213 protein-coding genes, 2 tRNA genes, 1 other RNA gene and 2 riboswitches (2 of these 218 only partly in view) are annotated in these 226,512 nt (G+C 63.2%); of the genes, 84 read left to right on the top strand and 132 right to left on the bottom strand.

The annotated features are described in order from the left end of the window. On the bottom strand, positions 1 to 1,549 hold the 5' portion of the coding sequence (locus tag JG739_RS15425; protein WP_202367193.1) for a phospholipase D-like domain-containing protein. The gene continues 320 nt to the left of window position 1, outside the view; the window shows 1,549 of its 1,869 coding nt (coding positions 1–1,549); it begins with the start codon at positions 1,547 to 1,549; its stop codon lies beyond the left edge, outside the window. Between the two features lie 227 nt (positions 1,550 to 1,776). On the opposite strand from JG739_RS15425, the gene JG739_RS15420 reads away from it, so the two are divergent. The 3 genes from JG739_RS15420 to JG739_RS15410 all read left to right on the top strand — a co-directional run bounded on the left by JG739_RS15420 (position 1,777) and on the right by JG739_RS15410 (position 7,545). Continuing rightward, the gene (locus JG739_RS15420) at positions 1,777 to 3,354 is read left to right on the top strand and encodes a trimethylamine methyltransferase family protein (protein ID WP_202367192.1); all 1,578 of its coding nucleotides are present in this window, start codon (positions 1,777 to 1,779) and stop codon (positions 3,352 to 3,354) included. A gap of 167 nt (positions 3,355 to 3,521) precedes the next feature. Continuing rightward, positions 3,522 to 6,107, top strand: a complete 2,586-nt coding sequence (locus JG739_RS15415) for a GcvT family protein (RefSeq protein ID WP_202367191.1) — start codon at positions 3,522 to 3,524, stop codon at positions 6,105 to 6,107. A gap of 70 nt (positions 6,108 to 6,177) precedes the next feature. Then, complete coding sequence (locus JG739_RS15410) at positions 6,178 to 7,545, top strand: M24 family metallopeptidase (protein WP_202367190.1); 1,368 nt, start codon at positions 6,178 to 6,180, stop codon at positions 7,543 to 7,545. Between the two features lie 6 nt (positions 7,546 to 7,551). Here the strand turns inward: JG739_RS15410 and JG739_RS15405 are convergent, their stop codons facing one another. Together JG739_RS15405 and JG739_RS15400 are read right to left on the bottom strand one after the other, a co-directional pair. Beyond that, a complete protein-coding gene (locus JG739_RS15405; RefSeq protein ID WP_202367484.1) occupies positions 7,552 to 8,352 on the bottom strand; it encodes a phosphate/phosphite/phosphonate ABC transporter substrate-binding protein in 801 nt (266 codons plus the stop codon). Positions 8,353 to 8,438: 86 nt separating this feature from the next. Further along, positions 8,439 to 9,449 carry a fatty acid desaturase gene (locus JG739_RS15400; protein ID WP_202367189.1) on the bottom strand — a complete coding sequence of 337 codons (1,011 nt, stop codon included), beginning with the start codon at positions 9,447 to 9,449 and terminating at the stop codon, positions 8,439 to 8,441. Positions 9,450 to 9,677: 228 nt separating this feature from the next. On the opposite strand from JG739_RS15400, the gene JG739_RS15395 reads away from it, so the two are divergent. Beyond that, positions 9,678 to 10,520 carry a helix-turn-helix domain-containing protein gene (locus JG739_RS15395; protein WP_202367188.1) on the top strand — a complete coding sequence of 281 codons (843 nt, stop codon included), beginning with the start codon at positions 9,678 to 9,680 and terminating at the stop codon, positions 10,518 to 10,520. Positions 10,521 to 10,702: 182 nt separating this feature from the next. After that, positions 10,703 to 11,719: a betaine--homocysteine S-methyltransferase gene (gene bmt / locus JG739_RS15390; RefSeq protein ID WP_202367187.1), complete on the top strand. Its 1,017-nt coding sequence runs from the start codon at positions 10,703 to 10,705 to the stop codon at positions 11,717 to 11,719. 112 nt (positions 11,720 to 11,831) lie between these two features. Here the strand turns inward: bmt and JG739_RS15385 are convergent, their stop codons facing one another. The 4 genes from JG739_RS15385 to JG739_RS15370 form a co-directional block, all read right to left on the bottom strand. After that, positions 11,832 to 13,871: a vWA domain-containing protein gene (locus tag JG739_RS15385; protein ID WP_202367186.1), complete on the bottom strand. Its 2,040-nt coding sequence runs from the start codon at positions 13,869 to 13,871 to the stop codon at positions 11,832 to 11,834. Between the two features lie 2 nt (positions 13,872 to 13,873). Then, positions 13,874 to 14,434, bottom strand: a complete 561-nt coding sequence (locus JG739_RS15380; protein WP_202367483.1) for an RNA polymerase sigma factor — start codon at positions 14,432 to 14,434, stop codon at positions 13,874 to 13,876. A 164-nt stretch (positions 14,435 to 14,598) separates the two neighbouring features. Further along, entirely contained in the window at positions 14,599 to 15,228 is a 630-nt protein-coding gene (locus JG739_RS15375) for a 4Fe-4S dicluster domain-containing protein (RefSeq protein WP_244749903.1), read from the bottom strand. 146 nt (positions 15,229 to 15,374) lie between these two features. Then, positions 15,375 to 16,949, bottom strand: a complete 1,575-nt coding sequence (locus JG739_RS15370) for a trimethylamine methyltransferase family protein (RefSeq protein ID WP_202367184.1) — start codon at positions 16,947 to 16,949, stop codon at positions 15,375 to 15,377. Positions 16,950 to 17,219: 270 nt separating this feature from the next. Between JG739_RS15370 and JG739_RS15365 the strand changes: the two genes are divergently transcribed. Beyond that, entirely contained in the window at positions 17,220 to 17,918 is a 699-nt protein-coding gene (locus JG739_RS15365; protein WP_202367183.1) for a corrinoid protein, read from the top strand. A gap of 126 nt (positions 17,919 to 18,044) precedes the next feature. Here JG739_RS15365 and JG739_RS15360 read toward each other — a convergent pair whose 3' ends face one another. Continuing rightward, positions 18,045 to 18,254 (bottom strand): hypothetical protein, encoded by a 210-nt coding sequence (locus JG739_RS15360; protein ID WP_202367182.1) that lies wholly within the window; start codon positions 18,252 to 18,254, stop codon positions 18,045 to 18,047. Positions 18,255 to 18,527: 273 nt separating this feature from the next. After that, entirely contained in the window at positions 18,528 to 18,668 is a 141-nt protein-coding gene (locus JG739_RS15355) for an entericidin A/B family lipoprotein (protein ID WP_077383703.1), read from the bottom strand. Between the two features lie 57 nt (positions 18,669 to 18,725). On the opposite strand from JG739_RS15355, the gene JG739_RS15350 reads away from it, so the two are divergent. Next, positions 18,726 to 19,355, top strand: a complete 630-nt coding sequence (locus tag JG739_RS15350) for a DUF1638 domain-containing protein (protein WP_202367181.1) — start codon at positions 18,726 to 18,728, stop codon at positions 19,353 to 19,355. A gap of 8 nt (positions 19,356 to 19,363) precedes the next feature. Here JG739_RS15350 and JG739_RS15345 read toward each other — a convergent pair whose 3' ends face one another. Further along, positions 19,364 to 20,287 (bottom strand): NAD-dependent epimerase/dehydratase family protein, encoded by a 924-nt coding sequence (locus tag JG739_RS15345; protein WP_202367180.1) that lies wholly within the window; start codon positions 20,285 to 20,287, stop codon positions 19,364 to 19,366. Positions 20,288 to 20,540: 253 nt separating this feature from the next. Here JG739_RS15345 and JG739_RS15340 point away from each other — a divergent pair, with 253 nt between their 5' ends. The 8 genes from JG739_RS15340 (at position 20,541) to JG739_RS15305 (ending at position 28,421) form a co-directional block, all read left to right on the top strand. After that, the gene (locus JG739_RS15340) at positions 20,541 to 21,452 is read left to right on the top strand and encodes a fatty acid desaturase (RefSeq protein WP_244749902.1); all 912 of its coding nucleotides are present in this window, start codon (positions 20,541 to 20,543) and stop codon (positions 21,450 to 21,452) included. Between the two features lie 248 nt (positions 21,453 to 21,700). Beyond that, complete coding sequence (locus tag JG739_RS15335) at positions 21,701 to 22,003, top strand: virulence factor (protein ID WP_202367179.1); 303 nt, start codon at positions 21,701 to 21,703, stop codon at positions 22,001 to 22,003. After that, positions 21,996 to 22,595: a methylenetetrahydrofolate reductase C-terminal domain-containing protein gene (locus tag JG739_RS15330; protein ID WP_202367178.1), complete on the top strand. Its 600-nt coding sequence runs from the start codon at positions 21,996 to 21,998 to the stop codon at positions 22,593 to 22,595. Before JG739_RS15335 ends, JG739_RS15330 begins: the two co-directional genes overlap by 8 nt. Then, positions 22,592 to 23,683, top strand: coding sequence for a methylenetetrahydrofolate reductase (locus JG739_RS15325; RefSeq protein WP_202367177.1), 1,092 nt, complete (start codon positions 22,592 to 22,594; stop codon positions 23,681 to 23,683). The genes JG739_RS15330 and JG739_RS15325 overlap by 4 nt, the downstream gene beginning before the upstream one ends. A 79-nt stretch (positions 23,684 to 23,762) precedes the next feature. Continuing rightward, positions 23,763 to 24,737 (top strand): methyltetrahydrofolate cobalamin methyltransferase, encoded by a 975-nt coding sequence (locus tag JG739_RS15320; RefSeq protein ID WP_202367176.1) that lies wholly within the window; start codon positions 23,763 to 23,765, stop codon positions 24,735 to 24,737. Beyond that, positions 24,688 to 26,817, top strand: coding sequence for an ASKHA domain-containing protein (locus JG739_RS15315; protein WP_202367481.1), 2,130 nt, complete (start codon positions 24,688 to 24,690; stop codon positions 26,815 to 26,817). Before JG739_RS15320 ends, JG739_RS15315 begins: the two co-directional genes overlap by 50 nt. A 186-nt stretch (positions 26,818 to 27,003) precedes the next feature. Further along, positions 27,004 to 27,189, top strand: a complete 186-nt coding sequence (locus tag JG739_RS15310; RefSeq protein WP_202367175.1) for a hypothetical protein — start codon at positions 27,004 to 27,006, stop codon at positions 27,187 to 27,189. Between the two features lie 248 nt (positions 27,190 to 27,437). Beyond that, the gene (locus JG739_RS15305) at positions 27,438 to 28,421 is read left to right on the top strand and encodes an alpha/beta hydrolase (RefSeq protein WP_202367174.1); all 984 of its coding nucleotides are present in this window, start codon (positions 27,438 to 27,440) and stop codon (positions 28,419 to 28,421) included. Positions 28,422 to 28,423: 2 nt separating this feature from the next. On the opposite strand, the gene JG739_RS15300 is transcribed toward JG739_RS15305, so the two are convergent. Beyond that, the gene (locus JG739_RS15300) at positions 28,424 to 29,323 is read right to left on the bottom strand and encodes a LysR substrate-binding domain-containing protein (RefSeq protein WP_202367173.1); all 900 of its coding nucleotides are present in this window, start codon (positions 29,321 to 29,323) and stop codon (positions 28,424 to 28,426) included. Positions 29,324 to 29,553: 230 nt separating this feature from the next. On the opposite strand from JG739_RS15300, the gene JG739_RS15295 reads away from it, so the two are divergent. The 3 genes from JG739_RS15295 to JG739_RS15285 all read left to right on the top strand — a co-directional run bounded on the left by JG739_RS15295 (position 29,554) and on the right by JG739_RS15285 (position 31,497). Further along, positions 29,554 to 29,742 (top strand): hypothetical protein, encoded by a 189-nt coding sequence (locus tag JG739_RS15295; protein ID WP_202367172.1) that lies wholly within the window; start codon positions 29,554 to 29,556, stop codon positions 29,740 to 29,742. Positions 29,743 to 30,066: 324 nt separating this feature from the next. Further along, the gene (locus JG739_RS15290) at positions 30,067 to 30,213 is read left to right on the top strand and encodes a hypothetical protein (RefSeq protein WP_202367736.1); all 147 of its coding nucleotides are present in this window, start codon (positions 30,067 to 30,069) and stop codon (positions 30,211 to 30,213) included. 345 nt (positions 30,214 to 30,558) lie between these two features. Then, complete coding sequence (locus JG739_RS15285; RefSeq protein WP_244749901.1) at positions 30,559 to 31,497, top strand: GlxA family transcriptional regulator; 939 nt, start codon at positions 30,559 to 30,561, stop codon at positions 31,495 to 31,497. Between the two features lie 47 nt (positions 31,498 to 31,544). Here JG739_RS15285 and JG739_RS15280 read toward each other — a convergent pair whose 3' ends face one another. From JG739_RS15280 to JG739_RS15235, 10 genes are all read right to left on the bottom strand, one after another. Further along, entirely contained in the window at positions 31,545 to 32,393 is an 849-nt protein-coding gene (locus tag JG739_RS15280; RefSeq protein WP_202367170.1) for a DUF1194 domain-containing protein, read from the bottom strand. A gap of 200 nt (positions 32,394 to 32,593) precedes the next feature. Beyond that, positions 32,594 to 35,155: a GcvT family protein gene (locus tag JG739_RS15275; RefSeq protein ID WP_202367169.1), complete on the bottom strand. Its 2,562-nt coding sequence runs from the start codon at positions 35,153 to 35,155 to the stop codon at positions 32,594 to 32,596. A gap of 235 nt (positions 35,156 to 35,390) precedes the next feature. Beyond that, on the bottom strand, positions 35,391 to 36,620 hold the full coding sequence (locus tag JG739_RS15270) for a hypothetical protein (RefSeq protein WP_202367168.1): 1,230 nt from the start codon (positions 36,618 to 36,620) through the stop codon (positions 35,391 to 35,393). Between the two features lie 38 nt (positions 36,621 to 36,658). Beyond that, positions 36,659 to 38,131, bottom strand: coding sequence for an aspartate aminotransferase family protein (locus JG739_RS15265; RefSeq protein WP_202367167.1), 1,473 nt, complete (start codon positions 38,129 to 38,131; stop codon positions 36,659 to 36,661). 22 nt (positions 38,132 to 38,153) lie between these two features. Continuing rightward, positions 38,154 to 39,161 carry an NAD-dependent epimerase/dehydratase family protein gene (locus JG739_RS15260; RefSeq protein ID WP_202367166.1) on the bottom strand — a complete coding sequence of 336 codons (1,008 nt, stop codon included), beginning with the start codon at positions 39,159 to 39,161 and terminating at the stop codon, positions 38,154 to 38,156. After that, positions 39,158 to 39,619: an EamA family transporter gene (locus tag JG739_RS15255; protein WP_202367165.1), complete on the bottom strand. Its 462-nt coding sequence runs from the start codon at positions 39,617 to 39,619 to the stop codon at positions 39,158 to 39,160. The genes JG739_RS15260 and JG739_RS15255 overlap by 4 nt, the downstream gene beginning before the upstream one ends. Before the next feature lie 118 nt (positions 39,620 to 39,737). Continuing rightward, positions 39,738 to 41,090, bottom strand: coding sequence for an FAD-binding oxidoreductase (locus tag JG739_RS15250; RefSeq protein ID WP_202367164.1), 1,353 nt, complete (start codon positions 41,088 to 41,090; stop codon positions 39,738 to 39,740). 2 nt (positions 41,091 to 41,092) lie between these two features. After that, on the bottom strand, positions 41,093 to 42,526 hold the full coding sequence (locus JG739_RS15245) for a UbiA family prenyltransferase (RefSeq protein WP_202367163.1): 1,434 nt from the start codon (positions 42,524 to 42,526) through the stop codon (positions 41,093 to 41,095). A gap of 253 nt (positions 42,527 to 42,779) precedes the next feature. Further along, positions 42,780 to 43,043, bottom strand: a complete 264-nt coding sequence (locus JG739_RS15240) for a hypothetical protein (protein ID WP_091594431.1) — start codon at positions 43,041 to 43,043, stop codon at positions 42,780 to 42,782. 155 nt (positions 43,044 to 43,198) lie between these two features. Next, on the bottom strand, positions 43,199 to 45,688 hold the full coding sequence (locus JG739_RS15235) for a mechanosensitive ion channel family protein (protein WP_202367162.1): 2,490 nt from the start codon (positions 45,686 to 45,688) through the stop codon (positions 43,199 to 43,201). Between the two features lie 215 nt (positions 45,689 to 45,903). On the opposite strand from JG739_RS15235, the gene JG739_RS15230 reads away from it, so the two are divergent. Genes JG739_RS15230 through JG739_RS15215 form a run of 4 tightly spaced genes read left to right on the top strand, consistent with a single transcriptional unit; the run spans position 45,904 to position 51,055 of the window. Continuing rightward, a complete protein-coding gene (locus JG739_RS15230) occupies positions 45,904 to 47,163 on the top strand; it encodes a sarcosine oxidase subunit beta (RefSeq protein ID WP_202367161.1) in 1,260 nt (419 codons plus the stop codon). A gap of 10 nt (positions 47,164 to 47,173) precedes the next feature. Further along, positions 47,174 to 47,470: a sarcosine oxidase subunit delta gene (locus tag JG739_RS15225; RefSeq protein WP_202367160.1), complete on the top strand. Its 297-nt coding sequence runs from the start codon at positions 47,174 to 47,176 to the stop codon at positions 47,468 to 47,470. Next, positions 47,467 to 50,475, top strand: a complete 3,009-nt coding sequence (locus tag JG739_RS15220) for a sarcosine oxidase subunit alpha (protein WP_202367159.1) — start codon at positions 47,467 to 47,469, stop codon at positions 50,473 to 50,475. Before JG739_RS15225 ends, JG739_RS15220 begins: the two co-directional genes overlap by 4 nt. Further along, positions 50,468 to 51,055, top strand: coding sequence for a sarcosine oxidase subunit gamma (locus JG739_RS15215; protein WP_202367158.1), 588 nt, complete (start codon positions 50,468 to 50,470; stop codon positions 51,053 to 51,055). Before JG739_RS15220 ends, JG739_RS15215 begins: the two co-directional genes overlap by 8 nt. A 37-nt stretch (positions 51,056 to 51,092) precedes the next feature. Here the strand turns inward: JG739_RS15215 and JG739_RS15210 are convergent, their stop codons facing one another. Continuing rightward, a complete protein-coding gene (locus tag JG739_RS15210; RefSeq protein WP_202367480.1) occupies positions 51,093 to 51,797 on the bottom strand; it encodes a nitroreductase in 705 nt (234 codons plus the stop codon). Between the two features lie 293 nt (positions 51,798 to 52,090). Between JG739_RS15210 and JG739_RS15205 the strand changes: the two genes are divergently transcribed. Genes JG739_RS15205 through JG739_RS15185 form a run of 5 tightly spaced genes read left to right on the top strand, consistent with a single transcriptional unit; the run spans position 52,091 to position 59,691 of the window. Next, positions 52,091 to 52,684, top strand: coding sequence for a helix-turn-helix domain-containing protein (locus JG739_RS15205; protein ID WP_202367157.1), 594 nt, complete (start codon positions 52,091 to 52,093; stop codon positions 52,682 to 52,684). A 20-nt stretch (positions 52,685 to 52,704) separates the two neighbouring features. Beyond that, on the top strand, positions 52,705 to 55,158 hold the full coding sequence (locus tag JG739_RS15200) for a GcvT family protein (protein WP_202367156.1): 2,454 nt from the start codon (positions 52,705 to 52,707) through the stop codon (positions 55,156 to 55,158). Then, positions 55,155 to 56,054: a homocysteine S-methyltransferase family protein gene (locus JG739_RS15195; protein WP_202367155.1), complete on the top strand. Its 900-nt coding sequence runs from the start codon at positions 55,155 to 55,157 to the stop codon at positions 56,052 to 56,054. The genes JG739_RS15200 and JG739_RS15195 overlap by 4 nt, the downstream gene beginning before the upstream one ends. After that, positions 56,054 to 57,235, top strand: a complete 1,182-nt coding sequence (locus JG739_RS15190) for a pyridoxal phosphate-dependent aminotransferase (RefSeq protein ID WP_202367154.1) — start codon at positions 56,054 to 56,056, stop codon at positions 57,233 to 57,235. Before JG739_RS15195 ends, JG739_RS15190 begins: the two co-directional genes overlap by 1 nt. Next, on the top strand, positions 57,232 to 59,691 hold the full coding sequence (locus JG739_RS15185; protein WP_202367153.1) for a GcvT family protein: 2,460 nt from the start codon (positions 57,232 to 57,234) through the stop codon (positions 59,689 to 59,691). Before JG739_RS15190 ends, JG739_RS15185 begins: the two co-directional genes overlap by 4 nt. A gap of 150 nt (positions 59,692 to 59,841) precedes the next feature. Here JG739_RS15185 and JG739_RS15180 read toward each other — a convergent pair whose 3' ends face one another. From JG739_RS15180 to JG739_RS15150, 7 genes are all read right to left on the bottom strand, one after another. Continuing rightward, the gene (locus tag JG739_RS15180; protein WP_202367152.1) at positions 59,842 to 60,429 is read right to left on the bottom strand and encodes an NAD(P)H-dependent oxidoreductase; all 588 of its coding nucleotides are present in this window, start codon (positions 60,427 to 60,429) and stop codon (positions 59,842 to 59,844) included. Continuing rightward, positions 60,429 to 61,010 carry an NAD(P)H-dependent oxidoreductase gene (locus tag JG739_RS15175; protein ID WP_202367478.1) on the bottom strand — a complete coding sequence of 194 codons (582 nt, stop codon included), beginning with the start codon at positions 61,008 to 61,010 and terminating at the stop codon, positions 60,429 to 60,431. The genes JG739_RS15180 and JG739_RS15175 overlap by 1 nt, the downstream gene beginning before the upstream one ends. A gap of 206 nt (positions 61,011 to 61,216) precedes the next feature. Continuing rightward, the gene (locus JG739_RS15170) at positions 61,217 to 62,617 is read right to left on the bottom strand and encodes an FAD-binding oxidoreductase (protein WP_446720552.1); all 1,401 of its coding nucleotides are present in this window, start codon (positions 62,615 to 62,617) and stop codon (positions 61,217 to 61,219) included. Then, positions 62,614 to 63,915, bottom strand: a complete 1,302-nt coding sequence (locus JG739_RS15165) for a cytosine deaminase (protein WP_202367151.1) — start codon at positions 63,913 to 63,915, stop codon at positions 62,614 to 62,616. The genes JG739_RS15170 and JG739_RS15165 overlap by 4 nt, the downstream gene beginning before the upstream one ends. A gap of 178 nt (positions 63,916 to 64,093) precedes the next feature. Beyond that, entirely contained in the window at positions 64,094 to 64,945 is an 852-nt protein-coding gene (locus JG739_RS15160) for an ABC transporter permease (RefSeq protein WP_202367150.1), read from the bottom strand. After that, positions 64,932 to 65,762: an ABC transporter ATP-binding protein gene (locus JG739_RS15155; RefSeq protein ID WP_202367149.1), complete on the bottom strand. Its 831-nt coding sequence runs from the start codon at positions 65,760 to 65,762 to the stop codon at positions 64,932 to 64,934. The genes JG739_RS15160 and JG739_RS15155 overlap by 14 nt, the downstream gene beginning before the upstream one ends. A gap of 9 nt (positions 65,763 to 65,771) precedes the next feature. Further along, positions 65,772 to 66,776, bottom strand: coding sequence for an ABC transporter substrate-binding protein (locus JG739_RS15150; RefSeq protein ID WP_202367148.1), 1,005 nt, complete (start codon positions 66,774 to 66,776; stop codon positions 65,772 to 65,774). Between the two features lie 253 nt (positions 66,777 to 67,029). On the opposite strand from JG739_RS15150, the gene JG739_RS15145 reads away from it, so the two are divergent. Both JG739_RS15145 and JG739_RS15140 read left to right on the top strand, forming a co-directional pair. Next, the gene (locus JG739_RS15145; RefSeq protein WP_202367147.1) at positions 67,030 to 67,413 is read left to right on the top strand and encodes a RidA family protein; all 384 of its coding nucleotides are present in this window, start codon (positions 67,030 to 67,032) and stop codon (positions 67,411 to 67,413) included. A gap of 226 nt (positions 67,414 to 67,639) precedes the next feature. Further along, positions 67,640 to 68,443 (top strand): creatininase family protein, encoded by an 804-nt coding sequence (locus tag JG739_RS15140; RefSeq protein ID WP_202367146.1) that lies wholly within the window; start codon positions 67,640 to 67,642, stop codon positions 68,441 to 68,443. A 197-nt stretch (positions 68,444 to 68,640) separates the two neighbouring features. Here JG739_RS15140 and JG739_RS15135 read toward each other — a convergent pair whose 3' ends face one another. Then, complete coding sequence (locus tag JG739_RS15135) at positions 68,641 to 69,147, bottom strand: tyrosine phosphatase family protein (protein WP_202367145.1); 507 nt, start codon at positions 69,145 to 69,147, stop codon at positions 68,641 to 68,643. Beyond that, positions 69,144 to 70,199 carry a threonine-phosphate decarboxylase CobD gene (gene cobD, locus JG739_RS15130; protein WP_202367144.1) on the bottom strand — a complete coding sequence of 352 codons (1,056 nt, stop codon included), beginning with the start codon at positions 70,197 to 70,199 and terminating at the stop codon, positions 69,144 to 69,146. The genes JG739_RS15135 and cobD overlap by 4 nt, the downstream gene beginning before the upstream one ends. Here cobD and cbiB point away from each other — a divergent pair. Beyond that, positions 70,198 to 71,166 carry an adenosylcobinamide-phosphate synthase CbiB gene (gene cbiB / locus JG739_RS15125; protein WP_202367143.1) on the top strand — a complete coding sequence of 323 codons (969 nt, stop codon included), beginning with the start codon at positions 70,198 to 70,200 and terminating at the stop codon, positions 71,164 to 71,166. The two genes, cobD and cbiB, sit on opposite strands and share 2 nt — an antisense overlap. Before the next feature lie 184 nt (positions 71,167 to 71,350). Here cbiB and cobO read toward each other — a convergent pair whose 3' ends face one another. The 4 genes from cobO to JG739_RS15105 are packed head-to-tail and all read right to left on the bottom strand — an operon-like array spanning position 71,351 to position 73,440. Continuing rightward, positions 71,351 to 71,965, bottom strand: coding sequence for a cob(I)yrinic acid a,c-diamide adenosyltransferase (gene cobO / locus JG739_RS15120; protein ID WP_202367142.1), 615 nt, complete (start codon positions 71,963 to 71,965; stop codon positions 71,351 to 71,353). 1 nt (position 71,966) lies between these two features. Then, positions 71,967 to 72,464, bottom strand: coding sequence for a bifunctional adenosylcobinamide kinase/adenosylcobinamide-phosphate guanylyltransferase (gene cobU / locus JG739_RS15115; protein ID WP_202367477.1), 498 nt, complete (start codon positions 72,462 to 72,464; stop codon positions 71,967 to 71,969). A 22-nt stretch (positions 72,465 to 72,486) separates the two neighbouring features. Then, on the bottom strand, positions 72,487 to 73,251 hold the full coding sequence (locus JG739_RS15110) for a CbtA family protein (RefSeq protein WP_202367141.1): 765 nt from the start codon (positions 73,249 to 73,251) through the stop codon (positions 72,487 to 72,489). 15 nt (positions 73,252 to 73,266) lie between these two features. Further along, complete coding sequence (locus JG739_RS15105; protein ID WP_202367140.1) at positions 73,267 to 73,440, bottom strand: CbtB domain-containing protein; 174 nt, start codon at positions 73,438 to 73,440, stop codon at positions 73,267 to 73,269. 37 nt (positions 73,441 to 73,477) lie between these two features. After that, a riboswitch (cobalamin riboswitch) is annotated at positions 73,478 to 73,685 on the bottom strand. A 426-nt stretch (positions 73,686 to 74,111) separates the two neighbouring features. Here JG739_RS15105 and JG739_RS15100 point away from each other — a divergent pair. Next, positions 74,112 to 75,104 (top strand): DUF1624 domain-containing protein, encoded by a 993-nt coding sequence (locus JG739_RS15100; RefSeq protein ID WP_202367139.1) that lies wholly within the window; start codon positions 74,112 to 74,114, stop codon positions 75,102 to 75,104. Continuing rightward, positions 75,101 to 75,607, top strand: coding sequence for a methyltransferase family protein (locus tag JG739_RS15095; protein WP_202367138.1), 507 nt, complete (start codon positions 75,101 to 75,103; stop codon positions 75,605 to 75,607). The genes JG739_RS15100 and JG739_RS15095 overlap by 4 nt, the downstream gene beginning before the upstream one ends. A 214-nt stretch (positions 75,608 to 75,821) precedes the next feature. On the opposite strand, the gene JG739_RS15090 is transcribed toward JG739_RS15095, so the two are convergent. Both JG739_RS15090 and mgtE read right to left on the bottom strand, forming a co-directional pair. Then, the gene (locus JG739_RS15090) at positions 75,822 to 76,208 is read right to left on the bottom strand and encodes a MerR family transcriptional regulator (protein WP_023685221.1); all 387 of its coding nucleotides are present in this window, start codon (positions 76,206 to 76,208) and stop codon (positions 75,822 to 75,824) included. Positions 76,209 to 76,347: 139 nt separating this feature from the next. Then, a complete protein-coding gene (gene mgtE, locus JG739_RS15085; protein ID WP_202367137.1) occupies positions 76,348 to 77,760 on the bottom strand; it encodes a magnesium transporter in 1,413 nt (470 codons plus the stop codon). A gap of 480 nt (positions 77,761 to 78,240) precedes the next feature. On the opposite strand from mgtE, the gene JG739_RS15080 reads away from it, so the two are divergent. Both JG739_RS15080 and JG739_RS15075 read left to right on the top strand, forming a co-directional pair. Continuing rightward, the gene (locus JG739_RS15080) at positions 78,241 to 79,572 is read left to right on the top strand and encodes a glycosyltransferase (protein WP_202367136.1); all 1,332 of its coding nucleotides are present in this window, start codon (positions 78,241 to 78,243) and stop codon (positions 79,570 to 79,572) included. After that, positions 79,569 to 80,324, top strand: a complete 756-nt coding sequence (locus JG739_RS15075) for an HAD-IIB family hydrolase (protein ID WP_202367135.1) — start codon at positions 79,569 to 79,571, stop codon at positions 80,322 to 80,324. Before JG739_RS15080 ends, JG739_RS15075 begins: the two co-directional genes overlap by 4 nt. Before the next feature lie 58 nt (positions 80,325 to 80,382). On the opposite strand, the gene JG739_RS15070 is transcribed toward JG739_RS15075, so the two are convergent. Together JG739_RS15070 and JG739_RS15065 are read right to left on the bottom strand one after the other, a co-directional pair. Beyond that, positions 80,383 to 82,101: a GH32 C-terminal domain-containing protein gene (locus JG739_RS15070; RefSeq protein WP_202367134.1), complete on the bottom strand. Its 1,719-nt coding sequence runs from the start codon at positions 82,099 to 82,101 to the stop codon at positions 80,383 to 80,385. Between the two features lie 306 nt (positions 82,102 to 82,407). Continuing rightward, the gene (locus JG739_RS15065) at positions 82,408 to 83,376 is read right to left on the bottom strand and encodes a phosphatase PAP2 family protein (protein WP_244749899.1); all 969 of its coding nucleotides are present in this window, start codon (positions 83,374 to 83,376) and stop codon (positions 82,408 to 82,410) included. Between the two features lie 325 nt (positions 83,377 to 83,701). Between JG739_RS15065 and JG739_RS15060 the strand changes: the two genes are divergently transcribed. Further along, positions 83,702 to 84,631 carry a dihydrodipicolinate synthase family protein gene (locus JG739_RS15060; protein ID WP_202367132.1) on the top strand — a complete coding sequence of 310 codons (930 nt, stop codon included), beginning with the start codon at positions 83,702 to 83,704 and terminating at the stop codon, positions 84,629 to 84,631. 188 nt (positions 84,632 to 84,819) lie between these two features. Here the strand turns inward: JG739_RS15060 and JG739_RS15055 are convergent. Beyond that, positions 84,820 to 84,904 (bottom strand) — tRNA-Leu (locus tag JG739_RS15055). A 302-nt stretch (positions 84,905 to 85,206) separates the two neighbouring features. Here JG739_RS15055 and lipB point away from each other — a divergent pair. Further along, entirely contained in the window at positions 85,207 to 85,950 is a 744-nt protein-coding gene (gene lipB, locus JG739_RS15050; RefSeq protein ID WP_202367131.1) for a lipoyl(octanoyl) transferase LipB, read from the top strand. Positions 85,951 to 86,368: 418 nt separating this feature from the next. On the opposite strand, the gene JG739_RS15045 is transcribed toward lipB, so the two are convergent. The 23 genes from JG739_RS15045 to JG739_RS14935 form a co-directional block, all read right to left on the bottom strand. Further along, on the bottom strand, positions 86,369 to 87,052 hold the full coding sequence (locus JG739_RS15045; RefSeq protein WP_174654574.1) for an ABC transporter ATP-binding protein: 684 nt from the start codon (positions 87,050 to 87,052) through the stop codon (positions 86,369 to 86,371). Continuing rightward, a complete protein-coding gene (locus tag JG739_RS15040) occupies positions 87,049 to 88,335 on the bottom strand; it encodes a lipoprotein-releasing ABC transporter permease subunit (RefSeq protein WP_202367130.1) in 1,287 nt (428 codons plus the stop codon). Before JG739_RS15040 ends, JG739_RS15045 begins: the two co-directional genes overlap by 4 nt. After that, positions 88,332 to 89,660, bottom strand: coding sequence for a proline--tRNA ligase (gene proS / locus JG739_RS15035; protein WP_202367129.1), 1,329 nt, complete (start codon positions 89,658 to 89,660; stop codon positions 88,332 to 88,334). The genes JG739_RS15040 and proS overlap by 4 nt, the downstream gene beginning before the upstream one ends. Positions 89,661 to 90,196: 536 nt before the next feature. Then, on the bottom strand, positions 90,197 to 90,481 hold the full coding sequence (locus tag JG739_RS15030; protein WP_202367128.1) for a DUF1467 family protein: 285 nt from the start codon (positions 90,479 to 90,481) through the stop codon (positions 90,197 to 90,199). Then, a complete protein-coding gene (gene mce / locus JG739_RS15025; protein WP_202367127.1) occupies positions 90,478 to 90,882 on the bottom strand; it encodes a methylmalonyl-CoA epimerase in 405 nt (134 codons plus the stop codon). The genes JG739_RS15030 and mce overlap by 4 nt, the downstream gene beginning before the upstream one ends. 96 nt (positions 90,883 to 90,978) lie before the next feature. Next, positions 90,979 to 92,649 carry a ribonuclease J gene (locus JG739_RS15020; RefSeq protein ID WP_202367126.1) on the bottom strand — a complete coding sequence of 557 codons (1,671 nt, stop codon included), beginning with the start codon at positions 92,647 to 92,649 and terminating at the stop codon, positions 90,979 to 90,981. A 132-nt stretch (positions 92,650 to 92,781) separates the two neighbouring features. Next, positions 92,782 to 93,603: a biotin--[acetyl-CoA-carboxylase] ligase gene (locus JG739_RS15015; protein ID WP_202367125.1), complete on the bottom strand. Its 822-nt coding sequence runs from the start codon at positions 93,601 to 93,603 to the stop codon at positions 92,782 to 92,784. 4 nt (positions 93,604 to 93,607) lie between these two features. Next, on the bottom strand, positions 93,608 to 95,044 hold the full coding sequence (gene nuoN, locus JG739_RS15010) for an NADH-quinone oxidoreductase subunit NuoN (protein ID WP_202367124.1): 1,437 nt from the start codon (positions 95,042 to 95,044) through the stop codon (positions 93,608 to 93,610). A 19-nt stretch (positions 95,045 to 95,063) separates the two neighbouring features. After that, positions 95,064 to 96,569, bottom strand: a complete 1,506-nt coding sequence (locus JG739_RS15005; RefSeq protein ID WP_202367123.1) for an NADH-quinone oxidoreductase subunit M — start codon at positions 96,567 to 96,569, stop codon at positions 95,064 to 95,066. Further along, positions 96,569 to 98,542, bottom strand: a complete 1,974-nt coding sequence (gene nuoL, locus JG739_RS15000) for an NADH-quinone oxidoreductase subunit L (protein WP_202367122.1) — start codon at positions 98,540 to 98,542, stop codon at positions 96,569 to 96,571. Before nuoL ends, JG739_RS15005 begins: the two co-directional genes overlap by 1 nt. 11 nt (positions 98,543 to 98,553) lie before the next feature. After that, positions 98,554 to 98,862 (bottom strand): NADH-quinone oxidoreductase subunit NuoK, encoded by a 309-nt coding sequence (nuoK, locus tag JG739_RS14995; RefSeq protein ID WP_023798863.1) that lies wholly within the window; start codon positions 98,860 to 98,862, stop codon positions 98,554 to 98,556. A gap of 1 nt (position 98,863) precedes the next feature. After that, complete coding sequence (locus JG739_RS14990) at positions 98,864 to 99,484, bottom strand: NADH-quinone oxidoreductase subunit J (protein ID WP_023798862.1); 621 nt, start codon at positions 99,482 to 99,484, stop codon at positions 98,864 to 98,866. A gap of 260 nt (positions 99,485 to 99,744) precedes the next feature. Continuing rightward, on the bottom strand, positions 99,745 to 100,236 hold the full coding sequence (gene nuoI, locus JG739_RS14985; RefSeq protein ID WP_023798861.1) for an NADH-quinone oxidoreductase subunit NuoI: 492 nt from the start codon (positions 100,234 to 100,236) through the stop codon (positions 99,745 to 99,747). Beyond that, complete coding sequence (gene nuoH, locus JG739_RS14980; protein ID WP_202367121.1) at positions 100,236 to 101,279, bottom strand: NADH-quinone oxidoreductase subunit NuoH; 1,044 nt, start codon at positions 101,277 to 101,279, stop codon at positions 100,236 to 100,238. The genes nuoI and nuoH overlap by 1 nt, the downstream gene beginning before the upstream one ends. Positions 101,280 to 101,281: 2 nt before the next feature. Continuing rightward, positions 101,282 to 103,363: an NADH-quinone oxidoreductase subunit NuoG gene (gene nuoG, locus JG739_RS14975; RefSeq protein ID WP_202367120.1), complete on the bottom strand. Its 2,082-nt coding sequence runs from the start codon at positions 103,361 to 103,363 to the stop codon at positions 101,282 to 101,284. A 71-nt stretch (positions 103,364 to 103,434) separates the two neighbouring features. Then, positions 103,435 to 104,124, bottom strand: a complete 690-nt coding sequence (locus tag JG739_RS14970) for an NADH-ubiquinone dehydrogenase (protein ID WP_202367119.1) — start codon at positions 104,122 to 104,124, stop codon at positions 103,435 to 103,437. A 105-nt stretch (positions 104,125 to 104,229) separates the two neighbouring features. Beyond that, the gene (gene nuoF / locus JG739_RS14965) at positions 104,230 to 105,534 is read right to left on the bottom strand and encodes an NADH-quinone oxidoreductase subunit NuoF (protein ID WP_202367118.1); all 1,305 of its coding nucleotides are present in this window, start codon (positions 105,532 to 105,534) and stop codon (positions 104,230 to 104,232) included. 10 nt (positions 105,535 to 105,544) lie between these two features. After that, positions 105,545 to 106,861 carry an NADH-quinone oxidoreductase subunit E gene (locus JG739_RS14960; RefSeq protein ID WP_202367117.1) on the bottom strand — a complete coding sequence of 439 codons (1,317 nt, stop codon included), beginning with the start codon at positions 106,859 to 106,861 and terminating at the stop codon, positions 105,545 to 105,547. Further along, entirely contained in the window at positions 106,862 to 108,052 is a 1,191-nt protein-coding gene (locus JG739_RS14955; protein ID WP_202367116.1) for an NADH-quinone oxidoreductase subunit D, read from the bottom strand. It abuts the gene before it with no gap. Between the two features lie 48 nt (positions 108,053 to 108,100). Then, complete coding sequence (locus tag JG739_RS14950; RefSeq protein ID WP_202367115.1) at positions 108,101 to 108,490, bottom strand: four helix bundle protein; 390 nt, start codon at positions 108,488 to 108,490, stop codon at positions 108,101 to 108,103. A gap of 21 nt (positions 108,491 to 108,511) precedes the next feature. Beyond that, on the bottom strand, positions 108,512 to 109,111 hold the full coding sequence (locus JG739_RS14945) for an NADH-quinone oxidoreductase subunit C (RefSeq protein WP_370464252.1): 600 nt from the start codon (positions 109,109 to 109,111) through the stop codon (positions 108,512 to 108,514). Between the two features lie 5 nt (positions 109,112 to 109,116). Next, positions 109,117 to 109,698, bottom strand: coding sequence for a NuoB/complex I 20 kDa subunit family protein (locus JG739_RS14940; RefSeq protein WP_027156092.1), 582 nt, complete (start codon positions 109,696 to 109,698; stop codon positions 109,117 to 109,119). After that, entirely contained in the window at positions 109,689 to 110,054 is a 366-nt protein-coding gene (locus tag JG739_RS14935; protein ID WP_128166995.1) for an NADH-quinone oxidoreductase subunit A, read from the bottom strand. The genes JG739_RS14940 and JG739_RS14935 overlap by 10 nt, the downstream gene beginning before the upstream one ends. A gap of 335 nt (positions 110,055 to 110,389) precedes the next feature. Here JG739_RS14935 and JG739_RS14930 point away from each other — a divergent pair, with 335 nt between their 5' ends. The 8 genes from JG739_RS14930 (at position 110,390) to JG739_RS14895 (ending at position 120,852) form a co-directional block, all read left to right on the top strand. After that, positions 110,390 to 111,601: a winged helix-turn-helix domain-containing protein gene (locus JG739_RS14930; RefSeq protein WP_202367114.1), complete on the top strand. Its 1,212-nt coding sequence runs from the start codon at positions 110,390 to 110,392 to the stop codon at positions 111,599 to 111,601. Positions 111,602 to 111,873: 272 nt separating this feature from the next. Beyond that, positions 111,874 to 112,077: riboswitch (cobalamin riboswitch) on the top strand. Positions 112,078 to 112,115: 38 nt separating this feature from the next. Next, a complete protein-coding gene (locus tag JG739_RS14925) occupies positions 112,116 to 112,550 on the top strand; it encodes a DUF1636 family protein (RefSeq protein WP_202367113.1) in 435 nt (144 codons plus the stop codon). Beyond that, complete coding sequence (cobW, locus tag JG739_RS14920; protein ID WP_202367112.1) at positions 112,547 to 113,584, top strand: cobalamin biosynthesis protein CobW; 1,038 nt, start codon at positions 112,547 to 112,549, stop codon at positions 113,582 to 113,584. Before JG739_RS14925 ends, cobW begins: the two co-directional genes overlap by 4 nt. 18 nt (positions 113,585 to 113,602) lie before the next feature. Continuing rightward, the gene (locus tag JG739_RS14915) at positions 113,603 to 117,346 is read left to right on the top strand and encodes a cobaltochelatase subunit CobN (protein ID WP_202367111.1); all 3,744 of its coding nucleotides are present in this window, start codon (positions 113,603 to 113,605) and stop codon (positions 117,344 to 117,346) included. Next, positions 117,343 to 118,698: a precorrin-3B synthase gene (cobG, locus tag JG739_RS14910; RefSeq protein WP_202367110.1), complete on the top strand. Its 1,356-nt coding sequence runs from the start codon at positions 117,343 to 117,345 to the stop codon at positions 118,696 to 118,698. The genes JG739_RS14915 and cobG overlap by 4 nt, the downstream gene beginning before the upstream one ends. Beyond that, the gene (locus JG739_RS14905) at positions 118,695 to 119,336 is read left to right on the top strand and encodes a precorrin-8X methylmutase (protein ID WP_370463424.1); all 642 of its coding nucleotides are present in this window, start codon (positions 118,695 to 118,697) and stop codon (positions 119,334 to 119,336) included. The genes cobG and JG739_RS14905 overlap by 4 nt, the downstream gene beginning before the upstream one ends. After that, complete coding sequence (locus JG739_RS14900) at positions 119,333 to 120,091, top strand: precorrin-2 C(20)-methyltransferase (RefSeq protein WP_202367108.1); 759 nt, start codon at positions 119,333 to 119,335, stop codon at positions 120,089 to 120,091. Before JG739_RS14905 ends, JG739_RS14900 begins: the two co-directional genes overlap by 4 nt. Beyond that, the gene (locus JG739_RS14895; RefSeq protein WP_202367107.1) at positions 120,088 to 120,852 is read left to right on the top strand and encodes a precorrin-3B C(17)-methyltransferase; all 765 of its coding nucleotides are present in this window, start codon (positions 120,088 to 120,090) and stop codon (positions 120,850 to 120,852) included. The genes JG739_RS14900 and JG739_RS14895 overlap by 4 nt, the downstream gene beginning before the upstream one ends. Here the strand turns inward: JG739_RS14895 and JG739_RS14890 are convergent. Then, positions 120,816 to 121,595 (bottom strand): cobalt-precorrin-6A reductase, encoded by a 780-nt coding sequence (locus tag JG739_RS14890; RefSeq protein ID WP_202367106.1) that lies wholly within the window; start codon positions 121,593 to 121,595, stop codon positions 120,816 to 120,818. The two genes, JG739_RS14895 and JG739_RS14890, sit on opposite strands and share 37 nt — an antisense overlap. 103 nt (positions 121,596 to 121,698) lie before the next feature. On the opposite strand from JG739_RS14890, the gene cbiE reads away from it, so the two are divergent. From cbiE to JG739_RS14850, 8 genes are all read left to right on the top strand, one after another. Continuing rightward, on the top strand, positions 121,699 to 122,928 hold the full coding sequence (cbiE, locus tag JG739_RS14885; RefSeq protein ID WP_202367105.1) for a precorrin-6y C5,15-methyltransferase (decarboxylating) subunit CbiE: 1,230 nt from the start codon (positions 121,699 to 121,701) through the stop codon (positions 122,926 to 122,928). Then, the gene (locus JG739_RS14880) at positions 122,925 to 123,311 is read left to right on the top strand and encodes a cobalamin biosynthesis protein (RefSeq protein ID WP_202367104.1); all 387 of its coding nucleotides are present in this window, start codon (positions 122,925 to 122,927) and stop codon (positions 123,309 to 123,311) included. Before cbiE ends, JG739_RS14880 begins: the two co-directional genes overlap by 4 nt. After that, entirely contained in the window at positions 123,308 to 124,072 is a 765-nt protein-coding gene (gene cobM / locus JG739_RS14875) for a precorrin-4 C(11)-methyltransferase (RefSeq protein WP_202367103.1), read from the top strand. The genes JG739_RS14880 and cobM overlap by 4 nt, the downstream gene beginning before the upstream one ends. Next, positions 124,069 to 124,884, top strand: a complete 816-nt coding sequence (cobA, locus tag JG739_RS14870) for a uroporphyrinogen-III C-methyltransferase (protein ID WP_202367102.1) — start codon at positions 124,069 to 124,071, stop codon at positions 124,882 to 124,884. The genes cobM and cobA overlap by 4 nt, the downstream gene beginning before the upstream one ends. After that, a complete protein-coding gene (locus JG739_RS14865; protein WP_202367101.1) occupies positions 124,881 to 126,191 on the top strand; it encodes a cobyrinate a,c-diamide synthase in 1,311 nt (436 codons plus the stop codon). The genes cobA and JG739_RS14865 overlap by 4 nt, the downstream gene beginning before the upstream one ends. A gap of 63 nt (positions 126,192 to 126,254) precedes the next feature. After that, the gene (gene cobS / locus JG739_RS14860; protein WP_202367100.1) at positions 126,255 to 127,034 is read left to right on the top strand and encodes an adenosylcobinamide-GDP ribazoletransferase; all 780 of its coding nucleotides are present in this window, start codon (positions 126,255 to 126,257) and stop codon (positions 127,032 to 127,034) included. A gap of 24 nt (positions 127,035 to 127,058) precedes the next feature. Beyond that, the gene (gene cobT, locus JG739_RS14855) at positions 127,059 to 128,069 is read left to right on the top strand and encodes a nicotinate-nucleotide--dimethylbenzimidazole phosphoribosyltransferase (protein WP_202367099.1); all 1,011 of its coding nucleotides are present in this window, start codon (positions 127,059 to 127,061) and stop codon (positions 128,067 to 128,069) included. A 102-nt stretch (positions 128,070 to 128,171) separates the two neighbouring features. Continuing rightward, the gene (locus JG739_RS14850; protein ID WP_202367475.1) at positions 128,172 to 128,702 is read left to right on the top strand and encodes an MgtC/SapB family protein; all 531 of its coding nucleotides are present in this window, start codon (positions 128,172 to 128,174) and stop codon (positions 128,700 to 128,702) included. Positions 128,703 to 128,815: 113 nt separating this feature from the next. Here the strand turns inward: JG739_RS14850 and JG739_RS14845 are convergent. Beyond that, positions 128,816 to 128,891 (bottom strand) — tRNA-Lys (locus tag JG739_RS14845). Between the two features lie 105 nt (positions 128,892 to 128,996). Then, positions 128,997 to 129,908, bottom strand: coding sequence for a PhzF family phenazine biosynthesis protein (locus JG739_RS14840; protein WP_202367098.1), 912 nt, complete (start codon positions 129,906 to 129,908; stop codon positions 128,997 to 128,999). 125 nt (positions 129,909 to 130,033) lie between these two features. On the opposite strand from JG739_RS14840, the gene JG739_RS14835 reads away from it, so the two are divergent. From JG739_RS14835 to JG739_RS14825, 3 genes are read left to right on the top strand one after another with little or no spacing between them, the layout of a single operon-like run. Next, positions 130,034 to 131,323 carry an efflux RND transporter periplasmic adaptor subunit gene (locus JG739_RS14835; protein WP_202367097.1) on the top strand — a complete coding sequence of 430 codons (1,290 nt, stop codon included), beginning with the start codon at positions 130,034 to 130,036 and terminating at the stop codon, positions 131,321 to 131,323. A gap of 4 nt (positions 131,324 to 131,327) precedes the next feature. Further along, on the top strand, positions 131,328 to 132,020 hold the full coding sequence (locus JG739_RS14830; RefSeq protein ID WP_202367096.1) for an ABC transporter ATP-binding protein: 693 nt from the start codon (positions 131,328 to 131,330) through the stop codon (positions 132,018 to 132,020). Positions 132,021 to 132,022: 2 nt separating this feature from the next. Then, complete coding sequence (locus JG739_RS14825; RefSeq protein WP_202367095.1) at positions 132,023 to 133,240, top strand: ABC transporter permease; 1,218 nt, start codon at positions 132,023 to 132,025, stop codon at positions 133,238 to 133,240. 22 nt (positions 133,241 to 133,262) lie between these two features. On the opposite strand, the gene JG739_RS14820 is transcribed toward JG739_RS14825, so the two are convergent. Together JG739_RS14820 and JG739_RS14815 are read right to left on the bottom strand one after the other, a co-directional pair. Next, positions 133,263 to 133,991: a hypothetical protein gene (locus tag JG739_RS14820; protein ID WP_202367094.1), complete on the bottom strand. Its 729-nt coding sequence runs from the start codon at positions 133,989 to 133,991 to the stop codon at positions 133,263 to 133,265. A gap of 12 nt (positions 133,992 to 134,003) precedes the next feature. After that, entirely contained in the window at positions 134,004 to 135,116 is a 1,113-nt protein-coding gene (locus JG739_RS14815) for an endonuclease/exonuclease/phosphatase family protein (protein WP_202367093.1), read from the bottom strand. Between the two features lie 157 nt (positions 135,117 to 135,273). Here JG739_RS14815 and JG739_RS14810 point away from each other — a divergent pair, with 157 nt between their 5' ends. Then, a complete protein-coding gene (locus JG739_RS14810) occupies positions 135,274 to 135,837 on the top strand; it encodes a BA14K family protein (RefSeq protein WP_202367092.1) in 564 nt (187 codons plus the stop codon). A gap of 164 nt (positions 135,838 to 136,001) precedes the next feature. After that, entirely contained in the window at positions 136,002 to 136,286 is a 285-nt protein-coding gene (locus tag JG739_RS14805; RefSeq protein ID WP_202367091.1) for a PilZ domain-containing protein, read from the top strand. Between the two features lie 112 nt (positions 136,287 to 136,398). Here JG739_RS14805 and ilvC read toward each other — a convergent pair whose 3' ends face one another. Together ilvC and JG739_RS14795 are read right to left on the bottom strand one after the other, a co-directional pair. Next, entirely contained in the window at positions 136,399 to 137,418 is a 1,020-nt protein-coding gene (gene ilvC / locus JG739_RS14800) for a ketol-acid reductoisomerase (protein WP_202367090.1), read from the bottom strand. Positions 137,419 to 137,514: 96 nt separating this feature from the next. Further along, entirely contained in the window at positions 137,515 to 138,204 is a 690-nt protein-coding gene (locus JG739_RS14795) for a TetR/AcrR family transcriptional regulator (protein ID WP_446720564.1), read from the bottom strand. A 163-nt stretch (positions 138,205 to 138,367) separates the two neighbouring features. Between JG739_RS14795 and JG739_RS14790 the strand changes: the two genes are divergently transcribed. Then, positions 138,368 to 138,796: a DUF1772 domain-containing protein gene (locus JG739_RS14790; protein ID WP_202367088.1), complete on the top strand. Its 429-nt coding sequence runs from the start codon at positions 138,368 to 138,370 to the stop codon at positions 138,794 to 138,796. Between the two features lie 33 nt (positions 138,797 to 138,829). Here JG739_RS14790 and JG739_RS14785 read toward each other — a convergent pair whose 3' ends face one another. Next, entirely contained in the window at positions 138,830 to 139,285 is a 456-nt protein-coding gene (locus JG739_RS14785; protein ID WP_202367087.1) for a MarR family winged helix-turn-helix transcriptional regulator, read from the bottom strand. Positions 139,286 to 139,382: 97 nt separating this feature from the next. On the opposite strand from JG739_RS14785, the gene JG739_RS14780 reads away from it, so the two are divergent. Next, positions 139,383 to 139,688 carry a Rieske (2Fe-2S) protein gene (locus JG739_RS14780; RefSeq protein WP_202367086.1) on the top strand — a complete coding sequence of 102 codons (306 nt, stop codon included), beginning with the start codon at positions 139,383 to 139,385 and terminating at the stop codon, positions 139,686 to 139,688. 1 nt (position 139,689) lies between these two features. After that, a complete protein-coding gene (locus JG739_RS14775) occupies positions 139,690 to 140,400 on the top strand; it encodes a glutathione S-transferase family protein (protein ID WP_202367085.1) in 711 nt (236 codons plus the stop codon). A gap of 59 nt (positions 140,401 to 140,459) precedes the next feature. Here JG739_RS14775 and JG739_RS14770 read toward each other — a convergent pair whose 3' ends face one another. Next, positions 140,460 to 140,870, bottom strand: a complete 411-nt coding sequence (locus JG739_RS14770) for a winged helix-turn-helix transcriptional regulator (RefSeq protein WP_202367084.1) — start codon at positions 140,868 to 140,870, stop codon at positions 140,460 to 140,462. 136 nt (positions 140,871 to 141,006) lie between these two features. Here JG739_RS14770 and JG739_RS14765 point away from each other — a divergent pair, with 136 nt between their 5' ends. Further along, positions 141,007 to 141,897: an SDR family oxidoreductase gene (locus JG739_RS14765; RefSeq protein WP_202367083.1), complete on the top strand. Its 891-nt coding sequence runs from the start codon at positions 141,007 to 141,009 to the stop codon at positions 141,895 to 141,897. Between the two features lie 261 nt (positions 141,898 to 142,158). Here JG739_RS14765 and JG739_RS14760 read toward each other — a convergent pair whose 3' ends face one another. Together JG739_RS14760 and JG739_RS14755 are read right to left on the bottom strand one after the other, a co-directional pair. Continuing rightward, positions 142,159 to 144,072, bottom strand: a complete 1,914-nt coding sequence (locus JG739_RS14760; protein ID WP_202367082.1) for a potassium transporter Kup — start codon at positions 144,070 to 144,072, stop codon at positions 142,159 to 142,161. A gap of 103 nt (positions 144,073 to 144,175) precedes the next feature. Further along, positions 144,176 to 144,916, bottom strand: coding sequence for a pyridoxine 5'-phosphate synthase (locus tag JG739_RS14755; protein WP_202367081.1), 741 nt, complete (start codon positions 144,914 to 144,916; stop codon positions 144,176 to 144,178). Positions 144,917 to 145,028: 112 nt separating this feature from the next. Here JG739_RS14755 and JG739_RS14750 point away from each other — a divergent pair, with 112 nt between their 5' ends. Beyond that, positions 145,029 to 145,433, top strand: coding sequence for an STAS/SEC14 domain-containing protein (locus JG739_RS14750; RefSeq protein ID WP_202367080.1), 405 nt, complete (start codon positions 145,029 to 145,031; stop codon positions 145,431 to 145,433). A 57-nt stretch (positions 145,434 to 145,490) separates the two neighbouring features. Here JG739_RS14750 and JG739_RS14745 read toward each other — a convergent pair whose 3' ends face one another. The 11 genes from JG739_RS14745 to JG739_RS14695 form a co-directional block, all read right to left on the bottom strand. Then, positions 145,491 to 146,618 carry an ATP-dependent DNA helicase gene (locus JG739_RS14745; RefSeq protein ID WP_202367079.1) on the bottom strand — a complete coding sequence of 376 codons (1,128 nt, stop codon included), beginning with the start codon at positions 146,616 to 146,618 and terminating at the stop codon, positions 145,491 to 145,493. Positions 146,619 to 147,046: 428 nt separating this feature from the next. After that, complete coding sequence (locus JG739_RS14740) at positions 147,047 to 147,400, bottom strand: nitrile hydratase accessory protein (RefSeq protein ID WP_202367078.1); 354 nt, start codon at positions 147,398 to 147,400, stop codon at positions 147,047 to 147,049. A gap of 19 nt (positions 147,401 to 147,419) precedes the next feature. Further along, positions 147,420 to 148,079, bottom strand: a complete 660-nt coding sequence (gene nthB, locus JG739_RS14735) for a nitrile hydratase subunit beta (RefSeq protein WP_202367077.1) — start codon at positions 148,077 to 148,079, stop codon at positions 147,420 to 147,422. Then, a complete protein-coding gene (gene nthA / locus JG739_RS14730; RefSeq protein ID WP_202367076.1) occupies positions 148,076 to 148,687 on the bottom strand; it encodes a nitrile hydratase subunit alpha in 612 nt (203 codons plus the stop codon). Before nthA ends, nthB begins: the two co-directional genes overlap by 4 nt. A gap of 66 nt (positions 148,688 to 148,753) precedes the next feature. Beyond that, positions 148,754 to 151,909 (bottom strand): efflux RND transporter permease subunit, encoded by a 3,156-nt coding sequence (locus JG739_RS14725; RefSeq protein ID WP_202367075.1) that lies wholly within the window; start codon positions 151,907 to 151,909, stop codon positions 148,754 to 148,756. Next, entirely contained in the window at positions 151,906 to 153,138 is a 1,233-nt protein-coding gene (locus tag JG739_RS14720; RefSeq protein ID WP_202367074.1) for an efflux RND transporter periplasmic adaptor subunit, read from the bottom strand. The genes JG739_RS14725 and JG739_RS14720 overlap by 4 nt, the downstream gene beginning before the upstream one ends. 168 nt (positions 153,139 to 153,306) lie before the next feature. Then, a complete protein-coding gene (locus tag JG739_RS14715; RefSeq protein ID WP_202367073.1) occupies positions 153,307 to 153,903 on the bottom strand; it encodes a LysE family translocator in 597 nt (198 codons plus the stop codon). A gap of 119 nt (positions 153,904 to 154,022) precedes the next feature. Beyond that, a complete protein-coding gene (gene ilvN / locus JG739_RS14710) occupies positions 154,023 to 154,595 on the bottom strand; it encodes an acetolactate synthase small subunit (protein ID WP_202367072.1) in 573 nt (190 codons plus the stop codon). An 81-nt stretch (positions 154,596 to 154,676) separates the two neighbouring features. Then, positions 154,677 to 156,428, bottom strand: a complete 1,752-nt coding sequence (locus tag JG739_RS14705) for an acetolactate synthase 3 large subunit (protein WP_244749948.1) — start codon at positions 156,426 to 156,428, stop codon at positions 154,677 to 154,679. Positions 156,429 to 156,825: 397 nt separating this feature from the next. Next, positions 156,826 to 157,245: a type II toxin-antitoxin system MqsA family antitoxin gene (locus JG739_RS14700; RefSeq protein ID WP_202367070.1), complete on the bottom strand. Its 420-nt coding sequence runs from the start codon at positions 157,243 to 157,245 to the stop codon at positions 156,826 to 156,828. Between the two features lie 2 nt (positions 157,246 to 157,247). After that, positions 157,248 to 157,553 (bottom strand): type II toxin-antitoxin system MqsR family toxin, encoded by a 306-nt coding sequence (locus JG739_RS14695; RefSeq protein ID WP_202367069.1) that lies wholly within the window; start codon positions 157,551 to 157,553, stop codon positions 157,248 to 157,250. A gap of 375 nt (positions 157,554 to 157,928) precedes the next feature. Between JG739_RS14695 and JG739_RS14690 the strand changes: the two genes are divergently transcribed. Further along, positions 157,929 to 159,731: an NAD(P)/FAD-dependent oxidoreductase gene (locus tag JG739_RS14690; protein ID WP_202367068.1), complete on the top strand. Its 1,803-nt coding sequence runs from the start codon at positions 157,929 to 157,931 to the stop codon at positions 159,729 to 159,731. Positions 159,732 to 159,893: 162 nt separating this feature from the next. After that, positions 159,894 to 161,723 (top strand): ATP-binding protein, encoded by a 1,830-nt coding sequence (locus tag JG739_RS14685; protein WP_202367474.1) that lies wholly within the window; start codon positions 159,894 to 159,896, stop codon positions 161,721 to 161,723. A 50-nt stretch (positions 161,724 to 161,773) separates the two neighbouring features. Here JG739_RS14685 and JG739_RS14680 read toward each other — a convergent pair whose 3' ends face one another. The 4 genes from JG739_RS14680 to miaA all read right to left on the bottom strand — a co-directional run bounded on the left by JG739_RS14680 (position 161,774) and on the right by miaA (position 164,312). Continuing rightward, positions 161,774 to 162,085 (bottom strand): type II toxin-antitoxin system RelE/ParE family toxin, encoded by a 312-nt coding sequence (locus tag JG739_RS14680; protein ID WP_202367067.1) that lies wholly within the window; start codon positions 162,083 to 162,085, stop codon positions 161,774 to 161,776. 3 nt (positions 162,086 to 162,088) lie between these two features. After that, a complete protein-coding gene (locus tag JG739_RS14675) occupies positions 162,089 to 162,355 on the bottom strand; it encodes a type II toxin-antitoxin system ParD family antitoxin (RefSeq protein WP_202367066.1) in 267 nt (88 codons plus the stop codon). 93 nt (positions 162,356 to 162,448) lie between these two features. Further along, on the bottom strand, positions 162,449 to 163,240 hold the full coding sequence (locus tag JG739_RS14670) for a GGDEF domain-containing protein (RefSeq protein WP_202367065.1): 792 nt from the start codon (positions 163,238 to 163,240) through the stop codon (positions 162,449 to 162,451). A gap of 103 nt (positions 163,241 to 163,343) precedes the next feature. Continuing rightward, positions 163,344 to 164,312 (bottom strand): tRNA (adenosine(37)-N6)-dimethylallyltransferase MiaA, encoded by a 969-nt coding sequence (miaA, locus tag JG739_RS14665; protein ID WP_202367473.1) that lies wholly within the window; start codon positions 164,310 to 164,312, stop codon positions 163,344 to 163,346. Between miaA and serB the strand changes: the two genes are divergently transcribed. Continuing rightward, a complete protein-coding gene (serB, locus tag JG739_RS14660; RefSeq protein WP_202367064.1) occupies positions 164,302 to 165,189 on the top strand; it encodes a phosphoserine phosphatase SerB in 888 nt (295 codons plus the stop codon). The genes miaA and serB overlap by 11 nt on opposite strands. Then, positions 165,186 to 165,758: a GNAT family N-acetyltransferase gene (locus JG739_RS14655; RefSeq protein WP_202367063.1), complete on the top strand. Its 573-nt coding sequence runs from the start codon at positions 165,186 to 165,188 to the stop codon at positions 165,756 to 165,758. The genes serB and JG739_RS14655 overlap by 4 nt, the downstream gene beginning before the upstream one ends. Positions 165,759 to 165,801: 43 nt before the next feature. Here the strand turns inward: JG739_RS14655 and JG739_RS14650 are convergent, their stop codons facing one another. The 6 genes from JG739_RS14650 to JG739_RS14625 all read right to left on the bottom strand — a co-directional run bounded on the left by JG739_RS14650 (position 165,802) and on the right by JG739_RS14625 (position 171,397). Next, entirely contained in the window at positions 165,802 to 167,316 is a 1,515-nt protein-coding gene (locus tag JG739_RS14650) for a DegQ family serine endoprotease (RefSeq protein WP_202367062.1), read from the bottom strand. A gap of 138 nt (positions 167,317 to 167,454) precedes the next feature. Beyond that, positions 167,455 to 167,643, bottom strand: a complete 189-nt coding sequence (locus tag JG739_RS14645) for a DUF2065 domain-containing protein (protein ID WP_202367061.1) — start codon at positions 167,641 to 167,643, stop codon at positions 167,455 to 167,457. A 6-nt stretch (positions 167,644 to 167,649) separates the two neighbouring features. Continuing rightward, complete coding sequence (hflC, locus tag JG739_RS14640) at positions 167,650 to 168,630, bottom strand: protease modulator HflC (protein ID WP_202367060.1); 981 nt, start codon at positions 168,628 to 168,630, stop codon at positions 167,650 to 167,652. Next, the gene (gene hflK / locus JG739_RS14635) at positions 168,630 to 169,730 is read right to left on the bottom strand and encodes an FtsH protease activity modulator HflK (RefSeq protein WP_202367059.1); all 1,101 of its coding nucleotides are present in this window, start codon (positions 169,728 to 169,730) and stop codon (positions 168,630 to 168,632) included. The genes hflC and hflK overlap by 1 nt, the downstream gene beginning before the upstream one ends. 141 nt (positions 169,731 to 169,871) lie before the next feature. After that, a complete protein-coding gene (locus JG739_RS14630) occupies positions 169,872 to 170,390 on the bottom strand; it encodes a dihydrofolate reductase (protein WP_202367058.1) in 519 nt (172 codons plus the stop codon). After that, on the bottom strand, positions 170,390 to 171,397 hold the full coding sequence (locus JG739_RS14625; RefSeq protein ID WP_202367057.1) for a DUF4424 domain-containing protein: 1,008 nt from the start codon (positions 171,395 to 171,397) through the stop codon (positions 170,390 to 170,392). The genes JG739_RS14630 and JG739_RS14625 overlap by 1 nt, the downstream gene beginning before the upstream one ends. A gap of 236 nt (positions 171,398 to 171,633) precedes the next feature. Here JG739_RS14625 and cobF point away from each other — a divergent pair, with 236 nt between their 5' ends. Continuing rightward, on the top strand, positions 171,634 to 172,407 hold the full coding sequence (cobF, locus tag JG739_RS14620; protein WP_202367056.1) for a precorrin-6A synthase (deacetylating): 774 nt from the start codon (positions 171,634 to 171,636) through the stop codon (positions 172,405 to 172,407). Positions 172,408 to 172,423: 16 nt separating this feature from the next. On the opposite strand, the gene JG739_RS14615 is transcribed toward cobF, so the two are convergent. From JG739_RS14615 to JG739_RS14590, 6 genes are all read right to left on the bottom strand, one after another. Further along, positions 172,424 to 172,765: a winged helix-turn-helix domain-containing protein gene (locus JG739_RS14615; RefSeq protein WP_023798788.1), complete on the bottom strand. Its 342-nt coding sequence runs from the start codon at positions 172,763 to 172,765 to the stop codon at positions 172,424 to 172,426. An 87-nt stretch (positions 172,766 to 172,852) separates the two neighbouring features. Continuing rightward, a complete protein-coding gene (gene modC, locus JG739_RS14610) occupies positions 172,853 to 173,965 on the bottom strand; it encodes a molybdenum ABC transporter ATP-binding protein (RefSeq protein ID WP_202367055.1) in 1,113 nt (370 codons plus the stop codon). Next, a complete protein-coding gene (modB, locus tag JG739_RS14605) occupies positions 173,962 to 174,666 on the bottom strand; it encodes a molybdate ABC transporter permease subunit (protein WP_202367054.1) in 705 nt (234 codons plus the stop codon). Before modB ends, modC begins: the two co-directional genes overlap by 4 nt. A gap of 13 nt (positions 174,667 to 174,679) precedes the next feature. Then, positions 174,680 to 175,474 carry a molybdate ABC transporter substrate-binding protein gene (gene modA / locus JG739_RS14600; protein WP_202367053.1) on the bottom strand — a complete coding sequence of 265 codons (795 nt, stop codon included), beginning with the start codon at positions 175,472 to 175,474 and terminating at the stop codon, positions 174,680 to 174,682. Positions 175,475 to 175,683: 209 nt separating this feature from the next. Next, positions 175,684 to 176,478, bottom strand: coding sequence for a thymidylate synthase (locus tag JG739_RS14595; RefSeq protein ID WP_202367052.1), 795 nt, complete (start codon positions 176,476 to 176,478; stop codon positions 175,684 to 175,686). Positions 176,479 to 176,635: 157 nt separating this feature from the next. Continuing rightward, positions 176,636 to 176,947: a DUF2853 family protein gene (locus tag JG739_RS14590; RefSeq protein WP_202367051.1), complete on the bottom strand. Its 312-nt coding sequence runs from the start codon at positions 176,945 to 176,947 to the stop codon at positions 176,636 to 176,638. Between the two features lie 172 nt (positions 176,948 to 177,119). Between JG739_RS14590 and ssrA the strand changes: the two genes are divergently transcribed. Beyond that, positions 177,120 to 177,476: a transfer-messenger RNA gene (gene ssrA / locus JG739_RS14585) on the top strand. 138 nt (positions 177,477 to 177,614) lie between these two features. Here the strand turns inward: ssrA and JG739_RS14580 are convergent. Further along, a complete protein-coding gene (locus JG739_RS14580) occupies positions 177,615 to 178,820 on the bottom strand; it encodes a multidrug effflux MFS transporter (RefSeq protein WP_202367050.1) in 1,206 nt (401 codons plus the stop codon). A gap of 161 nt (positions 178,821 to 178,981) precedes the next feature. On the opposite strand from JG739_RS14580, the gene JG739_RS14575 reads away from it, so the two are divergent. From JG739_RS14575 to JG739_RS14560, 4 genes are all read left to right on the top strand, one after another. After that, positions 178,982 to 179,671 carry a TetR/AcrR family transcriptional regulator gene (locus JG739_RS14575; RefSeq protein ID WP_202367049.1) on the top strand — a complete coding sequence of 230 codons (690 nt, stop codon included), beginning with the start codon at positions 178,982 to 178,984 and terminating at the stop codon, positions 179,669 to 179,671. 119 nt (positions 179,672 to 179,790) lie between these two features. Continuing rightward, complete coding sequence (locus JG739_RS14570; RefSeq protein ID WP_202367472.1) at positions 179,791 to 180,324, top strand: SspB family protein; 534 nt, start codon at positions 179,791 to 179,793, stop codon at positions 180,322 to 180,324. Positions 180,325 to 180,343: 19 nt separating this feature from the next. Further along, complete coding sequence (locus JG739_RS14565; protein ID WP_202367048.1) at positions 180,344 to 180,589, top strand: DUF4169 family protein; 246 nt, start codon at positions 180,344 to 180,346, stop codon at positions 180,587 to 180,589. Between the two features lie 20 nt (positions 180,590 to 180,609). Continuing rightward, positions 180,610 to 180,837: a ribbon-helix-helix domain-containing protein gene (locus JG739_RS14560; protein ID WP_202367047.1), complete on the top strand. Its 228-nt coding sequence runs from the start codon at positions 180,610 to 180,612 to the stop codon at positions 180,835 to 180,837. Between the two features lie 22 nt (positions 180,838 to 180,859). Here JG739_RS14560 and JG739_RS14555 read toward each other — a convergent pair whose 3' ends face one another. Both JG739_RS14555 and JG739_RS36370 read right to left on the bottom strand, forming a co-directional pair. Continuing rightward, positions 180,860 to 184,834: an AsmA family protein gene (locus tag JG739_RS14555; protein WP_202367046.1), complete on the bottom strand. Its 3,975-nt coding sequence runs from the start codon at positions 184,832 to 184,834 to the stop codon at positions 180,860 to 180,862. A 45-nt stretch (positions 184,835 to 184,879) separates the two neighbouring features. Further along, entirely contained in the window at positions 184,880 to 185,098 is a 219-nt protein-coding gene (locus JG739_RS36370) for a hypothetical protein (RefSeq protein WP_370464263.1), read from the bottom strand. Positions 185,099 to 185,289: 191 nt separating this feature from the next. On the opposite strand from JG739_RS36370, the gene JG739_RS14545 reads away from it, so the two are divergent. Next, positions 185,290 to 185,769, top strand: coding sequence for an SRPBCC family protein (locus JG739_RS14545; protein ID WP_202367045.1), 480 nt, complete (start codon positions 185,290 to 185,292; stop codon positions 185,767 to 185,769). 211 nt (positions 185,770 to 185,980) lie between these two features. On the opposite strand, the gene JG739_RS14540 is transcribed toward JG739_RS14545, so the two are convergent. Beyond that, the gene (locus tag JG739_RS14540; protein WP_202367044.1) at positions 185,981 to 187,393 is read right to left on the bottom strand and encodes an FAD-binding oxidoreductase; all 1,413 of its coding nucleotides are present in this window, start codon (positions 187,391 to 187,393) and stop codon (positions 185,981 to 185,983) included. A gap of 98 nt (positions 187,394 to 187,491) precedes the next feature. Here JG739_RS14540 and JG739_RS14535 point away from each other — a divergent pair, with 98 nt between their 5' ends. Together JG739_RS14535 and JG739_RS14530 are read left to right on the top strand one after the other, a co-directional pair. Next, positions 187,492 to 187,998, top strand: a complete 507-nt coding sequence (locus JG739_RS14535) for a thioesterase family protein (protein ID WP_202367043.1) — start codon at positions 187,492 to 187,494, stop codon at positions 187,996 to 187,998. Between the two features lie 113 nt (positions 187,999 to 188,111). Beyond that, positions 188,112 to 188,309 (top strand): hypothetical protein, encoded by a 198-nt coding sequence (locus JG739_RS14530; protein WP_202367042.1) that lies wholly within the window; start codon positions 188,112 to 188,114, stop codon positions 188,307 to 188,309. Between the two features lie 107 nt (positions 188,310 to 188,416). Here JG739_RS14530 and JG739_RS14525 read toward each other — a convergent pair whose 3' ends face one another. Next, positions 188,417 to 188,896: an Lrp/AsnC family transcriptional regulator gene (locus tag JG739_RS14525; protein ID WP_202367471.1), complete on the bottom strand. Its 480-nt coding sequence runs from the start codon at positions 188,894 to 188,896 to the stop codon at positions 188,417 to 188,419. Between the two features lie 89 nt (positions 188,897 to 188,985). On the opposite strand from JG739_RS14525, the gene JG739_RS14520 reads away from it, so the two are divergent. Beyond that, positions 188,986 to 189,891, top strand: coding sequence for an EamA family transporter (locus JG739_RS14520; protein WP_202367041.1), 906 nt, complete (start codon positions 188,986 to 188,988; stop codon positions 189,889 to 189,891). On the opposite strand, the gene JG739_RS14515 is transcribed toward JG739_RS14520, so the two are convergent. Beyond that, positions 189,892 to 190,797 (bottom strand): dienelactone hydrolase family protein, encoded by a 906-nt coding sequence (locus JG739_RS14515; protein ID WP_244749898.1) that lies wholly within the window; start codon positions 190,795 to 190,797, stop codon positions 189,892 to 189,894. 207 nt (positions 190,798 to 191,004) lie between these two features. Here JG739_RS14515 and JG739_RS14510 point away from each other — a divergent pair, with 207 nt between their 5' ends. Next, entirely contained in the window at positions 191,005 to 193,695 is a 2,691-nt protein-coding gene (locus JG739_RS14510; protein ID WP_202367040.1) for an ATP-dependent helicase, read from the top strand. Positions 193,696 to 193,710: 15 nt separating this feature from the next. Here JG739_RS14510 and JG739_RS14505 read toward each other — a convergent pair whose 3' ends face one another. From JG739_RS14505 to JG739_RS14485, 5 genes are all read right to left on the bottom strand, one after another. Further along, positions 193,711 to 194,763 (bottom strand): ABC transporter permease, encoded by a 1,053-nt coding sequence (locus JG739_RS14505; RefSeq protein WP_202367039.1) that lies wholly within the window; start codon positions 194,761 to 194,763, stop codon positions 193,711 to 193,713. Further along, entirely contained in the window at positions 194,760 to 195,557 is a 798-nt protein-coding gene (locus JG739_RS14500; protein ID WP_202367038.1) for an ATP-binding cassette domain-containing protein, read from the bottom strand. The genes JG739_RS14505 and JG739_RS14500 overlap by 4 nt, the downstream gene beginning before the upstream one ends. Before the next feature lie 56 nt (positions 195,558 to 195,613). Next, positions 195,614 to 196,627, bottom strand: coding sequence for a substrate-binding domain-containing protein (locus tag JG739_RS14495; RefSeq protein WP_202367037.1), 1,014 nt, complete (start codon positions 196,625 to 196,627; stop codon positions 195,614 to 195,616). A gap of 101 nt (positions 196,628 to 196,728) precedes the next feature. Beyond that, positions 196,729 to 197,634, bottom strand: coding sequence for a sugar phosphate isomerase/epimerase family protein (locus JG739_RS14490; RefSeq protein ID WP_202367036.1), 906 nt, complete (start codon positions 197,632 to 197,634; stop codon positions 196,729 to 196,731). A 2-nt stretch (positions 197,635 to 197,636) separates the two neighbouring features. Next, positions 197,637 to 198,665 carry a Gfo/Idh/MocA family protein gene (locus JG739_RS14485; protein ID WP_202367035.1) on the bottom strand — a complete coding sequence of 343 codons (1,029 nt, stop codon included), beginning with the start codon at positions 198,663 to 198,665 and terminating at the stop codon, positions 197,637 to 197,639. Positions 198,666 to 198,861: 196 nt separating this feature from the next. Between JG739_RS14485 and JG739_RS14480 the strand changes: the two genes are divergently transcribed. After that, positions 198,862 to 199,887: a LacI family DNA-binding transcriptional regulator gene (locus tag JG739_RS14480; protein WP_202367034.1), complete on the top strand. Its 1,026-nt coding sequence runs from the start codon at positions 198,862 to 198,864 to the stop codon at positions 199,885 to 199,887. A gap of 67 nt (positions 199,888 to 199,954) precedes the next feature. Then, positions 199,955 to 200,530, top strand: a complete 576-nt coding sequence (locus JG739_RS14475; RefSeq protein WP_202367033.1) for a TMEM175 family protein — start codon at positions 199,955 to 199,957, stop codon at positions 200,528 to 200,530. Positions 200,531 to 200,536: 6 nt separating this feature from the next. Here the strand turns inward: JG739_RS14475 and JG739_RS14470 are convergent, their stop codons facing one another. Further along, on the bottom strand, positions 200,537 to 200,818 hold the full coding sequence (locus JG739_RS14470) for a hypothetical protein (protein WP_202367032.1): 282 nt from the start codon (positions 200,816 to 200,818) through the stop codon (positions 200,537 to 200,539). 132 nt (positions 200,819 to 200,950) lie between these two features. Here JG739_RS14470 and JG739_RS14465 point away from each other — a divergent pair, with 132 nt between their 5' ends. Further along, a complete protein-coding gene (locus tag JG739_RS14465) occupies positions 200,951 to 201,817 on the top strand; it encodes an SDR family NAD(P)-dependent oxidoreductase (RefSeq protein WP_202367031.1) in 867 nt (288 codons plus the stop codon). A gap of 3 nt (positions 201,818 to 201,820) precedes the next feature. Here JG739_RS14465 and JG739_RS14460 read toward each other — a convergent pair whose 3' ends face one another. From JG739_RS14460 to JG739_RS14450, 3 genes are all read right to left on the bottom strand, one after another. After that, positions 201,821 to 202,246, bottom strand: coding sequence for a low affinity iron permease family protein (locus JG739_RS14460; RefSeq protein WP_202367469.1), 426 nt, complete (start codon positions 202,244 to 202,246; stop codon positions 201,821 to 201,823). Positions 202,247 to 202,322: 76 nt separating this feature from the next. After that, entirely contained in the window at positions 202,323 to 202,964 is a 642-nt protein-coding gene (locus JG739_RS14455; RefSeq protein ID WP_202367030.1) for an antibiotic acetyltransferase, read from the bottom strand. 70 nt (positions 202,965 to 203,034) lie between these two features. Continuing rightward, positions 203,035 to 203,553 (bottom strand): CreA family protein, encoded by a 519-nt coding sequence (locus JG739_RS14450; protein ID WP_202367029.1) that lies wholly within the window; start codon positions 203,551 to 203,553, stop codon positions 203,035 to 203,037. A 205-nt stretch (positions 203,554 to 203,758) separates the two neighbouring features. Between JG739_RS14450 and JG739_RS14445 the strand changes: the two genes are divergently transcribed. Next, positions 203,759 to 204,334, top strand: coding sequence for an SCO family protein (locus tag JG739_RS14445; RefSeq protein ID WP_202367028.1), 576 nt, complete (start codon positions 203,759 to 203,761; stop codon positions 204,332 to 204,334). Positions 204,335 to 204,420: 86 nt separating this feature from the next. After that, complete coding sequence (locus JG739_RS14440; RefSeq protein ID WP_202367027.1) at positions 204,421 to 205,293, top strand: 50S ribosomal protein L11 methyltransferase; 873 nt, start codon at positions 204,421 to 204,423, stop codon at positions 205,291 to 205,293. Positions 205,294 to 205,310: 17 nt separating this feature from the next. Here JG739_RS14440 and JG739_RS14435 read toward each other — a convergent pair whose 3' ends face one another. Further along, positions 205,311 to 205,490 carry a hypothetical protein gene (locus JG739_RS14435; RefSeq protein ID WP_202367026.1) on the bottom strand — a complete coding sequence of 60 codons (180 nt, stop codon included), beginning with the start codon at positions 205,488 to 205,490 and terminating at the stop codon, positions 205,311 to 205,313. Between the two features lie 437 nt (positions 205,491 to 205,927). Between JG739_RS14435 and JG739_RS14430 the strand changes: the two genes are divergently transcribed. Further along, positions 205,928 to 207,775 carry an aminopeptidase P family protein gene (locus JG739_RS14430; protein ID WP_202367025.1) on the top strand — a complete coding sequence of 616 codons (1,848 nt, stop codon included), beginning with the start codon at positions 205,928 to 205,930 and terminating at the stop codon, positions 207,773 to 207,775. A gap of 30 nt (positions 207,776 to 207,805) precedes the next feature. Here JG739_RS14430 and JG739_RS14425 read toward each other — a convergent pair whose 3' ends face one another. Then, the gene (locus JG739_RS14425) at positions 207,806 to 209,347 is read right to left on the bottom strand and encodes a winged helix-turn-helix domain-containing tetratricopeptide repeat protein (protein WP_342216456.1); all 1,542 of its coding nucleotides are present in this window, start codon (positions 209,345 to 209,347) and stop codon (positions 207,806 to 207,808) included. 136 nt (positions 209,348 to 209,483) lie between these two features. On the opposite strand from JG739_RS14425, the gene JG739_RS14420 reads away from it, so the two are divergent. After that, positions 209,484 to 209,930 (top strand): cupin domain-containing protein, encoded by a 447-nt coding sequence (locus tag JG739_RS14420; RefSeq protein WP_202367024.1) that lies wholly within the window; start codon positions 209,484 to 209,486, stop codon positions 209,928 to 209,930. A gap of 113 nt (positions 209,931 to 210,043) precedes the next feature. Here the strand turns inward: JG739_RS14420 and JG739_RS14415 are convergent, their stop codons facing one another. The 14 genes from JG739_RS14415 to murG all read right to left on the bottom strand — a co-directional run. After that, the gene (locus tag JG739_RS14415) at positions 210,044 to 210,340 is read right to left on the bottom strand and encodes an AzlD family protein (protein WP_202367023.1); all 297 of its coding nucleotides are present in this window, start codon (positions 210,338 to 210,340) and stop codon (positions 210,044 to 210,046) included. Continuing rightward, a complete protein-coding gene (locus JG739_RS14410; RefSeq protein WP_202367022.1) occupies positions 210,337 to 211,065 on the bottom strand; it encodes an AzlC family ABC transporter permease in 729 nt (242 codons plus the stop codon). The genes JG739_RS14415 and JG739_RS14410 overlap by 4 nt, the downstream gene beginning before the upstream one ends. Before the next feature lie 230 nt (positions 211,066 to 211,295). Beyond that, on the bottom strand, positions 211,296 to 211,988 hold the full coding sequence (locus JG739_RS14405; RefSeq protein WP_202367467.1) for a DUF2461 domain-containing protein: 693 nt from the start codon (positions 211,986 to 211,988) through the stop codon (positions 211,296 to 211,298). Next, on the bottom strand, positions 211,988 to 214,192 hold the full coding sequence (gene ligA, locus JG739_RS14400; protein ID WP_202367021.1) for an NAD-dependent DNA ligase LigA: 2,205 nt from the start codon (positions 214,190 to 214,192) through the stop codon (positions 211,988 to 211,990). Before ligA ends, JG739_RS14405 begins: the two co-directional genes overlap by 1 nt. A 217-nt stretch (positions 214,193 to 214,409) precedes the next feature. After that, complete coding sequence (recN, locus tag JG739_RS14395; RefSeq protein ID WP_202367020.1) at positions 214,410 to 216,080, bottom strand: DNA repair protein RecN; 1,671 nt, start codon at positions 216,078 to 216,080, stop codon at positions 214,410 to 214,412. A 13-nt stretch (positions 216,081 to 216,093) separates the two neighbouring features. Further along, on the bottom strand, positions 216,094 to 216,963 hold the full coding sequence (locus JG739_RS14390) for an outer membrane protein assembly factor BamD (RefSeq protein WP_202367019.1): 870 nt from the start codon (positions 216,961 to 216,963) through the stop codon (positions 216,094 to 216,096). A gap of 215 nt (positions 216,964 to 217,178) precedes the next feature. Next, positions 217,179 to 218,126, bottom strand: coding sequence for a UDP-3-O-acyl-N-acetylglucosamine deacetylase (gene lpxC / locus JG739_RS14385; RefSeq protein WP_202367018.1), 948 nt, complete (start codon positions 218,124 to 218,126; stop codon positions 217,179 to 217,181). Between the two features lie 273 nt (positions 218,127 to 218,399). Beyond that, positions 218,400 to 220,058 (bottom strand): cell division protein FtsZ, encoded by a 1,659-nt coding sequence (gene ftsZ / locus JG739_RS14380; protein WP_202367017.1) that lies wholly within the window; start codon positions 220,056 to 220,058, stop codon positions 218,400 to 218,402. 67 nt (positions 220,059 to 220,125) lie between these two features. Then, entirely contained in the window at positions 220,126 to 221,433 is a 1,308-nt protein-coding gene (gene ftsA, locus JG739_RS14375; RefSeq protein ID WP_023798744.1) for a cell division protein FtsA, read from the bottom strand. After that, complete coding sequence (locus JG739_RS14370; protein WP_202367016.1) at positions 221,430 to 222,371, bottom strand: cell division protein FtsQ/DivIB; 942 nt, start codon at positions 222,369 to 222,371, stop codon at positions 221,430 to 221,432. Before JG739_RS14370 ends, ftsA begins: the two co-directional genes overlap by 4 nt. Continuing rightward, the gene (locus JG739_RS14365; RefSeq protein ID WP_202367015.1) at positions 222,359 to 223,285 is read right to left on the bottom strand and encodes a D-alanine--D-alanine ligase; all 927 of its coding nucleotides are present in this window, start codon (positions 223,283 to 223,285) and stop codon (positions 222,359 to 222,361) included. Before JG739_RS14365 ends, JG739_RS14370 begins: the two co-directional genes overlap by 13 nt. A 304-nt stretch (positions 223,286 to 223,589) precedes the next feature. Next, positions 223,590 to 224,555 carry a UDP-N-acetylmuramate dehydrogenase gene (gene murB, locus JG739_RS14360; RefSeq protein ID WP_202367014.1) on the bottom strand — a complete coding sequence of 322 codons (966 nt, stop codon included), beginning with the start codon at positions 224,553 to 224,555 and terminating at the stop codon, positions 223,590 to 223,592. Further along, entirely contained in the window at positions 224,552 to 225,958 is a 1,407-nt protein-coding gene (gene murC, locus JG739_RS14355) for a UDP-N-acetylmuramate--L-alanine ligase (RefSeq protein ID WP_202367013.1), read from the bottom strand. The genes murB and murC overlap by 4 nt, the downstream gene beginning before the upstream one ends. Further along, on the bottom strand, positions 225,955 to 226,512 hold the 3' end of the coding sequence (gene murG, locus JG739_RS14350; RefSeq protein ID WP_202367012.1) for an undecaprenyldiphospho-muramoylpentapeptide beta-N-acetylglucosaminyltransferase. Its footprint extends 570 nt past the window's final position; 558 of the gene's 1,128 nt are visible here — the last part of the coding sequence; its start codon lies off the right edge, out of view; it ends in the stop codon at positions 225,955 to 225,957. Before murG ends, murC begins: the two co-directional genes overlap by 4 nt.

Genomic DNA, 226,512 nt, shown 5'->3' with positions numbered 1-226,512 from the left:
CGACGGTCAGCACTTCCGCCTGGAAATCCCGCGCAACGGAGGCCCCCGTCAGGTTGGCCGCCCTGACGATGGAGACGTTCGGCGCCTCCCAGACCTTCTCCGGAAAGACGAATGGCGACTTCCCGTCCTTGTTCGATTTGTTGGTGACTGGATCCCTGGTCGGGGCAATATAGTTTGGCATGGCGGTGTGATCGCTGATTGCGCCTTGCACGATCAGCTTTGGATTCGCCGTCGCCGCCGCGACCGCCTGATCGATGACCGAATTGTTGCCAAGCCGCGAAGGATTGAACACGAGAAACAGCACGGCCTCCTTCGCCGCCTTGATCCGTGCGAAAACGTCTTCGAGATCGACAGGCCGCACCGAGATGTCCTTTTTGCTGCGCTCGGGATCGTTTGGCGAGAACCAGATGGTGGTTCCACCGACATGATTCGGTGTGCGATTCTTCAGGCGAAACGGCTTGCCTTGCTTCTGCGCCACACGTCCGGCCGCACTTTCGCTCGCCGGCGGCGGGAACACGTCGGCCTTCATCCGCTCCCAATAGGCATCGAACACTTCGGCCATGGCGGGGTCGTCGCGGATGAAGGCGTTGTTGGACTGTCCACAAATGCCGGTCGACGTCCAATTGGTGCTGCCGGTCATGACCGCTTGCGGCTTGCCCTGGGCGTCGCGGTAGACGGCAAACTTGTTATGGCCGATATGGTTGTTGTTGAACAGACGATCGGTCAGCACGACGCCGGCGTCGCGCAGCCGCTTTCTGAACGGCGCGTTACCCGCGTCCCACGCCTTGGTTTGTTCATCCCTGCCCGAATTCGCAAGAATGACCTCGACGACATCCCTGGCGTCGATGATCGCGTCGCACAGCTCGTCGTCGCCAAGCTCATAGAGGGCAAGCCTGACAGTGCCGCCCTCGGCCTTGGCCCGTTTCATCAGGCTGGTGAGCACATCCGGAACCTCGCCGTGAAGATAGGCGCGTATCTTGCTGCCGGGACGCTGAAGCTCGGCCCTGATCTTGTCGCGCTGCCCGACCTTGATGCCGGCGTCCTCCAGCGCGCGCGACAGCCATTGCGTCGACAGCACGCCGTTGGTGAAGGCGAGCCGCGCCTTGCCGAACATCGATCCCAGGAAGATGGTCGGACTGACGGCGCCTTGTCCGAGATAGCCGAGCGGCCGCGCCGCTCCGCTATAGGCTTTCTCGGGGCGCACCGGCACCGGATCGAGGCCCGGCCGCATGTCGCCGACCGGACGCACCCGGTAGGCGACCATTTCGCCATCCGGCCTGATTTCAACGCTGTCGCGGCGGCGCCGCACCGTAAGATCGCGCCAGAATGTCTTCTGCACCGGCCAGACGCCGGTATCCTGCGGGATCCAGTCCTTGTTGCGTTGCCCCTTGAAAGGCACCCAGGACGCCAGACAGCGTTCCTCGCCGGTGCCGGGATAGATGCGGACGATCTCGAAGCCGAGACAGCCGTCAATCATTCCGTCAATATCCCAAGCAATGAAGGCGACTTCGTTGTTGGTCGCTGCACGCACGCTGACAACATCCGACACGGAAATAGTCTCCCTCAGGACGGTTTGTATTCAATGTACTTACTCAATATGACGTGATCGCAACGTGACATGTTTCACAGTTCGGGCACAGACCTGGTTTCGCGTGGTGCGTCCGGCTGGCGAACGTCGATGTCGCTTCCCTCGCCCTAGTGGTCGCCGCCTCCGCAATGGCGGGCCGGCGGTCGGTCCATTATGCCGCCGCACCGTCGCAGCCTACGAGGACTATCATGACCGCCGCCCTTCATCCCGCCGAACCGGCATTGGCAAACGACCGCGCCCGTCGCGGCGGCCGCGCGGGCAAGCGCGCCGGCGCAGCGGCGGCATTCGAGCAGCCGCCTTTCCGTCAGCTGAAAATGCCGCTGACGCCGACCAGGCTGGTCTCCGACGACGAGCTAGAATCGATCCACCTCGCCTCGCTGCGTGTTCTCAGGGAAATCGGCGTCGACGTGCTGCACGACGAGGCAAGGCGCATCATGAAGGCGCATGGCGCTGATGTCCGCGAAGGCAGCGAGCGGGTGCGCTTCGACAGCGACATGATATTCGAGCTGGTTTCGCACTGCCCGTCGGAATTCACCATCCATGCCCGTAATCCGGCGCACAATGTCCGCTTCGGCGGCGACAATCTGATCATCTCGATGATGGCGTCGGCGCCCAATTGCTCCGACATCGATCGCGGCCGACGGCCCGGCAACCAGCAGGACTACCGCAACTTCCTAAAACTTGCGCAGATGCACAACATCCTGAACTGCACGGGCGGCTATCCGGTCGAGCCGATCGACATCCATCCGTCCGTCCGCCACCTCGAATGCATCCGCGATCTGAGCGTGCTCACCGACAAGGTGTTCCACATCTATTCGCTCGGCAAGGAGCGCAATGTCGACGGCATCGAGATCACCAGGATCGCGCGCGGCATCAGCGACGAACAGCTTCTCGAACAGCCGTCGGTGTTCACCATCATCAACACCAATTCGCCGCTCAAGCTCGACGTGCCGATGATGGAAGGCATCATCCAGATGTCGAGCAAGGGCCAGGTCGTCATCGTGACGCCGTTCACCCTGTCGGGCGCCATGGCGCCGGTGACCATCGCCGGCGCGCTGGTGCAGCAGAATGCCGAGGCGCTGTCCGGCATTGCCTTCGCCCAGATGGTGAAGAAGGGCGCGCCCGTCGGCTATGGCGGCTTCACCTCCAACGTCGACATGAAGTCCGGCGCGCCGGCCTTCGGCACGCCAGAATACATGAAGGCGCAACTGGTCGGCGGCCAGCTCGCCCGCCGCTACAACATCCCTTACCGCACTTCCAACACCTGCGCCGCCAACACGGTCGACGCACAGGCCGCCTATGAAAGCGTGTTCTCGCTGTGGGGCGCCATCCAGGGCGGCGGCAATCTGATGATGCATGCGGCCGGCTGGCTGGAAGGCGGCCTGCGCTGCTCCTACGAGAAGACCATCCTGGACATCGATCTGCTGCAGATGATGGCCGAATTCTTGACCCCGCTCGACCTTTCGGAGGAAGCACTGGCTGTCGACGCCATCCGCGACGTCGGTCCGGGCGGCCATTTCTTCGGCACCCAGCACACCCAGGACCGCTACAAGACCGCGTTCTATTCGCCTATCATCTCCGACTGGCGCAATTTCGAGACCTGGGCGGAAGCCGGGTCGCCGACGGCCATCGAAAAAGCCAATCGGGTGTGGAAGGAGCGGCTTGCCTCCTACGAAGAGCCCTACATGGACCCGGCTATCCGCGAGGAACTCGACGCCTTCGTCGACAAACGCCGGTCCGAAGGCGGCGCGCCGACCGATTTTTGATCGTTTGATGAACAGTCGACCCCCACTCCGTCGAGCTTCGCTCGACACCTCTCCCCGATCGACGGGGTAGAGGAAAGGCGCGAGACTATTCCAGCCGGCGCCCTTCCTCGCTTTGTCTTCACGCCCCGCTCACTCGATTCAATCTCTTCAAAAACGGAACTATCTTCATGAAATCTCATGCAAAAGCGGTTGTCATCGGCGGCGGTGTCGTCGGCTGCTCGGTGCTTTACCATCTGGCCAAGGCCGGCTGGACCGACATCATGCTGATCGAGCGTTCGGAGCTCACCTCCGGTTCGTCCTGGCATGCGGCGGGCGGCTTCCACACGCTCAATGGCGATCCCAATGTCGCCAAGCTGCAGGCCTATACGGTGCAACTCTACAGGGAGATCGAAGAGCTTTCCGGCCAGTCCTGCTCGCTGCACCTGACCGGTGGCGTGATGATGGCCGACACGCCCGAGCGCATGGATTTTCTGCGCCTTGCCCACGCCAAGGGCCGCTATCTCGGCATGGACACCGAGCTGATCACGCCGTCAGAGGCCAAGGCGATGTTCCCGCTGATGGACGAAACCAATTTCGTCGGCGCCATGTGGGACCCGGTCGAAGGCCATCTCGATCCTTCCGGCACCACCCACGCCTATGCCAAGGCCGCCAGGAAGCTCGGCGCCGAAATCGTCCTGCGCAACCGCGTCGTCGAGCTGACGCAGGAGGTCGACGGCACCTGGAATGTCGTTACCGAGCAAGGCACGGTCAAGGCCGAGCATGTCGTCAACTGCGGCGGCCTGTGGGCGCGCGAGATCGGCCGCATGGTCGGGGTCGAGCTGCCGCTGCTGGCCATGGAGCACATGTACCTGTTGACCGAGCCGATGCCTGAGGTCGAGGAATTCAACAAGTCGACCGGCCGCGAGATGATCGGCGTCTTGGACTTCAAGGGCGAGATCTACACCCGCCAGGAACGCAATGGCATCCTGCTCGGCACTTATGAAAAAGCCTGCAAGCCGTGGTCCCCACTCAACACGCCGTGGGACTTCGGCCATGAGCTGCTACAGCCCGACATCGACCGCATCGCACCGTCGCTCGAAATCGGCTTCAAGCATTTTCCCGGCATCGAGAAGGCCGGCATCAAGCAGATCATCAACGGTCCCTTCACCTTCGCGCTCGACGGCAACCCGCTCGTCGGCCCGGTGCAGGGCCTGACCAATTTCTGGTGCGCCTGCGCTGTCATGGCCGGTTTCTCGCAGGGCGGCGGCGTGGGGTTGGCGCTGTCGAACTGGATGGTCCATGGCGACCCCGGCTTCGACGTCTGGGGCATGGACGTGGCGCGCTTCGGCGAATGGGCGACGCTGCGCTACACCAATGCCAAGGTGCGCGAAAATTATTCGCGCCGCTTTTCCATCCGCTTTCCCAACGAGGAACTGCCGGCGGCACGCCCGGCGCAAACGACGCCGCTTTACGACACGATGCTGGCCAACAACGCCGTCATGGGCGATAGCTGGGGCCTTGAAACCCCGCTCTGGTTCGCGCCGAAAGGCACCGAGCCGAAGGACATCGTTTCGTTCCATCGCTCCAACGATTTCGGACCGATCGGCGAGGAGGTGCGCGCCACCCGCGAGAAGGTCGGCGTCACCGAGATCGCCAACTTCGCCAAATACGAAGTTTCAGGGCCGGGATCGGAAGATTTCCTCAACCGGCTGATGACCAACCGCATGCCGAAGACCGGCCGCATCGTGCTGACCCCGATGCTGAACGACTTTGGGAGGCTGATCGGCGATTTCACGATCGCCAAGGCGGGCGAAGAGCGCTTCATGATCTGGAGTTCGTCGGCGGCGCAGAAGTATCATATGCGCTGGTTCGAGAAGCACCTGCCGAAAGAGGGCCCAAGGGCGCCACAGGTCCGCATTCACCGCTTCGACCAGACGCTGGTCGGCCTCTCGATCGCCGGGCCGAAATCGCGCGACCTGCTGCAGAAACTGGTCGACGTCGACATCTCGACCGAGGCCTTCCGCTTCATGGACTTTCGCGAGATGGCGGTCGGCGGCGCGCCCTGCATGGTCAATCGCATTACCTATACCGGTGACCTCGGTTACGAGATCTGGATGGCGCCGGCCTACCAGCGCCTCGTCTACAAGGCGATCAAGGATGCCGGCGAAGAGTTCGGCCTGGTCGATTTCGGCATGCGCGCCCTGCTCTCGATGCGCCTGGAAAAGAACTTTCCGACCTGGTTCCGCGAACTGCGCCCGATCTACGGGCCGTTCGAAGGCGCGATGGACCGCTTCGTCAAGCTGGAGAAGAACGACTTCATCGGCCGCGAAGCGGCGGCCAGGGAGCAGGCGGAAGGGCCAAAACTGCGCCGTGTCTCCTTCATCGTCGATGCCGCGGATGCCGACGTGATGGGCGACGAACCGATCTGGGCCAAGGTCGGCGGCAAGGATTTTGGCACGGTGGAAAAGCCGCATGGCTATGGCGCGCAGCGTTTCGACACGGACGGCAAGCAAGTGCGTGGCTCCAGGGCCGCGGAAGGCGCTTCGGCCGTGCGCGGCATCGTCGACGGCGACTGGCGCGTGGTCGGCTGGGTCACCTCCGGCGGCTATGCCCATTATATCAGGAAATCGATGGCGCAAGGCTATGTGCCGGCGGCCTTGGCCGGCGACGAGAGCGCCGGACTGTTCGAGATCGAAATCCTTGGAAGCCGACGACCGGCCCGCATCAATGTCGAGCCGCCTTTCGACCCGAGCGGCGAGAAGATGCGAGCCTGAAAGCATTGGACCCAAAGGCCCGCCCTCGGGCCTGACCCGCGCGGTCGATTGATATCGGGAGGATAGGAAAATGAGCGAACCGAGCGTCGAGCGACGGTTCGGTCGTCACCGCAGGATCATGCCGTTCGAGCCGGACGAAGCAGGCTCGATCGAGGCGTTGCGCCTGAAGTCGCGGCAGAAGGCCGCTGAGCTCAACCAGCATGTGCTTGGTTACGGCGCACTGGCGGAAGCCGAGTGGCACGCCGCCGGCATTGCTGCTCCCGACCTGCCCGCCATGCGCCAATACCGGCTCGACCGCATCCGCGCCGAGCTGAGGCGCCACGAATATGCGGGAGCCCTGCTCTACGATCCGATCAACATCCGCTATGCGACCGACTCGACCAATATGCAGCTCTGGGTCGCGCACAATCCGACGAGACACTGTTTCGTTGCCACCGAAGGTCCGGTGGTGCTGTTCGACTATTTTTCCTGCGAGCACCTTTCCGACCACTCCGGCGTCGTCGACGAGGTGCGGCCGGCAGTGTCGTGGATATATCTCTACAGCGGCGAACTGACCGAGCAAAAAGTCCGCCGCTGGGCCGCCGGGATCGCCGATCTGGTCAAGCAGCATGGCGGCGGCAACAGCCGCATCGCCGTCGATCGCATCAATCCCGAGGGCGTCGAAGAGCTCGCCCGCCTCGGCATCTCAATCGGCAATGGCGAAGCGCTGATGGAAAACGCACGCCTGATCAAATCGCCCGACGAAATCCTGGCCATGCGCCGGTCGATCGTCGCCTGCGAGGCGGCGATGGGCGAAATGGAAGCAGCATTGAGGCCAGGAATTTCCGAAAACGAATTGTGGGCCGAACTCCACCGCGGCAACATCGCGCGTGGCGGCGAATGGGTCGAAACCCGGCTCTTGACGTCAGGCCCGCGCACCAATCCCTGGTTCCAGGAATGCTCGTCGCGAACGATCGCAGCCGGCGATCTCGTCGCTTTCGATACCGATTTGATCGGCCCTTACGGTTTTTGCGCCGACCTGTCGCGCACCTGGCTCTGCGGCGACATCGAGCCGACCAACGAGCAACGCGAGCTGTTTCGCATCGCCGCCGACCAGATCGCCCACAATATCAGCCTGATGCGGCCGGGCATATCATTCCGCGATCTTGTCGAACGCTCGGCGGTGCCGCCCGGGGATTGTTTCCCGACGCGTTACGGCGTGCTCTATCACGGCGTCGGCCTGGCCGACGAATACCCGACGCTGCCGCATGCGATCGACTGGACCGAAGACACGCCCGACGGCGTGCTTGTGTCAGGCATGGTGCTTTGCGTCGAGAGCTATATCGGCCGGCTTGGCGGACGCGAGGGCGTCAAGATCGAGGAGCAGATCCTGATCACCGAAACCGGCAACAAGCAGCTTTCGACCTATCGGCTCGACGAGCGGCTGCTCGGCGGCTGATTGGTTTTATGCAAGTGCCGCGACAGCCTCGCGCAACGCCACCACGATCTTTTCCGGTGTCGTTCTGGCGGTGATGAACGGCAGGCCCTTGCGCCGCCTTGTCCAGCCGACGACCGTGACCGCTTCCGCTGCCGGCTCGAAGCGCCGCGCCTTGGCCCAGCTCTGGCAGTCGATGGCCGCGACATCGGCCTTGCCCTCGGCAATAGCGATGATCGAGGCGCGGTGGCCACCGCTTTCGCTGCGCTCGGAGAAGATGTCCAGGCTTTCGCCCAGCGCCTCCAGGTCACGCGTCAGCGCGATAATGCCCGACATGGAATCGAGGCTGTTGAAGGTAAAATGCTTGCCACGCATGACATCGAGCGGAATGAGCGGGCTGCCGTCGGACGGTGAGCCAACCGTTGGCGCTTCACCTGCACGCATCACGAGCGCGCTCGAATAGAGCTCACCCTGCCCGCCCTCGAACGCGTCGTAGCGCGGCTGGCCGATCAGTTGAACATGCGTCGCCAGGCCGAGTTCCATCGGACCCCAGCAGGTCTGAGCGAGCAGCAGCGCCGGATGCAGCCAGAGGCCGAAAAAATCCAATTCGTCCGGCGGCAGCGTCGCCGGATCGGGCGCGATGAGCTTTCCCGTGGCGTCGCGGATGCCGCCCTCGACAGGCCGCAAATCGGCATTGACGCGAGCGATGGTCTGCGGGGCGTCGATGCCTTTTTGCCGGAAGGCATCACGCAGCCGTGCCCATTGGGCATCGACCTCACTCCGTGTTTCAGGCCAGTCATACATCGGCAAGCCAGCAATGAAATCGCTCATGCCGGGATTTGACCGTTGTGCATTGAGATTGACAAGATCATGAACGCCGGGCGCCTGAGCGGCGGCGCTTGCACCGTTTGCAAAAATCATTCTTTTGGCGGCTCGGCCGGCACCGGCGCGCTGCCAAGCCCATTGAGGCTGCGCGCCCTGACGCGCGGCTTGAACGCCCGGCCCGGTTCCGGCGTGCGCCGCAGCACCGGGTGGACGATCGGCTCCTTGGCCTTGAACGCATATGCCCTAAGCAGCGCGAAATAGTTCGGATAGGCGTAGCCATTGTTCATCCGCAGCCACTCGTCACGGCGCTCGGCAAACAGCTTCGGCAGCCGGTACCAGGCCACCGTCGGGCTCTTGTGATGGACGAAATGCAGATTGTTGTTGAGGAACAGGAAGGACAGCGGCGAACGCTCGACGATCACCGTGCGGCCTTCCGGATGCTCCGACCATTGATGCTCGGCGAAGGTGCGGATCGAGATCAGCGACTGGCCGAGCCACACCGGCACCAGGACGTAGAGCCATAGCGGCATGCCGAAGCCGAACTGCACGACCGGCAGCACCACGGCGAGGCCGATGGCGTGCAGCAGCCATGCCTTGCGGATCACCTTGTCGCCGGCGAGCACCTGCCTGGCATCGTCGATGAAGAAGCCGATGCATGACAGCCACGGGCCGAGAATGAGCCGGCCGATCATGGTGTTGTTGATCTTCAGCAGGAACTTCATCGCCGGCGGCAATTCGTCATGCTGCCACAGCGCCTTGTAATAGCTTTCAGGATCGTCAAGCGGATCGGTCAGCCGTTCGTCGGCATGATGGCGCAGATGAATGGTCTTGAACCGCCGGAACGGCCAGACCAGACCAATCGGCAGGAAGACGAAAGCTTCGTTGAGCTGCGCATTGCGGGTCGGATGGCCGTGCAGGACTTCGTGCGCCAGCGAGGATTGCAGCGCCGCCATCAACGCCAGAACGACGAGCGTCAGCAGCGGATAGGACGGCCACAGGAACAGGCCAGCTGCGAGCCAGGTGGCGTAACAAAAAAACGCCAGGAACACGGTCGGCCATTCGATGGCCGGTGCATTGTGCCGTCTGTTATTCCTGCTTGTCATCGATCGACCAGTGCCCTTCCAGTCGCCGGAACCGTTTTGATTCCTGACAGCATTGTGTCAGGAGCGTTGTGATGCTGCAACGCGACAAAGCGCACAAAATGTTGCGATTGCGCATTTTCGGCCGCAGATGTTATATGTTGTCAACAAACTGAAGGATTCATTTACGCCTAAAGTGGCACGTTGGCGGGTTCGGCGGATTCTTTTCCTCCTAATGACCGGAATGACGATATGGATAAACGCGACCTGTCGACGGTCTTTCGCGAGCGCCTGAAAATGCTCCTGACACGGTCCGATCTGAACCAGTCCGCTTTCGCGACTGCGGTAGGCATCGACCGCTCGGCGCTTTCGCAGTTGCTGTCCGGCGCCTCGACACGCCTTCCCCGCGCCGAAACGCTGCTCAACATCGCCGCCGAATTCAAAGTGTCGCTCGACTGGCTGCTCGGCCTCAGCCAGGACGAAGGCGTCACCGGTGAAATCCGGGAGAGCCTGGAGATCGAGGAAGCGGCCGACGGCTTCGACCGCACGCTGCTGGCCAAATGGCATGCCGAGGCCGCGGGCACGAAAATCCGCTACGTGCCGGCCGGCATTCCCGATCTTTTGCGCACTGACGCGCTCATCGATTACGAGGCCGGTATCGCCAACAAGAGCCGTGAGGCCCAGGCCGGTGAGACGCAGTACCGCATCGACTACAACCGGCGGCCCGAAACCGACATGGAAGTCTGCATGCCGCGCCACACGCTGGAGATCTTTGCGCGCGGACTGGGCATCTGGGACCGTTTCCCTGAGGCCGACCGCCACCAGCAGCTTCTTCACATGGCGACGCTGCTCGACGACCTTTATCCCACCTTCCGCCTGTTTCTCTATGACGGGCGGATGCGCTACTCGATCCCCTACACCATCTTTGGGCCGTATCGCGCCGCTATCTATGTCGGCGACATGTATCTGGTGCTGAACGCGACGCAGCCGGTCCGCACGCTGACCAGCCATTTCGACAACCTGATCCGCGCCGCCGATATCAATGCGCACGAAGCAGCCAGCTTCATCCAAAGGCTGGCGGAAATGCGATTTTGACGGCCTGTTTACCGCGCCGACATTGACGCCATATAAAGATTTCTTTATATCCTTGTCTCGACCAGCAGGTTCCGCAAAAGTGCCTCGCGGTTTTGCGACGAGAACCTGCGGCAATACAAAAAACCTGAGCAGACGAAGCGGGCGAGCGAAGTCTGCTTGGAATCCCGGAAGGCGTATTTCCAATGACCAATCCAATTGACGCTTTGCTTGCCGAAAAGGGCGTTTTGCTCGCCGACGGCGCCACCGGCACCAATCTGTTCGCCATGGGGCTCGAGGCCGGCGAGGCGCCAGAGTTGCTGAACGAGACGGCGCCTGACATCATCACCAGCCTGCACCAGAATTTCGTCGATGCCGGTGCCGACATCATTCTCACCAACTCCTTCGGCGGCACCCGCCACCGGCTGAAACTGCACCATGCGCAAGACCGCGTGCATGCTCTAAACAGGCGCGCCGCCGAGATCGCCCGCGCCGTCGCCGATAAAGCCGGCCGCAAGGTCATCGTCGCCGGCTCGGTTGGCCCGACCGGCGAGTTGCTGGTGCCGCTCGGCGCCATGACCTATGACGAGGCGGTCGAGGCCTTTGCCGAACAGATCGAGGGCCTGAAGGCCGGCGGCGCCGAAGTCGCCTGGATCGAGACCATGTCGGCGCCGGACGAAATCCGCGCCGCAGCCGAAGCGGCGATCCGCGTCGGCCTGCCCTATACCTACACCGGCTCCTTCGACACCGCCGGCCGCACCATGATGGGGCTGTTGCCGAAGGACATCCACGGCGTCACCGATGGCTTGTCGCAGGCGCCGCTCGGTGTCGGCGCCAATTGCGGCGTCGGCGCCTCCGACATCCTCGCCTCGCTGCTCGACATGACCGAGGCGAAGCCGGAGGCGACGGTGATCGTCAAGGGCAATTGCGGCATTCCGGAATTTCGCGGCGCCGAGATCCATTACTCCGGCACGCCCGAACTGATGGCCGACTATGTCAGGCTGGCCGTCGATGCCGGCGCAAAGATCGTCGGCGGTTGCTGCGGCACCTCGTTCGCCCACCTCGCCGCCATGCGCAAGGCGCTCGACGCGCATACAAGGTCGGATCGCCCGACCGTTGAGAAAATCGTCGAGCGCATCGGCCCGATGCGCAACAAGCAAGCGACAGTCAACAGCGTCGAGACCAGCGAAGCCCGCCGCGAGCGCCGGCGCAGCCGCGCCTGACAAATGTGAAAAAGGCCGGCAAGGGTTTCCCATGCCGGCCTGCCTCACCGCCCACCGGTCGGTTTTCCGTATCAGGACGATCCCATCTGAGAAAAACCGGCCGTCACACCCACTACCTGTTACCGCCGAGCGCCGAGGCCAGGCGCACCAGCGAGAGAAACTCGGACCGGTAGCCGAACGGGTCGGCTCCCCGGGCGGCAGTGGCAATCTCGATGATCTTGTCGTAGCCGAACGTCGCGGTCGCATCCTCGTCGCGCAGCTTCTGGCCGAAGGCTGCGACGGCAACGGAGAAACGCTGGTCGGCGCTTGCCTGGTCGAAATCAGCAACTTCGTTGGCTGATGTCACCGGCGTGGTGATCAGCTTCGAGGCATCCTCGTTCGGCAGCTTGTAGCGGATCTTGACGAAGGCATATTCGTCCGAATTGGCGACGCCGCCATTGTTCACCGAATCCTGGCCGTAGCGCAGCGGATCGATTTGCTCGCCGCCGCTGCCTTTCGGCGTGATCTCGTAGATCGCGGTGACCGAATGGCCGGAGCCGATCTCGCCGGCATCGACGCGGTCGTTGTTGAAATCCTCGCGGTTCAAGGCGCGGGTCTCGTAGCCGATCAGCCGGTATTCCGAGACTTTTTGCGGGTTGAACTCGACCTGGATCTTCACGTCCTTGGCGATGGTGAATAGCGTCGAAGACGCATCCTCGACCAGCACCTTCTCCGCCTCGGCCAAGGTGTCGATATAGGCGGCGGTGCCGTTGCCGTTCTGGGCGATGGTCTGCATCATCTGATCGTTCAGATTGCCGCGACCGAAACCGAACACCGACAGGAACACGCCGGTCTTGCGCTCCTTTTCGATCAATCGCTTCAGATCGTCGTCGTCGGTCTGGCCGACATTGAAGTCGCCGTCGGTGGCCAGCATCACCCGGTTGACGCCATCCTCGACGAAGGACTTTTGCGCCAGCCGGTAAGCTTCCTTGATGCCTGCCTCGCCGGCCGTGCTGCCGCCGGGGGTCAACGTGTCAATGGCATTGAGGATCTTGTCCTTCTCCGAAACCTTCGTCGGCTCCAGGACAGTGCCGGCATCGCCCGCATAGGTGACGATCGAAACCGTGTCGTCGGGCTTCAATTTGTTGACCAGAAGCCGGAAGGCGGACTGCAGGAGTGGCAGCTTGTCCTGCTCGTTCATCGAGCCCGACACGTCGATCAGGAACACCAGATTGGCCCTGGGCTGCTCGGCCGGCTTGGCGTCGAAACCCTTGATGGCGACATGCATCAGCCTGGTGTGCCCGTTCCACGGCGTCGGCATGACGCTGACGGTCGAGTTGAACGGCGTCGAGGCAACGTCCGGACCTTTCCAGTCATAGGGGAAGTAGTTGATCATCTCCTCGACGCGGACCGTGTCGGCCTGCGGCATGACACCTTCCCTGAGCGAACGCCGGACGAAGGAATAGGAGGCGGTGTCGACATCGATCGAAAAGGTCGATACCGGGTCTTCGAGCCCGGCACGCACCGGGTTGCTTTTGAAGTCCTCGAGGCGGTCGCGGTTTTGCTCCTGCGGCAGCATCTGGTCGGCCGCCATAGCAGGCGGTTGCACCATCAGTTTGGATTCGGCTGTTGTGCCGGCCATACCCTTGACCGATGGGGCGCTTGCGCCGTCCTGTGCGAAGTCGCCGCTCGCCACCGGCGCGGGCGGCGCATTGCCGGTCGGCGCACCCTGCCTTGCCAGACCGCCGGCCGCCGATTGTGGCGATGCCGGCGCGACAAGCGCCTCGGCAGCGACGCGAGCTTCGGCGTCGGCATTTGTTTTCTTCCTAGCCACTGGCTTGTCCGCCAGCGTTTCGGTGATCTTCCCGCCCCCACCGGAAAGGAACGGCTGCTCCTGCAGCATATAGATGGTGGCGTATCCAGCGATCGGCAGGGCGACGAGCCCGGCAATGGCCGGGGTGGCGAAGAGTTTCTTTTGCATGATTTCGCTCCAGAGCTTTTGTGCTCGCTCTGTGAGACGAACCCCTTTCGCCGTTCCTTGGGCGGCAGGTGAAGTTTTTTCGTCCAGGTCGTAAGCCCGCATGGCGGCCTCGACGGCACGCGCCTTCGCGTCGGCACCGGGCGGCGGTGCTGCGATGTTGCGCAGCCTGTTGAGTTCGTTGTCGTCGACCATGATCACACTTCCCCGGCTGAAAGCATGAGCGCCTTCAACCGTTTCTTCGCTTCATGGATGTGCCAGGAAACTGTCGCCTCCGAGATGCCCATCGCCTCGGCAGCGAGTGCGTGGCTCAGCCCTTCGCCATAGACGAGCAGCACCGCGTCGCGCTGCTTGTCCGGCAGCATCCGCACCGCCGCCCAAAGCGCCTCGGCTGGATCTTCGGGCTCGGCCGAGGCCCCTCCCGAGATCAGCTCGTAAGTCCCGTAGGCTTCGGTCTTGATCGCCTCGCGGACGGTCTTGCGCATCATGTCGCGTGCCGCATTCAGCGTCATGGTGTAGAGCCAGGTGGTGAAGGCGCCGCTGCCATGATAGTCGCGGATCGCCCGGCCGAGCCGGACGCAGACTTCCTGGGCGATATCCTCGGCGTCGGCCTTTTTCCCGCACCAGCGATAGGCGGCGCGATAGACGAAGTCATAGTGCCTTTCGAGCAATGTGCCGAAAGCCCCCCTGTCTCCGCCCTGCGCCCGCCCGATCAGTTCGGCGTCGGAGGCTTCGCTTTCATCCAGCATCAGCGCCATCATTTGCCTGTTGGACGAAGGCTAGTGGCGATTCCTTGGGCAATGGAAAGAAATTTTTGTCAGCCGTCAGGCGACGACCACGGTCGCGCGATATCCACGCAGGCCAACAGGGCAAAGTCGCAATGAGGCAACCTCATGCAATTTCATGCGGCATTTCGGCGGTGCTACACACCCGCCAACGCGGCCATGTGGAAGGCTTGAGCCTGCGGCGGATAGCGATAGGCCGCGCCGTAGGGACAGGCGTTGCGGTCGAGACAACCGCCGGTTCGGCAAGGCGCGCCGTTGTCCCCACGCACATGCGCCAGACAGGTTTTGTGCGCGAACCCATCCGCAGAATAGGCGTCGACCGGACAGGATTTCAGGCAGGGTTTTTCCAGACATGCATCACAAAGGTGAATCACGTCGCCGGGTTCTGGAAGACCAATCTCGTCCTCGAACAGCAGCGCGCCGCGATAGGCGTGCCAGAGCCCGTATTGCGGATGCATGAGGATGCCGAGCGGCGACGGTTTCAGACCCTCCGCCTGCATCGCCCATTGCTGGAACGGCAGATACGGCGTGTCGGACGGCGACACGGCGCGCGCGCCGAATTTCTTCGCCACTGCGCCGATCATTTCTCGCGACCATGTGTCCAGCGGATCGGCAATAGTTTGCGATTGGCGTTGCCGCCAGCGCAAGAAATGCGGCCACGGCGCGGCGCCCGCCTGCCCGACCAGCAGCACGGATCTGGCGGCGGCGCCGGAGAGACCGGAGGGTGTTTCCTCACCGCCTGCAAAATTGAAGCCGCCGCGAAGCATGAGACCGAGGGCGGCAAGCGCCGCCGCTATATCTTCGGTGCTACGCTCAAGGGTCATCCCTTCCTGTCCGGCTCTGAGAAGGCGCTCCGCCAGACTTCCTTGTGGATGATGTTGGCGACTTTAGCCCCGCCTGACTCGGGCTCCTTTCAGGTGAAGGCGTCGGCCATCGACGCCTTCTTGCTGGCGATGAAGTCCTTCAGCCCATCGTCGATGCCCTGATCGAGATGCGGCGCCTCGTAGCTTTCCAGCCAGCGGCGAGCGAGTTCGTTGGCGCGCTGCGGTGCCGATTTTTCGCCTTCGGCCAGCCACTGCTCGTAGGAATTGTTGTCGGCGATGCTGGAACGGTAGAAGGCGGTCTGGAAATTGGCCTGGGTGTGGTCACAGCCGAGATAGTGGCTGCCGGGGCCGACCTGGCGGATGGCATCCATCGCCTGGCCATTCTCCGACAGGTCAACGCCTTCGGAAAACTTCTGCGTCATGCCGAGCTGGTCGATGTCCATCATGAATTTTTCGTAGCAGGAGGCGAGCCCGCCCTCGAGCCAGCCGGCCGAATGCAGCACGAAATTGGTGCCGGCGAGGATCGTCGAGTTCAGCGTGTTGGCGCTCTCATAGGCCGCCTGCGCGTCCGGTATCTTCGAAGCACAGAGCGAGCCGCCGGTGCGGAACGGCAGACCAAGCCGGCGCGCGAGTTGCGCCGCACCATACGAAACCAACGACGGCTCCGGCGTGCCGAAGGTCGGCGCGCCCGACTGCATCGAGATCGACGAGGCGAAGGTGCCGAACAGCACCGGTGCGCCCGGCCGGATCAGCTGCGTGAACGACGCGCCAGCCAGCACTTCGGCCAGAACCTGGGTCAGCGTGCCAGCGACCGTCACCGGGCTCATCGCGCCGGCGAGGATGAACGGCGTGACGATGCAGGCCTGGTTGTGACGCGAATAGACTTTCAGCGCGCCCAGCATGGTCTCGTCGAACACCATCGGTGAGTTGGCGTTGATCAGGCTGGTCAGCACCGTGTTGTTCTCGACGAAATCGTCGCCGAACACGATCTTGGCCATCGCCACCGTGTCTTCGGCGCGCTCCGGCGCGGTGACCGAGCCCATAAACGGCTTGTCCGAATATTTGATGTGGCTGTAGATCATGTCGAGATGGCGCTTGTTGACCGGTACGTCGACCGGCTCGCACACCGTGCCGCCCGAATGGTGGATCGACGGCGCCATATAGGCGAGCTTCACGAAATTCCGAAAATCCTCGATCGTCGCATAGCGCCTGACGCCCTCGAGGTCGCGCACGAAGGGCGGGCCGTAGACCGGTGCGAAGACCGTGGCGTTGCCGCCGATCTGCACCGAACGTTCGGCATTGCGGGCATGCTGGGTATAGACGGAGGGCGCGGTCTTCAAAAGGGAGCGGCAGAGCCCCTTCGGGAAATGCACGCGCTCGCCCTTGACGTCGGCGCCGGCCTCTTTCCACAGCTGCAGCGCCTCGGCGTCGTCGCGAAAGATGACGCCGATTTCTTCGAGCACCGTGTCGGTGTTCTTCTCGATCAGCGCCAGCCCTTCCTCGTCCAGCACCTCAAAGACGTTGATCTTGCGCTTGATGTAGGTGAGCTGGGTGCCGGGGCCGCCACCCGAGCGCGCCGCCCGTCGGGCAGCGGCACCACCGCTGGCGGCGCGTCCGCGCCGCGCGTTTGACGCTTCCTGGTCGACCGGCGCGTTGTCACTCATGATCGTTCTTCCCTGACTTTTGTTCTGGCACAATGATTATGGCCGTATGTCGCGGCTTCTGGCCGGATCGTAGTCATGCACCCTATTCGAAACGGCCCGCCAGCGCCAACGCCTGTCGCAAAATCGACAAGAATTCCAGGAGATCTGCAGTCGCTTTCCTTTTGCGAGAAGTCGCAAATCAGCTATGGAGGCAAGCCTGTAGCGGGTTAGGTATTGACGTGATATTTGAGGCCCCGCAATTGCATCTGTGCGGCAAGGAGCTGGATTAAAATGGCCGACGACGAGATCATCCTTTCCGAGCTTTCCGACGACGAACTCGTGCAGCAGATGCACGACGACCTTTATGACGGGCTGAAGGAAGAGATCGAGGAAGGCACCAACATCCTTCTCGAGCGCGGCTGGGCGCCTTACAAGGTGCTGACCGAGGCACTGGTCGAAGGCATGCGCATCGTCGGCGAGGATTTTCGCGACGGCATCCTGTTCGTGCCGGAAGTGCTGTTGTCGGCCAACGCGATGAAGGCGGGCATGTTCATCCTGCGTCCGCTGCTTGTCGCCACCGGCGCGCCGAAGCAGGGCAAGATGGTGATCGGCACCGTCAAGGGCGACATCCACGACATCGGCAAGAACCTTGTCGGCATGATGATGGAGGGCGCCGGCTTCGACGTCATCGACCTCGGCATCAACAATGCGGTGGAAAAATATCTCGACGCCATCGAACAGCACCAGCCTGACATCGTCGGCATGTCGGCGCTGCTGACGACGACCATGCCCTACATGAAGGTCGTCATCGACACGATGAAGGAAAAGGGTATCCGCGACGACTACGTCGTGCTGGTCGGCGGCGCCCCGCTCAACGAGGAATTCGGCAAGGCCGTCGGCGCCGACGCCTATTGCCGCGACGCGGCCGTGGCAGTCGAGACCGCCAAGGACTTCATGAAGCGCAAGCACAACGTCCGCGCTTCGGCCTGAGCTGATGGGGAACACAAGAGCATAAGTACGGAGCCCGTACTTATGCTCTGGAAGACGAGGCGCCGCGTAACGCGGCCTGTCAAGACATCAACAAGCAACAGCGATCCGCGTAGCGGCTTGAAGTGCCTATTCTGACTCTTTCGGCTCTTCCTTTTTCAGGATCGGCGTGTCGGCGGATGTATTCGCGACGCTTGCGACTTTGGTTTGCTGATCTACGCTTGCAGCCTTGGTTTGCTGATCTACGGAAGCCGTCGTTTTGTTGTGGCCAACACATTCCGCTGCGGCGCCGGACACCGAAAGGCCCAGAGCGGCGACAGCTAGGAGAACGGTCTTCATCCTATGCTCCTATCTTCGTTGTTGAGGTACCGGGAAAGATTACCGGCATGTCCCGCATTCGAAAAGTCAACTTTTTGTGCCTGCCGTGACGATAGGGAATTGCAGATAGGTGGACACCAAGCCTGCGCTTCGGCCCACCTCCGCCAACCCGCATGGACAACAGACCGAACCGCGCCTTGCGGCGCGGCTTAGTTGCTCCCATATATTACAAGGACTTAACGCGCATCGCTTGAAATTCCTCGATAGCGATGCGCGTTGTTGATATCCACGGGATCAGGGATTCTCGACCGTATCCTCGACCGCGTTGGCTGTCGATTTGACGTCCCTGCCGACGCCGCGAATGGTGTTGGCGCAGGCTGAAAGCGCCAGGGCGCAAGCGAGAATGGCGACGGGTGTCAGGCGCAACAGTTTCATGGACGGTGTCTCCCTCGTTCGATAGATTCGAAACCAATAGCAACGAAACCCGCTTCTATGGGCGCCATGCGAAAACTACAACCCGATCAAGGTGACAGACTGCTCGTCATCGCCTGCGGGATGATTGCGCGCGAAATTCTGGCCGTCAAGGAACAGTTGCGGCTCGACCATCTCGACCTGACCTGCCTGCCGGCGGAGTTCCATTTCTACCCGGACCGCATCGCGCCGGCCATGGACAAGGCGATCGAAAAGGCCAGGGCGGACGGCTACAGCAACATCTTCGTCGGCTACGCCGACTGCGGCACCGGCGGCCTGCTCGACCGCGTCTGCGAGAAGCATGGCGTCAAGCGCATGGCCGGTCCGCACTGCTTTGCCTTCTACCAGGGCCTGGATGCCTATGCGAAGGTCGCCGACGACGACATGATGTCGTTCTACATGACCGACTTCCTGTGCCGGCAGTTCGACGCCTTCTTCATAAAGCCGCTCGGCCTCGATCGGCATCCGGAGCTCATCAAGGACTATTTCGGCAATTACCAGAAGCTGGTCTACATCGCCCAGACCGACGATCCGGAACTCGACAAGGTCGCCGAGAAAGCCGCGAAAATGCTCGGCCTCGCCTATGAGCGCCGCTCGACCGGCTACGGCGATCTGACGACGGAGCTGGCCAACGCCGCCGGACACGGCTGACCGTTCGATCAGGCCGCCCCTTCTTCCGCCGCAAGCGCGGCAACCACAGCGGCAAAGCTCGTCTTGCAGACGAAGCCCAGCCTGTCCCGTGCCCGCGAGGCGTCGTAGACACGGTCGATCGAGGAAAACATCGTCCAGCCCTTTCGCGCATAGAGCGCCGGAAATTCCGGAAAATAGCCTGCGACGACGGACGGTGCGTCGGCGATCAATGCCTCGCAATCATCAGGCCGGAACGGCGTTGGCGCCGAGACGATGAAGATATCGAAGCCCAGTTGCGGCGCCTTCTCCAGCGCCGCGACATGGGCCTCGGCGGCATCTTCCACGGTCAGCCTGCGGAACAACAGCTCATTGGCCTTGGTGTTGGCGTCCGACTGCTCGATCGCATGCGCCATGTCGTCTGCCTCGGGAAAGAACCGGGCGGTGCGCAGCACGATCACCGGCAGTCCGGACTGAATGTGATAGAGGCGGCAAAGATGTTCGGCCGAAAGCTTGGTTACGCCGTAGATGTTGCGCGGCTCGGGCGACATGTTTTCCGTCAGCCAGGCGGCCCTGCGCGCGCCGCCGGTGAGGCCGTCGCGTATGGCTTTCGAGATCATCAGCGAGGTCGTCGACGTGAAGATGAAGCGCTGAACCCCTGATAACACCGCCGCGTCGAGCAGGTTGAGCGTGCCGCGCACATTCGTCTCGATGAAATCCTCATTGCGGTGGTGTTCGATATCAGGCTTGTGCAACGCGCCGCTGTGGACGATCGCCTCGATGCGGTTTTCCCCGACCGTCCGCATCACCAGATCACGGTCGGCGACCGAGCCGATCATCTGCGTTTGCGCCGACGGGACCGGATCCAACCCGATGACGTCATGGCCAAGAGCCCGCAGGCGCGGCGCGAGCGCGCTGCCCAGCCAGCCTGACGACCCCGTAAGCAAGATCCGCATCGGTGAAACCACGAGTTTTGACCTGACCGCTGTTAAGCACGGATGACAGGCCGCCGCGAACGGGTAAGTTGTAGGCCAAACGAGAAAACAGGCTGTTCCAGCCGTCCGGGAAACGCGAGGCGAGACGTCTTGCTGGCAAGCCGCTGGTCGCGTTTTCCGACAAGGACCTGACCGGCAAACTGGCTATGCCGCACCATGTCTGGCAACGAGCGCCGATTTACCGGACAGCGCCCCGGCTATAAGCTTGGCCCTTATGAGCGAAATCGACCACCGCACCATCATCGCCAGCCTGTCGGTCGAGGATCGTCGCGACCTCACCGCCAAGCTGGACAGGCCTGGCATTGTCCGGCTGGCTGTTCACGGCGGGCTGGTTGTCGTGCTGGGTGCGCTGATCGCCGCCCGCATTCCGTTCTGGCCGGTTCTCGTGCTGCCGCAGGGGATCCTGATCGTCTTCTTCTTCACGCTGTTGCACGAGACGATCCACGAAACGGCCTTCAGGACGCCGTGGCTCAATCGCGCCGTCGCCACCGTGACCGGCTTCCTGATCCTGCTGCCGCCTGCATGGTTCCGTTATTTCCATTTCGCGCACCATCGCCACACGCACGATCCGGACAACGACCCCGAACTGATGGCCCCAAAACCGGCGACCATAGCCCAGTACCTGCGCTATCTCTCCGGGATCCCCTATTGGAGCGGCATGGCGCGCGTGATCATCGTCAACGCCGCCGGCCGCAACAGCGACGGCTTCGTGCCGGACAAGGGCCGAGACAAGGTGATTTTGGAAGCGCGTTGGTTCCTGATCGCCTATGCGATGCTGCTGGCGGCGTCGCTGGCCGCGCAGTCGGCGCTGCTGCTATGGGTGTGGATCGTGCCGGCGCTCATCGGCCAGCCTTTCTTGCGGGCCTATCTGCTGGCCGAGCATGCGCTGTGCCCGCATGTCGCCAACATGCTCGAAAACAGCCGCACCACCTTTACCACAAGGCTGGTGCGCTTCGTCGCATGGAACATGCCGTACCATTCCGAGCATCACTCCTATCCGGCCGTTCCCTTTCACCGCCTGCCGCGTTTTCATCAGATTGTCGCCGAGCATCTGCGCATGACCGAGCGAGGCTATGTCCGCTTCCACAGCAAGCTTGTCGGCAGCTTCGATCGTCACGCCGGCTGATCAAAACCATGCCAAACCTCGAAAATTTCGCGTTTCCTTTTGCGGCCGCCAATCGCGTCGCTTTTGAATGCGCGCGCGTCGTCCCATAACAAGCAGCCCGACAGCGCTTCCGGCAATGCTCGAACTCACTACAGCGCCGCGCGTCCTATTGGACGCGCAAAGGACGCTGTAGCACTTATAGTGGGCGCATGATCCTTTCCGAAAATCGATTCCGATTTTCGGGGTCACGCGCGAGGAGTAAGAAATTCATGGCCGATCTGATCGTCGTCTACTGGCGCGACATCCCCGCCCAGGTCATCGTCAGGAAAGGCCGGCAGAACGCCAAGCGCGAACTGCCGCTGCGTTTCACCGAGGCGATCGACATGTGCGCGATGCGCACCGGCGCCGGCGGCACCGACGATTATCTGGCCGAATGGCGCAAGGCCGAGCCGGTGCTGGTCAGCGACGATCTTGAAGCCGAGGCGGAAAAGGCCCTTCAGGACATCGACGCGAAATACGACCGCGAGCGGCTGGTCGCTCTGGTCAAGGCGGGCGGGAAAGAAGATGTCTGAAACCACCCCGGCGATTACCCAGGCCACTCTGGTCAGGAAGGCGGCGCCGAAATCCGACTACAAGCCGGCCGACGTGTCGCCGCAGCGGCGCGTGCAGCGTTCCTTCGCGGTCAGGCTGTGGTCTGTCCGCCACTCGCGACTGCTCGAATGGTTCTACGCCAGATTCTCCGACACGTTTTTGCTCCTCCATCCGCTGTGGAAGCGCATCGGTTACGGCCGCGTCGAAGGTCCGATCAAATTCGTCGAAAAACGCGTCAAGGGTTTTATGTTCGACTGCCGCATGTGCGGCCAGTGCATCCTTTCTTCTACCGGCATGTCGTGCCCGATGAATTGCCCCAAGCAATTGCGCAACGGCCCTTGCGGCGGTGTGCGCGCCAACGGCAATTGCGAGGTCGAGCCTGATATGCCGTGCGTCTGGGTCAAGGCGTGGGAAGGTTCGCGCAACATGGTGCATGGTGACAAGATCCTCGACGTGCAGAAGCCGGTCGACCAGTCGCTGCGCGAGACCTCGGCATGGCTGCGGGTGACCGCACAGGCCGCCGCCGCGCGCGAGGCCGCGCGCAACCGTCCGAACCCCGGGGCACCGGCATGATCGGCCGCCAGCCCGACGAGAACCCGGCCGGCATCCATCTGCCGCTCGACCCTCTGCCCGGCCACACCTCGCGCGGCCGGCTGGAGCGCGTGCTTCGGCGCGGCGAGTTCGCCGTGACCACCGAGCTCAACCCGCCCGACAGCGCCGATCCCGAAGACGTCTACAACCGCGCCAAGATCTTCGACGGCTGGGTCGACGCCATCAACGCCGTCGATGCGTCGGGCGCCAATTGCCACATGTCGTCGGTTGGCATCTGTGCGCTGCTGACCCGCATGGGTTATGCCCCGATCATGCAGATCGCCTGCCGCGACCGGAACCGCATCGCCATCCAGGGCGACGTGCTGGGCGGGGCGGCGATGGGCGTCGCCAACATGCTGTGCCTGACCGGCGACGGCGTGCAAGCCGGCGACCAGCCAGGCGCCAAGCCGGTATTCGATCTCGACTGCATGTCGCTGCTCGAAACCTGTCGCATCATGCGCGACAACGGCAAGTTCCTGTCCGGCCGCAAGCTGACGACGCCGCCGCAGCTTTTCCTCGGTGCGGCGATCAACCCTTTCGCGCCGCCGATCGATTTCCGCCCCTACCGGCTGGGCAAGAAGATCGCCGCCGGCGCGCAGTTCGTGCAGAGCCAGTACTGCTTCGACGTGCCGATGTTCCGCACCTACATGCAAAAGGTCCGTGATCTCGGGTTCACCGAAAAATGCTTCATCCTGTGCGGCGTCGGACCGCTGGCCTCGGCCAAGACCGCCAAATGGATCCGCTCCAACGTGCCGGGCATTCATATCCCCGATCAGATCGTCAAGCGGCTTGAAGGCGCCCAGGACCAGAAGAAGGAAGGCAAGCAGCTCTGCATCGACATCATCAACGAGGTGAAAGAAATTCCCGGCGTCTCCGGCGTCCATGTGATGGCCTATCGCCAGGAGGAATATGTCGCCGAGATCGTCGATGAATCGGGCGTGCTGAAGGGGCGCCAGCCCTGGAAACGCGAAATCCGCCGCGACGACCAGCTCGTCGCCGAGCGGCTCGACCACCTATTGCACGACGAGATCACCGAAACGCAGGTCGACATGGTCAAGACCGCGCATTGATGGCGCGGACGGCCACCATTCGCTTGATCGAAAACAGAAACGATATAAAGAAGTCTTTATATCACGAGGGAGAGATTTCATGACCCGGACGATCGTCGCCTCGGCGACACGAGAAATCATCATCGGCTTCGACCAGCCCTTCTGCGTCATCGGTGAGCGCATCAATCCAACCGGGCGCAAGAAGCTCGCCGCCGAGATGATTGCGGGTAATTTTGAGACCGTCATAAAAGACGCGCTGGAACAGGCCGCCTGCGGCGCGACCATGCTCGACGTCAATGCCGGCGTCACCGCTGTCGATCCCAACGCCACCGAGCCGGCGTTGCTGGTGCAGACGCTGGAGATCGTGCAGGGCCTCGTCGACCTGCCGCTGTCGATCGACAGTTCGGTGACCGCGGCGATCGAGGCGGCACTCAAGGTCGCCAAGGGCCGACCGCTGGTCAACTCCGTCACCGGCGAGGAAGAAAAGCTCGAAGCCATCCTGCCGCTTGTCAAGAAATACAATGTCCCGGTGGTTGCCATCTCCAACGACGAGACAGGCATTTCGATGGATCCGGACGTGCGCTTCGCCGTCGCCAAGAAGATCGTCGAGCGCTGCGCCGATTTCGGCATTCCGGCGCATGACGTCGTTGTCGATCCGCTGGTCATGCCGATCGGCGCGCTCGGCGACGCCGGCCGCCAGGTCTTTGCCCTGCTGCGCCGGCTGCGTGAAGAGCTCAAGGTCAACACCACCTGCGGCCTGTCGAACATCTCGTTCGGCCTGCCGCACCGTCACGGCATCAATGCTGCCTTCATCCCGATGGTGATCGGCGCCGGCATGACCTCGGCGATCATGAACCCGGTGCGGCCGCAGGAGATGGAAGCGGTGCGCGGCGCCAACGTGCTGAACGGCACCGACGAGAACTGCACCAACTGGATCAGGACCTACAAGGACTACAAGCCGGCCGAAGGCGGCCAGGCGATCGCGGCGCCCACGCAAGTCAATGCGCCGGGCGAAGGCAATGGCAATGGCGGCCGCCGGCGCGGCGGCCGCGAAGCCCGCATGGCCCGAGGATAAGCGCGCAATCGTGAACTCTCCTGCCAACATCACCGATCCGCTCGTGCTGTTCATGCCGTCCGGCAAGCGCGGGCGGTTTCCGGTCGGCACGCCGGTGCTCGACGCCGCACGCCAGCTCGGCGTCTATGTCGAGAGCGTGTGCGGCGGACGCGCCACTTGCGGGCGCTGCCAGGTCGAGGTGCAGGAAGGCAATTTCGCCAAGCACAAGATCGTTTCCTCCAACGACCACATCTCGCCCAAGGGCGCCAAGGAGGAGCGCTACGAACGCGTCCGCGGCCTTCCCGAACGGCGCCGCCTGTCCTGCTCGGCGCAGATCCTCGGCGACCTCGTCGTCGACGTGCCGCAGGATACGGTCATCAACGCACAGACCATTCGCAAGGATGCCGACACCAGGGTCATCGCCCGCGATTCGGCAATCCACATGTGCTATGTCGAGATCGACGAGCCCGACATGCACAATCCTTCAGGCGATCTCGATCGCCTGAAGATCGCGCTGATGAAGGACTGGGGCCTCAAGAGCCTCGATTTCGATTTCCATCTGCTGCCGCAGGTGCAAGGCATCTTGCGCAAGGGCAACTGGACCGCGACCGCCGCCATCCACAAGGATGCCGAAAGCGAGACCGCGCGGGTCATCTCTTTGTGGCCCGGCCTCAAGAACGAGGCCTACGGGCTTGCCTGCGATATCGGTTCGACCACCATCGCCATGCATCTGGTGTCGCTGCTGTCGGGCCGCGTCGCTGCCTCGTCAGGCACGTCGAACCCGCAGATCCGCTTCGGCGAGGATCTGATGAGCCGCGTTTCCTATGTGATGATGAACCCGGACGGCCGCGAAGGCATGACGGTCGCGGTGCGCGAGGCGATCTCGGGTCTTGTCGACAAGGTCTGCGCAGAGGGCAACGTCCAGCGCAACGACATCCTGGATTGCGTCTTCGTCGGCAATCCGATCATGCATCACCTGTTCCTCGGCATCGACCCGACCGAACTCGGCGGCGCGCCCTTCGCGCTGGCTGTCTCGGGCGCGGTTCATATCAAGGCGTCGGATATCGGCCTGAAGCTCAACCAGGGCGCCAGGCTTTACATGCTGCCGTGCATTGCCGGTCATGTTGGCGCCGACGCGGCGGCGGTGACGCTGTCGGAAGGCCCGCACCGCCAGGACGAGATGATGCTGATCGTCGATGTCGGCACCAATGCCGAGATCGTGCTCGGCAATCGCCAGCGGGTCGTGGCGGCCTCCTCGCCCACCGGTCCGGCCTTCGAGGGCGCGGAAATCTCCGGCGGCCAGCGCGCTGCGCCCGGCGCCATCGAGCGCGTCCGCATCGATCCCGACACGCTGGAGCCGAAATACCGCGTCATCGGCTCGGAACTATGGTCCGACGAGCCCGGCTTCCTCGACAGCGTGCAGGCAACCGGCGTCACCGGGATCTGCGGCTCCGGCATCATCGAGGTGGTCGCCGAGATGTACCTGGCCGGCATCATCTCCGAGGACGGCGTCGTCGACGGCGGGCTCTCCGCCCGCTCGCCGCGCGTCACCGCCAATGGCCGCACCTTCTCCTACGTGCTGAAGGAGGGCGAGCCGAGGGTCACCATCACCCAGACCGACGTGCGCGCCATCCAGCTCGCCAAGGCCGCACTCTATGCCGGCACCAAGCTGTTGATGGAAAAGCAGCACACCGAACATGTCGACCGCATCCACTTCGCCGGCGCCTTCGGCTCCTTTATCGATCCGAAATACGCCATGGTGCTGGGACTGATCCCCGACTGCGATCTCGACAAGGTCTCGGCCGTCGGCAACGCCGCCGGTGCCGGTGCGCGCATGGCGCTGCTCAATCGCGGCTATCGCCGTGAGATCGAGGAAACGGTGAGCCGGATCGAGAAGATCGAGACCGCGCTGGAGTCGAGATTCCAGGAGCATTTCGTCTACGCCATGGCGCTGCCGAACAAGGTCGACCCGTTCCCGAAACTGTCGGCGGCGGTGAAACTGCCGCCCCGCAAGACCGTCAGCGAGGACGGCATTGCCGGCGATGCCGCACCACGGCGTCGTTCGCGCGAAGGCCACGCCGCCCGGCGCGGCCGCGGGTAGCCCTACTGCCAAAGAGCTGCACTTCGCCCTCATTCTCGTTTGCATGCACTTGTTTCCGGATCAGCCCGAACTGAAACAGGCGCTGTTTTTCGTGAAATCCACCAGATACACGCGCGGCGCATTTAACCGGCATCGAACGGCAGGCAGGAAATAACTTTCAGCCGCCGCACTCCAAGGGAGATGACGATGTCGATGTTCGAAAGCCTCGGCCGCTTTGGTGCGGCCATCAAGCATGCGCACAAGAGGAACAGGTCGGTCCGGGACCTGAACAGTCTGCCGCCCGAAATTCAGAAGGACATCGGCTGGCCCGTGTCGCCGCGCAATGACCCGCAGGTCGCCTTCTCGGCCCTGCTTCTGGGGTCGGCGCGCTGATGACCTTCGCCGAAAAATGCAAGCTGCTGGCCAAGCGCCGGAGCCGTCATCCGGCTCCGGCGGCAAGCGACCGTCGGCTGCGCGCCGTACTGCTGCCCGGGCGCTGAACCATGACCAGATGCCGGCCTGATGCCGGCCGGATCACACCGCCGTGTTGAGACCGCGCGAATCTTGACATTCTGGGCGAAGGCACGATCTTCGATAGCGGGGGTTCTCTTAGTCGGCTCAGTCGAATTCCGTGTGTCCGCATGCCCAGTATCAAAAGCCACGTCGTTTCCTTCGTGCTCAGGTATAGCCGCAAGAAAGCGTTCTCCAGCCCGGAGAACCTGCAGCGCTGGATTGCCTATGCGCGCAAGACGGAGAACCATCAGCCGCCCGCATCGCTGCATCAGCGTTTCGAGATCGCAACGCGCAGCGTCGACGGCTTTCCCGTCTACGAGATCGCGCCAAAGACCGGCGAGCGGAAGCGGATCCTCTACCTGCATGGCGGCGCCTATGTCTTTCAAATCACGTCCTATCACTGGGGATTGATCGCCGACATGGCCGACCGGCTGGGCTTCGGCATCACCGTGCCGATCTATCCCATTGCGCCCGAATACGATTTCCACGCCATGTTCGGCATGGTCGGCAAGGTCTACCGCCGGATGCTCGACGAAACGGAAGCCCGGGACCTCGTCTTCATGGGCGATTCCGCCGGCGGCAACATGGCCGTGGTGCTGACCATGATGGCCGCGGAAGCCGCCCTGCCCTTGCCGTCGCGCCATGTGCTGATTTCGCCCGGCCTCGACGTGTCGCTCGCCAACCCCGAAGTGTTCGAGGCGGAACGCTACGATCCGTGGCTGGGAATTCCTGGCGGGCTGGAGGCGGTCCGGCTCTACAGTGCCGGCATAGATCCCAGCGACTGGCGCATCAGTCCGCTTTACGGTGACCTCTCGGTGTTGCCGAAAACGCTGCTTCTGACCGGTTCGCGCGACATGCTCACCCCCGACAATCTGATCTTCGCGCAAAAAGCCCGTGCCGCCGGTGTCGAGATAGAGGTCGTGCACGAGCAAGGCATGTTCCACGTCTGGCCGCTGATCGATATGCCAGAAGCACGGCGCGCGCGAGACAGCATCGTGGCGTTTTTAATCAGCGAAACCGAAACCTATCACGCCAAAGCCGGCGAATTGGCGCTGCAAAGGACGGATCGCGGCGTCACCGCCCACAACCTGGCTACGCCGTTGAGATCCTGAAATCAAAACTTTCCGGTTTCTCTAAACACTTCGAAGGTCGCGCGGATGTGGTCGGCGACGGCTTTCACCGGCGCGCTGGCGTCCGGCGCCACGATCATGGCCAGACTGTAGGTGCCGATGTCAGGCATGCCGTCCTTCGGGCAAAGCTCGACCATGTCGCTGCCGAGGAATGATTTCGGCAGCGGCGCCACCGCGAGGTCGGACATGATTGCGGCGCGCTGGCCGGCGGTGTGCGCGCTCATGTAGGCTACGCGGTAGTTGCGGCCCTCACGCCCGAGCGCCTCGAGCGCCCCGGCCCGCCAGGCACAACCCTCTTCCCACAATGACACCGGCAGCGGTTCGCGCAAATGCGCGCAGCCGCCCTTGGCGCCGGCCCAGACGATCGGTTCGGTGAGCAGCACTTCGGCGCCGAGCGCGCTGGTCTTGTAGGAATTGGTGAGAAGCGTGATGTCGAGCGCCCGGTCGTCCATGCGCCGACGCAGATTGATGCTCTGGTCGATAGTTACATCGACGGCGATCGAAGGATGCGACTGCGCAAAACGCTTCAGTACATGCGGCAGCACGCGCTCGCCATAGTCGTCGGGCGAGCCGAGCCGCACCACCCCGACAATGTCGGGGATGATGAACTTCGACACCACCTCGCGGTTGATCGACAACAGCCGGCGGGCATAGCCGAGCAGCATCTCGCCATCCGTGGTCAGCGTCACCGAGCGGGCGTCGCGCGCAAACACCGAGCGGCCGAGAATGTCCTCAAGCTTCTTGATCTGCATGGAAACAGCCGACGGTGTGCGGAAGACGGCATTGGCCGCGGTGGTGAAACTGCCGGTTTCGGCGATCGCCACGAAGGTGCGCAAAACATCTAGATCGAGCAGCGGTAACGGATGATTGAGTGGGGCGTTCATCGGGATCAACCTTCAAATTTTCTGATGCAAACCATCATTCCATTTCGTTTGATTGAACATCACTTTGGTGGGATAGTCAACTCCATCGAAGGCAGACGTGTCGAAAACGGCTTTGAAACGACCCCGACATCGATCTGCAATCGACACGAAATGGAGCTGAAACAGAGCTGAAGTAGCGCTTCGTACGCCGAGCATCGGCAAGTTCCTGACCAACGCAAAGGAGAAAGAAAATGTCTATCCTGTCATCCATCGGCCGCATCGCGACCGAATTCAGCGCGGCTCGCGCCCGCTACCAGACCGAACGCGCCATCCGCTCCCTGCCGATCGAACTGCAGAAGGATATCGGCTGGCCTGATGCCGCCGACACCAAGACCGGCACTCGCCACGGCGTTGGATCCTGGGCTGGCGGAGCAAAATAGATCGTGTGTATTCAAAGCTGAAGGCCTGCCGCGCAGATCATGTCCGGCAGGCCTTTTTTATTTGCGATCAAACGGTTTTTGGAGCCATGTCGCCGCTGCATGACGCATATGAACAGACTGCATGGCAGCTCAAATTTCGAACTAACGCCTTGTAAGTTATGATAAATACTGGGCAGAATGCCCAAATTTGTCGCATTCCGTGTCGCTTTTCCTATCAAGTGGTTCGCTTTTGCGATTTAGTTTCCCCGCGCGTAAGCCTATATCAGCGCCAGCCAACGAGCTGCCCCACTCCATCACGCGAAGGCGACCCGTCTGAGCAACCGAATGGAGATGATGATGAAGCTTTTTGCCCGCCTTTTTTTCCGCCGTGAAATGAACCTGACAACCGCGCTCGAGCGCCAGCGCCTTGCCAAAACCATGCCTGGCCAGACCGGCGCCGTGGCCGCCGCGCGCCTCGGCTTCGTCGCCTGATCACAAGCTCGCAAGCAGCGCTCGTTGCTGCTTCGAAGTCGATCACAGCGCCGCTTCGGTTAGCCGAGGCGGCGTGCTTGGTCATGCCTCGACCCCATGCGGCATACGCTCAATCCGGCAGCATTTTGGGCCCGTCACCGCATACGATTGCCCATTTGCGACCCATGTCGCAAATAAAGTCTTTCCGTTGCCGCCTAGCCGATTGACAGGTAAGGTATTTCCTGATGTCGCTATGCTGATCGCGACATCCTGTTCGCGCCATTGCAGCGTGAGGGCTACTCTGTGAACGTCGTAAATCAATCGATCAGGCGATCGTTTGTATTCTTCCTGGTCCCCGATTTCACCATGATCGCCTTTGCAACGGCGCTCGATCCGTTGCGATCGGCCAATCGGATGCTCGGCTACGAGGCCTACCGCTGGCGGCTCGCCAGCATCGACGGCAAGCCGGTGCGCGCCTCGAACGGCGTCGAATGCGCCGTCGACACCTCGCTGGAGGACGAACGCAAGAAGATGTCCGGCCCCGAACGGCCGAACATGGCGGTCGTCTGCAGCGGCATCAATGTCGAGCGCTACCACAACAGATCGGCTTTCGCCTGGCTGCGCGAGGAATACAATCGCGGCGTCGCTATCGGCGGCCTGTGCACCGGGGCGCACATACTGGCCGCCGCCGGCCTGTTGTCCAACAAGCGCTGCGCCATTCATTGGGAGAACCTGCCGGGCTTTTCCGAAGCGTTCCCGAAGGCCAACGTCTTTGCCGACCTCTTCGAGATCGACCAGAACATCTACACCTGCGCCGGCGGCACCGCGGCGCTCGATATGATGCTGAAGCTGATCGGCGACGATTTCGACGACAATCTCGTTAACCGGGTCTGCGAGCAGGTCTTGACTGACCGCGTGCGCAGCCCGACCGATCGCCAGCGCCTGCCGCTGCGCGCGCGCCTTGGCGTGCAGAACTCCAAGGTGCTGACCATCATCGAATTGATGGAAGCAAATCTTTCCGAGCCACTGTCGTTGATCGAGATTGCCGACCATGTCGACCTATCACGCCGACAGATCGAGCGCCTGTTCCGCACCGAGATGGGACGATCCCCTGCCCGCTACTATCTGGAGATCCGCCTCGACCGGGCCCGGCACTTGCTCATCCAATCATCGATGCCGGTGGTCGAAGTGGCAGTCGCTTGCGGCTTCGTCTCCGCCTCGCATTTCTCCAAATGCTACCGCGAGCTCTATGCGCGCTCGCCGCAGCAGGAGCGCGTCGATCGCAAGCAGCTGCTGGCCGCGTAAACAAGGCAACATCTGGCACGCGTACCTCTGGCGGGAACGCTTGAGATCTAGCGGCTGTCGAACATCCAGCTTCGGTCGCGCCACATTTTCTCGCCGACCTGGCAGTCTGTGGCCGGCTTGTCTTGCGCCAGCACCACCGGCGGCTGCGCCGCTTCTTCCGCCGCCCATCGCGGTGAGGCAGGCCCGGCAAGCTCGAGCACCAGCTTGCGGCGGATCGCTTCGGGAAACTGCGTCCAATCATTGACCGGGATCATGAATGCGCCGGGCCCACCGATAACGCAGTCTGTATAGTAGCGGTCAAGATAATTGACGTCATAGACGCTGGTGAAGCCGCCCCGGGTCATCAGCGGCAGGCCGTTGATGGTGATGCCTTGCCTGACCAGTTCGTCACGGATGATGTTGACGGGAGCACCTTGATTGTTGGGGCCGTCTCCCGAAATGTCGATGACGCGCTTGACGCCCTGAAAGCCGCTTTCGGCGAAGAGATCGCCGCCGAATTGCAAGGCACCGGAAATCGAAGTGCGCCGGGCGCTGTTGGGCGCATGGGCGGAGAGCTGTTCGACCACCCGCTCGGCGTCGGCACGATTGGCGATCACCGTCCACGGCACGATGACGTGCTGCCAGGTCGTGCCGGCCCATTCGACATAGGTGACCGCTATCTTGCCATAGGCGCCGTCGGCGATGGCCTGCAGCACGGTTTCGTGCGTCAGCGCCGCGACATAGCCGCGACGCTGAATTTCGAGTTCGGCCGGCGACATCGACAGCGAAACGTCGACCGCCAGCACCAGCGCGATGTCGACGGGCTCGGCGGCATGGGATTCCGGCGCCTGAACGAGCATCAGCGCCAGCGCGGCGGCGCCTGAGAGGAGATGTCCTGCGCGGGGAAAAGCAGACATGCCGCAAGGTAAGCGAAAATCGTCGCGCCACAAAGCGAAAAGCCCGGCGCCGGACTAATGCATGTCGCCCAAAAGACGTAGCGGGGTTGGGTTACGACATGCATAAAACGAGAATCTAAAGCGTTCCCTCAGACGCAACGCGCTTTAGTCCTTGCGTTCACGTTTTTGCGAGTCCGCCTTCACCCTCTATTTTCGGAGGCTCAGCTGCGTGGATTGAGGTTCTCCGGGTCATAGAGCGGTCTGTAGCCGACGGCGGCCACTTCGACCGGGTATGTCTCGCCGAAATATTCGACATTCAGCTTGCGCCCCTCCTGGCAATACGCCCACGGCAGATAGGCGAGCGCAATGTTCCTGCCGATGGTCGGGCCGTAGGCGACCGAAGTCGTGAAGGATCGGCGGCCGAGTTCGTCGACCAGCGTCTCGCCCGTTTGCGGGTCGATCACCGGCATCGTGCCGACGGGATAGCGGGCCACGCCGTTGGAATCGACATTGTCCGTCATGACAAGCGTGCAAAGCATGGCCGGCTGATGCGCGCGGGCGCGATAGTCCAGATGCTTTGCCTTGCCGCTGAAATCGGCCTCCTTGACCTTCGGGCGGGCGAGATCGGCCTCCAGCAGATTGTACTCGGTCAAAAGATCCGCATTCTGCAGGCGCAGGCTCTTCTCCATGCGGCGGCTGTTGGCATAGGTCTCGACGCCAAAGGCCATCACGCCGGTCGAACGCAAAGCATCCCATACGGCCAAGCCGTCTTCGTATCGCATATGCAGTTCCCAGCCCTGCTCGCCGACATAGGAGATGCGGAAAGCGGTCACGTCCTTGCCAGCGATCCTGACAGGCTTGATCGCCGCAAAGGGGAAATTTTCCGGTGTCAGGCCGTTGGGGTCTTCCACGACCTTGCTCAATGTTGCCCGGGCGTTTGGGCCCCAGATGCCGACGGTCACGTACTTTTCTGTCACGTCGGTGATGGCGACATCGAACCCTTTGTCTTCTGCCGTCCGCCGCATGTAGTGGAAGTCGCGCGGACCGGCATCGGCGCCGTCGATAACGCGGCAACGATCGGCCATGCGGATGACGGTCAGGTCGGCGCGCACCATGCCCTCATCGTCGAGGAAATGGGTGTAGATGCCCTTGCCGATGTTGGTATCGCCGCCGATCCTGGCCGCGCACAGCCATTCCATCAGCGCGACATGGTCCGGGCCTTCCACGTCGTACATCGCGAAATGCGACAGGTTGACGATGCCGCAATCCTCGCTCATGGCGAGATGCTCGGCATTGGAGACGCGCCAGAAATGGCGGTTGTCCCACTCGTTTTCACGCACCGGCACCCGGTTGCCGTATTTCTCGAGCAGGTGCTCGTTGGCGGCATAGCCATGGGCGCGCTCCCAGCCGCCGAGTTCCATGAAATAGCCGCCGAGTTCCTTCTCGCGCTCCCAGAAGGGCGAGCGGCGCACGTCGCGAGCCTTGGAGAAGGGCTCGCGCGGATGGACCGCTGGATTGTAGACCTTCATCGCCGTTTCGGTGCAGCGGTCCCAGATGAACTGCTCTTGCGTCTGGTGCGGATAGAAGCGCGAATAGTCAATGGCGTGGTGGTCGATCGACGTCCGGCCGTCCGTCATCCAGTCGGCGATGAGCTTGCCCATGCCGGGGCCGTCCTTGACCCAGATCGCGACGGCATACCAGAGACCCCGCACCTTCTGGCTCTCGCCCATGGAAGGGCCGCCGTCTGCCGTCACCTGCAGAAGCCCGTTGAAGGAATGGCTCTCATTGTAGCCCAGTTCGCCCAGGATCGGCGTCAGTTCCATGGCGCGCTCGAGCGGCGCCAGGATCTGTTCCATGTCGAGGTCGCGCTGCGAGGGCGAAAGACGGGCCTGTTCCTTCTCCAGAAGGTCGCGCGGATGGCAAAGGCGCGGATTGGTCTCTTCGTAATAGCCCCACTCGATCTGCCCGCCTTCGGCGGTCTTGGGATCGCCGGTGTCGCGCATGTAAGCCGAATTGCCCTGGTCGCGCAGCAGCGGCCAGCCGATCTCTTTGCCGGTGCCGGCGAACTCGGTATAGGGCCCGAAGAAGGTGAGCGGATGGTCGATCGGCATCACCGGCAAGTCCTCGCCGACCATTTCAGCGATCAACCGCCCCCAGATACCCGCGCAAACGATCACGTAGTCGGCCTCGATGGTGCCGCGATCGGTCACCACGCCCTTGATGCGCCCATTCTCGACGATAAGCGACCTGGCCGGCGTATTCGCGAACGACTTGAGCTTGCCGGAGGCTTCCGCCTGGTCGACCAGCTTGCCGGCGACCGTTTGCGAGCGTGGAATGACGAGCCCGGCATCGGGATCCCACAGGCCGCCCTGCACCATCTCTTCTTCGATCAGCGGGAATTTTTCCTTGATCTCAGCCGGTTCGATCAAGCGCGCGCGTGTGCCAAAAGCCTTTGCCGAGGCGATCTTGCGCTTGATCTCCGCCATGCGGGCGTCGTCGCCGACGCGAGCGACTTCGAGGCCGCCGATGCGAGCGTAATGGCCCATCTTTTCGTAAAAATCGATCGAGTAGAGCGTCGTCCAGCAGGACAGGAAATCATGGCTGGTGGTGTAGCAGAAGTCGGAAGCGTGCGCCGTCGAACCGATATCGGTCGGGATGCCTGACTTGTCGATGCCGACGATGTCGTCCCAGCCGCGCTCGATCAGGTGATGGGCGACCGATGCGCCGACAATACCGCCCAGCCCGACGATGACGACCTTCGCCTTTTCCGGAAATCCTGCCATTGCCCGCGACTCCAAAAGTGCTGCTGCAGGCGCCAGGCGCCCGCTTGATCGGCGCACAATATGCAGGCGACGGCCGTCGTGCTACCGCCTGTTTGCGACACGCTGCAGGTGCGGCGCGACCCCGGCACACAACGCCGAAAAATCGCATTCGATTTTCGTTGGGATCATGCGCAGAAACTCGTTTTGGATCGGCCGCCTCAGGCAAAAATGATGCGCGCCAGACTGAAGACGGAACTCATGACTTATCGACGGGAACGACGTCCAACACTGCGGCGCGATGTCCTTTGATGCTCGCCCAAAGCGCCATGAAGGGGCCGGCGAGCAGCAGGAACGGCGGGATCAGATTGGGAAAGTAGATGCGGGTGTCGTGGATCGGGAAGACGGTGAACTTCGCCAGCACGCCAAGCACCAGGGCCGCAAACAGGATGCCGGCGCGGCGGTCGAGCTTGAAGCCGGCGCGGCTTGCCGCATAGCAGCCCGCCAGCGCCAGCACCGAGGTGCCGACCCAGCTGTTCAGGCTGACGGCGCGGACCATGGAGACGGCAAAAGCCCGAAGATAGGCGACAGCCGAGAACGGCGGATCGAAGCCGTTCATGTTGTAGTGCTGCTCGATCGAGGAGAACCACAGATGCGGCCACCAGCCGGGGTGCTGCGTCCAATGCGAGATGGCGAAATAGGCGACCAGGGAGGCGGCAAAGCCGGCCAGCGCGCCCCACGCCTTCTGCCGGAACGCGACCAGCAACACCGCGAAGACGGTGAGAAAGACGATGTTGTCGGGCCGCGCCATGAAGGCGAGAAAGAGCAGGATTGCGGTGGCCACCTCGCGACCGCGCACATAGGTAAAGAGCCCGCCGAGGAACAGGGCCGAGCACAGCAGATCCGGCGTCGCGGCCCGCGCCGCGTCGCCGAATTCGGCCATCATCAGCACCGCGCCGACGACCGGCGCCAGCGCCAGCGCGCCCTCGGATCGCAGCCAGAGCAGCGCGATCGCACCGAACACCAGCACTGACAGCACCGAGACCGCGCGCATCGCCTCGACCGGCGACATCACCGAACTCATCGTCGAAAGAATCTCGGCGTAGAGGAACTTGATCCGGTACATGCCGAGCAGCGAATGGAAATCGGCGGCGTTCCCGGCCATATGACTGCGGAAGCCGCCGCCATCATCGATCAGTGCCTTGTAGTCGCCCGCCGACACACCGCCCCTAACCATGCCATAGGCATAATCGTGCAGCGCCTGCACATCGCGATAGCTGCCTTCCTCGGCGATCGCGAGGTAGGGCAGCATGTCCCAATTGGCGTCGGGGATGAACCATGCCATCACCGCGGTCAGCAGGATGTAGAGCGCTAAGGTCGCCGCCCCGATCGGTGCGGCAAGACGCGCATAGGTGCCCTCGCCCCATGCCAGACCGCCCTCGGTCAGCCGGTCGAGCAGGTTTGTCGGAGCCGGAGATTTGGTCAGCATGGTTTCGCTCGGCGGACCTGGGGCTGGCGGACCTGGGGCTAGCGGACCTGGCTTTTGACGAAATCCTTCACGATCGACACGATGCCGCGGGTCAACAGGCTGTCGAGCGCCTCGACGAAGCGGTCGACATGTTCGCGCTGGCAGATCAGCGGCGGTTCGAGACGGATGACGTTGCGGTTGTATTCGGTGAAGGCAACGAGCACATCGTAGTCGCGCAGCAGCAAAGCACCGACGAAGCCGGACAAGGACCCCTTCAGCTTGTCGTCAAGCACGCTGACCACAGGCCGCAGCACCATCGGCAAGGTCTGCGAAAAGTCGTGGAATTCCAGCCCGACCATCAAGCCTTTGCCGCGCACGTCCTTGATGATGTTGGGATGTTTCTCCTTGAGCGCCTGCAGGTGTTGCAGCAGATAGTCGCCGGTGGCCGCGGCGTTGTCGATCAGCCCCTCTTCGTAAAGCACGTTGAGAGCCTCGATCGAGGTGACGCAGGCCTCGCCCATGCCGCCGAAAGTGGCCATGGCGTGGATCATCGCCGTCTTCGGCGTGCCGTAGGCCTTCATATAGACCTCGCGCCTGGCGATCATGGCGCCGACCGCCGCCTTGCCGCCACCAAGCGACTTTGCCAGCGCCGTCACATCCGGAACGACGCCGTAGTGCTCGAAGGCATAGAAGCGACCGGAGCGCCCATAGCCGCACTGCACCTCGTCGGCGACCCACAGAACACCGTATTGATCGCACAGCGCACGCAGCTTATGCCAGTATTCGGCAGGCGCCTGGATGATGCCGCCGCCGCCCTGGATGGTTTCGAGCACGATAACGCCGACCTCGGGATCAGAACGGAACGTGCGCTCGACCGCTTCGATGTCGGCGAACGGAATGCGCAAGACATTGTCGGCCATCTTGAAGTCGGCGCGATAGAGCGAGCCGTCGGTGATCGCCAGCACGCCTTTGGTCTTGCCGTGGAAGGAATTCTCGGCATAGACGATTTTGGGCCGCTTCGAGCCGGCGGCACGCTCGGCGAGCTTCACCGCCGCCTCCATGGCTTCCGAGCCGGAAGAGCCCAGAAACACCATGTCGAGGTCGCCGGGCGAGCATTTGGCGAGATTGTGCGCCAGCGCCGCCGCGTATTGCGACATGAAGGCGATGGCGATCTCCTGCCGCTTCTCCTCCTGGAACTTTTTGCGCGCCTCGAGAAGGCGCGGATGATTGTGGCCGAAGGCCAGCGAGCCGAAGCCGCCAAAGAAATCCAGGATCTTGCGCCCGTTCTGGTCGATGTAGAACATGCCTTCGGCGCGCTCGATCTTGATCTTGTTGAACCCAAGCAGCTTCATGAAATGCAGCTGGCCGGGGTTGAGATGCGCCTTGAACAGGTCGGTCATGCGCGCGACGTCCATCGCCTTGGCCTGCTCGACGCTGATCAGATCGGGTTTGGCGGTGATGGCGGGCGAAAGTGCCGGCGCGCTGACGGCGGCGCGCGCAGTCGTGTCGTCTGGCTTGGTCATGACGGTCATTTCAAGAGTCTCCTGCTGGCCTTCACTCGGCGGGCACGTGTTCGGCGGCGACGGCATAGCCGTCTTTCTTGGCGCGATATTCGCTGTAGGCGGCGATCAGCATGTCCTCGTCGCGATATTGCGGCACCCAGCCGAGCTGGCGTTCGGCCTTGGACACGTCGAGCACGCAATCCTCGTCGGCGATCAGATACTGCTCCGGATCCATGATCGGCATGTTCAACAGGTCGAGCAGGTCGAGCGTGCGCTTGACCGCCCAGCCCGGCGTCGGGATCAGGATCGATTTCGAACCGGCATGCTTGATCAGGTCGCCGAGCAGTTTCCGGACCGGCGGCGGGTTGAGCGAGCCGAGATTATAGGCCTCATCCGGCACGCCGGCCTTCCAGGCGGCGCGCGCCGCCTCGGCGCAGTCGAACACCGAGATGAACTGATACGGGTTCTTGCCCGAGCCGATCATCGGCACCGGAAGGTTCCAGTCGATCAGCTTGAACAGCTTTTCGAGGATGCCGAGGCGACCGGGGCCGATGATCAGGCGCGGTCGAAACAGCGAGATCGACATGCCGCGCTTGCGCCATTCAGCAGCCAGTTCCTCGGTCTTCTGCTTCGACCAGCCATATTCGCCGAGCGGCGCGACCGGGTGCTCCTCGGTCATCGGCTGCGTAACCGTATGGCCGTAGATCATGTCGGTCGTGTAATGGACGAGCTTGGGCGCACCGGCTCTGTCCATCGCCTGCATGATGTGCTCGGTGCCGTGAAAATTCACTGGGAAGAAGAATTCGTGGCGCTTGGCGCGCACCTGGATCGGCGACAGCATTTTCGCCGACAGATTGTAGATCATGTCATCGGCCTTCAGCCCGACTGCCGCCACAGATACGGGATCGGTGACGTCGCACCTGACAAATCGGGCGAAGCGGTAATGCGGCAGGTCGCTCCTGGCGATGTCGGCGACGACCACCTCCTCGCCGTCGGCCAGAATTTTCGAAGCAAGGTGGCGGCCGACGAAACCGTCGCCGCCGAAGATCACATGTCTCATCGAACGATCCCACTTTGAATCTTGTCAGACGAAAGGGATGCCGTTTCCTCGTCATGCCCGCGACCACCCAAATCCCGGCCACCCAAATCCCGGCCACTTTGGGCGATCAGCACCGTGCCAACGCAGATGAAAGTGATGCCGGCGATACGCCAGCCATTGAGGTCTTCGCGGAAGATGAAATAGGCGAAGATCGCAACGGCGACATAGGCGAGACTGAGGAACGGATAGGCGAAGCTGAGCTCTACCTTGGACAGCACATAGAGGTGCGACGCCATCGAGATGACGAAGGTGCACAGGCCGAGGAAAACCCATGGGCTGAAGACGATCTGCAACAGCTTCAGCAACGGATGGGTGCCCTCGAGGGAAATCGCACCGAGTGACATCATGCCCTGCTTCAGCATCAGCTGCGCGGCAGCGTTTGTCATGACCGTGAACAGAATGAAGACGATGTATTTCATGCTTTTTCCATCAACCCTTCCCCGTTCTATTGAAAACTTCCAAATATTTCGTGAAGCACAAAAAATCTTGAGGAAACCTTTCTTTATATCCGTTAACCACGAACTATTCGAATTTTATCTATTCCGCGGCTTCTGCGATTCCGTGTCGCGCCTCAAGCTTTTTCGCCGTTCGCGCCCAGAAACTCGACATGAAGGCGGGATCGCGGATCGCTTCGATGCATTGCCATTCCGGAAAAGAGGCTGCGAAAACGTCGTCGCCCATGCGGGCGTCCTTGTAAGGATTGACCGCGCCACCGGCCTCGACTGTGATTTGGTCGAGTTCCTTCAGCAGCGCCAGCGTCGCACGGCCACGGTTGGGGAAATCCAGCGTCAACGTGAAACCCGGTCGCGGGAACGACAGCAGTGCCGGCGAGCGGACCCCGCCGAAGCGCTTCAGGACGGTGAGGAACGAGCCCTGCCCGGCCCGTTTTGCCGCCCCAAGCAATGCCGGCACCACTCGGCGCGCGACGTCTTGCGGCACCACGCTCTGGTGCTGGAAAAGCCCGTTCGGTCCATAGAGCCGGTTCCAGTTGCCGACGCCGTCGAGCGGAAAGAAGAAACCCTGGTAGCCCACCTGGCGCGGCGCCGTGGACCGGCCTTTCTTCCACCGGTAGGCGGCATTGAAGGCAGTCAGGAACGGCCGGTTGAGCACGTTGAACGGCAGCTGGAACGGCACCGAAAGATTTCCACCGGCCCGCAAGGCGCAATGGGAACCATGCTCGGCGTGATTGCCGGTGAACAGCAGCCCGCGCCCGCGACTGTGGCCGCCGGCAAGCTGGTCGAGCCAGGCGACGACGTATTCGTTGGCCTGATCGGCCACTTCTGCAAGTTCGAAGAATTCGCTGAGATCACGGAACGGCGTCACCTTCTCGACGATGTCGAGCGATGGTACCCGCATCAGCCGGATCGATGCGGACAGGATCAGGCCAGTCAACCCCATGCCGCCGATCGTCGCCGCGAACTGGCGTTCATTCTCGGTGGCCGAGCAGTAATGGGCCTGTCCGTCCGATCTGAGCAGCATGAAGGATTCGACATGGCAGCCGAAGGTGCCGCGCCGGTGATGGTTCTTGCCGTGAACGTCATTGGCGATGGCGCCGCCGAGCGTGACGAACTGCGTGCCCGGAACGACGGCCGGAAAGAAGCCGTATGGTGCTGCATGGGCGATGATGTCGGACAGAAGCACGCCAGCCTCGGCCTCGATCACGCCGGTTTCGGCATTGAAGGCGCGAATCCTGTTCAGCGGCCGCATATCGACGATCGCGCCCACCCCATTCTGGCAGGAATCGCCATAGGAGCGGCCGTTGCCGTAGGCGAGCAAAGCGTTTCTTGTCGCCTTGCGGCTCTTCAGCAGCGCAACAGCGTCATCCGCCGAGATCACATTGAGTGCCGGTGGCGTGGCAAGACCGAAGCTCTGGAACCGCTCCTGCCCCACGCCTACCAGCCTCCGGCGACCAGAAACACGGCGCCGATCAGCACGACGATCTGGCTGCGCCAGTCGCGGATGATGAAGACGACCGGATCGTCATGCATCTGGTCGCGGCGGGCGAGAATCCAGACGCGCATGGTCAGGTAAAGCACAATCGGCGCCAGCGGCCAGACCAGCCAGGGATGCGGATAAAGTTCGCGCACTGCAACGCTGTCCATATAGAGCGCCAGCACCAGTGCCGAGGAAAAGGCCGAGGCCATGCCCGCCTGGGCGACGATCTCCTGGTCTTCGGTGCGGTAGCCGCGGCCGGCAATGCGCTCGCCGGCCGGAATGGCGGTCGTGCGCAGCTCGACAAACCGCTTTACCAGCGCCAGCGACAGGAAAAAGAAGATCGAGAAGGCCAGCAGCCAGAACGAGGCGTCGACGCCGGTCGCCGCGGCGCCCGCCAGAACGCGGATCGTGTAGAGACCGGCCAATATCAGCACATCGATCAGAAGCATGCGCTTGAACGATAGCGAATAGCCGATGGTGATGACCATGTAGCCGCCGAGCACGCCGAGGAATTCGATCGGCAGCAGAAGCCCTGCACCAACGCCTGTTGCGAGCAGCACCATCATTGAACCGAGGCCGAACGGGATCGACAGCGCGCCGCTGGCAAAGGGCCGGTTGCGCTTGGTCAGGTGTTTGCGGTCGAGCGCGAGATCGAAGAAATCATTGAAGATGTAGATGGCGGAAGCGACTGCGCTGAACGAGACGAATGCCAGCAGGCATTTCCAGATCATGTCGGCGTTGAAGTATTCGTGCGACAGCACCATCGGCACCGCGATCAGCGAGTTCTTCAGCCACTGATGAACGCGCAGCATCTTGACGATGGTTCTGAATGTCGGCTTCGGCGCCGGCATGATTTCGGCACTGTGCGCGGCCTGCCAGCGCGCGGCATGGCGGTCGGGCGCGACGACGATTGCCGTGCGTGCGGCGTCGAATACCCTAAGGTCGTGCCGGCTGTTGCCGGCATAGTCGAAGCCGCCATCGCCATAGGCGGCGACAAGCGAGGCGCGCTTTCTGCCTGAAGTCATGTTGTGGGGGCCGTCGGTCGCCAGGACGCGATCGAATATCCCGAGATGTGCGGCGATCGCCTCGGCGAATTTACGCGGCGTCCCGGTCGCCAGCACGATCTTGCGGCCTTCGCCATGTTCGGTGCGAAGGCGCTGAAGCAGCGCCTCGCGGTAGGGCAGCGACGCAGGATCGATGTCGATGCGTTGAGCGATGGCCTGCTTCAACCGCGCCGGCCCGCCAGCGAGCCAGAACGGCACCAGGAAAATATAGAGCGGATTCTTCTTGAGAAGGATGAACAGGCCTTCCCACAACAGGTCCGTTGCGATCAGCGTGCCATCGAGATCGACCGCAAGCGGGATTGCGTTCCTGTCAGACCGCGCATCCATTCTTCGTTGCCCTGCCTAAAAGCGCATGATCCCGAAAGCCGACCTTTCGAAAAGGATCAGGCGCCGATCCAAAACCCCATGCTTCGGCGTCTTCGGCCGATATAACGGGGAACAGCGCAGCGATCGTTAAAACGCCCAGCCTGGCCTGGTTTGCGTGACGGTATTTTCCCTTTCATCGTTAAGTTTCGATAACTCGAAACGTTCAAAGGCCGGGCATTTGCCCAGCCTTCGAAAAAACAGTTTTTTGACGCGGTTACTTGATGCGGGCGACACCGCCTGAGATTTCGATTGTTTCCGAACCAGTCAGCGCCTCGAGGTCGCCGTTCGGCATGGTAACGAAACAGCCGGTCGGGCAGAATTCCGCGGTTTCGCCGGCGGCCAGCGCCAGTTCCGTCTTGCCACCGCCTTCGGTCACGACGAGTGTGCGGGTCTCGGCGTCCTTGTTGGTGGCGCTGGCGGCCAAGGCTGAACCGCCCACGGCAAGAAAAGCAATGGCGGCGACGAGAGACTTCCACATTTGCAGTATCGGTGTTGCCACCGCCTCTGTTGCGTTTCGCAAGGCATTCCCGCCCTTTGCATGTGAGCTTATATGAGATGCCAGCTGAACGGCAACTGAATGCCGCATTCATGCCGCAATTGCTTTGGCTGCGTCGAAAGCCGGATTTGAGTACCCTAATCGGGATCCGGCTTGCGGGTTTTGCGCCCGGATCTAGCCAGGCGTTTCGCCTCGGCCACGGCTTCCGCCTTGGCTTGCTCCTGTTCGGCAAAATCGACTTCGATCTTGTCGTCATCGATCGGCCACGCCGCATCCTTCTTGGTCTCAACGACAGCGCGCGGCGCCGACGGAATTTCGATATGCTGATCGGCGAACGCATCGAGGACGGCAAAACGAATGTCGTTCTGGACGATGTTGCCGTTCAACACGTCGGCCAGGAACACACGGATTTCGAATTCGAGAGCGGCCGCCCCGAAATTGGTGAACAGCACGAAGGGTTCCGGATTTTTCAGCACCAGCGGATGGCCGCGCGCAATCTCCAACAGCACAGCATGGGCCTGCTTGACGTCGCTGCCATAGGCAACGCCGACCTTGATGTCGACGCGACCGAGCTTGTTGCGGTGCGTCCAGTTGCCGACCGCATTGTTGATCAGGTTTGAATTGGGCAGGATCACCGACTGGCGCTGGAACGTCTCGATCTCGGTGGCGCGCACGCTGATCTTCTTGACCGTGCCGCTGATCTCACCGGCGACGATCCAGTCGCCGACCTTGAACGGCCGCTCGGCCAAAAGGATCAGGCCGGAGACGAAGTTGGAGACGACATTCTGCAGGCCAAAGCCGATACCGAGCGACAGGGCGCCGGCGACAAGCGCCAGGTTGGAGAGATCGATGCCCGCCGCCGAGACGCCGACGAGTGCTGCGAGCGCGACGCCGGCATAGCCGACCGCCAGCCGAATCGAGTTGCGCACGCCGGTATCGACTTTGCCGCGCGCCATCACCGAGCCGTCGAGCCAGCCCTGGAACCAGCGCGTCAGGAAATAGCCGATGATGAAGACGATGATGCCGGTGAGGATGCCGGTCACCGAGATCGTCACCGAGCCGATGGTGAGGCCCGTCGCCAGCTTGTAGCCCCAGGCCTCGATGTCGCCGGGCTGGAAGCCCCACATCAACAGGATCAGCGGCAGGAACACCAGCACGATCATCAAGTTGATGGCGACGCTGACGACAAGGCCGAGTTGGTCGAGCGCCGACTCCTCATAACTGGAATTGGTCGATAGCCAGCGGCCGATCGATGTGTTGGCAAAGCCGCCTTCCTCGCTGATCGCCCGCGCCGACAGAAAGCCGATATAGGCGGTGACCAGAATGGTGCCGGTGACCACGACTTGCAGCGAGACGAAGATGGCAAGGCCGATATAGCCGAGCAGCGCAGTGGCAATGGTGAAAAGGCCGATCGCGACTGCCGTGTAGCGCAGCCACGCCGGCCAGGGGCGCCAGCTTCCGTCGGCAGCCTTGAACGGTTTCAGCAGGCCCATCAGGATCAGGATGATGCCGACGATGATGGTGGCGACAAAACTTCTGGCGATGGTCAGCGACAGCGGTGAGCCCATCTTGTCGTTGACGACCGACAGGAAATTGTTGACGCCGATCACCACCGCCATGGCGGTCGTCAGCCGCACCAGCCAGCGTGCCGGGCCGGTTTCAACCGGGATGAGCCGCCAGTTCGGCAGCCGCGGCTCCAGCGCCGCATTGGCCAGGCGGTTGACGCAGAATACCACCGCGATTACCGCGACCAGCGCATTCAGGAAAACACCAATGTCGCCGCGCAACACATTGTAATAGTTGAAAAAGAAAACCGTCGAGACCAGGAAGGCGCCGACCGCCAGCGTCGGCAGCAACGTCGACCAGAACGCCACCGACAGCCGGCTGAGATAGGACGGATCTTCGATCGAAGGGTCGGCTTCGAAGACACGCCCGAACAGACGCCGCCCACCGACAAAAAGCACCGCCGCCAGCGAAAGCGCCGTCAAGGTCGCGGCCAGCACAGCCTGGAACTTGAACTTGAAGGCGAAGGCCAGCCACGATGACACTGCCTTGTAGAAGCCGGTAAATTCACCGTTGGCGTCGGAAATGACCTCGGGGCTCAACGCGTCGGACAGCACGTAGCGCTTGGTGAGCAGGTTGCGAAACAGCTCGCTGCGCATATTGCCGATCTTGGCGATGAGGCCGCTGATGCGGATCGACAGGTTTTGCGCCGCGGCGATGACAGCATTGATCTCGGCCTTTTCGGACGCCAGCGCCTGGCGCTCGCTGGTCACGATGTCGGGTTCGGGCGGCTGGCCGGCGGCCGGCGGCGCCCCGAGCTGATCGAGCCTTGCGTTGATCTCCGAAAGGCGCGGGCGGAAGGCAAGCGCGCTGTTCAGCGCACCTCGCGACATTTCCTCGAGCTGCAGGCGGATATCGACAAGGCTGGCGTCGTCGTCACCGTCTTCCTGGATTTTCTTTTCGAGAGTGTCGGTCCTCGTCGTCAGGTCCTGCAGGATTTTCTGCTGGTCGACGACCACTCCAGAGACACCCTGCTCAGGCCCCTGCGCCGCAGCATCAAGCGACAGCGGCGCCGAGGCGACGATCGCCAGGACCAGGACAAGGCGGAGCAGTCGGAAAAGCATGATCGTTTGGCGACTCACAGACGGTAAGGCGTTCTAAAGCTCGCCCTTGATAAAGACGCTCATACAAGGGAGCAAGCCGTCCCGCTCTGCCCGCCCTTCGGAGTCGGCCAGTCGAAAAGCGATGGCGCAATATTGGCTTTGCGGCAGCGGCCTGTTCTATAGTGTGCCGCATCGCCTACACGGACGACGATAAGCCAGAACGGACAACAAAAACAATGGCGGAATATTCGGCCTTCTCGCTTCTCAAAAACGCGCTGTCCGGCAACAAGGACTGGAAACCGGCCTGGCGCAAGCCGGACCCGAAGGCGTCCTACGACGTGATCGTCATCGGCGGCGGCGGCCATGGCCTGTCGACCGCCTATTATCTCGCCAAGGAGCACGGCATCACCAACGTCGCGGTGCTTGAAAAGGGCTGGCTCGGCTCCGGCAATGTCGGCCGCAACACGACAGCCGTCCGCTCCAACTACCTGCTGCCGGCCAACACCCGCTTCTACGAACATTCGATGAAGCTGTGGGAGAACCTGTCGCACGATCTCAACTACAACGTCATGTTCTCGCAGCGCGGCTGCCTCAACCTCGCGCACACGCCCGCCCAGCTCGACGATTTTGCCCGCCGCGGCAACGCCATGCGCCATCTCGGCGTCGACGCCGAACTGATGACCACGGCCGAGATCGCGCGCCTGGTGCCGGCGCTGAACGTCTCCGCCACGGCGCGCTTCCCAATCGTCGGCGGCCTGATGCAGCGGCGCGCCGGCACCGCCCGCCATGATGCCGTCGCCTGGGGCTATGCACGTGGTGCCGACCGCCGTGGCGTCGACATCATCGAGAATTGCGAGGTCACCGGCTTCCTACGCGACGGCGATCGCATATCAGGTGTCACGACCTCGCGCGGCGAGGTCCGCGCCAGGAAGGTGGCGGTCGCGGTGGCCGGCAGCACCGGGCAAGTCATGCGGCTCGCCGGCATCGATACGATGCCGATCGAGAGCCAAGTGCTGCAGGCCTTCGTGACGGAATCGCTGAAGCCTTTCATCGACACGGTTCTGACCTTCGGCATGGGCCATTTCTACATGTCGCAGTCGGACAAGGGCGGCCTTGTCTATGGCGGCGATCTCGACGGCTACAACAGCTACGCCCAGCGCGGCAGTTTGCCTGTTGTCGACGAGGTGATGAGCGAGATGCTGGCGCTGTTTCCGGGTCTCGCCCGCGTTCGTATGCTGCGCTCCTGGGGCGGCGTCTGCGACATGTCGATGGACGGTTCTCCCATCATCACCACCGGCCCGCTGCCGGGCATGTATCTCAACTGCGGCTGGTGCTACGGCGGCTTCAAGGCGACGCCGGCCTCCGGCTGGTGCTTTGCCTGGACCATCGCCAAGGATGAACCGCACGACATCAACGCGCCCTTCACGCTGAATCGCTTCCATCGCGGCTTGGTGATCGACGACAAGGGCCAGGGCGCGACGCCGCGGCTGCATTAGGTGGAACTCGATGCTGATTACCTGTCCCTATTGCGGCCCGCGCGACGTCATCGAGTTCACCTATCAGGGTGACGGCAACCGTGAGCGGCCTCAGCCTGCCTCGCAGGACCTCGATGCCTGGAACGCCTATGTCTATGACCGTTTGAACCCGGCGGGTGACCACAACGAGATCTGGCAGCATTCCGGCGGCTGCCGTGCCCATCTCAGGGTCGTGCGCAACACGCTGACACACGAGATCTCCAGCGTCGCGTTCACGCGCGGCGACCACAAAGCCGCCGCGCGGCACAAGGCGGAGGGCAAGATATGAGCCCGCGCCGCACCGATGCCGGCGGCCGGATCGACCGGCTGCGAACCATCCGGTTCACCTTCGACGGCGCGCCTTACACCGGACACGCCGGCGACACCCTTGCCTCAGCGCTGCTGGCCAATGGCGTCACCCTGTTCGGGCGCTCGTTCAAATACCACCGTCCCCGCGGCGTGCTGACATCAGGGGCCGAGGAACCGAACGCCCTGGTGACGGTGCTGCGGGGCGAGGTTCGCGAGCCCAACATCGCCGCGACCATGGTCGAGATCTATGATGGGCTGACCGCCGTCAGCCAGAACCGCTTTCCGTCGCTGGCCTGGGACGTCAGCGCCGCCAACCAGCTCGGCGGCAGGCTTCTGTCCGCCGGCTTCTATTACAAGACCTTCATGGGACCCGCGATCGGTCCGCTGAAGAGCACGCGTTTCTGGATGTTCTGCGAGCATTTCATCCGCCGCGCCGCCGGTCTCGGCCGCGCCGGGACCGCTGCCGATACGGCGCGTTACGAGCGCATGAACGCCTTCTGCGATGTGCTGGTGGTCGGCTCCGGTCCGGCCGGGCTGATGGCCGCCAGGGCAGCAGCCGATCAGGGCGCGCGTGTCATCCTCAGCGAGCTCGAACCGCATTTCGGCGGCTCGGCCAACTGGTCGGGCGAGACGATCGACGGCATGCCCGGGGCCGACTGGGCGGCGCGAGCCGCCGGCCAGCTCGAAGGCTATGACAATGTCCGCCTGCTGCCGCGCACCACGGTCTGGGGCTATTACGACGGCAACGTGCTCGCCGCGCTCGAACGGGTCGCCGACCACAAGGAGAGACCCGGCAAGGGCGAACCGCGCCATCGCTACTGGATCATACGCGCCAAATCGGTGGTGCTGGCCACCGGCTCGTTGGAGCGGCCGCTGGTGTTTCCGGGCAACGATCGGCCCGGCGTGATGCTGGCGCATGCCGCCGCGCGCTACGCCAACGAATACGGCGTGCTGCCGGGCAACAGGATCGCGCTGTTCACCAACAATGACAGCGCCTATCGCTCCGCCCTGGCGCTGAAGAGGGCCGGTGCGGCGATCGTCGCCATCGTCGACGTGCGGCCGGAGCTTTCGAGCGAGATGCGCGAACTCGCCGATGAAGCGGAAGCCAAGATCCTTTTCGGTCACGCCGTGGTCGCCACCGAAGGCGGCAGGGCGCTGTCAGGCGTCAAGGTGCAGCGCTTCGACATGGTCAACGGCGCGCTTGCCGGCGAGGCGCGCAGCATTCAAGCCGACTGCCTGCTGATGTCGGGAGGCTGGTCGCCGACCATCCATCTGGCCAGCCAGGCCGGCGCCAAGGCGGAATGGAATGCCGCCAGACAAGCCTTCCTGCCACCGAAGCCAACACAGCGGTGGCCAACCCAACGGTGGATTGGCGCCGGCGCTTTCACCGGCAGCTTTTCCACTGCCGAGGCCATCGCCGAAGGCCGCGCCGCCGGGCTTTCGGCGGCAGGTGGAACAGGTGCGCCAACGGCCCTGCCGGTCGTCGAAGCCGCACCCGGCGATCCCGACCCGGCGCCGGTGTTCGAGATCAGGGCCGATGGAAAAAGCTTCGTCGATTTCCAGCACGACGTAACGGCGGAGGACGTGCGGCTTGCACATCGCGAAGGCTTCATCTCGGTCGAGCATCTGAAGCGCTACACCACGCTCGGCATGGCAACCGACCAGGGCAAGAGCTCCAACATTCCCGGCCTCGCCATCATGGCCGAGGCGCTGGGCAAGCCGATTCCCGAAGTCGGCACGACACGCTTTCGCCCACCTTTTTCGGCCGTGTCGATCGGCTCACTCGCCGCGGAGCGTTTCGGCGACCTGAGGCCTGAACGGCTGACGCCGATGCATGACTGGCACGTCGCCAACGGCGCGACCATGTATTCAGCCGGCCTCTGGCATCGTCCGATGATTTATGGCCATCCCGGCGAGACGATCGAGCAGGCCTATGTGCGCGAAGCCAGGGCGACGCGCGAGAGCGCCGGCATCGTCGACGTCTCGACACTGGGCAAAATCACCGTGCAGGGCCCGGACGCGGCGGAATTCCTCGACCGGGTCTACACCAACATGTTCTCGACGCTGGCCGTCGGCAAGGCCCGCTACGGGCTGATGCTGCGCGAGGACGGCCTCGCCTTCGACGACGGCACGACGTGGCGGCTCGGCGAACAGGACTTCCTGATGACCACCACCACCGCCAATGCCGGCAAGGTGATGCAGCATCTGGAGTATTTCCTCGACGTCATCTGGCCGGAACTGAAGGTCCATGTCACTTCGGTGACCGACGAATGGGCTGGTGCGGCGATCGGCGGGCCAAAGGCGCGAGCCATTCTTGCTGCTTGCGTCACCGGCACCGCCGTCGACAACGCCACCCTGCCTTTCATGGGCATCGTGCACGGCAATATATCGGGCGTGCCGGTGATGATCTGCCGGCTTTCCTTCTCCGGCGAAAAGGCCTTTGAAGTCTACTCCGGCGCCGGCTATGGCACCCATGTCTGGGAAGCCTTGATCGAAGCCGGCAAGCCGTTCGGACTGGTGACTTACGGGCTTGAGGCGCTTGGCACGTTGCGCATCGAGAAGGGCCACGTCACCGGCGCCGAGATCGACGGCCGCACCACCGCACGAGACCTGCATCTCGACTGGATGCTGTCCAGGAAAAAACCCTTCATCGGCTCGGCGATGATGGATCGCGAGGGCCTGATCGCGCCCGGCCGCCTGGAACTCGTCGGCCTGATTTCGCTGGACAACCAGCCGCTCAACGGTGGCGCGAACATCGTCGAGGCGCTTGACGAAGCCAATCCGCACGATTCCGTCGGCCATATCACCGCTTGCTGCTATTCGCCGGCGCTCGGCAAGTACATCGCGCTCGCTTTGGTCAAGGACGGCAAGGCGCGGCGCGGCACGCGCGCCCATATCTCAGATCCTCTGCGCAAGCGGTTCGGCCCGGTCGAGATCGTCTCCAACCACTTCTTTGATCCGGACGGGAGCCGCATGCATGGTTGAGCGCCAATCACCGATTGAGCTGGAGCTGCGCACCGGCTCGCATGGCGATTTCGAACACGGCGTCGAGGTCATCCTCTCCGAAACCAGGCCGGGATCGATCCTGCAGCTCGCTGCCTGGCCGGGCCAGGAGAAGGAGCTGATAGCAGGCATTCGCACCGTTACCGGCCTTGCGCTGCCCGATGGCGCCGGCGCCGGCAGCACCGACAGCGTCAGGTCGGTGTTCGGTTTTGCGCCGGGAAAATTCACCGTGGTCGACGAGGCCGAGGGCCTGGCGTCGGCCTTTGACAATGTCGTCACCCCTGATATCGGCACGGTGACCGACCTGTCGCACGGCCGCACCGCGATCCGCATCGCCGGACCGAAGGCCGAGTGGGTGCTGGCGAAGTTCTTCGCCATCGACTTCGCGCTGCCGGCCTTCCCGGTCGGTGCCGGCCGCTCGACCATGCATCATGACGTCTTCGCCCAGATCCAGCGCACCGGCGCCGACCAGTTCGACATCTATGTGTTCCGCTCGTTTGCGCGCTCGTTCTGGAAGGCGCTCTGCCATGCCAGCGAGGAAGTCGGCTACGAAGTGCAGTAGACCGAGACGGCGCGTCGCCGCCTCAACTGGCGTCACCTCACCTGGCGAACGTCACCCACTCTTCCAGCGGCGCGCGGTCGGTGCGGAACGCGTTTTCGGGCTTGGAAGTGTCCTCACGGCCGAGCGCCATGCCGCAGACGACGATCTCCTCGTCGGGAATGTTGAGCACCGGCCTGATCTGCTTGTGATAGGGCGCAAAGGCCGCCTGCGGGCAGGTGTGCAGGCCCCTGCCCCGCGCCGCCACCATGATGTTCTGCAGGAACATGCCATAATCGATCCACGACCCCTTGTTCAGCCGCCGGTCGACGGTGAAGATCATGCCGACCGGCGCGTCGAAGAAGACGAAGTTGCGGTCGTGCTGCGCGCGCATCCTGTCGACCTCACGCCGGCCGATGCCGAGCACGCTGTAGAGGCCGAAGCCGTTGGCCCGCCGCCGGGTCAGATAGGGCTCGAAGAACTGATCGGGATAATAGCGATACTCGTCCCAATCGGCCTTTTCGGCACGGATGCCGGAGTTGAGGATGGCGTCGGTGATCCGCTGCTTCACCTCGCCCTTGGTGACGTAGACCCGCCAGGGCTGCATGTTGGTACCCGAAGGCGCCCGCGCGGCAACGGCGAGAATGGCGCGGATCGTCTCGTCGTCGACCATATCGGGCAGGAAGGCCCGCACCGAACGGCGCGACGTGATCGCCTCATCGACGATCGTCGCATCATTTGTAATCCTTGTCCTGTTTTCCAGCATGGGCGTCCCTTTGCGCGTGACCCGGAAACCGGAATCGTAACCGGAAAGGATCATGCTCCGTCCAGAAAGTGAGAGAGCACCATTGCGGGTCCAATTGGACGCGTGGCGCTCTGTCGTAAGCCTCGATCGGGCGCCCTCACTCGCCGTCGTGGCCGAGCCTTTGCCTGAACCGCCAAAACGGCGCAAGCAAATCTTGTGGCCTCATGAAAATTGCCTTGATTTTTTCACGAACCTGGCCCCTGATGAAATCAGCCCTCAATTTTTCACCAAGGGCATTTTTTTCATAAAGAGAAATGGCTGTGCCCTCAACCGCCGTCAGATCTGAGCAGGAAAACCGCGAACGGCTGCTGGCCGGCGATATCAGAGCACTGCGCAGGGCGCGAGGGCTGACGCTCGCCGAGACCGGCCTGAAGCTCGGCCGCTCGGTTGGCTGGGTCAGTCAGGTCGAGCGCGGCCTGTCGATACCATCGCTCAGCGATCTCAGGGCCTTCGCGGAATTGTTCGGCGTGCCGGTCAGCCTGTTCTTCAGCCACGACGTGCCCGTCGAGAACGAGCGCGGCGTGGTCGTCCGCGCCGGCAGCCGCCGCACGCTTGGCACAAGCGATTCCGGCCTGGTGGAGGAGCTTCTGTCACCCGATCTCGGCGGTAGCTTCGAGATGCTGCGTTCGGTCTTCGCGCCGGGTGCCGAGCTGAAGACCGAAGCCCGCCGGCCGACGGAGGAAGCCGGATATGTCGCTTCCGGCAGCTTCGACATCGAGATATCCGGCGTCTGGCACCAGCTTGGCGAAGGCGACTCCTTTCGCTTCGACGGCAAGCCGTTCCGCTGGCGCAATCCCGGTGCGGAGCCGGCGGTCGTCATCTGGGTGGTTTCGCCACCTGTCTACTAGACTAGAGTCTGGAGAAGAATATGGCCGGTTTGCCGACCACGGCACGTGTAGTGATCATCGGAGGCGGCGTCGTCGGCGCGTCGGCGCTCTACCATCTCGCCAAGGCGGGCTGGATCGACTGCGTGCTCCTGGAAAAGAACGAGCTCACCTCCGGCTCGACCTGGCATGCGGCCGGCAACGTGCCGACCTTCTCCTCGTCATGGTCGCTGATGAACATGCAGCGCTATTCGACCGAGCTCTATCGCGGGCTGGCCGACGCGGTCGGCTACCCCATGAACTACCACGTCACCGGCTCGCTCAGGCTGGCCCATACCGCAGAGCGCATGCAGGAGTTCCAACGCGCCAAGGGCATGGGCCGCTACCAGGGCATGGACATCGATGTGGTCGGGCTCGACGAGATCAAGCGCCGCTACCCGTTCATCGAAACGCACGACCTGAAGGGCGCGCTCTACGATCCGAGCGACGGCGACATCGACCCGGCGCAGCTGACCCAGGCGCTGGCCAAGGGCGCTCGCGACCTGGGCGCGAAGATCATTCGCTTCTGTCCGGTCACCGGCGTGCGCCGCGACAAGGACGAGTGGCTGGTCGAGACCGCGCAGGGCGAGATCCGCTGCGAGATCGTCGTCAACGCCGCCGGCTATCGCGCGGCCGAAGTCGGCAGGATGTTCGGCCGCGACGTGCCGATGATGGTGATGAGCCATCAATATATCCTGTTCGAGGAAATCCCCGAACTGGCGGCGTGGTCAAACGAGCAAGGCAAGAAACTGCCGCTGCTGCGCGACGTCGACACCTCCTATTATCTGCGCCAGGAAAAGAACGGCATGAATCTCGGCCCCTATGAGCGCAATTGCCGCGCCCATTGGGTCGACTACGACGATCCGATGCCTGACGATTTTTCGTTCCAGCTGTTCCCCGACGATCTCGACCGGCTCGAGGATTATCTGGCCGATGCCGTCGCCCGCGTGCCGATTCTCGGCACCGCCGGACTGTCCAAGGTCATCAACGGCCCGATCCCCTATACGCCGGATGGCAACCCGCTGATCGGCCCGATGCCCGGCGTGCCGAACGCCTTCGAGGCCTGCGTCTTCACCTTCGGCATCGCCCAGGGCGGCGGCGCCGGCAAGGTGCTGGCCGAATGGGTGACTGAGGGCCAGACCGAATGGGATATGTGGTCCTGCGATCCGCGGCGCTTCACCAGCTTTGCCTCGGCCCCGGATTACTGCGTCGCCAAGGGCATGGAGATCTACGGCAACGAATACGCCATCCAGTTCCCGCGTCACGCCTGGCCGGCTGGCCGCGACCGCAAACTGTCGCCGATCCATGATCGCATCAAGTCGCTCGGCGCCCGCTTCGACGCCTATAATGGCTGGGAGCGCGCCACCTGGTACGCGCAAGCCGGCGACGACGTCTCGGAAGCCGCGACGCTGACCTTCCGCCGCGATGGGCCGTGGCAGCATCGCGTGCGCGAAGAATGCCTCGCCGTGCGCGACGCCGCCGGCATTTTGGATCTGCCCGGCTTTTCCCGCTTCAATCTCGATGGCCCTGGTGCTGCCGACTGGCTGAGCCAACAAGTAACCGGCCTGGTGCCGAAACCCGGCCGCATCGGCCTCGTCTACTTTGCCGACGACAAGGGCCGCATCGTCACTGAAATGTCTGTCGTTCGCCACGACGAGAATTTGATGACGCTGATCACCGCCGCCGTGGCGCAGTGGCACGATTTCGAATGGCTGAAATGGCGCATGCCGAAGGACGCCTCGTTCAAGCTGGTGGACCGGACCGAGGAATTCTCAACGCAGATCCTCGCCGGGCCCAATTCGCGAAAAATCCTCGCCGATGTCTGCGCCGCCGACCTTGCTCTGCCCTGGCTGACGCACCAGGAGACGACAATCGCCGGCCGATGGGCAAGGCTGGTGCGTGTGTCCTTCGCCGGCGAACTCGGCTGGGAAATCCACACCAGGATCGACGACACCGCCACCGTGTTCGACGCCGTCTGGGCGGCTGGGCAGAAGCATGGGCTGAAGCCGTTCGGCATGTACGCGCTGGATTCTTTGCGGCTTGAAAAGGGCTATCGCGCCTGGAAAGGCGACCTGTCGACCGACTATTCGATCCTGCAGGGTGGGCTGGAGCGTTTCGTGAAATGGGACAAGCCGGATTTCCGTGGCAAGGCGGCGCTGCAAAACGAGAAGCAGCAGGGCGTGAAGAAGCGCTTTGTCACGCTGGTCGTCGAGAACCCCGGCGACTGCGACGCGCCAACCATGTCGACGCTGTGGCATGACGGCCGGATCGTCGGCGAGACGACGTCCGGCGGCTGGGGTCATCGCATCGACAAGTCGATCGCGCTCGGCATGCTGCGCGCCGACCTGACTGAGCCGGGAACTGCGGTCGAGGTCGAGATTTTTGGCGAGCGCTTCAAGGCGGCCGTGCAGAAGGACGAACCGCTGTGGGATCCAAACAACGAGAGGTTGCGCGCATGAATTCAGTCATTCTCACCGACGGCGGCATGGGCCAGGAACTGGTCCGCCGCAGCAGCTCCGATCCCACCCCGCTATGGTCGGCCAGGGTGCTGATCGACGAACCGGACCTGGTGCGCGACCTGCATGCGGAGTTCATTCGGGCCGGCGCCCGTGTCATCACCATCAACACCTATTCCGCAACCCCCGAGCGGCTGGCGCGCGAGGGCGCGGAAGAACTGTTCAAGCCGCTGCAGAAGCGCGGCATAGAACTGGCAAGGCAAGCTCGCGACCAGGCCGGCGACGCGGCGATCGCCGGCTGCCTGTCGCCGCTGTTCGGCAGCTACGCACCGGCGCTGACGATATCCTTCGAGGATACGCTCGACATCTACCGCCGCATCGTTGCCGAACAGGCCGACGGCGTCGATCTGTTCCTGTGCGAGACCATGGCGTCGGCCGAGGAAGCGCGCGCGGCCGTCACTGCGGCGTCGGAAAGCGGCAAGCCGGTGTGGGTGTCGTGGACCCTCGCTGATCACGGCGCGCCGCGGCTGCGCAGCGGCGAAACCATAGCGGCGGCAGCAAGCGCTCTCGACGGTCTGCCGGTCGCAGCCAGGCTGATCAATTGCTGCCGGCCCGAAGCGATCGCCGCAGCGCTGCCCGAACTGATCGGCCTCGGCGGGCCGGTTGGCGCCTATGCCAACGGCTTCACCTCGGTCGAGGCGCTCAGGCATGGCGGCACGGTGGAAGTGCTGCATGCCCGCCACGACCTCGATCCGGACGCCTATGCCGGCCATGCGGTCGGCTGGGTCGAGGCCGGGGCCGGTATCGTCGGCGGCTGCTGCGAAGTCGGGCCGCCCCATATCGCCGCCCTGGGCGACCGGCTCGAACAGGCCGGCTACGAAATTTCGGGGGTAGCATAATGCCCAGACCGTCATCGCGCATTTCCGGCATCGTGCCTTCCGGCACGGACGGCTGGGAGGTCCATTTCGCCGCCTGGACGCGCAAGCAGGCCGGCGAGGACATCATCATGCTGTCGGTCGGCGACCATGATTTTGACACGCCAACAGAAACGATCGAAGCCTGCGTCGCGGCGGTTCGCGCCAGCAATCACCACTATACCCCGCTTGCCGGCATTCCGCGCCTGCGCCAGGCGATGGCGGCGGCCTCGACCGCCTGCACCGGCGTTACGACCAACCCGGATCAGGTTATTGCCACATCAGGCGGGCAGGCTGCACTGTACGCGGCGGTACAAGCCGTACTCGACCAGGGCGACCATGCCATCGTGGTCGCGCCCTATTACGCGACCTACCCCAACACCTTCAGCGCAGCGGGCGCCGATTTCACCGTGGTCGAAACGCCCGCCGAGGATGGTTTCCAGCCGCGCGCCGCCGACATTCGCGCAGCCCTTCGGCCGAACACCCGCGCCATCCTCATCAACACGCCGAACAACCCGACGGGTGCTGTCTATTCGCGCCAGCGGCTGGAAGAGCTGGCGCAGATCTGCCGCGAGCATGACCTCTGGCTGCTGTCGGACGAAGTCTATTGGACGCTAGGCGGCGGCGAGCACGTCTCGCCGCGTTCGCTGCCCGGCATGGCGGAACGCACGCTGGTCATCAATTCCATGTCGAAGAGCCACGGCATGACCGGCTGGCGCATGGGCTGGCTGACCGGGCCCGAACAGATGATCTCGCTGCTGACCAACCTCAACCTGGTGACCACCTACGGCCTGCCGGCCTTCATCAGCCTCGCTTGCGCCGAGGCGCTGGAAAACGGCTACGGCGTCAAGCAGATCGCCGAACGCTATGCCGCACGGCGCAGCGTCGTCCTCGATGCCATGCGCGGCATGAACAACGTCACCGTGCGCGGCTCCGAAGGCGGCATGTATGTCATGCTCGACATCTCGGCTCTCGAGCCCGACGACGAGAAATTCGCCTGGGCTCTGCTCGACAAGGAAAAGGTCGGCGTGATGCCAGGATCGAGCTTCGGCGAGGCCGCTGCCGGCCATATTCGCGTCAGCCTCTGCCAGCCCGAGGCGGTGCTTCTGGAAGCAACCCTCCGCCTGCGCCGCTTTGCGTCCAGCTACCGCCGCGAGGCCGCATGACCGCCCCGTCTGCCAAAACCATTCCTCCCAAAGCAAGGGCCGTCATCATCGGCGGCGGTGTTTCAGGCTGCTCGGTCGCCTACCATCTGGCCAGGCTCGGCTGGACCGACATCGTGCTGCTCGAGCGCAAGCAGCTGACATCGGGCACGACATGGCACGCCGCCGGCCTGATCGGCCAGTTGCGCGGTTCGCAGAACATGACGCGGCTGGCGAAATATTCGGCCGACCTCTACGTCAGGCTGGAGGCCGAGACCGATGTCGGCACCGGCATGCGCCAGGTCGGTTCGATCACCGTGGCGCTGACCGAAGAACGCAAGCACGAGATTTATAGGCAGGCGTCTCTCGCCCGCGCCTTCGATATCGACGTGCGCGAGATTTCGCCAAACGAAGTCAAGCAGATGTACCCGCATCTTAATATTTCGGATGTGGTCGGCGCCGTGCATCTGCCGCTCGACGGCCAATGCGACCCGGCCAATATCGCCATGGCGCTGGCCAAGGGCGCGCGCCAGCGCGGTGCGATGATCGTCGAGAATGTGAAGGTCACCAAGGTCCATGCCAGGAATGGCCGCGTCACCGGCGTTTCCTGGGCGCAAGGCGACGAGCAAGGCACGATCGAGGCCGATGTCGTCGTCAACTGCGCCGGCATGTGGGCACGAGAGCTTGGCGCGCAGAACGGCGTCAGCATCCCGCTGCATGCCTGCGAGCATTTTTATCTCGTCACCGAACCGATCCCCGGCCTGACCCGGCTGCCAGTGTTGCGCGTGCCGGACGAATGCGCCTACTACAAGGAAGACGCCGGCAAGATGATGCTCGGCGCGTTCGAGCCGGTGGCCAAGCCGTGGGGCATGGACGGCATAAGCGAAGATTTCTGCTTCGACCAGCTGCCCGAGGATTTCGAACATTTCGAGCCGATCCTCGAAATGGGCGTCAACCGCATGCCGATGCTGGCCAGCGCCGGCATCCACACTTTCTTCAACGGCCCCGAGAGTTTTACGCCTGATGACCGCTATTATCTCGGCGAGGCGCCGGAGCTGTCCGGCTACTGGATGGCGACCGGCTATAACTCCATCGGCATCGTCTCCTCAGGCGGCGCCGGCATGGCTCTGGCGCAATGGATCAATGATGGCGAAGCACCCTTCGATCTCTGGGAGGTCGACATCCGCCGCGCCCAGCCGTTCCAAAAGAACCGCCGCTATCTCAGAGAGCGCGTCTCCGAGACGCTCGGCCTGCTCTATGCCGACCATTTTCCCTACCGGCAGATGGCGACCGCGCGGAACATCAGGCGCTCGCCTCTGCACGAACATCTGAAGGCGCGCGGAGCGGTGTTCGGCGAGGTTGCCGGCTGGGAGCGGGCCAACTGGTTCGCGCGTCAGGACCAGGAGCGCGAGTACCGCTATTCCTGGAAACGGCAGAACTGGTTCGACAACCAGCGCGACGAACATCTGGCCGTCCGCAACGGCGTCGGCCTGTTCGACATGACCTCGTTCGGCAAGATCCGTGTCGAGGGCCGCGATGCCTGCGCCTTCCTGCAGAGGCTTTGCGCCAACGATATGGACGTGGCGCCGGGCAAGATCGTCTACACCCAGATGCTCAACCAGCGCGGCGGCATCGAGAGCGACCTTACCGTCTCGCGGCTATCGGAAACGGCTTACTTCCTGGTCGTGCCCGGCGCGACGCTGCAGCGTGATCTCGCCTGGTTGAAAAAACATCTCGCCGATGAATTCGTCGTCATCACCGATGTCACCGCTGCTGAGGCCGTGCTCTGCCTGATGGGCCCGGATTCGAGGAAGCTCATTCAAAAGCTGAGCCCGAACGATTTCTCCAACGCAACCAATCCGTTCGGAACGTTTCAGGAGATAGAAATCGGCATGGGGCTGGCCCGCGCCCATCGCATCACCTATGTCGGCGAACTGGGCTGGGAGCTTTATGTCTCGACCGACCAGGCAGCACATTTGTTCGAGGCGATCGAGGAAGCGGGCGCCGATGTCGGCCTAAAACTTTGCGGCCTGCACACGCTGGATTCCTGCCGCATCGAAAAGGCGTTCCGGCATTTCGGCCACGACATCACCGACGAGGACAATGTGCTGGAGGCAGGCCTTGGCTTCGCAGTGAAGACTGGCAAGGGCGATTTTCTTGGCCGCGACGCCGTGCTGAGAAAAAGAGAAACCGGATTGAACCGGCGGCTGGTGCAATTCCGCCTGAAAGACGCGCAACCCTTGCTCTTCCACAACGAAGCGATCCTGCGCGACGGCAAGATTGTCGGCCCGATCACCTCGGGCAATTACGGCCATCATCTCGGTGCCGCTATCGGGCTCGGCTATGTGCCTTGCCAGGGCGAGAGCGAGGCTGACGTGCTGTCGTCTTCCTACGAGATCGAGATCGCCGGCGAGCGCTTCGCCGCGGAAGTGTCGCTGAAGCCGATGTATGATCCGAAGGCGGAACGGGTGCGGATGTAGCCCTTTTTCCTTCGCCCCGTTTACGGGGAGAAGGTGGCCCGAAGGGCCGGATGAGGGGCGGCGCCAGGGTCCGGAAAGTTTGCGCTGCCCCTCATCTGCCTGCCGGCATCTTCTCCCCGTGAACGGGGAGAAGGACGCTCATCTCGCAGCTCAAAACCGCTCCAGTTTCGCCCGCACCTTCTCCAGAAACGCCGCCCTGGTCTTCGCTGTCGATGAATCCATCAGGTAGTGCGCCAGAAACAACGTCCTGCAGCGGGTGGCGCAGAGCGCCCGCATGCCGCGCAGGATCGTCTTGCGTCCCGGCTGGCCGACGACGACGCTCCACCAGGTCGGTGCGCCGCAGGTCGTGATCACCCCGATCTTCGTCACATGCCTCACCAGCGACTGGATCCGTCCCTTGCCGGCCGGCAGTCGGAAGGCGACGTCGGTTGCCCAGACCCGGTCGAGCCAGCCCTTCAACATTGCCGGAAGCCCGTACCACCATGTCGGATAGATGAAGAGGATTGCCTGGGCCCAGTTGAGATTTTCGATATGCGACTTGAGCGCCGGGTCCTGCGGGGCGTGCTCATTATAGGAGCGTCGCTCGTCGCAGCCCATCACCGGATCGAAATTTTCCGCATAGAGGTCGAGCAGCCGCACCTCCCAGCCCCTCGCCTTCAGCACCTCGATGGCACTATCCCGGATCGCGGCGCAAAAGCTTTCGGGCACAGGATGGCAGTAAACCACCAGAACCCGCATCAGAAGGCATCCATGCTGGTTGCGACCTTCGCCGCAAATCTGTTGCGCGTTTCATCGGTCGACAGGTTCATCGAATAATGCGCGAGATAGGACACGGAGGCACCTGGCTTGACCGTGGCGCGCAACACACGCTTGACCAGCTTGCGCGGCGGGTCGCCCATCAGCATGGCGTGGAGCCGGCTGCCACCATAGGTGGTGACCGCCGCCAGCTTGCGAATGTTGTGCAGCGACGGCTGCACCTTGCCATCGACCAGCTTGAACGAGACGCCGGGCAGGAAGACGCGGTCGAAAAAGCCTTTCAGGATCGCCGGATAGCCGTAGTTCCACACCGGAAACGACAGCACCAGGGCTTCGGCCTTTTGTAACCTCGCGACATAAGGTGCTGTCGGATCACCGGCGCCGCGCTCGTCGTGATAACCGAGCCGCTCGGCCCGGGTCAGCCGCGGATCGAAATTCTCGGCATAGAGATCGCAGTCATCGACGACGTGACCGGCGGCCGTCAGCCGCTCGACGATCACCTTGTGCAGACCGGCATTGAAGCTGGTTTCGACCGGATGGGCGTAAAGCACGAGGATGTTCACCGAAGTCCTCGCAGGTCGGCGCGAGGCACCCCCCTCTGCCCTGCCGGGCATCTCCCCCTCAAGGGGGGAGATCGGCAGTTCCGTCGTCTCGGCCATCTTCCAACATCGTCAATTGGCGAAAGCGATATTGACAGCCAATCTCCCCCCTTGAGGGGGAGATGGCCGGCAGGCCAGAGGGGGGTACAGCGCCACACGCTCGTCATCGTTCACCCCGCCTTCTGCAACCCCTTGAACAGGAACGACTTGCCCGAGCGATAGTCGTAGTCCGGGTTTTCCCAGGCGATCATCTTGCCGGGATTGAGCAGCCCTTGCGGATCGGTCTCGCGCTTGAAAGCGAGTTGCACCTCATCCGTCTGCTTCATACCGCCCTCTTCCAGCGTGTATCGATGCGGATTGAAGACCCAGCAGCCATTGTCCTCGTGGATGCGGATGATCTCGTCGAGCCGCTCGGCCGTGGTGAAGCGCACCAACGGCAGTCCAGCCACGCCGATCGCGCCGTCGAAGCGGATGAATTCGATATGAACCGGCACTTCGTCGCCGAAGCGGTCGATCATCGCCTTGACGTGGGCGAGATGATCCGGCGACGGGTAGCGGGTCTGCAGATAGGTAACCGTTGGGTCGACCCTGATGGCGCGCAGCGTCGTGTGGTTCCAGGTCAGCTCATAGGCCGGCGGCAAACCCCTAAGATCGGCCTCCTTGTCGGCGCGGAAGACGATCTCGCCCTTGCTGCGCGCCGCCAGCGCGACAAAGGCGTCTATCGCCTGCGGCGCGATCATGCAGACGACGATGCTTTGCTCGCGCCTGAAAAACCGCTGGTGCCGCTTGAAATAGTCGTAAGGGATCGGCGCGGCGATCGGCGTGATCAGCTTCGCCAGGATGCCGTCCTGAATGGCGAGATCGTTGCCGAAGCCGGCCGCATCTATGAAATCGTCGAAGCCGACGATGACGTCGATCCAGTCGTAGGATGCGGTCAGCGGCATCTCGACCTCGGTGATGATGCCGTTGGTGCCGTAGGCATGCATCACCTTCAGCACCTCCTCACCGCTAAGGTCCATGATGCGAGGCTCCGCCTCCATGGTCACGGTCTTGAGCCGGATGACATTGCCGAGGTCGCGCAGCCCGCCCCAGCGGATCGAGCCGATGCCGCCCGAGCCGCCGGCAACGAAACCGCCGATCGAAGCGGTGTTATAGGTCGATGGCGACATCCGAAGCTCCTGGCCGGAATGCGCGCGCGTCGCCCTGTCGATGTCGGCGAGGACGGCACCGGGACCGGTCACGACGCGGCCGGGCGCGATCGTCTTGATTGCGTTCATCTCGGCGAGATTGAGCACGACGCCGCCGGACAAGGGCATCGCCTGCCCGTAATTGCCGGTGCCGCTGCCGCGCGGTGTCACCGGAATGCCATGCCGGTGGCACGCGGCAAGCACGCGGATCACCTCGTCTTCGGTCTTCGGCGTCACGATCAGGTCGCCGGTGACATGGTCGAGCTGTTGCTTCAGCACCGGGCTGTACCAGTAGAAATCGCGGCTCTTCTGCTGAATGATCGCCGGATGATCGTCGATCTTCAGACCGTCGAGGTCGCGCTTCAGTGCCGAAACGTCCATCATCGCACCATCAGATCGTCGAGTTCGGCATAGTCGGGCAATTGGCGCTCGATGGCGCGGCCGTCCCGCACCACGATCCGATCCGCTTCAGGTCGCGACAGCATTTCCGTCCAGTTCCGTCCCCTAAAGACGACGAAATCGGCAGCGCCGCCGGCGGCAAGCGTGCCGAACCCGTCGAGCCGCATCACCCTGGCCGGCGTCGAAGTCACCGCTTGCGGCCAGTCGCCGACCGGGTGATCGAAATGCAGGATACGCGTCGCCATGCGATAGACCTCCAGCATGTCGAGATCGCCATAGGCGTAGAACGGATCGCGGGTGTTGTCGGAGGCGACGGCGACGGGGATGCCGCGCGCCTTCATCTCGTGCAGCAGCGTCACGCCACGCCAGCGCGGCGTGGTCTTGTCGCCGCGCCGGTCCTGCAGATAGAGATTGCACATAGGCAGCGACACCACGGCGAGCCCCGCCTTCGCCACCTTGTCCAGCGTGTCGAGCACGTCGAGATCGGGCTGGCGTGCCAGCGAGCAGCAGTGGCCGACGAGGATGTTTCCCTCAAAACCGTTCCACAGCGCCGCCTCGGCGATCTTCTTCAGCGAGATCGCCGAGATGTCGTCGGTCTCGTCGGCATGGAAATCGAGGTCGAGGCCATACTCGATCGCCTGCGCGAAAACCCGATCGAGAAGCTCTTCCAGGTCCGGCAGCATATAGGTGACGACGCCGAGCACACCGTTGGCCGCGGCGACGCGTTTGGCCAGGCTCTCGAACCATTTCTTGTCGCGCACGTCTTCGATGCCGAGCAGACAGGCGGCCTGCAGCTCGATGCGGCCACGCCATTTCTCCCGTACGGTCTCGAACACCGGCCAGGAGATCTCCTCCTGCGGTGCGACGCTGTCGAGGTGCGTGCGCAAAGCCCTGGTGCCGTGCGCGTAGGCGCAGCGCAGCGAAAAATCCATGCGGCGAGCGACGTCCTCGGCGCTCCAGCGGGCAACGCGGTCGGCGCCGGTGGCGTTCAACGCACCCATGAAGGTGCCGTCCGGATTGGGTTTTCGAGGCCAGATATGACCTTTGTCGATATGGGTGTGGCAGTCGATGAAGCACGGCATGACGATGCGGCCGCCAAGGTCGAGGGCGCCTGCTGGTGCATTGGACTGGCGATGCGCGGCAATGCTGGAGATTTTGCCGTCGGCGACGGCGATGTCGGCGAGCGCAAAGCCGTCGGCGTCGAAGGCAGCGGCAAGGCCGGGCGTCAAAGATGCATGAAGCCGGGCGTTGGTGAGATGATAAGAACCAGAGGCTAGTATCAAGGCGCACCCCCCTCTGGCCTGCCGGCCATCTCCCCCTCAAGGGGGGAGATCGGCAGCTTCGCCCACGACACATGTCTTGCCACGTCAGTAATTGGCGAAATCCGAAATGAAGTCCAATCTCCCCCCTTGAGGGGGAGATGTCCGGCAGGACAGAGGGGGGTAACAGCGCCGACCATACCTAGCGCTCCTGCTTCAGCGCACTCTCGTGCCAGCGCCGCAGGATCAGGTGCGAGATCAGCGACAGCACCAGGAAAATCAAAATGCCGGTGAACGAGATCAGGATCAGCGCCGCGAACAGCCGCGGTGCGTTCAGCCGGTAGCCGGCCTCGATGATGCGCGAGGCCAGCCCCGACGACTGTCCCTGGGCCCCGGCAACGAACTCCGCCACCACCGCGCCGATCAGCGACAGGCCGCCGGCGATCTTCAGCCCGCCGAGGAAATACGGCATCGCCGCCGGCAGGCGCAGATAGCGCAATTGCTGCCAGCGGGTCGCGCCGTTAAGTCTGAACATGTCGCGCAGATTGCGGTCGACCGAGTTGAGGCCAAGCGTCGTGTTGGACAGGATCGGGAAGAAGGCGACGATCCAGGCACACAGCAGAAGCTTCGTCGTCTGGTTATCGACGTAGATGTTGATCAGCGGGAAGATCGCGACGATCGGCGTCACCTGCAGCACGATCGCAAACGGGAAGAACGACATCTCCACCCATTTCGATTGCGTAAAAAGCACCGCCAGCCCGACACCGCCAATGACCGCCAAAGCCAAGCTGAGGAAGGTGATCCTGAGCGTCACCAGCAGCGAGGAGAACAGCAGCCCGGCATCGTCGAACAGCGTTTGCAGCACCACACCGGGGCGCGGCAGGATATATTTCGGGATGTCGTTCCAGATGCAGATGCGGTCCCACAGCCAGATCGCCAGGACCATGATTGCCAACGGCAGCAGCCATCGGCCGATCCGTTCGAGCCGCTCCTGGCGCACGCGACGTGCCTCCTCTGGATCCAGGGTTACGGCAGTATGATCAATGGCCGTCATGATGCGGTCCGGCGGTTGAGTTGATGGCGCCGATCAGCACATCGGATGCCTGGCGGCAGAGCGCGGCATAGGCGGGCGAAGTGCGGAAGGCCTCGTTGCGGGGATAGGACGCATCGATGGCGAGCTCTTTGAAGACCCGGCCCGGTCGCGCCGCCATGACGACGACGCGGTTGGAGAGGAAAACGCTTTCGAAGACGCTGTGGGGCACGAAGACGACAGTAAAGCGCTCGTCCTGCCACAGTTCCAGAAGATCATTGTTGAGCTTAAAGCGGGTGATCTCGTCCAATGCCGCAAATGGCTCGTCCATCAAAAGCACGCGCGGCTTGGTCACCATGGCGCGGGCGATCGATACGCGCATCTTCATGCCGCCAGACAATTCGCGCGGCACGGCTTTCTCGAAGCCGGTCAAGTGAACCCGCGCCAGCATCTCCATCACGACAGGCGCAGCCTTGGCCCGCGTCACGCCCTTCAGCCTGAGCGGCAGCCAGACATTGTCGAAGACATCGGCCCACGGCAGCAGCGTCGGTTCCTGGAAGACGAAGCCGATGTCAGAGCGGTCGGCAGCGCTGCTGCCGCGCCAGTCGAGCAGGCCGGAGGTCGGCGTTGCAAGACCGGCGATGAGGCGCAAGGCCGTCGACTTGCCACAGCCGGACGGGCCGAGAAGGCTGAGGAAGTCGCCTTCCCGGATCGTCAGGTCGACGTCGCTGAGCGCTGTCACACCGTTGGAAAAGACCTTGCCGACGCCGCGCAGCGCCAGCAGCATCGGACCCTTGCCCGATGCGCTTGCCGGCGCTTGCGCCAATTTCTCCTGCATCATGCCCAGGTGCTATTTCTTCAGGTCGATCCCGACGCCCTTGTTGACGAAGGCCAGCGTGTAGGACTTCTTGATGTCGACGTCGGCCGGCACGACCTTGGCCTTGACCATCTTGTCGTAGAAGCTCTGGATGCGCGCGTCGGTCATCGCGCCGATGCCGAGTTTTTCCGTATCGCCGGAATCGACGATGCCGAATTTCTTCATCTGCTCGATCGAGAACGCGATCTGCTCGTCGCTGATGTCGGGGTTATCTTTCTTGATCGCCGCGTTGGCCGCAGCGTTGTCGCCGTAGAGATAGTTGTACCAGCCCTTGGCCGAGCCATCGACGAAGCACTGAACCACCTCCGGCCGCTTGTCGATCGTCGCCTGCATGGTCTCGATCGTCGTCGCATAGGTGTCGAAGCCGTAGTCGGCGAGCAGGAACAGATTGGGCTGGAAGCCGCCTTCCTTGGCGACGGCGAAGGGCTCCGAGGTCACATAACCCTGCTGGATCGACTTCGGATTGGCGATGAAAGGTGCGGGGTTGAACGCATAGGGCACGCGCTTGGCCGGATCGAAGCCGAACTCCGTGATCATCCACTGGAAATAGCTCTGTGCACCTTCGTCGCCGATAATGTACTGGTCCGCGTTCTTCAGATCCTCCCATCTGTCGAGCCCCTGACCCGGATGGCTCATGATCACCTGCGGCTCTTTCTGGAAGGAAGCGGCGACGACGCGCAGCGGAATGTCCTGCTGCACGGCATCGAAAGCCTGCAGCATGTTGCCGCCCATATAGAAGTCGATCTTGCCGGCGAGCAGCAGCGGCCGGCCGCTGACCTGCGGACCGCCTTGCATGATCGTCACGTCGAGCCCGCAAGCGGCATAGGTGCCATCAGCGACCGCCTGATAATAGCCGCCGTGCTCGGCCTGGGCGAGCCAGTTGGTGCCGAAGGTGATCTTCTCGTTTGCTGCTGCGTTCAGCGTGCTTGCGGCAAGCAGCACGATCGCGCCAGCCGAAATCCTAACTTTTCCGTCCATCCACACCACCCTCAGTTGGCTCCGGCGCGCCGCGCGCCGGGCTCGACACCATCGGTTCAAGAAGCAAGACACATGCCATCGCCCGGACCGTCCGCCTGCGCACAATGGTGCGCGAAGGCCGGACGGGTCATGCTGTACCAAAGGCATCGTGCCTATTTTTTGAACGCCTGTCCACAATCGCCCTGATAGTATGCACTGCATCTTGAGAGCTCGCCTGATCCGGCTTTATGCTGGCAGCAGACTGGAGATTTTCATGTTCAAGTTCCTGACGCCGAAGTCGATCAAGCCGCCCTTTGCCCGCTACAGCCATGGCATCGAGGTGCCGCCCGGCAAGCGGCTGGTGCTGTGTTCTGGCCAGGTCGCCATCACTGTGGACGATCAGATTCCGCAGGATGCCGGCGCGCAGGCCGAGCTCTGTTTTCAAAACATCGCAGCGATTCTCGGCGACGCCGGGCTTGGACTTTCCGACATCGTCCGCATCAACGCCTATGTCACCGACCGCGTCTTCCTGAAACCCTATATGGACGTTCGCGATCGCCTGTTCACCAGCCCGGCGCCGGCTTCGACGCTGATGATCGTATCCGGTTTCGCGCGGCCGGAATTCAAGGTCGAGATCGAGGTCATCGCCGCAGGGTAAGGCGCCGGCTGGCCGAAGGCTGAGAATCGACAGGCCAGCGATCTCAAGTTAAACGAAATCAGGTTGGCGCTGCCCCTCATCCGCCTGCCGGCACCTTCTCCCCGTATAGTGACGGGGAGAAGGGACAAGCTCCAACGCTGGCGACCCCCTCTCCCCGTCTCTATACGGGGAGAGGGTAAGGGTGAGGGGCAGCGCCGACGCCGCCAGTCTCTCTTCGAGGTTCAAAATGGCCGGAACAAAAAGACGCGTGTGGTGGGGCGACTACCGGACGACAGAATACGCCACCATCGACCCGGAGGCGACGATCGCCGTCCTGCCGGTGGCGGCGATCGAACAGCACGGGCCGCATCTGCCGGTTTCGACTGACACCTCGATCATGAACGGCATGCTCGAAACGGTGATCGAGCGCCTGCCTGGCGATCTCGACATCCGCATCCTGCCGGTCCAGGCGGTGGGCAAGTCGAACGAGCACCTGCATGCGCCGGGAACCCTCACCCTGCCGGCGGCGACCTTGATCGAGGCCTGGACCGAGCTTGGCCTATCGATCGCGCGGGCCGGGCTAAGAAAGCTGATCGTCGTCAACTCGCATGGCGGCAACGAGGAGATCATGGGCATCATGACGCGAGAATTGCGCGTGCGGGCAAAGATGCTGGCGGTGAAGACGAATTGGCAGCGCTTTGGCCGGCCGGCCGGCATGTACACCGAGCTTGAGGACCGCCACGGCATCCATGGCGGCGATGTCGAGACCTCGCTGATGCTGCATTTCCGGCCGGATCTGGTCGACATGGCAAAGGCCGACAATTTCGTGTCCAACGTCGCCCGCGCCGAAAAGGAATTTGCGCTGCTGCGCCACACCGGAACGCACGCCTTCGCCTGGCTCGCCACCGACCTCAACCCGAACGGCGTCGTCGGCGATGCCAGCATTGCAACGGCCGAAAAGGGCCGGCTGACCGCCAACCATCAAGCCGACGGTTTCATCAGCCTGTTGAAAGATGTGCGCAAGGCCAAGCTGGCCGACTGGTTGGCATAGGAGGTTTTTCGCCAGCGCCGCGCCGCCCCTCACCTGCCTGCCGGCATCCTCTCCCCGTAAACGGGGCGAGGGGCGCCCTCATCAATGATTTCGCCAATCACCGGCGTTGCAAAAGGGCGCCAGCGCTGCGGCCAGCCCCTTCTCCCGTCGCTATAGGGGAGAAGATGCCGGCAGGCAGATGAGGGGCAGCGCCGACGTCAGCCAATCTTCAACTCAAAAGGGATGCCTTCGAAGGCCTCGGCGCCGCGCCCGATCGCCTGGATCGCACGGGTCATGCGGCCGTTGCGATCGAGCAACGCGTCGGCGACCGCGATCAGCCGCGGATTGGGTGTCGCCGTCGGCGACAGGGCGCGCAGCGTCTCGGCCAATTCGACCTCGCAGCGCTGCGGCGCCAGTGCCGCCGCGATGATGTAGGCCGAGGCCGTAGACCGGCTGATGCCGGCATAGCAATGCACGACCAGCGGCCTTGCACGATCCCATCGGCGCGCGAAATCGAGCAGGCTGCGGACATGCTCCTCGCCCGGCATGGTCATGCCCTCCTGCGCCACCGCAATATCGTGCATGACCAGATGCAGATGGTTTTCCCGGGCGATCGAGGCCGGGCGTGTCACTTCGGTGCCGGCGGCGAGCAGCGAAAGCAGCCGCTCGGCCCCGGTTCTCGTGACCGTTTCCTCGACCTTCGACAGCGAACAGACATGGATCATTGTCGGACCTCCCTGGTGTCATCGTCGCGTTGTTGCGCCCAATCGGCAAGTGCCGATTCGAGCCGCTGCCATTCCTCGCCCTCGCCCGGCAGTCCGGCGCGCAGCACATGCGGCCGGTCGGAGAAATGGCGAAGCAGGATGCCGCGCTCGCCAAGCACCGAAAACAGACCGGCGGCGTCCGCCAGCCTGATATAGCGGAACAGCGTGGTGCCGCCGGCAACAGCAACGCCGAAGCGGCCGAACAGCGCATCGAGCCGTGCCGCATCCCTGGCCAGACGGCGCCGCATCTCGGTCTGCCAGCCGCTGTCCGCAAGCGCGCGGATGCCATATTCAAGCGCCGGGCCGGCAACCGCCCACGGCCCGAACTGCGCCTCCAGCCGTTCGACCGTCAGCGCGTCGGCCAATGCAAAGCCGAGCCGCAGGCCGGCAAGGCCAAAAAACTTGCCGAAGGAGCGCAGCACGACGATGCCGCCATGCTCGACATCGCCGGCCAGGCTTTCCGGGCGCGGGCCGACATCCATGAACGCCTCGTCGACGATGAGCAGCCCGCCTCTGGCGCGCAGTTTTTCGGCAAGCGCCAGCAGCTCCTTGCGTTGGACGATGCGCCCGTCCGGATTGTTGGGGTTGACGACGATGGCAAGGTCGGCTCCTGCCAGGGCCTCGAAATCATCTATCTCCGTCACCGCATGGCCGGCGATTGCCGCTGCCCGCTGATGTTCGGCATAGGTCGGCCCGAGCACCAGCGCCCTGCCGGGGCTGACCAGCGAAGCGATGCGCGGCAACAGGATCTGCGTGCCCGGCGCCGCCATCACGTTGGCCGCCGATGGCGCGCCATAGACGCTTGCCGCGACGTAGGCCAGTTCGCGCACGCGCGCGGCTTCCGGCAATCTCGACAGGGCGGTGGCGGGCAGCTCGAAAAACGGATAGGAGTGCGGATTGATACCGGTCGAGAGGTCGACGAAGGGCTGTGGCGCATGCGGAAAAAGTGCCCTCGCCCGGCCGAGGCTTCCGCCGTGATCCACCAGTGCCGCCGCTCCATCAAGAGACTTCATGTCGATCCTGATCGCTTTCCTGTCACTGCTTGTTGAATTCGCTGTCGGCTATCCCAGCTGGCTGCTCGGCGCCATCGGCCATCCCGTCACCTGGTTTGGCAGGCTGATATCCTTTCTCGACCGCAGGCTCAACCGCGATACTGATTCCGACGCCCTGCGTCGCCGGCGCGGTGTTCATGCACTGCTGATCATCGTGCTGGTGCCGGCCACCATCGCTTTCGCGGTGGAAACCATGCTCGCCGGCATTCCAGCCGGATTGATCCTCACCGCGCTCCTGGCGACATCGCTGCTGTCGCAGAAGAGCCTGGCCGAACATGTCGAGGCGGTGGCCGACGGGCTCGACAATGGCGGACTCGACATCGGACGTGTTGCCGTCTCGCAGATCGTCGGCCGCGATCCGGAAAAGCTCGACAGAGCCGGCGTCTGCCGCGCGGCGATCGAAAGCCTGGCCGAGAATTTTTCCGACGGCGTCGTCGCGCCGGTTTTCTGGATCGGCGTCGGCGGGCTGGCCGGCGGCGTCGCCTACAAGGCCGCCAACACCGCCGATTCGATGATCGGCCACCGCACGCCGCGCCACGAAGCTTTTGGCCGGGCGGCGGCGCGCTTCGACGACCTGATCAACCTGCCGGCATCGCGGCTGACCGCGCTGCTCATCGTGCTGGCCGCCTTCCTCGTCAAAGGCGCCGATGCCGGCAACGCCTGGCGCACCGTGCGGCGCGACGCGAAGAAGCACCGCTCGCCCAATGCCGGCTGGCCTGAAGCAGCGATGGCCGGCGCGCTCGGCCTGGCGCTGGCCGGGCCGCGCTCCTACGACGGCGTCATGGTCGATGACGCGTTCATGGGCGAAGGCGGCCGCCGCGATGTCGAGAGCATGGACATCAGACGTGCGCTAAGACTCTATCGGGTTGCCGACGTTCTGCTGATGGGACTGTTCGGCTTGCTGTCGGTGATCGTCATCGCCGCGTGATGTCCACTGTGCGGCCACCTTCTCCCCTTGTGGGAGAAGGTGGATCGGCGCGCAGCGCCGAAACGGAAGAGGGGTGCTGGACGGAGTGCTGTCAGTGCCAAGCTGGAACACCCCTCATCCGACCTCGCTTCGCGAGGCCACCTTCTCCCACAAGGGGAGAAGGAAGAAGAGGCGGGCAAACTCCTCAGAACTCAATCCCTTGCTGCGCCTTCACGCCGGCGGAAAAGTGATGCTTGGTCACGCCCATCTCGGTGACCAGATCGGCGGCATCGACCAGCGCCGGCTTGGCGTTGCGGCCGGTGACGACGACATGCAGGTTTTCGCGCCGGCCTTTCAGCGCCGCCACCACCGTGTCGAGATCGAGATAGTCGTAGCGCAGCGCGATGTTCAATTCGTCGAGCACTAGAAGGCTGATCGATGGATCGGCCATCAGCTCGAGTGCCTTGGCCCAGGCAGCCTCGGCGGCGGCGATGTCGCGCTTCAGATCCTGCGTCTCCCAGGTAAAACCCTCGCCCATCGTGTGCCAGACGACCCGGTCGCCGAAGGCGGCAAAGGCGTCCTTCTCGCCGGTATGCCATTTGCCCTTGATGAACTGGACGACGCCGACACGCCTGCCGTAGCCGAGCATCCTCAGCGCCAGTCCGAAGGCGGCAGTGGTCTTGCCCTTGCCGGGGCCGGTGTTGACGATCAGCAGTCCCTTCTCGACTGTCTTGGCCGCGACCTCGGCGTCCTGCACCGCCTTGCGCTTGGCCATCTTGGCGCGGTGGCGTTCCTCGTCCCTGTCGTCGATATCGGTCATCTCACTTCACCTTGAGCGGCAGTCCCGCCACCATCAGCAGCACCGTGCCGGCGACGGCGGCGACCTGCTGGTTGAGCCGACCGGCGGCATCGCGAAACCGGCGGGCAAGCGCATTGTCGGGCACGATGCCCTGGCCGACCTCGTTGGAAACCACGAACCACGGCCCGCGCGGCCGCGACAGCACATCCGCCAGCCCTCGGCATTCGGCCTCAATGTCGCGTTCCGCCAGCATATGGTTGGACAGCCACAGCGTCAGGCAGTCGATCAGGACGGGCCGGCCGTCAGGCAGCGCCCCGATCGCGTCGACGAGATCGAGCGGCGCGTCGATGGTCGTCCAGCCGTCGCCGCGCCGCGCCCGGTGCAGCGCGATGCGCTCGCGCATCTCGTCGTCATAGGTTTGCGCCGTGGCGATATAAGCCCACGGCGCCGGGCAGGCCGTCACCAGGCTTTCGGCATGCGCGCTCTTGCCCGAGCGTGCGCCGCCGATGACCAGGGTCAGCTTGCTGCCTGGAGCAGCGCGATCAGGCAAGGTTTTCGCGCAGGCCGGTTGCGGTGCCGGTCAAGCGGCCGCGCACCAGGCCGACGACAGCGCCGAGCACCAGCCAGAACACCAGATTGGTCAGCGTCACCGCCACCACGAACTGGTGGTGCAGGCCTTCCGGGATCGGCGATTCGAAATTTTCGGGCTGCGGCGCGCCGACAATATGCGGCGCCACGATCAACGCCACGGCAATCACCGCCAACGGCAGCGATTTGCGAAAGGCGAGCAGGCCGAGACCGGCCGCGGTCGCCACCACCGTCGCCGTCCACCAGATCTGGCGCTGGGCGAGATCGGCCGTCGGCATCGCCGGCAGTTCTGGCGGCAAGCCAAGGTTCGGGGCCAGCGTGAATACGGCAAAGCCGGCAAAGCCCCAGAACAGGCCCTGACGCCAATTGCCGATGCCGCCGGCGAACTCCGAAGCAGCGACCAGGGTCAGCGCAAAGCCGATGCCGGTGACGACATTGGCAACGACGTTGAAAGCGAAGCGTTCAAAACCGTCGGCCGGCGCCCAGCCTTCCTCTTCCGCGGTGGCTGCTTCAGCCGGCACGGCGCTGCTCATGGCATTGCCGCCTGGCGCGGCCGGCGCCAAACCATGGTCATGCGTGTGGCCACCACCGGCCTGTTCGTAGACTTCCGCCTTGAGGATGAGCGGCACCGTGGCGTAGGCCTGCATGCAGGCGAGAACGACGCCGGCGACAAGCCCTGCGATCGCCGCGATGAACACGACGTTGCGAAACAGTGTCATCGTGTCAGCCCCTTGTCAGTGGCAGGGAAAGCCCATCGAATGGCGATAGTCGTGGGCGGCATTGTGGACCGCATCGATATGCGAGAAGCCGACAAAACCCATGACAAAAACGCCGAGAAATGCAGCAAGCGCCAATTGCACGAAGCGCGACTGCGAGGAGACGGAAGCGCCGAGCGAGACGGAATTCATGTCTTGTCCTTTCGCCCTCCACCCGAGGGCATAGAAGTCAGTTCTCCTGTCGCCGGCAGGTCTCCTGGCTCGCGGATCAGCGCCCTTCCCCACCTTCCCGAAGAGATCATCCCGAAGAACTCTTCAGTGGCATATGGAGAGGACTACCGCACACAGTTGCGGGGGCAGCCACGGCATTGGGCAAATTTTTACCCTTACCGCATTCCCTCTTGGTTCCAAACGGAACCGACGACGGCCGCGACTATAGGCAAAATCGCCGCGCCCGGCAAACCAAATTCCGTCAGCTATGAGTGCGAATGCGCCGTCTCAGGAACCAGCTTGGGTTCCTCTGACGCCGCGATCTTGATGGTTGAATCGTCCGCGCTGCCCCTCACCTGCCTGCCGGCATCCTCTCCCCGTAGAACGGGGAGAGGGGGCTGTCATCGGCGATTTCGCCAATCATCAGCGTTGCAGGGATGGCGCCGGCGTTGCGGCCGGCTTCTTTCTCCCCGTGCACGGGGAGAAATGCCCGGCAGGGCAATGAGGGGCGGCACCGGCTTCGACAACTGGGTGCGAGCGGCGTACGGCGCTTTAGCCTAAGCCCTGAGCATCACCAGGATTTGGCCCTGTCTTCTTTTGTCCGGGGCACCCATGATAATCGTCTTGCAGCACTGAATCAGAATTGCGAGATCATGACCATTCCTATGCCGGCCGTTCACGACCGATCCAGGCGCATCATCGCTATCGACGTCGCCCGCGGCATCGCTTTGCTTGCCATGGCGAGCTACCATTTCACCTGGGATCTCGAATTCTTCGGCTACACCGATCCCGGCCTGACTGCCTTTGGCTGGTGGAAGTTCTACGCGCGCTGCATCGCTTCGACCTTCCTGTTCCTGGTCGGCGTCAGCCTGTTCCTCGCCCATGGCAAACAAATCCGCTGGAACGGCTTTTGGAAACGCTTCGCCATGGTCGCCGGGGCTGCGCTCGCCATATCGGCGGCCACAAGGTTTTTCACGCCCGACAGTTTCATCTTCTTCGGCATCCTGCACGAGATCGCGCTCGCCAGCCTGCTCGGCCTGGCGTTCCTGCGGCTGCCGGCGCTGCTGACGCTGGTTGTCGCAGCTTTCGTCATCACCGCGCCGCTCTACCTCAGGTCGGAGATCTTCGATCATCCGGTCCTGTGGTGGGTCGGCCTGTCGGCAACCAACCCGCGCTCCAACGATTATGTCCCGCTGTTTCCATGGTTCGGCGCCGTGCTTGTCGGCATCGCAGCGGCAAAGCTTGCCTTCGCCTCCGGCGTGCTGACGCGGCTGGCGGGCCTGACGCCCGGCCGCTGGACCAATCCGCTGGTCTTTATCGGCCGGCACAGCCTCGCCTTCTATCTGATCCACCAGCCGGTGCTGATCGGCTCGATCTGGCTGTTTTCGCAAGTCATGCCGGCAGCGGTCGAAACCAGGCAGGTCGCCTTCCAGAAAGAGTGCCAGGCATCGTGCGAGCAATCGCGCGACACGAAGTTCTGCACCAGCTATTGTGTCTGCATGCTCGATACGCTCGAGGGCGAGGCCACGCTTGATCGGCTCTACCGCAACGACCAGGCTGCGGAATGGCAGGCGCACCTCGACGAGCTCGCCGGCGCCTGCACTGCCAAAGCCGACAGCACTTTGATGGAGGGAGGAGCACAATGACCGACCATCAGCAGAAACCGGGCCAACAGAAACCGGGACAGCAAAAACCGGGGGGTATACCGTGGCCGCCGCTGATCTATATCGCGGCCATCGCCGTCAGCATTGCGCTTGGCTTGCTTTATCCGCTGCCATGGATCGGCGGCCTTTTGGGCGACATCCTGTTCGCAGCCGGCTGGGTGGCATTGTTCGGCGTCGTCGCACTCTGGTTCACGGCGATCCGCACCATGATCCGGGCAAAGACGACGCTCCATCCGAACGCCGTGCCGGACCATCTGGTGACGACAGGCCCCTTCGCCGTCAGCCGCAATCCGATCTATCTGGCCAACACGCTGCTGATGATCGGCGTCGCCCTTATCTCGGGCAACCCATGGTTCCTGCCGCTGGCGATCATCGCCGCCTTCGCAACGCAAAAAATGGCGATCGAGGGCGAGGAAAAAGTTCTGGCAACGAAATTCGGCAAGAAATACCGGGATTACGCGAAAAAGGTGCGGCGCTGGATTTGAGGCGGCAAGGTCTTTTTCAGAATTCGCTCTGGCGAGTCAGATAGCGTGGTTTTCGAGAACCGGAGCGGAGCGCACATTTGAGTACGTGAGCACCGGCCTACGCCGGCCGTAGCCTTAACTACCACGATTACTCATGGTGCTTCGGCCGGCGAAGGCCGGAAGCGCAGAGAACCACGCTAGCTGGCCGCGAGAGTAGAATTATCAAAAAGGCCGATCAGGTGTTGACGCCAAGCTCCACCAGCCGCTCGACGCAGGACTCTTCGGCCTGGTCGAGTTCGGCCAGGGTCTCTTCGAGGTCGCGGCGCTTCTGGCGCAGATCCTCACGCTTTTCCTCGATGCGCTTGATCATCAGATTGAGTTGACCGACCTCGCCGGGCGGCTCCTTGTACATCTGGATGATTTCGCGGATTTCGTTGATCGAAAAGCCGAGCCTCTTGCCGCGCATGATCTGGCGGATGAGGTGCCGGTCCGACGGGCGAAACAGTCGCGTGCGGCCGCGCCGTACCGGCTGCACCAGCCCCTCGTCCTCATAAAAGCGCAGCGTCCGCGTCGAAACATCGAATTCGCGGGTCAGTTCGGTTATCGAATAGTATTCCCGCATCATCACTCCAAATGCCCGGCCGCGCTGCGAGTTCCAACCCAGCGGCTCGCTATCGTCCAAACGCGTTTCAGAATCGGCCGGAGGCTGTTCCAAAATCTCGCACGGCATTTACGTAAAAGTCAATTGAGCGGGTGGTCGCTCACACGCCGAACCACCAGGTGGCGAGGCCGAGAAAGGCAAAGAAGCCGACGACGTCGGTGACCGTCGTGACGAAGACCGCCGAAGCCACGGCCGGGTCGATCTTGAACCGGTCGAGCAGCAGCGGGATCAGGATGCCGGCAAGCGCGGCCACGAACATGTTGATGATCATCGCCGCGGCGATGATGCCGCCCAGATTGGGATCGCGGAACCAGGCGGCCGCGACGATGCCGATCAGGATGGCGAAGATGATGCCGTTGATGAAGCCCACCCCCATCTCGCGACGGATGATGCGGCCGGCATTGTAGATGTCGAGGTCCCTGGTCGCCAGCGCCCGCACCGTAACCGTCATGGTCTGCGAGCCGGCATTGCCGCCCATGCCGGCGACGATCGGCATCAGCACGGCCAGCGCCACGATGTGCTCGATCGTGCGGTCGAACAGGCCGATCACCGAGGCCGCCAGGAACGCCGTCAGAAGGTTGACGAGCAGCCACGGAACGCGCGAGCGCGAGGTCGAAAGGATGCTGTCCGACAGTTCTTCGTCGCCGACGCCGCCCATGCGCAGCAGATCCTCCTCGGCTTCCTGCTGGATGACGTCGACCACGTCGTCGATGGTCAGCACGCCGACCAGCCGCTCGTTCTCGTCGACGACGGCAGCGGAGAGAAGGTCGTATTGTTCGAACTCGCGTGCCGCCTCTTCCTGGTCCATCGTCGCCGGAATGGCGTGCCTGGTCTCATGCATGACCTCTTCGACCTTGATCGACCGCTTGGTGCGCAGGATCTGGTCGAGGTCGATGGCGCCGAGCAGCTTGAAGCTCGGATCGATGACGAAAATCTGGCTGAAGCGGTCGGGAAGGTTGTTGTCCTCGCGCATGTAGTCGATGGTCTGGCCGATCGTCCAGAATGGCGGCACCGCGACGAACTCGGTCTGCATGCGGCGGCCGGCGGTCTCTTCGGGATAGTCGAGCGAGCGGCGCAGCCTGATCCGCTCGGTGAACGGCAGTTGCGACAGGATCTCGTCCTGGTCTTCCTTTTCGAGGTCCTCGAGGATGTAGACCGCGTCGTCGGAATCGAGCTCCTGCACCCCCTGGGCAATCTGTGCGTTGGGCAGGCTGTCGACGATGTCGCGGCGGATCGCCTCATCGACCTCGGTCAGCGCGGAAAAATCGAAGTCGGCGCCCAGCAATTCGACCAGCGCGCGGCGCTGTTCGGGATGGAGCGCCTCCAGCAGGTCGCCGAGTTCGGATTGGTGCAGGTCATCGACTTCACGCTTCAGCGTCAGCGTGTCGCGATCGGCGATCGCCGCGCCGATCGCGGCAAGGAACGACGACAGAATGGCGCCGTCCTCGCCATAGATGTCGGAGCTTTCCTCAGCGGCCCTGGCGCCGGTCGTCTGTTCGTTCTGGCCTTCCACCAGCGCCTCCCGCCGTCAGAATTTCGGAAAAGCTGCGTGTCAGGTCTAGCGCATGACCATGAAAATCGGAATCGATTTCCAGAAAGGATCATGGGCAGCGTTAAATTGCTACAGGCGCCTGTCAGATTTCGAAGTCGATGTCAGCGGGGGCAATCATCGACCAATCGCACAATGTCCTGTCCGGCTCTCCCACAATCGTCGCGCCAAGCGCTTGGCAATGCTTGCGAAGCCGTTGTGAGCACTGTCACGGATTTCTAACCCCCGAGGGTCGCCCACTCGCTCATGCAAGAGCGGGCCGGCCAGTCGCTCGATCGGCAACGCGTTGATCCTGCGGGCGGAGTCAATATCCTCACCGACATGCCACCAGCCTTGGCGGCCGCCTGGCGCTTTCGACATTTGCGGATGGCGGCTGGAAACCTTATATAACCGGACTTGTGCATGCCGCAGGCGTGCAGAGATCAATCGTAGAGAAGGATACAGATGCCGGACTCGGATGCGGCAATACCTCGAATTGCACTCGTTTCAACCCATGGCTACGTGGCAGCCAACCCACCGCTCGGCGCGGCCGATACCGGCGGACAGGTGGTGTACGTCCTGGAACTTGCGAAAAAACTGGCCCAACTGGGTTATGCCGTCGATATCTGGACGCGACGGTTTGAAGACCAGCCTGCTGTCGATGAAGTGGCCGACGGGGTTCGCGTCCTGCGTGTCGCCTGTGGCGGACCCGATTTTATTCCGAAGGAATATCTCCACCGCCACCTTCTCGAGTGGTGTGAAAACGCGCTGCGCCTGATTCGCCGCGAAAATCTCTCCTACGACTTCATCAACTCCCACTACTGGGATGCCGGCGTGGCAGGGCAGCGACTGTCGGAAGCGCTCAACATCCCGCACATCCATACGCCGCATTCCCTCGGCATCTGGAAGCAACGCCAGATGAAGACGGACTACCCTGACAAGGCCGATACATTCGAGGCCGAGTTCAATTTCACCGAGCGCATCAAGCACGAGACGATCATCTATCGAAGCTGCGCCATGGTGATTGCGACGACGCCGCCGCAGGTCGACATGCTGGTCGAGGACTACAGCCTCGAGCGCGACCGCGTGCACATGATCCCGCCCGGTTACGACGACAACCGGTTCTTCCCCGTCAGCGAGGCGTCTCGCCGGTTGATCCGCCATCGGCTCGGCTTCGAAGGGCGAACGGTCCTGGCGCTCGGGCGGCTGGCCACCAACAAAGGCTACGACCTGCTGATCGATGCGTTTTCCGTGGTGGCGCCGCGTGTGCCGGATGCGGTCCTGAGGCTCGCAGTCGGCGGCGAGAACATGGACGAACAGGAACAGAAGATTCTCAACCAGCTCAAGCAACAGGTAGAACAGCTAGGCTTGCAGGATCGTGTCGTGTTCTCCGGCTATGTTGCCGACGAGGACCTGGCCGACACCTATCGGGCGGCGGACATGTTCGTCCTGTCGAGCCGCTACGAGCCGTTCGGCATGACCGCGATCGAGGCAATGGCTTGCGGAACGCCGACGGTGGTTACGATCCATGGCGGCCTCTATCGCGGCATCAGCTATGGCCGGCACGCACTTTTTGGCGATCCGTTCGACAAGGAAGATCTCGGCATCACCATCGTCAAGCCAATGAAGCACCAGCGCCTTTACGGCCGCCTGGGCCGCATGGGCGCCCACAAGGCGCGCAGCCTGTTCACCTGGACGGGCATCGCGCAGCAGCTGGTCAGCCTTGTCGAAGGACGTCCGGTGCTGAAGGCGGTCGACGATCATGACTGGGACGAGCCGTGGAACGACGGCGATTGAAACCGATCGCGCTTTTGTCGAGTGATCTCGACGGGACCCTGGCTGGCGATACGCCGGCGACGTCACGCTTTCGGTTGAAATGGGAAGCGCTCGATCCCGAGCACCGGCCGGTTCTCGTCTACAACAGCGGACGCCTGGCCGACGACATCTTGAACTTCGTCGACGAAGTCGCCCTGCCAGCGCCGGACTACGTGATCGGCGGTGTCGGCACAATGCTCGCCGGTCCGCGGCACACCTCTCTTCTCGGGCATTTTGCCCAAAGGTTTTCGGAGGGTTGGTCGCTTGAAAAGGTCGATGCGGTGCTCGGATCGCTCAAAGACACTGTCCGCCAGCCCGACGGCTATCAGCACGCCTTCAAATCGAGCTGGTACCTGCTCGACGCAAGTCCTGAAACCCTTGCCAGCATCGAGCGCGCTCTGGCCGAGGCCGGCCTGTCGGTGACGATGGTCTATTCGAGCGGACGCGATCTCGACATCCTGCCGCGTTCAGCCGACAAGGGCCAGGCGCTGGCTTGGCTCTGCAATGAACTCGGCATCGGCCTCGATGAGGTGGTCGTCGCCGGCGATACCAACAACGATCGCAGCATGTTCGAGCTACCGGGGGCGCGCGGGATTGTCGTCGCCAATGCCCTTCCCGAACTGCTTGACATGGCGCGGGACAACCCGCTGATCTACAGCGCGAAGCAACAGTTCGCCCTTGGTGTCGTCGAAGGCCTCGTTCATTGGTCGGTGTTTGCGGATCCCAAATCCTGAACTGGAAATCCATCCTGAGCTGGAAATCCAATTCTGAACCGGAAACAGGATTTCCTTGTCACGGTTTGAGGGCCCATACCGTCGCGTGTAGAACGGCGCCAGTTTCGGCGATGAGACGGGCCGATTGCACCGGGTCAAAACCGCTGATCCGTTTCGTGCCAGCCCAACGACCGCGATCCGCGAAAACCTCGATCGATCCGTAGTCGAGGAATATCCGCAGCCGTTTCGGACGGGCTCCCTTGGCAATATAGTGAGGGGTCGCCGCTGCGTCGTCTCCATGACGAATGGCAAGTCCCTCGTCGTCGACGACAACCTCGAGCCGGACAGTTGGATGTTGCAGCTTCAACTGGAAATGGGCACCGGGCTTCTCCAGTTCGAACAGGATTTCGACAGCGCCGTTGATGAAGCTTACCTGCTCTCCGGCTGCGAGGCGTGTTCGGTCCAGAATATGGCTCCGCAGGCTCTCGGCAGCGCCGATGGGCGGGGTATGCAACTCGCCTGCAGACAGATGGATGTTGCGAGGCAACGTCATGGCTGTAGGAAAATCGATCGCCGGCCCGGTGTCGGCCCAATTGGCAAGCCAGCCGATGCCGACAATCGCATCACCGTCGACGAAGGCCTGGAAGGCGTAATTATCTGTCCCGAAGTCCAGTTCCTGTTCGAATTCCTTGGCAAAGGTCCGACCATCGAACCAGCCGACAATGGCCATCGTCAGGTTCTTGCGCCGGGTCGACTGGTCTTCACTGTTCATCAGCCCGAGAATCAGAACCCAGCGCGTCGCGGGATCGGTCGCCGGCCCGTCGAGCGGCAGCAGACAGGGACATTCGATCGCCGTCGTCCGATAGTGCTTCTCGACCAGAAGCTTGCCGATATACGTCCAGCCGGTGGCGGCGGTATGGTCACGGGTTTCGTAGAGCAGGACAACGCCGCCTTCATCGCTCTGGCTGCCCAGCAGCATTTTCCAAAGGCCATCCGGTCCCTTGAAGACGTATGGGTCACGAAAATCCGCTGTCAATCCCTGGTCAAGCGGGCGGTATGGCAGGATGACGTGCGCATCTCCCGCCATGATGAGGTCGCTGGAAGTGGCCGTGAGCTGTATCTGCTGTTCCGGGATACGGTCCTGTACCTGCTCGGTGAAAAAGACGCGAATGCCCGGGCCATCGGCAAGCGGAATGGCCGAGCCGGAATAGGCACCGCCTCGCTTGTCAGGCCTTGCGGTGAGATCTTCCGACGGAAACAGGAAGATCGGCATGTGACGCCACCGCAGATAATCGGAAGATACGGCGTGCCCCCAATGCATCGTGTTCCAGCGAAGCCCATGCGAATAATGCTGATAGAACAGATGTGGGCGGCCTCCAAACCGGCCAAATCCATTCGGATCGTTCATCCAGCCGAACGGCGGACGAAAATGATAGCTGTCAGGGATGTTCGGCGGGGCATTTCCCGGATTGGTGTGGAGAACTGTAATGCCGGTCTCCAGCACGTCGGCCAATGCGAACCAGTAGGCAACCGAAACCGAGGTTCGCTCCGTGTCGTAATCCAGTTCGACACTGCCGCCGCCGAAGACGTGAAAAATTCTGAATTCATGCTCTTCGGCGTTGGTGACGCTCACCTCGCCGAACTTGCCACGGACATTGGAAAAGGACAGCGAGCCCGGTACGTCCGGCTTGGTCGCCTTGAGCCAGATATGGAAGGTGGCGTTGACCGGCAGGTCGGCATGCAGGCTTCGAATGGTGTCTCGTCCAGCAATTCTTACCTTGACCTGACTGTCACTCATGAAGCTGGCTCCGTTGCGTACGGCTCTCCCAGGGCAAAACCGGGTGCTCGGCATGGGAATGCGTTGCCGAAGGTTAAAGCTGGATTCTCACTTTGGCAAAGCCATTCCCAGGATCGACAGCCCTTGACGTCAATCGCCGCACAGATCGCCGCCTGCAGCTGCCGAACTCGTGGCGGAAGAAGGTTGACGGAGAGCATGATTGCATTGTCCGACAGCGCAAGGCTTCTCTTTTCCGCGAATTTCGACCTCGTGGATCTGTCGTCCCTTATGCAGAGGGTGACGCCCAGTTAACCAGCGCTGTTGCAACTAACCTTCTATGGCTTGGCGTATTGCAAACTGTGTCTTGATCTGCGCTGGCTGGCGTCCGGTCGCCCACCAGATCACCGACACCACGATAATAGAGACGTAGCCATCAACTGCGTAGTGCCATCCGGTATATACCGAACCGTACATTATCAGGGCTGCGAACATCCAGCCGAGAACACCGAGCCAGAGATTGAGGGAAGAAAGCAGATAGGCATTCAGTGTGGCAAAGGCGACGTGCATGCTTGGCATGGCCGAGATGCCACCGCCCAGGTCTGGCCGGCCACTCTGGTAAGCCGTCAGCAGATATGCAGCGGGCTCGCGCACCATGTGGCTATAGTCGAGACGGTCCATGGCGGCGTTGAGTCCGCTGAAGCGGTCCTCGCCAACAAACTGGTGGTAGTAGATCGGCCCGACCGATGCCAGCGCCAAGGCCAGCATAGTGCCGAGGATGGATAATGTCAGCGCGGCTGCCCAGAGATAGCGGACGCGGCCAATCCTGTCCGACCAGAGAGACACGAAAAGCATGGTGCCGAACCATTGGAAAAACCAAATCACCTCATAGCTGTTGAAGACGACGATCGACCACATGTTGCTGTCGAGCTTGTGCGCGAGTTCCCACGGCGCAGTCCCGTGCAGCCATTCGTCCAGATCGGCTAACCAGTTGTCCGCAAAGAAGGGAACGACGGACGGGATGGCCATCTTGTAGGTAGAGTAGGCGGTCAAGCTGGCGAAGAAGAACAGCAGCACCAGCAAACAGCCACGCCAGCGCGCACGAACCAAATCTATGGCGTAGCGAGTTGGTTCTCCTCGGCCATAAATAAGCGCAGCGGAACAGACACCCGCAACAAACAAGATCGGAATACCGGTAGCGAACTTCTGGACATAAACCAGCGTCAGGTGGAAGAAAGACTGTGGACTTATTGCAGACGCGCACACCACGTAGATTGCTAAAAAGAACGCAAGTCGCAATGACCATCTTGTCGATGGACTGTAATCCCCCACTCCTATAGTAAATGACATACTAATTTACCAAGAATCAAGCGCGCCATCGGTGGCATGGTCAATGTGATAGCGAAGCAAGCTTACCATGCGGTTACTTCAACGTCTGGCTGTCAGGCATATAGTGGCTCCGTCCCTGCGGCTTTCCCGACAGATCGAAAGTCAAACCGGTTCTCGACATGGAAATGCGCGTCCACTACCAAATCTTCGCGCCCGCCCGTCCGCACCAACCGCCGGGTTGGATCGGGCCATCGGTCCTGCGCTATGACTGAAAGCTGAATTTTAGGAGGAGCTCATGGCCATCGGTCCTGACACCAAAGCTGTCTACACCATTGCCCCGACGCCGTTCGAGGCCGATGGCCAGATCGACTGGGAATCACTCGATTCGATGGTCGATTTCTACGAGCGCTGCGGCGTCGATGGCATGACAATCCTCGGCATCATGGGCGAGGCCCCGAAGCTCGACGCCGGCGAATCGCTCGAGATCGTCAAGCGTATCGTGGCGCGCACCAGGCTGCCGGTGATCGTCGGCGTCTCCGCCCCTGGCTTCGCCGCCATGCGCAGCCTTGCGCGCGCCGCGATGGAGGTTGGCGCGCAGGGCATGATGATCGCGCCGCTGCCGGCGCTGCGCACCGACGACCAGATCGTCACCTATTTCCGCAACGCATCCGAAGCGGTCGGCGAGGATGTTCCTTTCGTCCTGCAGGATTATCCACTGACCCTCTCGGTCGTCATGACGCCGGCTGTCATCCGCCGGATAGTCACCGACAACCCGGCCTGCTTCATGCTCAAGCACGAGGACTGGCCGGGCCTCGAGAAGATCAGCGCGCTGCGCGGCTTCCAGAAGGACGGCTTGCTGCGGCCGCTGTCCATCCTCACCGGTAATGGCGGCCTCTTTCTCGACTTCGAGATGGAACGCGGTGCCGACGGCGCGATGACAGGCTATGCCTTCCCCGACATGCTGGTCGAAATGGTGAAACTGTCTGCCGCCGGCGAGCGCGAAAAGGCGCACGATCTTTTCGACGCCCACCTGCCCTATCTGCGCTATGAGCAGCAACCAGGCGTGGGACTTGCGGTACGCAAATATGTGATGATGAAGCGCGGCGCCATCGCGTCGGACGCCCAGCGCAAGCCGGGCAGTGCGTTGTCGGCGGCAGCCAGACAAGAGGTCGACTATTTGCTCATGCGGCTGGAAAGTCGCGTCCGCAATCAAGGCTCAACATAGCGCAATCAGTGGGCTTTTGCCGCAAATCACGTCAAAGCTATCCGCGTGAGCGCTTGCGTGAAAAGCGCATTTTTTTGTTGAGGATTCCCAATGATCCGCACAGTGTTTTCAGCCTGCACAACAGTCTCGGGAAGAACTGCGGGGAAACCAAAAACGCACAATAAAAATAACAGCTTACTGGATAAAGCTGGTGCGGTCGAGAAGACTCGAACTTCCACGGGTTGCCCCACAGCGACCTCAACGCTGCGCGTCTACCAATTCCGCCACGACCGCACGTGGTAGGAGCCGGAACGAACCGGCTCGCGGCGTGTAGCAAATCGTTTCCGGCGAAACAAGGGCGCGTCGCGCAATATTTGGCCGGGCTAGGGCATAACCATGCAAAGAGCAGAAACGCGCTCGCAACTGGACGTTTCAGCCGATTGCCGCCATATGTGAGGCGAATGCATGTCGCCCAAAAACATGCCATCGGGCTTGACCGAGTGTGCGCAGCGGTTTGGGGCAACATGCATAAAACAAAAACCTAAGGCGTGCCCACGGTTCCCTTCAAACGCGGCGCGCTTTAGACGAGACATGCCATGACAGAACGCAGCCAGATCGCCACGTCGTTCCTGCCCCTGCCCGGTTCGGCGCCGGTCGAATGGCGGATCGAACCCGGCCTCACCGCCTATCCGGATGCGCTTGCGGTGATGGAGGCGCGCGCCGATGCCATCAGAGGCGGCGCCGCCGGTGAGATGGTCTGGCTTGTCGAGCACCCGCCGCTCTACACCGCCGGCACCAGCGCCCGCATCGAGGACCTGATCGAGCCCGACCGGTTTCCGGTGTTCGCGGCGGGACGCGGCGGCGAATACACCTATCATGGGCCAGGCCAGCGGGTCGCTTATGTGATGCTCGACCTGAAGCGGCGGCGCGAGGATGTCCGCGCCTTCGTCGCGGCACTTGAACAATGGATCATCGGCACGCTCGCTGCCTTCAACGTGCGCGGCGAACGGCGCGAGAACCGCGTCGGCGTCTGGGTGGTGCGGCCGGATCGCCCCGCCCTGCCCGACGGATCGCTCGCCGAGGACAAGATCGCCGCCATCGGCATCAGGCTGAGGCGCTGGGTGAGCTTTCACGGCATCGCCATCAATGTCGAGCCGGATCTCAGCCACTTCAGCGGCATCGTGCCGTGCGGCGTGCAGGATCACGGCGTCACCAGCCTCGTCGATCTCGGCCTTCCCCTGGGAATGGCCGATCTCGATCTCGCGCTGAAATCGGCCTTCGAGGATGTCTTCGGACCCACCGCAGCTCTGCTTGTCGAAACGGCCCGCAAGGCCGGCTGACAAAGCGGCGCCGAACTGACGCCGCCCCGAATAAACGAGGCGCGATGCCTCACATCGCTCCGATCCAGATCGCCATGGAAATGAGAAACGTGCTCATGCACACCAGTGACACGACATCCTGAACAAGACCGGTCATAACGCTCTCCTGTTTTCAGCGTGTTCGCATTTTGTTCTAATTGTGTTCGAGTGTCAACGGCCGCATTGGAAGTGTGTCGCGGAATTCCGGGCGATCAGTTCGGCAGGGTTAAGGAAAGGTTATGGGCGGATTTGCGCCGTTCACGCTGGTTGCGTGTCGGGAAATGCGGCCAGACTGGGTGGGGTTCCGAGACCGGAACGGAGCCTACTGTTGGGTACGCCCACTGCCGGACGCGCAGGTATCAGCCGTTCGCAGGCCGGCATCACCTGAATATCGATACAGCTAAAGCGGAACGACCTTGCCGTCGGCGAGCGTGACGCGACGGTCCATGCGCGAGGCAAGCTCGTGATTGTGGGTGGCGATCAGCGCCGCCAGGCCCGACTGCCTGACCAGCGCCCCCAGTGCCTCGAACACGTAGGAGGCGGTGACCGGGTCGAGGTTGCCGGTCGGCTCGTCGGCCAGCAGCACCAGCGGCGCATTGGCGACGGCGCGCGCGATGGCGACGCGCTGTTGCTCGCCGCCGGACAGTTCGGACGGTCGGTGCTGCGCGCGCTTGCCGATCTGCATGTAGTCGAGCAGTTGCGCCGACCGCTCGGCAGCCTCCTTGCGCGTCAGCCCTTTTATCAGCTGCGGCATCATGATGTTTTCCAGCGCCGTGAACTCCGGCAGCAGGTGATGGAATTGATAGACGAAGCCGACATCGTTACGGCGGATCGCCGTGCGCTCGTCGTCGGAAAGCCGCCCGCAGGCGCGGCCGGCCAGAATGACATCGCCGGCGTCCGGCCGCTCCAGCAGTCCGGCGGTGTGCAACAGCGTCGATTTGCCGGTGCCCGAAGGCGCCACCAGCGCCACGATCTCACCGCGCTTCAACGAAAAATCGGCGCCGTTGAGGATGGTCAGCTTGCGCGGCCCCTGGACATAGTGCCGCTCGACGCTCTTCAACTCGATAATGGCCTCGGCCATCATTCGTACCTCAGCGCTTCGACCGGATCGAGCCTGGCTGCGCGCCATGCCGGAAACAGAGTCGCCAGGAACGACAGCACCAGCGCCATCAGCACCACGGAGATCGTCTCGCTGGCGTCCATGCGGGCAGGCAACTGGCTGAGGAAGTAGAGTTCGGGATTGAACAGCCTCTCGCCGGCCAGCCACGAGAAGAACTGGCGGATGCGCTCAACGTTCAAGCAGATAATGACGCCGAGCAGAACGCCGGCAAAGGTGCCCACCACGCCGATCGCCGCCCCCGTCATCAGGAAGATGCGCAGGATGGCGCCGCGCGTGGCGCCCATGGTGCGCAGAATGGCGATATCGTGGCCCTTGTCCTTCACCAGCATGATCAGCCCCGAAATGATGTTGAGCGCCGCAACCAGCACGATCAGCGTCAGGATCATGAACATGACGTTGCGCTCCACTTGCAGCGCATCGAAGAATGTTTGGTTTCGTTCTCGCCAGTCGACCATGGTGATCGGCCGCTGCGCTGCCTCCTCGACCCTCGGTTTCAGCGCGTCGACATTGTCGGGATTGTCGACATAGATCTCGATCGCCTGGGCCCGGCCATCCATGTTGAAATAGAGCTGGGCTTCCGAAAACGGCATGTAGACGATCGAGCTGTCATATTCCGACATGCCGACTTCGAAGATCGCGGTGACCGGGTAACCCTTCATGCGCGGTGTCGTGCCGAGCGGCGTCACATCGCCGTCGGGGGCGATCAGCGTGATGGTGTCGCCGAGCACAAGACCGAGATTGTCGGCCATACGGGTGCCGATGGCGACGCCCTCGCCTGTGTCGAAGCCGGCGATCGAGCCCTGCTTGATATTGGTGGCGACGATTGAAATCTTGCCCAGATCCTCGCCGCGGATGCCGCGCACCAGCGCCCCCGACCCGCCGCCGACATTGCCTTGCGCCAGCACCTGCCCGTCGATGAGCGGAATGGCGTATTGGACGCCGGGCACGCCGTTGATGCGGCCGGCGACCTGCGCGTAGTCCTCCAGCGGCATGTCGAGCGGCTGCACGATCAGATGGCCGTTGACGCCGAGGATGCGCGTCAGGAGCTCGGCGCGAAAGCCGTTCATGACAGCCATTACGACGATCAGCGTGGCGACGCCCAGCATGATGCCGAGGAACGAGATCGACGCAATGACGGAGATCACCGTCTCCTTGCGGCGCGAGCGCAGATAGCGCCACGCGACCATGCGTTCGAAGACGGAAAAAGCTCCGGCGGCCAAGGGTTTAGCTGCTGCCGCTCCACTCATGCGGCAAAACCGAAGCGTTTCTTCACGTCGGCGATCGGCAGCGTCTCACGCTCGCCGTTCCTGCGGTTCTTGATCTCGACCTCGCCGGCGGCCACGCCGCGCGGCCCGACGATCACCTGCCACGGCAGTCCGATCAGGTCGGCTGTGGCGAACTTGCCGCCCGGCCGCTGATCGGTGTCGTCGTAGAGCACGTCCTTGCCGGCGGCGACAAACGCCGCATAGAGTTCATCGCAGACGCGGTCGCAGTCGGCGTCGCCGGCTTTCATATTGATCAGGCCGATGTCGAAAGGCGCCACCGCCTCCGGCCAGATGATGCCGTTGTCGTCATGGCTAGCCTCGATGATCGCCGCGACCAGCCGCGTCGGGCCGATGCCGTAGGAGCCTCCGGAGGCAAAATGATCCTTGCCGTCGGGCCCGGTCACCTTGGCGCCCATCGGCTTCGAATATTTGTCGCCGAAATGGAAGATGTGGCCGACCTCGATGCCGCGCGCCGAGACGCGGTCGCTTGTCGCGACCTTCTCCCACGCCGCCTCGTCGTGCATCTCGTCGGTCGCCGCATAGGGCGTCGTCCATTTCCTGACGATGTCGCCGATCTCGGCATCGTTGGAGAAGTCCGTGTCGGCCCCCGGCACATCAAATGCGAGATAGTCGCGATGGCAATAGACCTGGCTTTCGCCGGTGTCGGCCAGGATGATGAATTCGTGGCTGAGATCGCCGCCGATCGGCCCGGTGTCGGCACGCATCGGGATTGCCTGCAGCCCCATGCGCGTGAACGTCCTGAGATAGGACACGAACATCCTGTTATAGGCCGCCTTGGCGCCTGCAAAATCGAGATCGAAGGAATAGGCGTCCTTCATCAGGAACTCTCTGCTGCGCATGACGCCGAAGCGCGGCCGCACCTCGTCGCGGAATTTCCACTGGATGTGATAGAGATTGAGCGGCAGATCCTTATAGGACTTCACATAGGCGCGGAAAATCTCGGTGACCACCTCCTCGTTGGTCGGTCCATAGAGCATGTCGCGATCCTGCCGGTCCTTGATGCGCAGCATCTCCTTGCCATAGTCGTCATAGCGGCCGCTTTCGCGCCACAGCTCGGCCGACTGGATGGTCGGCATCAGGATCTCGAGCGCGCCGGCCCGGTCCTGCTCCTCGCGAACGATCCGGCAAACCTTGTCCAGCACCCTCTTGCCGAGCGGCAGCCAGGAAAAACTGCCTTGCCCCTGCTGGCGGATCATGCCGGCGCGCAGCATCAGCCGGTGCGAGACGATTTCGGCCTCGCGCGGATTTTCTTTGAGGATAGGCAGGAAATAGCGCGACAAACGCATGGACTGGTCCGTGAGAGAGAGGATTGCCGCACCGGAATCGGCGCAGCGCAGGCTTGCTTGCCCCGGCTTCATAGCCATTTCATGACGGAATGGAAACCCGCCCCCCGCGGGCGCCAACCGGGCATCGCAGGGCGTCGCAAAGGCGCCGCAGTGCCGCGTTCGCCTTGCTGGTCGTTTCGCAAGCAACGCCTGCCATACTATTGTGCAGTGCAGCACGAGAATGCTTATTTCCGGGCAAAATTCTGCGTGACATTTTCACCCGGCTTGGTCTAATGTGCGCCGATAAACGAGAGGGCGGAAAGAAATCTGCTCTCCTACGCGGTCAAAGTCTTGGGAGGATGCGATCTAGGCGCGGTTACTCGCTGCCGCCGGACACCGGAAACAGATCGGACGCGTTTAAATTGCAAGGCCTCGTGCCTTGCATTTTTTTTGTGCAATCATTTGGTTAGCACGACAAATTGCCAAATCACTTGCGCAACTTCAGCACAGCGGGTTCGAAAACAACCGGCATTGGTTCTTCCGGCCTGGAATTTGCTCTAGTTTCCGGGGCTCTGGCTGAAATCCGGCACGATGTGCGGGATGTCGTCGATGCCGAGGCCGAGCCCCCGCGTAATGCCATAAAAGATGCCAAGCAGAACCAGCGTGACGATCGTCGTCCGCAGCACCGCGCGCAGCATATGCGGTCCGCGCGGCGCGCTGGATACCGTGCCCAGCGTCACGTCCTCATCCTCGTCCTGCGTCCTCAGGCTGAATGGCAGGATGGCGAACAGCACCACCCACCATGTGATGAAGAACAGGGCGAGAAATGAAACCCAGCTCATGCTTGCTCCAGTTCAACCAGCGTGCCGAAGAAATCCTTGGGATGCAGGAACAGCACCGGCTTGCCGTGTGCGCCGGTCTTCGGGTTGCCGTCGCCGAGGACGCGGGCGCCGCTGGCGATGAGGTGATCACGCGCGGCAAGAATGTCATCGACCTCATAGCACAGATGATGCATGCCGCCCGAGGGGTTCTTCTCGAGGAATGCCGCGATCGGCGAACCCTCGCCAAGCGGCTCCAGCAATTCGATCCTGGTATTGCCGACATCGACGAACACCACCGTGACGCCATGCTCCGGCAGCGCCTGCGGCGCGGTCACCCGAGCGCCGAGAGTGTCGCGATAAGCCGCGGTCGCCGCAGCCAGATCCGGCACGGCAAGCGCGACATGGTTGAGGCGTTCAAGCATAGGTTTTCCTCAGGGCAGTAGGGCAATACGGCAGTATGGGAGTAGGGAAAACTACTTTCTCCCCCTACTGCCGTACTGCCCTACTCCCCTATTCCCTTATCTCGTGACGAACACTGTCACCAGCGGCTTCTTGCCCCAGGCTTCATTGGCGGCGCCGCGGACGGCGCGGCGCACTGCCTCCTGCACGAGGTCGAGATCTCTTCGGCGCTGACGCGGGATGGAGTCCACGGCGCCGATTGCCGCATCGATCATCAGGTCTTCCAGGCTGTCGCCGCGGCCATCGGCCTCGGCGACACCGATGGCGACCAGATCGGGATCGCCGGCGAGCTCATATTTGTCGTCGAGCACGACATTGACCGCGACATGGCCGGCGAAAGACAGCTTGCGCCGGTCGCGAATGCCCATCGCCTGGTCGGTGCCGATCAGCCTGCCGTCCTTGTAGATGCGGCCGAACGGCACCTGGTCGATGATCGTCGCCGCACCGGGATAGAGCCGCAGCATGTCGCCGTCGCGCACCTGCGCCACCTGGCCGATGCCGGACACCGACATCAGCGATCCCTGTGCCACCAGATGCGCCGCCTCGCCATGCACGGGAACGCCGATCTGCGGCCGCACCCATTCATACATCTTGCGCAGCTCGCTGCGGCGCGGATGGCCGGAGACATGCACCAGCGCATCACCGTCCTCGATGATCTTGATGCCGAGATCGATCAGACGGTTCTTGATCTCGAGGATACCCTTCTCGTTGCCGGGAATGGTGCGCGAGGAAAACACCACCGTGTCGCCTGCCGTCAGCGACACCGATTTCATCTCCTCGCGCGACAGTTTCGCCAGTGCCGCAAGCGGCTCGCCCTGGCTGCCGGTGCAGATGATGACGAGGTTTTCGCGCGGGATGAAGCCAAAGTCCTCCTCGGCGATGAATTCGGGCAGCCCATCCATATAGCCGAGCTCGCCGGCAACATCGATGACGCGCTTCAGCGAACGGCCGAGCACCAGGCACTGCCGGCCGGCATCGCGTGCCGCCTTGGCAATGGAGACGATGCGTCCGACATTGGAGGAAAAGGTGGTGACCGCGACGCGGCCCTTGGCGCTCTGGATGACGCCCTTGAGGCCCTCGCCAACCGCGACTTCCGACGGCGACACACCTTCCCGCAGCGCATTGGTGGAATCGCAGATCAACGCCAGCACGCCCTTGTCGCCATAGGCGCGGAAGCGCGCCTCGTCGGTCAGCGGCCCGATCGTCGGCGCCGGATCGATCTTCCAGTCGCCGGTGTGGATGACGGTGCCGGCCGGCGAGGTGATCGCCAGCGACATCGGTTCGGGAATCGAATGCGCAACCGGGATGGCCTCGATCTCGAACGGGCCGACGCTGAACTTTTCACCGGCGCGGTAGATCGTCACCGGGATTTTTGGTGCGCCCTGCTCGCCCTGCCGCTTGGCTTCCAGCAATCCAGCGCCGAACGGCGTCATCCAGACCGGCGCCTTGAGCTTCGGCCATGTGTCGAGTAGCGCGCCGTAATGGTCCTCATGCGCGTGCGTGATGATGATGCCGCGCAGGTTGGCGACGTTCTCCTCGATGAAGCGCGTGTCGGGCAGCACCAGGTCGACGCCAGGCAGGCTGGCATCGGGAAAGGTCACGCCGACATCGATGACGATCCATTCGCGCGCATTGGCCGGCCCGTAACCATAGAGGGCGAAGTTCATGCCGATCTCGCCGACGCCGCCAAGCGGCACGAAGACGAGTTCGGCGTTTTCCGCTGTCGCCATGATCATTCCTTTCCTGGCCGGTCAACCCAAGCCGTCAAAATCTGGGGCCCGTCAAAATCTGGGGCCCGTCAAACCTGAGCCCGTCAAAAACCTTGGCCTGTCAAAACCTTGGCCTCTCAAAACCTTGGCCTGTCAAACTTGGGCCGACGCGACCGCACCGAAATGCACGTCGCCGGCGGCGATCGTCAGAACCGAACCCTCATCGTCGCGGATCACGAAACGGCAGTCCTCGTCAATGGTCTCGAACGTGCCGCGCACCACATTACCGTCAATTCTGACAGCAACCTGCCCGCCAAGCCCTGCCGCACGCGCCAGCCAGCGTCGCCTGACTGCGGCCAGCCCGCGCCCATCGTTCCACAGCCGCGCATTCTCGCTCCAGGCATCCGACAGCGCCAGAAACAATGTCTCGGCATCGCAAGCAGCGCCCAGCGCGCCAAGCGATGTCGCCGGATAAGGCAAATCTTTGGGGTATGCCACAACATTGACGCCGATGCCCACCGCCACCGCAGAGCGATCGCCTTCGAGTATCGCCGATTCCAGCAGGATGCCGGCAAGCTTGGCGCCGGAGGCGAGCACATCGTTCGGCCATTTCAGCTCGAAACGGTTTTTTCCATCGTTGCCGCCGTCGAGGCCGATCGCGATCCTGCTCTTTGGCACGACGGCGTCGAGCGCATCGGCCAGCGCCAGCCCGGCGACGAAGCCGAGCGTCGCGGCCAGGCGAAGCTCGGCATTGGTGACCACCAGCAGCGTCGCCGCCAGATTGCCCTCGGGCGTCGCCCAGGCCCGGCCGCGCCGGCCACGCCCGCTTTCCTGTTTTTTCGAAACGACCCAGAGCTTGCCCCGATCTCCCGCCCGCGCACGGTCGAGCGCCAGCGCATTGGTGGAACCGACGGTGTCATGTGCCTCGAGCCGGAACCCTTCCGAGGCCGCTGTTGGAGCCAGCCGAAATGCCATCCCGTCAGAAGAATGTCTTGGCGGCGGCTTCGGCATAGGTGCCGATCGGCCCGCCGATCAGCACGTAGAACAGCACGAAGGCGCCGCAGACGCCAAGCACGACGCGAAGCTCGGTCGCCATCGGCACGAAGCCGCCGACCGGTTCGTCGAACCACATGATCTTGATGATGCGCAGATAATAATAAGCGCCCACCACCGAGGCCAGCACGCCGATGATAGCCAGCGCGTAGAGGTTGGCGTTGATGGCGGCAAGGAACACGTACCACTTCCCCCAGAAGCCGGCGAGCGGCGGAATGCCGGCCAGCGAGAACATCAGGATGGTCAGGATCGTCGCCATGATCGGATTGGTCGACGACAGGCCGGCGAGATCGCTGATCTGTTCGACATTGCCTTCCTTGCGCCGCATGGCGAGGATGAAGGCGAAGGTGCCGAGCGTCATCACCAGATAGATCAGCATGTAGATGGCGACGCCGCGCACGCCGGCCTGGCTGTTGGCGGCGAGGCCTACCAGGGCGTAGCCCATATGGCCGATCGAGGAATAGGCCATCAGCCGCTTGATGTTGGTCTGGCCGATAGCCGCAAAGGCGCCGAGCAGCATCGAGGCGATCGAGATGAAGACGATGATCTGCTGCCAGTCGGCGGCGATCGGCTGGAAGGCGTCCATAGTGACGCGCACGATCAGCGCCATCGCCGCCATCTTCGGCGCCGCAGCGAGGAAGGCCGTCACCGGCGTCGGCGCGCCTTCATAGACGTCGGGCGTCCACATGTGGAACGGCACCGCCGATATCTTGAAGGCGAGGCCGGCCAGCACGAAGACCAGGCCAAAGACCAGGCCAAGCTGCCGCTCGCCGCCGCCAAGTGCTGCGGCGATCTCCTGGAAGCCGGTGTTGCCGGTGTAGCCGTAGACCAGGCTGATGCCGTAAAGCAGCATGCCCGACGACAGCGCGCCGAGGACGAAATATTTCAACCCCGCCTCGGTCGAGCGCAGATTGTCCCGGTTGATCGCCGCCAGCACGTAGATTGCCAGCGACTGCAGTTCGAGGCCCAGATAAAGCCCGATCATGCCGTTGGCCGAGATCATCAGCATCATGCCGAGCGTGCACAGCAGGATCAGCACCGGATATTCGAACTTGTCGAAATGCTCCGCCTTGGCGAAGCGCATCGACATGACCAGCGTCACCGCCGAACCGATCAGCGCCAGCACCTTCATGAAGCGGGCGAAGGGATCCTGGACGAAGGCTTCGCCGTAAGCGTTGCCCTGCCCGGTGGAAAGGATCGTCCAGAGGCCGGCAACCACCAGCACGGCGACGGCAAGGCCGCTCACCGTGGTGGTGGTGTTGGCGCGCGAATAGGCGCCGAGCATCAGCAGCGCCAGGGCGCCGACGGCGAGGATCAGCTCTGGTGTCGACAGCGACAGGCTGGAGAGAAGGTCCGGCGTCATGGTTCGCAAACCTCTCGGGTCAGTTCGCCGCCGCGGTCTGCGCGGTGTCGATGGATGCGGTCACATTGGTGACGAGCGCCTTGACCGATGCGGCGGTCGCGTCGAAGACCGGCGCCGGGTAGACGCCGAAGAAGATGACCAGCACGGCCAGCGGGTAGATGATCACCTTCTCGCGTGTCGACAGGTCGAGCAGGCCTTTCAGGCTGTCCTTGGTCAGCGCGCCGAAGATCACCCGGCGATACAGCCAGAGCGCATAGGCCGCCGACAGAATGACGCCGGTGGCGGCGAAGAACGCCACCCAGGTGTTGACCCGGAACACGCCGAGCATGGTCAGAAATTCGCCGACGAAGCCGCTGGTGCCGGGCAGGCCGACATTGGCCATGGTGAAGATCATGAACACGGTGGCGTATTTCGGCATGTTGTTGACCAGCCCGCCATAGGCGTCGATGTCGCGCGTGTGCATGCGGTCGTAGATGACGCCGACGCACAGGAACAGCGCGCCGGAGACAAGGCCGTGCGACAGCATCTGGAAGATCGCCCCCTGGACGCCTTCCTGGTTCATCGCGAAGATGCCCATGGTGACGAAGCCCATATGGGCTACCGACGAATAGGCGATCAGCTTCTTCATGTCCTCCTGCATCAACGCCACCAGCGAGGTGTAGATGATGGCGACGACGGACAGCGCGAAGACCAGCGGCGCAAACATCTCCGAGGCGATCGGAAACATCGGCAGGGAGAAGCGCAGGAAACCATATCCGCCCATCTTCAGCAGGATTGCGGCCAGGATCACCGAACCGGCCGTCGGCGCTTCGACATGCGCGTCCGGCAGCCAGGTGTGCACCGGCCACATCGGCATCTTCACGGCGAAGGAGGCGAAGAAGGCGAGCCATAGCCAGGTCTGCATCGAGGCCGGGAAGTTGTGCGTCAGGAGCGTCGGGATGTCGGTGGTGCCGGACTGGAAGAACATCGCCATGATGGCGAGCAGCATCAGCACCGAGCCGGCCAGCGTATAGAGGAAGAACTTGAACGATGCGTAGACGCGCCGCTTGCCGCCCCACACGCCGATGATGATGAACATCGGGATCAGGCCGGCTTCGAAGAAGACGTAGAACAGGACGATGTCGAGCGCGCAGAACACGCCGATCATCAGCGTCTCCAGCAGCAGGAAGGCGATCATGTAGGCCTTGACGCGCGTCTCGATCGATTCCCACGAAGCCAGGATGCAGAGCGGCATCAGGAAGGTGGTCAGGATGACGAACAGCATCGAGATGCCGTCGACGCCCATATGGTAGGAGATGCCGGAATCCAGCCAGGCAAACTTCTCGACGAACTGGAAACCGGGCTCCGCATTGTCGAAGCCGGTCCAGATGAACAGCGAGATGATGAAGGTGATACCAGTCGTCCACAACGCAATGGCGCGGATGTTGCGGCGGGCATTCTCGCTGTCGTCATTGATCAGCAGAATGAACAGCACACCTACCAGCGGCAGGAAGGTGACCAGCGAGAGGATCGGCCAGGCGGTCATCAGAGCATCATCCAGGTGACGAATGCGGCAACGCCGATCAGCATGGCGAAGGCATAGTGATAGAGGTAGCCGGTCTGCAGCTTGACGACCCGGTTGGTGACGTCGACGACGCGCGCCGACACCCCGTCCGGACCAAGTCCGTCGATGACGGTGCCGTCGCCGGTCTTCCACAGGAAGTGGCCGAGGCGTTTTGCCGGCCGCACGAACAGGAAGTCGAAGAGTTCGTCGAAATACCACTTGTTGAGCAGGAAGGCGTAGAGGCCGCGATGCTGCGCCGCGAGGTTCTTCGGCATTTCCGGAGCGCGGATGTAGAATTGCCAGGCAATAGCAAAGCCGATCAGCATGGCGACGAACGGCGCCAGCTTCACCCAAAACGGCACTTCGTGGATGTCGTGCAGGATGTGGTTTTCCGGCAGTGTGAACAGCGACGCCTTCCAGAACTCGGCATAGCCCTCGCCGATGAAGGCGCCATGGAAGATCACGCCGGCGAACAGCGCGCCTGCCGCCAGGATGTACAGCGGCACCAGCATGACCGGCGGCGATTCATGGACGTGGTGCATGACCTCGTGGCTCGCCCGCGGCTGGCCGTGGAAGGTCATGAAAATCAGCCGCCAGGAATAGAAGCTGGTGAAGCAGGCGGCGACTACCAGCAGCACGAAGGCAAGGCCGGCGACCGGATTGTGCGCGGCAAAGGCGCTTTCGATGATCGCGTCCTTGGAGAAGAAGCCGGCGGTGCCGATCACCGTTACCGGAATGCCGACGCCGGTCAGCGCCAGCGTGCCGATCACCATCATCCAGTAGGTCTTCGGAATGAGCGTTCTGAGGCCGCCCATCCTGCGCATGTCCTGCTCGTCGGAGACGGCGTGGATCACCGAGCCGGAGCCGAGGAACAGCAGCGCCTTGAAGAAGGCGTGCGTGAACAGATGGAAGATCGCCGCGCCGTAGGCGCCGACGCCGAGCGCCACGAACATGTAGCCGAGCTGCGAGCAGGTCGAATAGGCGATGACGCGCTTGATGTCGTTCTGGACGAGGCCGACGGTCGCCGCGAAGAAGGCGGTGAAGGCGCCGATGAAGGTGACCACGATCAGCGCCGAATGCGACAGTTCGAACAGCGGCGACAGCCGCGCCAGCATGAACACGCCGGCGGTCACCATGGTGGCGGCATGGATGAGCGCCGAGACCGGCGTCGGGCCTTCCATGGCGTCCGGCAGCCAGGTGTGCAGCGGCACCTGGGCAGACTTGCCCATGGCGCCCATGAACAGCAGCAGGCAGACGACGGTCATCGCCGCGTGCTTGTCGAGCGCATAGCCGAGGAAGGTCAGCACGGCTGCGCCCTCCGGCGCGCCTTCGGCCGGAATGAACGTCGCCGCATTGGCGAAGATAGTGCCGAGGTTGACCGAGCCGAACAGCACGAACACGCCGAAGATGCCGAGCGCGAAGCCGAAATCGCCGACGCGGTTGACGACGAAGGCCTTGATCGCGGCGGCATTGGCCGACGGTTTCTTGTACCAGAAACCGATCAGCAAATAGGAGGCGAGGCCGACGCCTTCCCAGCCGAAGAACATCTGCACCAGGTTGTCGGCCGTCACCAGCATCAGCATGGCGAAGGTGAACAGCGACAGATAGGCGAAGAAGCGCGGCCGGTTCGGGTCGTGATGCATGTAGCCGATCGAGTAGATGTGGACCAGCGCCGACACCGTGTTGACGACGACCAGCATCACCACCGTCAGCGTGTCGATGCGCAGCGCCCATGCGGCCTCTAACCCGCCCGACTGGATCCAGCGCAGCACCGGCACAGTGAACACCTCGCCCTCGCCGAAGCCGACGGCGAAGAAGGCGACCCACGACAGCACGGCTGATATCACCAGCAAGCCGGAGGTGATGTATTCGGACGCCTTGGCGCCGAGCGACGTGCCGAACAGGCCGACGATCAGGAAGCCGAGCAGAGGAAGGAAGACGATGGCCTGATACATGGTGGTTTCCGTCAACCCTTCATCATGTTCACGTCTTCGACCGCGATCGAACCGCGGTTGCGGAAGAAGACGACGAGAATGGCGAGGCCGATCGCCGCTTCAGCCGCTGCGACCGTCAGCACGAACAGCGCGAACACCTGTCCGACGAGATCGCCGAGCGCTGCCGAGAAGGCGACGAAATTGATGTTGACGGCGAGCAGGATCAGCTCGATCGACATCAGGATGACGATGATGTTCCTGCGGTTGAGGAAGATGCCGAACACGCCGAGCGTGAACAGGATCGCCGATACGGTCAGATAATGTGCGATGCCGACGACCATCTCAGATTCCTTCGCCCGTCTTGACCTTGCGGATTTCCATTCCCGTTGCCGGCGTGCGGCCGACCTGGGCGGCGATCGACTGCCGCTTGATGCCCGGCTTGTGGCGCAGCGTCAGCACGATGGCGCCGATCATGGCGACCAGCAGCACAAGGCCGGCAATCTGGAAATAGTAGAGGTAGTCGGTGTAGAGGATGTCGCCGAGCGCTGCCGTGTTCGAGCGCGCGGCAAGGTCCGGAGTGGGTTTTGCAACCGTCGCCGCCAGCTGCGGCGCGAACGTATAGCCGCCGAGCACGACGATCAGCTCAGCCGCCAGGATCAGCCCGACCAGCGCGCCAATCGGCGCGTATTGCAGGGCGCCTTCCTTCATCTCGGCGAAATCGACGTCGAGCATCATGACGACGAACAGGAACAGCACCATGACCGCGCCGACATAGACGACGAGCAGGATCATCGCCAGGAACTCGGCGCCGGTCAGCATGAACAGGCCAGCGGCGTTGAAGAAGGTCAGGATCAGGAACAGCACCGAATGCACGGGATTGCGCGCCGAAATGACCATGAACGCCGACGCCACCGCGACAAAGGCGAAGAGGTAGAAAAAGGCCGCCTCTAGTCCATTCAGCATGGGTTCCCCCGGGGTTCCTGTCCAAACAGGACGTTCGTCCTGTTCGATCTTTGCCACCGCCTCCGGTCGGCAAGTTTGCGTGTTCCTTAGACGAGGCCTTTCGCCCCGTCCATGCGTCATTCCGTTTCCTTCTCCCCGTTTACGGGGAGAAGGTGGCCCGAAGGGCCGGATGAGGGGCAGCGCTGAACTTGCGACGTTCGCGCCGCCCCTCATCTGCCTGCCGGCATCTTCTCCCCGTGAACGGGGAGAAGAAAGCTGTTCTATCGGTACGGCGCATCCAGCGAGATGTTGCGCGCCAGTTCGCGCTCCCAGCGGTCGCCATTGGCCAGGAGCTTGTCCTTGTCGTAATAAAGTTCCTCGCGCGTCTCCGTCGCGAATTCGAAATTCGGCCCCTCGACGATGGCGTCGACCGGGCAGGCCTCCTGGCAGAAGCCGCAATAGATGCACTTCACCATATCGATGTCGTAGCGCACGGTGCGGCGGGTGCCGTCATTGCGGCGCGGGCCGGCCTCGATGGTGATGGCCTGGGCCGGGCAGATCGCCTCGCACAGTTTGCAGGCGATGCAGCGTTCCTCGCCGTTCGGGTAGCGGCGCAGCGCGTGCTCGCCGCGGAAGCGCGGACTGGTCGGCCCCTTCTCGTGCGGATAGTTGATCGTCTCCTTCGGCGCGAAGAACTGGCGCATCGACAGGAAGAAGGCGCTGACGAAATCCTGCAGCAGCAGGGATTTTGCGGCTTGGGCTAGAGCAGACATCACGCAAACCCCGTGATCTTGAGGAACGCGGCGACAATCACCACCATCGCCAGCGAGATCGGCAGGAAGACCTTCCAGCCAAGCCGCATCAGCTGGTCGTAGCGGTAGCGCGGCACGAAGGCCTTCACCATCGAGATCATGAAGAAAACCAGGCAGACCTTGAGCACGAACCAGATCAGCCCCGGCACCCAGGTGAAGGGAGCGAAGTCGAAGGGCGGCAGCCAGCCGCCGAGGAACAGGATGGTGGCCAGCGCGCACATCAGCACGATGGCGACATACTCGCCGAGGAAGAACAGCAGGAACGGCGTCGACGAATATTCGACCATATGGCCGGCGACGAGTTCCGATTCGGCTTCCACCAGGTCGAAGGGCGGGCGGTTGGTTTCGGCCAGCGCCGAGATGAAGAAGATGACGAACATCGGGAACAGCGACAGCCAATGCCAGTCGAGGAAGGTGTTGGGCAGGCCGACCCGCGTACCCAGCCCGTCCTGCTGCGACAGCACGATGTCGGACAGGTTGAGCGAGCCGACGCAAAGCAGCACGGTGACGATGACGAAGCCGATCGAGACCTCGTAGGACACCATCTGCGCCGCCGAGCGCAGCGCGCCGAGGAACGGATATTTCGAGTTGGACGCCCAGCCGCCCATGATCACGCCATAGACCTCGAGCGAGGAGATGGCGAAGACATAGAGGATGCCGACATTGACGTTGGCGATCGCCCAGCCCTCATTGACCGGGATCACCGCCCAGGCCGAGATCGCCAAAACCGCCGAAACCAAAGGCGCCAGCAGAAAAACGCCCTTGTTGGCGCCGGACGGAATCACCGGCTCCTTGAACACGAACTTCAGAAGATCGGCGAAAGCCTGCAGCGTGCCCCATGGGCCGACGACGTTAGGGCCGCGGCGCAACTGCACCGCCGCCCAGATCTTGCGGTCCGCGTACAGGATGTAGGCGACGAAGATCAACAGCACGACGATCAGCACGACCGACTTCAACAGGATGAGCAGCGCCGGCAGCACGTAGAAGGAGACGAAGGTGTCCATGTTTATTCCGCCGCCTGCTGAAAACCGTTTTTCGCCAGCGCCGAGCATTCCGCCATCACCGCTGAAGCCCGCGCGATCGGGTTGGTCAGGTAGAAATCCTTGACCGGCGAGGTTAAGGCGCCCTTGCCCAGCCGCCCGCCGAGCTTCGCCACCTCAGCGATATCGCCAGCATTGCCGGCCGCGACCTGGTCGAGGCGGGCAAGATGCGGGTATTCGCCATAGAGTTTTGCGCGCAGCTGCGGCAGCGAATCGAACGACAATCTCTTGCCAAGCACATCCGACAGCGCCCGCAGGATCGCCCAGTCCTCGCGCGCATCGCCCGGCGCGAAGCCGGCACGGTTGGTCTGCTGCACGCGGCCCTCGGTATTGACGTAGGTGCCCGATTTTTCGGTATAGGCGGCGCCCGGCAGGATGACGTCGGCGCGGTGCGCGCCGTGGTCGCCATGCGTGCCGATATAGACGACGAAGGCGCCGCCGGTTTTCGTCATGTCAATCTCGTCGGCGCCGAGCAGGAACAGCACCTCCATAGCCCCCAGCATGCCGGCGACGTTCTTGCCGCCCTCGCCCGGCACGAAGCCGACATCGAGACCGCCAACGTGCGCCGCCGCAGTGTGCAGCACGGCAAAGCCGTTCCAGTCGGCTCTCGCAGCATTGACGGCCAGGCTGAGCTTCGCCGCCTGGCCGAGCACGGCCGCGCCGTCCGGGCGCGACAGCGCGCCCTGACCGACGATGACAAGCGGATGCGTCGCATTCTTCAGCACCTCAAAAAATTTGCCGTTGCCGTCGGCCAAATCCTTCAGCGATTCCGGTCCGGCGCCGAGCTGCTCATAGTCGTAGCGCGTATCGCCGACATCGCCGATGACGCCGACCGGCAGGTTGCCGACCCGCCAGCGCTTGCGGATGCGGGCGTTGAGCAAGGACGCCTCGAAGCGCGGATTGGCGCCGATGATCAGCACCGCGTCGGCCTGCTCGATGCCTTCGATGGTCGGGTTGAAGATATAGCTTGCCCGGCCGAGCGACGGATCGAGCGCGGCGCCATCCTGGCGGCAGTCGGTGTTCTTCGAGCCGAGCGAGGCCATCAGCAGCTTCAGCGCATAGATCTCCTCGACGGCGGCGAGATCGCCTGATATGGCGCCGATCTTGTCGGGCGCGGTGCTCGACACCGCTTCCTTGATCGCGGAAAAAGCCTCGGCCCAGCTTGCCGGGGCCAGCTTGCCGTTCTTGCGGACATATGGCCGGTCGAGGCGCTGGGTGCGCAGACCGTCCCAGATGAAGCGGGTCTTGTCGGAAATCCACTCCTCGTTCACCGCCTCGTTGGTGCGCGGCAGGATGCGCATCACCTCGCGTCCCCTGGAATCGACGCGGATCGCCGAGCCGACGGCGTCCATCACATCGATGGATTCGGTCTTGGTCAGTTCCCACGGCCGCGCCTGGAAGGCGTAGGGTTTTGACGTCAGCGCACCGACCGGGCAAAGATCGATGACGTTGCCCTGCAGTTCCGATGTCATCGCGCTTTCGAGATAGGTGGTGATTTCGGCGTCCTCGCCGCGGCCGATCAGGCCGAGCTCGGAAATGCCGGCAATTTCGGTGGTGAAGCGGACGCAGCGCGTGCAATGGATGCAGCGGTTCATGATCGTCTTGACCAGCGGCCCGATATACTTGTCTTCGACCGCCCGCTTGTTCTCGTGATAGCGCGAGGAATCGACGCCGAACGCCATCGCCTGGTCCTGCAGGTCGCACTCGCCGCCCTGGTCGCAGATCGGGCAATCGAGCGGATGGTTGATCAGCAGGAATTCCATCACGCCTTCCCGGGCCTTCTTGACCATCGGCGTGTTGGTGAAGATTTCCGGCGTTTCGCCATTTGGTCCCGGACGCAAATCGCGCACGCCCATGGCGCAGGACGCCTGCGGCTTGGGCGGCCCGCCCTTCACCTCGATCAGGCACATGCGGCAATTGCCGGCGATCGACAGCCGCTCATGGAAGCAGAAGCGCGGCACTTCGGCGCCGGCGTCCTCGGCTGCCTGCAGCAACGTGTAGTGGTCGGGTACAGTAATCTCTTTCCCGTCGACCTTGAGCTTTGCCATGTCGTCTCAAACCCCTGCGGACGTTCCGCAATTTCTTCCGGGCGCAGCCGAAACCACGCACGGCATTCAATTCAATGTTTGGCCTCGGCCAGCGCCGCCGCCTGGCCAAGCCAGTTATCGCGACCGATGCGGCCCTTGAACGACAGATAATCGTCGACCCAGGCGACCTCTTCCGGCGTCCATGCGGCGATCTGGCCGTAGGTCCAGATGCCCAGGCCGTTCAGCACCTGTTCCAGCTTCGGCCCGATGCCCGATATCGCCTTGAGGTCGTCCGGGTTTGCCGGACGATCCATTGCCTTGGGCTGCTTGAAATCCTCCGGCATCAACCCGGCCGGTGCGGCAGCCGCATCCACCACGCTGCGTGCATCATCCATGCTGTTCGCGGCTATGTCATTCACGTTCCGGGCGAAGGACTGTGCCTCGGCGATCAAGGTTTTCGTCGCCGCGCGCGCCTTGGTCGAGGAGCTTGTCCCTGTCTGCGAAAGGCCTTCGACCCTGGCATCGAAATCGTCGACGATCGGCTGGAAGAGCCGCTGCGAGGCCTCGGCGGCGCCGGAGAGCACGCCCATCCACACCCCAAAGGCATGATTGGCAAGCCCGATGCCGAGCGCCGACATCGCTGCCGCACTCGCGACAGGGTGCGCCAGGAGATTGACGGCGCTGGCCATCTCCTTCGGCATCATCCTGGTCAGGTCCTGGTTCATCTTCTCGAACGGGTCCAAATCTGGCATCAAATGTTCGGGTGTCGAATTCAGCGACATAGGTGGTCTCTCCTGGTCGTTTCTTCCGTATGCCCCGGCCTGTTTCCTCAAATCGGGCATTTGCCCGTATCTCCAATCGGGCATTCGCCCGGTTCAAATTCGTCTCTATTCCGCCGCCACCATCACCGGCTCTGCCCGGTGCGCATTGCGCGAAAACTCGTCGATACGCCGCTCCACCTCGCCGCGGAAATGCCGCATCATTCCCTGGATCGGCCACGCCGCCGCATCGCCCAGCGCGCAGATCGTGTGGCCTTCGACCTGTTTGGTCACGTCGAGCAGCATGTCGATCTCGCGCTTGTGCGCCTCGCCGCGCACCAGCCGCTCCATCACCCGCCACATCCAGCCGGTGCCTTCGCGGCACGGCGTGCACTGGCCGCAGCTCTCGTGCTTGTAGAAGTAGGAAAGCCGGGCAATCGCCTTCACGATATCGGTCGATTTGTCCATGACGATGACAGCCGCCGTGCCGAGACCCGATTTCAGGTCACGCAACGCATCGAAATCCATTGGCGCGTCGATGATCTGCTCCGCCGGCACCAAGGGCACCGAAGCGCCGCCCGGAATCACCGCCAGCAGATTGTCCCAGCCGCCGCGAATGCCGCCGCAATGCGTCTCGATGAGCTCGCGGAACGGGATCGACATCGCCTCTTCGACGGTGCACGGAGTGTTGACGTGGCCCGAAACGCAGAACAGCTTGGTGCCGACATTGTTGGGCCGGCCGAACGATGAGAACCAGGCGGCGCCGCGGCGCAAAATGGTCGGCGCCACCGCGATCGACTCGACATTGTTGACCGTCGTCGGGCAGCCATAGAGGCCGACATTGGCCGGAAACGGCGGCTTCAGCCGCGGCTGGCCCTTCTTGCCTTCGAGGCTTTCGAGCAGCGCCGTTTCCTCGCCGCAGATATAGGCGCCGGCGCCGTGATGCATGTAGATGTCGAAATCGTAGCCGGACGTATTGTTCTTGCCGATCAGCTTGGCCGCATAGGCCTCGTCGATGGCGCGCTGCAGCGCCTCGCGCTCGCGGATGAACTCGCCGCGCACATAGATGTAGGCGGCGATCGCGCCCATGGCGAAGCCGGCGATCAGGCAGCCCTCGACCAGCGTGTGCGGGTCGTGGCGCAATATGTCGCGGTCCTTGCAGGTGCCGGGCTCGGATTCGTCGGCGTTGACGACGAGATAGCTCGGCCGGCCGTCGCTCTGCTTGGGCATGAACGACCATTTTAGCCCGGTCGGGAAGCCGGCGCCGCCGCGGCCGCGCAGGCCTGACGCCTTCATCTCGTTGACGATCCAGTCGCGCCCCTTGGCGATGATGCCGGGCGTGTTGTCCCAGGCGCCGCGCGCCATCGCACCGGCCAGCGACTTGTCGAAGCGGCCGTAGATGTTGTTGAAGATGCGGTCTCTGTCCTGAAGCATTGTTCGTCCCTCAGACCGGTTTCTTGCCGAAGACGCGGATATATTCGGCGACCCCGCCCTTGGCCAGCGCCTTGGCCTGCTTGACCCAGTCATCGCGCTCGATGCGGCCGTGGAAGCTAAGATAGCTATCGACCCACTCGCGCTCGGCCTTCTTCCATGACGCGACTTGCGCATAGGTGAAGATACCAACCGAATGCAGGATGCCTTCGATCTTCGGGCCGACGCCCGAGATCAGCTTGAGATCGTCGACCAGTGCCGGCCTCGCGATGCCGGCCGGACGGTTCTTGTCCTCGAGCGAAGGCTTGGCAGGCTTGACAGTTTTTTTGCCGGCAGCGCCGATCGGCGCTTCCTTCAACTCCGGCGCCTTGAAAGCAGCCGCCGGCTCAGCCTTGACGATCGGACCGCTGCGCTGTTTCAAAACCTTTTCGACTTCCGGCGCGGCCTTGTTGGCGTTGGCCGCCGAATGCCGCGGTGGTCTGACGCTCGCCGCCTTTTCCGCCTCTGGTGCGACCTTTGCCGGAGAAGGCGTCTCCAGCGCCGGGCTGGTTTCGGGCGCATCGGTCTTCGGCTTGCTGGCCTTCGACGGCGCGACAGCGGCCGCCGGTGCCTGTACGGCCGGAGCCGCTGGCGTCGCGACAATTGCCGCTGGTGCTGCCGCCCTGGCGGCCTTCGCAGCCGCCTTGGCTTCCCTGTCGCGGGTGGTCTTCAGGATTGCCTTTTCGCTCTTCAGCGTCGTCAGCCCGGTGATCGGCTCGGAGGTGATGCGGCCGTTCTGCGGCCCCGGCGTCACCGAGGCGCCCTTGCCGGCATCATAGAGGTCGATGATCTCGGCAAGCCGCTCCGGCGTCAGATCCTCGAAAGTGTCCTTGAAAATCATCACCATCGGCGCGTTGACGCAGGCGCCAAGGCATTCGACCTCTTCCCACGACAGCGTGCCCTTGTCGTTGGTGTGGAACTGGTCGTGATGGATTTTCGAGCGGCACACATCCATCAGCGCTTCCGAGCCGCGCAGCATGCAGGGCGTGGTGCCGCAGACCTGGATATGCGCGCGGGTGCCGACCGGATTGAGCTGGTATTGCGTGTAGAAAGTCGCGACTTCGAGCCCTCTGATGTAGGGCATGCCGAGCATGTCGGAGATCGTCTCGATCGCCGCCTTGGTCACCCAGCCTTCCTGTTCCTGCGCCAGCATCAGCAAGGGGATGATCGCCGACTGCTCGCGACCCTTCGGATACTTCTTGATCCATTGCTTGGCCGCTGCCGTATTCGCCCGGTTGAAGGCGAAGGAGGCTGGCTGGAGGCTGGCTTCTGCGAGACGGCGGACTGACATTTAGCGATCGACCTCACCAAACACGATGTCGAGGGAGCCGAGAACGGCGGTGACGTCGGCCAGCATGTGGCCGCGGCACAAAAAGTCCATGGCCTGCAGATGCGCAAACCCTGGCGCGCGCAGCTTGCAGCGGTAGGGCTTGTTGGTTCCATCCGAGACCAGGTAGACGCCAAACTCGCCTTTCGGCGCTTCGACCGCTGCATAGACCTCGCCCGCCGGCACGCGGTAGCCCTCAGTGTAGAGCTTGAAGTGATGGATCAGCGCTTCCATCGAGCGCTTCATCGCCGCGCGCTTCGGCGGCACCACCTTGCCGTCGAGATTCGACACCGGCCCGCTGCCTTCCTTGCCAAGCAGCAGGTCGACGCACTGGCGCATGATTTTCGCCGACTGGCGCATTTCTTCCATGCGCACGAGATAACGGTCGTAGCAGTCGCCGTTCTTGCCGATCGGAATGTCGAAATCCATCTCGGCATAGCATTCGTAAGGCTGCGACTTGCGCAGATCCCAGGCGACGCCGGATCCACGCACCATGACGCCGGAAAAGCCCCAGGCCCAGGCGTCGGCCAGCGAGACGGTGCCGATGTCGACATTGCGCTGTTTGAAGATGCGGTTGCCGGTCAGCAATGCGTCGAGGTCGTCGAGCGATTTCAGGAACGGATCGATCCACTCGCCGATGTCCTCGACCAGTTTTTGCGGCAGGTCCTGGTGGACGCCGCCGGGCCGGAAATAGGCCGCATGCATGCGCGAGCCGCTGGCCCGCTCATAGAACACCATCAGCTTTTCGCGCTCGACAAAACCCCAAAGCGGCGGCGTCAGCGCGCCGACGTCCATGGCCTGCGTCGTCACATTGAGGATGTGCGACATGATGCGGCCGATCTCGCAATAGAGCACGCGGATCAGCTGGCCGCGCTTCGGCACCTCGATGCCGAGCAGCCGCTCAGCGGCAAGCGCAAAAGCATGCTCCTGGTTCATCGGCGCGCAATAGTCGAGCCGGTCGAGATAGGGCACGGCCTGCAGATAAGTTTTGGCTTCGATCAGCTTCTCGGTGCCGCGATGCAACAGCCCGATATGCGGATCGACGCGATCGACGACTTCGCCGTCGAGTTCTAGAACCAACCGCAAAACACCATGGGCAGCGGGGTGCTGAGGCCCAAAGTTGATATTGAAGTTGCGGACGGAGGTTTCAGCCATGGATCGCCCTTGGCGATGAGTGAATGGTGAATGGTGAATGGTGAATGGTCAAGCTCGTGTCCCATCCTGGTCCAGCGACCGGACAAACGAGACCAGCCTCTTGCCGAGTCTTGTGTAGCGTGGCTCCAGCTTTGCTGCCTGCTCCTGGGACAACAGCCCGATCCGTACGCAAAGCATGGTATGTGTTTCCAGTTCCTTCAACGAACCTTGTGCGATGCGAAGAAACTGAATGAACGGCCGTCGTTGCGCGCGGCCAAATCCTTCCGCGATATTCGCCGGAATCGAGACGGCGCAACGGCGCATCTGAGCCGTCATTCCATACAATTCCTCTCGCGCAAACCCGCGCGTCAGAACATAGACTTCCTCGGCGATATCCATCGCCTCTTTCCAGACGATGAGATCGCGATAGTCTCGTATAGCTTCCGGCGTCTCGTCCATTCACCATTCACTATTCACCATTCACTGTTTCGCCTTCTCATCCCCCGGAAGCACGTAATCCGTCCCCTCCCAAGGGCTGAGAAAATCGAAATTGCGGAATTCCTGCTTCAGCTCGACCGGCTCGTAGATGACCCGCTTGGCCTCGTCGTCGTAGCGCACTTCGACGAAACCGGTCAGCGGGAAATCCTTGCGCAGCGGATGACCTTCGAAGCCGTAGTCGGTCAGGATCCGCCTGAGATCGGGATGGCCAGAGAACAGCACGCCATAAAGATCGTAGGTCTCGCGTTCGAACCAGTCGGCGCCGGGATAAACGCCGGTGATCGACGGCACCACCGTCTCCTCGTCCGCCTGCACCTTGATGCGGATACGAATATTCTGCTTCGGCGACAGCAGGTGATAGACGACGTCGAAGCGCTTGGCCCGCGATGGATAATCGGCGCCGCAGACGTCGATGATCGAGATGAACTGGCATTTTGGATCGTCGCGCAGGAAGCTCACCACCTCGATCAGATCGTGCGGCTCGACCGAGATGGTGAGTTCGCCATAGGCAAACACCGCATCGCCGATCCGGCCGCTCAGCTTCTCGCCGAGATAGGTCGAGAGTTCATTCAGGCTCATCATCCCGCTCACCGTTCGATCGTGCCGGTGCGGCGGATCTTCTTTTGCAGCAGAAGGATGCCGTAGAGCAGCGCTTCCGCACTGGGCGGACAGCCGGGCACATAGATGTCGACCGGCACGACGCGATCGCAGCCGCGCACCACCGAATAGGAATAGTGGTAGTAGCCGCCGCCATTGGCGCAGGAGCCCATCGAGATGACGTAGCGCGGCTCCGGCATCTGGTCGTAGACCTTGCGCAGCGCCGGCGCCATCTTGTTGGTCAGCGTGCCGGCGACGATCATGATGTCGGACTGGCGCGGCGACGCGCGCGGCGCAACGCCGAACCGCTCCGAGTCATAGCGCGGCATCGAGGTGTGGATCATCTCGACCGCGCAGCAGGCAAGACCGAAAGTCATGAACATCAGCGAGCCGCTGCGCGCCCAGGTGATCAGCGCCTCGGTCGAGGTGACGAGAAAGCCCTTGTCGGCAAGCTCGTTGTTGATCTCGAGGAAGAACGGATCATTCGCCCCCACCGGCTTTCCGGTGCTTGGGTCGAGAATGCCTTTTGGCTTCGGCGCGACGAGCGTGCCGGAATTGTCACTCAATCCCATTCCAGCGCTCCTTTCTTCCATTCATAAGCAAAGCCGATGGTCAGCACCGCCAGAAACACCATCATCGACCAGAACCCAAGCATGCCGATCTGGCCGAAAGACACCGCCCACGGAAACAGGAAGGCCACCTCCAGATCGAAGATGATGAACAGGATCGACACCAGGTAGAAGCGGATGTCGAACTTCATGCGGGCATCGTCAAACGAGTTGAAGCCGCATTCATAGGCGGAAAGCTTTTCCGGATCGGGATTGCGGTAGGCCACCAGAAAGGGTGCGGCTAGCAGCGCCAGGCCGACGACCAGCGCCACGCCGATAAACAGGACGATGGGCAGGTACGAACTCAACAATGCGTTCATGCTGCGGCTTTCCGTTGGCGGCCAATCCACTCTGATTACAGCACCGGACCCACTTGCGGAAGCGTGACAGTTTAACCACTGAACCGTTTTAGGGGGCTCTATGCTGCAACGCGGCGAGGGTTAGCGCAGGGCTTTCGGCGAAGCAAGTCAAACCTTGTTCAAAACTCGGGGTGCTCGACGGCATATCCGGATAAACTGGTCCGATCCGCTCCTGTTTGATTTCCTTCACTTTTTACTCCACTTTACTCTCCTGACATGGATGCCGCCAAAACCCTGCTAGCATGGCGGAATCATCGCTCCCACCTTTGGTCGAACGCCGACAGAGTGCCGTCTGCATGAAGGAAAAAATCTCGCTCGCCATGGCCCGGCGCATCGCGCTTGCCGCACAGGGGTTTGCCGATCCTCGCCCCGGCAGAACGCCTGATCGCCGCCATTTGGCGCGTGTGCTTGCCCGGACCGGCCTGCTGCAGATCGATTCCGTCAGCGCGGTGGTGCGCGCCCATTATATGCCGCTCTATTCGCGGCTTGGCCCCTACCCGCTCGCCCTGCTCGACAACGCCGCGGTGACGCGCAAGCGCAAAGTCTTCGAATATTGGGCGCACGAAGCCTCCTTTCTGCCGGTCGAAACCTATCCGCTGATGCGCTGGCGCATGGAACGGGCCGAGCGCGGTGAGGAAATGTACAATGGGCTGGCCAAGTGGGGCCGCGAGCGCGCCGCCTATATCGAAGACATTTATCGCGAGGTCGTCGAACGCGGCCCGATCGCCGCTTCGGCCCTGAGAGACCAGAAAGGAGGCCAAAAAGGCTCCGGCGGCTGGTGGGGCTGGAGCGACGCCAAGCACGCTTTCGAATGGCTGTTCTGGGCCGGCCGCATCACCACGGCGTCGCGTCGCGGCTTCGAGCGGCTTTATGATCTGCCGCAGCGCGTGCTGCCGCCGGCGATACTCAGCCTGCCGGTGCCCTCGCCCGAGGATGCGCACCGCGAATTGCTGCGCATTTCCGCCCGCGCCCATGGCGTCGCGACAGCAGGCGACCTGCGCGACTATTTCCGGCTCTCCCCCGCCGACATCAAGGGCCGCATCGAGGAACTGGTCGAGGCCGGCGACCTTTTGCCGGTTCGCGTCGAAGGCTGGAGCAAGCCAGCCTATCTCCACAAGGACGCCCGTTTTCCGCGCAAAATCAAGGCGCGTGCGCTGCTCGCTCCGTTCGATCCCGTCGTCTTCGAGCGGGCGCGCACGGAAAGACTGTTCGACTTCCGCTATCGCATCGAGATCTACACCCCCGCCGAAAAGCGCCAGTACGGCTATTATGTGCTGCCGTTCCTGCTCGGCGAAGGGATCGTGGCGCGCATCGACCTTAGGGCTGACCGCCCGGCCGGCGTGCTGCGCGTCCATGCCGCCTATGCCGAGCCCGGCGCCCCGCCGCAAACCGCCGCCGAACTTTTCGAGGAATTGCAGCTGATGCAGGGTTGGCTCGGCCTCGAACGCATCGAGGTGACACCTGCGGGGGACCTGGGTTCGGCGCTGGCGGATGTCGCGGTTTCGTAAGGGTTTGCCGATGTCGGCGCTGCCCCTCACCTGCCTGCCGGCATCCTCTCCCCGTATAGTGACGAGGAGAGGGACGCTGTCATCGATGGTTTCGCCAATCACCAGCGTTGCAGGAAGGGGCGCCGCTGTTGCGGCCAGCTTTTTCTCCCCGTCACTATACGGGGAGAAATGCCCGGCAGGGCAATGAGGGGCAGCGCCGACATCGAAAATTGCCCTGAAGCGTTTCCCTCGCCAGCGTCGTAGACGTGCGTTGACACGACTGCCCGCACAAGCCTAAATCCGGTTCAGACGGTCTCCTCTCGGCAAAGGGAGGAGCCAAGAGGGAATGCGGTGCGAAATCCCGATTTCAAATCCGCGGCTGTCCCCGCAACTGTAAGCGACGAGCCTAGGCCGAAAACCACTGGGAAAATCCCGGGAAGGCGGCACCAAGGCGATGACCCGCGAGCCAGGAGACCTGCCGTCTAGGACAAAAGAATCCGATCGCCTGGCGGGTTTTCCGGGCAAGGAGCCTGATTTGGAACGCGACAGCAGTTTTCCGGCTGAGACAGCGGGCGTATTGTCCGGCGATGGTGATGCTCTATCGGACGTCACCGTGATCGTCTGCGCCTCCTGCCGTGACGAGACCGGCTCCGACAGCCATCCCCGCGCCGGCGAATTGTTGGCCGAAGACACGCGCCGCGCCGCCTCGGGCGAAAACATCCGTATCCGCAGCGTCGAATGCCTCGGCAACTGCAAGCGCCGCCTCAGCGCCGCTATCCTGCGAGACGGTTGCTGGAGCTATGTCTTTGGCGACCTGACCGCGACCAGCGGCGCCGATCTGGTCGTCGGTGCAAGGCTCTTCGCCACCTCGACCGACGGCCTCATTCCATGGCGCGGCCGCCCCGATTGCCTGAAGCGCGGCCTCGTTGCCCGCATCCCTCCCCTCGACCTTTTGAAGGACCAGATATGATCGCTTCCATCTCGCGCGTGCCCTGCACCGTCGTCACCGGCTTCCTCGGCGCCGGCAAGACGACGCTGATCCGCCATCTGCTCGAAAACGCCGGTGGCAAACGGCTGGCCATCATCGTCAACGAGTTCGGCGACATCGGCATCGACGGCGAGATCCTGAAAGGCTGCGGCATCGACACTTGTCCGGAGGAAAACATCGTCGAACTGGCCAATGGCTGCATCTGCTGCACCGTCGCCGACGATTTCGTCCCGGCGCTCGACCAGATCCTGTCGCTGACGCCGAGGGTCGACCATATCCTGATCGAAACCTCCGGCCTGGCTCTGCCCAAGCCACTGGTCCAGGCCTTCCAATGGCCGACGGTGAAGAGCCGGGTGACGGTCGACGGCGTCATTGCCGTGGTCGACGGACCGGCGCTGGCCGAAGGCCGCGTTGCCAACGACATGGACGCCCTGCAGGCGCAGCGCGCGCAGGACGAAACGCTCGACCACGACGATCCGGTCGAGGAGGTGTTCGAGGACCAGCTCGCCTGCGCCGACCTGATCATAGTGTCGAAGCGCGACCTGATGGACGCCGCCGGCACGGCCCGCGCCAATGCCATCATCGGCGAACATGTTGCCCGCGCGGTAAAGATCGTGCCGGCCTCGCAGGGCAAGGTCGATCCCTCCGTGTTGCTTGGCCTTGGCCTTGCCGTCGAGAACGATATCGAGAACCGCAAGACCCATCACGACGACGAGCTCGACCACGAGCACGACGATTTCGACTCGTTCGTCATCGACATTCCGTCGATCGTCAATCCCGATGAGCTGGCTTTGCGCGTCGCCACGGCGGCGGCGGAAGAAAACGTGCTGCGCGTCAAGGGTTTCGTCGAAGTCGGCGGCAAACCGATGCGGCTGTTGCTGCAGGCCGTCGGCCCGCGCGTCAACCACTATTACGACCGCGCCTGGACCGCTGAAGACGATCGCCGTTCGCGCCTCGTCGTCATCGGCCTGAAAGGGCTGAACCGCCCGGCGATCGAGCGTATCCTCGCCGGCTGAGCACAGGCACGAGCCGCGATGCACATCCTCACCACCACATCCGCCTCGCTCGACGATCTCGCCGAGCCTGTCGACCTCAGGCAGACGCCTGCGGATGTCGTGGCGCTGTCCTTCACTGACAGCGACTTGGCCGGACTGGCGGCAGCGTGGCAGGCAGACGCGGACCGTCTGCCGTCGATGCGGCTGGCGGCGTTGCGCGACCTGCGCCACCCGATGTCCGTCGACCTGTGGATCGACAGTGTCGCCCGGCACGCCAGGGTTGTTCTGGTTCGCATCCTCGGCGGTTACGACTGGTGGCGCTACGGCTGCGACCAGCTCGCCTCGACCGCCCGCGCGCACGGCATAAAACTGGCGCTGCTGCCCGGCGAGAGTCACGACGAGGATTTGCGACTGATCGAAGGCTCGACGCTGCCGCGCCAGGAGCTCGACGCCCTGCTCGGCTATTTCCGCGAGGGCGGCCCGGAGAATATGACGGCGCTGGTGTGGAGGCTGGCGCGGCTGGCGGGCCGGGATGCGGCGGACGTTGAGCCGGTCAGCGTGCCGAAGGCGGGTTATTATCAACCGGGACGCGGTGTCGTGGAAAAGCCGGACCTTTCGAATATCGGCGCTCCGTCACACCCCCCTCTGTCCTACCGGACATCTCCCCCGCAAGGGGGGAGATCTGCCGTCACCAACGCCGGCGCATCTCCTATTTCGTCGGAGCTATCTTCAGTATCTGCGATTGGCGAAAACATCGATGGCAGCACAATCTCCCCCCTTGCGGGGGAGATGTCCGGCAGGACAGAGGGGGGTGGGACGGAGCTCGACGCCGACAATACCTGCGTAGGCGCGCCTGTCGTGCCCATTCTGTTCTATCGCTCGATGCTGCTCGCCGCCGATGTCGCGCCGATCGACACGCTGTTTGAAGCGCTGAGCGCGCGGGGCATCATCCCCGTCCCCATTTTCGTCTCCAGCCTCAAGGACCCGGCCTCCCTGGCCTTTGTCGAGACCGCGCTTGCCGCGCTGAGGCCGGCCGCCATCATCACCGCGACGGCGTTCGCCTCGGGTGCTGAGCCCGGCGTCGAAACCCTGTTCGACCGTGCCGGCGTTCCTGTCCTCCAGGTCATCGTCGCGACGACACGCCGCGATATCTGGCAAGACAATCAGCGCGGCCTGGCGCCTGCCGACCTCGCCATGCATGTCGTGCTCCCCGAACTCGACGGCCGCATCCTTGCCGGCGCCATTTCCTTCAAGGGAGAGAGCGAGGTCGATCCCGCATTGGCTTTCCGCGCCTTCGCCAACCGACCGGAGCCGGACCGCGTCGCGCAGGTGGCGAACCGTGTCGAGGCGTTCGTGCGCCTGCAGCGCACGCCGCGCGAAAAACGCAAGCTCGCCATCCTGATCCCAAACTATCCAAGCGCCCCCGGCCGCACCGGCTACGCCGTCGGCCTCGACGTCCCGTCCAGCGTGCTGGCGATGCTGCATGACCTGAGCGAACAGGGCTATGCCGTTGAAGGGATTCCGCAAACGCCGCGTGAATTGCTGGAGATGCTGGAGTGTGGTGGCGAAGGGTTGAGGTTGGAGGACTATCTGACCTTCTCAAAGGAATTGCCGCCGGCTGCTATCGCTGCCGTTGAGATGGCATGGGGCAAGGCGGAAGATGAAACAGGTTCGCGCGAGGCACCCCCCTCTGTCCTGCCGGACATCTCCCCCTCAAGGGGGGAGATTGCGCCCTCATCTCCGCTTTCGCCAATCTCCAAAGCCGCAGAACGCGAGCCGTCGGCGGAGCTGCCAATCTCCCCCCTTGAGGGGGAGATGTCCGGCAGGACAGAGGGGGGTGTTCAAGCGCCTACCCTGGCAAATTTCCCCTTCCGCGCCGCCACCTTCGGCAACATCACCGTAGCTCTCGCCCCCGACCGCGGCCGCTCCACGAACCGCCGCGCCGACTATCACGACCCGACCTTGCCGCCGCGCCATGCGCTGATCGCCTTTGGCTTGTGGCTGCGCAAGACGGTCGGCGTCGATGCCCTCGTCCATGTCGGCGCCCACGGCACGCTGGAATGGCTGCCCGGCAAGACCGTGGCGCTGAGCGAAAGCTGCTTTCCCGAGATCGTCACCGGGCCCCTGCCCGTCATCTATCCCTTCATTGTCTCCAACCCGGGAGAGGCCGCGCAGGCCAAGCGGCGCATTGCCGCCGTCACCCTCGGCCATTTGCCGCCGCCGCTGACCGCTGCCGGGCTCGACGAGAACCAGCAGCAGCTTGAACGGCTGGTCGACGAATATGCCCAAGCCGACGGGCTCGACCGCCGCCGCCGCGACCGCCTGGCCAGGCTGATCGTCGAAACCGCTGAAAAGACCGGTCTCGCCTCCGAGGCTGGCGTCGCCGGAACCGACGCGCCCGACGAAGCGCTGCGCCGCATCGACGCCTGGCTCTGCGACCTCAAGGATTTTGCCGTCAAGGAGGGGCTGCATATCTATGGCCGCTCAGCCGAGGGCGAAACCGATCCGCTGCGCGAGCAAAGTGCGGCGGCCGAGAAGTCAGCATTCTTCGCAGCCCTCGACGGCCGCCATGTCGCTGCCGGGCCGGCCGGCGCACCGGCGCGGGGCCGGCGCGATGTGCTGCCGACCGGCCGCAACCTGTTCACATCAGATCCGCGCACCATGCCGACGCCGACATCCTTCGATCTCGGCAGGGCGGCGTCCGACGAGGTCCTTCGCAGCTACATGCAATCGCATGGCGACTGGCCGCGCTCGCTGGTCATCGATCTCTGGGGCTCCGCCTCGCTGCGCACCGGCGGCGAGGAGATCGCGCAAGGCCTGGCGCTGATGGGCTGCCGGCCGCAATGGGATGGCGCCACCGGCCGCGTCACCGGCATCGAGGTGCTGCCGCCGGCCACCCTTGGCCGCCCGCGCGTCGACGTCACCTGGCGCATTTCAGGCCTGTTCCGCGACATGTTCCCGACCCAGATCGCGCTGATCGATGCGGCCGCCAACGCCGTCGCCGGCCGCGACGAGGACGCGTCGGATAACCCGCTGGCGGCAAAAACCCGTGCCGATGGCAAGGTCAGCCCGCGCATTTTCGGCACCTCGCCCGGCACCTACGGCGCCGGCGTCGAGCCTTTTTTGTCGAGCGGTGACTGGGCCGCGCGCGAAGAAATCGGTCGCGCCTATCTCGACGCCACCTCGCATGCCTATGGCGGCGTCGAGGGCGAAGGGATTTCAGCGCCCGGCGCGTTCGAGGATCGTGTCGCCGATGCCGACCTCCTCGTCCATACCGGAGACGACCCCGGCCGCGACATTTTGGAAGGCTCTGCCGATGTCGCCTTCATCGGCGGTTTTTCGGCGGCGCTTGCTGCCCTCGGCAAGAACGCCGACGTCATCGTCCTCGACACCACGGATCCGCAAAAGCCGAAGCCGCGCTCGGTTGGAGAAGCCGTATCTCGGGTCGTTCGCGCCCGCGCCATCAACCCGCGCTTCATTGCCGGCCAGATGCGGCACGGGCCGCGTGGCGCTTCGGAATTCGCCGAGACCGTCGACCGTCTGGTCGGTTTCGCCGAAACCACCCATGCCATAGCGGGCACGCTGATCGAGGCCGTGCACGACGCCTATCTCGGCGATCCCGAGGTGCGCGCCTTCATCCTGCGCGAAAATCCGGCGGCCGCGAAAATCATCGCCGAGCGTTTTTTGTCGGCGCGGCGGCGCGGTCTCTGGCACCCGCTGCGCAATTCCGTCGACGACGACCTCGCCGCACTGATCGCCGAAGCCCAGGGGGTGGCGGCATGAACGCCTTCTCACGTCGCGGCGCCTGCCCCGCTTTGTCCGCGCCGATGCAGACCGGCGACGGGCTTCTGGTGCGGCTCAATCCGGTCGCTGGAGGACTCTCGCCGAAGTCACTGATCGGACTCGGTGAATCCGCCTTGCGGCACGGCAACGGCATCATCGAAGTGACCGCACGCGGCAGCCTGCAGATCCGCGGCCTGACGCCGACCAGCGCCCGGCTGCTGGCGATGGAGGTCGACGCGCTCGGCATCGCGGTGCGCACCGGCATGCCGGTCGAGACCGGACCGCTGGCGGGGCTGGATCCGCAAGAAGTCGCCGACCCGCGCCCGCTGGCGGAACGGATTCGGGCGGCGATCGAGGAAGCTGGGCTGGCACAGCGCCTTGGCCCTAAGGTTTCGGTAGTTGTCGATGGTGGCGGACGGCTGACCATGGATGCGGTGACGGCTGATATCAGGCTGGCGGCGGTGCGGATTGATGCGGGAACGCAGTGGCGGGTGTCTGTCGCTGGTGATGCTCGGACTGCGAAGCCGCTCGTCATGGTCGAGGAAGATGCCGCCTGTGATATCGCCGTCGCGGTGCTCAGGATGGTTGCCGAAAAGGGTCGCGAAGCCCGCGCAAGGGATTTGACGGCGAGACAACTCATATCCCTCGCAAGTTGGCGCTCCACGGCGCCCCCCTCTGTCCTGCCGGACGGGGGCGCCGTGGAGCGCCTTCCTGTGCCGGCCCGCTTCCCCATTGGCACTTTCGAGCTAACAGATGGCTTCGCCCTCGGCATCGGCCTGCCCTTCGGCAGCATGCCGGCGCAAAAACTCATCGGCCTCACGCAACACGCCCTCACCATCGGTGCGGCCGAAATCCGCCTGGCGCCGGGCCGCGCGCTGCTTTTCATCGGCCTCTCTCAGACCGCCTGCCACTCGCTCCAGCAGGCCGCAGCCATCCTCGGCTTGGTTACCGACGCTGCCGACCCGCGCACGAAAATCGCCGCTTGCCCCGGTGCGCCGGCCTGCGCCTCCGGCCGGATCGCCGCGCGCGACATCGCCGAAACCATCGCAGCGGAAAACCGCGACATCCTCGATGCCTCCTTCACGCTGCACATCTCCGGCTGTGCCAAGGGCTGCGCGCATCCCGGCCCGGCGGCGCTGACCCTGGTCGGCGGCGATAACGGAGCCGGACTTGTCGTGGACGGGACGGCAAAGGCCCTTCCTGCCGGATACAGGCCGGGGTATGACGCCGCGCGCGGCATCGACAGCATTGCAGCAGCGATCCGAAAAACACGACTTCGAGGCGAGACCACCGCCGCCTGCCTGACAAGGCTTGGCGCGGCCGGTGTCACTGCCCCCTACCGACAGGAATGAACATGCCCGCCCCCTACGACTACATCCATGACGGCACGGCGATCTATGAGCGCTCCTTTGCCATCATTCGCGCCGAGGCCGACCTGTCGCGCTTTTCCAATGCCGAAGCCGATGTCGCCATCCGCATGATCCATGCCTGCGGCCAGGTCGAGGCCGCCAAGCACTTCGTCTTCTCCAGCCATTTCGTCGCCGCCGCCCGCGCGGCACTGGCTGCCGGCGCGCCGATCTTCTGCGACGCTCAGATGGTCTCGCACGGCGTCACCCGCGCCCGGTTGCCGGCCGGCAACGAGGTGATCTGCACGCTGGGCGACCCGCAAACCTCCGACATAGCGAAAAGGATCGGCAACACCCGTTCGGCCGCAGCCATCGACCTGTGGGGCGAGCGCATGGCCGGTTCGGTCGTCGCCATCGGCAATGCGCCGACCGCGCTTTTCTACCTGCTGGAAAAACTGCGCGACGGTGCGCCGAAACCGGCTGTCATCATCGGCATGCCGGTCGGCTTCGTCGGTGCTGCCGAATCGAAGGACGCGCTGGCCGAGAATTCCTACGGCATTCCCTACGCGATCGTGCGCGGCAGGCTGGGCGGCAGCGCCATGACCGCCGCCGCCCTCAACGCATTGGCGAGGCCGGGCCTGTGAACGCGATCGTAAAAGGCCGGCTTGTTGGCGTCGGCACCGGTCCCGGCGACCCCGAGCTGCTGACGCTCAAGGCGGTGCGCGCGCTGGCCGAGGCCGACGTGGTGGCGCATTTCGCCAAGCGCGGCAACAACAGCAATGCGCGCACCATCGTCGGCGGGCATTTTCGTCCTGATTGGATAGAGTTGCCGCTGCTCTATCCCGTGACCACCGAAATCGACAAGGATCACAGCGATTATCGGTCGCAGATAGCGGATTTCTACGAAGAGTCCGCCGAAAAAATCGCCGCGCATCTCAGCGCCGGCAGGATGGTCGCAGTGCTCTCGGAAGGCGACCCGCTGTTCTACGGCTCCTACATGCACCTGCATGTCAGGCTGGCGCACCGCTTTCCAACAGAGGTCATTCCCGGCGTCACCGCCATGTCCGGCTGCTGGTCGGCGACCGGAACGCCGATCGTCCAGGGCGACGACGTGCTGACCGTGCTGCCGGGCACGATGAGCGAATTCGAGCTGACCCGCCGCCTCGCCGACACCGATGCCGCCGTCATCATGAAGGTTGGCCGCAACCTGCCCAAGATCAGGCGCGCTCTGCAGGCGACCGACAAGCTGGCGCGTGCCGTCTATGTCGAGCGCGGCACCATGCCGGGCAGCGTTTCGATGCGGCTGGCCGACAAGCAGGACGACAACGCGCCCTACTTCGCCATCGTGCTGGTCGCCGGCTGGTCAGGCCGGCCCGCCGCCTTGGGAGCCGAGGCATGAGCGGCCGCCTGACCGTCATCGGCCTTGGGCCCGGCAATGCCGACCAGGTGACGCCGGAAGCGAGCCGCGCCGTCGCCGAGGCAAGCTTCTTCTACGGCTACAAACCGTATCTCGACCGGCTCGACCTGCGCCCCGACCAGACCCGCATCGCCTCCGACAATCGCGAGGAGCTGTCCCGCGCCAAGGACGCGCTGGTAAAGGCTGCGCAGGGCCACGATGTCGCCGTCGTCTCGGGCGGCGATCCCGGCGTCTTTGCCATGGCGGCCGCCGTCTGCGAAGCGATCGAGGCCGGCCCGGCCGAATGGCGTGCCGTCGACGTCGCGATGCTGCCCGGCATCACCGCCATGCTCGCAGTCGCTGCCCGCATCGGCGCGCCGCTCGGCCATGATTTCTGCGCCATCTCGCTGTCCGACAATCTGAAACCCTGGGACCTGATCGAATTGCGGCTGCTGGCGGCGGCCGGCGCCGGCTTCGTCATCGCGCTCTACAATCCGATCAGCAAGGCGCGCCCCTGGCAGCTTGGCCGCGCCTTCGAATGTCTGACGGCGATCCTGCCCGGCACCACGCCGGTCGTCTTCGGCCGTGCCGCCGGCCGCCCCGACGAGCGCATCGAGGTTTTTCTGCTGGCCGACGCCGATGCGGAAAAGGCCGACATGGCGACCTGCATCATCATCGGCTCGCCGGAAACCAGGATCGTCAAGCGCGGCGAAAAACCGGCGCTGGTCTACACGCCGCGTTCTGCGGCAGGCCCAGGAACATGACCGACCAGAAGATGATCGACCATCGCGGCAAGGGCTTCGACGGTTTCAGCCGACGCAACGTCCGGCAGCGCCGGCCTGCGGATCATGACCACCTCGATGCCGAGCGCCCGCGCTGCGGCGATCTTGCCGTAGGTCGCCTCGCCGCCGCTGTTCTTGGAAACGACGACCTCGATGCGGTGTTCCAGAAGCAGTGCACGTTCGTCGGCTTCCCGGAACGGCCCGCGCGCCAGGAGATAGGTCGCATCGGGCACAGCGAGCCTTGGCTCGACCAGATCGACGCTGCGGATGAGATAATGATGCTGGGGCGCCGCCTCGAAGGCGGCAACCTCCTGCCGGCCAAGCGCCAGGAAAACGCGACGCGACACAGGGCCCAGCGCCGTCACCGCGCTGGCAACGCTGTCGACCAGCGTCCAGCGGTCGCCTTCGGCCGGCTCCCAGCCTGGGCGCCTGAGCGCGACGATCGGCACGCCGGCCTCATGCGCCGCTGCCGCGGCATTGGCGGAGATTTGCGCGGCATAGGGATGCGTGGCGTCGACCAGCAGCTCGATGCGGGTCTCGCGGAGAAAATCCGCCAACCCCTCGGCGCCACCGAATCCGCCCACCCTCGTCGGTACACCTTGCGCGCCAGGATTTTCGGTGCGGCCGGCCAGCGACAACGTGACCTCAAGATCAGCGCGCGCAACAAGCTTGCCCGCCAGTTGCCGGGCTTCGGTGGTTCCGCCGAGGATCAGAATTCGCTTCATGGGCACCACGTCCGGCCACGCCGAGCTGCCCCTCACCCAGTTCCCTTCTCCCCGCCACTATACGGGGAGAAGGTGCCGGCAGGCGGATGAGGGGCGGCGCGGCATGTCAAACAATAAACAGCCAACACCCAAATGGCTCACAATCGTCGGCATCGGCGAGGACGGTGTAGCGGGTCTCGGCGAAGAGGCCAAGCGGCTGATCGCCCAGGCCGAATTCGTCTTCGGCGGCTCGCGCCATCTTGCGCTCGTCGCGTCGCTCGCCAAGGGCGAAGCCCGTGCCTGGCCGACCCCTTTCGATGCCGAGATGCGCGACGTGCTGGCGCTTTCCGGCAGACGTGTCTGCGTGCTGGCTTCAGGCGATCCGTTCTTCCATGGGGTCGGCGTCACCCTTGCTCGCAAAGTTCCTCCCCAGGAGATGCAGGTGATTCCCGCCGCTTCTGCCTTCTCGCTGGCCGCCGCCCGCCTCGGCTGGGCGCTGCAGGATATCGAGACCATTTCGCTGCACGGCCGCCCGCTCGACCTGATCCGGCCGTTGCTGCATCCAGGCAGCCGCATCCTTGCGCTGACCTCGGACGGCGATGCGCCAGCGGCGATTGCGCGCCTGTTGACCGAACTCGGCTTTGGCGTCTCACAGCTGACGGCCCTTGAGGCGCTGGGCGGCCCGAACGAAATGCTGCGCTCGGCCCGCGCGGACGCCGTCGAGCTCGAAAAGATCAACCCACTCAATGTGCTGGCGGTCGAAGTTGACTCAACGTCGGAAGCACGCATCCTGCCGCTGACATCGGGCCTTGCCGATCATTTGCTCGAGCATGACGGCCAGATCACCAAGCGCGAGGTGCGCGCCATCACCCTGTCTGCCCTCGCCCCCAGGCGCGGCGAATTGCTGTGGGACGTCGGCGCCGGCTCGGGTTCGATAGGCATCGAATGGATGCTGGCCCATCCCACGATGCGCGCCATTGCCGTCGAGGCCGATCCGACCCGCGCCGCCCGCATCCACCGCAACGCTTCACATTGCGGCGTGCCCGGTCTTGTCGTGGTCGAAGGCTCGGCACCGAAGGCGCTTGCCAGGCTGGGCACACCCGATGCGATCTTCATCGGCGGCGGCGGCAGCGACACCGGCGTGCTGGGCGCGGCGATCAAGGCCCTGCGTGTTGGCGGCCGGCTGGTCGCCAACGCGGTGACGCTGGAGATGGAGGCGCTGCTTCTCGCCCGTCACGCGACGCTCGGCGGCGATCTCACCCGCATCGCACTATCCCGCGCTGCGCCGGTCGGCTCGATGCAGGCCTGGCGGCCGGCCATGCCGGTCACCCAATGGAGCTGGGTCAAGCCATGATGGTCGCAGGCATCGGCAGTCGCAAGGGCGTCAGCGCAAGGGACGTGCTTGCCGCCATAGAAACCGCTCTGGAAGCGCATGGGCTGGCGATGACGGCGCTTTCGGCGCTTGCCACCGCTTCTCTGAAGCAGGACGAGCCGGCAATCTTCTCTGCGGGCCGCGAACTCGCTCTTCCAGTGATCGTTGTCGAGGACGCTGCGCTCGAGGCCGCGTCGCCGCACACGATCAGCCACTCCGATCTGTCGCAGGCGCATGCCGGCACGCCATCGGTTTCCGAAGCCTCGGCGCTTGCCGCTGCCGGAAAAGGCGCAAAACTGCTCGGGCCGCGCACCGTGCTTGGCCCGGTCACCTGCGCCATCGCCATCAGCGGAGATGCCGCATGACCGTCCACTTCATCGGCGCCGGACCGGGCGCGGCCGACCTCATCACCTTGCGCGGCAGCCGGCTGCTGGCAAGCTGCCCGGTCTGCCTCTATGCCGGCTCGATCGTCGCCCCGGAACTGTTGCAGCACTGCGCGCCCGGGACGAAGCTGATCGACACCGCGCCGATGTCGCTCGACGAGATCGAAGCGGAATATGTGGCGGCCCACCGGGCCGGCCACGATGTCTCCCGCCTGCATTCCGGCGACCTGTCGGTGTGGAGCGCCGTCGCCGAGCAGATCCGCCGGCTGGAGAAGCACGGCATCGCCTATACGCTGACGCCGGGTGTGCCCTCCTTTGCGGCTGCCGCGGCAGCGCTGCGCCGCGAGCTGACCATTCCCGAAGTCGGGCAAAGCCTGGTGCTGACCCGCATCTCCGGCCGCGCCTCCAAAATGCCGCCTGGCGAGACGCTGGCCGGCTTCGGCCGCACCGGCGCGACGCTGGCCATCCATCTTGCCATCCACGCCATCGACCGCATCGTCGCCGAGCTGACGCCATTCTATGGCGCCGATTGCCAGGTGGCGGTCGTATTCCGTGCCTCCTGGCCGGACGAGCGCGTGCTGACCGGCACGCTGGCGACCATCGAGGCGCAGCTGGCCGCCGCCCCGATGGAGCGCACGGCCATCATCTTCGTCGGCCGCTCGCTGGCGGCGGAAGGCTTTGGCGAGAGCTCACTTTACGACGCCCACTACCAGCGGCGTTTTCGCGGACGGGACGGACTGTGAACGACGGCAGCGGAAACAGAGGTGGAAACACTATCGAACAGGCTTTGGCCCGGCTGAACTTCAAGCCGCGCCGGCTTGAGCCGGGCCATGTCTGGCTGGCCGGCGCCGGCCCCGGCGATCCCGGCTGCCTGACGCTGGAAGTGCTGGCCGCACTTGGGCAGTGCGATGCCCTCGTCTACGATGCGCTGGTCTCTCCCGATGTCGTCGCAGTAGCGTCGGGCGCCGAGCTTTTTTACGCCGGCAAGCGCGGCGGCCAGCCGTCGATGAAACAGGACGACATCACCGCTTTGCTGGTGCGGCTGGCGCGCGAGGGCCGCCGCGTCGTCAGGCTGAAAGGCGGCGACCCTTATATTTTCGGCCGCGGCGGCGAAGAGGCGCTGGCGCTGGCGCGCGAAACCATTCCGTTCCGCGTCCTGTCCGGCCTGACTTCGGGCCTCAGCGCGCTTGCCGGAGCCGGCATCCCGGCCACCATGCGCGGCATCAACAAGGCGGTGATCCTGGCGACCGGCCACGCCGCCGGCACCGACGATGACCTCGACTGGACGGCAATCGCCCGCACCGGCCAGCCGATCGTCGTCTATATGGGCATGGCCAATCTGCCGCTGATATCAGCCTCGCTGCTTGGCGGCGGCCTACCGCCTTCCACGCCTGCTGCGGTGATCGTCGCCGCGACGACGCCGCAGGAGCGCATCGTCGTCGCCACCCTCGCCACCATCGCCGAGGCGGCGGCCGCCGCCGGGTTGACCGCGCCGGCGCTGATTGTCGTCGGCGGCATCGTCGCGATGCGCGCGGCATTGGCGGGCGAGCCATGACCCGCGCGATCATCATCGGCGCGCCGCGCTCTGGCTCGGGCAAGACCAGCGTCACCATCGGTATCCTGCGCGCGCTCGCCCGGCGAGGCCTAAAAGTGCGCGGCGCCAAGTCCGGCCCCGACTATATCGACCCAGGCTTCCACACCGCCGCGACCGGCCTTTCCGGCGTCAATCTCGACAGCTGGGCGATGCCGCCTGCTTTGCTCAACGCGCTGGCCGGCGACGCTACTGAAGATGCCGATTTCATCTTCCTGGAAAGCGCCATGGGCCTGTTTGACGGAATTCCGGCGGCTCCTGGCCGCACCGGCTCGGCCGCCGATCTTGCCCGGCTCTACGGCCTGCCGGTGCTGCTGGTGCTCGACGTTTCCGGGCAGTCGACCACGGCAGCGGCCGTCGCCAAGGGTTTTGCCAGCTATGATCCTGATGTGCGCATGGCCGGCGTCGTGCTCAACCGGCTGGGCAGCGAACGCCATCGCCGTCTCTGCGGCGACGCCATCGAGGCGATCGGCCTGCCGGTGGTCGGCGCGATCCTGCGCGATCCCTCGCTCAACCTGCCGGAGCGGCATCTCGGCCTCGTCCAGGCCGGCGAATATGAGAATTTGATGGCGCATCTCGACCGGCTGGCCGACATGGTCGAGCGCTCGCTCGACCTCGACGCCATCATGGCGCTGGCGGCGCCATTCGCGCCCACTCCCGGCAGTTTCGACGGCGCGCTGCCACCGCCCGGACAACGCATCGCATTGGCGCAGGATGCCGCTTTCACCTTCATCTATCCGCATGTCGCGGCACATTGGCGCAAGGCAGGGGCTGAAATCGTCGCCTTCTCGCCGCTTGCCGACGAAGCGCCCAACAAAAGTTGCGATGTCTGCTGGCTGCCCGGCGGCTATCCCGAGCTTCACGCCGGCCGCCTTGCGGCGGCTGCGAATTTCAGGGCCGGCATCGCCGCATTTTCGGCGACGCGGCCGGTGCATGGCGAGTGCGGCGGCTTCATGGTGCTTGGCAAAGCGCTGGAGGACGCATCGGGCGAGACGCACGCGATGCTCGGCCTGCTCGGCCATTCGACCAGCTTTGCCAAGCGAAAGATGAACCTCGGCTATCGCGAGGCGCGGCTGCGCGCCGATTGTCCCCTCGGAGTCCAAGGCGCGCTGATCCGCGGCCACGAATTCCACTACGCGCAGATGCTTGCCACCGGCAGTGACGAACCGTTGGCCGACCTCGCTGACGGCCAAGGCAATCCGCTCGGCGCCTCCGGCTACCGCCGCGGCCATGTCAGCGGCACGTTCTTCCATGCCATTGCGAAAGGCTAGAGCATGATCGCGAACCGGAAGTCCGCGCCAGCCAAAAGTGGGAACCGGCTTTCGGAATAGATCATGCGCAAACTCCAGAACATGACCCTCTCGACTCGACAAATCCTCGACGACATCGCGCTCTGCTTCGTCTTCTTCACCCGGCTGCCGCTGCCGGTCGTCGATTTTCGCGACCGCAGCCTTGCCGCCGCGATCTGGGCGGCACCGGTCGCCGGCCTTGCCGTCGCTTTGATTGGCGCCTTGGTTTACGCGGTCGGGACCTGGCTCGGCCTTGCCGCCGGCCCGGCAGCGGCACTTGCGCTTGCCGCAACTTTGCTCGCCACCGGCTGCATGCATGAGGACGGGCTTTCGGATGTCGCCGACGGCTTTGGCGGCGGCAGGACACGCGAGAAAAAACTGGAGATCATGCGCGACAGCCGCATCGGCGCCTATGGCGCTTGTGCGCTCGCTCTGTCGCTGTTGATCCGCTGGAGCGTGCTTTCGCAATTCGGCGGCCCGGCCCAGATATTCTGGGCTCTGATTGCCGCGCATGCCGCCTCGCGCGGCCTGTTCGGCGCTTTCATGCATCTTTTGCCGCCGGCTCGCAGCGACGGTCTCTCGGTTGACGCAGGCCCCGTGTCGGCCGAAACCGCCATTGCCGGCGCCGTGCTCGCCGCCGTCGCGCTGCTGGCGCTAGGGTTCGGTGGCGCTTTCGCCGCGCTTGCCCTGCTCGGCCTTTTATTTGCCGCCTTCCGCGAGCTGTGCCGCAATCAGATCGACGGCCAGACCGGCGACACGATCGGCGCGCTGCAGCAGTTTGGCGAAATCGCAATCCTGCTTGTCGCTTCCGTTTGGCTTTCCTGACTCTGTTTCGGAGATTTTTCCCCCATGTCTTTCAAATCGCTCGATGAATTGCGCGCCGCCTGCCTCGATCTGCCTGCCGGCAGCGACGCCGCGGCAAATGCTGTCGCCCGCCGCCAGGACACGCTGACCAAGCCGCAAGGCAGCCTTGGCCGGCTGGAATCCATAGCGGCCTGGCTGGCCCGCTGGCAGGGCCGCGACATACCGCAGCTCGATCGCGTCAAAGTCCTGGTCTTTGCCGGCAATCACGGCGTCACCGCGCAGGGCGTGTCGGCGTTCCCGTCGGAGGTCACCGTGCAGATGGTGGCGAATTTCGCCGGTGGCGGCGCCGCCATCAACCAGCTCGCCCGCATCGCCGGCGCCGAACTCGACGTCATTCCGCTCGACCTCGACCGTCCGACTAGCGATTTCACGCAAGTGCCGGCGATGGACGACGAGGCGTTCCTCGCCGCCGTTGCGGCCGGCTACGGCGCGGTGACGAAAGACCTCGACCTCGTCTGTTTCGGCGAAATGGGCATCGGCAACACCACGCCGGCGGCAGCCATTTCGGCCGCTTTGTTCGGCGGCGGCGCGGAAAAATGGACCGGTCGCGGCACCGGCGTCGACGATGCCGGCCTGGTGCGCAAGATCACCGCCATCGAGGCCGGCCTCAAGCGCCACGCCGAAGCCCTTGCCGACCCGCTGATGGTCGCAGCCGCCCTTGGCGGGCGCGAACTCGCCGCCATCCTTGGCGCGACGCTGGCGGCGCGCCGTTTAGCCGTGCCGGTGCTACTCGACGGCTTCGTCTGCACCGCCGCCGCCGCGCCGCTGGCAAGATTGCACCCCGCCGGCCTCGCCCACACGCTTGCAGCCCATGTCTCGGCCGAATCCGGTCATCGCCGGCTGCTCGAGGCGCTCGGCCTGCCGCCGCTGCTCGATCTCGGCATGCGGCTCGGCGAAGGCTCCGGCGCCTGCCTCGCCGTCAACATCGTCCGCTCGGCGCTCGAATGCCATGCCCGCATGGCAAGCTTTGCCGAGGCCGGCGTTTCAGAGAAGTAAATCTCCTCAACCTGGAACCTTGACCGATTGGCCGATCGATCACGGCGTCCTTGGGAACCTGGCCGGCCCGAGCACGTTGTGGCCGGTCAGCCCGGGTTACGCATGCAGCAGATCCTCCAGGAATTCGGCCATCCGACATACGTCCCGTTTCCCGTTATTGCGGCGAGGCTTCTGCTGGCGTCGATCTTCGGTGCGGCGATCGGGTTCGAACGCGAATGGCGAAATCGGCCTGCCGGGCTTCGCACCCATATCCTAGTCTGCGTGGCAGCGGCGACCTTCGGTATTCTGACGATTGAAATCATTCACGCGCCGATGTTTCAGCAGGATTCCGTGAGGGTCGATCCGATTCGTGTTGTCGAAGCGGTTACCGCCGGCGTCGCGTTCCTTGCTGCCGGAACGATCTTGTTTTCGAAAGGCGAGGTTCACGGGCTGACCACCGGTGCAGGCATGTGGCTGTCCGGGGCAATTGGCGTGGCCTGCGGGCTCGGTCTGTGGCAAGTGGCGGCACTCGGCACGCTTTTGGTGCTTGTCGCAGCAGGCCTTCTCTATAGTTTTGCCCACAAGTCCGGTATTGGCGAGGGACAAGAAAAGCCCATGTCGGAAGAAGACGTGTCCAAGCCGCCCAAAGGCTGAGGCTGCAACTGGAACCGAACGCCAGTTGGCAACCGACCGTCAGGATTGGAAACCGCTATGTTCGCGGCACGCTTTCCAGGCAGCGAAAAAGCAAGTAATATCAACGGAATAAATGGTGGGTGCGACAGGGATCGAACCTGTGACCCGCTGATTAAGAGTCAGCTGCTCTACCAACTGAGCTACGCACCCACTCGCCGGCAAAACCAGCGTCGGCGGGCATATAGCCGCCGCCATCCGCCATGTCCAGCCCTGGCGGATTCATTTCCCGACAAATCGCTGAAGTGCCGCACATCGTCAGACGAACAACTTGCCTTCCGCCACCTTGACGGCATGGCCACCGATGCGGGCGGCGGCCAGTTTGCCGCCTTCGACATTCAGTTCGAGGCGAATGCGCGAAGGCCGGCCCATCTCCAGGCCTTGCTCGATCCAGAGCTGTGAAACACCCTCCCTCGGGCCGTCGTAGTGCATGATCGCGCCGGCGAAGGCGGCGGCCGCCGAACCGGTCGCCGGATCTTCATAGGAAGGATTGCCCGGCACGATCATGCGGACATGAAAGGCGCTGTCGTGGTTCACCGTCTCGCGGCAATAGACATACGGGCTGGCAAGCGCCCAGTCGCTCTTGCGAGGCGCCAGTTCCGACCACGCCTGGTTGTCCAGTCTTATCCGCGCCGCCGCCTCCAGATCGGCGACCGGAATGGTCACATAGGGCACGCCGGCCGACCAGAACGAGACGCGGTGGTTTTCGAAGCCGATTTCGTGCGGCCCCAAGCCAAGCGCCGCCCCGATCGCCTCCGGGTCGGCGGACAATTCCAGCTGCTCCGGCAGTTTGGCCAGGTCGAACTCGGCAAAGGCGGCGCCATCGTGCTTGCTGACGGCGCAGCGCACCGGGCCGATATTCTCCTCCAGGACGAAGATGCCGGCGGTGTCGCCCTCGCCAGCCATTTCGGCAAGCGCAATCGCAGCGCCCACCGTCGGATGGCCGGCGAACGGCATCTCATAATCGGGCGTGAAGATGCGGATGCGGGCGCGGTGCTTGGGATTGTCAGGCGGCAGCACGAAAACGCTTTCGGACAGGTTGAACTCGCCCGCGATAGCCTGCATCGCCGCCGTATCCAGCCCTTTGCTGTCGAGCACGACGGCAAGCGGATTGCCGGCCAGCGGCTTGGTGGTGAACACGTCGTAAAGCAAGTAATTCCGGGTCAGCATTGTAGAAACCTTCTGCCTCAATCCCAACAGGGGCCCAAACATGGGCGAAATTTAATTTGATATTTGAACCATTCGGCCTGATCAGTGCACCGGTTGGGACATCACTGGTATTATAGGGGTCCGGCGTGGACCAGATTGTCAATCTGCCAAAGACGGAATCCACTTCCGACATAGAGACGGCACTCGGGCTCGAGCGCCTGGGTCTGAAGAAGAAACGGCGTCGCGGCTGGCTTTATGGCCTGCTGGTGCTGGTCGTCGTCGCCGCAAGCCTCGCCGGCTACCAATGGTATGCGGCGTCTCCCGCCAGGATCGACTATACCACTGTGCCGGCCGCTGTCGCCGACCTCACGGTCGAAGTGTCGGCGACCGGCACGCTGCAGCCGCTCACCCAGGTCGACATTTCGAGCGAACTGTCCGGCGTCGTCCGCTCGGTCGCGGTCAACGAGAACCAGCAGGTGAAGAAGGGCGATGTGCTGGCGGCGCTCGATACGGCCAAGCTGGAGGTGCAGATCGAGCGCGCCGAGGCTTCCGCCAAGGCGGCGGCCGCCAATGTCGAAACCGCCACCGTGACCCTCAGCGAAAACGAACGGGCGCTTGTGCGCGCCGCGGCGCTCACCAAGCGCGGCATGGCGACGGACCAGTCGCTTGAAGCGGCGACAGCGACACGCGACCGCTCCAAGGCAGCGCTCGACAGCGCCAAAGCCAGCCTGGCCATCGCCAATGCCGATCTCAAGGCGCAGCAGACCGACTTCGCCAAAAGCACCATCTATGCGCCCATCGACGGCATCGTGCTGACGCGCTCGGTCGATCCCGGCCAGACGGTTGCCTCCTCGCTGCAGGCGCCGGTGCTGTTCGTCATCGCCGCCGACCTCAGGAACATGGAGTTGAAGGCGGCGGTCGACGAGGCCGACATCGGCGCGGTCAAGACCGGCCAGCATGCCCGCTTCACCGTCGACGCCTTTCCCGAGCGGCCGTTCGATGCCGAGATCCGCGACATTTCCTATGCCTCGGTCACCACCGACGGCGTCGTCACCTACGACGCGCGCTTCGAGGTCGACAACAACGAGCTTCTGTTGCGGCCCGGCATGACTGCCACCGTCTCGGTCGTCACCAGGCAGGCCAGGGGCGTGCTCACCGTGCCGTCGACAGCTTTCCGTTACCGGCCGGCGGCCTCTACTGCCCGAGCGTGGAGCCTGAGCGACCTGTTCACCGGCCGTATGGGCCGTCCACGTGGCAACCGCCAGCGCCAGGCGACGGCGCAGCCCACCGACGGCTCGCGCACGCTCTACGTGCTGGAGAATGGCCGGCCTCGGCCGGTCAACGTCAAAGTCGGCTCCACCGACGGCGAGCTGACCGAGATCACCTCCGGTCTTGCAGAAGGTGCGCAAATCATCACTGCGCAGCAGCAGAGCTGACGTCATGCTCATCAGCTTCGACAAGGTCTGGAAAAGCTATGGCCAGGGCGAAGCCACGGTCCATGCGCTGGCTGGCGTCGATCTCGCCATCCGCAGCGGTGAATTCGTCGCCATCATGGGTCCGTCCGGATCGGGCAAATCGACGGCGATGAACATCATCGGCTGCCTCGACACACCGACGGCCGGAACCTACAGCTTCATCGGCATGGATGCTGGCCGTCTCGACCGCAACCGCCGCGCCATGCTGCGCAATCTCTATGTCGGCTTCGTCTTCCAGGGCTACAATCTCCTGCCGCGCACCACCGCGGTGGAGAATGTCGAACTGCCGCTGATCTATCGCGGCGTCGCCGCCCGCGAGCGTCATGACCTCTCCATGAAGGCGCTGGCCGAGGTCGGCCTTGTCGGCCGCGAGCACCACACGCCGGCCGAGCTCTCCGGCGGCCAGCAGCAGCGCGTGGCGATCGCACGCGCCATCGTCACCAGGCCGACCCTGCTCGTCGCCGACGAACCGACCGGCAATCTCGACACCGCACGCACGCACGAGATCATGGAGCTCCTGACGCGGCTGAACACCGAGCTTGGCCTGACCATCGCCATGGTCACACACGAGGCCGATGTCGCTGCCTATGCCGAGCGCACGATCCGCTTCCTCGACGGCCACGTCGCCTCCGACGCTGTCAACCTCGAGGTGGTGTAACCATGATCTGGGAAACCGTCCGTCTCTCGCTGCTTTCGGTGCGCCGCAACGTGCTGCGCTCGTTTCTGACGCTGCTCGGCATCGTCATCGGCGTTGCCGCCGTCATCGCCATGCTCACCATCGGCTCGGGCACCACCGAAAAGGTCAAGGCCGACATTTCCAAGCTCGGCAGCAATTTGCTCGTTGTCCGCCCCGGCCGCCCGGCCGGGCCCGGCGGACCGGGAGGGCTCGACCAGGCCACACGTCCGCTCGGCAGCAAGGAACTTGCCGCGCTCGTCGCACATTTGAGCGGCGCGCGCGCCATCTCGCCCGCCTCGCAAAAGCAGGTCCGCGTCATCTTCGGCACCGAAAGCCTGACGTCGGGTGTCACCGGCACCGGCAGCGCCTATCTCGATGCGCGCGACTGGAAGCTGGTCTCGGGCCGCCCGTTCAGCGATTCGGAAATCCGCTCGGGCACCGGCGTCTGCCTGATCGGCGAAACCGTGCGCCAGCAGTTCTTCGGCGCCGGCGACCCCGAAGGCGAGATCATTCGCGTCAACCGCACCTCGTGCAAGATCATCGGCCTGCTCGAGCCGAAGGGCTATACCGGCTTCGGCCAGGACCAGGACAATATCGTGCTGATGCCGCTCGCCGCCTACCAGCGCCGCATCGCCGGCAACCGCGACATCGACTCGATCTACGTCGCCGCCGACGACAGGACGCCGACCACCGATCTGCTGCCGCGCGTCGAGGACATTTTGCGCGATGCCCGCCGCATCCCGCCGGACCGCGACGACGACTTCTCGATACGCGACATGACCCAGATCGCCGACGCCATGGCGAGCGCCACCACGACGATGACCGGCATGCTGGGAGCGGTCGCCGGCGTCAGCCTGTTGGTCGGCGGCATCGGCATCATGAACATCATGCTGGTGTCGGTCACCGAGCGCACCCGCGAGATCGGCATAAGGCTGGCCATCGGCGCGCATGAAAGGCACATCCTCATCCAGTTCCTCGTCGAGGCCACCGTGCTGTCGCTGCTCGGCGGTATCATCGGCATCCTGATCGGCCTGGCGCTGGCCGGCCTCGCCGCGCTGACGCTGGCCATCCCGTTCGCGCCAAGCCCGGCGGTCATCCTGCTCGCCGTCGGATTCTCGGCGCTGATCGGCATGGTGTTCGGCTTCTTCCCGGCGCTGCGCGGCGCGCGGCTCGATCCGATCGAGGCGCTGAGGCATGAATAGCGCGGCGCAGCGTGCGCCGCCTTCAGATGTCACCAAAAGCCTTGTCGGCAAAATGCCACTCGATCAGTGGCTTCATATGCGGCATCAGCCCGTCCGGCAGGTCATCGGCGTTGCGGATGACGACCGGCCCTTCGATTTCCGGCTCTGCCTCGGCGGCGACAAAGGTTCTGATGCGCTGCGCGACCTCGTCGGCGGATGCCGTCTCGCGATAGCGGCGAAAGATCACCGTGCCGGTTGCCGTCGACAGGGCATAGTAGCGCCTGCCGCGTGTCGCGCCGGCAAGGTCGAGGCCGGTTTCTTCCCGCACTTCGCGGATCATGTTGAAGTCGACATCGACAAGGCCGTCGCGGAAATCGGTTGGCTCGAACGAGCCGGCGGCGAAGTAGACACGCCCGGCATTGACCGTGTGCGATGCCATGCGGATCGCCACCAGCGCATTGTCGCCGGCGACCAGCATGGCATGGGCATAGGCGTGCTCGGCCCCAGCCACCTGGCGATTGCCGCGCCAAAGCATGAAGGTCGAGTAGCGCACCGCATGGCAGCGGCCGACGAGGCTGTTGTCGCGATAGCGGAGCGCCGAAAGCAGCACCACGGTGCCGTCGAACAGCGCCGGGTTGGCTGCGGTCTCGCGCCGCCAATTCTCGGCGATCGCCTGCGCATTGTCGCGCTCGAACGGATGCGGGCCGGGGTCGAGCCTGACGTCGACGGCGTCGACCGGCAGGATGATGTTGCGCGGCAGGTCGAAGCTCAACGAAAACGATCCTCAGGCCGTTTCAAGGGTGATCGCCACCGGACAATGATCCGACGCCTTCGGCCGGTCCCAGCCGCAACGCGGAAACCGGTCCACCTCCTGGCCTGCCGGAAAAATCGTGCGCCAGGGCTGGCCGTTGCGGATGATGTCGGGAACGGCGGTCGCGTTCCTGGCCGCCAATGCCTTCGACAACAGGATGTAGTCGAGCTGGCAGAGATGCCGCTCTTGCGGTCCGCGCGTATGGTATAAGGTCCAACGGTCCATCTCCGGGCGCCGCTCGACCGCATTCTCGCAAAAGCCGCCGGCGGTGAGCACGTTGAGGCAGGACTGGCTCTCGTCGATCACCTCGAAGCGGTAGCCGTCAAAGGTGTCGCCGGAGATTTTTACGCGCTGCCGATAGTCGTTCATGTCGCCGCAGATCGCCCAGTAATTGTCGGCGGCGTGATCCCCACCGAAACGCTCCTCGATGATCCGGCGCACCGCTTGCGCCTCGGCCATGCGCAGCGGCATCGTCGCCTGGCGCCCGTCGAGGCCGTTGCGCGGCGAGCCCATCGACTTGAAATGCACCAGATAGAGTGTCAGCGGCACGCCGCCGACGGTAAGGTCGATTTCCAGGCAGTCGCGCCGGAAGATGCGATGGTTGGCCTGATGCCCGAACGTTGCCAGCTCCGGCGTGTGCAGGCCGAACTGCTCGAACGTGACATAGGCGTGGCTTGTCATGCGCACGAATTCGATCGGCTGGCCCTGCGCGGTCTCGTTGCGCATCATCACGGCGACGTCGATGCCGCGCGAATCGTTGCCGGCGGTGGTGTATTTCTGGCGGTAGCCATGCCCGACCATCTTGAACAGATAGCCGTGTTCGAAAGCCTTCAGCGCCTCGATATTGTCGACCTCCTGCATGCAGATGATGTCGGCGCGGGTGGCGGCGATGGCCAATGCCGTCAGCTGCCGCGTATCGTCTGATTGCGCGATCGCCCGCGCCTGCTCCAGCATCTTGTATTCGGCCTCGCTCTGGATGTCGAAGAGCGCCAGCGTGCGATCTTCGTTGAGCTGGTTGCGGTATCCGGAAAAATCGAACCTGTTCATCAGGTTTTCGACATTGAAGGTAGCGAGGCGCAGCGACATGGCGGTGACCTTTGCCCACAAGCGCGGCCGAAAACAAGGGCCCGCCCTGCCCGCCATGGTTGACGAAACCTTTCCGTTCATCCTCCGTTCAGGCGCGAAGCTGCATGAATGACATTCTTCCTCGCCGGGCGTGGGGCCTGATCTCTTGGAGAGTGCAATGAACCCGCTCTTTTCTTTTTCTGTCAGATCCGGGCTGCTGGCTCTGGGTCTGCTGGCCGGCCTGTCGGCCCCCGCGTTCGCCGGGCCAATTGCCAAACCCGCGCTGCCGATGCCGGCCAACGCCGTCGCCCCCGAGATTGTGCCTGTCCGCGAAAGCTGGGCCGGCGGCAACGACAGGCGGAGCGAATGGCGCTGGCGCAATCGGCACGGCGCGCGAGAGTGGCGCGGTGGCGATGATCGGAGATGGCGCGGTCGCGACGAATGGAGATGGCGTGATCATGACGACCGGCGCTGGCGCCACCGTCGTCATCACCGCCGTCACTTCAACGATTCCGCGATCTATTTCGGCTTGGGTCTCGGGCTGCCCGCCTACAACTATTACAGTGGGCCGAGCTATTACGAGCCGCGCTACTACCCGCCTCGGCGTCAGTATCGCACGGAACGACTTTCCAGCGCCCATGTCCGCTGGTGCTACGACCGCTACCGGTCCTATCGCGCCTGGGACAACACGTTCCAGCCCTATGGCGGTCCGCGCCAGCAGTGCTGGTCGCCCTTTAGCTGAGTGGTGCGATCGATGAACTCAAACGGCGCCGCTCGCTCGCGGCGCCGTTTTTCAATCTGACCACCTTCTTCTGGAGCCCTTTGCGTCCTTTTCTGCGCGACGATAACGCTATGTTTATCAGGCGGGCCTAATTATCCTGCCGATCGCACCAGGGATTATGCGCGATGGCTGAAGACGAAAACCGGGACAAACGCAGGCAGCGCGTCTTCAAGGGCGCGACGATCCTGACCGGCATGACCAGGTCCGAGGTCACGTGCACGCTGCGCAACATGCATGACGGCGGCGCCGAACTGAAGGTCTCGATCGACGCCCGCGTGCCCGAAGAGTTCCTGCTCTATGTGCCGACCGACGGCATCGCCTACAAGGCAGTGGTCCGCTGGCGCCGCGAGGACCGCATCGGCGTGATGTTCACCGGCACCGAGCCAAAGCCTCACTGGCACTACGGCTAAATCCCCTGAACGGGCTTTCTCCAACCAGCTAACCACACGGCCTTTATGTAAAAAAAGCCGACGGAGCGCTCCGCCGGCCTTTCTGCGCAAAGACAAAAAGTGTGGATTTCGATTAATTCTTGGCCCTGTCGACCAGCTTGTTCTTGGAAATCCACGGCATCATCGCTCGCAGCTTGGCGCCGACTTCCTCGATCTGATGGCTGTCGTTGTTGCGGCGGATGCCCTTGAAGCGCGACATGCCGGCGCGGTATTCCTGCATCCATTCCGAGGTGAACTTGCCGGTCTGGATGTCCTTCAGCACGCGCTTCATCTCGGCCTTGGTCTCGGCGGTGATGATGCGCGGGCCCGAAACATACTCGCCCCATTCGGCGGTGTTCGAGATCGAGTAGTTCATGTTGGCGATGCCGCCTTCATAGATCAGGTCGACGATCAGCTTGACCTCGTGCAGGCACTCGAAATAGGCCATTTCCGGCGCGTAGCCGGCTTCCACTAACGTCTCGAAGCCAGCGCGGATCAGCTCGACCAGGCCGCCGCACAGCACCACCTGCTCGCCGAACAGGTCGGTTTCGCATTCCTCGCGGAAATTGGTTTCGATGATGCCCGAACGGCCGCCGCCGACGCCGCAGGCATAGGACAGAGCCAGATCGAGCGCATTGCCCGAAGCATCCTGGTTGACCGCGACCAGGCACGGCACGCCGCCGCCCTTCTGGTATTCGCCGCGCACCGTGTGGCCGGGTCCCTTCGGCGCGATCATGACGACATCGACCGAGGCCTTCGGCTCGATCAGACCAAAGTGCACGTTGAGGCCGTGGGCAAAGGCGATCGCCGCGCCATCGCGGATGTTCGGCGCGATCTCGGATTTGTAGATGTCGGCCTGCAGCTCGTCCGGCGTCGCCATCATCATCAGGTCGGCCCATTTGGCGGCTTCCGCCACGCTCATCACCTTGAGCCCGTCGGCCTCGACCTTTTGGGCGGTTGCCGATCCGGCTTTGAGACCGATGGCGATATCCTTAACGCCGGAATCCTTGAGATTGAGCGCATGCGCCCTGCCCTGACTGCCATAGCCGATGATGGCGACCTTCTTGCCCTTGATCAGATTGAGATCGGCGTCGCGATCGTAATAGACACGCATTTTTCTTCCTTCCCGTTTTGAATTCAGAGCATGATGCCGAAAAGTGTGAAGCGGTTCTCGGACGACATCATGCTTCTCTTTGATTTAGAGCCGGATTCAGATTTCAGGTCGACTTGACCTGAAATCATCTGGCTCCAGGGGGCCTTGCGGCCCGGTTTTTGCTCGGTAAAGAGCGAGAAACTGCTGCGTCGCCCGGACGGCATCGCCGCCGATCGCCGCATCAGTCATTTCCAGCCGGTCGCCGAGCAGCAGGCGGATCTGCACGTCACGGGCGACCAGCCCGAAAAAGGTGCGGAATGCCGCTTCGGCATCCGAGAACTCGAGAAGCCCGGCCTGCCGGCCGGCCTCCAGCACCGGCTTCAGGCGCCTGGCCAGCGCGAAGCGGCCGTTCTCCAGCACGATGGCGCCAAGATCGTCGTTCCCCGAGCCAGCCCGGCCAATGGCGACGCGGTTCAGCGCGATCGATGTGTCGCTCGAAATCACCTTGAGCCAGTCCGAAGCGAAACGTGCGAGGCTCACCGTCAGCGAAGCCAGGGTGAGCCCCTTGCCGTCGACCGGCACCACCCGCACCTTGGAGGCCTGCCATTGCACCGTTGCCGTCAACAGCCCGTCGCGATCGCCGAACCATTTGTAGAGCGTTTCCTTTGAACAGCTCGCCCGCCGCGCCACGGCGGTCATGGTCAACTGATCGCCCTCCTCGACCAGCAGGCGAAGTGCGGCGTCGAGCACGGCTTTCTGCCGCTCCGTCAGCGCTTCGCCAGTGTCGATGTCGACGCTTGCCTGCAACAAACTCTTTTCCTGCTCGATGATGGCGGCGGCCAGGGCAGTACCGTACGTTACGGTTCGGCACGTCTATGCCGTATTGTCGGACCCTGTGCAAGCCCTATCTCCGCTTTTTGACGCTTTCGGGGAACGGCCACCGCTCGAACGATTTGTCGCGGAGAGAAAAATGCTCGTCGGCCTGCTTGCATTGACGGTTGCCGCCGCTTTCGCGGGCGCCGCCATCTACATCAGCGTCGCCGAGCAACCAGCGCGGCTTCGCCTCGACGACCGTGCACTGCTGCAGGAATGGCAGCCTTCCTACAAGCGCGGCGCCGCCATGCAGGCGTCGATTGCCGTCGTCGCCTGTGTTCTTGGTGTCGTTGCCTGGTGGCAGACCGGCAGTCTCGGCCATCTCATCGGGGCGGTGCTGATCATCCTGCCATGGCCATGGACGCTGATCGCAATGATGCCGACAAACCGGTTGCTGGAGGCGATGGACGCGGCCGCCACCAATCCGCAGGCCCGGGCGTTGATCGTCAAATGGGGCAATCTGCATCTGGTTCGCGTCATGCTTGGCGTGCTGGCGGCACTGGCATTTCTTTGGGGCAGTGCCTGAAGGCTGCAATCCTTCTGCGCCAGCGGGACCACATCACTCCGGCATCGGATGACGCAGCCGCCCCAGCAAGACCGACAAGGTTTCCAAGTCATCATTTGAGAGTTTTTCGCCGACCAGCTCGGCGATCGATCGTCCGTAGACGGCCCACATCCGGCGGCGCATCTCGCGCCCCTTGCCGGTGATGCGGATAGTCTGTCCGCGACCGTCATCGGCAACCCTGAGCTTCTCGACCAGCCCGTCCGCTTCGAGCCGCGCCAGTAGCCGCGAGACATTGTACTGCGCAAACAGCGTGCGCTCGATCAGCTGGAACGGCCGCAAGCCGCCCTCGCCGGCTTCGGCAAGCTCATGCAGCACGTCGTACCAGGCAAGCGGCGGCAAGCCAGCGTCCTTCAGCGCGTCTTCGGCTCTTTCCACCAGCTGGCGCGAAATGCGCATCAGGCGCGCCCAGGCCTTGATGGCCGCGGGCGAAGGGTCGGCTTTCTTCGTCATGATTGCAGCATAGGCGATAGATGCAATTGCATCAAGCTTGACTTTCGATGCAAATGCATCTATATAAATGCAATTGCATTCATATCGGAGCACTGCCATGAAACATGAAATCTGCAAGATCGCCGACATCCCGGAGACGGGCAGCCTGATCGCTCCATTCTTCGGACGTGAAGTCCATGTCTACCGCAGCGGCGACCGTATCCGCGCCGCCGCCAATGTCTGCCTGCATTTCGGTGGGCCGCTCGACTGCAAGGACGGTAAGCTCGTCTGCCAGTGGCATGGCGCCTCGTTCGACATGGCGAGCGGGGAGCGGATCGAAGGCCCGGCGTCCAAAGGCTCACGTCTCATGTTCCTCTCCACCCGCGTCGAGGACGGCGCGTTGAATTACGTCTGGGGAGAATGAAATGACCGCCAAGCTGGTTCTCGTCAGCCACCACCTTTGTCCCTATGTGCAGCGCGCAGCGATCTCGCTCGCCGAAAAGAACGTGCCGTTCGAGCGGATCACCGTCGATCTCGCCGACAAGCCGGCCTGGTTCAAGGCGATTTCGCCGCTCGGCAGGGTGCCGCTGCTGCGTGTGCCGCAGAATGGCGAGGAAACGGTGATCTTCGAATCAGCAGTCATCCTCGAATTTCTCGAGGAAACGCTGGCCAACCCACTCCACCCTGCCGACCCGCTGGCCCGCGCCCGGCATCGCGCCTGGATCGAGTTCGGCTCGGCCATCCTCAACGCCATTGGTCGATTCTATTCCGCGCCGACCGAGGCCGCCTTTCTTGCCGAAAGCAAAGCTCTGTCGGCAATGTTCGATCGTCTCGAAGCGGAACTGGCGGCTGGCCGGGCTGGGCCATGGTTTGCCGGCGAGCGCTTTTCACTGGTCGATGCCGTCTATGCACCAATCTTCCGCTATTTCGACGCCTTCGATCGGATCGGCGATTTCGGCGTCCTGAGCGGAAAGCCGCGTGTCGAGGCCTGGCGAAAGCGATTGCACCAACGCCCGTCGGTGAAGGACGCTGTCACCCCGGACTATCCACAGCGCCTTCATGCATTCCTGCAAGCGAAGGATTCGCACCTTTCGAAACTCATCCGCCGCAACGAGGCGGCCACTGCGCTTCCTTGATACCGGTCCGCAACGGATCGATCATGGTTCCAGCCACCCATCCATTATTCTGGGGCTGGTTAAGCGTTGGCAGCGTCGAAAGCGTTCCGCGCGGCGCGCACAGCGCCATGATTGAGCTCGGCCCATTGGAGCAGTTGATGCAGCGGCCCGAACATCGAGCGTCCGAGATCGGTCAGACTGTATTCGACGCTCGGCGGCTTGGTCGGGAAGACCTCGCGATGGACATAACCGTCGCGCTGCAAATCGTGCAGCGTCTGGGTGAGCATGCGCTGTGAAATGTCGGGCACCAGCCGCCGCAATTCGCCGAACCGGTACGGCTTTTCGGCCAGCGCCATCATCAGCAGCGAGCTCCATTTGCTGCTGATGCCCTGGATCACGTCGCGCACCGGACAGTCGGCAAGGTTGCCGCCGCCGCTGCTCGCTTTGTAAATCTCGAGCTTCGACCTCAGACTGACGACTTTGCTGTCCATCGCTGGTTCCCTGCGCCTGCCTACCTCCCGCAAAACTGCCTTCTTTACGGGGCTCGGTCAATTCCTATTTTAGTGCTGGTCTCTTTTTGAGACCTATGTAAGCACCCGCCGCTCCGGCGCAACGACAGGATTTCCCATGACCGATACTCTTCTCGTCACCGGCGCCTCCGGCCAGCTCGGCCGCGGCGTCGTCGATCATCTGCTGGACACGCTCAAGGTTCCGCCCGCGCGGATCATCGCCGCCACCCGCAATCCGGAAAACCTCGCCGGGCTGGCAGCGCGCGGCGTCATCATCAGGCAAGCCGATTTCGATGATGCGGCGTCGCTTGTCGAGGCATTCAAGGGCGCCGACAGGGTCCTCATCGTCTCGACCGGCGAGATCGACCTTGGCGGCAAGCGCCTCAAGCAGCACGAAAATGCCGTCGCAGCCGCGGGGCAGGCCGGCGTTTCGCATCTTCTCTACACCTCGATGCCCAATCCTGAGCCGGGATCGCCGGTGCTGTTTGCCGGCGATCACTACGGGACCGAGCAGGCGATCAAGGCGAGCGGCATCCCCTACACGATCTTCCGCAACGGCTGGTATCAGGAAAACCTGTTCATGTCGCTGCCGCACGCCATTGCCTCTGGACACTGGTATACATCCGCAGCCGACGGCCGTATCGCCCACGGCGCCCGCGACGACATGGCCGCGGCGATCGCTGCCGGCCTTGCCTCCGGCGCCAGCGAAAGCACGACATACACGCTGACCGGTCCGCAGGCCCATACCGTCGCCGAGATCGCGGCACTGGTGACTGACGTCACCGGCAAGCCGATCGAGGTCGTCCAGCTTTCGGACGAGGCGTTGACCGAGGGCCTGAAGGCTGCCGGCGTTCCCGAGGGCTTTGCCCCAATCGTCACGTCCTTCGACACCAACACGCGCTCCGGCCGCATCGGCATGGTGACCGACGCGATCGAGACGCTGTCGGGCAGGAAACCGCAATCGCTGAAGCAGTTTCTTGAAGCCAACAAGGCAGCTCTGGCCGGCTGAAGTCGGCCGTGTTCAGGGGCATGTCGAGATTCAGGTCAGACCGAGTCGAGAATGGTGGGTTCCGAGAACCGGAGCGGAGCGTACTTTCGGGTACGTGAGCACCGGAAGCGCAGGAACCCGCCGTTCGCAGACATTAGAGCGACGTGCGTCCATTCGGACGCACAAAGTACGCTCTAACACTTTTGAATCTACGCATCGTGCTTTCCGAAAATCGATTCCGATTTTCGGGCCGATGCGGCCTCACCTGAATATCGGCATGCCCTAGATAGCCACCTGCGTCCCGATCTCGACCACACGTCCGGTCGGGATCTGGAAATACTCGGTCGCATCGGCTGCCGTGCGCGCCAGGCCGATGAACAGCTTGTCCTGCCACACCGGCATGCCGGAATTGGGTGACGCCTTGAGCGAGCGCCGCGACAGGAAGAAGGACGTCGTCATGATGTCGAACTTCCAGCCCTGCTTGCGACAGATCGCCAGCGCACGCGGAATGTTGGGCTGTTCCATGTAGCCGAAGGTCAGTGTCACCCGCATGAACAGTTCGTTGATGGTTTCCATCTTGACCCGGTCACTGTCGGGCACGACAGGCTGCTGCGCCGTCACCACCGAGAGGATGACGTTCTGTTCATGCAGCACCTTGTAGTGCTTCAGGCTGTGCATCAGCGCGGTCGGCGCGCTGACCGGATCGCTGGTCAGGAACACGGCGGTGCCGGACACCAGCTGCGGTTTCTTCTTCAACAAATTGGCGGCAAGGAAATCGAGCGGAATCTCGTTCCTGCGCGTCTTGTCGAACAGATAGCGACTACCGCGTATCCAGGTCCCCATGATCAGCCCCATGATGCAGGCGACGGCGATTGAAACCCATCCGCCTTCCATGAATTTCGCGATATTCGCGAGAAAGAAGCCGGTGTCGATCGTGCCAAACAGCAGCGCCAGCGCCGCAGCGAGCGCGGTCTGCCATTTCCATTGCCACCGCATCACCACGAACAGCAAAATCGTCGTCATCAGCATCTCGCCTGTCACCGAAATTCCATAGGCGGAAGCCAGCGAACTCGAACTGCCAAAGCCGACGACCAGCAGCATCACGCCGAGCGCGAGAATGAGGTTCACGCGTGGCATGTAAATCTGACCGAGCTGCATCTCGGAAGTGTGCTGAACTTCGATTCTGGGCAGAAGATTGAGCTGCACCGCTTGCCGGGTCAGCGAAAACGCCCCGGAGATGACGGCTTGACTGGCGATCACGGTCGCCGCTGTTGCGAGCCCGACCATCGGGATCAGCGCCCAATCCGGCAGCATCTGGAAGAACGGATTGTCGGGCACGCCGCCGTGAGCAAGAACGAATGCGCCTTGCCCAAAATAGCTGAGCAGCAGGCAGGGAAAGACGATCCAGAACCAGGCCAGCACGATTGGACGGCGACCGAAATGTCCGAGATCGACGTAAAGCGCTTCGGCACCGGTAACCGCCAGAAAAACCGCGCCGACGGTGAGAAATGCGCCCGCTTTGGCTTCCGCAAGGTAGACGATTGCATAGTAGGGGTTAATTGCCAAAAGCACCGATGGGTCGTCGCGGATGTGCACCAATCCAGCAATGCCGATCGCCAGAAACCAGAGCCCCGTCACCGGCCCGAAAACCGAGGCCACTCTGCCGGTTCCGAAGCGCTGCACGGCGAACAAGACGGCAAGGATCACCAATGTGATGGGAACCACATATGGATCGAACGCCGGGGTCACGACGCTTAGCCCTTCCACCGCTGAAAGCACCGAAATGGCCGGCGTTATGATCGCGTCGCCGAAAAACAGTGCGGCTCCGCACAGACCGATGACAAGAATGATGCCGGAACCCGCCGGATAGGCTTTCCGGGCCAGCGCCATAAGCGACAGGGTACCGCCCTCGCCCTTGTTATCCGCCCGAAGCACGAAAGCGACATACTTTATGGTCACGATAATCGTCAGTGCCCAGACGATCAGCGACAGAATGCCCAGGACGGCACTGCGCGGATCGGTGCCGGACGAAGCATGCAGTGCTTCGCGCAGCGCATAGATAGGGCTGGTGCCGATATCGCCATAGACCACGCCGAGAGCGCCCAGCATCAAGACCTTGGTGCTGTGCTTTTCGACCTCAGGATGGCTGGATTGTTCGACTGGTTCTGCCTCACTACCACTGTTGGTAAGGGCCATGGACGACACTCCGATAAGCGCGCGGTGCTCTACGCCTGCTGCGATGCAATATCAAGTGCCCCAACGTGATGGCTGCCATGTCCGCAAAGCGAGGCTTCCATCTCTACCACCCACAGGCCTTCAGGAATCTTTTGACCGTGCCGGCCATGCCATACTCCAACGCATCGGCTGTCAACCCATGTCCGATCGACACTTCGGCCAATGCCGGGATGCGCTTTGCCAGTGCCGGCAGGTTGTTCACCACCAGATCGTGGCCGGCATTGACCTGAAGCCCGGCGGCAAGCGCGGCATCCGCGGTTTTTCCCAATCTTTCCAGCTCAGTCGCCGCTTTTGCCGAATCGGAATGATAGCGGCCATATGGCCCCGTGTAGAGTTCGATCCGGTCGGTGCCGGTGTCGCGCGCGGCGTTGATGCCCGATGGATCCGGGTCGGAAAACAACGACACGCGAAAGCCCCCCTTTTTCAGCCGTTTGACGATCGGTGTCAGGAACGCCGCCTCGGCGGCAAAGTTCCAGCCATGGTCGGAGGTGGCCTGGGCAGGGTCGTCGGGCACCAGAGTCACCTGCTCCGGCTGGTGCTTTTCCACAAGCGCCAGGAAATCCTCGCTCGGATAGCCCTCGATGTTGAACTCTGCCTGGGGGAATTCGTCGTCGATCAGCGCCCTGATCTCCGGCAGGTCGGAATGCCTGGTGTGCCGCTCGTCGGGCCGCGGATGCACGGTCAGGCCATGCGCGCCGGCGGCCAGCGCCAAGCGCCCGAGCCCGATGAGGCTTGGCCACGGCAGGTCGCGCCGGTTGCGCAGCATGGCGATGGCATTGAGATTGACGGAAAGCTTTGCAGGCATGGCTTCTCGGGTCCGGATACAATCGCGGCCATCTATACCGCCTTTGGCGGGAACAGACAGGGGGTTTCCGGTGTTCCAGAGGGAGGTATAATATCCAGCAAGAGGAAGACCCGTGAATTATCTTGAAGACGTGCCGGCGGTTCGCCGCATCGACACCGACCGCGACGACCTGTTCGCCATCGACGTCGTCGGCCATGTCACGGCGGCCGATGCGGAAAACCTGTTCGGATTGCTGGAGGCGGCCTACGCGCTGCACCCGAGAATCGACGTGCTGGTGCGCCTGATCGACCATGAAGGCGTCGATTGGGCCGATGTGTCGAACGAAACGCTTGAACAGGGCACGGCCCATGCCGTGGAGCATGTCGGCCGCTGCGCTGCGCTCGGCGAGCCGAACTGGGTACCCAACGCACAGAGCTTGCTGCCTGCTTCCTCGCCTGTCGAGCTCAGGCATTTTGCGGCAAGGGACGAAGCATCCGCCTGGGAATGGCTCGGCGCCAGACCGCTGGCCCCACGCTGACGCAATACGATCCCTGCCAGTCCCGGATTCCGAACCCATGGGGGCTGCTCGACCGGCCTATCTGACAATCGTCAGCCGTTCCGCCGCGCGCGTGATTGCCGTGTAGAGCCAGCGCTGGCGGGTTTCCTTGAACGCCCAGCTTTCGTCGAAAAGCACGATCTCGTTCCACTGCGAGCCTTGCGCCTTGTGCACGGTCAGCGCGTAGCCATAGTCGAAATCGTCGAAGCGTTTTTTCTGTTGCCAGGGAATGTCGGCGTCCGGGTCCTCGAACGCCGCTTTGAGCAGCTTGATCTTGGCGACGCCGCGATCCGGATCGTCCTCCTCCGGTGAGACCAGCAGATTGATGCCGGGTTTCACCGTCTCGCGCGACGAGGTCATCACCTTCCACAGCGAGCCGTTGAGCAGTCCCTTGGCTGGGTCGTTGCGCAGGCAGACGAGCTTGTCGCCGGCCTGTGGATAGTCGGCATTGAACCCCTTCAGCTCGCGCAGCCGCTGATTATAGCGACGCCGCGTCCTGTTGGTGCCGACCAGCACCTGGTCCGCCTTCAGCACCAGTTCCTGGGTGACGTCTTCCTTGCCGATCACCTGCGCCGCGCCATAGTCGCCGCGCATGAATTCGCGGCCCTCGCGCACGTCGAGCGCCAGCCGGATGATCGGGTTGTCGCGCGCCTGCCGGTGGATCTCGGTGAGCAGAATATCCGGTTCATGCTCGGTGAAGAAGCCGCCGCCCGAGATCGGCGGCAACTGGCCGGGATCGCCGAGAACCAGGATCGGCGTGCCGAAACTCATGAGGTCGCGGCCAAGCTGCTCGTCGACCATCGAACATTCGTCGATGACGACGAGCTTGGCCCGCGAGATCGGGCTTTGCCGATTGAGCGAAAAGGTCGGCGACATCGAGGTCTTGCCGGTCACCTCGTCCGCCACCGATTCCTCGCCCTTCGGCCGGTAGATCAGCGAATGGATGGTGCGGGCATTGACCGCGCCCTTGGAACGCAGCACCTGCGCCGCCTTGCCGGTGAAGGCGGCGAACTGCACCTGGCCGTCGACATGCTCGGCGAAATAGCGCGCCAGCGTCGTCTTGCCGGTGCCGGCATAGCCGAACAGCCGGAACAGCTGCGGCTTTCCGGTCTTGAGCCAGGTGGCGACCGCCTTCAGCGCATCGTCCTGTTGAGGAGAGAATTCCATCAGCGCGAGAGACCGGATTCGCGAGGGAAAGACAAGGCGCAACGATCATCGGCGGCGGGCCGCACCGCTGCCAATGACGCAATTTATCAGGCAGAGATCAGAACGCAAAGAGAACGAAGTCGAGCCGCCATGACCTAGTTCCTTTGCACTGGTTCTTTGACTGAGTCTGAAAGGAGGCGGTGATGGTTGCCGCCGACCGATCTCCTCCTGCCAATCTCAAGGGTTTGCAATTAGCCATAAGCCACCACGCCTTCGTCATCCCAGGGCGAAGCAAGGAGTGAAGCGACGCGGCGCAGACCCTGGGATGACGAAGGGGGGACGTTTCAGCCAATCCTAGAGGTTTGCGATTTGCCACTGAAATTGTCGGAGAGAATTGTCGACGGTCGCTGCCGATCGGCCCAAAATGTCAAAATTACTGTGCAGAGGAACTAGCCGGTCGGGCTGCTACGACCTTCGGTCGAGCTGGGATCGTTATCGAGCAGGATCGGCTTGCCGTGCGGCGTTGCATGCGCGGCGCGTTCCCAGGCGGCAGCGAGCGCATCGATTTCGCCCTTGCCGGCAATCCCTTTTGCCGACAGCAAATTTTCCAGCGCTGCCAGCCAGTGCTCGTAATAATCGTGGCCATCGCTTGCGGCACCAGGCTTTTTGACCTCGGCGGACAGGGCGTCCGCCCACTCGCTCCAGGAGAACAGGCCGTTGTCGTGCAGCGCAACCGTCATGGCAAAGGCTTCCGCCTGCCACGGCTCGGCGAATACCGGCGCCTCGACGCCCGCCGGCAGCATGGCGGTAGCTGACTTCGCCTCACGCCGGCTCAAGATAGCTCTCCCAGGCGTCGATCGACACGGTCAGCGTCGGGTCGGCGCCCTCGCCCCAGATCTCGGCGCCGTCGAAAACCACCGTATAGACCCATTGCGGGTTCTCGCCGTGGCCATGTGCATTGGTGTCGGGGAAGACAAAACCAGCGCGCACCGCTTCGATGGCGCCCTGCTTGCCGCGTGCGTAGCGTGGCAGCCTTGTGTGGCCGGTCGGATGGAAATTCTTCGTGCGCACCAGATCGCCCGCCTTGAACCGGGCCGGCGTGGCGATCGGCCGGTCGCATGGGCCGCCCTTGGCCAACACATCAGGCACGTTTTCGGCCTTCAGCACCCGCTTTGGCATCGCGGCAGGGTCGACCGCCTTGCCCGCGGCCAGATCGCGGTGGCTGACAAAACCATGTCGCTTCAGCAAGGTTTCGAGCGCCTTGATCCAGATCTCATAATAGCTCGAGCCATAATAGTCGGCAGGATGCAGCGATTCCCGCGCATGCCGGCTCTCGTCGATGGTCCAGGCGCCCATGGCGCCGGCGCACAAGGTCATGCCAAGCGCCCGCCTTTCCCAGGCGGCATGGAAACAGGGTTCGTCCTTTTCGGGTGCGACCGGCCCGAACCCCATTTGTCCGCCAAGATCCTGCGGCCCGTTCATGCCGGCTCCCGCGCCAGTCCGGTGCCGATCATCGCGTCGCGCGTCACCAGATCCGCCAGCCGCTCCTCGCTCCAGCCGTCGGTACCCTTCGGCCGCATCGGCACGACCAGATAACGCAGCTCGGCGGTCGAATCCCACACCCGGATCTTTGTCGTTGCCGGCAAGGTCAGCCCGAATTCCTCGAGCACGCCGCGCGGATCGATGACCGCGCGCGAACGATAGGGCGGTGCCTTGTACCAGACCGGCGGCAGGCCGAGCACCGACCACGGATAGCAGGAGCACAGCGTACAGACGACGAGGTTGTGCGTGTCCGCCGTGTTGAACACCGCCTGCATGTGCTCGCCCTGCCGGCCGGTGTAGCCGAGCGAGCCGATCGCCGCCGTCGCGTCGCGTTTCAGCCGGGCAGCAAAGTCCGGCTCGACCCACGCCTTCGCCACCACCTTGGCGCCGTTGCGCGGGCCGATTTTTGTCTCATAGCTGTCGACGATCACGTCGATCGCGGCCGGATCGATCAGCCCTTTCTGGGTGAGGATCGTCTCCAGCGCGCGCACCCGGGCGGCAAAAGGATCAAGCTCGTTGTCGTGGTCGTGATCATGGTCGTGGGACATGGCCGTAAATTTACGGCTGCAAGCGTTCCACCGCAAGCGCCGCGGCTTGGGCCAGCCCGTCGGCTTCTATTCGGCTGCCGCCTTCTGCGGCGCGCCCTGCAATGCTTCTCCGCCCTCGAACAGCGACGACTGGTCGACGGCTTCGGCCTGCTCGTCCCGGCGCTTTGGCCACAGCCCGACAAGCCAGCCCGAAAAATGCTCCATGTAGACATAGATGACCGGCGTGACGAACAGCGTCAGCGCTTGCGAAGCGACGAGGCCGCCGACCACCGCCACGCCGAGCGGCTGGCGCAGTTCGGCGCTGGCGCCGGTGCCGAGCGCGATCGGGATCGTGCCCATCAGTGCCGCCAGCGTCGTCATCATGATCGGCCGGAAGCGCATCAGGCAGGCCTTGTGAATGGAACCGAGCGGCGACATCCCCTCGCGCCTGAGTTCGAGCGCGACGTCGATCATCATGATGCCGTTCTTCTTGACGATGCCGATCAGCATCAGGATACCGATGACCGCGATCACCGACAGGTCCATCCCCGCAAGCCGCAGTGCAACAAGCGCGCCGAGCACCGCCGACGGCAGTCCGGTCAGGATGGTGAGCGGATGGATAAAACTCTCGTATAGGATGCCGAGGACGATGTAGATGGTCAGGATCGCGCCGGCGATCAGCAGGCCCTGGTTGGCAAGCGAATCCTGAAAAGTTTTCGCTGTGCCCGAAAATGTGGTCGAGATCGTCGCCGGCATGCCGATCTTTTCCTTCAGCGCATCGATGCGGCTCACGCTGTCGCCGAGCGCGACGCCCTGCGGCAGATTGTAGGAGATGGTCACCGCCGGAAGCTGGCCGAGCTGATTGACGGTCAAGGCGCCGGCGGTCCGATCGACGCGGGCGAAGGCGCCGAGCGGCACCAGGCTACCGCTGGCCGTCCTCACCTTGATCGCCAGCATCCTTTCTGGCGACCACTCGATCCTCGGGTCGAGTTCCATGATCACCTCATAGCTGTCGGCCGAACCGAAGATGGTCGAGACCTGCTCTGTGCCGAAACCGCCATAGAGGCTGGAGCGCAACGTATCGGTGTCGACGCCGAGCGTCGCCGCCTTGTCGCGGTCGACCACCAGCGACGCCTGCAGGGCGTTGTTCTGCAAGTCATTGGTGACATCGGTGAAGGCGCCATGATCCGCGGCCATCGCGTCGGTGAGCTTCTGCGCCCAGCTGTCCGCCGCGCCGATGTCGAGGCCCTGCACGACGAGCTGATAGGCGCTGGCCGAAGCGCGCGCGCCGAGCCGCAGGTTCTGCACCGGCTGCATGAAGGTTTCGATGCCGGGGACATTGGCCAGCTGCCGCCGCAGATCCGAGAGCACCTTGTCGAGATCGGGGCGCTGGTCCTTATCCTTCAATTGCACATAGAGCCGGCCCTGGTTGAGTGCGTTGTCGCCGCTGCCCACCGACCACCCGACATGCGAGACATAGGGTGAATGGGTGAAGACATCGGCCACTTGCCCCTGCAGCTTCACCATGGCGTCGAACGAGATGTCCTGGCGCGCGGTGGTCGTCACCGAAATCTGGCCGATATCCTCCTGCGGGAAGAAGCCCTTCGGCGAGATCTGGATCAGCCAGCCCGACAGTGCGGCCGTCCCAACGAAGACGAGAAGAACCAGGAAACTGTGCCGCAGGCAAAGGGTCAGCAGCCAGTCATAACCCCGGATGAAGGAATTGTGCCTGTGACCTTCGCCCTGTGCCGCTTTGCGCTCGGCCTTCACCGACAAAAGCCGCGAGCACAGCATCGGCGTCAGCGTCAGCGACACGAACATCGAGGCCAGGATGGCGACCGTCACCACCACCGCGAATTCGTTGAAGATGCGGCCGATCACGCCGCCCATCAAAAGCACGGGGATGAACACAGCGACCAGTGAGATCGAGATCGAAATAATGGTGAAGCCGATTTCGCGCGCGCCCTTGAGGGCCGCGTCGAAGGCCGAGAGTCCCTCCTCCTCCATGTGGCGAAAAATGTTCTCCAGCATGACGATCGCGTCGTCGACGACAAGGCCGACCGCCAGCGTCAGCCCCATCAGCGAGATGTTGTCGATGGAAAAGCCGAACAGGAACATGGCGCCGAGCGTGGCGATCAGCGAGATCGGCACCGCCACCGCCGGGATGATCGTCGCCGTTACCCGGCGCAGGAACAGGAAGATCACCATCACCACCAGCGCGACGGTGAGCAGCAATGTGAACTGCACGTCGTCGACCGCCTCGCGGATCGAAGTCGAGCGGTCGTTGAGCAACCGGATGCTGGCGGCCGCCGGCATCTGATCCTGGAAGGACGGCAGCATCGCCTTGACCCGGTCGACGACGTCGACGGTGTTGGCATCGGGCTGACGCTGCACCGCCATGATGATCGCGCGGGTGCCGTCGTACCAGCTTGCCGTCGTCGTGGTCTCGACCGAATCGATGACGCGGGTCACGTCGCCGAGCCGCACCGGACGGCCGTTCCTGGTGGCAATGATGATGTTGGAAAATCCCGCCGCGTTGTTCAACTGCGTATTGGCGGTGATCGTCAGCTGCTGCTTGTCGTTCTGCAGCACGCCGAGCGGTGTGTTGCTGTTGGCCGAGGCGATCGCCGTCTGCAGCTGGTCGATCGAAATACCGCGTGCGGCGAGCGCCGTCGGATCGATCTGGACGCGCACCGCGTATTTCTGCTGGCCGAAGATCGAGACCTGCGCCACGCCTTCGATCGTCGACAGCGACGGCGAGATCACATTCTCGGCAAAGGCATCGAGATCGGTCAGCGGAACCGTGTCGCTGACCAGCGACATCAGCAGGATCGGCGCATCGGCCGGATTGACCTTGCGGTAGCTCGGCGGGCTGGTCATCTCGGGCGGCAATTGCCGCTGCGTTCGCGCGATCGCCGCCTGCACGTCGGCGGCGGCCGCATCGATATCGCGGTTGAGCACGAACTGGATGGCGATCGAGGTCGAGCCGAGCGAGTTGGTGGTCGAGATCGAATCGATGCCGGCGATGGTGGTAAACTGCTTGATCAGCGGCGTTGCCACCGAGGTCGCCATGGTTTCCGGCGAGGCGCCGGGCAGCGAGGCCGAGACGTTGACCACCGGAAACTCGGCGCTCGGCAGAGCGGCCACCGGCAGGAACCTGTAAGCGAACAGCCCGCCCAGCACGAGCGCAAACGACATGAGCAGGGTGGCGACAGGTCTGCGGATGCAGAATTCGGAGATCATGGCCGCGTCCCGCCGGCCCTGCCGGCCTCGGCAACCCTGGGCGACGCCTGATCACCGGCCTCGCCTTCGCGGACCGGCGCGCCGTCCTTCAGCTTTGCCTGGCCTTCGATGACGACATTTTCGCCGCTTTTCAGCCCCTCGCCGATGGCGCTGTTGTCGCCTTCGGTCAGCGCGACCTGCACGGGCCGCACCTCCACCGTGTTGTCCGGCTTGATCACATAGACAAACGGCCCCTTCTGACTTGGCTGGACCGCAACCGTGGGAACCGAGGTCATTTGCCGCATGATGCCGGCATCGAGCACGACATTGACATATTGGCCCGGCCACAGCGAAAGGTCAGGGTTGGGCACGCTGGCCCGCGTGGCAATGGTGCCGGAGGCGGTGTCGACGCTGGAATCGACGAAATCGAGGGTCCCCTTGCCGATCGCAGTCGGGTCGCCGTCCCTGGTCAGCGTGACTGTGCCCTGCCTTGGCGCCGCCAGCGCCTTGTGCAAAAGGGCAAGATCGCTTTCCGGAAGATTGAAGTTCACTCGCAGCGGGTCCATCTGGGTGATGGTCACCAGTGGGGTCGACGTGCTGCTGCCGCTGTTGGTGGTGACGAGATCGCCGATCGCGACGCTGACCGCACCCAGCCTGCCGGAAATCGGCGCCGTGATCGTAGCAAAGCTGAGCTGGACCTCGTCCGCGTCGATCGTCGCCCTGTCGGCATCGACCGTGGCCGCGGCGGATTTTTGCGCGGCGATCGCCTGGTCATAGGCCTGCTGCGGGCCGGCCTGCCTGGCGACAAGGGCCTTGGCCCGCTCGAGATCGGCCGTCGCACTGGCGAGCAGCGCCTGGTCCTTGGCGAGCGTCGCCTGGTCACGGGCCAATTGCGCCTTCAGCGCGCGGTCGTCCAGCGAGAACAGAAGGTCGCCGGCCTTCACCATCTGCCCGTCCTTGACGGCGATCGATGTGATCTGGCTCGAGATCCGCGCATTCACGCTGACCACGGCCGGGGAGGATACAAAGCCGATGGCGTAGCGCCGGATCGGGAAGTCGGCCGTCGAAGCGGTGGCGGCAACCACCGTGGTCGGACGTGCGGCATTCGCGGCGGCCGCCGGTGTGTCAGGCGCCGGCTGACCCGCTGACAGCATCTGCCGGACCTTGTCCGTTGCCGCGGGCGAAAGATAGAGCCCGGCCGCGACAAGGCAGGCGACCGCAAGCATCGCAAGCACGATCTTTCCACGCATCGTCAAAGACCTTCCATCCGACACGCCGTGGATCGGTGGTCATAGCTCGGTATAACTCGCAGCCTCGTGCCGCGGTTTCACCAGATAGATAGAGGGCGCAGAAGGCGATAAAGGGCCAAAACCCGGCATTACGAAGATTTAATGTGCAGTGCACAATAAAAACAGCAGCTACCGCAGCATCGGCCACAGCGTCGCTGCCAGCAGCACGCCCATGGCGATGTTGAACCATTTCAGCCGCAGCGGATCCGACAGAAAACCCCGCAGCGCCGTGCCGAAACCTGCCCACACCGAAACGCTCGGCAGGTTGACGACGGTGAAGGCTATCGAAACCAGCGCCACCGACAGAAACGGATGCTCCGGAACGGCATAGATGGCCATGGCGGTGATCGCCATCACCCACGCCTTGGGATTGACCCACTGGAACGCTGCCGCCTCGATGAAGCGCATCGGTCGCGCCTTGGCCTCGCTCTTGCTGCCGAGCGTACGCGCCATGGCGATCTTCCAGGCGAGATAGAGCAGATAGACGCCGCCAGCGATCTTCAGTGCGGTGTGGAGAGCCGGAAACGCAGTCAGCACCGCGCCAAGACCGAAGCCGACGGCAAGCAACAGCACGAGGAAGCCGATGCTGATGCCCAGCATGTGCGGAATGGTTTTGGTAAAACCGAAATTCACGCCGGAAGCCAAAAGCATGAAGTTGTTCGGGCCCGGCGTGATCGAAGTCACGAAGGCATAGACCAGAAGCAAAAGAAATGCATCGAGACTCATGGCTTCCTCCCAAGTAGGTCAGCAATACTGTCTTTTTAGGTCCGGCGCACAAAGGCCGCTCACGACCGCAGCCAACAAACAGGCGGCGATAGAGCGTTGGAGCCATGGCGTCGGACGGTTTACATCCCTTGCGGGCCGCGGTTCATCGCCGCCACGCCGGTGCGGCAGATCTCGACGAGGCCGAGCGGCTTCATGATGGCGATGAACTGGTCGATCTTGGAGCCTTTGCCGGTGATCTCGAAGATGAAATGCTCGGTGTTGGCGTCGATGACGCTGGCGCGGAAGGCATCGGCCAGTCTCAGCGCCTCGACGCGGCCCTCGCCGGTGCCGGCCACTTTCACCAGCGCGAGTTCCCGCTCCAGCGGCCGTTCCTGGCCGAGCTCGTGCGAGCGCACGGTGAGGTCGACGACACGGTGCACCGGCACGATGCGCTCGAGCTGGTGCTTGATCTGCTCCAGCACATGCGGCGTGCCGCGGGTCACGATGGTGATGCGCGACAGATGCTTCTCGTGCTCGGTTTCGGAAACGGTCAGGCTCTCGATATTGTAGCCGCGTCCGGAAAACAGGCCGATGACCCGCGCAAGCACGCCCGGCTCATTGTCGACCAGCACGGAGAGCGTGTGGATTTCCGGTCTTTCCGTTTCCTTGGCGAGGAAGTAGGCCGAGCCGGTCGGTTGAAGCTGTGCGTTCATGACATGGTTCTCGATTCAAACTTTTGAGCTGTTTCTCTGTTTCCGCACGGCTTCTTCCGACAGCCCTGCCCCGGCTGACTGTCACACCAGTTCCCTGCCCTTGGCGTCGATGGCGATGGCCACCGCCTCGTCGGTCGCCTCGTCCGGCAGCAGCATCTCGTTATGCGCCTTGCCCGACGGGATCATCGGGAAGCAGTTGGCAAGAGTGGCGACCCGGCAGTCGAAGATCACCGGCTTCTTCACCGAAATCATTTCCCTGATCGCGTCGTCCAACTCGTCCGGCTTCTCGCAGCGGATGCCGTGGCCGCCATAGGCTTCGGCAAGCTTGACGAAATCCGGCATCGCCTCGGTGTAGGAATGCGAGAGCCGGTTGCCGTGCAAAAGCTGCTGCCACTGCCGCACCATGCCCATATACTGGTTGTTGAGGATGAAGATCTTGATCGGCGCCTCGTACTGCACCGCGGCACTCATCTCCTGCATCGTCATCTGCACCGAGGCGTCGCCGGCAATGTCGATGACCAGCGCATCCGGGTGCGCGATCTGCACGCCGAGCGCCGCCGGCAGACCGTAGCCCATCGTGCCGAGCCCACCGGAGGTCATCCAGCGGTTTGGCTTCTCGAAATGATAGTGCTGCGCCGCCCACATCTGGTGCTGGCCGACCTCGGTGGTGATGTAGGTGTCCATGTCCTTGGTCAGCGCATAGAGCCGCTGCACGGCATATTGCGGCATGATGACGTCGTGGTTCATCCTGTAGGCAAGCGAATCCCGCGCCCGCCATTTCGCGATCTGCTCCCACCATGGGTGCAGCGCCTTCTTGTCGGCCCTGGCGGTCGCCCGCCACAGCCGCACCAGATCCTCCAGCACCCGGCCGACATCGCCGATGACAGGCACATCGGCGTGGACGTTCTTGTTGATCGACGACGGATCGATGTCGATATGGATTTTCTTCGAATTCGGCGAGAACGCGGTGAGCCGGCCGGTGATGCGGTCGTCGAAGCGCGCGCCGATGCAGACCATGACGTCGCAATCATGCATCGCCATGTTGGCTTCATAGGTGCCGTGCATGCCGAGCATGCCCATCCAGTTCTTGCCCGATGCCGGATAGGCGCCAAGCCCCATCAGCGTCGAGGTAATCGGGAAGCCGGTGAGGTCGACCAGTTCGCGCAGCAGATGGCTGGCTTCCGGACCGGAATTGATGACACCGCCGCCGGTATAGAGGATCGGCCTTTTGGCGCTGGCCATCAGCTCGACCGCCGCCTTGATCTTTTCCAGGTCGCCCTGAACATTGGGCTGATAGCTCGTGCGCGGCGCCGTCTGCGGCGGCACATAGGTGCCCTTGGCGAACTGCACGTCCTTGGGGATATCGACGACGACCGGGCCGGGACGTCCTGTCGTTGCGACGTGGAAGGCCTCGTGGATGATCGCCGCGAGCTGGTTGACGTCCTTCACCAGCCAATTGTGCTTGGTGCAGGGCCGCGTGATGCCGACCGTGTCGCACTCCTGGAAGGCGTCCGAGCCGATCAGCGGGGTTGGCACCTGACCGGTCAGGCAGACCAGCGGGATCGAATCCATCAGCGCATCCTGCAGCGGCGTCACCGCGTTGGTGGCGCCCGGCCCCGAGGTCACCAGCATGACGCCGGCCTTGCCGGTCGAGCGCGCATAGCCCTCCGCCGCATGACCGGCGCCCTGCTCGTGACGGACAAGGATGTGCTCGACCTCGTCCTGTTGGAAGATCTCGTCATAGATCGGGAGAACCGCGCCTCCCGGATAGCCGAAAACGTGCTTGACGTCGTTGTCCTTCAGCGCCTGCACCACCATTTCGGCACCGGTCATTTCGCGCCGCTCGTTCTGTCCACTGCTCATCGGTCTGGTCCCGTACTGTCCGCCATCGGGCGATTGCTGGTCGTTTAGTCGTGTTTCGGCCAATAAAAAAGGCCCCCGAGGGAGCCTGTGTCTGCGCATGGGAGGTTTTCGCCCGGCGGTTACACCGCCTTGCCCACACGCTTTCCTACTACGAGAATGAGTGCCGTTTTCATGGTGGCGGACAATAGAATTGGTTTTGCGCCGCTGTCAACGGCGAATATGAAAGACGCCAGAAGCTTGAACCCGGCCATATCAGACGCGCCGGGTGTCTGTCATCGCACCGAGCCAGCTATTTTCGCCAAAAGACACCGCTGCGGTTCGATCGCCGGCAGTAATCGTTGCGAACCCGGACCATCGGGCAAAAACGCTACCGCAACTCGTCCAGAAGTTCGGGATGTTTCTGGAGAAGCGTCATAAGCTGGATTGTGGGACCGCTCGGCTCGACCAAGCCGCGTTCGTATTTGTCGAAAGCGTTTTCGCCCACCTTGAACAGCGCGCCGGCGTCCCGCTGCGACAATTTCAGCTTGGCGCGGATCCGCCGGATGGTGGCCGGCGCCGGCACGCCGTCGATCTTTTCCTTGAGGCTGCGCAGCGCCTCGTCGACAACACTCATATCCTTGCCGACGTGCACGCCGTCCCCCTCCTCGGCCGGATAGTAGCCCGGAAGGTCGACTGTAGCGCTTTCCCCTTTGTACTCGACAATGAACGGCCGGACGCCACGCGTCAGCGTCTCACCAGTCTCCGGGGAGATCATCGTGTCGGACAATATCTTCTCGCGCCCTGCCATGATCATTTCTCCTTGAACGAGATGACGGTGAATTCTGTCAGGACATCCGCCTGAAATTTTACATAGAGAACCAAACCCCTGGCCGGGACGTGGTACACGTCTTGCCAGACACGGTGATCGGCGAAAGTCGTCATCGACTTGAAGAACATTTTCCGCTCGATGCTCCCGATCACCTCGACGATGCCGGCACGTTCAAAGCCGAGACTTGTGGCGTGCCGCAAGGCTGAGGTTGTGATGGCCAGCGTCTCGATCGATCCGATTGCCGCCTTGATGGCATCAAGATCATAAGTCGGCCGCCGCTTCTCCATGGCACTATATGCCACCATAAAGGGGGCAATTCAAGATCGCCGCCATCACCCTGCCCTCGCCTCGTTGGGTTGGCTTTGCGCCCGCAACGGCCGAAGCGGATACCCTTTCGGTTTCTCAGCTCTCGTCCCTGGCTCGACCGTCGACCCGCTTATTTCCAAAGCAGGTTCGGAGTCATTGCCGCTTTATAGGAACTTCCAGCTTGGCCACTTCATCCTGTAGCAAAGGTCCTCGATCATCCCGATAAGCCATTGAAACCACGCCAAACTATTTGACGACGTGACGCGGCGCACAGTTTGCCGCGATACTCCCGGTCGACCGGCCTGGGAGGGTCAGGCAAGCCGCGATGACGACCAGGACTTCACGGGAGGAAATTGATGCTCGACAAGGCTCCAGCCAAGAAACTGTCCGACCTGCTCGACCAATTCAGCGCAGCGCTCGCCGTCGGCGACTTCGACGGAGTGGTCGGGTGCTTTCAGGAAGACTGCTACTGGCGCGACCTGGTGACCTTCACCTGGAACATCAAGACCATGGAAGGTCGCGACCAGGTGCGCGATATGCTGATGAGCCAGTTGGCGAAGATAAAGCCATCGAATTGGGCGCTTGCGACAGGCGAAGACGTCACAGAGAGCGACGGGCTGCTAGAAGGCTGGATCAGTTTCGAAACCGAGGTTGCGCGCGGCTTCGGCCATATCAGGCTGAAGAACGGCAAGATCTGGACGCTGCTCACCACCATGGTCGAGCTGAAGGGCCATGAGGAACCCGCCGGCTTCGCCCGGCCGTTAGGCGCCAAGCACGGTCACGGCAAAAACCGGCCGACCTGGAAAGAGGAGCGCGAGAAAGAGGCCGCCGACCTCGGCTTTGTCAGTCAGCCCAACACGCTGATCATCGGCGGCGGCCAGGGCGGCATCGCGCTCGGTGCCCGGCTGCGGCAGCTCGGCGTGCCGACCATCATCGTCGAGAAGAACGCGCGTGCCGGCGATTCATGGCGCAAGCGTTACAAGTCGCTCTGCCTGCATGATCCGGTCTGGTACGACCATCTACCGTATATCGATTTTCCGAAGAACTGGCCGGTCTTCTCGCCCAAGGACAAGATCGGCGACTGGCTGGAAATGTACACCAAGGTCATGGAGCTGAACTATTGGTCCTCCACTGAGGCCAAGAGCGCCACCTATGACGATCAGAACAAGGAATGGACGGTCGTCGTCCATCGCGACGGCAAGGACATCACGCTGAAGCCCAAGCAGCTGGTGCTGGCCACCGGCATGTCGGGCCGGCCCAACATCCCGCAGTTCAAAGGCATGGAGAATTTCAGGGGCGATCAGCACCATTCCTCGAAACATCCCGGTCCAGACAGCTATTTTGGCAAGAAAGTCGTCGTCATCGGATCGAACAATTCCGCGCATGATATCTGCGCCGCACTCTGGGAAGCCGGCGTCGACGTCACCATGGTGCAGCGGTCGACCACGCACATCGTCAAATCCGACACGCTGATGGATATCGGGCTCGGAGCCCTCTATTCGGAACAGGCCGTGCAAAACGGCATGACCACGGCCAGGGCCGATCTCATCTTCGCCTCCCTGCCCTACAAGATCCTGCATGAATTCCAGATTCCGCTGTACGAGAAGATGAAGGAGCGTGATGCCGCCTTCTACGAGGGCCTGGAAAGAGCTGGCTTCATGCTCGACTGGGGTGACGACGGCTCGGGCCTGTTCATGAAATACCTCAGGCGCGGTTCCGGCTACTATATCGATGTCGGCGCCTCCCAGTTGATCATCGACGGCGCCATCAAGCTGAAGAGCGGCGTCGACGTGACCGAGATCAAGGAACATTCGGTGCTGCTCAGCGACGGCACCGAGCTGCCGGCGGATGTCGTCGTCTATGCCACCGGCTACGGTTCGATGAACGGCTGGGCGGCGGAGCTGATCTCGAAAGAGGTCGCCGACAAAGTCGGCAAATGCTGGGGGCTCGGCTCGAACACCACCAAGGATCCCGGTCCCTGGGAGGGCGAGCAGCGCAACATGTGGAAGCCGACGCAACAGGAAGCGCTGTGGTTCCACGGCGGCAATCTGCACCAGTCACGCCACTATTCGCAGTTCCTGTCGCTGCAGTTGAAAGCACGGCACGAGGGCATCGCGACGCCGGTCTACGGGCTGCAGCAGGTGTATCACGCGGGATAGAGATTAGAGGCTGTCACCGGGAAGGCCCGATGCCAGTCGGTTCAATTTTCGCGACCGGCTTAATGGTCCCTACACCATCCGACCTCACCCCACCTTAACCCCGTCGGTGTAAGGTCGATTGCCCTGGGGAAATGGGAAGGGGAAATGGGAAACAGCCTGTCCATGTTCATCGACCGCGACGCCTCCGTCGGAGAGCCGACATTGCAGGAGCGCCGCAAGGCGGAGCAGAGCGACAAGCGCGTTCTGGGCAATGTCGTCCAGTGCGACGGCGCGCGCGCCATCATCAGCGCCCATGCCGCCGATTTCGTCGGCACTGTCACCGGCCATTGGAGCGTCGGCAAGATGATCTCCATCAACCTTGGCAACACGCGAACCGTCGGGCTGGTCTACGCAGTCGGCAAGTCGGATCGCGCCTGGCACGATGAGGGCCAGAACCCGATCGAGGTCAGTATCGAACTCATCGGCGAAGTGCGCGACGGCGCCGAGCCCGGCGCCAAACCGATTTTCGACCGCGGTATCACCGCCTATCCGCATATCGGCGCCATTGCCCACCGCATCCGCAGCCGCGACCTGCAGGCGGTCTATGACCTCGCCGGGCGTCACTCGATCACCATCGGCACGCTGTCACAGGATGAGGCGATCGACGCCAACATCGCTATCGACGACACGCTGGCGCGCCATTTCGCCATTGTCGGCACCACCGGCGTCGGCAAATCCACCGCCGTCTCGCTGCTTTTGCGCAAGTCGCTCGCGGCTCGACCCGACCTGCGCGTTCTCATCCTCGATCCGCACAACGAGTTCGCCGCGTCCTTGCCAGAGCATTGCGTCAAGGTCGATTCGACGACGCTGGACCTGCCCTTCTGGATGTTCAAGCTCGAGGAGTTTGCCGAAGTGCTGTTTCGCGGTCGAGAGACCGTGCCGGAAGAGGTCGACGCCTTGCGCGATCTCATTCCGGCGGCCAAAAACCTCTATCGCAATCCCAATTCGGGCACCTATCTCAGGCGCGGCAGCGATGCGCTGACCGCGGACACGCCGGTGCCCTATCGCATTGTCGATCTCATCAAGCAGATCGATGAGCGCATGGGACTGCTGGAAAGCAAGAACGACCGTCCCACCCTCAAATCGCTGAAGACGCGCATCGAATCGGCAGCCTCGGATCCGCGCTACCGCTTCATGTTCAACTCGCGGCTGATCGAGGACACCATCCACGAGACGATCGGCAACATCTTCCGCGTGCCGCATCACGGGCGCCCGGTGACCTGCTTCGAGATGGCAGGCATGCCTTCGGAAGTGGTCAATTCTGTCTGCTCGGTGCTGGCGCGTCTTGCCTTCGACCTGGCGCTGTGGAGCGAAGGCCGGCTGCGGCTGCTTTTGTTGTGCGAGGAAGCGCACCGCTACATGCCGGCCGATCCGCGCCTTGGTTTCGCGCCGACCCGGCACGCGCTGTCGCGCATCGCCAAGGAAGGCCGCAAGTATGGTTGTTATCTCGGCATCGTCACCCAGCGCCCGGGCGAACTCGATCCCACCATCCTGTCGCAGTGCTCGACCTTTTTTGCCATGCGGCTCGCCAACGAGCAGGACCAGGCGATCATCCGCTCGGCGATCGCCGATTCCTCGGCCTCGACACTGGCATTCCTGTCTTCGATGGGCCAGCGCGAAGCCATCGCCTTTGGTGAAGGCGTGGCGACGACCATGCGAATGAAATTCGAAAAACTGTCCGAGGGTCTGATCCCGGGCACCGCCAAGCGCGAGCAAGCCTTGCCTTCCGAGCTTGGCCATGATGTCGATCTGGTGGCGATCGTCGAAAGGCTCCGCAACGTGCCAAAGCCGCAGCAGGCGATGGCCTTCGCCGAAGCCGTCGATTCGAGCCGGCAGGCCGGCGATCCCGATTATCGCAAGCCGCCCACCCCCCGCGTCCAACCCGACGACGATTTCGACCTGCGCTATGGCCTCAGGCCGACAACCTTCGGCCTGCGCCCGCAGAACGATTGAGGCGGCCAGTAAAAAAATGGCGAGAGGGTTTAGGGGCCGGCGCCAGGCGTCTAAAGACGTTCTTCGAAAAATTCCGGCGTGATGTTCCGGCCGCGATAGAAAATGCCCAAAATCAGCACCCGCTCGCCGTCGACGGCGAAAGCGATGCTGACGGTGCGCCGGTAGCCGATAATGCGCAGACCAGGCATGACCTCCAGCCGCTCGGTGCCCCGTTGCGGGAACGTCGAGAGCCCGAGGCAATGGTCGCGGACACCGGCAACGAAATTCCAGGCGATGGTGGGCGAGGCTCGTTCCGCGATATCGTCATAGAGCCCTTGTAGCTCTGCCTCCGCCTTGGGATGAAAGACGACCTGATAATCCATCCCCTATTTGGCTTTGGCCAGGTTCGCGCGGTGACGCCCTTCCAATCGGGAAAAGACCGTGTCGGCCGGGATACCCTTCGTCCGATCTTGCTGGAACTCGGCCAAGCGGGAAGGTATCTCCTCGCGGAGCCACTTCTCGCGCTCCGCCTCGAAATCCTCGAGCATGCGCAGGCCCGCACGCACAACCTCGCTGGCATTGTTGTAGCGGCCGGATTCGAGCTGCTTCCTGATGAAGTTCTCGTAGTGATCATTGAGAGCGTAATTTGGCATGGTGGCCTCCTATCGAGATAATAGGTTGACAGCACGATCTAGCAATAGATGTCAACTATTGGCAATACGCGAGATTTCGCCAAGCATGGGATTTCAGGCGCAGACGCGGTTTCGGCCTTGCCTCTTGGCCTCATACAGCTGGCGGTCGGCGCGGCGATAGAATTCTTCGGCGGTTTCCTTGCGATCCCAGACGGCAAGGCCGACGCTGGTGGTGATCTTCAGCCGGACATTGCCGGACAGTATCGACATATTGGCGATCGCCTTGCGGATGCGCTCGGCGAACTTGGATAGCAGTTCGGCATCCATGTTGGGCGTGACCACCGCGAACTCCTCGCCACCCAGGCGCGCCACCACGTCGTGATAACGCGTCATGTCCTTGAGACAATTGGCGACCGCCCGCAACACCTCGTCACCGACGTCATGACCGTGGGTATCGTTCACCTGCTTGAAATGGTCGAGATCAAGGATCATCAGCCCGACCGGCTTGTCGATGCGACGGAATTCCTCGAGATATTCCTTCAGTGCATCGTCGAAATAGCGCCGGTTCTGCATACCGGTCAGGCCGTCGGTCAGCGCCGCATGCTCCAGCGTTTCCGAACGGGCGCTGAGCGAAACTGTCATGGCGCGCAGCTTGCCTTCTTCCGTCGCCTGCTTGCGGATCAGCGGGTAGATGAAGAAAATCCCGAAGAACAGGGCAGTCGCCAAAAGCACGCCGGTCCCAAACAACAGCTTGTTGAGATAAACGGTCTCCTCAATCCCGGCGGGCGTAGTGATCTCCGCCGCGAGCGCCTGCAGAAGCCCATAGGCGTGAAGCGTCACCAGGCCGGCGGCCAGGATCACGAAGATGAAGACGAAAAAGGCTGATTCCGCCTTGTGAAAACGCATCTGCTCCCCGTTGCAAAACCCTAAAGACGTTATGGCATCGACGGCCTTACGGAGGGTTAATTAGGACAACTTCAACGGGAAGTCTTCTCTTGAAGTCAACTTTTCAGGTTGCACTGAAAAGGGTATCCGAGATCGTGGATCCCACACGATCACCAAGGCGCAATCTCAGCCATTCCGGACCCAGCTGATGCCTGAACCAGGTCGCCTGGCGCTTGGCATATTGTCGCGTTGCGATCTTGGCGCGCTCGATCGCTTCGGGAAAACTCAGCTCGCCGGCCATTGCGGCCCGGAGTTCGCGAACGCCGATGGCTTTCATCGCCGGCAAGTCAGGATCGAGGCCAAGCTCGGCCAGCCGCCTGACCTCATCGATGGCGCCCTTCTCCAGCATTCGGTCGAACCGCGCCTCGATCCGCTTCACCAGCTCCGCCCGGTCGGGCTCGATCACAAGGAAGCGCGTGCTGACCCTGTCGATCAGTGGACGGCCGCGCGCCGCCTGCCATTCCAGGATGGAACGGCCCGATGCGTCGAGCACCTCCAGCGCCCGCACGATGCGCTGGCCGTCGGTCGGCTTCAGCATCATGCCGGCTGCGGAATCCTCGCGCAGCAGGATGCGGTGCAGCTTGGCTGCGCCCTGCTCCTGGAGTTCGTAGCGCCAGCGATCACGGATCGACTGCGGAATGTCGGGCATTTCCGAAATGCCTTCGGCAAGCGCGCGGAAATAAAGCCCGGTACCGCCGACGAAAATCACCGGCCGTTCGACGAACGTGCCGTCGTCGATGAGCTTCATCAGGTCGCGCAGCCAGGCGCCGGTGGAATAGGCGGTGGAAGGATGGACATGCCCGTAGAGGAAATGCGGGACGCGAGCGAGTTCGGCAGCAGTTGGCCGCGCCGTCAGCACGTCGAGCACCGAATAGACCTGCATCGAATCGGTGTTGACGATGACGCCGCCGTCGCGCTCGGCGAGGTCGAGCGCAAGGGCGGACTTGCCGCTGGCGGTCGGCCCGGCTATCAGGATCGCGTTCTTAACGCGGCCCTCGCCCGCCTGCCCGCCGGAATTTTTTATGCCGCTGATCGCCACGCTTGTATCCCATCCCGCCGGTCGCGCATTGTCGCCGGCGCTTGCGAATATGGCGTCGCGGTCGATCGGCGCAAGCACTGTTCGCTGGCTGGCCGAAGGCATCGCCTGCGAATTCGCTCTGCCCGAGACGGCCGAAGCCGCTGAAGCGACCGCCAGCCTGCGCACGGTGCTTGCACCCGAACCGGTCGACGTCATCATTCAGCGGCACGAGGGAAGGCGGAAGAAAATCCTTATCGCCGATATGGATTCGACCGTTATCGACCAGGAGTGCATCGACGAGCTCGCCGACGAGATCGGCGTCAAGGATTACGTCGCCGCCATCACGGCGCGATCGATGAAAGGCGAGATCGCTTTCGAGCCGGCCTTGCGCGAGCGGGTGGCGCTGCTGAAAGGTCTCGACACTGCCGTGGTCGACCGCATCATCGCCAATCGCCTGACCCTGGCTTCCGGTGGTCGCGCGCTTGTCCAGACCATGCGCGCCAACGGCGCGTGGACTGCGCTCGTGTCGGGTGGCTTCAACGTCTTCACCTCACGCATCGCCGTCATGCTCGGCTTTCAGGAGAACCGCGCCAACTTACTGATCGAGCAGGATGGCCGCTTCACCGGGCTGGTCGCCGAGCCGATCCTGGGGCGTGCCGCCAAGGCCGATGCGCTGCTCGAGATTTCGGCGCGCCTCGGGCTGACGACCGCCGACGCCATTGCTGTCGGCGATGGCGCCAACGACCTCGACATGATCCGGCTTGCCGGCACCGGTGTGGCGCTTCATGCCAAGCAGGTCGTGGCGGCGGAGGCAAAATTCCGCATCGACCATGGCGACCTGACCGCGCTTCTCTATCTGCAGGGCTACCGGCGGGAGGAATTTGTCGAGTGACGCCGATCCGCACCGAGCGCCTGATCCTGCGCAACTGGGAGGATCGCGACCGCGACCTCTTCTACCGCATCAACTCCGACGAGCGCGTCATGGAATTCTTTCCGTTTCGCCGCGACCGCGCGCAGGCCGACGCCAAGATGGACGAGTTCCGCGCCTGGATTGCCGAGGATGGCTACGGTTTCGCTGCCGCCGAGATAATCGAAACGCGCCAATGCATCGGCTTCGTCGGCCTCCTCGACACCGATCATTTGCCCTTCCTGCCGGCCGGCACCGTCGAGATCGGCTGGCGCCTGGCGCCCGAATTCTGGGGCCATGGCTATGTCACCGAGGCAGCGGAAGCCTGGCTCGCCTATGGCTTCGAAACCCTTGGCCTCGAGGAAATCGTTTCTTTCGCCGTCAGGGATAACAGCCGGTCCACCGCCGTCATGGAACGCCTCGGCATGACCGCCGACCCGGCCAGCGATTTCGACCACCCCGGCATTCCGGACAGCCACGCCAGGCTCAAGCGGCACGTGTTCTACAGGCTGACAGCCAAGGATTGGCAATCAAGGAAAAAGACGGCCCGCTAGCCGCCTTTTTCCTTAAATCAAAGTGCTGCAGATTTTACCGGACTCAATTCATCCGGATCGTCACGAACCGCAATTCGCCGCTCTTCGACGCCAGCATCAGCAGCGCATTCTTGCGTCCCTGCTCCTTCAACGCAGCAATCCGGTCCATGACATCCTTGGGCGTGGCGACTGATTCCTGCGCGATCTCGGTGATCACCTCGCCGGCCTGGATGCCGCGTTCGGCAGCGGCCGAATCCTTGGCGACGTCGGTGATGACGACGCCGGAGACTTCGGCGGCAATGCCGAATTTCGTCCGCGTCTCGTCGTTGAGTTCGCCAACGGTCATGCCGAGCACCGAAGCCGTCGAAACGGCAGGCGCCTCGTCGTCAGTGTCCTTGCCGGTATTGCCGTTCTCGGCGCTGGCAAGCTTTTCGCCATCTTCGAGCCGGCCAAGCGTCACCTTCACGGTCTGCTCGACGCCCTTGCGCACGATGACCACGTCGACAGCCTTGCCGACCGTGCTCTCGGCGACGACGCGCGGCAGGTCGCGCATTTCATTGACGTCCCTGCCGTCGAACTTGATGATAACGTCGCCGGCCAGGATGGTGCCGTTGTCGACAGGCCCGCCCTTGATGACGCCGGCGACCAGCGCGCCCTTGGCGGTCGCCATGCCGAGGCTTTCGGCAATATCGTCCGTCACCGGCTGGATGCGCACACCGAGCCAGCCGCGCCGCGTCTCGCCGAACTGGCGAAGTTGGTCGACGACGCCCAACGCCAGCTGCGAGGGAATGGAAAAGCCGATGCCGATCGAGCCGCCGGACGGCGAGATGATCGCCGTGTTGATGCCGATCACCTCGCCGGCGCTGTTGAACAGCGGCCCGCCGGAATTGCCGCGGTTGATCGCGGCATCGGTCTGGATGAAATCGTCATAGGGGCCGGAATTGATGTCGCGGTTGCGGGCCGAGACGATACCGACCGTCACGGTGCCGCCGAGGCCGAACGGGTTGCCGATCGCCATCACCCAGTCACCGACGCGCATCTTGCTGGAATCGCCGAATTTCACCGCCGTCAGCTTGTGCCCTTTCGGATCGACCTTCAGCACCGCCACGTCGGTCTTGGTGTCGGTGCCGACCAGCGTCGCCTTCAGCGTCACGCCGTCGGAGAAATTCACCTCGATATCGTCGGCATCGGCGATCACGTGGTTATTCGTCACCACGATGCCTTGCTCGGCGTCGACCACGAAGCCTGAGCCCAGCGACTGCACCTTTTGCGAAGGGTTGCCCTGTTCGCCGGGACGGTTCTTGAAGAAATCGTCGAAGAAGTCCTGGAAGGGCGAGCCCTCCGGAAGCTGCGGCATCGGCACCGCGCCCGGACCTTCCGTGCCCTTCACCCTCTGTGAGGTCGATATATTGACCACGGCGCCGAGCAAGCCCTGTGCAAGATCGGCGACTGAAGCCGGACCGTCGTCGGCGGCCGCGGGCGTCACCAGCGACGGGACGGTAGCGGCGCCGATAAGAAGTGCTGCAGCACCCGCGGTGAACGTCCGCTTCGCCGCGCGCAAAAAGCTGTTGGATGTCATCGAGAAGCCTCCCGGTGTCTCTGAGAAGAAAAGCGCTCGCCGAAGACGCTGCGTCGAGCCCATGTTGGCAAGAAATACGGCACGTTTGCGGCTATGGCTATCGGCGGAAGATAAATCCTCCGTTATCCCGAATCATCGTCATCCACCACGCACCAGCCAGACCAGGCCGACACCAACGGCGATTGCAATCAGCCCGGCGATCCGCAGCGTATTCTCCGGCATCGACAGAACTTCGCCGGCAAGTTTTTTGGCGAGGCCGGGAAAGCCGCCATAGACCAGGCCCTCGACGACGAGAACCAGGCCTATCGCCGCCAGAAAGTCCTGCACCGGCCGCTACTGGCCGGTGCCTGGCTGCGCTGTCGGTGCAGCGGGTGCACGGGGCGCTGCTGCTGCACCAGGTGCTGCTGCCCCAGGCGCTGCTGCTGCCGGCGTGTCCGCGCCGGCGGGATTGCGGAAGAAACGGAAGAAATCCGAATTCGGCGACAGCACCATCGTCGTCCCGGTATTGTCCAGCGCCGTGCCGTAGGCATTCATCGACCGGTAAAAGTCGAAGAAGGCTGGATCGCGCTGGTAGGCATTCGCGAAGGTGGCGCTGCGTTGAGCTTCGCCTTCACCGCGCAGGATTTCAGACTCTCTGCGTGCTTCGGCGACGATCTCCACCACTTCGCGGTCGGCGCGCGCCCTGATGCGCTGCGCCGCCTCGTTGCCGCGCGCCCGCAGCCGCTCGGCTTCGGCCAGACGCTCGGCCTTCATGCGGTCATATGTCTGTTGCGAGACTTCCGCCGTCAAATCGGTCCGGCGAATGCGGACATCCTCGATCTGCAGGCCGAGCGACGTGGCGTCGGGCCTCAGCTGATCGCGTACTTCGCGCATCATCACGGCTCGCTCTTCCGAGAGCGCCGCCTCGAAGTCGCGCAAACCGTAGACACGGCGCAAGGCGGCGTCGAGACGCGTCCTCAAGCGTGCCTCGGCCAGTTCGATCTGGCCGGACACCGCGGAGCGGAACACGCGCGGATCCGAGATCCGGTATGCGATGAAGGCGTCGACCTCATAAAACTTGCCGCCCGAAACCTGGACGCGGATGTTGTCGAGGTCGAAGCGCAGCACCCTGTTTTCGATCAACTGCACGCTGTCGGCATCGAAGAAGGCGAACGGCGCTTTGAAATAGATGCCCGGCTGGCTCTTGACGTCGACGATCTCGCCGAACCTGAGCACCAGCGCCTGCTGGCGCGCATTGACGACGAAGACCGACGAATAGAGCAAGAACAGGACGACTGCGGCTATGACGGCGATGATGGAAAGACGGTTGGCCATCACTGGTTTCCTCCCAGCACCGGCGCCGGCGCCTTCTGCTGCAATGCCGGCAGCGGCAGATAGGGGACGACCCCTGGTCCGCTGCCTTGCTCGATAATGACCTTGCTGGAATCCTTCAGAACCCTCTCCATCGTTTCCAGATAAAGCCGCTGGCGCGTCACATCCGGCGCCTTGGCGTACTCGTCATAGATCGAGATAAAGCGCTGTGCCTCGCCTTCGGCCTCCTGCACGACCCGGTTCTTGTAGCCGGCCGCCTCCTCGCGGATCTGTGCGGCCTCGCCGCGCGCCTGGCCGAGCTTCTGGTTGGAATACTGGTTGGCCTGCTCCACGAACTTGTCCTCGTCCTGTTCTGCGCGCTGCACCTCATCGAAGGCGTCGGCCACTTCGCGCGGCGGCGCGGCATCCTCGATCGAGATCGCGTTGACGTTCAGGCCGGCCTTATAGCCGTCCAGCGTCGTCTGGATGATTTCGCGCACCGACGCTGCAATGCCCTCGCGATCGTCGCGGAAGATGTCCTGCGCCGGCCGCCGGCCGACCGCTTCGCGCATGGCGCTTTCGGCGACCTGGCGCAGCATGCCGTCGGGATCGGACACGTCGAACAGATAGGCTCTCGGATCGGAGACCTGATAGGCCACCGAGAACTGCACGTTGACGATGTTCTGGTCGCCCGAAAGCATCAGACCTGAACCGTTGCCGGAGGCCGTGCCACCGCCGATGTTGACGAGTTGTTCGGCGATATTGGCCGTCTCGACCGTCTCGATGGGCCACCAATGGAAGTGCAGGCCGGGCTGGGAGAGCTCCGCTTTTGGCACGCCGAATCTGAGTTCTACCGCAACCTCGTCGGGCTGCACGGTATAGACCGCCTTGAACGCCCACAGCGCTATAAGCGCTGCCGCAATCAATCCGAATACGGCTGGGCTGGCGCCAGCGCCACCCGGCAAAGCACGCCGCAACCTGTCCTGGCCGCGCCGGATGATGTCTTCGAGATCGGGAGGCGAGCCCTGCGGACCGCTAGGCCCCTTTGGTCCCTGCCCCCAGGGTCCTGGACTGTTGCCGCCGCCCCATGGGCCGCCGCCGCCGCTTTTGTCGTTCCAGGGCATGAATGTCCTTTCGCTCCCTCACGCGCCGGCCTGACGACGCAAATCCAGTGTTGTTCTTCTATAGGGATGCGACGGCGCGCTTTCAACGCGATCGGTCGTCGTCACCGTCCGATTTGGACCGTCGCGACCCTTTACCATCTCTCAATGCACGTCGCGGCGTCGCTCGTAAACCGAATAGCGTGTCGCATGACTATCCTTTTCACCGGCCGGAACGTCCTGCGAGCGGCCGATGCGCCACAAATCCGGGTTGATCGGCGGGAAATGCGCGTCGCCGTCGACCGCGGCAAGGACATGGGTGACATGCAAACGGTCGGCCAGCGGCAGCGCCTGGGCATAGATCTCGCCGCCGCCGATGATGCAGATTTCGTCGGCGCCAGGCATGCAGCGCCCGCGCACCTTGGCCAGACGGATCGCCTCGTCGAGCGAATGCACGACTTCGACGCCCTCGGCGCGCCAGGCCTTGTCGCGGGTCACCACGATATTGAGTCTGCCGGGCAGAGGCCGGCCGATGCCTTCATAGGTCTTGCGACCCATAATGACAGGTTTGCCCATCGTGTCGGCCCTGAACCGCTTGAGATCGCTGGAAAGCCGCCACGGCAAACCGCCATCGCGCCCGATCACACCGTTTTCGGCGATGGCGACATAGATCGCGACGTCCATCAGCCGCCGCTCCCGCCCGAAGGTGCCAGCAGCAATATGTCGATGTCGTGCTCAGGGTAGAAATTCTCTGCAGTCATCTCGAAACGCGTCGGCCCGACTTTCCTGACGTTTTCGCCACAAAACGAGACCAGGTTCTTCGGATCGCCCTTGTCGACGGTCAGCTTGAACTTGCCGATCGAGCCCGTCGCCCAGTTGCCGCCAGTGGTCAGGACATAGGCGATGCGGTTTTCGAAATACCTCGGAGTGCCGTCGGGATTGCTCTTCGCCGCCTTGCGAATCACATTCTCGAACGTGGCGTCCATGCAGTAACGAGCCTTGTAGGCGGCGTATTGGCCCTGGAACTGGCCGTCATAGAAGAAGCTGAGCGAGGAGGTGCCGCCGACGCTGGGCTTGTAGCGATGGGCGACGCGGACTGCCTTGCTGGCTGGAAAGGTCGAGCGCCACCAATAGGTCGAGCGCAATTGCCAGAACGGCACATAGACTGACTTCATGCCCGAACCGTCGTCGGCGGTGTCTTCGATGATGAGGCCGCGGTCGACCCAGTCGTCGGCAACCGCTCGCGGCAGCTTCGCCAATGCCGCCCTGGCCGCATTGCCGAACGGGTAGAACGACACGTTCTGCGACTTGAGATCGGCACTGATGTCGATGCCGAGCGCAAACGCCTTCTGCTCGAGCTGCGGCTTTGCCGCCACGCCATCTATCGTCACCTCGAAGCCGAGGAAATTATCGCTCTGGCCGTCGGGAATTGCCGGCATCTCGTTCGGATCGCCTTCGATGTCGGGCATCGGAAAGGCGACGATCGCGTTGATATCCTTGTCGGTGTTGTTGCGGAAGACATAGTCGACCGTCACCTTTTCCGGTGAGATGAAGAGGTCCTCGCTCTCCATGGCGACCGCGTCGCTGCGCGACAGGATCAGGCCGCCCGTTCCCAATTCGGCGATCGAATCATTGGCGAATACGGGCGTGGCCGAAAGCACCAGCGCGGCGGTCAGAACATAACGGAACATGGAAGCTCCCTTGGCGAGATGCCGCTATGACTCTATCGCATCGGCCCGACAATCGGAATCGATTTTCGGAAAGCACGATGCGAGGATTTAAGGTGCTAGAGCGTACTTTGTGCGTCCAAGTGGACGCACGTCGCTCTAGCCGTTTCAATGTGGAGTTTCAAAGCCCTTCCGCGCACGCCTCGGCGCTTACCAGGCTCGTCTGGACACCGACGCTCCGATCGGGCAGGAGTTCGCCCATGCGCAAGCTTCTCGTCATCGGCATCGGCGCCGGCAATCCCGACCACATGACCGTGCAGGCGGTCGACGGCTTGAACCGCGCCGATGTGCTGTTCATTCCCGACAAGGGCGCCAGGAAGAGCGATCTTGCAGAACTGCGCCGCCACATCTGCGACCGGTTCGTCACCAATCCAAACTCGCGCCGGGTCGAATTCGACGTGCCGGTGCGGGCCGAGCCAGCGCCCTCCTATCGCTCGACCGTCGACGACTGGCACGAGGCGATCGCCGCGATCTATGAAAGCCTGATCCGCGACGAGCTTTCGCAAGATGGCTGCGGCGCCTTCCTGATCTGGGGCGATCCCTCGCTCTACGACAGCGCGCTGCGCATCCTGGAGCGGGTGCGCATGAGAGGCAATGTCGCGTTCGAGCTCGAGGTGATCCCCGGCATCACTGCCGTCCAGGCGCTCGCCGCCAGCCACAAGATGGCGCTGAACCGCATCGGCGATGCGGTTCAGATCACCACCGGCCGCCGGCTCACCGAGGAAGGTTTGCCCGACAATGCCGGCAGCACCGTCGTCATGCTGGACGGCAAATGCGCCTTCAACACGCTGGACGACAACGACCTCCTCATCCACTGGGGCGCCTATCTCGGCACGCCCGACGAGATCCTCATTTCCGGCCGCCTTGGCGACGTCGGCGACGAGATCGTGAGGACCCGCGAGGAAGCCCGCCGGAAAAAAGGCTGGATCATGGACACCTATCTGCTGCGCAAGCCCGGCGAGCCGGAGGAGTAGGCTCCGCCCACCGACCTCACCCGGCATCGATCTCCGCCTGTAATGCTTCCAGATGCGCCGCCGCCGCGGAAGCCGCTGCCCGTTCGATGGCGCGAAAGCGGCTGACCACCGCAAGCCCGGCCGGCGTCAACTGGGCGCCGCCGCCCTTTTTCCCGCCGGTCTGCGCCGCGACCAGCGGCTTGCCGAACACCCGGTTCATGTCCTCGACCAGATCCCAGGCGTGTTTGTAGGACATTTCCATGCCGCGCGCCGCCGCCGAGATCGAGCCGAAGGCGGCAATCTGCTCCAGAAGCTCGATCTTGCCCGGCCCGATGCGCCCTTCTGGATCGAGGTTTATCCGCAAGCTCAGCGATGGCATTCGCTCCTCCGCAGTCCCGCCATCCATCCTAGATGCTCTCCGGCGCTATCGCTATTCCAAAATGATATAGCGACAATCATCCGCCGGTCATCCATCCGCCTCGACAGGCAGGCCGGCGCTCATATTCGCCGGGTCGAAGCTAACCGTCTTGACCACCGCGTAGACCTCTCGACCAAGCCGCAGTTTCAGCGTCTGCCGCGATTGCTCGGTGATCCGGGCAAGCACGGTTGCGCCATGGCAGTCGATGCCGATCTCGACTGCGGGACCCTCGCCCGGCGCCATCGTCACGATCGTGCCTGACAAGATGTTGAGCGCGCTGAGGCCCGTCGGCTGTTCGGTGGCGATCAGCACATCGCGGGCACGGATGCGAATGCGCATCGGCGCACCGACCGGCACTGCCAGAAGCGGCACGCGGATCTCGCCCGCCACCGAGCCGAGCACGGTCATGCCAAAGACATCGTCGTGGCGCAGCACCGTGGTATCCAGCACCGCGCCGCCCTCGCCGCGCTCCTCCGCTGGCAACAGGTCGAGCCGCTGCATGATCGCCCCGGTCGGGCCGCAAGCAGCGACTTTGCCTTGCGCCAGCACAACGACGTCGCTTGCCAGCCGCGCGACCTCTGAGATCGAATGGCTGACATAGACGATCGGGATTTTCGTCTCGTCGCGCAGCCGCTCGATATAAGGCAGGATTTCTGCCTTGCGGGCCTCGTCGAGCGAAGCCAGCGGCTCGTCCATCAGCAACAATTTCGGACTGGCGAGCAGCGCCCGGCCGATCGCCACGCGCTGTTTCTCGCCGCCGGAAAGCTTTGCCGGCCGCCGGTCGAGCAAAGCACCGATGCCGAGCAGGTCGACAACCGCTTTGATGTCCGCATAGCGTTCGGCCGTCGGCGTGAACCAGCGGCCGTAGCGCAGATTGCTGGCCACACTCAAATGCGGAAACAGTCGCGCGTCCTGGAACACCATGCCGATGCGGCGCTTGTGCTTGGGCACGAACCGACCCGCATCCGTATCGACCAGCACGCGGCCGTCGGCCTCGATCCGCCCCTTGTCCGGCCGGATCAGGCCGGCAATCATGTTGATCAGCGTCGTCTTGCCGGAGCCTGAGGGCCCGAACAGCGCGGTCAGCCGCCCGGCGCTCTCGAAGCGGGCGTCGACCTCGAAGTCGCCAAGCCGATGACTGATGTCGACGACGACCGTCATTCGATATCCATCCGCCTGCCGACGCGCCGCGCCAGCACCTCCGATGCGACAAGTGCTGCCATCGAAATGACGATCGAGATCAGCGTCAGCCTGAGCGCGCCGGCATCGCCGCCCGGCACCTGCGTGAACGTGTAGATCGCCGACGGCAGCGTCTGCGTCTGGTTGGGGATGTTGGAAACGAAAGTGATCGTTGCGCCGAATTCGCCCATCGCCTTGGCGAAAGACAGGATCGCGCCGGTAATCAGGCCGGGCAGGATCAGCGGCAGCGTGATCGTTCCGAACACCCAAAACGGATTGGCGCCAAGCGTCCCGGCCGCCGCCTCGATTCTGCGGTCGACCGCCTCGATCGACAGCCGGATCGCCCGCACCATCAGGGGAAAGCCCATGACAGCGCAGGCCAATGCGGCACCCGTCCAGCGAAAGGAGAAGACGATGCCGAAGTGCTCGGCCAGAAACGCCCCGGCCGGGCCGCGCCTGCCGAAGGAGAGCAGCAGCAGATAGCCGATAACCACCGGCGGCAGGATCAACGGCAGATGCACCAGCCCGTTAAGCAGCGTCTTGCCCCAGAATTGGCCACGGGCAAGCACAAGCGCGATCAATATGCCGGGCGGCAGGCTGGCGACCATCGCCACTGTCGCCACCTTGATCGACAGCCGGACCGCGTTCCATTCGTCTGGAGTGAGGTCCAGCAACCAATTCATCTTTTGGCGTGCCTCAGTTGCTCGGCATAAGCACCGTAAAACCTTGCGCCTTGAAGAGCTCGCCTGCCTTGGCGGATTGTAGGCATTTCAGGAATGCTGGCGCATCCTTGTCCTTCGAATCCGCGATCTGGGCAACCGGGTAGACGATAGGCGGATGCGAATCATGCGGGAAGGTGCCGATCACCTTGACGCCGGGCTCGGCATGCGCGTCGGTGGCGTAGACGATGCCGAGCGCTGCCTCTCCGGTCGCGACCAGCTTGAGCGCGGCGCGCACATTCTCGGCCTGTGCCAACTTGTCTTCGATCAAGGACCAGACGCCGAGCGATTCAAGTGCGGCCTTGCCATATTTGCCGGCCGGCACCGCCTTGACATCGCCCATCGCAAGCCTGCCGTCGCCGATCAGCCCGGCAAGATCAAAACCCTTCTCGATCCTGGTTTCGACGGTCGAACCCTCCGGCGCCACCAGCACGATCTGATTGCCGAGCAACTTCACTTCGGTATCCGGCTTGGTCAGTTTCTTGTCGGACAGATATTTCATCCAGTCGCGGTCGGCCGAGATGAAGACATCGGCTGGCGCGCCGCCCTCGATCTGCTTGGCCAATGCTGAGCTTGCCGCATAGGAAATGGTCGCCACCTGGCCAACATCGGCGGCGCAGGCGGTGTTCACTGCATCCAGTGCGTTCTTCATGCTCGCGGCGGCAAAGACGATCAGCCTGTCATCCGCATGGGCAACCGACATGGCGGCGATCAATATCGCAAGACCGCCAATGGCGGCCGCCTTCAATCCGAAACCGTTGCGCACCAGCATGAAACTCCCGGGGCTTTGAAATCCGATCGGCGCGCGACCCTGCCGGTCGATATATCCGCCTGAATATAACAAGGGAAGGCTTTTTGCCAGACTCAGCCCAAAAACCCGCCGACGGCATTGCATGGCACCGCCACGGCTCGCGGGCGGACGACACGGCACCGGCGAGCGATTTGAGACACGGTAAAGCAAAAAAACGCGAGGTTTGCGGCTCACACCGCGATAGGCGCCTTGATCGTCGCATCGGCGAGGTAGTTTTCCAGCCGGAAATCTTCGAAGCGGAAGGCAAAGAGGTCCTTCACCTCCGGATTGATCCATAGCGTCGGCAGCGCCTTGGGCGTGCGCCGCAACTGTTCGCGCGCTTGCTCGAAATGGTTCGCGTAAAGATGCGCATCGCCCAGCGTATGGACGAAATCGCCCGGCTTCAGCCCCGTGACCTGCGCCACCATCAAGGTGAGCAGCGCATAGGAAGCGATGTTGAACGGCACGCCGAGAAAGATATCGGCGGAACGTTGGTAGAGCTGGCAGGAGAGCCTGCCTTCCGAGACATAGAACTGGAACAGGCAATGACAGGGTGGCAGCGCCATGGCTTCCACTTCGGCCGGGTTCCACGCCGAAACGATCAGCCGTCGGGAATTAGGATTCTTGCGTATCTCCTTCAAGAGATTGGCAATCTGGTCGATGGCGCCGCCATGGCCGTCCGGCCAGGAGCGCCATTGCTTGCCGTAGACCGGGCCGAGGTCGCCATTCTCGTCGGCCCATTCGTCCCAGATCGAGACACCGTGGTCGTTGAGATATTTGATATTGGTGTCGCCGGCCAGGAACCACAGAAGTTCATGCACGATCGACTTCAGGTGAAGCTTCTTGGTGGTGGTGATCGGAAAGCCGCGCGCGAGGTCGAAGCGCATCTGGTAGCCGAACACCGAGCGCGTTCCGGTGCCAGTGCGATCACCGCGATCGGCGCCGTTTTCAAGCACGTGCTTCAACAGGTCGAGATACTGGCGCATCGGCTTCTGCTCGATTCGGGAGCTCGATTCGGGTTACCGGCGATCATAACCGACTGGCTGCCGGCCGAACATGTCAAAATGCAGAATGTCCCAACAAGCGACCACATCTGGGCCGGCGCGGAAATCGCGCCAGCATTCCGCCGCTGCAGGATGACCGTCAGAGGCTGGCGAGCTTGCCCAGTTCCTTGGCGACCAGATAATAAAAGGTCACGCGGCTTTTGGTGTTGTCGGCCTCCATCGCCTTGCAGGTCTTTTCGATGGCCGCGTCCGCCTTGCCGCCGTCGTCGACGCCGAGCTTTTTGGCAACCCAGCTGGCCTTGACGCGATCGAGTTCGTCGGGGTCCGTGCAGGAAACCAGCGAGGAATCACGATTCCTGAGCGCAATGCCCAAATGCTTCACGATCTTGGCGACCGCGTCGGCATCCGCCGCGGCGTCGTACTTCTTCACGTCTGCGAGATAATCGGCCATCAAATTTTCCCCTCGTCGGCGCCACGGGGTTCGGTCAATGAGGGTTGTGGCGCGCTGCGCGCAAAAAGTGCGCTAAGTCGGTAACTCCTCACCGCCGCAAGCTTCGGTTGCGACCGTTGACAAGTCAAGCCTTTCGCCATGCTGTTTGACACAGCGGACAAAGCATCATTGGGGCCTTTCATTTTCCACGATCGGTCCCTATATCTGTTTCGTCGGCTCGACCGACTATGGCGATAAACAGGCGATGAAATAAGCCGTTCGGACCCGGGGGCGGTACCCGGCGCCTCCACCAAAAACCGCTCTGCGAGGAGCGGCTTTTGCTGGGGGCGAAATAGGATCGACGAAGGTGTAAAGATCGTACTTTTGCCCGGCATTGTACCACCGTTATCGGGCTAAACTTATAGTTGCCAACGACAACTATGCGGAAGCACGTCTCGCCGCGTAAGCGGTGCGATAGCTTCAATTCAAGCCCTAGTGGTTCGCACTTCTAGGCGGGGTTCGGAGGTACCTGGCAACAGAAACCTCCACTTCTCCCGCTTCCATTCTACTTTCCCTTCCGATCCCCATCTCCGCTCGATATTGTGACGGCAGCAGGCTTGCTGGCCGCGCCCAGACGTGAAAAAGGCCGGGACTGACCCGGCCTTTTCATGCTCTCGCTGGAAGGCATCTATTCTGCCGGCGCTTCGACAACCTGCCGCCCACGGCCGAGCGTCACCTTGGCCAGCGTGAAGGAGATCACCGCGCAAAGCATGATGCCGGCCACCATAGGCAGCGGCGTGCCGTCGAAGAACACCCCGGCGATGCCCATGGCGACCGCGCCGATGGCGAAGTGCAGCGTGCCCATCAGCGCCGAGGCCGTGCCGGCGATCGCGCCATGCTCCTCCATGGCCAGCACCGAAGTCGTCGGGATCACCAGGCCGAGGAACCCGTAGCCGACGAACAGCAGCGCCGCCATGACGTCGAGCCGGTCGACGCCGGACGTCATCACCGCGAACAGCACCACCATCGTCGTCGCATAGCCGACCACCGCGACCCGAACCACCGGCCTCAGCCCGAACCTTTCGGACAGCATCCCCGTCAGTTGCGACATGCCGATGAAGGCCACCGCGTTGATCGAGAAAAACACGCTGTAGACCGACGGCGACAGCCCGTAGTGATTTATCAGGATGAAGGAGGAGCTCGACAGATAGACGAAAAAGCTCGCCAGCCCGAAGCCGCCGATGGCCGCCAGGCCAAGGAAGTTGCGGTCGCCAAGCAGGAAGCGATAGGCCGAGAGCGCGGTGCCGAACGAACTGCCTGCACGCGCCTCGACCGGCCGCGTCTCCTTGAGCGAAGTCGCCAGCAGGATGGTGGCGAGCACTGCCCCACCCGTCACCGTCCAGAACACGGCACGCCAGCCGAAATTCTCGATGATGACACTGCCGGTCAGCGGCGCCAGGATCGGCGACACCGAAAACACCAGCATCAAGAGCGACATCAGCTTGGCAGCTTCGGTGCCGGTGTGCAGGTCACGCACGATGGCGCGCGGCACCGCCATGCCTGCGCTGGCGCCAAGCCCTTGCAGGAAACGGAAGGCGATCAGCCACTCGATCGAGGGCGCCAGCGCCGAGCCGATGCCGCCGACCATGAACAGGGCGAGGCCGCCATAGAGCGGCAGCTTGCGCCCGACCATGTCGGAGATCGGTCCGACGACGATCTGGCCAAACCCCATGGACAGAAAGAAGATCAGCAAGCTCATCTGCTCGGCAGCGGTGCTGGCCTGCAGATCGGCGCCGATCGAAGGCAGCGCCGGAAGATACATGTCGATGGCGAACGGGCCGATGGCAGTCAACAGACCGAGCACGAGCGCGATGCGGAGGAATTGGGGATTCATGATAGCGGGCTTCTCTCAAATCTGGTTTGCCGCCGATCGGCGGGTAATCCTGGCACGTTCCATCCCACGAAATTCCGATTTCCTGCGCGGGAAATCCTTTAAGATAGTCCACAAATTTAGACACTCTTGTCTAATTCGTCAATCACCTCTATATAGTTTCCATGAAGCACGACGTTTCTCCTGACAGCATCCCGCCACGCGGCCATGAGGCAAAGCGCGCCTCGATCATGGAGGCTGCCGGCGAGGTGTTCTGCCGCGAAAGCTTCGCCGGCGCCAATATCGACATGATTGCCGCCGAAGCCGGGGTTTCGCGCCAGACGATCTACAATCACCATGGCGACAAGGAAAAACTCTTCGTCGCCATCGTCCGCGACCTCACCGAGCGCTGCAATGCCGGTATCTTCGCCACCATTTCCACCTTTCCCGACCAGCCGAAGGATCTCGAGGCCGATCTGATCGGCTTCGCCGTGCGCATGACCCGCAACTGCATCTGCAACCGCGACGGAAAATTCCTGCGCAAGTTGATCCAGACCGAGGGCGAGCGCTATCCCGAGTTGTTTGCCGAATGGCGCGAACAGGGACCGGGCAGGACATGGCCGGCGATCGCCGCCCGTTTCGCCCGCCTCGCCCATGCCGGTTTCCTCGACATCGAGGACCCCGATGTCGCGGCGCGCCAGTTCCAGGCGCTCGCCCATGCCGAATTGCAGACGACCTTCATGCTCGGCGGTACGCCGACCGATGATCAAGTGCTGCAATCCGCGACACATGGCGTGCGCACCTTCCTGCGCGCCTTCGCCAAGCGGCAGCCGACGGCGGATGCGCAAAAGCACAGCGCGCTCGCTGGCGCCTGAGCGATCAAATCTGAGGCATGCCCTCTCGCATCTCGCCTGCCGGCAGCTATATCCGGTTTACGCCGCGCTCAAGCTTGATTACAGCTATGCGGACGATTCAATCGGAACCCGACAGCGACATGGCCGACGACCACATTCGCTACGACATTCTGGCCCAGGAGGCACTGCGCGGCGTCATGCGCAAGGTCCTGGCCGAAGTCGCGCGCACCGGCCTCCCCGGCAACCATCATTTCTTCATCACTTTCCTGACCGGCGCCCCCGGCGTGCGCGTGTCTTCCCGCTTGCGCGAGCGCTATCCCGAACAGATGACCATCGTCATCCAGTTCCAGTATTGGGACCTGAAGGTGACCGACACCGGCTTCGAGGTCGGGCTGTCCTTCTCCGACGTGCCGGAAAAGCTGGAAATCCCGTTCTCGGCCGTGCGCGGCTTTTACGATCCGTCCGTCAATTTCGAGCTCGAATTCGACGTGAAGACGGAAGCCTCGGCAGAAGCGGAATTGGCCGGCAAGCCCGCTTCCGAACCGCTGGCCGTTGTTGCCGAGAAAAAGCCCGAGAAGAAGAAGACCGCTGAGGCCGAAAAGAAGCCGGCCGCGGCCGACGCCGCCGCTAAGGGCGCCGAAGTGGTGTCGCTCGACGCCTTCCGCAAGAAGTAATCCGACGAGGCCGCGCGACATGGCCGACATCGTCAACCTCCGCCAGGCCCGCAAGCAAAAGGCACGAGCCGACAAGGAGCGCCTTGCCGAACAGAACCGGGCGCTGCACGGCCGCTCCAAGGCCGACCGGGAGCGTGACCGTTCGATCGCCGACAAGGCAGAAAAATTTGTCGCCGGCCATCGCCGCGAAGTTTTGGGCAATCCGGATTCCCCGGATTTCAACCCGAAAAATGCGACGGGTTTTTCGGACAAGTCCGATGCTTGAAGTGAAATGAGTCAGGTCCGGTGAGCCCGGTCGAGAAACGCTCGGTGACCATTCGCGGCCATCGCACCAGCTATTCGCTCGAAAAGCCGTTTTTCGACGATCTCGTCGCCATCGCCGCCGCACGCAAACTGACTCTCGCCGCCCTCGTCGCCGAAGTCGATGAGGCCCGGCCGCGCGATGCCAACCTGTCCTCGGCGCTCAGGCTCTACGTCCTGGATTGGGCGAAGCGAGGGATGAAACCGGTCTAGCCAATATCCGGGCCAGGTGGAGCTATCCGCCGCCCAGCGACTTCAGCAGATTGTCGATCGCCGAAGGTTCAAGCGCGGGGTTTGGCGCGGATTCTGACGGCCCCGGGTTGTCGTTGGCTGGCGGCTGACGCATGCGCTCGAATTTCTGCGCCTGCTCAGCGGCGGCCCTGCGTTCGGCGTCCGCAGCGATCCGCGCCGCCTCTTCCGCTTTCTTGCGTCGCTGTTCTTCGGCCTTCGCTGCCTCGTCCACCGCTTGTTGCGCCGCCCTGGCTCTCGCTTCGGCATCCGCCTTAGCCTTGGCTTCGGCATCCGCCTTAGCCTTGGCCTCGGCATCCGCCTTGGCTTTGACCTCCGCTTCAGCCTTCGCCTGCGCTTCCGCCTTGGCTCTGGCCTCAGCTTCAGCTTGAGCCTTTGCCTCGGCTTCGGCTTTCGCCCTGGCATCTGCCTCAGCTTTCAGCCGCGCCGCCTCCTGCTGCTTGCGCAATTCTTCGGCTGCCCTGACGCGCTCGGCTTGCAGGGCCGCGTAGTAACGCACCTCGCGCCGCAACCGCTGTTTTTCAAGCAGCGCCGCCTGCATCGCCTCGACCCGCTGCTGCTCCTTTTCCAGCGCGCGCTGGGTCAGGAACTGCGCCAAAGGCTCACTGTCGAACCGCCGCTTCGCGGCGCCGAACGGCCCGTCGACGCTGAAATTCACGGTCGGATCGGAGCCGACTAGCGCTTCGTCGCCGGGACGATAAGTGATCGAACCATTGGCAGCGACCGTGCTGGCCTTCAGGTCCGCGGTGATGTCGGCCGACAGCGTCGCCGCCGGATTTTCAAGCTTGACCGGCGGTGCCCTCAGCGTTCCACCGGCGATTGTGAAGGCGATGTCGGCATCCCCAGCCGGAAAACTGCCGTCCGCGGCGATCTGCGGCGCGAAGCCGGCGGTCTTGGCCGCGTCGATATCGCGCCCAATGGCGTCGGCCTTGGCGATGAAGGCGCCAAAGGCGTCGGGATTGACGCCGGCAATGGTCAGGCCTTTCAGCGCCGCCGTGCCGGAACCGGACAGCGCCGCAACCATCGCATCGACCGATTTGCCGCTGGTCGAGAGCGCCGCCGAGAAATCGCCGCTTCCGCTGAGGCCAGTCTCTGGCAGCACGGTGGCCAGATCGGCGCCGGCAAGTTTCAGCTGGCCGGAGAAAAGTCCAGTGCCGTCATTGTTCTTCAATTCGAACAGCCCGGAAAGCGCGCCGCCGGCCAACTTTGCCCTAAGGTCCGAAACGCGGATGCCTTCCTGGTCGAGCTTCAGCGACAGCGCCGCGTCATAGGCCGCAGCAAGCGGGCCGGCGACCAGCGACGCCGTGGTCAGGTCGAGTTCGGCGGTGAACGGCAGGCTGGGCTTCTGGTTGAACGGGGCGGTCGGCCAAGTCTTGCCGGAACCCAGGAAGGCCTGGTCGCCAAACACTGCCACCGCCATCGGGTCGAGATCCAGCTCATCGAGCTCAAGCGCGCCGGCGAGGTGCGGCAGCCCGTCGGTGACGTCGACATTGACGTCGCCGGAAACCGCAGCCTCGTTGATGGCGCCGCTGAGGCCGGACAGCACCAGAAGGCCGTTGCCGAAGTCGGCGTCGGCCGCAAGCCACGTCGATGTCCCCGTCCCCAGGCCCGGCAGGCCGATGCCTGTCGTCATCAGCCACGGCTCGATGTCGGCGGCTTCCAGGCTGAGCTTGCCCTTGGCGGTGGCGCCTTGTGGCGTGCTGGCGATCGTCCCGTCGAAACCGGCCCTGAAGTCGTCGCCGGTAAGGTTGAAGCTCGTCGCCATGCCGCCGCCAAGCGTGCCTTCCGCCGAAACATCGGTGGTCGCCTCGCCAACCATGCCGAGCGGCAGCGCCGGCAGGCCGTAAAGCGCCAGAAGCGCGGTGGCGTCGGTATTCCTGGCATTGAAGGTCACCGACACCGGCGCCTCGAGAAGCCGATCGGCCAGTCCTTTGCCGGACAGCGATGCTGAAAACGCCGAGCCGCCTGCCCTGCCTTGCGCGCTGACCGCCAGTCCCGTCGTGCCGTCGCCATTGGCGGCGGCACTCGTCACCAGATCGATGCGCGCATTCTGCAACAGTTCGGGATAGGCGGCCACACGCCCCGCCAGCCCTTTCAGCACGGCATTGTCGGGATAGTGCTTCGCCGCGACATCGACCAACGGCTTGAGATCGACGGCGACCACCGAGGCATCGAGCTTGCCGGTTGGGCTCGCTGGGAAATCCTTGATCCGGCCGGTTGCGCTGACCGAGGCGCCGGCAAGCCCGCCGACCGATAGCCTATCGATTTCGAGCAGACCGTCGCGCAGCCTGAGCGCCGTATCGACCGTATCGGCGGTCAGTCCGCCGGCGCTGACCGGCCCGGCCCTGATCTGGAAATCGAGATCGCGGTCTGAAAAACGGTTGGCGCCCTTGTCGCTGATGAAGATCGAGGCGAAGGCGGCGAGCCCGTCGACGTCGAGCTCGCCGCCTTCGAGCCGCATCAGCACCGACGGCCTGGCGTCTTCGCCTTGGCTGGAATCGATGCGGCCGGAGAATTTCGCCTTGCCGAGAACGAGCTCGAGGTCGCTGAAGGCCTGGCGGTTCCCGGTCAGGTCGACATTGGCCTTGAATCCGGCGGCCGGAAGCCGGCGGATCGCTTCGTCGACATCCTTCGACAGCCAGGCGGCGAAACCGGAAGGCTGCCCCACGGCCAAAAGCAGCGAACCGCTGAAGCCGAATTGATCCTCGAGACTGAGCATGCCGTTGGCCTCCAGCCTGGCGCGGCCCGGGAGCGTCGCGCCCAGCGACTTCACCGACCAGCCGGCATCGGCCGGCTCGGCGGAAAGGCGCACGTCACGAACCGTCGTATCGCCGGCCACCACCGCCGGCAGCTTCACCTCGACGGTGCCCGGTATGGTCGGCCTGGGCAGTTGGAGCAGCGCCTGCTCCAGCGCCGCGACGCGGTCTGATAGCGTCAGTCCGGTCGCGGCGCCGACGGCTTCATCGAACTGCACCTGCGCGCCATCGGCCTCGATCGAAAAGCGAGGGTGCGGCCCAAGGTCGACGGCAGCCTTGCCGTCGGCGGTGTAGGGATTGTCCAGAGGCCCGGTTTCGAAGCGGAATTCGTCGACACCAAGCTTGCGGTGATCGAGCGAGAACTTGCCGTTCAGCCTGAACCCCGGCTCCGGCTTGCCGGCGCTGGCCTTCATCGTCTCAGCGTCGGTGCCGTCAAGCTGCGCCAAACGCTTGTCGGCGCCATTCTTGTCAGAACTTGTGACCTTGAACTGGCCCGAATAGATCGCGGCCCCGTCGACAATGCCGGCATTGCCATCGGCTTCGACGACCAGCGGATAGGCGTCTGGATCGGCCTTGAGCCTGAGCCGCAACTGTCCGTCACCACTGGCCTTGCCGGTGGAGACGACGACCGTGCTGCGCAGGCCGTCGAGCCGCAGCGAACCATCCATCCGCCAGGGTCCGGCCAGCGATCTGGCAGAGATTGTCGAATTGATCTCGGAAAGAACATGGCTGCGGCCGCCGGCGGCGTGGCGCAGCGCGATCTCTCCGTCGGTCACCGTCAGCTTCTCGATCGAGATCTGGCTGGGATCGAAGGGCGAGGATGGGCGTATCGCCCAGTCGACCGTGCCGTCGGCGGCAATGTCGATCGTCGCCTTCGGCCGCACCAGCCGCATGTCGAAGATCAGCACCTCGCCGCTCAGGAACGGCGCCAGTTCGGCGTCCATCGAAAAGGTCTCGACGGTCATTGCCGGCTGGCCGCCGGGGCCGCCGGCGACAGTGACATTCGAGAACGTCACCGAGGGAAACGGCAGCAGCTTCGCCGTTGCAGCGCCCTGGACGGTGACCTTGCGGCCGAGAATGGCGCTCGCCTCGCGCTCGAAATCGGCGCGGTAGCTTGTCCAGTCGATAAAATAAGGCACCACCAGCGCCGCACACAGCACCAGCACGAAAAAGCCACCGAAGAAAACGAACAGGCGTGCGAGCATCAACCCCCAAGCAGTTGATTGAAAGTCAGCCGCACTCTACCCGCATCAGCGTGTCGATAAAGAGGCAAATCGATCGCCCCACGAGCAACGCGGCGCCAAGATCGTCATCTCGCAGCATCCGCGCCGCGCGAAGCCCCTCGCATCGACGCCGAGATGTACAAATGGCGTCACCTCATCGAGAACTTTTTCTGCAAGCTCAAAGAGTTCAAACGCATCGCCATGCGGGCCGACAAAACGGACCAGAGCTTCGCAGCGATCATCCACCTCGCAGCACCCGTCATCGTATCACGATGAACCCCAACAGGCCTTAGTCGCGATGCGACCGGAATCCGCAAGCGGCTTCCGCGCATAAGGGTGCCGGTCGCTCTCCCAAAGAGAGTAGCTACCCTGTATAGGTGCGGCGGCGCACGCTGTAAGCTCGCGAACTCGCGAACGACAAGAAGAAGGAGACGGCCATGAGCCCGAAACCCACCGGCCACCTTCGTGGCAACGACCTGATCCTCACGCGCACGTTCCGCGCACCCATCGATGACGTCTGGACGAGCGTGACGAAATCCGAAAACACCGCGCTCTGGTTCGGCAGTTGGAAAGGCGACGCCGGCCCGGGCAAGATCGTGCGGCTGCAACTGGTCCATGAGAAGGGCCGGCCGTGGACGAACGTGACGATCGAAGCGTGCGAGGCGCCGCGCCGCCTAGTCGTCACGATGAAGGATGACTACGGCGAGTGGCGCATCGAGCTGACGTTGACGCAAACGAACGACACGACCGAGCTACGCTTGGTGCAGCACCTGAGCGACCGAAAACTCGCGGGCGACATAGGGCCAGGCTGGGAGTACTACCTCGATATGCTGGTCGCCGCGCGCGAAGGCAACGCGCTGCCGTCGTTCGAAGATTACTACCCATCGCAGAAGGCACACTACCTGGAGGGCGCATAGACGATCGGCACGTCGCAGGCTGGACAAAAGCGTGCGTGTGGAGGCGCGTTGGCCAGCGTAGAGTTGACCCGGTTTCGTGGACACTTTTTCCCATACCGAGGCGTCGATCGCCATATCCGGCGGAGTTTCGCAGTCAGATGGTTTATCTGGTCCGATCCGTCGGAAATCCATCTCGCCGCCGTCATCGCATCACCATGAATCCCAACAGGCCTTAGTCGGCCGGCAGTATCTTCCCAGGGTTCATAATGTTCTGCGGATCGAGCGCCTGCTTGATCGTGCGCATGATATCGACGCTGTGGCCGAGTTCATGGCGCAGAAAGCCGATCTTGCCTTGTCCGATGCCGTGCTCGCCGGTGCAGGTTCCATCCATGCCAATCGCCCGCATGTTCAGCCGCGCGACAAACTCTTCTGTCTGCTCGATTTCTTTCGGATCGTCCGCGTCCATCAGCACCAGCACATGGAAATTGCCGTCACCGGCATGGCCGACGATCGGCGCGATCAACCCCATCTCGGCGATGTCGGCCTCGGTTTGCGTGACGCATTCGGCAAAGCGCGAGATCGGCACGCAGACGTCGGTCGACAGCCCCTTGGCGCCCGGCCGCAGCGTCAGCGACGACCAGTAGGCGTCGTGCCTGGCCTTCCACAGCTTTGTCCGCTCCTCGGCGACACTGGTCCACAGGAATGGTCCGCCGCCATAGTCTTCGGCGATCTCGCCGAAGGTTTCGGCCTGCTCGGAAACGCCGGCATCACTGCCATGGAATTCGACGAACAGGCACGGGCTCTCCGGATAGTCGAGTTTCGAATAGCTCTTCATCGCTCGCATCTGCAGCGCGTTGACCAGTTCGATGCGTGCCACCGGAATGCCCATCTGGATTGTCGCGATCACCGCATTGCAGGCCGCCTCAACGCTTGGAAACGGACAGACGCCGCCGGAAATCGCTTGCGGAATGCCCTGCAGCTTAAGCGTCAGCTGGGTGATGATGCCGAGCGTGCCTTCGGAGCCGATCAGCAGCCGCGTCAGATCGTAGCCGGCCGAGCTCTTTTTTGCGCGCTTGCCGGTCGTCACCGTCTCGCCGTCGGCCATCACCGCCGTCAGCGACAACACATTCTCGCGCATTGTGCCGTAGCGCACGGCATTGGTGCCCGACGCCCGCGTCGCCGCCATGCCGCCGAGCGATGCATTGGCGCCCGGATCGATCGGAAAGAACAGGCCGGTGTCGCGCAGATGCCGGTTGAGTTCCTCGCGCGTCACACCGGGCTCAACCGTGCAGTCGAGATCCTGCGGGTTGACCGCGAGGATGCGGTTCATCCGCGACGTATCGACAGAAATGCCGCCGCCCGGCGCGTTGGTATGGCCCTCCAGCGAGGAGCCGACGCCGAAGGCGATCACCGGCACGCGGTGCGCGGCGCAGGCCGACACGATCTCCTGCACCTCCGCCGTCGTCTGTGGAAATGCCACGCCGTCCGGCGCCTGGGTCGGTATGTAGGTGGTGGTATGCGCGTGCTGGGCGCGGATCGCCTGCCCGGTCTGGAACCGTTCGCCGAGCCGCTGCTTGAGGATGCCGAGCACCGCGGCAATGCCTTCTTCGTTGCGCTCGACCGGATTGAGGTCGCTCAGAGCCATCTATTCCTCCGCGAATGGACCAGCGTCCACCCTTGTTATGGATTTATGGATGGGTAGTCTCACCGACCACGTCCTGTCCAGCCAGAAGGAAGTTCTCGATGTCCAGCCCTGCCCCCTTCGTCTCTCGTGCCATGGCCATCGAGAAGGACTGGATCGACTATAACGGTCATCTCAACATGGCCTATTACAACGTGCTGTTCGACCGCTGCTCCGACGAAGCGTTCGACATGATGGGGATGGGGCTGGAGTACGCGAAGCAGCGCCGGCTGACCATCTACACGGCGGAAGTCCATGTCTGCTATATCAGGGAGCTGCATCTCGACCACAAGGTCAATGTCTCCTTCCAGCTGCTCGACCATGACGACAAGCGGCTGAGAGCCTACCAGGAAATCCGCCATGTCGACGGCTGGCTCGCTGCCACATCCGAATCTTTGCTGCTGCATATCGACATGTCCGGACCGAAGGTGGCGCCCTTCCCGGCCGATGTCTTGGCCAAGGTCGAAACCATGCGCGCCGCCCATGCGGCGCTGCCGATGCCTGAGCGCACCGGCCGTTCGATCGGTATTCGTCGCAAGGCACTTGAGCCGCAGTCAGGCCGCCGTTAACCTTACCAGAATTTTAACGTGAACAAGCCGAATTGAGGCGTTGAACGACTCAGCGCGGCGGTCGAAAACCGTCCGCACGAGCGGCGGGGGCTGAAGCGGTTCGGGGAACGTGCATGAAAACCGACATCAAGGTCGAGGCGGACAGGCTGGCGGCCGACCCACGCATCAGCGACTATGATTTCTGGCGATCGCTGAAGAACCTCAACAACGAAATTTTTACCATCGCCAACAACAACCAGCCGATCCCTTTCGCCATGATCCGCTGGCGCGCCATCCTGAAGCAAGCGCGGATGAAGCGGGGGCATGCCTGATTCGGTGCGGAAAGAAGTAGGCTCGTTATTCGATTGCTTTTTCTGGGCGTTTGCGGCGCGACGTTTTCCAGTCAAGATGATGTTCTGACGAGCGACCGCTTCAACCATCAAGCCCGGTGCTTCACTGCCGCCAGCGGCGAACGCGCCACCACCGGCGACGACTGGATGATTGCGGTGTTGGTCATCGCAAACGGAATGATGCGGTCGATCACCCGTTCGAGTTCGGCCACCGAGCCGACATGCGCCAGCGCGATGAAACAGTCTTCGCCGGTCACCCGGTCGCACTGGGCGATTTCCGGCAAGTCGCGGATGATCTCCGCCACTACAGCCAGTTGTCCCGGCACCGGCCTGATCCGCAGCCATGCCGACAGTTTCATGCCGAGCGCGGCCGGGTTGATCCGCACCGTGTAGGCCTCGATCACGCCGCTCTCCTGCAGCCGCTTGATGCGTTCGGCCACGCTCGGCGCCGACAGGCCGACCGAGCGCGCCAGTTCGGCGGTGCTGGTGCGCGCATCCTTTTCCAGCAGGCGCAGGATTTTCAGATCCGCCGCATCCAGATCAGCATTTTCGTTTCGAAGGCGTTTCAGGAAAAACTCCTTGGCTGAGGAAAAAGAATGATCACTTTGGTTAGGAGTTGTCCATATAAACAGGTAAAACTGCCTGCGATACTGATCCTATGGATGATCAAGCGCAAGCCCCAGCTGCAATCCCTGCCCTCACCGGCCCTGTCTTTGGCAGGCTGGCGACATCGCTGCCGCCGCATGTCTGGTTCGGTGTCAGTGCCGTGTTTCATTATCTCGGGCCGGCTTTCGCCGTGCTGCTTTTCCCGCATGTCGGCGTGCTTGGCATGGCCTGGCTGCGCATCGTCACGGCCGCTCTGGTCTTCGCGCCGCTGACGCGGCCGTGGACGGCCTTCGCCCGCGCCGACCGGCCGACACGGCTGCAGCTTCTCGGTTTTGGCGCCTGCCTCGGCGTGATGAATTGCTCCTTCTACCTGGCACTCGACCGCTTGCCGATCTCGCTGGTTGCGGCGATCGAATTCGTCGGCACCATCGGCGTTGCGCTGGTCGGCGTCAGAAGCCCGCGCAATCTCGCAGCCCTTGCCGTTGCCGTCATCGGCACCTTGCTGCTGATCGACGTCAGATGGTCAAGCGACCCGATCGGTCTGTTCTGGGCTTTCCTCAATGGCGCGCTGTTCGTCGGCTACATCGTGCTTGGCCATCGCGTTGCCCGCGCCGGCGCTGGCGACGGCATCGCCGGCCTGGGCGCCGCCATGGCGGTCGCCTGCCTCATCGTGCTGCCGATCGGCTTCACCGATGCGCTGCCGGCTTTCACGGCGCCGCCGCTGCTCATCGCCGCCATCGGCGTCGGCATCTGCTCGTCGGTCATCCCCTATATCTGCGACCAGCTAGCCATGTCGCGGCTGCCGCGATCGAGCTTCGCGCTGATGCTGTCGTTGCTGCCGGTCACCGCCACGCTGATTGGCGTCATTGTGCTCCGCCAGATACCCAGCCCTGCCGATTGCATCGGCATCGCGCTGGTGGTGGCCGGCGTCGCCTTTCACAAACCGGCAAATGCCTGATCAGGCAAGCTTTTCCTTGAGAAAGGCAATCGTCCGGCCCCAGGCGAGGTCCGCTGCGTTCTTGTCGTAACGGGCCGCTGAGGTGTCATTGTTGAAGGCATGATTGGCGCCCTCATAGACATTGATCGTGTACTCGACCTCGGCTGCATCGAGCTCCTTCCTGAAGGCGTCGATGCCGGCATTGATGCGGGTGTCGAGCCCGGCATAATGCAGCAGCAGCGCCGCCTTGATCTTCGGCACATCCTCGGCCTTCGGCTGCATGCCGTAATAGGCGACAGCGGCAGCCAGATCCGGCTCGTTGGCAGCCAGTGTGTTCACCGTGCCGCCGCCCCAGCAGAAGCCGACCGCGCCAACCTTGCCGTTGCCATCCGCATGTCCCTTGAGGAAAGCGACCGTTGCGACCGCATTGGCGATGGTCTGAGCCGGATCGAGTTTTGAAATCTGCTCGCGCGCCTTGTCTTCGTCGGCCGGCGTGCCGCCGAGCGGCGACAGGAAGTCCGGGGCAAGCGCAACGAAGCCTTCCAGCGCCACGCGCCGCGTCACATCGCGTATATGCGGGTTGAGCCCCCTGTTCTCATGCACGACGATGACGGTGCCGAGCTTGCCGGACTGGCCGGCCGGCTTGACCAGATAGCCCTTCATCTCGCCACCGCTGCCGGGGTAGCTGATGTCCTCGCCCGTCACGCGTGAATCGTCCTCGGCAACAACCGCCGCCCGGGCCGAATTGGCCGCCAGCAGCGGTGCGATTGCGGCAGCAGCGGCACCTGATCCGGCAAGCCTGGTCAACTGTTCCATGAAGCGCCGCCGGTCGAGCGTCAGATGCGTGTATTCGTCATAGGCGTCGATCATCGCCTGGGTAATGGCGGGTCTGGTGACGGCGGGGCTGGCAGGGCTCGGTTTTGTCATGGCGCTCTCCTCGGCTTCGGGAACATGTCCGCCGCGCAAGATAGGGTAGAAGCCCGCACGGTCCAGTCACGGATCAGTGAGGCCCGGCATGCAGCGCTCCACGACGTCGGTGGTTAAATCTACCCGTTTGTAGGTTCCGGCCCTGGATTGAGAACAAAACGGAGACACTTCTGGCCTTTCGCTGCCGAATCACTACATTCGGGGGAGATGTCCGGCTTTTCGGAAGATATGCCTTTCTTTGATGAACCGAACGCGCGGCCCGTGGCCCCGTCGGGCATTGCTGCGCGCGCCATGGCTGCCCGCAACGGCCACACCAATGCGCCCAACTATCTGAACGGGCTCAACCCCGAGCAGCGGCTGGCGGTGGAGACCACCGAGGGGCCGGTCCTGGTGCTGGCCGGCGCCGGCACCGGCAAGACGCGCGTCCTGACCACCCGCATCGCCCACATCCTCGCCACCGGCAAGGCCTTCCCCTCGCAGATCCTCGCCGTCACCTTCACCAACAAGGCGGCGCGCGAGATGAAGCAGCGCATCGGCCTGCTGATCGGCGAAGGCAATGTCGAAGGCATGCCGTGGCTCGGCACCTTCCACTCGATTGGAGTGAAGCTGCTACGCCGCCACGCCGAGCTCGCCGGGCTCAGATCCGACTTCACCATTCTCGACACCGACGACGTCGTGCGCCTGATCAAGCAGCTCATCCAGGCCGAAGGACTGGACGACAAACGCTGGCCGGCCAAGCAGTTCGCCCAGATGATCGACGGCTGGAAGAACAAGGGGCTTGGCCCCGCCGAGATTGCCGAGGGCGACGCCCGCTCCTTCGCCAACGGCAAGGGCCGCGAGCTCTACAAGGCTTATCAGGAGCGGCTGAAGACGCTGAACGCCTGCGACTTCGGCGATCTTCTGTGCCACCCGATCCGCATCTTCCGCGGCAATCCGGACGTGCTGAAGGAATACCACAAGCGCTTCAGATACATCCTCGTCGACGAATACCAGGACACCAACACCGCCCAATATATGTGGCTGCGGCTTTTGGCGCAGCGGCCGCAATCCTCCCCCCTTGAGGGGGAGGTGCCCGCGAAGCGGGCGGAGGGGGTCGCCGCAGAAGGCACCGCCAGAGCGTCGGGCACTGCCGCACGGACCCCACCCGGCCGGGCTTTGCCCAGCCACCCTCCCCTCAAGGGGGAGGGAAATCCGCGCCCAGCCACCGTCAACATTTGCTGCGTCGGCGACGACGACCAGTCGATCTACGGCTGGCGCGGGGCCGAGGTCGACAACATCCTGCGCTTCGACAAGGATTTCCCCGGCGCCACGATCATCCGGCTGGAGCGCAACTACCGCTCCACCGCGCACATCCTCGGCACCGCCTCCCACCTCATCGCCCACAATGAAAGCCGCTTCGGCAAGACGCTGTTCACCGAAAAGATCGCCGAGGACGACGAGAAGGTGCATGTGCATGCCGCCTGGGATTCCGAGGAAGAGGCCCGCGCCGTTGGCGAAACCATCGAGGCCTACCAGCGTCAGAAGCACGATCTCAACGACATGGCCATTCTTGTTCGCGCGTCCTTCCAGATGCGCGAGTTCGAGGACCGCTTCGTCACCCTCGGGCTCAACTACCGCGTCATCGGCGGCCCGCGCTTTTACGAGCGCCTCGAAATCCGCGACGCCCTGGCCTTCTTCCGCGTCGTCGCGCAAGGCGCAGACGACCTCGCCTTCGAGCGCATCGTCAACGTGCCGAAGCGCGGGCTGGGCGAAGCCACTATCCGCCAAATCCACGACACCGCCAGGGCGCTGCGCATCCCGATGCTGGAGGCTGCGGAAAAACTCGCTGAGAGCGACGAGCTGAAGCCGAAGCCGCGCGCAGCGCTGCGCGAGGTCGCCGCCAATTTCGAGCGCTGGCAGAAGGCGCTGGAGACAACGCCGCACACCGAGCTGGCCGAAACCATCCTGGAGGAGAGCGGCTACACCGACATGTGGAAGAACGACCGCTCGGCGGAAGCGCCTGGCCGGCTGGAAAACCTCAAGGAACTGGTCCGCTCCATGGAGGAGTACGAATCGCTGCGCTCCTTCCTCGAACATGTGGCGCTGGTAATGGACGCCGAGCAGAACGCCGAGCTCGACGCGGTCAACATCATGACGCTGCATTCGGCCAAGGGCCTCGAATTCGAGACGGTTTTTCTGCCCGGCTGGGAGGAAGGTCTGTTTCCGCATCAGCGCGCGCTCGACGAGGGCGGTCGCTCCGGGCTCGAGGAAGAACGGCGGCTGGCCTATGTCGGGCTGACCCGCGCCAAGAAGAACCTGCATCTGTGGTTCGTCTCCAACCGCCGCATCCACGGCCTGTGGCAATCGACGATCCCGTCGCGCTTCCTCGATGAATTGCCGGAAGCCCATGTCGAAATCGCCGAGAGCGGCAACTCCTATGGCGGTTACGGCAATGCCTATGGCGGCGGCTCCTTCGCCTCCGGGCGGGGCGGCCAGGCGGCAGGAAGGCAGAATCCTTATGGCGCCTCGCGCTTCGACAATGTCGGCGCGGAAAAGTCGGGAAGCTTCTCCAACACCTATGCAACGCCGGGCTGGCAGCGCGCGCAGCAGAACCGCACTGAGGCCACCGACCGCAATTGGGGCTCGCGCTCCGGCCACCAGGTCGAGCGCATCGGCTATGGCGAGACCGACTCCGGCTACGGCGCCGGCCGCACCTCGATCAAGGGCCGCACCATCGACGGCGAGCTGGTCGCCAAATCCGTTGCCGACACGCCATCACGCTTCAGTGTCGGCGACCGCGTCTTCCACCAGAAATTCGGCAACGGCAACATTGCGGCCATCGACGGCAACAAGCTGACCATCGATTTCGACAAGGCCGGTCAGAAACGCGTGCTGGACGGGTTTGTCACCGGGGTGTGAGTATCCCCTCTCCGCTCACCGATACCGCGCCTGGTTCCATTTGTGGCCGAGCAGCGACAGGATGATGATCAGCCCGTTGAAGAACTGGACATAGAAGCCGCTCAGGCCTGCCGCGACAACGCCGGTCTGGATGAACGACACGGTGACGGCGCCGATGGCGCCGCCGACCACGGTACCGACGCCGCCCCAGGTCGGCGTGCCGCCAACGAACACCGATGCCAGCACCGGCAAGAGATAGCCGTCGCCGGCCGTCGGCCACCAGGTGAAGTTGATCATCACCGAGAAGGTGCCGGCGATCGCCGCCCCGATGCCGACGAAGACGAACACTTTCACCCGCACGCGCTTGACGTCGATGCCCATCTGCTGGGCGCTGTCGGGATTGTCGCCGACCACCTTCACCTGCGCGCCGAAGCGATGCCTGTTGTAGAGCAGCGCCGACAGCACGACGAAGCCGATGGCCCAGAAGATCTGCACCGGGATGCCGTACAGCTGGCTGGAGAAGATCTTGTAGGCCCAGCTGTCGGCAAGGCTGGTCAGCGCCGTCGACCTGCCTTCGTTGATGATCTGGATCAGGCCGCGCAGCAGGAAATTCATGCCGAGCGTGGCGATCAGCGACGACAGCCCGCCATAGACGACCAGCGACCCGACCAGGAAGCCGAGCAACGTACCCGTTGCAATAGCGGCGGCGATGCCGAGGAACGGGTCGTAGCCGGCCTGCACGACCAGCGCGAACACCCATGAGGCAAAGCCCATCGTTGCCGGAAACGACAGGTCGATCTCGCCGCAGGTGACGACGAAGACCAGCGGCACCACCACGAACAGCGCTACCGGCAGCGTGGTGAGCACGGAACTGTAGAGATACCAGGTGGTGAAGACGGTCGGGTTGGCGATCATGAACACCGTCATCATCACCACGAACACGGCAAGCGTGCCGAGCGCGGCGCGGTTGTCGAGGATGAAGCCGCGCAACCAGTGATCGGATGGGTGTTTCCACTCTTTCCGGGGATTGCCGGGACGGGAGATTCCGGCGGACGGCTCGTGCAGATCGGACTCCATTGTCTTGCTCATCGTGCTCTCTGCTCCGGGTCGTCGGCGTCGTGCAGTCCCGGCAATCCGCCCGGATGCGCGACGTCTTCCATGAAGTTGATGAGGTCTTCGGCCGACTTGACTTGGCTGCGGTCGGCGGTGAGCGCGACCTTGCCGCGATCCAGCACGACGAATCGGTCGGCGATGTCGAAGACGTGGTGGATGTTGTGGCCGATGAACAGGATCGACCGCCCGCTCGCCCGCACCTGGCGCACGAAATGGAAGACCTTGGCGGTTTCGGTCAGCGACAGCGCCGTCGTCGGCTCGTCGAGGATGATCAGGTCGGCCTGCTTGTAGATGGCGCGGGCGATCGCCACGCCCTGGCGTTCACCTCCGGAGAGCTGGCCGACGATCGACTGCGGCGTGAACACTTTCGAGGTGAAGCCGATCTCGCGCATCAGCCGGCTCGCCTCCTCGATTTCCTTGTTGACCTTCAGCCAGCCGAGAAAGCCGGTGAGTTCGCGGCCCATGAAGATGTTGCGCACGATCGTCTGCTGCACGGCGAGCGCCCGGTCCTGGAAGACCGTCTCGATGCCGGCGTCGCGCGAGCGCGCGGCGCTCCAGCCGGTCACCGGCTGGCCGCGGATGAGGATCTCGCCGCTGGTCGGCTTGACCACGCCGGAGAGGATCTTGATCAGTGTCGACTTGCCGGCGCCGTTGTCGCCGATCAGGCCGACCACCTCGCCGCGGTCGACGCTGAGATTGACCCCGCCCAGCGCATAGACCTGACCGTAGGACTTGCTGATGTCGCGCAGTTCGATGAGGCGTTCGGCCATGGCGATCCTCGCTTGGTTCCGGCTGCGGTCGGAAGACCGGCAGCCGTGTCAAAAGGTCAGCGCAGCGCCTGCTTGGCGAGCTCGGCGACGATCTCGTAATTGTCAGGCGTGACGAAGCCGGCGCCGGTGTCGACATTCATTGGCGCTAGGCCCAGCACCACCTGCTGGCAGAGGCTGAGGATCGGCAGATAACCCTGCAGGAACGGCTGCTGGTCGGCCGTTAGCTGCACCCAGCCTCCCTTGAAGCCCTCGACGATCTGCGGGCTGGTGTCGAAGCCAAAATTGAAGATATCGCCAGCCTTCCTGCCCGCCGCCTGCATGTAGGTCGGGACGTTGCCCAGCATCTGTCCGCCGGGATAGCCAACCGCCTTGACGTCGGGATTGTTGAGGAGTGCTGCGGTAATCACCGGAATGGCCAGATTGGGGTCGGAAGCCCATTCGCCGCTCGGCGGCGAGGAAAGCTGGATGACCTCGACGCCCGCCTCTTTCAGGGCGGCGACCGTGCCGCGCTCGCGCGCGCCGCGGCTCTCGTTCTCGAACGGGCCGATCATGATCGCCTTGTCGCCAGCCTTGAGCCCGGCCAGCTTGAACGCCTCGGCGCCGAGCGCGCGGCCCTGCTCTTCCTGCTGGGCGCCGACATAGCCGCCGCCGAACGCTGCCGTGACCTTCGGCACCGGCACGTTCTGGTACATCATCCTGATTCCGTCCTTGTGCGCCTGTTCGGCCAGCGGCATGATCGAAGCATCGCCCGGGTGGCCCATCATGGCGATGCCACCGGGCTTGACCGCAACGGCCTCGCGCAATTGCTGCACCATCTTTTCGACATCCCACTGCGAGAAGATATAGTCGACCTTTGGCCCCAGATCGGCCTCGGCCTGCTTGGCGCCATTGTAGACGATGGTGCCGAAGGCGTCGCCCTCGGCGCCGCCGACGAAGAAGCGGATGTGGACGTCCTTGCACCACTGGCCATCGAGCGCCTGGGCAGGCAAGGTGGAGATTGCGGCGGCGAGCGCCGTGGCGGCCGCCATGACGGTCGAGCGCAGGATTGTCCTTCTCATCGTGATGCTCATGCACTTATCCTCCCTTTTTTCCCTCGCAAGCCGAGGGGTTTCGACGAATGCTTCGGCTTTTCGCCGCAATCTTCGCTGGCCGGCCCCCCGCAGCCGGATCCTCAAGCCGGATTTCGCAGGTAGCTGGCACCTCCCCGGCATTGCTTGAGGTAATCCAGCGCCCGCACTTGCCCTGTAATCTCAAGGTCGCCGCGATAGACCGGGTCGTGCCAGCCTTCTATGTCGATGGCGCCCTTGTATCCGGCCAGCCGCAATTCGCTGATCACCCGCGTCCAGTCGCTGTCGCCGAAGCCAGGCGTGCGCATTTGCACGAACGGCAGCCGGCCGAACACGCCATGCTCGCGGATCACGTCCCAGCGCACCGTCGCGTCCTTGCCGTGGACATGAAAAATGCGCGGCGCCCATTTGCGGATCTGCGGGATCGGATCGATCAGATAGACGAGCTGGTGGCAGGGCTCCCATTCCAGGCCGAGATTGTCATCTGGCAATTCGTTGAACATCAGCTCCCAGGCGTCCGGATTGTGGGCGATGTTCCAGTCTCCATCAGCCCAGTTGCCGTCCATCGCGCAATTCTCGAAGGCGATGCGCACGCCCTTGTCGGCGGCGCGCCGGGCCAGTGGTCCCCAGACCTCGCGGAAGCGCGGCAGGCTGTCGGGCAGTGGCTTGCCGCGGAGGCGGCCGGTGAAGCCGCTGACCATCGAGGTGCCGAACAGATGCGCATGGTCGATGGCCGTTTTCCAGGCATCAAGCACGCCGCGATCGACATCGCCGCTTTCCAGCGGATTGCCGAAGACGCCGAGCGAGGAGACGACGACGTCGGCGTCGCCGATCGCCTCGCGGATCTGGCCGGCCAGCCGCGGAAGATCCTTGCCGCCCAGCGTCTGCCAGAAGAAGGGCTGGATGCTCTCGAAGCCGAGCGGCAGGATCGCCTTGATATAGGCGGCCGGGTCATCGAGATTGGCCCGCACCATGGTGCCGATCCTGATGTCGAGAAGCGGGTTTGGCATCGTCACCCTTCCTGTGCGATCGCGACCCGGCGCCCGGTTTCGGCGCTTTCGATCGCGGCAAAGACCATGGCCAGGCTCTTGATGTTGTCGGCGCCGCGCGTCTCCGGCTCGCTGCCGGTCTCAATGGCGCGCACAAAATCCTGGATGATGCCAAGATGGCCGCCGATGCGGTCTCTCGGATCGAGCGGCGGGACAGTGAGCGGCTCTGTGCGATCGAACAGGCCTTCACGGATAGGCCGCGCGACTTCCACCCTCAGCCCATCGTCACCGTCCCAGACCAGGCTGCCGTGCTCGGCGACGATTCGCCATGTGCTCTCCCAACTGGTGCGGAACCCGTCGGCGCACCAGGAGCCGGCATAGGTGAACACCTTGCCGCCGCCGAGCTCGAAGATTGCGGTGGCCGACGATCCCTGCCGGTACCAGGAATTGGCCGGCTCCCATTCATGGCAGTAGACGCTGGCCGGCGCGCCGCCGACCATGTAGCGGGCGGCGTCGAAAGTATGGATCGCCATGTCGAGCAGCAGGACATGGCGCATCTCCTCGCGAAAACCGCCGAAATGCGGCGCGACGAAGAATTCGGCGTGGATGCTGGTTGGCGCACCGATGGCGCCGGAATCGAGAAAACGCCTGATGCGCCTGACGTTGCCGACATAGCGGCGGTTCTGGACGACGGCGTGCACGCGGTTGGCGCGTCGGGCAGCCTCGACGATGGCGCGCGCGTTCTCTGGGCTGTCAGCCAGCGGCTTCTCCGTCAGGAGGTGGCAATGATGGGCAAAGGCCGAAAGCGCGACATCGCGCCGGGCCGCGGGAACCACGACGTCGAACACAGCGTCGGGCTTGGTCTGGTCGAGGACGGCGTCAAGATTGGTTCCGACGATGGCGCCGGCAAGCTCGTATTCGCGCGCCCTTGCCTTCGCCCGCTCGGCATCGATGTCGACAAGGCCGACAATGGCCAACCCGTCGATCTGCCTCGCCGCATCGAGCCAGTGCTTGCTCATCGCTCCGCAGCCGACCAGGACGACATTCATCATCCAGCGCTCCTCCTCCGCTCGGCCCCTCCAGACCGATCGTCACGGCATTCACGGCAGACCGAAAACGTTTTTCCGTAAACGTTTACGAGAACACACCGGAAGGCGTAGAATGTCAATTGGCCGCCCGCGAAAATCACCTTGATCAGCTTGGCCTGAATAGCGGCCGATGATAGCCAGGCAAGGGGAGAACTGTCCTTTGGCGTCCAGCATCCACGACCTTGCGCGTCACCTGAACATTTCGATCGGCACCGTGTCGCGCGCGCTCAACGGCCGGGCCGACGTCAATGCCGACACCCGCCAGCGCGTGCTCGATGCGGCGGCAAAGCTGAACTATTCGCCGAACCAGTCCGGCCGCAGCCTGCGGCGCGGCGCCACCCACTCGATCGCCTTCATGCTGCAGCCGCATCCGGGCGACCAGCAATATGGCGAGCCGTTCTTCATTCCATTCCTGACCGGGCTACAGGCGAAACTCGCCGAAAGCGGGCTCGATCTCATCGTGGTGATGGGCGCGCCGGGCGACTACCAGCAGGAGCGCCTGCGCCGGGTGGTCGAGACGCGTCGGGCCGACGCCGTGGTGCTGGCCTATACGCGTCGCGAGGACGAGCGCATCGATTACCTGACCAGGGTCGGCTTCCCGTTCGCGACGCTCGGCCGCAGCCGCTCCGGCGGCAAGACCTATCCGTCGCTCGACCTCGATTTCGAAAAAGCCGGGGCCGACGCGGTCGACCGCCTGGTGGCGCGCGGCCACCGCCGCATCGCCGCCATCCGCCCGTCGCTCAACCTCAATTTCGGCTATCTGTTCCTGGCCGGCTATCGCAAGGCCTTGCGGCGGCACGGCATCGAGGTCGACCCCGGGCTGATCGCGAAAGGCTTCATCAACGAGGCCGGCGGCAACGCGGTGACGCCGCAGGTCATGCGCTCCAGGGACCCGCCGACCGCCATCATCTTCAACAATGACGCGATGGCGCTCGGCGGCTGCAAGGCGCTGGCCGAGATGAGCATAAGGCCGGGCCACGACATTGCGGTGATCGTCATCGTCGACACGCCGCTCTGCCGCTATTTTTCACCGGCGCTGACCGGCTTCCGCCCTTCCCTGGAGCCGATGGGACGGCGGCTTGCCGAAATGCTGCTGGCATCGATCCCGGCCTTCGCCGGCCCCGAAGGCGCGCGGATCATCCGTGAGGTCTGGCCGCTGGAGTTGATCGCGCGCGACAGCGATTGATACGCCCAGGCCTTCCCTCCAGCCACGTCGATCGCCTAGGATGAGCCAGGCGCAGCAGGGGAGATCCATGGGCAAGGGACGGGTCGAGGCATTTTCCGATGGCGTCATCGCCATCATCATCACCATCATGGTGCTGGAATTGAAGGTGCCGCATGGCGCGGAGTTTTCCGCGCTGGCACCGCTATGGCCCACTTTTCTCAGCTACGTGCTGTCCTTCATCTATGTTGGCATCTACTGGAACAATCTGCACAACATGTTCCACACCGTGCAGCGGGTGGATGGCCGCGTGCTGTGGGCCAATCTGCATCTGCTGTTCTGGCTGTCGCTGATGCCTGTGACCACCGCCTTCATGGGCGAAAACCATTTCGCGCCGGTGCCTGTCGCCGTTTACGGTGTTGTCCTGGCGCTTTGCGCGGCCGCCTACTTCATTCTGGTCGTCATGCTGCATCGGCTGCATGGCAACGACACTGCCTTCGCCAGAGCGGTAGGTGCCGACCGCAAGGAAAAGATCTCGGTGGTCCTCTACATCGCCGCCATTCCACTGACCTTCGTCAATCAATGGATCAGCGTCGCGCTCTATGTGCTGGTTGCCATGATCTGGTTCGTGCCGGACAAGCGTTTCGAAAGGCAGATCGAAAAATAGGTCTGCCTATTCCCGCATAGCTTTCAGCTTTTCCGCCACCGAGGCGGCAAGGTCGGCATAGCGCTCCTCAAGCCGCTCGGCCGCCTTGATCACCGAAAAATCATGGCCGAATTTTTCCAGCGCCATGCGCAGCTTTTCGACGAAGTCCGCCTGCTTTTCGAGCGCCGAAAACAGCGTTCTCACTTGCGCTTCGCTAATGTCGGGATTGGCAAGCATTTGCGGCACCTCGCGGCTCATCTGGTCGCCGGTGGCGGTCTGTTCTTTCAGGATCTCGATCCAGTCGGTCAATCGGTAATCTCCTTCTTACGCGAACAGCATGCGCAGCGCCTGCCGATGTGGTCAACCCAAGGACGCCCAAACGGGGTTGCGCGAGCCGGTCGCCGCGTTAAGTTCGGCGCAACCTGAACGAGGACACCATCGATGACCACCGACGCCGAAATCCAGAGCGGTTTGCCTGCCCTTGCCTCCGGCAACGTTGCCGTCATCACCGGCGGCGCCAGCGGCATCGGCCTTGCTGCGGCCAGGCGGCTGGCGGCAATGGGCCTGAAAATCGTGCTTGCCGATATCGGCGGCGCCCGGCTCGATGAGGCTGCCCGCGGCGTTGCCACGATTGCCGGCGGCAGCGCCGTGCTTGCTGTCGCGACTGACGTCTCGAAAGCCGACGAAGTCGATCGGCTGGCCGAAAGGGCATTCGATGCCTTCGGCGGCGTGTCGCTGGTGATGAACAATGCCGGCGTCGGCAACAACCCCGGCAAGCCCTGGGAGAACCGCGACGGCTGGAAACGGCTTCTGGACATCAACTTCTGGGGCGTCGTCCATGGCGTCGAGGCCTTCGTGCCACGCATGCTGGCTGCAGGAAAACCGGGCCTGATCGTCAACACCGGCTCCAAGCAAGGCATCACGACGCCGCCTGGCAACCTTGCCTACAACGTCTCCAAATCAGCCGTGAAGAGCTTTACCGAAGGCCTGGCGCACGCGCTGCGCAACGAGCCCCGTGCCAGGATCGCCGCCCATCTGCTCATTCCCGGGTTCACTTTCACCGGCCTGACGGAAGGTGCTACCGAAAAGCCCGCCGGCGCCTGGACCGGCGAGCAGGTGATCGATTTCATGCTGGCCGCGCTGGTGCGTGGCGATTTCTACATCCTGTGCCCCGACAATGAAGCGACGCGGCCTATGGACGAAAAGCGCATGGCCTGGGCAATCGGCGACATTATCGAAAATCGCCCTGCTCTGTCGCGCTGGCACCCGGACTACAAGGACGCTTTCGCGGCGTTCATGGAAGGCTGACGCTCACGCCAAATGCGTTTTCGAGCCGTGCTTTTGCGCAGCGGCTTTCTTGACCGCCACATCCGCGACCTGCCGGTCATGCCGTTTCGCCGCCCGCTCACATTTTTCGCGGATCTCCTCGACCTCGGATTCGGTCAGATGCTCGATGCCGATAAAGCTGTTTTTAGCTTTGCTGACCCGGATCAATTCGTCGAGCTTCGCCTGGATCGCGGCGCCATCACGGTTTTGGGTGTTCTGGATAAGGAACACCATCAGGAAGGTGACGATCGTCGTGCCGGTATTGATGATGAGCTGCCATGTATCGGAAAACCCGAACATCGGTCCGCTTGCCCCCCAGGCAACAATGATCAGGAAACAGACGGCGAATGTCGACGGCAGACCGGCTAGATGCGCAACATAGTTGGCGATCCTGGTGAAAAGCTTCTCCATCATGGCAGGAGAAACAACCAGCATCCGCTCCGGGTTCCCTCCTTTCACCCACGTAGCCGTTCGGAGACCGCAAGGATCAGGGGATTTCGTGCTCCCAGCGGTCGAGGAAGGCCTCGATGGAAAGCGCCTGCATGTCGGGAATAGCCCTGGCGAGTTTTTCGACCGACCAGTCCCACCAGCCGAGGCTTTCAATCCGCGCAGCGGTTTTCTCGGCAAAACGCTGGCGCAGCGGCTTGGCCGGAACCCCGGCGACGATCGCATAGGCCGGCACATCGCGCGTCACCACCGCATTGGCGCCGATGATCGCGCCATTTCCGATGGTCACATCAGGCATGATCACCGCGCCATGGCCGATCCAGACGTCGTGGCCGATGGTGACGGACGTCGCCCGCCGCCGTTCGCGGAACGCCGCGTCGACGCCGAGCCAGCGGAAATACTCGTTTGGCCGATAGCTGACCTTGTGCTGGGTCAACCGCTCGATCGGATGCTCCAGCGCGTTGATACGGCTGTTGGCGGCGATCGAACAGAACTTGCCTGTTGTCGTGTAGATCGCCTCGGCGTGGCGCTCGAAATAGGAGAAGTCACCCACTATGACTTCGCGCAAGATGACCCGCTCGCCGATCGAAGCGTAGCGCCCAAGCCTGCATGCCTTCAATTCCGCGGTCGGATGGATGCGCGGCTCGGGGTCTTTCAGGACAAGATTTTCGGGACGGTCCATGCCGGCGGCTTTACGCCCGAGCGATTGGTCCCGCAAGCGGGACCGATCGTCCGTCGCCTGTTTCCAGAGCCTATTCCGGCTTGCCGTTGGTCCACACCACGTTCTGGCCATAGAGCGGTACCGTGGTGACCGACATTTTCGCTGAACCGTCCTGCACCTGGCGCGAATGCGACAGATAGATCAGCGTCTCGTTGGCTTTATCGTAGATGCGGTTCACCACCTGCTTCTTCCAGATCAGGCTGATGCCTTGCTTGAACACCTCCTCGCCGGCCTCGCTCATGTCGATGTCGCCGATGGTGATCGGCCCGGTTTGGCGGCAGGCGATCGAGGAATCGGATGGGTCCTCGAACCAGTTGCCCTTTTGCAGGCGATCGATTACGCCACGGTCGAAATAGGAGACGTGGCAGGTCACGCCTTCGACCTTCGGGTCCTTGATCGCCTCGACGATGATGTCGTTGCCGAGCCAGTCGACGCCGACCTTGCCGACCTCCTGGGCGACAGCCGCACCAGCGCCGACGACAAGGCACGCGGCCAAAGCGCCGCCGATCAGTTTTCGCCCAATCAGTCCTTGCCCAATCAGTCGTTGCAACAAAGCCTCCTGCGGTTCGAGTTTTGCCGACCTCAGGTGGGACGGGCGGCAGCACTTTGCAAGCGGATCATTTTTTTAAGGGAAAGCCGGTTGCGGCAACGCGACATCTTTGCGCGTGCGGGATCAAACCGTTAAGAGTATTCGCCCAACAAGCTCCAAAGGCGCCGACACGGCGCCAATGAAAATCGCGACGGACAGCCAATTGATGATGCGTTCAATACTGGTCGGCATTCTCGTCCTGATGGCGGCGGGCATCGGCTGGCTCACCTTCGAGTGGTACCGTGGGCATTATGGCGGCGAGCCGTTCGGCGCGCCGTTCACGCTGGTCGACCAGAAGGGCGCTCCGATATCAGAGGCGGCCTTTCGCGGCCACCCCAGCGTCGTCTTCTTCGGCTTCACCCACTGCCCGGAAGTCTGCCCGACCACGCTGTTCGAACTGGCCGGCTGGCTGAAGGCGATGGGTGACGATGGCAAGAACCTGCGCGCCTATTTCGTGACGGTCGACCCGGAGCGCGACACGCCCGAAATCATGAACGCCTATATCAGCAACTTCTCCGATCGCATCCTCGGCATCACTGGCGACCCGGACAAGGTCCGTGCCATGGCCAAATCCTTCGGCATCTATTCGAAAAAGGTCGATACCGGCAACGGCGACTACACGATGGACCACACCGCTTCGGTGCTGCTGCTCAACGCCAGGGGCGATTTCGCCGGCACCATCGCCTATGGCGAAAGTCCGGACGCCGCTATCGCCAAGCTCAAGCGGCTGGCCGCAGGCTAGCGCATGATCCCGAACCGAAGGTCCGCGCCAGCGAAAAGTAGGAACCGGATTTCGGATAAGATCACGCTCACCAAGAAAATCGTTTGATGACCCAAACGCGGCTTTATTTCACCACTGGAAAGATCGAGGCCGACCGTATCTTCGCGACGTTCGAAGCGGCATTCGAAGATGAGGGCCTGCCGATTGGCTTGGTCGAAGTCGACGAGGACCGCGACATCCACGAAGTGTCGCTCTATGCCGACGGCGATGTCGATGCCGTCGAGGCGCGCTTGAAGGAGATCCTTGCCGGGCTGGCCCTGTCGAGGCCGATTGCGCGCGAGCCCGTGCCCGACGTCGACTGGGTTGCGCGCTCGCTGGAGGGACTGAAGCCGGTGCGCGCCGGCCGTTTCTTCGTCCACGGCGCGCATGACCGCAGCAAGCGCCTCAGCGGCGAACTCGCCATCGAGATCGAAGCGGGCCTGGCTTTCGGCACCGGCCATCACGGCACCACCGCCGGGTGCCTTGAAATGCTGGAACAGGTCGTGCGGCGCGAGCGCCCGCGCAACGCGCTCGACCTCGGCACCGGCAGCGCGGTGCTGGCCATCGCGCTGGCAAAACTCGCCCATATTCCGGTGCTGGCGACCGACATCGATCCGGTCGCCACAAAAGTGGCCGCCGCCAATGCACGGCTCAACCGCGTCAAGGCGCTGGTGGAGACGGTGACGGCGCCCGGCTTCCACCATCCGATTTTTGCCGCGCGCGGCCCTTTTGGCCTCATCGTCGCCAATATACTGGCGCGGCCGCTAATGCGGCTGGCACCCGAAATGGCCAGGCATGTCGTATTGGGCCGCTCGATCGTGCTGTCAGGCATCCTCGACCGGCAGCGCGACGCGGTGATCTCGGCCTACGTCGGCCAGCAGTTCCGCCATGTCAAGACGTTGCATCGCGAAGGCTGGGTAACGATCCACCTCAAGCGGTGACGCAAATTCGCTCAGACCTAGCGCGACCTTGCCGCCTTCTTCAGTTCTTCGCGATCGTAGCCGTTCGCTTTCAGCGTTTCGTCGTCAAAGCCAAGCAGAACGCCGCTTACATAGCGGCTCGCTTCGCGCTGGCGCGCTTCCATGAGAGCATTCACGGCGCTTCTGAAAAATCCGCGTCTGGGTGAAATCGTGGACATGATGGTCTCCTTTGCAGGGCAGTAAGACTCGTTCCTCCACGTCGAAAAGGTAAGGTCTGCTGACCTTTTCGAAAATCGCTGATTCTGCATGGCCTCCATGCGAAAAAGCGCACATCGATGGCCACTGTCGATGCCGGCGCCGCCCCTCATCCGCCTGCCGGCACCTTCTCCCCGTAAACGGGGAGAAGAGGCTGGCCGCGACGTTGGCGCTCTTTCTGCAACGCTGGTGATTGGCGAAATCATTGGTGATAGCGACTTTCTCCCCGTCACTATACGGGGAGAAATGCCCGGCAGGGCAATGAGGGGCGGCGCAAACCTGAAGCGATTGCCCTGCTGGATCGAAGCGGCCGATTGTCGACCGGCGGCCAGCGCAGCAAAAGTCGATTCCGATTTTCGGGGTCATGCGCTACGGTCGCGCCAGCACCCAAGGAGAGGCCATGATGTTCCAGACCTTTGATTCCGCAGGCGACCCCGCCGTCGGCAAGCCGCGTGTGGCGTTGCTGCGTCAATGGCTGGCGGCCAACGGGCTGGATGGCTTCATCGTGCCTCGTGCCGACGAGCATCAGGGCGAATATGTCGCCGACCGCTCGGCACGGCTGAAATGGCTGACCGGCTTCAGCGGATCGGCCGGCGTCGCCATCGTGCTTGGCGACCGCGCCGTCATGTTCGTCGACGGGCGCTACACGCTGCAGGCGCGCCAGGAGGTCGATCTCGACATTTTTTCGATCGAAAGCCTGGTCGACAATCCGCCCGCCACCTGGATCAAGGACAATCTCGGCAAGGGCGTGCGGCTTGGCTTCGATCCCTGGCTGCAGACGATCGGCGACGTGAGAGCGCTGAAAGCCTCGGCCGAAAAATCGGGGGCGACATTGGTGCCGCTCGAGAAGAATCCGATCGACGCCATCTGGGAGGACCAGCCCGACCCGCCGCTGGCGCCGGTCGAGATCCATCCGATCGGCTTTGCCGGCGAATTGGCCAAGGACAAGCTGGCGCGACTGGCCGAGTCCATCGGCAAGGATGGCGCCAGCCATGCCGTGCTGACCGACCCGTCCTCCATCGCCTGGGTCTTCGACATCCGCGGTGGCGATGTGCCGCACACGCCGCTGGCGCTCGGCTTCGCCGTGCTCGCCGCCGATCGATCGCACCGGCTTTTCATGGATCAGCGCAAGTTTTCACGCACCGTCGCTGCCTATCTGACGCAGCTTGCCGAATTGCACGAACCCAGTGAATTCGAAGCGGCGATCGCAGCTCTCGCCAAGGGCGGCGCGAGGATCGCGCTGGATCCGGTGCTGGCGGCGGAGAAGCTCAGGATGCTGGTCGAGGACAATGGCGGCACCGTCATCACTGTACCAGATCCTGCCCGCATTCCACGCGCGACGAAAAACCAGGCCGAGATCAATGGCGCCCGCGCCGCGCATCGCCGCGATGGCGCCGCAGTCGCCAAGCTGCTTTGCTGGCTCGACCGCCAGCAACCCGGCAAGCTAGACGAGATCGCCGTCGTTACCAAGCTCGAGGAGTGCCGCCGCAGCACCGGCGAGGAAACCCAGATGCCGTTGCGCGACGTGTCCTTCGACACCATCGCCGGCGCCGGCCCGAACGGCGCCATCATGCACTACCGCGTTTCCCACGCCACCAGCCGAAAGCTTCAGTCTGGCGAATTGTTCCTGCTCGATTCGGGCGGACAGTATCAGGACGGAACCACCGACATCACCCGCACCGTGCCGATCGGCACACCGACCGAGGAAATGCGCGAACGCTTCACGCTGGTGCTGAAGGGCATGATCGGCATTTCCATGCTGCGCTTTCCCCCGGGCACGCGCGGCTCCGAGATCGATGCCGTGGCGCGCCTGGCGCTGTGGAAACATGGCTGCGATTTCGCCCATGGCACTGGCCACGGCGTCGGCTCCTATCTGGCCGTGCACGAGGGCCCGCAACGCATCGCCAGGACCGGCACCGAAAAGCTTTTGGCGGGCATGATCGTCTCCAACGAGCCGGGCTACTACAAGGAAGGTTTTTACGGCATCCGCATCGAGAACCTCATCCTGGTGACGCCGGCCGAGCCGATAGCGGCCGGCGACATCGCCATGCACGGCTTCGAGACGCTGACGCTGGCGCCCATCGACACCAGGCTGGTGCGATCCGACCTATTGACGCGCGACGAGTTGCATTGGCTCGACACATACCACGCCCGCGTGCTGGCCGAGATCGGACCGATGCTCGACGGCGAGACGCTGGCCTGGCTGGAAAAGGCAACCGCACCGCTGCCGCACGACCAGAAATCCTGATTTCGGAAAGGCCGGGAACTGCCTGTGGCTTTATCGCTGCCAACCGGCTTTCTTCAACAGATGCGCCATCTCGTTTGCCCAATGTGGATTGCGCAGCCTGAGCGGCGCCAAGGCATCGCCTGAAGGATTTTCCATTTCCCGCATCAGCTTAACGCACGATCCAGCTTCCGGCAGGCGGCCAAGCGAAGCGTAACAGCAGGCGAGAGTTTCGTGGGTGGGCCGCCATGCGGGAGCGATCTTGCGCGCCTTGATAGCTGCCGCAAGCGCCTCGTTTGCCTGTCCTGCAAACAGGTACGCGAGCGCCAGAACATTGAACCAGACGAAGTTCTGCCGATCGTAAGGGTTCAACATAAGGCCGTGTTCGAGCGGCGCTATCGCTTCGGATGCGCTACCACGAAAAAACTGTCCCATCCCTAACACCAGATGACCAAGGGCGAAGCTTGGGCTGATCTCGATCGCCTTTTCCGCGGCAAGAACGGCCTGTTCCGGTGCATTGGCGTAGATGCTGCAGATGGCCAGCGCGTAGTGCGAATAGGGATTCTTCTCGTCGAGCCGAACCGCCTTCAAGGCTGCATCCAGGCCCTCCCGGATATCCTGTTCCGGTTTGTCGCTCCAGCCGTAAGCGACGATGCCGGCGCTGACGCGGCCGAGCCAGAGATGGGCCTCGGCGAGTTCAGGATCGAGCCTGCATGCCTCCCGGAACAGTTTGCGGGCACTCAAGTGAGTCTGACGGCCGACGTGGTGGAAATGCCAGGTACCTTGCCGCACCAGGTCCCAGGCCGTCGCGTTTCCGCTGCTGCGTGCGGCGGCTGGAAGCGACTCCGTCTTGAGAAGTTCGGGTTCGATCGCCCCGGCCACCCGCTCGGCTATGGCATCCTGGACGGCGAACGCCTCCGTCATTTCCAACTCGTATCGTTCGGCCCAGATCTGATTGGCCGAGGTCGCATCGACCAATTGCGTCGAGACCCGAATGTGCTGGCCGGACCGGCGCACGCTGCCTTCCAGCACATAAGGGACGCCAAGCTCGCGGGCCACCTGTTTGGAGTCGACGGGCTTGTCCTTGTACACGAAGCTGGAATTGCGGCCGATCACTCGGAACCAGCGGAACTTCGTAAGTGCTGTGATGATGTCCTCCGTGATGCCGTCAGCCAGATAGGCCTGTTCCCTGTCGCCGCTGACATTGGCGAACGGCAACACCGCGATGGACGGTCTTTCGGAGAGCCCCGCCGGCTGGCCGAAACTTGGCAGCACACCATCTGCAGCGGCGTCCAGTACACGGACGCTGCCGGCGAAACGATATCCGGTGCGGGGAACCGTGGCGATCCACTCGCTGCCGTCCGGCTGAGGCCCGAGCAGCTTGCGCAGGGCGGCAATCTGCACAGAGAGATTGCTTTCCTCGACAACGGCATCGGGCCAAGCCGCTTCCATGAGTGCCGTCTTGCTCAGCACTTGAGCCGGTGCCTCCAGCAGGGCTTGAAGCAACGACAAGCCTTTGTGCCCGAGCGCAACCGGCCGGCCCTCGCGGACAAGCGCCCCGCGCGGCATGTCGAGCACGAACGGGCCGAACGCCAAAAAACGCGGCGCGGCGACACTCCGCTTACCGGCTTCGGAAGAATTCGGAACTTTTCGCCTCCCCTTTTAGGACTCCGGCCGGACCTGCGGTCATCCTGGCCATTCTTCGTTCAGACTAACACAAAGGGAGGTCGAAATGACGATGTTGAAGCAACCGTCCGGAGCGGACAGCGTTGCGCCCAGCGACAGAAAAGCTGTAATCGTCGGGGGTGGCGAGGCTTATCGGGCCGAACAGGGGTCGGACTATCTGCCGGGAATAAGTGCTGAGACCGTCGGCGCGAGGGCGCTTTGGCTTGGCGTCGTCACGATGCCTCCGGGGAAGCGGACCAAGGCCCACGTCCACGCACGTCACGAAACAGCATTTTACATGCTGAGCGGAGACGAGCTGGAGATGTGGAGCGGGGACGAACTGCAATTTCGGGATGTCGTGCATCCCGGCGATTATCTCTATATTCCGGCCAATGTGCTCCACGTTGCCGTCAATAGGGCAAGCACGCCGGCCATTTTTGTTGGCGCCCGCAACGAACCGACCGCTCAGGAAAGCGTCGTTCTGTTCCCGGAGATGGACGGGAGGATACCGTAGAAAGGCGACTTAGCAGGAATGTTTCGCGTGAGTCGGCTTCAGGCGCCAGGCGACGTGCCGGATATCACGATTTTCTAGATGAAAAGACGGGGTGGCGTACTCAGTCGGTCCGACTATCCGACGAACTGCCGGGGCAGCACCAGCACAGCGGCGCCGGCCAAAAACATCGCCATAAGCCCGCCGCGCAGCGAGACCAGGCCGGCGACGATCAATGCCACCCATTCCGCCGGCCCGGCGCCAAGTGCTGCCGGCGCCACCAGTGTCGTCAGCACCGCGGCAGGCACGGCGTTCAGCCCGGCTTCGACGCGCGGATGGATCTTTTCGAAGCGCGAGATCACCAGATGGCCGCCGACGCGGGTCAGATAGGTCGCGATCGCACCGGCGACGATGATCCACAAGGTCGTGCTCATCGCCGCGCCTCCACGCCGCTGTGGCGCGACGGCAGAATGACCGCGAGCAGCACGCCGGCCACGGCGCCAATCGAGACGTGCCAGGGCGAGCCCACCGTCTTGTAGGCGATGATGGAGGCAGCAGCACTGGCGACGACCACCGGCAGCCACAGTGGCCGTTTGCGAAAGCCCATGACCAGTCCGAGGAAATAGATCGGTAGCAGAAAATCGATGCCCAGCGCATGCGTATCGGGAATAAGCCTGCCGAACACCGCGCCAACCGCGCTTTCGGTCACCCAGAACACATAGACCGGCAGGCCAAGTCCCATATACCAGGCGAAGCCGACTGTCTCGCCGGCCTCCGCCTTGCGCTCGGCCACCGCGAACTGCGGATCGGTGAGCAGGAAATAGCCGACCGCCTGCTGCACCGGCGGCCAGTGCGCGATCCGCCGGCCGATACCCGCGGAGTAGAGCACATGGCGGAAATTCACGGCGAAGATCGACAGCACGATCAGCCACGGCGCGACATGCTGCCCGAACAATTCGATTCCGACCATCTGGCTGGCGCCGCCGAAAACCATGGCGCTCATCAGCAAGGCTTCAAGCACCGAAAAACCGTTGTCGACGGCGAGCGCCCCGAACAGCAGTCCAAACGGCGCCGCCGCCACCACGACGGGCATGCTGAGCCGCACGCCTTGCCAGAAATCGCTTTTTGCAGGGTTCTCGGAGATTGCTTCCGCCGACATCAGCCACTCCTTAGAGCGCCGCTCGTCCTCTTGGACGAGCAAAGGACGCTCCAACACTTTGAATCCACGCGTCGGACCATCCGAAAATCGATCCCGATTTTCGTGCCGATGCGAGGAGGAAAGATCGTATGTAGGGAGCGCTGTCAGCCTTGTCACACCAATTCGCTTGAGCCAACCATCAGCGGAAATGATCCCTCGCCGCAGGTTCAGGCGCGCGTTCGGCCAGGTGCTCAGTCCACCGCGACCTTGGCTTCGATCGTCCTGCCCCAGTCGAGCAGCGGCTTGGCCCGCAAGGCGAAATCGATGAGCTCGTCGACCAGCGCCGGCCCGTGGATTCCCGCAGGGTCGATTTCATACCGGACGGCGAAATGCCGGTTGCGGATGGCCGCCGCGAGATCGGCCACCGTGACATGCTCGAAGCCGCGTGGCGCGCGCTTCATGCAACCTTCCGCATCGAGTTCGAGACCGTTTTGCTTCAACGCCTCGATCAGCGCCCGGAATTCACCCGGCCGCGTCGCGATGGCGTTACGCATCGCCAAAAGCAGTGCCGGCCCGGGCTGCCACCAGGCGACGCCGGCAAAGCAGCGCTCAAGCCCGATATGGACGAAGAACACGCCCTGTTCCATCTTGGTGCCGTCAGGCGAGAGGATTGCCGACAGATGCCGGTTGTAGGGCCGCTTGTCCCTGGCGAAACGCACGTCGCGATTGATCCGGAACAGCGACTTCTTGCGATCGCCGCGCAAACCCAGCCCTACCGCCGCGAAGCGCTCGGAGAGCGTTTCGACCAGATCGCCAAAGGGCTCGCGCAACTCGCTTTCGAAGAGGTCGCGGTTTTCCAGAAACCACTCCCGGCTCTGGTGAAAATCGAGCGCCTTGAGGAAGGCAATGGCCTTTTGGCCGAAACCGCTGAACGCGCCTTCCATCACGCCTTGCCGATCCGCTGCAACCAAGCGTCTTCATCGATCACCTCGATGTCGAGTTCGGTGGCAAGCTTCAGCTTGGATCCCGCACCCGGTCCGGCCACGACCAGATCGGTCTTCGCGGAAACCGAGCCCGCGACCTTCGCGCCGAGACGTTCAGCCATCGCCTTGGCCTCGGAGCGTGTCATCTTTTCCAGCGTGCCCGTGAATACGATTGTCTTGCCGGCAACCACGCTGTCGGCTGAGACGTTGACAATGTACGGCTTCGGGTGGACCTGTGCGAGCAGCGCATCAAGCACGTCGTCGTTACGCTCATTGCCGAAGAAATCGCGGAGCGCGCCTATCACCGTGTCGCCGATGCCGTTGATCGATGGGAAAACGGTGTGTGGATCGGCCGCCGCTGCGGTCTCCTTGCCGATGCGGATCAACTCCTCGATGGTCGAGAAGGTTCGGGCAAGCACAGCGGCCGTCGTTTCGCCGATATGGCGGATGCCCAGCGCGAAGATGAAGCGATCCAGTTCGGGTTCGCGGCGAGCGTCGATGGCATCGAAGAGCTTGTCGAGGCCTTCGTAGTTGCGCTCCTCGACACCGCGTACATTCTTGCGCGTCTTGCCCGATGCGGCCTCGCGCTGCCTGGCCTGCTCCTCGCGCCGCTCAGCCAGCGCCCTGGTGACGGCGGGACGGCGATCCCGGAGAGTGAAGATATCGGCGGCTGTCTTGATCAATCCCGCATTGAAGAACAGGTCTATGTTTTCGGCGCCCAGGCCTTCGATATCCAAGGCGCCGCGTGACACAAAGTGGCGCAATCCTTCCACGGCCTGCGCAGGGCAGATCAGTTCGCCGGTGCAGCGTCGGCGGGAATCTTCCTTGCCGGTCTTCTCGTTGATCTCGCGCGTTGCGGGTGAGCCACAGATCGGACAGGTGTGCGGGAATTCGTAAGGCACGGCATCGGGCGGACGCTTGTCGATGACGACGCTGACGATCTGCGGAATGACGTCCCCTGCCCGTTGAATCACGACTGTGTCGCCGATACGTATGTCACAGCCGTCGCGGATCGGCTGGCCGTTGCTGTCCAGACCCTTGATGTAGTCCTCGTTGTGAAGCGTGACATTTTCGACCACCACGCCGCCAACGGTGACGGGCGCTAGCCGTGCAACGGGCGCCAGCGTGCCGGTACGGCCGACTTGAATGTCGATCCTAAGCACGGTCGTCATCGCCTGCTCAGCCGGAAATTTGTGGGCGATGGCCCAGCGTGGTTCGCCGGTGACGAAGCCCCATCTCCGCTGCAATTCCAACTGGTCGATCTTGTAGACGACGCCGTCGATGTCGTAGCCAAGCGATGAGCGCTGGGCCTCGATTAGGTGATAGTGGGCGACCAGTTCCTCGACCGACTTTGCCCGGACCATCAGCGGACTGATCTTGAATCCCCACTCCGCGAATTTTTGCACTGAATCATATTGAGTCGGAGCGGGATCTTCTGACGTATAGCCCCAGGCGTAGGCAAAGAACTTGAGATTGCGGCTGGCGGTAACGGATGGATCCTTCTGGCGCAGGGAACCAGCCGCAGTGTTGCGCGGATTGACGTAGTCCTGGCCGCCGACCGCTGCCGACCGTTCCTTCAACGCCTTGAATTCCGCATAGGTCATGTAGACCTCACCTCGTATCTCGATGATATCAGGCCAGCCTGAGCCTTTCAGGTGCTTGGGGATGTCGGTGATTGTCCTGAGATTGGCGGTGATGTCCTCCCCAACGGCGCCGTTGCCGCGCGTTGCTCCCTGCACGAACACACCGCCTTCATAGCGCAGGGAAGCCGACAGCCCGTCTATCTTCGGTTCAGCCGTGAAGGCAATGTCCAGATTCTTGTCGCGGTCAAAGAACCGCCGACCACGTTCGATGAAGTCAGCAACGTCCTGGTCGGTATAGGCTTTGGCGAGGCTCAGCATTGGCACCGCATGGCGCACCTTGGCAAAGCCTTCTGCCGGGGGAGCGCCCACTCGGCGCGACGGCGAGTCCTCTCGCACCAGCGCCGGAAACCGCTGTTCGATGGCGAGGTTGCGCCGCGTCAGCGCGTCGTATTCGGCATCCGAAATGGTCGGCGCATCCTCGGTGTGGTAGCGCCGGTCGTGCTCGGCGATCTCCGCCGCCAGCCGCTTCAACTCGCTTGCGGCCTCGCTTTCGCTGAGCGAATCGACTGGTTTTTCGGCCATGTAGTGCTCCCTGGCGCATGACCCCGAAGATCGAACGATCTTCGGAAGGTTCATGCGAAAAAATCAAATTGCTACAGCGTCCTTTGCGCGTCCGAAAGGACGCGCGACGCTGCAGCGGTGGCGCGCCACATTAGATCAGGATCTTGAGAAAATCATTCCTGAACAGCAGGATGGAGCCACATCCTGACTCGATCCACAACGCCGAGCATGAGCTCCGCTATGCTGCGGTGTTTTCGCGAAGCAGCCGCTCGGCGGCCGCACGCGCCTCGTCGGTGATGGTCGCTCCGGCAAGCATCCGCGCGATCTCTTCCTGGCGCGCCGCCCGATCCATCTCGGCAATGCCGGTGGCGACACGATCGGCGCCGCCGGATTTGGAGATCAGGAAATGCGTCGCCGCGCGTGCCGCTACTTGCGGCGCGTGCGTAACCGAAAGCACCTGCACGCGTTTTGATAGCCGCGCCAGCCTTTGGCCGATGGCGTCGGCTACCGCGCCGCCAACGCCGGTGTCGATTTCATCGAAGACCAAGGTCGGCGCCGAGCCGCGGTCGGCCAGCGCCACCTTCAGCGCCAGCAGGAACCGCGAAAGTTCGCCACCGGAGGCGACTTTCATCATCGGGCCCGGTCTTGTGCCGGGATTGGTGCGCACCCAGAACTCGACCTGATCGATGCCGTCTTCCATGCGGTTCTCGGCCTCGCTTGCCATCTCGACGATGAAGGCCGCCCGTTCGAGCTTCAGCGCCGGCAACTCGGCCATCACCGCCTTGGTCAATCCGACCGCCGCCGCATGGCGAAGCGACGAAAGCTGTGCTGCGGCAATGTCATAGGTCTCGCGCGCCGCGGCGGCTTGCTTCTGCAGCCCGTGCAGGCGCTCCTCGCCGGCGTCGAGATCGGCGAGGTCGGCGGCCATCGTGTCGCGCAATTGCGCCAGATCATCGACCGCCACACTGTGCTTGCGTGAGGCGGCGCGCAGCGAAAACAGCCGCTCCTCGGCCTGTTCCAGCCGCCGCGGATCGTATTCGGTGGCGCGAAGTGCCGCCTCCACCCCCGATTGCGCTGCGTCGAGCGACAGCATCGCCTCATCGAGCGATTTGACCACGTCGTCGAGCAGGCCGGGCGCCTCGGTCACCTTGCGCTGCAGCCGCCGCAACAGGCTGGCCAGTTGCGGCAGGGGCGAAGACGGGCCCGAGAGCACATCTTGCGCATCGTGGATTTCCGAGGCGATCTTTTCCGCCCGCATCATCGAGGCGCGCAACTCGGCAAGGTCGGCTTCCTCGCCTGGCTGGGGGTCGAGCTTCGTCAATTCGGCGACCGCGGCGCGCAGATAGTCGGCCTCACGGGCCGCCGCTTCCACCTTGGCGCGGTGTCGCGAAAGCTCCTGCTCGCAGGCCCGCCAGTACCGCCATGCCTCGCCGGTCGCCCGCACAGCGCCGAGATGACCGCCAAAACTGTCGAGCAATTCGCGGTGGGCGCCGGGATCGACCAGGGCACGCTCGTCATGCTGGCCGTGGATTTCGACCAGCGCGTGGCCGACATCGCGCATCAGTGTCACGCTGGAAGGCTGGTCGTTGACGAAGACGCGGGTACGGCCGTCCGCCGTCTGCACGCGGCGCAGGATGATGTCGCCATCGTCGTCGATGGCGTTGTCGGCAAGCAGCATGCGGGCAGGATGGTTGCGCGGCACGTCGAACACGGCAATGACCTGGCCCTGTGCCGCGCCATGTCGCACCAGCGAGGCGTCGCCGCGGGCGCCAAGCGCCAGCGACAGCGCGTCGAGCAGGATGGATTTTCCAGCACCGGTTTCGCCGGTCAGCACCGAAAGACCGGACGAGAAATCGATGTCCAGCTTCTCGATCAGAACGATATCGCGGATCGACAGTCTGGAAAGCATGGTGACGCGCCGCTCAGGCGCCGGTGATCAGCTTCCCGGCCTTGGCGATCCACGAGCCCGCATTCTCGCGCGGCTCGAGCCCACCAGTCTGCAGGAGCTTGTAGGAATCCTTGTACCACACGCTGTCGGGATAGTTGGTGCCGAGCACGGCAGCGGCAGTCTGCGCTTCCGATGTCAGCCCCATCGCATAATAGGTTTCAGTAAGGCGCGCGAGCGCTTCCTCGACATGGCGCGTGTTGGAATAGGTCTCCACCACGACGCGGAACCGCTTGACGGCGGCGATGTATTCACGGCGCTCGAGATAATAGCGGCCGATCTGCATCTCCTTGCCGGCGAGCTGGTCGTTGGCGAACCGGATCTTTTCCCTGGCGTCGTCGACATATTCGGAATCGGGCCAGCGCGTCACCAGATCCTGCATCGTCTGCACGGTCTGACGCGCTTCCTTCTGGTCCTGGGTGACATCCCTGATCTGCCGGTAATAACTGAGCCCGATGATGTACTGGGCATAGGCCGCGTCGTCGGTCGACGGATAGAGCGTGAGATAGCGCTTGGCCGAACCGATCGCCTCGGTGTAGTTGCCCTGGCGATAGTCGGCAAAGGCGCCCATCACCATCGATTTGCGGGCGTATTCGGAATAGGGATGCTGGCGGTCGACCGCACCGAACTTGCGGCTCGCCTCCTGCAGGCGCCCGGCATTCAGATTGGCGAGGCCCTGATTGTAGAGAACGTCTGCCGGCTCGGTCTGCTCGACATAGGTCGACAGGTCGACATCCTTTTCGGACGACATGCAGGCCGACAGGAACAGCGATGGAACAACCACCGAAAGCGCCAGGAAAACAGCCCGATGCGGCGCTTTCGATAGACCAATTCGCTTGAAGAACATGATTGGATTCCGCCCTTTCGGCGTCATTTCAGTCGTCATTTCGCTCTGGGGCAGCAGGCATAACCATAATCGACGTGCCCGACAACGCTATCTCCGGCCAATCGCACATTTTTGTGGCAGCCTGGCGCAGCCTGCACACTTGCGTGATTTCGCCGGCCGATGGTGCATTCATGCAACACAGGCCGGCGGCCATAAAACCCGAAAAACGTTAAGATTCAGATCATCCAGGGCGCGTAGACAGGTGCATAGACAGCGCTCTTTTCGACGGTGCGACCGCGCTCCCGGCGTGTCGTCTCGACGATCTCGAACGCCGAACGGTCCGACAAAAGGCGGCGCAGCGCTGCCGCATTCAGCCTGTGGCCGCCGCGATAGGAACGGAAGCAGCCAATGAACCGGGCGCCGGCCAGCGCCAGATCGCCCATGGCGTCCATCGTCTTGTGGCGCACGAATTCGTTGGGATAGCGCAAGCCTCCGATGTTGATCACGCGGTTGTCGTCGCCGATCACCAGCGAGTTTTCCAGCGAGGAGCCGAGCGCATAGCCGGCTGCCCACAGCCGCTCGACGTCCTTCATGAAACCAAAGGTGCGGGCCCGCGCGATATCGCGGCGAAAAATGTCGGCATTCATGTCGGATGCGAAGAGCTGACGGCCGATCGCCGGGCTTTCGAAATCGATCTCGATTTCGAAGCGCGTGCCGTCATAGGGCCTGAATTCCGCCCAGGAGGCACCGTTCTCGATGCGAACCGGCTTGACCACCCGGATGTAGCGGCGCTTGATCGGCAGCGTATCGATGCCCGCCTGGTCGATGGCCTCGACGAACGCCATGGCGCTGCCGTCGAGGATCGGAACCTCACGGCCGTCGATCTCAATGGCGATATTGTCGATGCCGAGCCCGAAAACCGTGGCCATCAGATGTTCGACCGTGGCGATGTGCTCGCCTGCCGGATCGCCGAGCATGGTGCACAGATCGGTGGCGCCGACCTCGGAAACCAGCGCACGGAATTCCCGGACTTCACTTCCATTCGAAAGCTGGAACACGACACCCGTATCAGCGTCTGCCGGCAGGAAATGAACGGTAACAGAATTGCCGCTGTGAACACCGGTGCCCGTCAGCGTCGCACGCGATCTAAGTGTCGTCTGATAGTCGTGCAAAACAAACCCCATAGCCCATACTGCCTACGTCCGCTTCATAAGCCCAAGGGCGCGGCTCTTTGATCGGCAGGCAGGGCCACTTCCCCGAATCCCAGCAAACCGAAATTGATCGCGGCGAAGATAGTGGTCCGGCAGGAAGTCTCCAAATCACGGTTTCTTACTCTATGTAACCGCGATCCGAAGCGGATGCGGTCTCCTAACTCCTTGTTTTACAGGCACTTTTATCATTAACGGGCAAACAATTTCTTGTCTGCCTGTTAATAACTGTTACGGTCCGTTAACAGGTCAGTTGGCCTGGCGGCGAAGGAATGCCGGAATCTCCAGCTGATCGTCTTCCTGGACAGCCCGGCTCTGCGGCGTCAGCCGGCCCTGGTCGTCCAACTGGCCGCGGCGCGGCGCGTAAAGCTGCGGATCCTGGCTGGCAAGGCGGCGCACTTCGGGTGCCGCCTGGCGCAGTTTCGGCTCGCGCGGCTGCGCCGGCTGCAGCCGTGCGGGCTCTTCTTCGCGACGGGTAAGGCCGTTGGTCAGGCGCTTGAGCAGTCCCATCGGTCCGCTGTTCTCGTGGTCGGCCGGGCGGCTTTTGGCTTCCACCTCGGCTTTCACCACCGGCGGAAAGTCCTCGACGCGCGGCATGCGCTGGGGCGCTGCCGGCTGAAGCATTTCACGCTGCGGCGCGGGCTGCATCGCTTGCTGAACCATTGGCTGCAGCATCGGCTGCGGCTGGGCCGGCGGCGCCTGGAAGATCTTGCTCTGCGGGCGGAAATCTTCTGCCTGGGGGGCCGGCGCGGGACGCGCCATCGCCGCCGCATTCGCCTCGGCGAGCTGGATTGCCTCGGCGACAGGATCGGCGGCGCGCGGCTCATAGCCTCCCTGCTGGACAGGCACTGGGCGGCTTTCCGTGACCGGAGCGGCCGGGCGGCTGACCGGCTTTGGCGGAGTCGTGCGGATGGCGATCGGCGCGGCAGCGATTTCTGCTGCCGATTTGTCGATGCCGGTAGCAACCACCGAGACACGGATGACGCCTTCGAGATCCTCGTCGAACGTCGCACCCAGGATGATGTTGGCTTCCTGGTCGACCTCCTCGCGAATTCGGGTCGCCGCCTCGTCGACTTCGAACAGGGTCAGGTCGCGGCCGCCGGTGATCGAGATCAACAGCCCCTTGGCGCCCTTCATCGAGGTCTCGTCGAGCAGCGGGTTGGCGATCGCGGCTTCGGCGGCGGCCATGGCGCGACCCTCGCCGGAAGCTTCACCCGTCCCCATCATCGCCTTGCCCATCTCGCGCATGACCGAGCGGACGTCGGCGAAGTCGAGGTTGATCAGCCCTTCCTTGACCATCAGGTCGGTGATGCAGGCGACGCCGGAATAGAGCACCTGGTCGGCCATGGCGAAAGCGTCGGCAAAGGTCGTCTTGTCATTGGCCAGCCGGAACAGGTTCTGGTTGGGGATGACGATGAGGGTATCAACGCATTTCTGCAATTCCTCGATACCCAGGTCCGCCGTCTTCATGCGGCGCTGGCCTTCGAAATGGAACGGCTTGGTGACGACACCGACGGTGAGAATCCCCTTCTCGCGCGCGGCACGTGCAACGACCGGCGCGGCCCCCGTACCGGTGCCGCCGCCCATGCCGGCAGTGACGAAGCACATATGGGTGTTGGAGAGATGATCGACGATCTCGTCGATGCATTCCTCCGCCGCGGCGCGTCCGACTTCCGGCTGCGACCCCGCACCCAGGCCCTCGGTGACATGCGCGCCGAGCTGGATCAGGCGATCCGCCTTGGACATGGTCAGCGCCTGCGCATCGGTATTGGCCACCACGAACTCGACGCCGCGCAAGCCGGCGGTGATCATGTTGTTGACGGCATTGCCGCCGCCGCCGCCGACACCGAACACGGTGATACGCGGCTTCAGCTCGGTGATGTCCGGCTTTTGCAGATTGATGGTCATTGTCTCCGTCCTTTGCCTTTCCCGCCGCTTCGCCGCTGCGGCCGCCTATGGGGCTGTCCCCGTCAATTTAAAAACTGTCTCTCAACCACTGACTCATCCGATGCAGTTTTCCGCCTGTTCCGGTCATCCTGAGACCAGAAATTCCTTTCGCCGGATGGCTCTCGAAATTCGCCATCTGCGGGTAGATCAGAAGCCCGACCGGCGTCGAGAAAGCCGGCCCCTTGGCCGCCTCCGGCAAGCCCGCTACACCGAGCGGACGGCCGATGCGCACATTGCGTCCGAGAATGCGGCGCGCTGCCTCAGGCAGGCCGGAAAGCTGGCTGGCGCCGCCGGTCAGCACGACGCGCTTGCCGGCGGCGTTGCCGTAGCCGGACCTGTTCAGCCGGTCGCGCAACAGTTCCAGCGTCTCGTCGATGCGCGCCCGGATGATACGCGTCATCACCGAACGCGGGATCTGAAGCGGCACCTCGCCATCCTCGCCGATCGGCTGTATCGAGACCAGGTCGCGGTCGTCGGCACTGCCGGGCAGCGCCGAGCCATGCATCACTTTCAGCCTCTCGGCGGCATCGAGCGAGGTTGACAGGCCCTTGGCCATGTCCAGCGTGACGTGGTTGCCGCCGATGGCGATGGCGTCGCCATGAACGAACTTGCCTTCCGAAAACATCGAGATCGTCGTGGTGCCGCCGCCCATGTCGATGCAGGCTGCGCCCATTTCGAGCTCGTCGTCGACCAGTGCGGCAAGCCCGCTGGCATAGGGCGTCGCCACCATGCGCTCGACCGACAGGTGCGAACGGTTGATGCAAAGCTCCAGATTGCGCAACGGTGCCGCGTCACCCGTCAGCACGTGCATGTCAACGCCGAGCTGGTCGCCGACCATGCCGCGCGGATCACGCACGCCGCGCTCGGCGTCCAGCGAAAAGCCGACGGGAAGCGAATGGATCACTTCGCGTTCGGCTCGCAGCGCCTGCTTGGCGCCGGCGGCAAGCACGCGCTTAATGTCGGCCTCGTCGGCCTCATGGCCGCCAAGGTTGATGGTTGCCGAGAAGCTTTCGCTCTTCAGTCGGCCGGCCGTCATGTTGACGATCAGCGAATCGACGGTCAGCCCGGCCATTCGCTCGGCGGCATCGACGGCAAGGCGGATGGCGTGCTCGGCCCTGTCGAGATCGATGACGACACCCGATTTCACGCCTTGCGATTTCTGGTGGCCGATGCCGATCACCTGTATGCGATGCGAGCGCCCGCGCAGCAGCATGCCGTCCTCGCGCGGCTTGAGCTTGGCCACCACGCAGCAGACCTTGCTCGAGCCGACATCCAGCACCGTCATGATGCCGGACCGGCGCGACGAGGCATCGCTGTTGCCGCCAAGCCAGCTCATATCTTCGTCTCCGGCTTGCGCTTCGGCATTTTCGGCTTTTCATTGAGAGCGGCCTGACGCTGCGTCGCCGCCTCCGGCGTCAACTGGACGACGAGGCGATCGGAAAGGCGCATGTCGACGGCGGCGATATCGCGCGTCAAAAGCCCGTTCTCTCGGTCCATCCTGACCAGATCGGCGATCGCCCGGTCCTCGCCATCCTCGGGAAGCTTGACCGTGATGCCGTTTTCGAGCTTCAGGTCCCAACGCCGTTCGCCGATGCGGATATAGCCTTTGACCCGTGCGGCAAGCTCTGGATATTTCTTGATCCTGGCCAGGAAATCCGGCGCCTTGGCCGGGGCGCCGGTGCCGACGATCAGCGGCAGCAGCGACTGCTTGCCGCCGGAGAATGGCGCGATCACGGCGCCGGAGCGCTCGATTACCGAAAGCTCGCTGCCCTGCTGCCAGAGCGCAAAGGGCTCACGCTCCTCGATGCGCACCTCCAGCATGTGCGGATAGACCTTGCGCACCGCCGCAACCTCGACCCAGGGCAGCGTGGCGATGCGTTCCCGCGCCGCTTCGGCATCGAAGCCGATCAGCGAGGTCCAGCCATCGAGTTGCATCCTGTCGAGAATATCGATCTCGGAGGTTGCGCGATTGCCGACGACCTTGATCTGGTCGACGGCAAAGCCGGAGCGGGCGGTAATGCCCTGGACGATGGCGTCGACATGCCCGCCGAGATAGGCGCCATAGGCACTGCCCGATACGAGCAGCGCCGCCGACAGCACGGCTGCGGAAAACGGCGGCACTTCGAAGTCGTCCTCGCCCAGACGCGCCAGCATGCGCGCCGGCCGGCGAAGCAGGCGCGGCAGCACGAAATGGTCGAACGACAACGACACACCGAACAGCGTCGGCCCGGCCGCGCCCTTCCCCTTGCCCTGTCCCCACCTCAACGCAGACACGAAGCGTCCTCCACCATCCAACTCAACAAATCGCCGAACGAGTGCCCCGCCTGCGCGGCGATCTCAGGCACCAAGGATGTCGGCGTCATGCCCGGCTGAGTGTTGACCTCGAGCCAGACAATTTCGCCGTTCTCGGAGTGTCGATCATCATAACGGAAGTCCGACCGGGAAACGCCCCGGCAGCCGATAGCTTGGTGAGCCCTGAGCGTCAGTGTCTGTATTTTTTGGTAAATATTCGGTGAAATTTTTGCAGGGCATTCGTGTTTTGATCCGCCCGCGACGTATTTTGAATCATAGTCGTAGAAGGAATGGCCGGTCGGGATGATCTCGCAGACGCCGAGCGCCACATCGCCCATCACCGCGCAGGTCAACTCCCGCCCGTGCACATAGCGCTCCACCATGACGGTATCGCCATACTTCCAGTCGGACGAACCGATGACCTGCGGCGGATGCGACTGCCCTTCGTGCACGATGACGACGCCGAAGCTCGACCCCTCATTGACCGGCTTGACGACGTAGGGCGGCTTCATCGTGTGCCTGTTCTGGATGGCGAAGCGATTGACCACTTTCGATTCGGCGACCGGAATCCCGACGGACCTGGCGATCTTCTTGGCCTGTTCCTTGTTCATGGCAAGCGCCGAGGCGAGAACGCCGGAATGGGTGTAGGGGATGGCAAGATATTCGAGGATGCCCTGGATGGTGCCGTCCTCGCCGAAAGGACCATGCAGCGCATTGAAGACAACATCAGGCTTGAGCTCAGCCAGCACCGATCCAACATCGCGCGAGACGTCGACGCGAGTGACCTGGTAGCCTTCCGTCTCGAGCGCATCGGCACAGGCTTTCCCCGAAGACAAGGACACGGGCCGCTCGGACGAGAATCCACCCAGAAGGACGGCCACGTGCTTGCTTTTCATTTCCCGTCATTCCCTCTCACGGCGGGCCCTTTCACTGCGGGTCTGCATCTCACACGCCCGGAAAAGGGCCATACACTCAAACGCTCGGAGCAGTCCCTGCTCTCATGATTTCTGCAACATCGAGTCCCCCTAGTCTCCCGGCAGGCTGCCCCTGACGGAAAAACGCTGGTGACGCGTCGAAACGACTCAAATCAGGAAACGCTTCAGGGCAGAGAATCAGAGAGTTGAATCGCTGGCAAGTCCTTACGATTCCGCGAGATTCACTTTCCGCAAAAACGGCAGCGAAAACTGTGTTGTTGAGTCCTCATAGCAACTGTCCGAGGAATTCCTGGACCTCGTGCCCAGGCCGGAATTTGCCGATGCGCTTGATTTCCCAATGCAGCCGGATGCCCGACCGTTCGAGCACGCGCGTGCGCACCGTCTCGCCAAGATATTCAAGATCGTAGCCGGTCGCCGTTCCCGTGTTGATCATGAAGTTGCAATGCATCGGAGACATCTGCGCGCCGCCGATCATCAGCCCCCGACAGCCCGCTCTGTCGATCTCCTTCCATGCCGAGGTGCCTTCCGGATTCTTGAAGGTCGAGCCGCCGGTCTTTTCGCGGATCGGCTGCACGGTCTCGCGATGGTGCTGGACGGCGTCCATTGCCGCCTTGATCGCGGCCTTGTCTGCCAAAACGCCCTCGAACACCGCCGATGTGAAGATCAGCCCGGCAGGTGCTGCCGAATGGCGATAGGCGTAGCCCATGTCGGCGTTGCTCAGCGTATGCACATTGCCCTTGCGGTCGAGCGCGCGCACCTCGACAACGCGCTCGCGCGTCTCGACGCCATTGGCGCCGGCATTCATCCTCAGCGCACCGCCGATGGCGCCCGGAATGCCGTGGTAAAACTCAAAGCCGCCTATGCCAGCCTGATAGGCGACAGCGGCAAGGCGTTTGTCGGGCGTGGCCGCGCCCGCCTTGATTGTGGTCGGCGCAACCACTTCGGCTTCGCCAAAGCCCTTGGCCGAAAGCCGGATGACGAAGCCCGCAATACCGCCGTCACGGACAAGCAGGTTCGAGCCGATACCGACGGTGGTCAGCGGTATCTCTTCGGGCACTGCTCTCAGGAACGCAGCGAGATCGTCTTCGTCGGCCGGCTGGAACAGTGCGTCGGCCAGCCCGCCGGCGCGGAACCAGGTTATCTTGTCCATCTCAGCATTCGGCGTGATGCGACCGCGCAGGCCGGCAAGCCGGACGCCAAGCTTGTCGATCAACGCCTGGCCGCGCGTCATGAGGCCGTCCCGCCGAGTTCCCTGGGCAGCGCATAGGCCCATTGGGTGATGTTGCCGGCGCCGAGGAAGACGATGAAATCGCCTGGCTTGGCCAGGTCGCGGATAACAGGCGCAATCGCCGCCGGGCCTTCGATGTAGCGCGCGTCGCGATGGCCGCCGGAGCGGATGCGCGACACCAATGCCTCTGACGTCACCCCGTCGATCGGCTCTTCGCCTGCCGCATAGACCGGCGCCACCATCACCGTGTCGGCATCGTTGAAGCAGACCGAGAACTCGTCGAACAGATCATGCAGCCGGGTGAAGCGGTGCGGCTGGGCAATGGCGATGACGCGGCCCTGGGTGGCGTCGCGCGCCGCCTTCAGAACCGCTGTGATCTCGACCGGATGGTGGCCGTAGTCGTCGAACACATCGATGCCGTTCCACGAACCGGTGGGCGTAAAGCGCCGCTTGACGCCGGCGAAGGACGACAGGCCCTTCTTGATCGCCTCGGCCGAAAGGCCGAGCTCATGCGCGACGGCGATCGCTGCGGTCGCATTGGCGACGTTGTGACGGCCGGGCATCGGCAGGCGCAGGCCTGAAATCGTCGATTGGCCGCGGGTCTTGCGGTCGCGGATCACCACATCGAATTCTGAGGTCGGGCCATCCATGCGGTGATTGATGAAACGCACGTCGGCCTGTGCGTTCTCGCCATAGGTGATGACGCGCCGGTCCTCGATGCGGCTGACCAGCGCCTGCACCTCCGGATGGTCGGTGCACATGACGCCGAAGCCGTAGAACGGCACGTTTTCGACGAACTGGCGAAAGGCCTCGCGCACCTTGTCGAATGAGCCGTAATGGTCGAGATGCTCGGGATCGATGTTGGTGACGACGGCGATCTCGGCCGGCAGCTTCAGGAACGTGCCGTCGCTCTCATCGGCCTCCACCACCATCCATTCGCCATCGCCCATGCGGGCGTTGGTGCCATAGGCGTTGATGATGCCGCCATTGATCACGGTCGGATCGAGGCCGCCGGCTTCGAGCAGCGTCGCCACCATCGAGGTCGTCGTCGTCTTGCCATGCGTGCCGCCGATGGCCACCGCCTGCCGGAAGCGCATCAGTTCCGCCAGCATCTCGGCGCGACGCACGACGGGAAGCAGTTTCTCGCGTGCCGCCTTCAGCTCCGGATTGGATTTCTTGATCGCCGTCGAGACGACGACCACTTCGGCATCGCCGATATTGTCGGCATGATGACCGACAAAGCACTCGATGCCCTTGTCGCGCAGCCGCTGCACATTGGCGCTGTCGGCTTGGTCGGACCCTTGCACCTGGTAGCCGAGATTATGCAGCACCTCGGCGATGCCGCTCATGCCGATGCCGCCGATGCCGATGAAATGCACGAGGCCGATCGTCTGCGGCATCTTCATGCGTGCGTCTCCTTCCTGAATTCCGATACGCTTTTCTTCGACGCAATAGCCTCTGTCAGATCGGCGAGCAACCGTGCCGCGTCCGGTTTTCCGGCCGATTTGGCCGCCGCTGCCATTGTGGCCAGCCGCTCCGGATCGTCCATCAGCGTTCCGACCAGCGCGGCGATGCGCTCGGACGAAAGCGTCGATTGCGGATGCACTTCGGCGCCGCCTGCCGCGGCCAATGCCGCGGCATTGGCCGCCTGGTCGTGGTCGAGCGCATGCGGATAGGGCACCAGCAGCGCCGGCCGGCCGATCACCGCGATTTCCGATACGGTCGATGCGCCGGACCGCGACATCACCAGATGCGCCGCAGCCATGCGCGCCGCCATGTCGGTGAAGAACGGCGACACCTCAGCCGCGACGCCAAGGGCGGCATAGGCCGCCTTCACCCGCTCGACGTCGTCGGCACGCGCCTGCTGGGTGATATCAAGCCGCTTGCGTTGTGCATCGGAAAGCTGTCGAACCGCCGCCGGCACCGCATCGGAAAAGAACTGTGCGCCCTGGCTGCCGCC

The sequence above is a fragment of the Mesorhizobium sp. L-2-11 genome (assembly GCF_016756595.1).
Taxonomy (GTDB): domain Bacteria; phylum Pseudomonadota; class Alphaproteobacteria; order Rhizobiales; family Rhizobiaceae; genus Mesorhizobium.
Note: the sequence above shows the minus strand (reverse complement) of the source record. Positions and strands in the feature narration are given on the sequence as shown.

What these genes read in the sequence shown, in the direction of transcription:
- JG739_RS14445 (WP_202367028.1), top strand. Translation starts at nt 203,759, where the DNA reads ATGATGCGTTCAATACTGGTCGGCATTCTCGTCCTGATGGCGGCGGGC.
- JG739_RS15135 (WP_202367145.1), bottom strand. Translation starts at nt 69,147, where the DNA reads ATGATCCATGTCTGTTCGCTGTCGAAGGTCGAGGAAACGGTCACGAGA.
- JG739_RS15285 (WP_244749901.1), top strand. Translation starts at nt 30,559, where the DNA reads ATGATCGCCTTTGCAACGGCGCTCGATCCGTTGCGATCGGCCAATCGG.
- JG739_RS14555 (WP_202367046.1), bottom strand. Translation starts at nt 184,834, where the DNA reads ATGCTCGCACGCCTGTTCGTTTTCTTCGGTGGCTTTTTCGTGCTGGTG.
- hflC (WP_202367060.1), bottom strand. Translation starts at nt 168,630, where the DNA reads ATGGCCAACCGTCTTTCCATCATCGCCGTCATAGCCGCAGTCGTCCTG.
- JG739_RS14720 (WP_202367074.1), bottom strand. Translation starts at nt 153,138, where the DNA reads ATGCGTGGAAAGATCGTGCTTGCGATGCTTGCGGTCGCCTGCCTTGTC.
- JG739_RS15145 (WP_202367147.1), top strand. Translation starts at nt 67,030, where the DNA reads ATGTTCAAGTTCCTGACGCCGAAGTCGATCAAGCCGCCCTTTGCCCGC.
- JG739_RS14595 (WP_202367052.1), bottom strand. Translation starts at nt 176,478, where the DNA reads ATGCGCCAGTATCTCGACCTGTTGAAGCACGTGCTTGAAAACGGCGCC.
- cobD (WP_202367144.1), bottom strand. Translation starts at nt 70,199, where the DNA reads ATGAAGTCTCTTGATGGAGCGGCGGCACTGGTGGATCACGGCGGAAGC.
- JG739_RS14435 (WP_202367026.1), bottom strand. Translation starts at nt 205,490, where the DNA reads ATGTCCACGATTTCACCCAGACGCGGATTTTTCAGAAGCGCCGTGAAT.
- JG739_RS15105 (WP_202367140.1), bottom strand. Translation starts at nt 73,440, where the DNA reads ATGAATTCCGTCTCGCTCGGCGCTTCCGTCTCCTCGCAGTCGCGCTTC.
- JG739_RS14770 (WP_202367084.1), bottom strand. Translation starts at nt 140,870, where the DNA reads ATGGACAGCAAAGTCGTCAGTCTGAGGTCGAAGCTCGAGATTTACAAA.
- nuoI (WP_023798861.1), bottom strand. Translation starts at nt 100,236, where the DNA reads ATGTCTGCTCTAGCCCAAGCCGCAAAATCCCTGCTGCTGCAGGATTTC.
- JG739_RS15100 (WP_202367139.1), top strand. Translation starts at nt 74,112, where the DNA reads ATGACCATTCCTATGCCGGCCGTTCACGACCGATCCAGGCGCATCATC.
- nuoK (WP_023798863.1), bottom strand. Translation starts at nt 98,862, where the DNA reads ATGGTCGTCGGCATCGCACATTATCTGACCGTATCGGCGATCCTGTTC.
- JG739_RS15295 (WP_202367172.1), top strand. Translation starts at nt 29,554, where the DNA reads ATGTCTATCCTGTCATCCATCGGCCGCATCGCGACCGAATTCAGCGCG.
- cobG (WP_202367110.1), top strand. Translation starts at nt 117,343, where the DNA reads ATGAACGCCTTCTCACGTCGCGGCGCCTGCCCCGCTTTGTCCGCGCCG.
- JG739_RS15255 (WP_202367165.1), bottom strand. Translation starts at nt 39,619, where the DNA reads ATGAAATACATCGTCTTCATTCTGTTCACGGTCATGACAAACGCTGCC.
- JG739_RS14695 (WP_202367069.1), bottom strand. Translation starts at nt 157,553, where the DNA reads ATGGAGAAGCGGCGGCCGACTTATGATCTTGATGCCATCAAGGCGGCA.
- modB (WP_202367054.1), bottom strand. Translation starts at nt 174,666, where the DNA reads ATGAATTGGTTGCTGGACCTCACTCCAGACGAATGGAACGCGGTCCGG.
- hflK (WP_202367059.1), bottom strand. Translation starts at nt 169,730, where the DNA reads ATGCCCTGGAACGACAAAAGCGGCGGCGGCGGCCCATGGGGCGGCGGC.
- JG739_RS14530 (WP_202367042.1), top strand. Translation starts at nt 188,112, where the DNA reads ATGAAAACCGACATCAAGGTCGAGGCGGACAGGCTGGCGGCCGACCCA.
- JG739_RS14915 (WP_202367111.1), top strand. Translation starts at nt 113,603, where the DNA reads ATGCACATCCTCACCACCACATCCGCCTCGCTCGACGATCTCGCCGAG.
- JG739_RS15160 (WP_202367150.1), bottom strand. Translation starts at nt 64,945, where the DNA reads ATGACGGCCATTGATCATACTGCCGTAACCCTGGATCCAGAGGAGGCA.
- JG739_RS14810 (WP_202367092.1), top strand. Translation starts at nt 135,274, where the DNA reads ATGAACCCGCTCTTTTCTTTTTCTGTCAGATCCGGGCTGCTGGCTCTG.
- JG739_RS15200 (WP_202367156.1), top strand. Translation starts at nt 52,705, where the DNA reads ATGGCCGGTTTGCCGACCACGGCACGTGTAGTGATCATCGGAGGCGGC.
- JG739_RS14715 (WP_202367073.1), bottom strand. Translation starts at nt 153,903, where the DNA reads ATGAGTCTCGATGCATTTCTTTTGCTTCTGGTCTATGCCTTCGTGACT.
- JG739_RS15385 (WP_202367186.1), bottom strand. Translation starts at nt 13,871, where the DNA reads ATGGTCGACGACAACGAACTCAACAGGCTGCGCAACATCGCAGCACCG.
- JG739_RS15205 (WP_202367157.1), top strand. Translation starts at nt 52,091, where the DNA reads ATGGCTGTGCCCTCAACCGCCGTCAGATCTGAGCAGGAAAACCGCGAA.
- JG739_RS15275 (WP_202367169.1), bottom strand. Translation starts at nt 35,155, where the DNA reads ATGGCAGGATTTCCGGAAAAGGCGAAGGTCGTCATCGTCGGGCTGGGC.
- JG739_RS15340 (WP_244749902.1), top strand. Translation starts at nt 20,541, where the DNA reads ATGAGCGAAATCGACCACCGCACCATCATCGCCAGCCTGTCGGTCGAG.
- JG739_RS15045 (WP_174654574.1), bottom strand. Translation starts at nt 87,052, where the DNA reads ATGATGGCCGAGGCCATTATCGAGTTGAAGAGCGTCGAGCGGCACTAT.
- JG739_RS15185 (WP_202367153.1), top strand. Translation starts at nt 57,232, where the DNA reads ATGACCGCCCCGTCTGCCAAAACCATTCCTCCCAAAGCAAGGGCCGTC.
- JG739_RS14440 (WP_202367027.1), top strand. Translation starts at nt 204,421, where the DNA reads ATGACCCAAACGCGGCTTTATTTCACCACTGGAAAGATCGAGGCCGAC.
- JG739_RS14540 (WP_202367044.1), bottom strand. Translation starts at nt 187,393, where the DNA reads ATGGCTCTGAGCGACCTCAATCCGGTCGAGCGCAACGAAGAAGGCATT.
- JG739_RS14895 (WP_202367107.1), top strand. Translation starts at nt 120,088, where the DNA reads ATGAGCGGCCGCCTGACCGTCATCGGCCTTGGGCCCGGCAATGCCGAC.
- JG739_RS15375 (WP_244749903.1), bottom strand. Translation starts at nt 15,228, where the DNA reads ATGCTTCGCGGCGGCTTCAATTTTGCAGGCGGTGAGGAAACACCCTCC.
- JG739_RS15210 (WP_202367480.1), bottom strand. Translation starts at nt 51,797, where the DNA reads ATGCTGGAAAACAGGACAAGGATTACAAATGATGCGACGATCGTCGAT.
- JG739_RS15095 (WP_202367138.1), top strand. Translation starts at nt 75,101, where the DNA reads ATGACCGACCATCAGCAGAAACCGGGCCAACAGAAACCGGGACAGCAA.
- murC (WP_202367013.1), bottom strand. Translation starts at nt 225,958, where the DNA reads ATGAAGATGCCGCAGACGATCGGCCTCGTGCATTTCATCGGCATCGGC.
- JG739_RS15415 (WP_202367191.1), top strand. Translation starts at nt 3,522, where the DNA reads ATGAAATCTCATGCAAAAGCGGTTGTCATCGGCGGCGGTGTCGTCGGC.
- JG739_RS15315 (WP_202367481.1), top strand. Translation starts at nt 24,688, where the DNA reads ATGGCGGCCGCCGGCGCGGCGGCCGCGAAGCCCGCATGGCCCGAGGAT.
- cobO (WP_202367142.1), bottom strand. Translation starts at nt 71,965, where the DNA reads ATGACCGATATCGACGACAGGGACGAGGAACGCCACCGCGCCAAGATG.
- JG739_RS14430 (WP_202367025.1), top strand. Translation starts at nt 205,928, where the DNA reads ATGATGTTCCAGACCTTTGATTCCGCAGGCGACCCCGCCGTCGGCAAG.
- JG739_RS15420 (WP_202367192.1), top strand. Translation starts at nt 1,777, where the DNA reads ATGACCGCCGCCCTTCATCCCGCCGAACCGGCATTGGCAAACGACCGC.
- JG739_RS15380 (WP_202367483.1), bottom strand. Translation starts at nt 14,434, where the DNA reads ATGGCGCTGATGCTGGATGAAAGCGAAGCCTCCGACGCCGAACTGATC.
- JG739_RS15110 (WP_202367141.1), bottom strand. Translation starts at nt 73,251, where the DNA reads ATGACACTGTTTCGCAACGTCGTGTTCATCGCGGCGATCGCAGGGCTT.
- JG739_RS14690 (WP_202367068.1), top strand. Translation starts at nt 157,929, where the DNA reads ATGCTCGACAAGGCTCCAGCCAAGAAACTGTCCGACCTGCTCGACCAA.
- JG739_RS14760 (WP_202367082.1), bottom strand. Translation starts at nt 144,072, where the DNA reads ATGGCCCTTACCAACAGTGGTAGTGAGGCAGAACCAGTCGAACAATCC.
- JG739_RS14405 (WP_202367467.1), bottom strand. Translation starts at nt 211,988, where the DNA reads ATGGAAGGCGCGTTCAGCGGTTTCGGCCAAAAGGCCATTGCCTTCCTC.
- JG739_RS15350 (WP_202367181.1), top strand. Translation starts at nt 18,726, where the DNA reads ATGGGCGCCATGCGAAAACTACAACCCGATCAAGGTGACAGACTGCTC.
- JG739_RS14505 (WP_202367039.1), bottom strand. Translation starts at nt 194,763, where the DNA reads ATGAGCAAGACAATGGAGTCCGATCTGCACGAGCCGTCCGCCGGAATC.
- murB (WP_202367014.1), bottom strand. Translation starts at nt 224,555, where the DNA reads ATGACGCGCGGCCAGGCGTTGATCGACAAGCTTGGCGTCCGGCTTGCC.
- JG739_RS15040 (WP_202367130.1), bottom strand. Translation starts at nt 88,335, where the DNA reads ATGAGTGGAGCGGCAGCAGCTAAACCCTTGGCCGCCGGAGCTTTTTCC.
- cobT (WP_202367099.1), top strand. Translation starts at nt 127,059, where the DNA reads ATGTCTTTCAAATCGCTCGATGAATTGCGCGCCGCCTGCCTCGATCTG.
- mce (WP_202367127.1), bottom strand. Translation starts at nt 90,882, where the DNA reads ATGCTTGAACGCCTCAACCATGTCGCGCTTGCCGTGCCGGATCTGGCT.
- JG739_RS15370 (WP_202367184.1), bottom strand. Translation starts at nt 16,949, where the DNA reads ATGAGTGACAACGCGCCGGTCGACCAGGAAGCGTCAAACGCGCGGCGC.
- JG739_RS15325 (WP_202367177.1), top strand. Translation starts at nt 22,592, where the DNA reads ATGATCGGCCGCCAGCCCGACGAGAACCCGGCCGGCATCCATCTGCCG.
- JG739_RS14680 (WP_202367067.1), bottom strand. Translation starts at nt 162,085, where the DNA reads ATGGATTATCAGGTCGTCTTTCATCCCAAGGCGGAGGCAGAGCTACAA.
- JG739_RS14865 (WP_202367101.1), top strand. Translation starts at nt 124,881, where the DNA reads ATGACCCGCGCGATCATCATCGGCGCGCCGCGCTCTGGCTCGGGCAAG.
- JG739_RS14650 (WP_202367062.1), bottom strand. Translation starts at nt 167,316, where the DNA reads ATGACATCCAACAGCTTTTTGCGCGCGGCGAAGCGGACGTTCACCGCG.
- JG739_RS15070 (WP_202367134.1), bottom strand. Translation starts at nt 82,101, where the DNA reads ATGAGTGACAGTCAGGTCAAGGTAAGAATTGCTGGACGAGACACCATT.
- JG739_RS14590 (WP_202367051.1), bottom strand. Translation starts at nt 176,947, where the DNA reads ATGGCCGATTATCTCGCAGACGTGAAGAAGTACGACGCCGCGGCGGAT.
- JG739_RS15060 (WP_202367132.1), top strand. Translation starts at nt 83,702, where the DNA reads ATGGCCATCGGTCCTGACACCAAAGCTGTCTACACCATTGCCCCGACG.
- JG739_RS14485 (WP_202367035.1), bottom strand. Translation starts at nt 198,665, where the DNA reads ATGATGAATGTCGTCCTGGTCGGCTGCGGAGCGATGAGCAAGCACTGG.
- JG739_RS14725 (WP_202367075.1), bottom strand. Translation starts at nt 151,909, where the DNA reads ATGATCTCCGAATTCTGCATCCGCAGACCTGTCGCCACCCTGCTCATG.
- JG739_RS14990 (WP_023798862.1), bottom strand. Translation starts at nt 99,484, where the DNA reads ATGCTGAATGGACTAGAGGCGGCCTTTTTCTACCTCTTCGCCTTTGTC.
- JG739_RS15305 (WP_202367174.1), top strand. Translation starts at nt 27,438, where the DNA reads ATGCCCAGTATCAAAAGCCACGTCGTTTCCTTCGTGCTCAGGTATAGC.
- JG739_RS15290 (WP_202367736.1), top strand. Translation starts at nt 30,067, where the DNA reads ATGGAGATGATGATGAAGCTTTTTGCCCGCCTTTTTTTCCGCCGTGAA.
- JG739_RS14850 (WP_202367475.1), top strand. Translation starts at nt 128,172, where the DNA reads ATGCAGCAGATCCTCCAGGAATTCGGCCATCCGACATACGTCCCGTTT.
- JG739_RS14365 (WP_202367015.1), bottom strand. Translation starts at nt 223,285, where the DNA reads ATGAAAAGCAAGCACGTGGCCGTCCTTCTGGGTGGATTCTCGTCCGAG.
- JG739_RS14495 (WP_202367037.1), bottom strand. Translation starts at nt 196,627, where the DNA reads ATGAGCATCACGATGAGAAGGACAATCCTGCGCTCGACCGTCATGGCG.
- JG739_RS14780 (WP_202367086.1), top strand. Translation starts at nt 139,383, where the DNA reads ATGAAACATGAAATCTGCAAGATCGCCGACATCCCGGAGACGGGCAGC.
- JG739_RS15410 (WP_202367190.1), top strand. Translation starts at nt 6,178, where the DNA reads ATGAGCGAACCGAGCGTCGAGCGACGGTTCGGTCGTCACCGCAGGATC.
- JG739_RS14415 (WP_202367023.1), bottom strand. Translation starts at nt 210,340, where the DNA reads ATGAGCACGACCTTGTGGATCATCGTCGCCGGTGCGATCGCGACCTAT.
- nuoF (WP_202367118.1), bottom strand. Translation starts at nt 105,534, where the DNA reads ATGCTTCAGGACAGAGACCGCATCTTCAACAACATCTACGGCCGCTTC.
- JG739_RS15310 (WP_202367175.1), top strand. Translation starts at nt 27,004, where the DNA reads ATGTCGATGTTCGAAAGCCTCGGCCGCTTTGGTGCGGCCATCAAGCAT.
- cobS (WP_202367100.1), top strand. Translation starts at nt 126,255, where the DNA reads ATGCGCAAACTCCAGAACATGACCCTCTCGACTCGACAAATCCTCGAC.
- JG739_RS14930 (WP_202367114.1), top strand. Translation starts at nt 110,390, where the DNA reads ATGAAGGAAAAAATCTCGCTCGCCATGGCCCGGCGCATCGCGCTTGCC.
- modA (WP_202367053.1), bottom strand. Translation starts at nt 175,474, where the DNA reads ATGCTGGTGCGCAACGGTTTCGGATTGAAGGCGGCCGCCATTGGCGGT.
- JG739_RS15195 (WP_202367155.1), top strand. Translation starts at nt 55,155, where the DNA reads ATGAATTCAGTCATTCTCACCGACGGCGGCATGGGCCAGGAACTGGTC.
- JG739_RS15180 (WP_202367152.1), bottom strand. Translation starts at nt 60,429, where the DNA reads ATGCGGGTTCTGGTGGTTTACTGCCATCCTGTGCCCGAAAGCTTTTGC.
- JG739_RS14490 (WP_202367036.1), bottom strand. Translation starts at nt 197,634, where the DNA reads ATGCCAAACCCGCTTCTCGACATCAGGATCGGCACCATGGTGCGGGCC.
- JG739_RS14945 (WP_370464252.1), bottom strand. Translation starts at nt 109,111, where the DNA reads ATGATGAGCCTGAATGAACTCTCGACCTATCTCGGCGAGAAGCTGAGC.
- serB (WP_202367064.1), top strand. Translation starts at nt 164,302, where the DNA reads ATGCCGCTGATCGCCACGCTTGTATCCCATCCCGCCGGTCGCGCATTG.
- JG739_RS15235 (WP_202367162.1), bottom strand. Translation starts at nt 45,688, where the DNA reads ATGCTTTTCCGACTGCTCCGCCTTGTCCTGGTCCTGGCGATCGTCGCC.
- JG739_RS14755 (WP_202367081.1), bottom strand. Translation starts at nt 144,916, where the DNA reads ATGCCTGCAAAGCTTTCCGTCAATCTCAATGCCATCGCCATGCTGCGC.
- JG739_RS15330 (WP_202367178.1), top strand. Translation starts at nt 21,996, where the DNA reads ATGTCTGAAACCACCCCGGCGATTACCCAGGCCACTCTGGTCAGGAAG.
- JG739_RS15090 (WP_023685221.1), bottom strand. Translation starts at nt 76,208, where the DNA reads ATGCGGGAATACTATTCGATAACCGAACTGACCCGCGAATTCGATGTT.
- JG739_RS14700 (WP_202367070.1), bottom strand. Translation starts at nt 157,245, where the DNA reads ATGGCAGGGCGCGAGAAGATATTGTCCGACACGATGATCTCCCCGGAG.
- JG739_RS14575 (WP_202367049.1), top strand. Translation starts at nt 178,982, where the DNA reads ATGAAGCACGACGTTTCTCCTGACAGCATCCCGCCACGCGGCCATGAG.
- JG739_RS14390 (WP_202367019.1), bottom strand. Translation starts at nt 216,963, where the DNA reads ATGTTCTTCAAGCGAATTGGTCTATCGAAAGCGCCGCATCGGGCTGTT.
- JG739_RS15280 (WP_202367170.1), bottom strand. Translation starts at nt 32,393, where the DNA reads ATGTCTGCTTTTCCCCGCGCAGGACATCTCCTCTCAGGCGCCGCCGCG.
- JG739_RS15360 (WP_202367182.1), bottom strand. Translation starts at nt 18,254, where the DNA reads ATGAAGACCGTTCTCCTAGCTGTCGCCGCTCTGGGCCTTTCGGTGTCC.
- JG739_RS15345 (WP_202367180.1), bottom strand. Translation starts at nt 20,287, where the DNA reads ATGCGGATCTTGCTTACGGGGTCGTCAGGCTGGCTGGGCAGCGCGCTC.
- JG739_RS15015 (WP_202367125.1), bottom strand. Translation starts at nt 93,603, where the DNA reads ATGGCATTTCGGCTGGCTCCAACAGCGGCCTCGGAAGGGTTCCGGCTC.
- JG739_RS15230 (WP_202367161.1), top strand. Translation starts at nt 45,904, where the DNA reads ATGGCGGAATATTCGGCCTTCTCGCTTCTCAAAAACGCGCTGTCCGGC.
- JG739_RS14905 (WP_370463424.1), top strand. Translation starts at nt 118,695, where the DNA reads ATGAACATGCCCGCCCCCTACGACTACATCCATGACGGCACGGCGATC.
- JG739_RS15400 (WP_202367189.1), bottom strand. Translation starts at nt 9,449, where the DNA reads ATGACAAGCAGGAATAACAGACGGCACAATGCACCGGCCATCGAATGG.
- JG739_RS14815 (WP_202367093.1), bottom strand. Translation starts at nt 135,116, where the DNA reads ATGTCGCTGCGCCTCGCTACCTTCAATGTCGAAAACCTGATGAACAGG.
- JG739_RS15190 (WP_202367154.1), top strand. Translation starts at nt 56,054, where the DNA reads ATGCCCAGACCGTCATCGCGCATTTCCGGCATCGTGCCTTCCGGCACG.
- nuoH (WP_202367121.1), bottom strand. Translation starts at nt 101,279, where the DNA reads ATGGACACCTTCGTCTCCTTCTACGTGCTGCCGGCGCTGCTCATCCTG.
- JG739_RS14880 (WP_202367104.1), top strand. Translation starts at nt 122,925, where the DNA reads ATGATGGTCGCAGGCATCGGCAGTCGCAAGGGCGTCAGCGCAAGGGAC.
- JG739_RS14705 (WP_244749948.1), bottom strand. Translation starts at nt 156,428, where the DNA reads ATGACCGGTGCCGAAATGGTGGTGCAGGCGCTGAAGGACAACGACGTC.
- JG739_RS14775 (WP_202367085.1), top strand. Translation starts at nt 139,690, where the DNA reads ATGACCGCCAAGCTGGTTCTCGTCAGCCACCACCTTTGTCCCTATGTG.
- JG739_RS15405 (WP_202367484.1), bottom strand. Translation starts at nt 8,352, where the DNA reads ATGAGCGATTTCATTGCTGGCTTGCCGATGTATGACTGGCCTGAAACA.
- JG739_RS14630 (WP_202367058.1), bottom strand. Translation starts at nt 170,390, where the DNA reads ATGGACGTCGCGATCTATGTCGCCATCGCCGAAAACGGTGTGATCGGG.
- proS (WP_202367129.1), bottom strand. Translation starts at nt 89,660, where the DNA reads ATGCGTTTGTCGCGCTATTTCCTGCCTATCCTCAAAGAAAATCCGCGC.
- JG739_RS14740 (WP_202367078.1), bottom strand. Translation starts at nt 147,400, where the DNA reads ATGCTGCCGGCGGGCGTCGAGGCGCCGGTATTCGCCGAGCCGTGGCAG.
- JG739_RS14545 (WP_202367045.1), top strand. Translation starts at nt 185,290, where the DNA reads ATGAGCCCGAAACCCACCGGCCACCTTCGTGGCAACGACCTGATCCTC.
- lipB (WP_202367131.1), top strand. Translation starts at nt 85,207, where the DNA reads ATGACAGAACGCAGCCAGATCGCCACGTCGTTCCTGCCCCTGCCCGGT.
- JG739_RS15395 (WP_202367188.1), top strand. Translation starts at nt 9,678, where the DNA reads ATGGATAAACGCGACCTGTCGACGGTCTTTCGCGAGCGCCTGAAAATG.
- JG739_RS15140 (WP_202367146.1), top strand. Translation starts at nt 67,640, where the DNA reads ATGGCCGGAACAAAAAGACGCGTGTGGTGGGGCGACTACCGGACGACA.
- JG739_RS14825 (WP_202367095.1), top strand. Translation starts at nt 132,023, where the DNA reads ATGATCTGGGAAACCGTCCGTCTCTCGCTGCTTTCGGTGCGCCGCAAC.
- JG739_RS14955 (WP_202367116.1), bottom strand. Translation starts at nt 108,052, where the DNA reads ATGGCTGAAACCTCCGTCCGCAACTTCAATATCAACTTTGGGCCTCAG.
- JG739_RS15215 (WP_202367158.1), top strand. Translation starts at nt 50,468, where the DNA reads ATGGTTGAGCGCCAATCACCGATTGAGCTGGAGCTGCGCACCGGCTCG.
- JG739_RS14890 (WP_202367106.1), bottom strand. Translation starts at nt 121,595, where the DNA reads ATGAAGCGAATTCTGATCCTCGGCGGAACCACCGAAGCCCGGCAACTG.
- JG739_RS15240 (WP_091594431.1), bottom strand. Translation starts at nt 43,043, where the DNA reads ATGTGGAAGTCTCTCGTCGCCGCCATTGCTTTTCTTGCCGTGGGCGGT.
- JG739_RS15220 (WP_202367159.1), top strand. Translation starts at nt 47,467, where the DNA reads ATGAGCCCGCGCCGCACCGATGCCGGCGGCCGGATCGACCGGCTGCGA.
- lpxC (WP_202367018.1), bottom strand. Translation starts at nt 218,126, where the DNA reads ATGGGGTTTGTTTTGCACGACTATCAGACGACACTTAGATCGCGTGCG.
- JG739_RS14500 (WP_202367038.1), bottom strand. Translation starts at nt 195,557, where the DNA reads ATGGCCGAACGCCTCATCGAACTGCGCGACATCAGCAAGTCCTACGGT.
- JG739_RS14615 (WP_023798788.1), bottom strand. Translation starts at nt 172,765, where the DNA reads ATGCCATCGCTGAGCTTGCGGATAAACCTCGATCCAGAAGGGCGCATC.
- JG739_RS14960 (WP_202367117.1), bottom strand. Translation starts at nt 106,861, where the DNA reads ATGTCAGTCCGCCGTCTCGCAGAAGCCAGCCTCCAGCCAGCCTCCTTC.
- nthA (WP_202367076.1), bottom strand. Translation starts at nt 148,687, where the DNA reads ATGTCCCACGACCATGATCACGACCACGACAACGAGCTTGATCCTTTT.
- JG739_RS15335 (WP_202367179.1), top strand. Translation starts at nt 21,701, where the DNA reads ATGGCCGATCTGATCGTCGTCTACTGGCGCGACATCCCCGCCCAGGTC.
- JG739_RS15260 (WP_202367166.1), bottom strand. Translation starts at nt 39,161, where the DNA reads ATGAGACATGTGATCTTCGGCGGCGACGGTTTCGTCGGCCGCCACCTT.
- JG739_RS14535 (WP_202367043.1), top strand. Translation starts at nt 187,492, where the DNA reads ATGTCCAGCCCTGCCCCCTTCGTCTCTCGTGCCATGGCCATCGAGAAG.
- JG739_RS15265 (WP_202367167.1), bottom strand. Translation starts at nt 38,131, where the DNA reads ATGACCGTCATGACCAAGCCAGACGACACGACTGCGCGCGCCGCCGTC.
- JG739_RS15170 (WP_446720552.1), bottom strand. Translation starts at nt 62,617, where the DNA reads ATGATGGACGTTTCGGCACTGAAGCGCGACCTCGACGGTCTGAAGATC.
- JG739_RS14520 (WP_202367041.1), top strand. Translation starts at nt 188,986, where the DNA reads ATGGATGATCAAGCGCAAGCCCCAGCTGCAATCCCTGCCCTCACCGGC.
- JG739_RS15270 (WP_202367168.1), bottom strand. Translation starts at nt 36,620, where the DNA reads ATGCTGACCAAATCTCCGGCTCCGACAAACCTGCTCGACCGGCTGACC.
- JG739_RS14580 (WP_202367050.1), bottom strand. Translation starts at nt 178,820, where the DNA reads ATGAATCCCCAATTCCTCCGCATCGCGCTCGTGCTCGGTCTGTTGACT.
- JG739_RS14935 (WP_128166995.1), bottom strand. Translation starts at nt 110,054, where the DNA reads ATGAACGCATTGTTGAGTTCGTACCTGCCCATCGTCCTGTTTATCGGC.
- JG739_RS15030 (WP_202367128.1), bottom strand. Translation starts at nt 90,481, where the DNA reads ATGAGCTGGGTTTCATTTCTCGCCCTGTTCTTCATCACATGGTGGGTG.
- JG739_RS14675 (WP_202367066.1), bottom strand. Translation starts at nt 162,355, where the DNA reads ATGCCAAATTACGCTCTCAATGATCACTACGAGAACTTCATCAGGAAG.
- JG739_RS15005 (WP_202367123.1), bottom strand. Translation starts at nt 96,569, where the DNA reads ATGACCGCCTGGCCGATCCTCTCGCTGGTCACCTTCCTGCCGCTGGTA.
- JG739_RS14970 (WP_202367119.1), bottom strand. Translation starts at nt 104,124, where the DNA reads ATGTCGCTGAATTCGACACCCGAACATTTGATGCCAGATTTGGACCCG.
- JG739_RS14465 (WP_202367031.1), top strand. Translation starts at nt 200,951, where the DNA reads ATGACCACCGACGCCGAAATCCAGAGCGGTTTGCCTGCCCTTGCCTCC.
- JG739_RS15365 (WP_202367183.1), top strand. Translation starts at nt 17,220, where the DNA reads ATGGCCGACGACGAGATCATCCTTTCCGAGCTTTCCGACGACGAACTC.
- nuoN (WP_202367124.1), bottom strand. Translation starts at nt 95,044, where the DNA reads ATGACGCCGGACCTTCTCTCCAGCCTGTCGCTGTCGACACCAGAGCTG.
- JG739_RS15020 (WP_202367126.1), bottom strand. Translation starts at nt 92,649, where the DNA reads ATGGCGACAGCGGAAAACGCCGAACTCGTCTTCGTGCCGCTTGGCGGC.
- JG739_RS14410 (WP_202367022.1), bottom strand. Translation starts at nt 211,065, where the DNA reads ATGTCGGCGGAAGCAATCTCCGAGAACCCTGCAAAAAGCGATTTCTGG.
- JG739_RS14940 (WP_027156092.1), bottom strand. Translation starts at nt 109,698, where the DNA reads ATGGGATTGAGTGACAATTCCGGCACGCTCGTCGCGCCGAAGCCAAAA.
- ilvC (WP_202367090.1), bottom strand. Translation starts at nt 137,418, where the DNA reads ATGCGTGTCTATTACGATCGCGACGCCGATCTCAATCTGATCAAGGGC.
- JG739_RS14420 (WP_202367024.1), top strand. Translation starts at nt 209,484, where the DNA reads ATGACGATGTTGAAGCAACCGTCCGGAGCGGACAGCGTTGCGCCCAGC.
- JG739_RS14840 (WP_202367098.1), bottom strand. Translation starts at nt 129,908, where the DNA reads ATGCTGACCCGGAATTACTTGCTTTACGACGTGTTCACCACCAAGCCG.
- nuoG (WP_202367120.1), bottom strand. Translation starts at nt 103,363, where the DNA reads ATGGCAAAGCTCAAGGTCGACGGGAAAGAGATTACTGTACCCGACCAC.
- JG739_RS14805 (WP_202367091.1), top strand. Translation starts at nt 136,002, where the DNA reads ATGGCTGAAGACGAAAACCGGGACAAACGCAGGCAGCGCGTCTTCAAG.
- recN (WP_202367020.1), bottom strand. Translation starts at nt 216,080, where the DNA reads ATGCTTTCCAGACTGTCGATCCGCGATATCGTTCTGATCGAGAAGCTG.
- JG739_RS14455 (WP_202367030.1), bottom strand. Translation starts at nt 202,964, where the DNA reads ATGGACCGTCCCGAAAATCTTGTCCTGAAAGACCCCGAGCCGCGCATC.
- cobF (WP_202367056.1), top strand. Translation starts at nt 171,634, where the DNA reads ATGCGCAAGCTTCTCGTCATCGGCATCGGCGCCGGCAATCCCGACCAC.
- cobW (WP_202367112.1), top strand. Translation starts at nt 112,547, where the DNA reads ATGATCGCTTCCATCTCGCGCGTGCCCTGCACCGTCGTCACCGGCTTC.
- JG739_RS15320 (WP_202367176.1), top strand. Translation starts at nt 23,763, where the DNA reads ATGACCCGGACGATCGTCGCCTCGGCGACACGAGAAATCATCATCGGC.
- JG739_RS14570 (WP_202367472.1), top strand. Translation starts at nt 179,791, where the DNA reads ATGGCCGACGACCACATTCGCTACGACATTCTGGCCCAGGAGGCACTG.
- JG739_RS14460 (WP_202367469.1), bottom strand. Translation starts at nt 202,246, where the DNA reads ATGGAGAAGCTTTTCACCAGGATCGCCAACTATGTTGCGCATCTAGCC.
- JG739_RS15150 (WP_202367148.1), bottom strand. Translation starts at nt 66,776, where the DNA reads ATGGACGGAAAAGTTAGGATTTCGGCTGGCGCGATCGTGCTGCTTGCC.
- JG739_RS14830 (WP_202367096.1), top strand. Translation starts at nt 131,328, where the DNA reads ATGCTCATCAGCTTCGACAAGGTCTGGAAAAGCTATGGCCAGGGCGAA.
- JG739_RS14565 (WP_202367048.1), top strand. Translation starts at nt 180,344, where the DNA reads ATGGCCGACATCGTCAACCTCCGCCAGGCCCGCAAGCAAAAGGCACGA.
- nuoL (WP_202367122.1), bottom strand. Translation starts at nt 98,542, where the DNA reads ATGTATCAGGCCATCGTCTTCCTTCCTCTGCTCGGCTTCCTGATCGTC.
- cobM (WP_202367103.1), top strand. Translation starts at nt 123,308, where the DNA reads ATGACCGTCCACTTCATCGGCGCCGGACCGGGCGCGGCCGACCTCATC.
- JG739_RS14685 (WP_202367474.1), top strand. Translation starts at nt 159,894, where the DNA reads ATGTTCATCGACCGCGACGCCTCCGTCGGAGAGCCGACATTGCAGGAG.
- JG739_RS14625 (WP_202367057.1), bottom strand. Translation starts at nt 171,397, where the DNA reads ATGTTCCGTTATGTTCTGACCGCCGCGCTGGTGCTTTCGGCCACGCCC.
- JG739_RS15245 (WP_202367163.1), bottom strand. Translation starts at nt 42,526, where the DNA reads ATGGATGCGCGGTCTGACAGGAACGCAATCCCGCTTGCGGTCGATCTC.
- bmt (WP_202367187.1), top strand. Translation starts at nt 10,703, where the DNA reads ATGACCAATCCAATTGACGCTTTGCTTGCCGAAAAGGGCGTTTTGCTC.
- cbiE (WP_202367105.1), top strand. Translation starts at nt 121,699, where the DNA reads ATGTCAAACAATAAACAGCCAACACCCAAATGGCTCACAATCGTCGGC.
- JG739_RS15080 (WP_202367136.1), top strand. Translation starts at nt 78,241, where the DNA reads ATGCCGGACTCGGATGCGGCAATACCTCGAATTGCACTCGTTTCAACC.
- JG739_RS14515 (WP_244749898.1), bottom strand. Translation starts at nt 190,797, where the DNA reads ATGACAAAACCGAGCCCTGCCAGCCCCGCCGTCACCAGACCCGCCATT.
- nthB (WP_202367077.1), bottom strand. Translation starts at nt 148,079, where the DNA reads ATGAACGGGCCGCAGGATCTTGGCGGACAAATGGGGTTCGGGCCGGTC.
- JG739_RS14785 (WP_202367087.1), bottom strand. Translation starts at nt 139,285, where the DNA reads ATGACGAAGAAAGCCGACCCTTCGCCCGCGGCCATCAAGGCCTGGGCG.
- modC (WP_202367055.1), bottom strand. Translation starts at nt 173,965, where the DNA reads ATGACGGTCGTCGTCGACATCAGTCATCGGCTTGGCGACTTCGAGGTC.
- JG739_RS15225 (WP_202367160.1), top strand. Translation starts at nt 47,174, where the DNA reads ATGCTGATTACCTGTCCCTATTGCGGCCCGCGCGACGTCATCGAGTTC.
- JG739_RS14745 (WP_202367079.1), bottom strand. Translation starts at nt 146,618, where the DNA reads ATGGAATTCTCTCCTCAACAGGACGATGCGCTGAAGGCGGTCGCCACC.
- JG739_RS14510 (WP_202367040.1), top strand. Translation starts at nt 191,005, where the DNA reads ATGTCCGGCTTTTCGGAAGATATGCCTTTCTTTGATGAACCGAACGCG.
- JG739_RS15155 (WP_202367149.1), bottom strand. Translation starts at nt 65,762, where the DNA reads ATGATGCAGGAGAAATTGGCGCAAGCGCCGGCAAGCGCATCGGGCAAG.
- JG739_RS14670 (WP_202367065.1), bottom strand. Translation starts at nt 163,240, where the DNA reads ATGCGTTTTCACAAGGCGGAATCAGCCTTTTTCGTCTTCATCTTCGTG.
- JG739_RS15300 (WP_202367173.1), bottom strand. Translation starts at nt 29,323, where the DNA reads ATGAACGCCCCACTCAATCATCCGTTACCGCTGCTCGATCTAGATGTT.
- JG739_RS15355 (WP_077383703.1), bottom strand. Translation starts at nt 18,668, where the DNA reads ATGAAACTGTTGCGCCTGACACCCGTCGCCATTCTCGCTTGCGCCCTG.
- JG739_RS14475 (WP_202367033.1), top strand. Translation starts at nt 199,955, where the DNA reads ATGGGCAAGGGACGGGTCGAGGCATTTTCCGATGGCGTCATCGCCATC.
- ligA (WP_202367021.1), bottom strand. Translation starts at nt 214,192, where the DNA reads ATGGCCGAAAAACCAGTCGATTCGCTCAGCGAAAGCGAGGCCGCAAGC.
- ilvN (WP_202367072.1), bottom strand. Translation starts at nt 154,595, where the DNA reads ATGAACGCACAGCTTCAACCGACCGGCTCGGCCTACTTCCTCGCCAAG.
- JG739_RS14765 (WP_202367083.1), top strand. Translation starts at nt 141,007, where the DNA reads ATGACCGATACTCTTCTCGTCACCGGCGCCTCCGGCCAGCTCGGCCGC.
- cbiB (WP_202367143.1), top strand. Translation starts at nt 70,198, where the DNA reads ATGTCGATCCTGATCGCTTTCCTGTCACTGCTTGTTGAATTCGCTGTC.
- JG739_RS14950 (WP_202367115.1), bottom strand. Translation starts at nt 108,490, where the DNA reads ATGGACGAGACGCCGGAAGCTATACGAGACTATCGCGATCTCATCGTC.
- JG739_RS14790 (WP_202367088.1), top strand. Translation starts at nt 138,368, where the DNA reads ATGCTCGTCGGCCTGCTTGCATTGACGGTTGCCGCCGCTTTCGCGGGC.
- ftsA (WP_023798744.1), bottom strand. Translation starts at nt 221,433, where the DNA reads ATGAGCTGGCTTGGCGGCAACAGCGATGCCTCGTCGCGCCGGTCCGGC.
- ftsZ (WP_202367017.1), bottom strand. Translation starts at nt 220,058, where the DNA reads ATGACCATCAATCTGCAAAAGCCGGACATCACCGAGCTGAAGCCGCGT.